Source organism: Micromonospora sp. NBC_00330 (assembly GCF_036136635.1).
GTDB lineage: Bacteria > Actinomycetota > Actinomycetes > Mycobacteriales > Micromonosporaceae > Micromonospora > Micromonospora salmantinae.
In genome coordinates this window covers 4,983,410-5,209,688 of sequence record NZ_CP108012.1, presented here as the reverse complement: position 1 = coordinate 5,209,688, position 226,279 = coordinate 4,983,410, and the positions used below count along the sequence as shown (strand labels likewise).

The following is a 226,279-nucleotide window of genomic DNA, read 5'->3' as shown; positions in this document are numbered from 1 at the left end:
CGGGCGCGCCGGTGGTCGGCACTGGCGGGACCTCCGGGGCGGTGGTCACCGGTGCCGGAGGCGTCGTCTCCGGTGGTGGCGCGGCGGTTTCCGGTGCCGGCTCGGTCGGCTCCGGTCCACCGCCCGGGTCTTCGGTAGGGGTGGGCTCCTCCGCCGGTGTGGTCGGGGGTTCCTCGCCTCCCGGCTCGTTGACCGGCTCGGCCGAGGTGGCGGCCGGGTCCGCGTCCGGTGCGGCCGCGCTGGCCCAGGCCGGTCCCACGGCGAGCGCCGTGAGCAGGCCGAGCGCGAGCGCGGTCGCCAGCAGGGGCGTGGAACGTCGCCCCTCCGCCCGGTTACCGGGCGATGCCTTCACGCGGGCCATCTGTCCTCCGGTGACGTGGGTGGGTGTCCAATATTCGGTAACAGTTGCCCCGGTGCACTAGTCCCATCCGGAAACAAATCCGTAACGTGTTTGGGACGGCCCGTCCGGGCGGCCGGTAGGCTGCCGACTGTGAACGGATACCTGGGCTCGTACGCGACGCTCGGGCTCCTGCTGCTCGCCAGCGTTGTCTTCTTCGTTACGGCGTTCTCGGCCAACAGGGTGTTACGCCCGGCGCGTCCGGCCGACCCGCCGGGCAAGCGTGCCAGCTACGAGTGCGGGCTCGACCCGGTCGGTGCCGACTGGGCGCAGATGCAGATCCGCTACTACGTGTACGCCTACCTCTACGTGCTGTTCGCGGTCGAGGCGGTGTTCCTCTTCCCCTGGGCGGTGGTCTTCGACCGGCCGGGCTTCGGTCTGGTGACGGTGGTGGAGATGGCGGTGTTCGTGGCCGTCCTCGCGCTCGGCATCCTCTACGCCTGGCGTAGGAACATCCTCCGCTGGACCTGAGCGCCACTGCCTCCGGCGATCGTGTCGGTCGTCCGACCGTTCGCTGTCGGTTACGGCGACGACCGGTCAGGCGAGCCCTCGGCGGGTGGCAGTGGGCGGGCGGTCGCCTCGGATCGAGGCCACCATGTCCAGCACCCGACGGGTCGGGCCGACCTGGTGGGCCCGGAAGACCCGGGCGCCCAACCAGGCCGAGACGGCCGTCGCGGCGAGCGTCCCCTCCAGCCGTTCGGCCACCGGCAGGCCCAACGTCTCACCGATGAAGTCCTTGTTGGAGAGCGCCACCAGCACCGGCCAGCCGGTCGCGGCCAGCTCGTCCAGTCGGCGGGTGATCTCCAGCGAGTGCCGGGTGTTCTTGCCGAAGTCGTGCGCCGGGTCGATGAGGATGCCGTCGGGGCGTACCCCTGCCGCCACCGCGCGCTCGGCGAGCCCGGTCACCGTCGCGACCACGTCGGCGACCACGTCGGGAAAGGCGGCCCGGTGCGGCCTGGTCCGCGGCGTCAACCCGCCGGCGTGCGAACAGACCAGGCCGGCGCCGGTCCGGGCGGCCACCCGGACCAACGCCGGGTCGACGCCCGACCAGGTGTCGTTGAGGAGGTCGGCCCCGGCCGCCACGGCCTCCGTCGCCACCTCGGCCCGCCAGGTGTCGATGGAGATCACCACCTCCGGAAACGCGGCGCGGACGGCGGCGATGGTGTCCACCGTGCGTCGGATCTCCTCGGCGACGTCCACGTCCGCGCCTGGGCCGGCCTTGACGCCGCCGATGTCGATGATGGCAGCGCCCTCGTCCACCGCCCGCTCGACAGCGCGCAGAGCGCTGTCGGCGGCGTAGGTGGCCCCGCGGTCGAAGAACGAGTCCGGCGTGCGGTTGATGATCGCCATCACCACCAGCTCGCCGGGGGCGAACGTGTGCCCACCCAGCCGAAGCGCCCCGGCCATGCCCGCCTCCTGGAAGTTCACGCCGTCGCCGCCGCGTCGGCCGGTCCCGACGCTAGTCGGTCGCCCGTCCACGATTCCGGGCGGGCGTCGGCACCGATCGTGATCGAGGCGGGTGGCGGGGTCGCTCCCGGCCGGCTGCCATGCCACGATCAGTACATGGGTCAGCTTCTGCTCCTCCTGGTCGTGGCGTTGACCGTCGCGGCGGTGATATTCGGCGTGACGGTGCTGGTCAGCGGGCGTGATCCCGGCCTGGTGCCGGTCGAGCCGGATTCGCAGGCCGTGGCGTTGCCGGGCACCCGCCCGTTGCGCGAATCCGACGTGGGGGCGGTCCGTTTCGACACCGGGTTGCGCGGGTACCGGATGGACCAGGTCGATCAGGCGTTGCGCCGTGCCGCCTACGACATCGGTTACAAGTCCGAGCTGATCGGCGTACTGGAGTCGGAGGTCATCGCCTTGCGTGAGGGGCGCACCGACGATGCGGACGTGCTGCGGCAGGCCCGCGAGCAGTCCGCCAGCAAGGTGACCACCGCCGAGCCGGCCGAGACGGCCGACAAGTCGGGTGAGGCAGCCGAGCCGGGTGAAGACGCGCCGCTGACCGGCGAGGCGGGCTCGGCCCCGGTCGGCTCGACGACTCCCGGTCCGTTGCCCGCCGCCAGCTCGTCCCCTGCGGATTCCGATGGGGTGGCGCCCGCCGCCGCTCCCTCCGACGACGAGCCGGCAGATCGTGAGCAGGCCGCCGGCACCGAGCAGCGCGACGCGGTGGTTCGGTCGGAGTCGGCGTGACCGATCCGGAGGGCGCTGACGATCTTCGCGAGGCGTCCCGACCCGGCGCCGGTGAGGTGACCGCCACGGTGATCGTCGAGGCCCCGGCGGAGCGGGTGTTCGCCGCGCTGCTCGCCTGGGAACGTCAGTCCGACTGGATTCCTTTCACCCGCGTCCGGGTGGTCGAGGGCGACGGCCGCGAGGGCAGCCGGATCGAGGCGGTGACCGCGCTCGGCCGGGCGACGCTGCGCGACGAGATGCGGGTCGTCCGGGTCGACGAGCCGTACGAGATCGGCGTCGTGCACCACGGCCAGCTGCTGCGCGGCCCGGGGGTGCTGCGCTGCACCCAACTGGACCGGGACCGCACCCAGGTCGTCTGGCACGAGTGGTTCCACCTGCCGGGCGGTCGGGCCGGTCGACTGGCGTGGCCGGTGCTCTGGCCCGGTTCCAAGCTCGGCCTCACCCAGGCGCTGAAGAGGTTTGCCCGTCTGGTCGAGCAGGGCCGGCTGCCCTGACCCGGGAGCCCGGTGCCGGCTGCCAGCCCGGTGCGCGGAAGAGATGCCCGACCCGGTGTCGCCAGGTCACCGCGGCGCGCAGGTCCCGGGCGATCGAGGCGTACTCGTGGAAGGCCACCCGGACCGGGTTGTAGCTGCCGATGTTAGTGGTCAGGCCGTACACGCAGCGCTCCCGTTCCGGCGCGAACGAGGCGAAGAGCCGGTCCCAGACGATCAGGATGCCGCCGAAGTTGCGGTCCAGGTAGCTGCCCTGCGACGCGTGGTGCACCCGGTGGTGCGACGGGGTGTTGAACACCGCCTCGTACCAGCGCGGCATCTTGTCGATCCGCTCGGTGTGGATCCAGAACTGGTAGAGCAGGTTGACCGAGCCGCAGAACGCGACAACGGCCGGGTGGACGCCGGCCACGATCAGCGGGATGTAGAACACCCAACTGGTCAGGCCGGTCCATGGCTGGCGCAGCGCTGTGGAGAGGTTGAACCGCTGCGACGAGTGGTGCACGACGTGGGAGGCCCAGAGGATGCGGATCACGTGGTGGCCACGGTGCGACCAGTAGTAGCAGAAGTCCTGCGCGAGCAGGATCAGCGGCCAGGTCCACCAGAGCTCGGCGACCCGCAGCGGGGTGAGCGCGTAGAGCAGCGCGTACGCGGCGGCGATCGGCACCTTCCAGAGCAGGTCGGCGAAGATGCTGCCCAGCCCCATCGTCAGGCTGGTCGCTGTGTCGGCGCCGCCGTAGCCGACCTCGTCGTCGTCGCGGTGCAGCAGGTAGGAGACCCGCTCCAGCACGACGAGCAGCACGAAGGCCGGGATCGACCAGGCGATGACGTCCGGGAACTCCTTCACCGCGCGGCCTCCGCTCGCCGTCACCGGTCGGGGCGCACCGTCGGGTGGCTCCGACCTACCGGTCGGTAACAAGCACCATAGGCAGCCGGGCGGCCGGTGGCAATGGGGTGTCGGACGGATGCCCTAGCGTGTACGAGGTGACTGACCTGGTAATCGGCGCGGATGGGCTGGCACGCTGCGCCTGGGGGTCGAGCACCCCCGACTACGCCATCTACCACGACACCGAGTGGGGGCGGCCGCTGCGCGGCGACGACGCGCTCTACGAGCGGATGACGCTGGAGGCGTTCCAGTCCGGGTTGTCCTGGCTGACCATCCTGCGCAAGCGTCCGGCGTTCCGGCTGGCCTTCGACGAGTTCCACATCCCGACAGTCGCCCGCTACGACGACGCCGACGTGACCCGGCTGCTCGCCGACGCCGGCATCGTCCGCAACCGGGCCAAGATCGAGGCGGCGATCGCGAACGCCCGCGCCGCACTGGAGCTGCCGGAGGGCCTGTCCGCGCTGCTCTGGTCCTTCGCGCCGGAGCCCCGGCCGACTCGCCTCGCCTCGTTCGCCGAGCTGGCGCCGATCACCCCGGAGTCCACGGCAATGGCCAAGGCACTCAAGAAGCGCGGCTTCCGTTTCGTCGGCCCGACCACCGCCTACGCGCTGATGCAGGCGACCGGGATGGTCGACGATCACATCGTCGGCTGTCACGTCACCCTCCCACCGGCGGCGTGATGAGATGGCAGGCATGACGACCGAGACCGCGCACCGGGCCGGTGCGGCCGGCAACGCCGACGGGATGGGCACCTGGGCGGTGCTGCTGCCCGCCGAACGGTACGAGGCCGAGCGGCTCGTGCACCACGACACGCTGGAGCTGACCGGGCTGACCGGCGTCGCCCGGCCAGGGCTGGGCGACCAGGTGGCAGTGCTGGTCGACGCGCCGCCACGGCTGGTGGCCCTCGGCCGGGTCACCGCGCCGGGACGACGCCACCGCGAAGACCCGGACGACCCGCAGTCCCCGGTCGAGCCGGGCACGCTCGTCGTCGCGTACACCCGGCGGGCCTTCGACGAGCCGGTGCCGGCCGACCTGCTGACGCTCGACGGGCCGGTCACCGCTGTGGAGCCGGCGGCCTTCCGGGCGCTCGCCGAGCAGCTCGGCCCGCCCCCGACGCGGCGCACCTGGCTGGTCAGCCTCGACCTGCCGATCGAGGCCGGCACACCGGCCGAGGCGGTTCGGCTGTTCTGGTCCTACGTGCAGGAGTTGGGCCCGCGTGAGCTGCCCGCCTTCGTCTCGCCGGCCGGCGACGAGCTGGCCATGCAGGCGTTCGTGCTGGGCGAGCAGGCCAACCAGGACCCGGAGGAGGACGACTAGAAGAGCTTCTCCACTCGTCCCCGCCAGTCGGCGAGGACCGGGCCCGGGTCGGTGTCCAGCACCCGCTCCAGCAGCGTGGCGTAGACGTCCCGGAAGTCGGTGGTGTATTTCAGGTCGCCGTCGTCGAGGTCGGTGAGGCTCGGTGGTGCGCCGTGCCAGCCGCCCCGGACGCCCGCGCCGAGCAGCAGCACGTCCGAGGCGGTGCCGTGGTCGGTGCCGTCCGAGGCGTTGGCCCGTACCCGACGGCCGAACTCGGAGTAGACAGCCACCACCACCTTCCGGCCCGCCTCGGTGCGACTCATCCGGTCGGCGAACCCGGTCAACGCCCGGTCCAACTGACCCAGCAGCACGGCCTGCAACTGCTTCTCGTCGGCGTGCGTGTCGAAGCCACCCAACGACACCGAGAAGACCCGGGTGGACACTCCCGCCTCGACGCACTGCGCGACCAGGTCGAGCTGCGCGTCCAGTGGGGTGCGGGCCCCGCCGGTGGCCGTCGCGGGGGCCTGCTCGCCGTCCGGGTCCGCCGTGTCCGCGTCGGCGGAGTCGCGTACCTGGCGGATCATCTCGTCCACCGACCGCAGGTCGGCGAAGCAGGCGGCGGCCCGACCCCGGGCCGCCGACTCGCCCGCCTCGGCGGCGGCGAACGCGGTCAGTGTCGCCGCCGGCAGCCCCTTCGCGGCCTTCCGGTCGGTCACCGGCACGGCCGCGCCGGCGCTCTGGGCCCCGGCCAGCAGCGGTGGCAGCGCCGGTTCGAAGGAGACCGCCAGCCGGGGGTCGCCACCGGCCCGGTCCAGCCACCGCCCGAGCCAGCCGGTGTTGCCGGGCCGGTCCGGTTGCGCCGTGTGCCAGATGTCCATCGAACGGAAGTGGCTGCGATCCGGCTTCGGGTAACCGACTCCGCGCACGATCGCCAACCCACCGCCGGACCAGCGCTGGTGCAGGCCGGCCAGCGCCGGGTTGAGGCCGAAGTCGTCGTCCAACCGCCGCACCTCCCCGTCCGGGTACGCCAGCTCCGGGCGTGCCGCCCGGTAGGCCGGGTCGCCGTACGGAATGACGGTGTTGAGCCCGTCATTGCCGCCGTAGAGGGTCACCAGCACCAGCGTGCGGGACTGCGGGTCGCGGTCCCCGCTGGTGTCCAGCAGGTCCCGCAGGCTGTACGCGCCGGCCCCGGCGGCCAACGCGCCCGCGCCGACCACCCCGCTGGTCAGCAGGAACCTGCGTCGGGTCACTGTGTCCATGTCGACTCCTCCGCTCAGCTGACTGTGTATTCGGGGCTGACCAGGCCGGCGGCCAGCAGCTTTCGAGGCTCGCCGGCCAGCGGGGTGAGAGCGGCGCGGGTGCGCGCGCCCCAGCCGTCGACCACCAGCAGTCGGGCCAGCGCGTCCGGTCGGCCGGCGGTGGGCGCGGCGGTCAGCCGGGCCAGCACCGCTGGTGCCGTGGCGGCGGCGAGCACCCCGGCCGTCCGCAGCCGGGCCTGTAACGACGAGGTGGTCAGCCAGGCGGATCCGGCCGGCCAACCACCCACGCTCGGTGGGCGCAACGGCACCTGGTCGAGCGCGTTCAGACCGGCCAGCAGTTGTTTGCGTTGCTGCTCGGGCAGCGCGGACGGTCGGATACCGAGCTGTCGCATCGCGCCGACCAGCCACTCCACCGGCTGCTTCACCAGCGTCCCCCGGGTCTGCGCGAAGGCCGGCGCGGAGAAGAGCGCACGCACCGTCGCGATGGTGTCCGCGCCGGCCAGGCCATCCGGCGCCGGGGTCTCGGTGCCGGCATAGCGGAACCAGAGCCGACCGGCCACGAAGGTCGCCGCCGCCGGTTGGGCCGCCAGCAGACCGGCGTACGCCTCGGCGTCGAACCGGGCGCTCTGCCCGAGGATGCTCTTCTCGCCACTGTCGTGCCGGCGGGCCTCGAAGTGCGCCGCACCGGTACGCCTGTCGACCACCCAGCCGGTCAGGGCCCGCGCGCCGGCCTTCACGTCGGCCTCGCTGTAGGCACCGATGCCGAGGGTGAACAACTCCATCAGCTCGCGGGCCAGGTTCTCGTTCGGCGCCTTGCGGGTGTTCTTCTGCCCGTCCAGCCAGACGATCAGGGCGGGGTCGCGCACCATCGCGGCGACCAGCGGGCGCAGCGGCCCACGACCGTGCCGGCGCAGCGTCTCCAACTGGCCCACCATCAGCCGCGCCGACTTGACCTTCTGCGCGCTGGTGGCCCAGTGCCCGTGCCAGAAGAAGAGCAACTTCTCGGTCAGCCCGTCCTCGGCGGCCACCATCCGGTCCAGCCACCACTCGGTGACCTGCTGGAGTTGCTTGCGGCGCTCCGCGTTGGCCTGCTGCCGTTGCTCACGGGTGGAGTCCTTGGTCAGCCCGGCGTACGGGTCCGGGGGCAGCGTCGGCACCGGCGTGGCCGCCGCACCCCGATCCGTGGCGGGCGGGGTGAGCAGCCGTTCCAGGGTCGCCGTTGGCCCGGCCCGCTCGGCCGCGTCCACCTCGTCGGCCGTCGGCCCGAAGGTGGCCCGGCGCAGCAGATGCGCCACCACTTCACGATCGCTCATACCGGCCGACGCTAGGCGTCCCGTGTTCGAGGACGGTAAGGGCGGCGTCCGGATCGCGTTCAGCGTCCCTCGAAGACCGGTTTCTGCTTGCCGACGAAGGCGAGGGTGGCCGCCCGGTGGTCGGCGGTGGCACCGCAGATCGACTGGGCCTGCGCCTCGGCGGCGAGAGCGTCGGCGAGGGTGCCGGCGTCGGCGATGGAGAGCTGTCGCTTGATCGCCCCGTACGCGACGGTCGGGCCGGCGGCGAGGCGGGCGGCCAACTCCTGGGCGACGGGCAGCACCTGCTCGTCGTCGTCCGTCAGCCGGTTGAGCAGGCCCAACCGGCAGGCCTCCTCGGCGCGGACCGGCTCGGCCAACAGCAGCAGCTCAACCGCCTTGGCATGGCCGACCAGTCGGGGCAACGTCCAGGAGGCGCCGGTGTCGGCGGCGAGACCGACCTTGGCGAAGGCCATCAGGAAACTGGTGGTCGGGCCGCCGATGCGGATGTCGGCCAGGAACGCCAGCGACGCGCCCGCCCCGGCGGCCATCCCGCGGACCGCGGCGATCACCGGCTTGGGCAGGTTGGCGAGCCGGGCGGCGATCGGGTTGTAGTGGGCCCGCACGGTGCCCAGCGGGTCACTGGCGGAGTTTTCCAGGGTGGCCACGTGCTCGCGCAGGTCCTGCCCGGCGCTGAACGACCCGCCGGCTCCGGCCAGGACGACAGCGCGGCAGGACCGGTCGGTCTCCAGCTCCGCGAGGGCGTCCCGCAGCGCCTCCTTGAGCGCCACGTCGAGCGCGTTCATCGCGTTCGGCCGGTTCAGCGTGAGGGTGACGACGGCATCGGTCCGGTCGACCAGCAGCGGCTCGGTCACGTGTCTAACGACCCTTCTGTCGGACGATGCGGTTGCCGGCGTCGAGGCACTGTTCGACGTACCGGTCGGCGGCCGGACGCAGGCGGGCTGCGTGCCGGTCGAAGAAACTGGCCGCGGCGGTGCCGGGCCACCGCTCGGGCAGCAGCGCCGGGGGCAGCTGCGGATCTTGGAAGAGGAACGTACGCCACGCGTGCACGAGGCGGAACCGCGTCGCGTACGCCTCCTCGTCGCTGCTGCGCACTGTGACGGCGGCGAGCAGCGGGCGCTGGTCCGCGACGAACCGCTCGTAGGCGCGGCCGATCTCGGCCAGGTTCCAGGCGCGTCGGACCACGCCCATGGCGCCGGGGGTGCCGGAGAAGTGCGAGGCGGTGAACCGCTCGAACCGGATGCCGGTCTCGGCGAGGAGCAGGTCGACATCCTCGGCGGGGCGGGTGGCGACCCAGGTCTGCTCGTCGAGCGTCCCGTAGCCGAGGAAGCTCAGGTTGGCGGCGAGCCGCTGGCGGTCCCGCCGGGAGCCCGGGGCTTCCAACACCAGCAGATCGAACCGGCCGTCCCAGGTGACCCGGCCGGTCCGGTAGATCCGGGCCGCTGCCTCGTCGAGTCGGCGGGCAGCTTTCGGTGTGATCGAATATCCCGGTCCGGAGACCAACCGGAGGGGCTCGAGCCAGCCTTGACGCACCATCCGGGAGACGGCGGTGCGAACTGCTGGCGGTGCGATTCCCAGCGGCGCCAGTAGCTTGACCAGGGCAGCAACCGGTGCCCGGCCACCCCTCGGACGGAGGTGGTCGCCGTACAGGTCGAAGAGTGCCGACCGTGCCTGCATGACCGCACATTGTGACAGGCCTTCTCAAGATAAGCTAGATGCTGTTACATCAATGCTGCTCCGGTTTGGGTCCGGCGGTGTTCATCAGGGAAAATCGTTGGTCGACACCCCCGTGACCGTTGCGGGTGGTCGTGACGAAGTGGCTGTGGGGCAACCCACCGACCCTGGTGTAGGTCTGAGGGGAGACAACATGGCGGCGATGAAGCCGCGGACGGGCGACGGTCCGCTGGAAGTCACCAAGGAGGGGCGGGGCATCGTCATGCGGGTCCCGCTGGAGGGCGGTGGCCGGCTCGTCGTCGAGATGACTCCCGACGAGGCCAACGCGCTCGGTGACGCACTGAAGGCAGCGGCCGGCTGAGTAAGGAGTGCTCCGGGCGGCTCACGCCGCCCGGAACGTTCTTCAGGCCCTGAGCCACCGGAACCACCGGTGGCTCAGGGTCTTCAACGCTGCGGGCAGGTGGGTTCACTGCCGGTCCGCGACACTTTCCTGGAGGTGCGGTTCCGCGTGCTCGCCATCCGTCTGATCGCCGAGCCCGACCGGCTCGACGTCCTCGTCCTGCCCGTCCGCTCCGCCGATTCGACGGCGGAAGGTGACACCTCGGCCGAGCCGGTATCGACCGCCGTGGCGGGCCCGGACGGCACGGCCGACGAGGCGGTGGCGCTGGCTTCAGCGGCCCGGCTGACGGGCCGAGCCGGCGAGATCCACACCCAACTGCGCCCCGGGCGTACCCCCGGTCGGCTGCTGTTGCTCGGCATCGGTGACGGCGACGAGGCGGCTTGGCGGACGGCCGGCGCGGCCCTGGCCCGCTCAGCTTCAGCTGAGACGCATATCACCATCGCGCTTCCGGCCGAGGTGACCCTGGCCGCAGTTCGCGGGTTGACCGAGGGGCTGCTGCTCGCCCCGTACCGGTTCCGACTCACCGAGGCCGGCGACCGACCGGCGCTGACCGGCGTCGACCTGCTGCTCGACAACCCCACCGGGTACGAGGACACCGTCGCCACGGCCCGGACCACTGCCGCGATGACCCATCTCGCCCGGGACCTGACCAACACCCCCTCCTCGGTGAAGACCCCGCAGTGGTTCGCCGACCAGGTGGCCTCCGCCGCAGCCGACCTTCCGGACCTGCGGCTGCGGGTCCGTGGCCCGGCCGAACTGACCGCCGAGGGCTTCGGCGGGATCCTCGCCGTGGGCGGTGGCTCCGCCAGCGGACCCCGGCTGGTCGAACTGGACTGGCACCCCGCCAACGCGCGCACCCACGTGGTGCTGATCGGCAAGGGCATCACCTTCGACACCGGCGGCATCTCGATCAAGCCGGTGGCGTCGATGAAGCTGATGCGCAAGGACATGGCCGGCGCTGCCGCGGTCGTCGCCGCCACGGTGGGCGCCGCCGCGCTGCGGCTGCCGGTCCGGATCACCACGTTGGCACCGCTGGCCGAGAACATGGTCAGCGGCTCGGCGTTCCGCCCCGGCGACGTGATCCGGCACTACGGCGGTACGACCAGCGAGACGACCAACTCCGACGCCGAGGGTCGGCTGGTCCTCGCCGACGCGCTGGCGTACGCCGTGCAGCAGCTCAAGCCGAACCTGCTGCTCGACCTGGCCACGCTCACCGGCGCGAACTCGGTGGCGCTGGGCAAGCGCACCGCCGCCCTGTACAGCGAGAACGACGAACTGGCCGCAAGCGTGCTGGCGGCGGCCGAGGCGGCCGGCGAGTCGGCGTGGCGGATGCCGCTGCACACCGACTACGTCGAGTACCTCGGCAGCGAGATCGCCGACCTCTACAGCGCACCCACGCAGGGTGCCGGCTCGGTGCTGGCCGCGCTCTACCTGCGCGAGTTCACCGGCGAACTACGCGACCGCTGGCTGCACCTGGACATGTCCGCCCCGTCCTGGGCCGACGGCGACCAGGCCGAGGTCAGCCGCGGTGCCACCGGCTGGGGCGTCCGCTCGTTGCTGCGCTGGCTCGCCGACGTCAACTAGGACTGTTTCACAAGAGCGGCCGGCCCGAACTTGTGAAACAGCCCTTGGGCGTGGGTCAGGGCCTCGGCGCCACCGAGGCTCTGCCCCACCCTGGGCATGGATCAGCACTTCACCGCGGCGAGCAGCCCGTGCCCGACCGGAAGCAGCGCGGGGATCCAGTGCTCCGACTCCCGGACCGCCTTGATCGTTTCGCGAACCGTCACCGTCTCCGCGTCCCGGGCGGACGGGTCGCCGATCCGGCCACTGGCCAGCACACCGTTGAGCGCCAGCACGCCTCCGGGGCGCAACAGCCGCAGCGCCGCCTCCACACAGGCATGGAAGCCGGTCGCCTCCGCGTCCACGAAGACCAGGTCGTAGGCACCGTCGGCGAGCCGGGGCAGCACGTCGAGCGCCCGACCGGTGATGATCCGGGTACGCCCGGCCGCGAAACCCGCCTCGGCGAAGATCCGCCGGGCGATCCGCTGGTGTTCCACCTCCACGTCGATGGTGGTGAGCACGCCGTCGACGCGCATGCCGCGCAGCAACCAGACGCCGCTGACCCCGGTGCCGGTGCCGATCTCCACCACCGCACGGGCGTTGCCGGCGGCGGCCAGCAGCCGCAGCGCCGCCCCCGCGCCGGGGGTGACCGCGTCGAGGCCCACCTCCCGGGCCAGGCTGCGGGCGGTACGCAGAACGAGATCCTCGGTGACGTACGACTCGGCGAAGTGCTGGGCCTGTGTCGTCGAACTGCCGGAACCGGCGACCGTGGCGATGGGGCACCTCCGGGGGCGGTGCGTGGTGCGGGGGCGGGTTGGCACTGTGAGCGTAGAGGCGACCGTTGTGGGGCGCAGCCGCGCCTCCGTCGGAAGCGATCACCGGGGCAACCGCTGACTGCACCGCGTCCATCCGTGCAATCCTGGAGGCGGTATCCCGTCAGCCGCGACCAGACCGGCCCGTGGCCGGGCGACGCGGCGCGGGATCCGGGGACGGACTGGGAGGCACCGACGTGACCGACGGCTGGGACTGGCGCCGGGGCGGTGAGACTCCGGCTCCGGCGCGACCGCCCGGGGCAGGAGCCCCGTCGGTGGGGCCGCCCACCATGCCGGGGGCTGACCGCACGCCCCTCACCTCGCCAGGCAGCGGGCCGACTCCGGGCTGGCCGGCGTCCTCCGGCGGGCCGACACCTGGCTGGCCTGCGTCTTCCGGCGGGCCGACACCTGGCTGGCCGGCGTCTTCCGGCGGATCGACACCTGGCTGGCCGGCGTCTTCCGGCGGATCGACACCTGGCTGGCCGGTGCCGGCTGCGGGCGGGCCCAACTCGGCCGACGCGTCGGCCTGGTGGTCGGACGCGCTCGCCGACCCCTGGCGCGACCCGGCGGCCCCGACCGCGGTGGTGGTGCCCGGTGTGGTGGCGCCCGGCACCGAACCCGAGCCGGTCACCGACCCCGACGCGCCGGGCCGGCCGACACTGCGCCACCTGCTGCTCATTCCCGTGATCACCGCGCTACTGGCCGGCACTCTCGGTGGTGCGTTGGGCTACGCGTTCGCGGTGCGCGGCGGCGCTGGTGCGGCGGTCCTCGGCGGTGCGCCCGCGGAGGTGCCGGCGCTGGCGCAGCGCAAACCGGAGTCGCTGGCCGGGGTCGCCGAACGGGTCCTGCCCAGCGTGGTCACCGTACGGGTGAGCAGCCTCGGCGGGACCAGTGAGGGCTCCGGGTTCATCGCCACTGCCGACGGCCATGTGATCACCAATGACCATGTGGTGGCCGGCGGCACCGGCAAGGCCTCGGTGGTCTTCAACGACGGCAGCACCGCGCCGGCGACGATCGTCGGGCAGGACGCGGAGTCGGACATCGCGGTGATCAAGGTGAGTCGTCCCGGGTTGCGACCTGTGGAGTTCGGCGACTCCGACGCGCTGGCGGTCGGCGACCCAGTGCTCGCCATCGGCTCGCCGTTGTCGCTGGCCAACACGGTCACCGCCGGCATCGTGAGCGCGCTGGACCGGACGATGCAGGCCGGCGAGCCGGGCGGCCCGGTGCGTTACTACGCCGCCATTCAGACCGACGCCGCGGTCAACCACGGCAACTCGGGCGGCCCACTTGTCGACGGTGCCGGCCGGGTGGTCGGAGTGAACTCCACCATCAAGTCGCTTGTCGCAGAGGGGCAGGAGGCGGGCAACATCGGGCTCGCCTTCGCCATCCCGATCAACCAGGCCAAGCGGGTGACCCAGGACATCATCGGCACCGGCAAGGCCCGGCGTACGGTGATCGGCGCCCGTGCGGACGGCCCGACCGGGGTCGTCGGAGGCGGCCTGCGGCTGGCCGAGGTGGAGCCGTCCGGCCCCGCGGACGGCGCCGGACTGAAGGTCGGCGACGTTATCCTCAAGATCAACGGGCGGCCGATGACCGAGCCGACGGATCTGACCGCGTTGGTCCGCAAGTACGCGCCTGGCTCGGTCGTGACCGTCGAGTATCGGCGGGGCTCCGCCCGGCAGAACACCTCGGTAACTCTCGCCGCGGACGCGAAGTGACTCACCGCCGAAGCGAAGTGAACAGCGGCGCACCCCTTGCCCGAAAGCCGTCCGCCGTGCGTAGTCTTGCTGCTGACGCCGAGAGGAGGCCCGCGGGATGCTCGACAACCTGAACTGGTGGGAGATCGGTGCGCTGCTGCTCCTGGCGCTGTTGATCTTCGGCGACCGGCTCCCCGCCGTGATCACCGACGGCCTGCGGTTGGTGCGCAACCTGCGCAACATGGCCCGCAACGCCACCGGCGACCTGAGCCGTGAGCTGGGCACCGACATTCAGCTGGAAGACCTGCACCCGAAGGCGTTCATCCGCAAGCACCTCCTCAGCGAGGAGGACGAGGCGGCGATCCGCAAGCCGTTGCAGGGCGTCTACGACAACCTGCGCGCGGACGTCAGCGGCGTGCACAACGACCTGAAGGACGTGGCCAACGCCGCCGACCTGCGGTCGAACGAGTCCCGGCCCGGCACGGCCACCAGCAGCCCTTCGGCTCCGGCCCCCCGCGCCAGCTACGACGACGCCACCTGACCGACCGCGCCCCGACCGGCTAGTGCCCGCGACCGGCTGGTCCGGCCCTGCCCGGACTCGGCCGGATCGTGTCCGCCTGGGCCCGGCGTCGGTCGGATCGTGCCCGCCTGGGCCCGGCGCCGGCTTGATCGACTCGGGTTCCCGGAAGTCGCGGTATCCCGCGCCGTTTGAGCGGCCGACTTCCTGAAACCCGAGTTGACCATGCCGGCCAGGCCCGCCAGCCCATGCCGACTGCCTGCCCACGCCGACTGCCTGCCCACGCCGACTGCCTGCCCACGTCGGCCGCCAGCCGACGTCGGCCGCCAGCCGACGTCGGCGCGGCCTGGCTGGACCGCCCGCCGACGCGACTCAGCCCGCCGGCCAACAGTGGCCGACGGGCTGACGGTGTTCCGGTTGGTCAGCGCCCAGCGGGCTTGAGGCCGAGTGGCTTGCCGAGCAGCGAGTCGCGGCGCAGGGCGAGCCGGTCGGCGATCGTGCCGAGCGCCTGCGCGGCCGGGGATTCCGGCTCGGCCAGCACGATCGGGTTGCCGGCGTCGCCGGCCTCGCGGACCCGGGTGTCCAGTGGGATCTGACCGAGCAGCGGCACCTGCGCGCCGATGGTCTGGCTCAGCGACGCGGCCACGGCCTCACCACCGCCGGCGCCGAAGATCTCCATCCGGGAGCCGTCCGGCAGCTCCAGCCAGGACATGTTCTCGATGACGCCGACCACCCGCTGGTGGGTCTGCAGGGCGATCGCCCCGGCCCGCTCCGCCACCTCGGCGGCGGCGGTCTGCGGGGTGGTGACGATCAGGATCTCCGAGTTGGGCAGCAACTGGGCCAGCGAGATGGCCACGTCACCAGTGCCCGGCGGCAGGTCGAGCAGAAGCACGTCCAGGTCGCCCCAGTAGACGTCGGCCAGGAACTGCTGCAACGCCCGGTGCAGCATCGGGCCGCGCCACACGACGGCCGCGTTGCCGGACGTGAACATGCCGATGGAGATGACCTTCACGCCGTGCGACTGCGGCGGCATGATCATGTCCTCGACGCGGGTGGGCCGCGCCTCAGTGCCGAGCATCCGGGGCACCGAGTGGCCGTAGATGTCGGCGTCGACCACGCCGACCGAGAGCCCACGGGCGGCGAGCGCCGCCGCCAGGTTGACAGTGACGCTGGACTTGCCGACGCCACCCTTGCCGCTGGCCACCGCGTACACGCGGGTGCGCGAGCCGGGCTGGGCGAACGGGATGACGGGCTCCTCGGTGGCGCCGCCGCCACGCAGCTGCGACTGCAACGACTGCCGCTGCTCGGGGGTCATCACCCCAAAGTCGATCTCCACGCCGGTGACACCGGGCACCGCGGCGACGGCGGCGGTGATGTCCGTACGCAGCTTGTCCTTCAGCGGGCAGCCGGCGACGGTGAGCAGCAGCTCGACGCGGACGACACCGCTGGCACCGATCGTGGCGGAGCGAACCATGCCCAGCTCGGTGATGGGCCGGCGGATCTCCGGGTCGTTGACGGTGGCCAGGGCGGCCTGGATCGCGTCCTCGACGGTGCTCACGGGTGCTGACATGCCCGCAATGCTACGTCGCGGGGCATCCGTTGCCGCCGCTGCCCGGGGCGGTGTGAGCCAATCGATGACCCGTCGGTCAGCTCTCTGCGCGGCGCGGGCCGGTGCCGTCCGGCCGGGCGTCCCGGGTGAAGTCGCCGTCTAGGTCGTCGCGGGGTTCTTCCAGGCCGACGCCGTCGGTCGGCCGCTGGCCACGTCGCTCCTGCCGGCTGTCCTTTTCCTGCTGGCGGCGCTCCAGTCGCTGCCGGCGTTGCCCCACCTCGTCCAGTTCCTCGGCCAGCCGGGCCAGCTCGGAGCGGAGGAAGTCGCGGGTGGCGACCTCACCGAGCGCGATCCGCAGGGCCGCGATCTCCCGGGCCAGGTACTCGGTGTCCGCCTTCTGCGCGGTGGCTCGCCGCCGGTCCTCCTCCAGGGCCACCCGATCCCGGTCGGCCTGCCGGTTCTGGGCCAGCAGGATCAGCGGGGCCGCGTAGCTGGCCTGCAACGACAGCACCAGGGTCAGGAACGTGAAGGTGTACGGGTCGAAGCGCAGGTTCGCCGGGGCCAGGGTGTTCCACACGAACCAGATCGCGATCACCACGGTCATGACGACGATGAAGTTCGCTGTGCCCATGCCCCGGGCGATGCCCTCGGACCACCGGCCGAACGCCTCCGCGTCGAACCGGGGCAGCTTGACGCCCCTGGGCTCACGTGGCTGGTCGAGACGCTCCGTCCGACGCTGGTCAGCCATCTGCGCCGTCCAGCGCGGGGTCGGTGGTGCCCGGGGCGGCCAGGGCGTCGCGGTCCCGCCAGTCCCGGGGCAGCGAGTGGTCCAGGACGTCGTCGACAGTGACGGCGCCGACCAGCCGGTTGTTGCGATCGATCACCGGCATGGCGACCAGGTCGTAGGTGGCCATCCGGCGGGTGATCTCCGGCAGCGGCGTGGTGGGGCGCAGCGGGTCGATGTCGTTGACCACCACCTTGCCCAGCAGGTCGGCCGGGGGCTCGCGCAGCAGCGCCTGGAAGTGCACCATGCCCAGGTACCGGCCGGTCGGCGTGTTCTGCGGTGCCCGGGTCACGAAGACCTGCGCGGCGACGGCGGGGGAGAGCTGCGGCTCCCGGATCCGGGCCAGCGCCTCGGCGACTGTGGCGTCCGGCGGCAGGATGACCGGCTCCGATGTCATCACACTGCCCGCCGTGCCGGGGGTGTACTTCAGCAGTTGGCGTACCGGGTCGGCCTCGTCCGGCTCCATCAGGTCCAGCAGCACGTCCTGCTCTGGTGGGGGCAGCTCGTTGAGCAGGTCGGCGGCGTCGTCCGGGTCCATCTCCTCCAGGACGTCGGCGGCCCGCTCCCGGTCGAGGGCGGCGAGGATCTCCACCTGGTCGTGCTCCGGCAGTTCGCTGAGCACGTCGGCCAGTCGCTCGTCGTCCAGGGCGGCGGCGACCTCGTTGCGTCGCGCGTCGGGCAGATCCTGCAACGCGTTGGCCAGGTCGGCGGGGCGCATGTCCTCCAGGACGGCGAGCAGGTTCGCCGTACCCCGGTTGTCGGCGATGCCGCTGAGCCCGCGCACCCGGTCCCACTCGACCTGGTGCAGGTGGCCACGGCGGCTGAGCCGACCGGTCTGCTCGCGTACGGCGACACGGGTCAGCGACCACTCGCCACCCCGGGTGCACTCCATCGCGACGTCCACGACAGCGCCGGGCTGGCCGCCCGGGTCGAGTTGCACCCGCCGGTCGAGCAGTTCCTGGAGCACCAGCAGCTCGTTCGGGCGCTTCTCGAACCGGCGCAGGTTGAGGGTGCCGGAGCCGAGCACGACGGCGTCCGCGTCGATGGAGGTGATCCGGTTGATGGACAGGAAGATCCGGCGTCGCATCGGCATCTCGGCGACGAGCCCCACCACCTCCGGCGGACGCTTCGTCGCCCGCAGCCGTGCCACGGCGTCACGAACCCGGCCCACCTGATCGCCGTTCGGGTCGAAGACGGCGACTCCGGCGAGACGGGCGATGTAGACCCGGGTCGGCGTACTCACGGGCACCAGCCTAAGCGCCTAGTGTTTATCAACATGTCGACCTTGGCCTACGAGATTGTGGACGTCTTCACCGATCGCCCCTTCGCCGGCAATCCGCTGGCGGTGGTGTTCGGCGCGGAGGCGCTGGCCACCGAGCAGATGCAGGCGCTCGCGTTGGAGTTCAACCTGTCCGAGACGGTGTTCGTGCTGCCTGCGACCCAGGTCGGCGTCACCTACCGGGCCAGGATCTTCACCCCGGTGGAGGAGTTGCCGTTCGCCGGGCACCCCAGCGTCGGCGCGGCGGTCACCGCCTGCCGACGGGGCATGTTCGGTGTGGGGCAGGTCACCCAGGAGTGCCGGGCGGGTGTGCTGCCGATCGAGGTGACCGCGTCCGGGGCGACGCTGACCGGTGGCGCCCCGACGCTCGGGCCGGAGTTGGACCCGGAGCCGTTGCTGGAGATCGCCGGGCTGGTCGCCGAGGACCACGTCGGGCCCGCCCCACGGGTCGCTGGCTGCGGGCTGGAGTTCCCGTACCTGCCGGTGCGTCCGGAGTCGGTGGCCCGCGCCCGGGTGGACCCGGCGGCGGCGCAGCGGTACGGGGTGTCGCACGTCAGCGTCTTCTCCTGGGACGCGGCCGCGCAAACCGCGCACGCCCGGGTCTTCGTGCCGGGGATCGGCGTTCCGGAGGACCCGGCGACCGGTTCGGCGGCGCTCGGCCTCGGTGTCTGGCTGGTGGCGAGTGGTCTGCTGCCCGGTGAGGGGCGGTCGGAGTACGCGGTCCGTCAGGGTGTGGAGATGAACCGTCCGTCCGCGTTGGCCTGCACGGTCACGGCGGCGAACGGGGTGGCGGTCGGCGCGACGGTCGCCGGCCAGGTGGTGCCGGTGGCTCGCGGTGAGATCGCCGTGCCGCCGTTCGTGGGCTGAGCGGAGGCGCCGATGCGGGAGGATGCGTGTGTGACGGACGAGGACGCCCCCGGGGGCACCCCACTTGTCGACGAGGCGATGAAGAAGGCCGCCGTGGCCTGGGTCAGTGTTGCCGGCGGGCCGGCGCTCGCGCTCTGGTGCGCCCCGCTGGAGGGCGCGCTGCTGGTGGTCAGCGGGCCGGGCGAGCAGGCCGCACCGGGTCTGGCCGACGCGACCGAGGCCCAGGTCACCCTGCGCGGCGACCACGGCGGCCGGATCGTCACCTGGCCGGCCCGGGTGAGCCGGTTGCAGCCGGGCACCGAGGCGTGGGACGTCACCGCGCCGCTGGTGGCGGCGAAGCGCCTCAACGCGCCCGGTCCGACCGCCGACCTGGTGGCCCGATGGGCCGCCGACGGATGCGCGGTGAACCGCCTCGCCCCGGCCGGTACGCCGCTGGCCGGAGCGGAGTTGCCGGCCGACGCGCAGGCCGAGCCACCCCGGGAGACTCCCGCGGTCCGGGCCACCCGCAAGCCGTTCCGCCTGCACCGGGTCCGCCGCCGCTGATCGGTTGATCAGCCGGTCCGACCGCCGACGCCCGCCACCGCGGCGTCGGCGTCGACGAGGGCGAGCACCTCGCCCAGGGTGCCGAGCGTGGGGCCGCGCCAGTCCCGGTCGGCGTTGAAGACCATGTGCGTGGCCAGATCCGGTGCGGCGAGCCGGACGGCTGTCATCCCGGCCCGCTCGGCGCCGGTCAACTCCTGGCTGCCGCCGTCACCGACGTAGAGGCAGTCGCCCGGCGCGAGCCCGAGCCGCTGGCAGGCCGTCAGGTAGAGCGTCGGATCGGGTTTGCACCGCCCGACCTGCACCGAGAAGACCCGCACGTCGAGCAGGGAGGCGACCGCGAGCTGCGGCAGGAAGGCCGGCAGTTCGTGCGTACAGTCGCTGATCACGCCGGTGCGCAGGCCGCGCTGGCGCAGAGCCGCCAGCACCGGCACCGCGTCGGCGCGTAGCCAGGTGTCGGCGCGGACCGCCCGGTGCCGGGACGCCACCGCTGCCCGTACCGCATGGTCGCTGGGGTGCACGCCGGCCTGGGCGCACACCCAGCGCAGTGTCGCCTCCGCGTCGCCGAGCCGGCCGCTGGCCCGCTCGTAGTAGGTGCGGTTCAACACCTCGGTCAGGATCTCGGTGGGACACCCGAGCAGCTCGGCGGTGCCGAGGTGCGCGACACCGCGTTGTACCGAACGGGTCAGGGTGCCGAAGAAGTCGAACAGCACCGCCTGGTAGCTGGGCATGGGGGAGCGCCTCCGGGCGGTCGAGGGTCGCCGGCGCGAACCCGCGTGATCGTAACGGAGTGATGACCCTCCGTGCCGACCGTCACACGTGTGAGGATTACGTCCCGTGCCCCCACCTTCACCCCGGCCGTCACTGGATCCGCTGACCACCGGCGCGGTCGGGCTGGCAGTGGTCGCCGTGTCGTCGTCCGCGCCGCTGATCGCGTACGCCGCCGCCCCGGCGCTGGCCATCGCGTTCTGGCGCAACCTGCTCGCGGTGGCAGTGCTGAGCCCCTTCGCGCTGGCCCGACGCCGCGCCGAGTTCCGCAGACTGACGGTGGGCGCGGGCCGGCGGGAGGGCCTGTTCTGCGTGCTGTCCGGGGTCGCCCTGGCCGGGCACTTCGCGACCTGGGTGCCGAGCGCCCAGCTCACCTCGGTCGCCACGTCCACCGCCCTGGTCGCCACCCAGCCGGTCTGGCAGGGGCTGATCGCCCGCGCCCAGGGGCGTCCGCTGCCCCGGGTGGTGTGGATCGGCATCGCGGTGGCGGTCGGCGGCGCGGCGGTCGCCACCGGGGTGGACGTGGGGGTCTCCGGCCGCGCCGTCCTCGGTGACGTGCTGGCGCTCATCGGCGCCATGTTCGCCGCCGTCTACACCGCCTTCGGGGAACGGGCCCGGGTCAGCATCAGCACCACCACCTACACCACCATCTGCTACGGGATCTGCGCGCTGATCCTGCTGGCGCTGTGCCTGGTCGGCGGCGTACGGCTGATCGGCTTCGACGGGCGTACCTGGCTGGCCATCCTGGCCCTGGTGGCCGGCGCCCAACTGCTCGGGCACTCGATGTTCAACTACGCCCTGCGGAAGATCCCGGCAACCACTGTGAGCGTGCTGATCCTGCTGGAGGCGCCCGGCGCGGCAGTGCTCGGCTGGGCCTGGCTGGGTCAGCTGCCCGGCCCGTACGCGCTGCTGGGGATGGCGTTGCTGCTGGCCGGCGTGGCGGTGGTGGTGCTCGGCGGCCGGCGGAGCGAACCCACCGCCCTGCCGGCCGACCCGACCCCGCTGGCCGACTGAGCGCCCCACCCGGGCGGACCGAGGCCCCACCCGCCAACCGGGTCAGCCCTCGTGCACCTCGATGACCCGGGTCGTCGGCGCGGCCGCGCCGAGGGCGGTACGCAAGGCCGCCCGGTCCGGGTCGGCGAGGAACGACTCGTAGCCGGCCCGCCCGTCGAACCGGATCACGTGCACCTCGGCCTGCCCGTCGGTGCCGCGCAGTCGCCGCTCCAACCGGCCGCCGTGCCGTTCGAGCAGGCCCAGCACGGCGTCCTCGTAGCGCTGCCCGGCGGCCTCCGCCCCGACGGCGAACTCGACTATCGCGACGAGTGTCAGCACACCGGCCCGGTCAGTCATCGAGACCGACTGCCTTGGCGCTCGCCGCCCACAGCCGGGCGGCGAGCTGTGGATCGGCCGCCTTCCGGAGCGGTCGACGCGGCCGACGGTCGACGTAGTAACCCCCGTTGATCAGCCGGGAGCGCTCCTGGTTGGCCAACCACACCAGGGTCTCGGCACCCTTCTCCGGGCTGCGGAACGGCATGAACCGCATGCCGAACGCGACAAGCCTGCTGTCGTTGGCGAACCGGGTACGGACCACCCCGGGGTGGAAGCTGTACGCGGCAACGTCCGGCCAGCGCCGGGCGGCCTCGGCGGTGAACAGGACGTTCGCCTGCTTGCTGGTGCCGTACGCGCCCATCGGCCGGTAGTCACGCAGTGGCTTGTTCAGGTCGTCCGGGTCCAGTGCGCCGAAGCGGTGCGCGCCGGAGGCGGTCACCACGACCCGGCCCACCCGGTCGGCGAGCAGGTTGGTCAGCAGGAACGGAGCCAGGTGATTGGCCTGGATCGACATCTCGAAACCGTCGACGGTCCTCAGTGGTTGCAGCGCGATCGCGCCGGCGTTGTTGGCGAGCACGTCGATCCGGTCGTACGCGGACCGGAGCTGCTCGGCCAGTCGGCGTACGTCGTCGAGGATGGCGAAGTCGGCCCGGAACAGCTCCGGACGTTCACCGGAGTTCTCCCGCACCCGAACGGCAGCGGCCTGCAGGCGGGCCGGGTCCCGCCCGACGAGCACCACCTGGTCGCCCCGGCAGGCCAGCTGGACGGCGGCGGCCAGCCCGATGCCGGAGCTGGCCCCGGTCACCACCACCAGTCGGCGCCCAGTGAGATCTTCCACAGGTCCATTCACCCCGGTCATGGCGCGAGGTTACCGTGGCGTCACAACGCCCTTTGGGATCGTTAAGGTCCCGGATCTGTCGTCAGGTGGCGTCGGCATGCCCGCCGGACGCTGGAAGGAGCGCATCCATGGCCGCAGTCGGTCGCCCCCGCAGGTCCTGCCTCGCCGTGCCGGGTTCCAGCGTGAAGATGCTCGGCAAGGCCCAGGGCCTCCCGGCCGACCAGGTCTTCCTCGACCTGGAGGACGCCGTCGCCCCACTGGCCAAGCCGGACGCGCGCAAGAACATCGTCGCCGTCCTCAACGAGGGCGACTGGGCCGGCAAGACCCGGGTGGTCCGGGTCAACGACCTGACCACCCCGTGGACCTACCGGGATGTCATCGAGGTCGTCGAGGGCGCCGGCGCCAACCTGGACTGCATCATGCTGCCGAAGGTGCAGACCGCCGCCCAGGTGCAGTGGCTGGACCTGACGCTCACCCAGATCGAGAAGACGATCGGCCTGGAGGTCGGTCGGATCGGCATCGAGGCGCAGATCGAGAACGCCGCCGGTCTGGTGAACGTGGACGCGATCGCCGCCGCCTCGCCGCGCGTGGAGACCATCATCTTCGGTCCGGCCGACTTCATGGCGTCGATCAACATGAAGTCGATGGTGGTCGGCGGCCTGATCCCGGACTACCCGGGCGACCCGTACCACTACATCCTCATGCGGATCCTGATGGCCGCGCGGATGCACGACAAGCAGGCCATCGACGGTCCGTTCCTCCAGATCCGCGACGTCGACGCGTTTCGCGAGGTGGCCAAGCGCTCGGCCGCGCTGGGCTTCGACGGCAAGTGGGTGCTGCACCCGGGCCAGATCGACGCCGCCAACGAGGTCTACCAGCCGGCGCAGGCCGACTACGACCACGCCGAGCTGATCCTCGACGCGTACGAGCACTACACCTCGGAGGCCGGCGGCCGGCTCGGCGCCGTGATGCTCGGCGACGAGATGATCGACGAAGCGTCGCGCAAGATGGCGCTGGTGGTCGCCGCCAAGGGCCGGGCCGCCGGGATGAGCCGCACCTCGTCGTTCACCCCACCGGCGCAGTGACCGGCAGGGCCGGGACGACAGCCGCCGGCTGTCGGTCCGGCCCGACAATCGGCGGTACGCCGGCCCGCCCGCCGGTCAGTAGCTACTGCTGCTGTTGTCGCTCGTCGCGATCGCGTAGATGATCGCGGCGGCGTAGATGGCGATCACCAGCACCAGGAACCCGGTGAGAATCCAGCCGACGATGATGGCGGCCTTCGCCATCCCCGCCCCGCCCTCGCCGCTGAGCCGGATCTGCTTCTGCGCCACGTGGCCGAGGATCGCGCCGATCGGCGCGGTGATGCAGGACGTGAAACCGATCAGGGCCAGCACGAACGCCGCGATGGCCATCCCGTTGGTCTTCGGCGGCTGCGGGTAGCCGTAGCCGGGGTACTGCGGCGGATAACCGGGCGGGGCGTATCCGGGCGGGCCGTAACCGGGCATCGGTTGGGCCGCTGGCTGCTTCGCGCCGGCGTACGGGTCGACCGGGGCGTACGGGCCCGGGGCGTACGGATCGGGGGCGTACGGGTCGACCGGTCCAGGTTGCGCGGGCACCGGCTGACCGGCCACCAGCGTCGGGTCCGGTGCGGGGCTCGACGGCTGGGCCGACCACGTGGGATCGCTCCAGTTGCCGGGCGGCGGGGGATTGGTCATACGAAGTCTCCGTCAGGTTGGGGTGCGGAGACAGGGTAGCCAGCGCCGCCCAAACCCGACGCCCCCGCTTCCGGGTGCCGCGTTGCTCGGGCCGGTCGTAACGGGCAGGATCCCTGACATGGCATACGACGCGCGCGCCGCGGACCGCTCCGGCAGCCGACCCCGACGGGACGTCAGCCGCCCGGGTGCGGCCCGACGCGCCCGGACGGCCGCCCCGGCGGGCAGCCCCGGCCCCGACGAGCCGGTCGCGCTCACCGACCCGGTCACCATGCGCCTCGACGGGCGGGTCGCCCTGGTCACCGGGGCGGGCAGCCCGGACGGCATCGGGTACGCCACCGCCCGGCGACTCGCCGACCTGGGCGCGCGGGTGGCCATCGTCTCCACCACCCGACGCATCCACGAGCGGGCAACCGAGCTGGGGGTGACCGGCTTCGTCGCGGACCTGACCGACGAGTCCGAGGTCGGCGCGTTGGCCGATGCGGTCGCCGAGCAGTTGGGCGACGTCGAGGTGCTGGTCAACAACGCCGGCCTGGCCAGTCGCGCCAGCCAGGGGGTCCTGCGGCCGGTGGCGCAGCTGACCTACGACGAGTGGCGCGGTGAGATCGACCGCAACCTCTCCACCGCGTTCCTGTGCAGTAGGGCGTTCATCGGGGGAATGGCCGAGCGGGGTTGGGGTCGGATCGTCAACCTGTCGGCCACGGCCGGCCCGGTCAACGCCCTGCCCACCGAGGCCGCGTACGCCGCCGCGAAGGCCGGGGTCGTCGGGCTGACCCGGGCCCTGGCCATGGAGATGATCGCCGACGGGGTGACAGTCAACGCGGTGGCGCCCGGCACCATCTACACCGCGGCGTCCACCATGGCCGAGATCAAGCAGGGGTTGGGCACACCGGTGGGGCGACCGGGCACGCCGGACGAGGTCGCCGCGGCGATCAGCTTCCTCTGCTCGCCGGCCGCCTCGTACATCACAGGGCAGATGCTGGTGGTGGACGGCGGCAACAGCGTCCGCGAGGCCCGCTTCCGCTGACCGCGCCGAGCCGCAGCGGCCCGTTCGTCAGTAGCCGCTGCTGTCGCCGTTGTTGCTGAAGGCCACCAGCGCCAGCCAGCCACAGCAGGCCAGCACGGTGAGCCCGGTGAAGACGTAGCCAAGGATCAGCCCCCAGGTGGCGAGCTGGTCGCCCTCCTCGCCGCTGGTGCGGATCTGCCGCTTGGCCACGTGGCCGAGGACGGCGCCGGCCGGCGGAAAGACGAAGGCGAACACCAGCGACAGGATCGCCAGCACGTTGGTGCCCCGACCCGGCCCGGACGGCGGTGGGCCGTACTGACCGTAGGGGCCCTGCGGTGGGTACGGCGGTTGCTGGCTCCAGTGCGCCGACTGCTGCGGCCCCTGGTGGCCGTACGGCGACGGTTCGCCCGCCGGTGGCCCGTACGGTGACCGTTCCGTTGGCAGCTCGTACGCCGGCTGGTCCGGCTGCGGCGCGTACGGCGACTGGCCGGCCGACGGTGGCGCGTACGGCGACTGGTCCTTCGGTGGCTCGTAGGGTGACGGCGGCGGCTCGTCCTCGGGCGGTCCCGACGGCGGCGGGTAGCTCACGGCTGTCCTCCTCCTGCCGGTGCCGGAAAAGTCCCTCTTGCCGGACGCTACCCGCAGCGGTGAACCTTTTCACAGCGGTTGTGTGGACTGGTCACCTTGGCCTCGTCGACCCGAGGGGCCGATACTGACCCAGCGTTCAGTTACCCATGAGTAGTGCGCGGATCCCCGGAGGCTGAGATGGCCCGACTCGCCCAGACGCCCGGCCTGACCGATGTGCAACAGTCGATCCTGGAGACCGTTCGGGACTTCGCCGACAAGGAGATCATCCCGCACGCGCAGCGGCTGGAGCACGCCGACGAGTACCCCACCGACATCCTCGACGGCATGCGCGAGATGGGGCTGTTCGGCCTCACCATCGACGAGGAGTACGGCGGCCTCGGCGAATCGCTGCTCACCTACGCGCTGGTGGTGGAGCAACTGTCCCGAGGCTGGATGTCGATCTCCGGCATCGTCAACACCCACTTCATCGTGGCGTACCTGATCTCCCAGCACGGCTCCGACGAGCAGAAGACCCGCCTGCTGCCGAAGATGGCCACCGGCGAGGTGCGCGGCGCGTTCTCCATGTCCGAGCCCGAGACCGGCTCCGACGTCTCGGCGATCAAGTCCCGGGCCGTCCGGGACGGCGACCGCTACGTGCTCAACGGGCAGAAGATGTGGCTCACCAACGGGGCCTACTCCTCGGTGGTGGCCACCCTGGTCAAGACCGACACCGGCGCGGAGTCCGTCTACGGCAACATGAGCACCTTCCTGCTGGAGAAGGAGCCGGGCTTCGGCGAGACCGCCCCCGGCCTCACCATCCCCGGCAAGATCGAAAAGATGGGTTACAAGGGCGTCGAGACCACCGAGATGGTGCTCGACGGCGTGAGCGTGCCCGACTCCGCGATCCTCGGCGGCGCCGACAAGGTGGGCCGCGGCTTCTACCAGATGATGGACGGCATCGAGGTGGGCCGGGTCAATGTGGCCGCCCGCGCCTGCGGCATCTCCATCCGCGCCTTCGAGCTGGCGGTGAGCTACGCCCAGCAGCGCAAGACCTTCGGCCAGCCGCTCGCCAAGCACCAGGCGATCGCCTTCAAGCTCGCCGAGATGGGCACGAAGATCGAGGCCGCGCACGCCCTCATGGTCAACGCCGCCCGGCTCAAGGACGCCGGCCAGCGCAACGACGTGGAGGCCGGGATGGCCAAGCTGCTCGCCTCGGAATACTGCGCCGAGGTCGTCCAGGAGGCGTTCCGCATTCACGGCGGCTACGGCTACTCCAAGGAGTACGAGATCGAGCGGCTGATGCGGGAGGCCCCGTTCCTGCTCATCGGCGAGGGCACCTCAGAGATCCAGAAGACCATCATCTCCCGAGGCCTCCTCAAGGAGTACAAGCTCTGATCCGTGCCTGCTGATCGCGCTCGTGGCCGAAGCTGTCCGCGCCGACGGACGCGGCAGCCCTCCGGCACCGCCGTGTCCCTGCCGCCAACCACCGGGGCGGGGTTCGGGTTAGGCGAGGCGGGTGATGCCGGCGGCGGCGCGTTCGACGATGAGGCAGCGGTCTTCGACGTAGTCCATGCCGGCCTCCTCGGCGATCCGTCGCGCCTCCGCAGAGACGATGCCCAGCTGGAGCCAGAATGCGGGGGCGCCGATCGCCGCCGCGTCCCGGACCACCTGCACGGCGTCGGCCGCCGGCCGGAACACGTCCACCAGGTCGACCGGGTGCGGAATGTCGGCGAGGGTCTTGTAGGCCCGTTCCCCGAACAGTTCGTCGACGGTCGGGTTGACCGGAATGATGCGCCAGCCGTACTGCTGCATCTGCAACGGCACGCCGTGCGCGGCCTTCAACGGGTCGCGGGACGCGCCCACGACGGCGATCACGGCGGAGTCGGCGAGGATCTGCGAAGCGGTACGCACCCGCCGACTGTAGCTCCGAGCCGACTAGAGCAGAGTCAACTGCTCCGCAGCCGGCGGTGGCGGCTCGGGCAGGCTGCGGTTGTCGCCCCGCTCGCCGCGGTGCAGCCCGTGCCGGCGGGCGGCGATCCGCACCCGTGCGGTCAACTCCCGCTGGTACGCCTGCGGGGCGTACGCACCGGCCCGGTAGAGCTCGCGGTAGCGGGGGACGAGGTGTGGGTGCTCGCGGGCGAGCCAGTGCGCGTACCACTCCCGGGCACCGGGACGCAGATGCAGGGGCAGTGCGGTCACGCTCGTCGCACCGGCGGCGGCGATCGCCGAGACGGTGGCGTCGATCGACTCGTCGCTGTCGCTGAGGCCGGGCAGGATCGGGGCCATCAGCACGCCGACGGAGAAGCCCGCGTCGGCGAGCGCCCGGACGGCGTCCAGCCGGCGGCGTGGGTGCGGTGTGCCCGGCTCGACGGTGCGCCAGAGGTGCTCGTCGACGAACCCCACCGAGAAGGAGATGCCCACCGTGGTCACCTCGGCGGCCTGGCGCAGCAGCGGCAGGTCGCGCAGGATCAACGTGCCCTTGGTGAGGATCGAGAACGGGTTGGCGAAGTCCCGCAGAGCGCCGATGATCTGCGGCATCAGCCGGTAACGACCCTCGGCGCGCTGGTAGCAGTCCACGTTGGTGCCCATCGCCACGTGCGCGCCCCGCCAGCGTGGCGCGGCCAGCTCACGCCGGACCAGCTCACCGGCGTTGACCTTGACGATCACCTTCCGGTCGAAGTCCGCCCCGGCATCGAGATCGAGATAGGTGTGAGTATTTCTCGCGAAGCAGTAGACACATGCATGAGAGCAGCCCCTGTACGGGTTGATCGTCCACTCGAACGGGACGCGGGACTGCCCGGGCACCCGGTTGAGGATGGACTTGGCCTGCACCTCGTAGAAGGTCATCCCGGCGAACTCGGGAGTGTCGAAGGTGCGGGCGACGGCGCCGGGCAGCGCCAGCGGCAGGGGTGGCGTCGCTGGCGCTGCCCGCTCGGGGTCTCCCTCGACCGGGGGAGCGGTGAGGTTGTCCCAGCGCATGGGCATTATTCGAACACGTGTACGAGGCAAGCGCAAGTGACCCGCCGTACACCGGTGGGCGTCCGGGTGGTCGGAGAGGGGAGGATGGACGCCATGGAGACGTCGACCTTCGTCTACGACGGGGACTGCGCGTTCTGCACGAGCTGTGCGGAGTTCATCGAGCGCCGCATCCCCACCGCCGCACGGGTGGTGCCCTGGCAGTTCGCCGATCTGGACGCGCTCGGACTCACGGTGGCCGAGTGCGAGGAGGCCGTGCAGTGGGTCGGCGCGGACGGCTCGCGCGCGGCCGGTCCGGACGCCATCGCGAAGCTGCTCACCGCGAGTGGCCCGCTCTGGCGGGTCGCCGGCGCCGGCCTGCGGATCCCTCCGGTACGCGTTGCAGCCTGGCCGTTGTACCGCTGGGTGGCGCGTAACCGGCACCGACTTCCTGGTGGCACAGCGGCCTGCTCCCTGCCTCAGGAGGCCCGGGAGCGGCTCTACGGGCCGGCCGGTCGCCCGACCACCGGGGCCTGATCGTCGAGCGCCGGCCCCGCGCCGGCTGTCACCGGCCCCTGGTCGGCCGGCACCCTGTCGACGCCGGCCGGGCGCGGTTCCGGGGCGTCCGTCGTCGCCGCCTCGGGAGAGCCGAGGCCGATCAGTCGGCGTGCCCAGATCAGCGGGCGTACCCGCTCCAGCGGCAGGAAGCTGGTCATCGCGGCCAGGTGCGGCGCGAACGAGATCGTGATGGTGGCGATGGTGACCGCGTGGAACGAGTAGAAGAAGCCGACCATGGCGAGTCGCCAGCGGGGCGGCAGGAAGAAGACCATCGGGCTCAGCAGCTCGAACGCCACGATGCCGAACTGGGCGACGATCAGCAGGTACGGCACCTGGGCGATGAGGTCCGCCAGGTCGGTGCCACGTCGGATGATCGCGCGGGCCAGGACCGAGCCGGTAAGCCAGTCCAGACCGCCGAAGCGCAGCTTGGCGAAGGCGGCCAGGAAGTACGTGCAGATCACCGCGATCTGGGTGACGCGTAGGGCCCAGCCGCCGGCCTCGGTGCGGGTGGTGTCGCCGTGTCGGGCGCGACCGGCGGTGGGCAGCACGGCCAGTGCGACGAGCAGCCCGAACCGGTCGTGGTCGACCTTCCCGTAGCTCATCGCGATGATCATCCACTCCAGGTACAGCGCGCACACCGCCCAGCCGAGCAGCCGGGGCGCTCGTCCGGTGGCGGCGAGGAGGGCGAGCAGCAGCAACGCCCAGAAGATCACCGTCACCAGCGTCTCGGTCGGCGTCGGCAGTGGGAGCAGGCGGCCGATCAGGAGTGGCCGGTACAGGTCGCCGGGCACGCTGACCCGGGTGCGTACCCAGGGGGTGAAGATCACCAGATCGGCGGCGACGAACAGGTAGATCACTGTGCGGAAGGCGGCCACCCGGCCCCGGGGTACGGCCTCGGTCAGCCAGCGGTTCATCGGGTGGCCTGCCAGCGGACGACGGTCTGGTCGGTGTGTTGGCCGGTCGGTCGGCCGGCGCGGATGCCGTGCCAGCGGATGACGATGCGGACCTCGACCAGCGCGGGGGCGTCCGGGTGGCGTTCGGCGTACGCGTCGGCGACCTCGGTGAGCAGCGTCGGGTCGGCGGCGTATCGGGCCTGCTGACCCTCGATCTCGGCGCGGCGGATGCCCGTCGCGTTCTGGTCGAGGTCGATCACCGCCCCGGAGCTGTTCACCCCCTCGACGCGGGTGTCGGGTGCGGGTGCGTTCGGCGGGTTGGAGGTGGAGTACATCCGGAACGGGCCGAACGGGAAGTCGTCGTCGCTGCCCCAGAAGGTGCCGACGACGAGCAGGACGAGGCCCAGTGCGGTCGCGCCCAGCCGGGTCACGCGCCCGCGGGTGTTCAGGTTCTCCATCGGGTCGTGACGATACGGGATGTACCGACGGCCTCGGGTCCCTCCGACGGCCAGTTTGGCCTGACCAGGCAGGTGATCATGTGGGAGTTGGTGGGGGTACGACGAAGGCCGGGCCCGCATCGGGCCCGGCCTCGCGTGTCGTCGTGGGGACGACTCAGTGGTTGTGCTCGGCCAGCTGCTTGCGGACGTCGTCCATGTCCAGCGCCTCGACCTGCTCGATCAGGTTCTCCAGCGCGGACTCGGGAAGCGCGCCCGGCTGGGCGAAGACGATGACGCCGTCACGGATCGCCATGATCGTCGGGATCGAGCGAATGTCGAACTTGGCGCCCAGCTCCTGCTGAGCCTCCGTGTCGACCTTGCCGAAGACGATGTTCTGGTGCTTCTCCGAGGAGCGCTCGTAGACCGGGGCGAACCGCTTGCACGGACCACACCAGTCGGCCCAGAAGTCGACCAGGACGATGCCGTCGTTGCCGGTCACCTCGTCGAAGTTCGTCGAGGTCAGCTCAACGGTTGCCATTGCACTCTCCGATCACCGCGGTTTATCTACGTCCCGTAGAACCAGGGCTGACCGTATCGAATTCCCGTGCGGTGGGGCACGAAACGTGCCCGGGGCTGCCGGGGGGTGCCGCAGGTCATCGACGCGCATCTGTTCACACCCGACCTGCGGAACGCAAGTGCATGACGCACTTGCGTGACCTGCGGTGATGGGAGCGTTTCCAGGGAGATCCACGCGATTGAGCACTACGAATCGGTAACTTGGGCCTTGACAAGGAGGTATCCGGCCTGCGGAGATCGCTGATCAACCTTCGCTTGGTCACGCACAGTAGTGTTACAAAAAGATAAATGTGACCGCGATCTCTGTTGAACCTACGCAGGCGTAGGGCAGAATTCCTCACATCAGAGCGTGGGCGGCGGGTGCCGGGGAGGGCCCCGCCGCTCATTGCGTCTCCCCCCAGGCGAGTGACCGGTGTGACATTTCCGCCGCCGTCGCGCCCCGCCGGTCGCCTTAACCATCGGTAAGGCATGCTGTGCCGAACTCCATCGCCGCCCGTCGAAGGGACCAGCATGCAGTTCGGTCGCTACTACGAGGAGTTCGAGGTCGGCGCGGTCTACCGGCACTGGCCGGGCAAGACCGTCACCGAGTACGACGACCACCTCTTCTGCCTGCTCACCATGAACCACCACCCGCTGCACATGGACGCGCACTACGCCGCGACGGCCAGCCAGTTCAAGCGCAACGTCGTGGTCGGCAACTACATCTACTCACTGCTGCTCGGCATGTCGGTGCCCGACGTGAGTGGCAAGGCGATCGCCAACCTGGAGGTCGAGTCGCTGCGGCACGTCGCGCCGACCTTCCACGGCGACACCATCTACGGCGAGACCACGGTGCTGGACAAGCGTGAGTCCGGCTCGAAGCCCGACCGGGGCGTGGTGTCGGTGGAGACCCGCGGCTACAACCAGGACGGCACCATGGTCTGCGTCTTCCGGCGCAAGGTCATGGTCCCGAAGCGGGAGTACGCGGCCGCTGCGGTGCCCGACGGCGTGGATCCGGAGCGGCCCAGCTTCCCCGAGCCGCGCTGACGAGTCGCGGCGGCCTCGACCGTTCGACGAACACCGGGCTCCTTCGCCTGCGCGGGTCTGCTGGGGAAGGGGCCCGGTGCCCGTCGCGGGGCATATGCTGACGCCGGAGGTTCCGATGAGCCACTCCGTAGCGGGAGAGCCGTCCTCTGCCGGCCGCCGAGCCGCACCCTTGACCACCGCTGTCTACTCCGCCGCCGAGTGGGATCTGCTCACCGGCCTGCCCGGTCGGGTTCTCGTGGCCGCCGCCGCGCCCGGTCCTGGCCGGCCGGAGCGCGGCGTGATGGCCGGCCTGGCCGGTCTGGATGCCGTGGCCGCGGGTCGAGCCTCCGACAGCGACCTGGTCCGTGCGGTGGTCGCCACGATCTACGCCCGCCACGACGGCACCCCACAACCCGCCGAGCGGCTCACCGACCTGGTGGACTTGCTGGCCGCGTGCCGCGCGGCGAGCCGGGTCCTGCGGCGGCGGGCCGACCCCGCCGACTCGGCCGCGTACCGCCAGTGGGTGCAGTCGGTCGCGGCCCGGGTCTGTCGCGCGGTGCCCGGCACCGGCGCGCGCCGGGTGGACCCACCGGCCAGCCCGGCGGACCGGCGCTTCCTGGACCGGCTCGGTGCCGCCCTCGACCTGGGCTGACCGGCAGGTCGTCGCGGCCGACGCCGACGCGGTCCGTACCCTCTGATGACCGTGACCGACGACCAGCTTGAGGTGGGCGTGGGCCCCTGGCCGGGGGACCCACCGGACGACCCCCGTTACGACAGGCAACTGCTCGCGGAGGGGGACCGGCGCAACGTCGTCGACCGCTACCGCTACTGGCGGCACGAGGCGATCGTCGCCGACCTGGACCGGCGCCGGCACGGCTTCCACGTCGCGATCGAGAACTGGCAGCACGACTTCAACATCGGCACCGTGGTGCGCAACGCCAACGCGTTCAACGCCGCCGAGGTGCACATCGTTGGACGGCGACGGTGGAACCGGCGCGGCGCGATGGTGACCGATCGGTACCAGCACGTACGGCACCACGAGACGATCGAGGAGTTCGTCGCCTGGGCGGCCGGACGGCAGCTGCCGGTGTTCGGCATCGACAACCTGCCCGGGTCGCGTCCGCTGGAGACCGGCACCCTGCCGCGGGACTGCGTGCTGCTGTTCGGCCAGGAGGGGCCCGGCCTCTCCGCGCCGGCCCGTGCCGCCTGCGACCAGCTCTACTCCATCGCCCAGTACGGCTCGACGAGGTCGATCAACGCGGGCGTGGCCAGCGGAATCGCCATGCACGCCTGGATCCGTGCGCACGCCGGTACGCCGCCGGACTGACCCACGTACGGTGCCGAATCGGACGTTCCGGCTTGACGTGCCGCCGGTCCGGGGAGACGGTGGGGATGTGAGTGTCGCGGTGAGTTGTCCGAGATGCGGGGGCCCGGTACGGGCGCCGGATCTGATGAACACCGACTCGAGGTGTGTGCGCTGCGGCCCGGTGCCGCCGTTGCACGTGCCCGAGCACATCGGAGCGGACATCGTGGCGAGCGTGGTGGAACGGATCACCGCGACCGGCGATCCGCCGGTGACGCCGTTGTGGTGCCCGTGGCCGCTGCCGCCCGGTTGGACACTCACCGGCGTGGCGTACGCCGGGGACGACCGCACGGGCGTGCGGGCGACAGTGGTGGCCTGCGCGGGCCCGGCGCCGCTCGGTGGCGGCCCGGCCGATCTGGTCTTCGTCGCCGAGGAACCCGGTGTCGGCCTGGGCACCCGGCTCGCCGGTCTGGCCGGCCCGGATCCGGGACCGGAGTTGGTGGACGCGTTGACCGACCCGGGGTCGGGTCACCCTGACCATGTCGGACAGGCGAAGATCAAGGTCGGCGGGCATCCGACTCCACTGTGGGTGGTGAATTCACCAACGGATCGAAGCGCGTACGCCGGCGAAGCTCGGGGAATGTGGCTCCATGCGATAGCCTGGCCGGCGAGTGCGGGTCACCTGCTCGCGGAAGACGTCGTGCTACACGACCTGACCGAGTGGACTCCGCCCGAGCTCGTGTACGGCGCACCGTCCCCGTATCTACCCGGTAGAGCTTGACAACTCTTCCGGATTGACGGAGAACGGACGCAGATATTCACTGTACGACACCACACTGATACTCTGGGTGCCGCTGCGGTAATGGGACCCGGCGCCGCGCGAGAGGATGGCCCGCCATGGTCAAGAAGGTCCTCACCTGGGCCGGAATCGCATTCTTGATCTTCTTCGTCGCCTACCGGCCAAACTCTGCGGCGGACGTGTTCAAGTCGCTCGGCGGCGGGATCATGGATATCGCCCAGGGGTTTGGCGACTTCTTCACCAGCCTCGTCGCCTAGCCGCCGATGGGCAGCCCCTCCGGTCCACCCTTCGACCCGGACGACCCCGACCGGGAACGCCGCGAGCGTGACACCGAGCCGATCCCGCGGATCGGGCCTGATGACGGCCCGGGCTACGGGGCCGGTCCCGGCCTGTCCGACGGTCCGTCCCTTTCGGACGACGTCGGCTATGGCGACGGGCCCGGCTATGCCGGCCAGGGTCGTTCCGGTCGGGGGTGGATCCGTGATCCGGAGGCCAGCTACCAGCCGCCGCAGATCTCCGAGGACGAGCTGGCCGGGTTGCGTGCCGACGCGACCGGCTCGACCCCTCGGCGGGTGCTGCCCCTGGAAGACGAGCCCAGTTCGCTGGTGGCTCGCTACCTCTTCCCCACCGAGCGCTACCGGGGCGAGTGGAAGCGACACTGGATCCACCTCACCAACCCGCTGTTGATCGGCGTCGCGGCGACCTTCGTGCTCGGCTACCTCTCCGGCTTCCTCGCCGGCCAGGACGTCGGCGCGTTGACCACCATCGCCGTGCTGCTGTGGTTCGCGGTGATGGGCTGGGTGGCGTGGAAGGTCGCCGACTGGTGGTATGACCGGTTCATCCTGACCAACAAGCGGGTCATGGTGGTCAACGGCATCGTCACCCGCAAGGTGGCGATGATGCCGCTGGTCCGGGTCACCGACATGAAGTACGAGCAGACCCCGACCGGTCGAGCACTCAACTACGGCACCTTCGTGCTGGAGTCCGCCGGCCAGGAGCAGGCGCTTCGCGAGATCAAGAACCTGCCCAACCCGAACGAGCTCTACCTGCGCGTCGTCGAGGAGATGTACGAGCCTCAGGCCGTCGAGGCGCGGCTCGGCAAGGAAGCCGACGAGGCCAAGGCCGACGACGGGGCGTGAAGGTTTTCGACCGAACATCGGAGCAAGTGCGCACCTTTCGTCATGGACCAGAGCGCCCCTGACGTGGCACTCTGCCAGGACGGCAGGGGTGTGGAGGTGGGCGGTGACGAGCAAGGACTCGTTGGAGGAGCAGTTCCGCGAGTTCGTCGCGGCCCGCTCCGCCGCGCTCCTACGCACCGCTTATCTGCTCACCGGCGACTGGGCCACGGCCGAGGACCTGCTCCAGACGGCGCTGACAAAGACCTACCTCGCGTGGAAGCGGCTCGGCGGGATCGAGGCGGTCGAGCCGTACGCCCGGCGTGTGATGGTCAACACGTCGACCAGTTGGTGGCGGCGGCGCTGGCACGGCGAACGCCCGACCGAGGTGCTGCCCGAGCGGGCCGGTGTCGACGAGATCGAGCAGCAACTTGACCGGGACCTGCTCTGGCGGCATCTGCGGGAGTTGCCCAACCGGCAGCGGGCAGTGCTGGTGCTGCGTTACTACGAGGACATGTCGGAGGCGCAGACCGCCGCGATGCTGGACATCTCGCCGGGCACTGTGAAGAGCCAGGCGTCCCGGGCGCTCGCCACGCTGCGTCGGCGACTGGGCGCGGACGCACCGGAGCTGGCAGCCGCCGCCGGCATCACCGGCCGGTCTGCCGCCGGTGCGGGGACCGCGACCGGTGCCGCGCGCCAAACGACGGGCTCGGGTTCCCGGACCGGGCGAGTCCCGGCCACCGGTGCCGCTGCCACACCCCGTCCCGGACGGGCGGCTGGCCGACCCGTGCCCCGCCCCACCGCTGCGCGCCCCGCCGTGCCGCGTGCGAGCACCCAGCAGGTCGTCCTGCCCACCGCCCCGGCGGCCGTGCCCGTCGGCACGGGCTCCGGGGAACAACAGTGAGTCAAGTCCCAGGCCGGCGCGACAACCTGACGGACGGCCCGCAGCGTTCATACCAGGTGCGGCCTGACGAGATGGAAGGTGCGGTGCGGGAGACACTCTCGCGCCAGGTCGCCCTTGCCCGCCCACTGCGCGTCGATCCGGCCGGCCAGGCCATCCGCCGCGCGAACCGTATCCGGCGTCGACGCACCGCCGCCGGCCTCGCCCTCGCGGCGGTCACCACAGTGCTGCTCAGCGCCGGCATGGCCCAGCTCGGTGCCGAGACCGGCCGGGACGGCTCACCCATCGTCGTGATCGGCGACCCCGACCCGACCAACCGACCGCTCCCGACGGCCAGCATTCCCGGCCCCGCCCCCTCGCCCACGACGTCGACCTCTCTCCTGGTCAGCGAGACGCTGGTCAGCGCCGACGGGCGGCGGCTGGAGCTACCCGACGTCGGGCCGGCCGAACGCGTCCAGCCGCTGCCCAGCGGCGGCGGTTGGCTGGTGGTCGGCGCGCCGAGCACCGCAGGACGCTCGCTGTGGGTGGTGCAGGACGACGGCCTGGTGCAGGTGCTGCTGGCCGGTGCCGGCGCGATCGTCCTGGCCCCGGACAGCCACCAGGTCGCCTGGCGCGACGGAGACGATCTCCTGATGGCGGGTGTGGTCGGCTCCCAACTCATCGGGTCGGTGCGCACCCCGGTGCCGGCGGCGGCGGAGCCCGTCCGGTTCGTCGGTGACAGCGTGCTGGTCCGACTCGACAGGGCCAGCGCCGGTCACACGCTCTGGCGGCCCGGTGCGGGGCCGTTGCCCGACGCCCTCGACCGGTTGAGCCTCAACGTCTACGGGCGGCTGCCCGACGGGCGCCTCGTCGGCCAGGTCACCGCTACCGATCCGAGCCGGACCTGCCTCGCCATCCTCACCCCGACACGTCGCCTGGACCCGGTACGCACCGGCTGCGGTCCCGACCTGAGCCAGGACGGCGTCGGCGGGGTCTCGCCGGACGGGCGGTGGCTGCTGGTCAACGAGGGGAAGGGCACTGCCGGTCGGTCCCTCCTGGTCGACCTCCAGCGGCTCGGGCCGGGCGCGACCGCCGTTGCGGCCGGGCCGCCGATGACCGGGGCGATCGTGTGGAGCGACGAGACCCAGGCCTCCTACCTCGACGGCACCGGCGAGCTGGTCCGGGTCGACGTCGGCCAGGTGCGGGCGGGTAAGCCCGCCAGCCCCGCTGCGGTGCCCGGCGTGCCAGCCGGAGAGCGGCCGATCCTGGTGAACGACTTCTGACCCCGGGTGCCCATGTGAGCCGTGCTCACCGTTTCCTCGGTAACGTCGGGCGGTGACCTCGCGTACCGGCCCCGCCCCCCGGATCGACCTGCACGCCCACTCGACGGCCAGCGACGGCACGCTGACCCCGGCCGAGTTGGTCGGCGCGGCCTTCGACGCCGGGCTGGACGTGCTGGCGATCACCGACCACGACACCACGGCTGGCTGGGCGCCGGCCGTGGACGCGTTGCCGCCAGGTCTGCGTCTGATCCGGGGTGCGGAGTTGTCGTGTCGCTGGTCCGGTGCGCAGCCGGCCGTGCCGCTGCACCTGCTCGCGTACCTGTTCGATCCGGACCACCCGGAGCTGGTGGCGGAGCTGGTGCGGGTCCGGGCCGCCCGGGAAGAGCGCGGCGAACGGATGGTCGGCCTCCTGCGGGCCGACGGCATCGACGTGAACTGGCCGGACATCCTGGTCGGCGCGGGTGGCGGCACAGTGGGACGCCCGCACATCGCGCAGGCACTCATCCGCGCCGGCCTGGTCGGCAGCGTCCGGGAGGCCTTCGGCCCGGACTGGCTGGGCGAGCGGTACCGGTTGCCCAAGGAGGACATCGACGTGTTCCGGGCCGTTCGACTGGTCCGGGCGGCCGGAGGCGTGCCGGTCTTCGCCCACCCGCGAGCCACCCGACGCGGCCGGGTGGTGCCCGACGAGCTGATCGCCGAGCTGGCCGCTGCCGGGCTCGCCGGGCTCGAAGCCGACCACGAGGACCACAGCCCGACCGAGCGGGAACACGTGCGGGCGCTCGCCGCCGAGCTGGGTCTGCTTGTCACCGGCTCCTCGGATTTTCACGGCACCCACAAGACCGTTCAACTCGGCGCGTTCAGCACCGGCGTCGAGGCGTACGAGCGGATCGTCGCCGAGGGGGTGACCGAGGTCGCTTCGGGCTGATCCGGGTATTTCGCCCATCGCGGCGCGGCTAGGTTGATCACGTGGATCTGAAGCTGTTCGGCGAGGTTTTCGTGACCCTGCTGGTGATCACCGACCCGCCGGGCATGATGCCGATCTTCCTGGCGCTGACCGGCCCGCTGCCCGCCCGCGACCGCAACCGGGCAGCCTGGCAGGCCGTCGCGTTGGCGCTCGGCGTCATCGTGATCTTCGCGGTGGCGGGGCAGACCCTGCTCGACTACCTGCACGTGGACCTGCCGGCGTTGCAGGCGGCCGGTGGGCTGCTGCTCGTGCTCGTCGCCCTTGAGCTGCTGACCGGCAAGGCCGACGACCCGAGCCAGCAGGTCACCTCCAACATCGCGCTGGTGCCGCTGGGCACGCCGTTGCTGGCCGGCCCGGGCGCCATCGTGGCCACCATGCTCTTCGTCCAGCAGGCCGACGGGCTGGGAGAGTTCAGCGCCATCGCCGTGGCGATCCTCGCCGTGATGGTCGCCGTCTGGATCGTCCTGCGCTTCTCCGGCGGCATCGTGAAGATCCTCCGGCCAGGCGGGATCGAGGTGCTGACCCGGATCGCCGGCCTGCTGCTGGCCGCGATCGCCGTGCAGCTCATCGCCGACGCGGTCGCCGCCTTCGTCACGCAGTACGTGAACATGGCCTGACGGCACGCGCGCGATGTCGGAGGTGGATGGCAGGATCTCAGGCGTGCGACGATCCTCATCAGCGGGGCGGCCGGCCGCCGGCGGCAGGGCCCCCCGGCAGCGCGCCGGCGACGCCGAGCAGCTCGGCTTCGAGGGCATGCCGGAGCGGCTGTTCGTCTGCACCCCGAGCAAGCTCGGCGCGTACGCGGACTGCCCGCGTCGCTACCGCTACTCCTACGTCGACCGGCCGACCCCACCCAAGGGCCCGCCGTGGGCGCACAACTCGCTCGGCGCCAGCGTGCACACCGCCCTGAAGAACTGGTATGCGCTGCCTGCCGACCGGCGGCGTCCCGAGGCGCTGGCCACGCTGCTCAAGGGCACCTGGGTCCGAGAGGGCTACCGCGACGACGAGCAGGAGCGGGCCGCCTACCGGCGGGCGTTGGGGTGGCTGGAGGCGTACGTCGAGACGCTGGAGCCGGATTCCGACCCGCTCGGCGTGGAGCGGGTGGTGGCGGTCAAGACCGCCGTGTTGGCGTTCAACGGTCGTACCGACCGGATCGACTCGCGGCCCGGCCCGGAGGGGCCGGAGCTGGTCATCGTCGACTACAAGACCGGCCGCACCGGGCTGGACACGGACGACGCCCGGGGCTCACAGGCGCTGGCGCTCTACGCGTACGCCGCCGAGCGGGTGTTCCGTCGGCCGTGCCGCCGGGTGGAGTTGCACCACCTGCCGACCGGCACTGTCGCCGGCCACGACCACACCGTCGAGTCGCTGGCCCGACAACTGACCCGCGCGGAAGAGACGGCCCGCGACATCATGGCCGCCGAGCGGGCAGTGGCCGACGGCGCCGACGCGGACGAGGCTTTCCCGGTGGCGCCCAGTCCGCGCTGTGGCTGGTGCGACTTCCGGCGGCACTGCCCGACGGGCGCGCAGGTTCCGGGCAAGGAGCCGTGGGCGGCCATGGACCGGCCCGCCGACGGCTGAACCCCTGCCGAGGGTCGGTCAGCCGGCCAGCGAGGCGGCGGCGTGTCGCGCGGCCCGCTCCTTGGCTGCCTGGATCAGCGGCCCCTCCAGGTAACGGCGGGGAACGGCGGCGAGCGCGAGCCGCAGCGCGCGCAGGCTCAGGTCCGCTGACAGTGCGGTGGTCGGTAGACCGAGACCTCCGTACATCCGGCGTGCCCACGTCGGCAGCAACGCGAACGCGGTGCCGGCGATCCCCAGGTACGCCCAGCGTGGCGGGCCCAGCGTGAGCCCCAACCGGACCGGCAGGCTGAGCTTCCACGGCAACGGCGGGGCGGTGAGGAATACCGCCGTCTCGGCCGCCTCCCGGGTCATCCGCAACTGTGGCCGTACGGCCTCGTAGTAGTCAGCGACCTCGGCGGCGGTCCCCGGAACGGTGGCCGGGTCCAGGCCGACCAGGGCGGCGGCGCGGCGCTGCTCGGTGTAGTAGCCGTCCACCTCGTCGTCGCTCAGCGGCAGCCCGGCGCGTCGGGCCGTGCTCAGGAACGACTCGACCTCGGTCACGTGCACCCAGCGCAGCAGGTCCGGTTCGTCGATCCGGAACTGCTCACCGGTGAGCGTGTCGGTGGCCCGCAGCCGCTCGTGCAGGCGGCGCAGCCGGGCCCCGGCGGCCTCCGCCTCGGCGGTGGTCCCGTAGACGGTGGTCGCCACGTAGGTAGCGGTGCGGACCAGTCGGCCCCAGGCGTCGGTGCGGTAGTTGCTGTTCTGCGCGACCCCGGCCATGGCCCGGGGGTGCAACGCCTGGAGGTAGAGCGAGCGCAGGCCGGCGACGATCAGGATCGGCTCCTCGTGCACCTTCCACGTGACCGAACCCGGACCGAACAGGCCGAGGTCATCGGAGTCCACCGAACAAGAGTGCCACGGTCGGGCGGACCTCGCCGGTCACGTGCCGCCGGCGCCGCTGATCAGACGTCGGCGGAGCGGCGGGCCCGGCAGCCCGGGCAGAGGCCCCAGAAGGTCACTTCGGCCTCGTCCACCTCGAACCCGTGCGCGCTGTTCGGCTCCAGGCACGGTGCGCTGCCCACCGCGCAGTCGATGTCGGCGATCTCGCCGCAGCCCCGGCAGACCACGTGGTGGTGGTTGTCGCCCACCCGCGCCTCGTAGCGGGCGGGACTGCCCGCCGGCTCGATCCGGCGTGACAGCCCGGCCCGGGACAGCGCGCCCAGCACGTCGTAGACCGCCTGGGTGGACACCGAGTCGAGGCGTTCGCGAACCCGCCGGGTGATCTCGTCGACCTCCAGGTGGCCGCCGTCGGCCAGCACGTCGAGCACCGCGAGGCGGGGGCGCGTGACGCGCAGGCCCCTCGACCGCAGCAGCTCCTCGGCACCGGACATTGGCCAATGACAACACGCCCGACCCGCATCGACAACCGTCGCCCGCTCCGGGTGGCCACCGACACAGCCAGGCAAGATCGGGAGTACGGCCCAGAGGATGAACCCGATCGACGCGGCGCGCGTGTCACCGGTCGAGAGGCTGGGGACGATCGGCGGACCATAGGCTGACCACCCCTGACCATGATCCACCTGGAGGGTTCGATGTTCGAGGAGATCCTGGGTCTACCGGTGCACGTCCTGGTAATCCACGCCGTCGTCGTGCTCGTGCCGCTGCTGGCGGTGCTGGCCATCGCGTACGTGGGGCTACCGCGGTGGCGGCACCGGCTGGACTGGGCCCTGGGCCTCCTCGCCGTGGCCGCGCCGGTGACCGCCTACGTCGCGGTCAAGTCGGGTGAGGCGCTCACGGACGCGCTGGTCGCCCGGGGCTTCCAGGGGCCGATCCTCGATCAGATCTTCGAGCACTCCCGCTACGGTGACATCCTGTTACGCGTCGTGGTGCCGCTCGGGATCGTGGCCATCCTGCTGCTGGTGGCGACGAGTGGGCACCCCCGGGTGCCGCAGCTTCCCGCGCTGGTCACCCCGGTGCTGGCGGTAGCGGCCGTGGGGCTTTCCATCGCAGCCCTGGTCTACGTCTACCTGACCGGTCACTCCGGTGCCGAGACGGTTTGGGGCACCACCCTCTGAGCTGCTGATCGCTGCTGATGCCTGGGGGCGGGCATCAGAAGATCACTCGCGAGCAGAGCAGACAGAGTAGAACCAGCAGCACCACGCCGGCCGCCGCGCCGAAGCCGTAGGTGACCCGCTGCGAGCGCTGCTCGGCCGCGTCCAGGCCGGCCATGTCCTGCGGCGGCAACTGTCGTGGCGGCACCGGCTGCAGATGTACGGGTGGACGCCAACCCGCTGGCGGCGCCACGCTCGGCGGCGGGCCGGAGTATCCGGTGGCAGGACCCCCGGCCGGTGGTATGGCCGCGGGCGCGGTGGGAGGTTGGTCCGCCACGGCGTCGTCGCCGGTGTCGGGCCGTCGCCAGTAGTCGTCCGAGGTGCTGCCACCGCTGGGGGTCGTCACGCCGTCCGACGCTACCAACGCCACCGGCGGCCCGGTCGCTTCTGGCCGGCGTGCCACGGTCGACGGTCAGGTCTACCGTCGTCGGCTGCGCTAGTCTTGCCGCTCGTGAGCACCGAAGACCCCGGCACGCACGGCGTACGTGGAGACGACGACCGCGCCGTCGACCTGAGCGAAGACTTCGTGGTGCTGCCCGAGCAGACCTCTGACGACACCGACCGTGGTTGGGGCGAGCGGTCCGGCGGCAACGACGACTGGTTGCTCGCCGAACGCCCTCCGCACTGGGACTGACCCCGGCGGCTCAACCAGCTCCCCGCGTGTCGCCGGCCACCGATGGTGCGTCGGAGGGCACGGCGGTCGGCGGGCATCCGGTCGGGGTGTGCAGGACTGCGGCGGCCAGGCCGAGCAGCGCGGCGACCAGGCCGGCCCGGAGCAGGGTGCGCCCGCCGGGCAGAGTGAGCTGGCGCAGCGGACGCAACGCCCGCGCGGAATCCGGATCGAGCATCGCCTCTGCCGCCTCCCGTCCCCGAGCGCCGCAGTGGCACCCATGGACGGCAGGCTAGGCAGTTTTCGCCGCCTCGACCGACCCTCTGGCCGACGCCTGTGGACAACCGCGCGGCCTGTGGATAACGCCCATCCGCCGCCTCGACCTGCTAAGGCACCTGCCTTGATCAACTCGCGATCACGGAAGCCGGGTGGTCAGAGCGACGGGGACAGGCCGACTTCCTGGAACCCGAGTGGATCAACCCGCCTGCTGAGTGGGCGACCGAGGTGATCGAGGCCCGACCCGAGGTGGGTCGGGCCTTCGGTGATCAGGACGTGGAACTGGCCGCCGCCGCCTTGCCGCCGCCCGATCCACCCGAGGACGACCCGGAAGAGGACGACGAGCCCGAGGACGACCCGGACGAGGACGACGAGGACGACCCGGACGAGGACGAGGACCCCGAAGAGGACGAGGAGCTGTCACCGGAGGACGACTCGGACTTCGCCGGCTTGGTGGCCGTGCCGCCAGCGGTCGTCTCGGAACCGGACGCCCGGGAGTCGGTGCGGTAGAAGCCCGACCCCTTGAAGACGATGCCGACCGAGTTGAAGACCTTGCGCAGCCGCCCCTGACACGCCGGGCACTCGGTCAGCGGCTCGTCAGAGAAGGACTGCACCGCCTCGAGCTGCTCACCGCACGTGGTGCAGGCGTACTGGTACGTGGGCACGTTCTCCTCCGGATCTGGGCTCAGCCAGTTGGCACTCGACGTATTCGAGTGCCAATGGTGCGTCATTCGGCCCGGGTTCGTCCAGCAGACGTGTGGGGCGCGACACCGTGCGCCGCACCTGGGCCGCCGTCAAGCGTACGCACCCCGTCGGCGGGAGTTACGACCGCGCGCACCCGACGGTCGTGGGGCTCCGCCGGCAGCGCCTCGACCAGCTCGCCGTCGTGCAGCGGCACCACCGTCAGGGCTGCCTCGGGAACCCGGGCCAGTGCGCGGTCGTACGAGCCGCCGCCGCGCCCGAGCCGCCGACCGTGGCGGTCGACAGCGAGAGCCGGTACGACCACGAGTTCCGCGTGCGCCACGGCGGTCACCCCGAGGCGGGCACCGACTGGTTCTCGGATACCCCGTCCGGCCGCGACCAAGGCATCGGGCCCGGTATACGCCGCCCAGTCCAGATCGAGGTCGGCGAGGAGCACCGGCAGCAGCAACTCGGCGTCCGCCGGCAGCGCCGCCCGCAGCACCTCGGGCAGGTCCGCGCCGCCCGGTTCGGAGCCGACCGGCACGTACGCCGTCATCCGGTGCGGGCGCAGCCGGCGTACCAGGGCGACCAGCTCGGACTGCACGCGCCCGGCGGCGGCTGCCCGGGTTTCGGCGGGCAGCGACCGGCGGCGAGCGAGCAACTCGACGCGGGTGTCCCGCTTCGCCAGCCGGGCCACTTCCGCTTCATCAGAAAATTCCGGCACGCAACACTCCTGACGCAACGCCTCTCCCACGGTTGCACTGTGTCAGCATCGCAAGCAACGGAGGCGGAACTTCCGGGGGGACCGAGTGACGCTACGCGGGCGGTTGACGGCAGCCTTCCTCGTGGTGGTGCTCGGGCCGGTCCTGCTCGGCGCGCTCTTCGTCGCCTCCACAGTCGCGGCGGTCGACCGCAGCCGCTCCACCGAGCGCCTGGCGGTGGCGGCGTCCACCGTTCGTACCTCGGTCGACGCGCTCTGTCAGCAGCTACGTGCCACCGCCGACGCGGTGGCGCTCACCGCCGATCCGGCCGTCGCCGCCGCGCAACTGGTCGGCCGGGGTCTGGCCGCCGCGGTACTGGTCACCGACGTGGCCGGCCAGGTCACCTACATATCGCCCGGCGCTCCGTCGACCCCGTGGCAGGACTGCGCCGGCTCGGCAGAAGGCACCGACGAGGGCTCGAACGAGGGCTCGAACGGGGGCTCGGCCGGCCCGGTCCGTGCGTTGGCCGCCCAGGTCGACCTGCACGATCGCGCCGGCACCCGGCTGGGCACGGTGACCGCCGCGCAACTGATCGACCCGGCCTTCGTGGCCCGACTGGCGGCGGTGACCGGAGTGGCGGTCACCCTGCTCGACAGTGGGGCGAGCGCCGCGCGGGTCACCCACACGACCGAGTCCCGCGACGTCCGCGACGCGGTGCTGGCCGCCGCCGTCGGCGTACGGGGTGAGCAGGTCACCGAGACCAACGAGGGCCGGTACGTGCGCAGGCTCGCGCCCTCCGACGCGCAGCCGCTGCCACTGGTCCTCTCCGTGCCCAGTGAACGGCCACCGGGGTTGCACGCGACGCTGGTAGGGGTGGTCGTGCTGGCCGGGCTGCTCGCGGTGCTGACCGCCTGGCGGCTGGCCCGGGTGACCACCCGGCCGCTGGCGGAGCTGGTCGGTGCGGTCGACCGGGTGGCCCAGGGCGACCTGACCGCCCGGGTGCCGGTACGCAGTCGCGACGAGGTGGGGCGGTTGGCCGCCGCGTTCAACCGGATGACCCGGGAGACCGGCTCCTACGTCGCGGCGTTGACCAGCAACCGGGATCAGCTGCGCGGGCACCTCGCGGTGCTCGGCGACACCCTGGCCAGCACGCACGACCTGCAACGCATCCTGCGGGTGATCCTGCGCAGTGCCATCGGGGCCACCGGCGCGCGTGCCGGCGCGGTGCTGCTGGTGGAGACCGGCGGGGTGCTCGTCGCGCAGTGCACCGAGGGGTTGGATGGGCGCTGGCCGGTCGACGAGGCGGACGGGTCGCAGACGCTCCGGGTGCCGGTCGGCGTCGGTGTGGTCGGTGAGGTCGCCGCCACCGGGGAACCGCAGCGGGGCAGGGCGGAGCCGACCGGGGCGCCAACGGGTGAGCCACGCTGTCGCACCTACGTCGCGGTTCCGTTCGCCGCCCCGGCAGGCGGCGCCACGGCCACCCTCGGCGGGCCCTCGGTGCCGGTCGACGAGGCGGGCGCGGCGGCCGCGCTCGGCGTGCTGGCCCTCTACGACCGGCTGGGCGCCGACGAGTTCGACGACGACGACCTGGCCACCCTGCGCACCTTCGCCGGCCACGCGGCGGTGGCGGTGGACAACGTCCGGGTGCACGAGGAGGCGCAGCGGCTCTCCCTCACCGACCCGCTCACCGGGCTGTGGAACTACCGCTACCTGCGCGAGTCGATCCGGCGGGAGGTGGAACGGGCCAGCCGCTTCGGGCGGATGCTCAGCGTCCTCGCGTTGGACCTGGACCGGTTCAAGGACGTCAACGACACCTACGGGCACGCTGCGGGGGACACCGTCCTGGCCGAGTTCGCCCGCCGGGTGCGCGGGGAGATCCGCGAGGTCGACCTGGCCTTCCGCCAGGGTGGTGAGGAGTTCGTGCTGCTGCTGCCGGAGACCGACGCGCGAGGCGCGGCGATCGTGGCCGAGCGGCTCGGCGCGGCGGTGCGCGACACGCCCATCGCCGTCGAGGCGTACGCCGGGCCGGTCCTGGTGACGGTGTCGGTGGGCATCGCCGTCTTCCCGGACCACGGCAGTACCGGGCGGGAGGTGCTGGAGGCCGCCGACGACGCGCTCTACGCGGCCAAGGCGGCGGGCCGCGACACGTACCGGGTCGCCGAGGTGCGCTCGGATCTGCCGACCCGGGAAATTCCGGTGCTCGCGTGTGCGGTGAGCCCACCCGACGGGCTGCCGCGCGCCGGCCAGCCGGTGCCGGTCAGCCGGGAGCCGGGCGGGCCCGCCCGGTCCGACCCGGCGGTGGGCGTACCGGAATCATCGCTGGCGGGCCCGGCGCACGCCCGACCGGATCCGGCCGACGACACGCCGGACAGCGCGACGGGCGCGGCGCGGGCCGCCCCGGACGCGGCGCGGCCGGGGCCGGGTGGCGGCGCGTCTTCTGGGCCACACCCGCCGCGGCAGAGCCGTGGCCGATAGTCTCGCGGCATGTCGGAGCACTCAGCGAACCCCTCATCGACGGTCGCCGCAAACGGCCGTCCCCTGGCGGTCAAGGCCGTCATCCCGGCGGCCGGACTTGCCACCCGGTTCCTGCCGGCCACCAAGGCGGTGCCCAAGGAACTGCTGCCGGTGGTGGATCGGCCGGTGTTGCAGTACATCGTCGAGGAGGCCACGCAGGCTGGCATCGGTGACGTGTTGCTGATCACCGGTCGGGGTAAGACGTCGATGGTGGACCACTTCGACCGTCGCCCGGACCTGGAGACCAGGTTGGAGGAGAAGGGCGACTCCGAGCGGCTGGCCGCCGTGCGTCGGCCCAGCGAGCTGGCCGAGATCTACACGGTGCGGCAGCCCGAGCAGCTCGGGCTCGGCCACGCCATCGGGTACGCCGAGTCGCACGTCGGCGACCAGCCCTTCGCGGTGCTGCTCGGCGACGAGTTCGTCAAGCCGTCGGAGCCGCTGCTGCCGGCGATGCTGGAGTTGCAGGCCCGCACCGGCGGTGTGGTGCTCGCCTTCTTCGAGGTCGACCCGTCCGAGACCAAGCGGTACGGGATCGCCTCCGTCGAGCCGGCCGAGTCGGAGCTGACCGACATCGGCGAGGTCGTCAAGGTGACCGGGATGGTGGAGAAGCCGCAGCCCGAGGACGCCCCGAGCAACCTCGCGGTGCTCGGCCGCTACGTGTTGCCGGGCAAGATCTTCGACGCGATCCGGCGGACCAAGCCGGGCAGTGGCGGCGAGATCCAGCTGACCGACGCGATGGAGCTGCTGCGTACCGAGGGCGTCCCGGTGCACGCGATCGTCTACCGGGGCACCCGCTACGACACCGGCATGCCGCTGGGATACCTCCAGACGGTGGTGCAGATCGCCGCCGAGCGCGAGGACCTGGGCGCCGAGTTCCGGTCCTGGCTGGCCGAGTTCGTCAAGGCCGACGCGGCAGGCGGATCTGGTACATGACCGCGACGGCCGACGCCGAGGCGGCCGCGAACGAGTTGACGCCGCTCGCCGACTACCTGGGCAGCGTGCTGCGCAGGTTGCGCGCGCTGCCGCCACTCGACCTCGACCTCACCCAGGCGCACGGCAACGTCCTCGCCGAGGACGTCGTCGCGCCGCACGCCTTCCCGGCCTTCGACCAGGCGGCTGTGGACGGCTACGCCGCGCGCTGGGAGGACATTTCCGGTGGGGGTCGGGGGCCGAGCTACGTCCCGGCCCCCTCCGGCACGCCCGGCGGCCGCACCATCCGGCTCAACGTGGTCGGCGATCTCGGCGCCGCGAGCTGGCGGCCGGTCCGGCTCACCCCCGGCTCGTGCTTCTCGGTGGCCGCCGGGGCCCCGCTGCCGGTCGCCGCCGACGTCGTGGTCCCGGTGGAGTGGACCGACCAGGGCATGGCCGCCGTGGAGATCTTCCGCACCCCCAAACGGGGGTACGGGGTACGCCGAGCGGGCGAGGAGCTGCCCGCCGGCACCCTGCTCGCTCGGGCCGGCACCTACGTGTCCCCGGCCCTGGTCGCCGTCTTCGCGGCGACCGGCATCGGGCACGTGGTGGTCCGACCCAGTCCTCGGGTGGTCATCGTGGCCACCGGTGACGAACTCGTCGACGTGGGCCGGGGCAGTCAGCCCGGTCAGGTGGTGGATGCGAACTCGCACGCGCTGACCGCCGCTGCGGCCGAGGTGGGCGCGCTGGCGTACCGGGTGGGGATCTGCGACGACGACCCGGAGGGGCTGCGCGGGCTGCTGGAGGACCAGACGCTGCGCGCCGACCTGATCATCACCACCGGGGGCACCGGCACCGGCCCCGGAGACATGGTGCGTCGGATCCTCTCCCGCCGTGAGGGCGGTCGCGCCGGGCCGGTCACCTTCACCGATGTGGCGCTCTACCCCGGCACCGCGCTCGGGTTCGGCACTGTCGGCGCCGAGGAGGTGCCGGTGGTCTGCCTGCCCGGCGACCCGGGCGCTGCGTTGATCGGCTTCGAGGTGCTGGCCCGCCCCGCCATCCAACTGCTCGCCGGCGCCGAGCCGGTGTTCCGACCCAGTGTGCGGGCACACCTGCTGGAGACCGTGTCGTCGCCGACGGGGTTGCGCGAGTTCCGGCCGGCGCACGTCGCCGAGCGACGCGGCGGCGGGTACACGGTCCAGCCGCTCAGCGGCGGGCCGTTCACCCTCTCCGGATTGGCCGAGGCCAACGGGCTGCTGGTGCTCGGCGAGCGGGTCACCACGGCCGCGGCCGGCTCCACAGTCGACGTCCTGCTGCTGGACCGCCGCCGGTGACGCGTCCCGGCCGGTCCGCTCGCGGCCCGCGTCGGGTGATCGTCGGATCTGTGCGGTGAACGCGGTGGAGCCACTTGCGCGCGACACGGTCCCGCACGGGAGACTGTGCGGGTGAGTCTCTTCGGACCCGCGCGGGCACCGGGCTGGCCGGTTGAGCTGGCTGACGGCCCAGTGCTGCTGCGGCCCTACCGGCGCTCCGACGCGGCGACGTGGTCGGAGGTGCGGCGGGCCAACCGGGCCTGGCTGGCACCCTGGGAGTCGTCGATGCCCGGCGGTTGGGACGAGATGAACTCGCCGGCCGCGTTCCGTTGGGTGCACCGTGACCAGCGGCGTTCGGCCCGCGAGGGTGAGGGCATGCCGTTCGCGGTCTGCCTGCGTGAGTCCGACCGGGACCGGCTGGTCGGGCACATCAACGTGGGCAGCATCGTGCGGCGGGCGCTCTGCTCCGGCTACGTCGGCTACTGGGTGGACGCGCGGGTCGCCGGCCAGGGTGTGATCCCGACGGCGCTGGCGCTCGCCGTGGACCACGCGTTCGGCCCGGGCGGGCTGCACCGGGTGGAGGTGAACATCCGTCCGGAGAACCGGCCGTCCCGGCGAGTGGTGGAGAAGTTGGGCTTCCGCGAGGAGTCGTACCACGTGCGCTACATGCACATCGACGGCGCCTGGCGGGACCACATCGGGTACGCGATGACGAGCGAGGAGATCGCCGCCGAGGGTGGCCTGCTGGCCCGCTGGCACCGGGTTCGCGCCAACGCGCGGTAGGAGGATTTCCCGACATCCGCCCACTCGTCCCACGGACGGGATCGGCGCGGCGCGGTGGCATCCCGGTCGGTGCGCCGTAACCTCAAGTAACTGCAAGCTGCGGCAAGCGCTCACCGGCCGGACGATCCACGCGCCCAGGCGTGATCGATGGAAGATCCTGCGGTCGGATGGCGGTTGCTTCGAATTCGGTGACGGGAGGGGTGAGGGTGCCGACCTCGGTGCTCCTCGCCGTCCTCGCCGCCGCCGGCCTGCTCGCCCTGGCCCCGGCGTTGGTTCGCCGGTACGACGCCACCGAGCGGCTGGTGGCGGAGCGGGCGCAGTCGACGGCGCGGGTGCTCCAGCGCCGCCGGCGGCGCCGCACTGTGCCGGGACGGCGACCCGTCCATCCTCCGCGCTCACTGATCGTCACCCTCAGTCAAGACGCGACTACTGGCGCGTTGAGCGCGCCGGTCTCCGCGCCACCGGCCGCCCGCCGCTCCGGTCGACTGCGCGCCGTGCCCGCCGCGCCGAAGCGGTCCCGTCGCCGCCCGCCGCCGCGCCGACAGCACACCCCGGCCGTGTACCGGCGTCGTCGGGTGCTCGCCGCCCTGCTGCTCCTCAACGTCGTCGAGTTGATCGGCGTGCTGTTCGTCAGCCCCGGCTTCTGGGTCGGCTTCGGGGTCACCTTCCTGCTCCTGGCCCTCTACGTCGTGCACCTGCGGGGTCAGGCCCTCGCCGGGCGTCGTCGCCGCCGCGCCCGAGCCCGGGAGGCCGCCTGGTTGGCCGCCCGGCAGGCCGAGGTGCGCCGGGAGCAGGCCCGCAGGGCCGCAGCCCGCCGGGAGGCGCAGCGCCGCCTCGCCGCCCAGCGCGAAGGGGTACGTCGAGCCGCCATGGGCCTGGACCGGCAGGGAGACCTGCCGGCGGCGGTCAATGGGGGATCCGTCTCGTACCGTCGGTCGGGCGGCCTGCGCGGCCGCCCCTACGAGGCCGGCCGAGGCGCCTGACGCGCTCCCGACCGGGCCCTGGTCCCGGCCGCGTCCGGCCGGCTTGATCGACTCGGGTTCCTGGAAGTCGGGTGGTTGTGGCGTCCGGGATGCCCCGATTTCCAAGAACCCGAGTCGATCTTCGGGCGGGCCGGAGCGCCGGGCCGGGGGCGGATTCGCGGTGGAGGCCGACGACCTGTTAGCCTTGCTGCCGGCCCGCCCGGTGTAAGCCGGGTGGGACCGAAGCCGGTTCGCCGGCGGGGGGCTGTGGCGCAGACTGGTAGCGCACCTCGTTCGCATCGAGGGGGTCAGGGGTTCAAATCCCCTCAGCTCCACCCCAGGTCAAAGGCCGTTTCCGCGAGTCGGAGACGGCCTTTTTGATCTTCCGGTAGCCCGGTGAGCAGTGCTACGCGCTAGGCGAAGCGTTCAGTCGTCACCGGTATGAGCCCATGCTCGCGCAGGACGTTGGTCAGCTCGGACAGGGTCGAGCCCACCGCCTCGGCCGCGTCGGTGCTCAGCAGAACGGTCACGTCGAGACACCAGGCCAGAGAGTGGCCGACGCGGCGCAGATCCCAGGTGAACTGGTCACCGTGCTCGTCGAGACGACCGCTCGCGACTGATGCGACAGTGCCGCCCGCCGGTGTCCGCCAGGCCGTCCGGAGGCTCGCCACCTGCTCGGCGCGAATGTCCTTGGCGAAGAGGACGCGGTACACCCGCCGCTCGTGGAAGCCGGCCGGTGGCTGCGCCGGGCCGAGCCGCAGCGGCGGGGCGGTGGCGATCGGTTGATGGTCGAGGAAGTGCGTACGAAGCACCGACTCGTCCGGCAGTTGCCCACCACCGAGCGCGCGGTAGACGTCCTCGGCCTCCCGGCGGGAGGTGGGGAGCACCCGCGCCAGCACCTCGGGGTCGGCGCGCATGCCGCGGCTCAGCGCGGCGGAACTCCACCAGCCGGCGTCCGGCGTCCAACCGGCGCTGTCCAGCCCCGTCGTGGTGAAGTCGTGGTGGCGGCTGAACTCCTCGACGACGATCCCTTCCACAGTGGTGGCCGGGCCGCTGTCGTCGAGTCGAGATAGGACCAGGTAGTAGTCCAGGGCCGGTCCCGCATCGGGCACCAGCACGGGTACGGCCCGCAACGGCTCGGTGGTCATCGGCACAACCGTAGCGAAGGAGAACGGTTAGCATCCGGACCTCTACGTGAGGAGCCCAGATGACTTCGGTGGCCCAGACCCGGTTCGGCATCGTCGGCAGCGGCTGGCGAGGTGAGTTCTTCCTTCGCCTGGCCCGGCTGCTCCCCGAGCGGTTCCGGGTGACCGGGGTGGTGACGCGTACCGAGTCGCGGGGAGCGGCCGTGACCGCCGACTGGGACGTGCCGACCTTCCGCACGACGGCGGAGATGCTCGCCCACGAGCGGCCGGACTTCGTCATCGTGTCGGTGCCGTGGCCGGTGACACCCGAGGCGACCCGGGAGTTGGTAGCGGCCGGCGTACCGGTGCTGGCCGAGACGCCACCCGCCCCCGACCTGGCGGGTCTGCGCTCGCTCTGGGCCGACGTCGGAGGCAGCGGCCTGGTGCAGGTCGCCGAGCAGTACCTGCTGATGCCCGGGCACGCGGCGCGGCTGGCGTTGGTCCGCGCCGGGGTGCTCGGTGAGCCGACCTCGGTCCAGATCTCCTCGACCCACCTGTACCACGCGGTCTCACTGATCCGGGGTCTGCTCGGCGTCGGCCACGAGAGTGCCGAGGTGAGCGCCCGCGCCTTCGTCGCGCCGCTGGCCAACCCGCTCTCGCCGGCCGGCTGGAGCGGCGACGACACCCCGCAGCAACTCTCCACCACCCTCGCGACCATCGACTTCGGCGGGCGGATGGGGTTGTACGACTTCACCGACAACCAGTGGTGGAACCCGCTGCGTACCCGCCGGTTGGTGGTCCGGGGCTCGCGCGGTGAGCTGGTGGACGACCGGGTGGTCCGCCTGGTCGACCCGAGCACGCCGGTGGAGTCGTTACTGACCCGGCGGCAGACCGGTCTCGACCTCAACCTGGAAGGGCTCGACCTCAAGCACATCAGCTTCGACGGCGACGTGGTCTACCGCAATCCGTTCGTCGGCAGCGGGATGTCCGACGACGACATCGCGGTGGCCGACATCGTCGCCCGCGCCGGGGAGTGGGCGCGGGAGGAGGGCCCGGCTCCGTATCCGCTTGCCGAAGCCTGCCAGGACCACCTGATCAGCCTCGCCATCGACGAATCGGTACGCACGGGCCGGCCCGTCGTCACCGCCACCGAGGCATGGGGGCGGTAGCTCCGGCAGATCCACTTCTGTCCCTTGGCTGACAGTACGCAACCGTGCAGCCAGCTCACCTGTGAAGCCGGTATCAACCGAAAGCCCGGGAGCACCCGGGCCGCACACGGGGAGCAAGGATGAATCGAAGCACTCGACGCCGGATGCTCGCAGCCACCGCAACCGGTCTGCTGGCGACCTCTCTCGGCGTCGCTGTCTCCGGGACGGCGACCGCCGCGCCCGGCGGGGCGACCTCCCGCACCTGCAAGATCAGTACCCTGCCGTACCCGACCGACACGTATCGCGCCGACGCGAACGCGGTCGACCCGACGGGTCGCTACGTCGCGGGGACGGCGCTGCGGGTCGGTGAGACCGAGAACCAGTACCTGCTGCTGTTCTGGGACGGGCAGCGGGTCACCGAGCTGGAGTCGGAGGCCTCGGCCACCCCCGTCGACATCAACGCCGATGGCGTCGTGATCGGCAACGGATCGGCGGAGAGCGGCTACGGGCAGCCGTGGAGGTACCGCGGCGGCAAGCTCGAGCAGTTGCCGGTGCTGCCGTCCACCGCCACGTATGTCAGCGCCATCAACGATGCCGGCGACATCGTCGGCCACGGCTCGGACATCGTCTCCGGGGGAATGGTCGCGCTGCGCTGGCCGGCCGCCCGTCCGGGCACCGTGGAGGTGCTCGACGCCCCGGTCGACGCCCAGGCAGGTGGGATCACCGACAACGGGACCATCGTCGGCAGCGCCGGGCCCTTCGGAGACTGGAACAGCTGGGTCCGCCGGCCGAACGGCCGGATCGACGCGCTCACGTTCCCGGGCGCCGAGTGGAGCACGGCCGGCGCGGCGGCGGGTCGCTGGGCGATCGGCCAGGTATGGCTGAGCGACGCCACCACCTCGAGCAGGGTTCGGTGGGACCTTCGGAACGGCTCGCACACGCTGCTCGACCAGGAAATGCCGGCACTGACCGGTGTCAACGCCAAGGGTGTCGTAGTGGGTGGTGACCGCGTTGCCAGGGGCGCCACCTCCCGGGTCCTGCCGGGTGGCGGCGAAGGGGTGGTCGTCGGTGCGCGGTCCATCTCCGACTCGGGCACGATCGTCGGGTTCCGCAACGTCCTCGCCGACCGGTTGACTCCGGTGCGTTGGACGGGCTGCTGACCCACCGACTCTCCCACCGCGTGGGGCCGGCCCGGACGGGTCGGCCCCACGTCGCGTCAGCGCGTCACGGCTTCCAGGAACCGGCGGTCTGGAACTGGTCCTGGTACTCCAACGCGCCCGAGGTGTCGTGCACGTCGAACACCACGCTGCCGGTGCGTCTGGTGCCAGCGGTCAGGTCGTCGACGGCCGGCATCGGTTTGCCGCAGCCGGAGAGGGCTCCACCGATCGCTGTGGTCTTGGTGCCGTCGGCGGCGACCCACTGGAAGTAGAGCGGGTTCGTCGACACGGTGCCCTTGGTGACAGCCACCGTCACGTCGGCGATCACGTACATGCCCTCGCCGGGCTTCAGCCCGTGGGACTTGCAGGGTTTGGTGGCGCTGCTGAACTTCGTCACGGTGATCTCGACGGTGCCGGCCTCGCTGTTGACGACCAGTGTGTCGCCCGGCGATAGGTCGCGGGTGTCGCCGTTCGCCGGCGGTGGCGTGGCCTGTGCCTCGCTCACGGTGGTCGAGGTGCCTTTGGTGCCGATGACGACCGCCACGATGCCGCCCGCGCAGGTGAGCAGTGTGAGTACGGCCGCGGTGACGGCGACGATCACGACGGACTTCTTGGCGCGGTCCGTCTGCGCCGGTGGTGGTGCGATGATCGGGTAGCCGGAGCCACCGGGTGCCCGATATCCGCCGCCATCGCCCGTGTACCCGCCCGCCGCCGGGTACGCGGCCCCGGAGAACGGCGGCTGCGGTGTCGCCGAGAACGAGCGGGTCGGCGGCTGCGGGTTCGGCTGTCGGGGGTCGTGCGGCCTGACGCGTGGCTGGGGGTGGGTCACCGTACTCCTTGACGCTTCGGTACGTGCGGTGCGGGGAACTCTTCGACGTTACCGTGGGTGGCGGAACGTCCAGTGCCCACGCCGGAGGGCTTCCCACCACGAGGATGCGAAACCACTCTGGCCAGCGTGGACGGTGTTCGGCCGATCACCGAACGCCATTGTGGATCGGTATTCCATTCATCGCTATGAGTAACCACTCGAGGTCAACGTGTGGGAAGTACGGCGGCCGTGCGGACCAGCCCGTCGGCGATCACGAATCGGCCGCTGATCGATGTCGGAGGGTCGTCGACCCCCGCCGCGTCCACCCGGGCCGGTGCGATCCGGGCGGTGAACGTGCCGGCATCCGGATCGATGTCGAGTAGGGCGTCGTGGAAGTCCAACCAGCTGCGGACGACTGGATGCCACACCTTGTAGACGGTCTCCTTCGCGCTGAACAGCACGACCGGCCAGTAGGTGCCGCCGGGCAGACGTGCGCAGGTGGCCTCCTCCTCGGGCAGCAGCACGAGTCGGCGTACTCCCGGATTGACCTCGCGGTGCTGCTCGGCATCCATTCCGACGGACCTGATGTCGGTGGTGTGCGCCGCCGCGGCGGCGCAGTAGCCGGCGGTGTGGGTGATGCTGCCGACCACCCCGGCCGGCCAGACCGGCGCGCGGTCGGCGGCGGCCGGCACTGCTGTCGTCGGCAGGCCGAGGTCGCGCAATGCCCTGCGGGCGCAAGTCCTTCCCGCGGCAAAGTCCCGCCGACGGGTCTGCACCGCCCGCTCGCCGAGGCATGCCTGCTCAGCGGGGAGCAACTCGCCCGTCCAGTCCTCGGGCCCGGCGACGGCGACGGCGACCGTCGATGGCAGCAGGTCACGCATTCCGGTGACCTACTGGTCGGTAGGAATGACGCAGAGAGTTAACCGTCAAATTTCCGACTCCCACGACCGCCGAAGGTACCGCAAAGATGTAACACCGGAGGGACGCGCAGCGCTCTCCCTGATGGCTCCGGGGGGACCACCATCAATGCTGGCCGGCACGGCAGCCGCCAGTCCCGTGGACATCTGGAAGGACGTGCGATGACCGATGGCCTGGAACGGCCGGGGGTGCGGGCTGACGAACACGCCCCGAAGACCCCCTGCTGGAGCTGCGGCTCCTGCGGTGACGAGTGGCCGTGCGCGACGAAGCGCACCCGGCTGCTGGCGGAGTACGGGGGTGATCGCGCAATGCTCAGCGTCTATCTGGGCTCCTGCCTCGCCGCCGCCACCGAGGATCTGCGTGCCGCCCCGGTGATGTCGCTCCAGGATAGGTTCATCGGCTGGTTGCCGCGCGGCACCCGACGTAGCTGAGCCTCTGGTGGCCCCGCCGCTGGGCGGGGCCACCAGAGGTGGCGTTTCAGCGACGTCGAGGGCGTCGGGTCACCGCGAATCCGAACACGCCGGCCACCGCGGCGAGCGCGCCGCCGATGCCGGTCCAGACCCAGCGCGAGCCGAGATCCGGCAACCAGTCCGCCAGCGAGCCGGTCTCGTCGTCGGCCTCCGCGTCCACCGGGGGTACGGCGTTGAGCACGGTGCCGGCCTTGGTGTTCGGCACCAGCGGGGCGGCCAACTCGCCGTCGTCAGCCGAGGCGCCCCGGTCGGCGACGGTGCCGACCAGCAGGTCGACGTCGATCGGCGCACCCAGATCCGGCTCCGGCAGCTCGATCACGGAGAGCCGGACGACGTACGTGCCGGGCAGTGGGTCGGCCGACCAGGGCTCCGCCCACGACCGCACCTCGCGCAGCGTGCAGCCCAGCACCACGTTCGACGCCTTCGCGTCGACGGTCGGGGTCTGGGCCCCCGCCGTGCACGCCTGGCGTCGGCGCAGCCCGTCGAAGACGTCCACCGTCCAGGTGGAGGCGCCACTGCGTCCCTTCGGGAAGGTGACGGTGGCGTTGATCTCGTGCACCTGCCCGGCCGTCGCCGGGAACGACCAGTAGAGGTGGTCGCCGATCGAGGCGTCCACTCGTACCGGTTGTCCGGCGGTGATCGGGGTGGCGGTGAGGAACGACGTGCCGGCACGGTTCACCGGCGTGGCACCCGGGGAGGGGGTTGGTGCGGCGGCGGCCGCTGCGGGGAGCAGAGCGGCCACGCCGGCGGCGAGCAGCGCCGCAATCGACCGGAACAGTGCGGTACGCATCAGTTCTCCCTCCAGGTGGCGACCCACCAGCGGGTGAGCAGACCGGCGAGCAGACCGGTGATCAGCCCGGCGATGGTGAGCAGTGCGAGCAGCACCCAGCCCCGGCCGAGGTCCGGTCCGTCCGGCGCGGGTGCGGCGGCGACCACGTCGATGGTCAACTCCACCGGCATGCCCGGGGTCGCCGCGGTGCCGGGACGTGGGGCGAACGAGTTGCTGACCACCAGGCAGACGGTGGTGGGTTCGATGACCGGCGCGGAGCTCTGCTCGGTCTCGGCGGCATCCTCGTCGTCGGCGGTGGCCGACCAGCGCAGCCCGGCGGAGAGCACGTCGGCCCGCCCGCTGCCGGCGTCCGCGCCGCGGACTAGTTCCCGGCCGTCGGCTGCTGTGGCCCGCAGCAGCACCCCGTAGTCCCGGTTGACGGGCCGGTCCAGCGCCATGCTCACCGAAGCCCGCAGCTCCTGCCCGGGGCGGATCGGCACCCGGTAGTAGCGATGTTCGGAGAACGCCTCCCGGTCGGCGTAGACGCCGGGGGCGAGCAGTGGTGCCGAGTCGCACGCGCTCGTGCCGCCGACCACGGTCGGGGCCCGGGTGTGTGTGTCTCCGGCCCGCTCGACGAGTTGTTTGATCCGGTCGGTCAGCTCCTCGGCGCTCTGGGCGGCGGTGTAGGTCCCGCCGGTCGCGCTGGCGATGCAGAGCAGTTGCCGGCGAACCTTCTCGTCGGGGGCCAGGCCGAGGGTGTCGACGACCAGGCTGGTGCCCTGGGCGGCCAGTTCCCGGGCCACCTCGCACGGGTCCGGCGGAGCACAGGTGTCCTCGCCGTCGGTGATCAGCACGATCCGCCGGGTGGTGGCCCCGGTGCCCAGGTCCTGCGCGGCGGAGCGCAGCGCCAGCCCGACCGGAGTGAACCCGGTCGGCCGAAGTGTCGCCACCGCCGCCTTGGCGGCGGACCGGTCCACCGGCCCGACCGGCACGATCTGCTGGGTGTCCTGGCAACCGACCTTCTTGTCCTTGCCGCGGTAGGTCGCGCCGAGCACCCGGATGCCGAGCTGTGTCTCCTCGGGCAGCGCGTCCACCACGTCGTTGAAGGCCTGCTGGGCGACCGAGATCCGGGTGCGTCCGTCGATGTCGGCGGCGCGCATCGACCCGCTGACGTCGAGCACCAGCTCGACCCGGGGTGGCTCGGGCGCCGGCTCTTCGTCGGCCTGCGCCGGCCCGGTCAGCGCGGTGGTCGCCAACAGTCCGAGAAGGACCGCCGTCGATCGTCTGAAGTTGATCACGACTCGCAGTGTAGTGAGATCCACTTTGGATGATCGTTTGGGTGGAGGCGCGCGGAACCGGCGACTCCGGCCATGCCAGGGGTCGCCTCTGACCGGCCGCGCCCGCGCTCAGGGTCCACGCCGGGTCACCCTCGGTCAACTGTGCGAGGGAAGGTCTTGGCTCGGCCAGCATCCGTCGGAAATCTGACCCAAGTCGACCCGTTGTGCCGGTGGTGCGCGGTGGTTAAGCTCTTCATGCGCGCCCCAATCGCCCGCTTCCCCCGTGGCAGGCGATCGGGGCGCGCGTCTTTGTCAAGAAGGGCCCGCACGCTTCGGCGTGCGGGCCCTTCTTCCGTCGCGCTGTGCGGCGCGTCGCCTGTCGATGCTTATATCCACCGACCATCGAGCCACATGCGGGACAGCCAGTCCGAGTACGGAATCACCCGACCCACGAAGATCGGATAGAAGTACGCGAAGCAGAGCGCGACCAGCAGCACGTACGCCCCCGCCGCGATGCTGCCCACCAGTCGGCGCTCATAACTCGGGTCACCGGGCACCAGCGGCGCCACAGTACCCACGTCACCCCCGGCGGGCGCGATCAGCGCGCCCAGCACGTACACCACTGCCAGCACCAGGAACGGCACGGCCGGCGCGGCGTAGAACGAGAACATCGTCCGGCCGTCGAGGGCGAACCAGAACCATGGCAGCAGCCCGGCGGCCACGGTGAGCAGGATCGCGCCGGCCCGCCAGTCCCGACGGGCCACACCCAGCCAGGCCAGCGCCACCAGAGCGGGCAGGAACGACCACCAGAGCAGCGGGGTGCCGAGCAGCAGAATCTCCGAGGCGCAGCTCGCCGCGCCGCAGACGCCGTCGCCGGCGTAGTGGAACGCCACCGGCCGGCCCAACAGCAGCCACTGCCACGGCCACGACTGGTACTTGTGTGCGTCGTCAAGCTGGGCGTGGAAGCCGTACGCCGCGCGGTGGTACTCGAAGAGATTGATCAGCGGGCCGATCACCGGCCGGTCGCTGAGCCGGGAGCCCGGGTAGGACGACGCGAGCCGGTAGTAACCGTCGTCGGTGAGCAGCCAGCCCGACCAGGTGGCGAGGTAGGTGCCCACCATGAGCACGCCGGCGAGCACCAGCCAGGGCAGCTCGTTGACGAGGGTGTCCCGCCAGGGCCTGCGGACGCCCGCCGAGCGGCGGACGCCGACCTCCCAGAAGAGCACCAACAGCGCGAAGGCCGGCACGAAGTACAGGGCGCTCCACTTCACCGCACAGGCGCAGCCGATCAGCACCCCGGCGGCCAGCCGCCACCACGGCCAGGTGCGCCAACCGGTCGGCGGGCGGCCGGCCCGGCCCGGCTGGCTCGGATCGAGCCCGTCGTCCAGGGCCCGAGCCCAGCGCCGACGGCGGGCGTCCCGGTCGAGCACCAGCGCGCCGAACGCCGCCAGCACGAAGAAGAGCAGGAAGATGTCGAGCAGGGCCGCCCGGGACAGCACCAGGTGGAAGCCGTCCAGCGCGAGCAGCAGGCCGGCCGCGCAGCCGAGCACCGTCGAGCGGAACATCCGCCGACCGATGCGGACCAGTAGCAGCACCGACAGCGTGCCGATCACCGCCGCCGAGAATCGCCAGCCGAACTCCGGCGCGGTGGTCATCAGATGCCCGGGGACGGAGACCTTGGAATCGGCGTCCTGATAGCCGAACGCCCACTCGCCGACGCCGATCAACCACTTGCCCAGCGGCGGGTGCACCACGTACGACGGGACGTTGTCCTTGTAGTTCCACTCCACGCCACGCGAGATCAGCCCGTAGGCGTCCTTGGCGTAGTACGTCTCGTCGAAGATCTTGCCCTTCGGGCTGGACAGCCCGACGAAGCGCACGATCGCCGCGATGGCCACCACCACCGCCGTGGCCAGCCAGGAGAACCGGTCCACCTGGGTGTCGACGGTGGCGAACCGTCGCCGGACCACAGCGGCCACCCCGCCGCCCTCGGCGCTCGGTGCCGTCGGCTCCTGGGTGGCACCGGGCTCGCCCGTCGCCTGGATCATCTTGTCCGGATCGGCGCTCGGGCTCTGCGCTGTCGACGCACTCGTCACCCGGCGATCGTAGGCTGCCAAGGTGTCCGGTGGCGTCCGTCGTCCCTGATACCGGTATTCCCAGCAATGAAGGAGACGAATCCGTGGGTGAAATGTCCGAAGTTGGGCGCCTGATTCTGCTCGGTGCTCCACTCGGCAACCCCGCCGACGCCTCGGCCCGACTCCGGGAGGTGCTGATCAGCGCCGACGTGGTCGCCGCCGAGGACACCCGCCGGCTCACCCGGCTGGCCCGCGACCTCGACCTCACCGTCGGCGGTCGAATCGTCTCCTACTTCGAGGGGAACGAGGAGCGGCGCACCCCCGAGCTGGTCGAGGCCATCCTCGGCGGTTACGTGGTGGCGCTGGTCACCGACGGCGGGATGCCCAGCGTCTCCGACCCCGGCTACCGGCTGGTCCGTGCCACGTTGGACGTCGGGGCGCCGGTCACCGTCGCCCCCGGGCCCAGCGCTGTCACCACCGCGCTGGCCGTCTCCGGGCTGCCCTGCGACCGGTTCTGCTTCGAGGGCTTCCTGCCCCGTACCCCCGGCGGCCGCCGATCCCGGCTGCGCGCCCTCGCCGCCGAGGAGCGCACCCTGGTCTTCTTCGAGGCTCCGCACCGGATCGGGGCGATGCTCACCGATCTGGCCGACACGTTCGGGGCGGACCGGCCGGCCGCGCTCTGCCGCGAACTCACAAAGACCTACGAGGAGGTGCTCCGCCGCCCTCTCGGCGAGCTGGCCCGGTGGGCCACCGAGGGGGACCCGCGCGGAGAGATCACCCTGGTGGTGGCCGGAGCCCCGGTGACCGCTGCCGAACGCCCCGACGACGACACCCTGCGCGCCGCCGTCGCCGAGCGGGAGGCCGCCGGCCGGTCCCGCCGGGACGCCATCACCGACGTCGCCACCGAGTACGCGCTGCGCCGCCGGGACGTCTACACGATCGTGCACAGCTGACCGCTGTGGTCCGGTCCGCCGGCCGGCCTGTTCACCACGCGGCGGCCAGGAAACCGACGGTGATCAGCGTGGGGCCGGCGATGGCGGCGGCCACTGCCCAGCGGCGGTGCCGGCGACCGGGCAGCCGGGCCGACCCGGTCCACCGGACGATGCCGGCGGCGCAGGCCAGCACCACCAGCAGACCGGGCAGCCACCGCAGGTGCCGGCCCACGCCGACGTCCGTGTACGCGGTACCGCTGTCCGGGCCGGTCATCCGCGCCGGCAGCGGGGTGCCGGCCGTGCTTCCCTCGACGGGCACGCCGCTGACCCGGACGCCATGGGCGATGAACCGCCCGTCCTCGGCCGTGAAGATCCCCCGGCACCGGAGGGTGAGCCCGCCGCCGGAGCAGTCGTCGATCACCACGGTGCCCGTCCGGGCATGCCCGACCGCGAGCCAGAACGGGCCGGCGCTGACCCAGGCGAAGAAGGCCGTGACCAGGCTCAGCACCACCAGCGCGGCGAGCCCGGGCAGCGGATCCGGCGGTAGGGGCGTGCGGGTGGGTGCCCGGCGCCGGGCCAGCCGGAAGCCGCGAAGCCGCGCCGGTGCCGCGTCCTTGCGGACCGGGGTGCCGTCCCAGTGCACCTGCTCGATCGGCGCCCAGAAAGCGCCGTCGTCGTCCGGCGGGTCGCCGTCAGGCCCGTTGTCGCGCTGCCGGCGACCCTGCTGCCGGACCGGCACCCGACGCGGCACCGCGTCCACCGGCGCGCCGGTGGTCGGCTCCACCTCGACGGGCTCCGCGCCGGCCGGTGCCGCGCCGGCCGGCAGGCCCGACGAGCCGGGCCGGACCGGGCTGGGTACGGGTGCCCCCGGGGTCGGACGAGTCGGTGTGGGTGACGGCGCCGCCGGCGCGGGGCGGGCCGGGGCGGCGGATCTCCCCGCCGGGGTGGGCCGCTGCGCACCCGGGTCGGCGCTGGGCACGAACCGGGGCTGCGGCGCGACCCCGGCGACCCGGGACGCGGCGGGCTCGGGCCCCGGGTCGTCGCCGACCGCCGACCCGGTGGGACGGTCCTCGTGGTCCCGCGCCGCTCCTCTGCCCGTCACGACGTTCATTGCACACCGCGCCAGGAGGTGAAACGGGCAGCTGAGCCGCGTGTCGGCGACAAATCGGACCAACGGGCGAGGTGGTCGGCCCGGTCCGGCGGTCCGGCACCCCCCATTGGTTCGCGAACGCCCCGGACGGGTCACTAGGCTCACTGCTCATGAGTCACGTTCTCGCGGCAGTGGCCTGGCCGTACGCCAACGGCCCCCGCCACATCGGTCACGTCTCCGGTTTCGGCGTTCCCTCCGACGTCTTCGCCCGGTACATGCGGATGGCCGGCCACGACGTGCTCATGGTCTCCGGCACCGACGAGCACGGCACCCCGATCCAGGTGCAGGCCGACGCCGACGGGGTGACCCCGCGCGAGCTGGCCGACCGGTACAACAGGGTGATCGTCGAGGACCTGCACGGCCTCGGTCTCTCCTACGACCTGTTCACCCGCACCACCACCCGTAACCACTACGCGGTGGTGCAGGAGCTGTTCGAGGGGATGTACCGCAACGGCTACATCGTGCCGAAGACCACCATGGGCGCGATCTCCCCGTCCACCGGGCGCACCCTGCCCGACCGCTACATCGAGGGCACCTGCCCGATCTGCGGGTACGACAGCGCCCGCGGTGACCAGTGCGACAACTGCGGCAACCAGCTCGACCCGATCGACCTGATCAACCCGAAGTCGCGGATCAACGGGGAGACTCCGAAGTTCGTCGAGACCGAGCACTTCTTCCTGGACCTGCCGGCCCTGGCCGAGGTGCTGCGGCAGTGGCTGGACACCCGCGAGGGGTGGCGGCCCAACGTGCTGCGGTTCTCCCGCAACCTGCTCGACGACCTCCAGCCCCGGGCGATCACCCGTGACCTGGAGTGGGGCGTACCGATCCCGCTCGACGGCTGGCGCGACCGGTCGGACAAGCGGATCTACGTCTGGTTCGACGCCGTGATCGGCTACCTGTCCGCCTCGATCGAATGGGCCCGTCGCTCCGGCGACCCGGACGCGTGGCGGAAGTACTGGTCCGCCGACGGCGCGGGGAAGGACGCCCAGTCCTACTACTTCATGGGCAAGGACAACATCGTCTTCCACTCGGTGATCTGGCCGGCGCTGCTCTCCGGCTACTCCGGCGAGGGCTCCCGCGACGGTGAGCCGGGCGAGCTGGGTCGGCTCAACCTGCCCACCGAGGTGGTGTCGAGCGAGTACCTGACCATGGAGGGGCGCAAGTTCTCCTCGTCCCGCAAGGTGGTCATCTATGTTCGCGACTTCCTGGAGCGCTACGACGCCGACGCGCTGCGCTACTTCATCGCCGCCGCCGGCCCGGAGAGCAACGACACCGACTTCACCTGGGCCGAGTTCCTGCGCCGCAACAACGACGAGTTGGTGGCCGGTTGGGGCAACCTGGTCAACCGGTGCGTCTCGATGGCCGCGAAGAACTTCGGGGCGATCCCGCCGGTCGACCCGGCCGGGCTCACCGAGGCCGACGAGGCGCTGCTCGCCGTCGCCCGGACCGGGTTCACCACCGTCGGCGACCTGATCGGCCGGCACCGGCAGAAGCAGGCGATCGGCGAGGCCATGAAGGTGGTCGCCGAGGCCAACAGGTACCTCTCCGAGCAGGCGCCCTGGAAGCTCAAGGACGAGGCGGACAAGCCCCGGATGGGCACCATCCTGCACGTCGCCCTTCAGGTGATCAACGATGCCAACACGCTGCTCACCCCGTTCCTGCCGCACTCCGCGCAGCAGGTGCACGAGCTGCTCGGGGGCACCGGCGTGCACGCGCCGATGCCGGTGATCGAGCAGGTCGACGACCTGGACGGCGGCCCGGCGTACCCGGTGCTGACCGGGGACTACACCGTCGGCGCGCGCTGGGAGTCGGTGTCGATCGAGGCAGGTCGCCCGCTGGCCGCGCCGAAGCCGGTGTTCCGCAAGCTCGACCCGTCGATCGTCGACGAGGAACTGGCCCGGCTCGCCGACTGAACGCACGACGCGCGGCGGCGGGTGCCCCGCCGCCGCGCGCTCTCACATCGCGTACCGGGTGTCCATCACCTGGTCGTCGGTCACCTCGGCGCCCGGCGCCCAGGCCTCGTAGACGCCGCGTTCCTGACACTGCGCGCCGGTCGTGACCACGCTGTCGGGGTTCGGGTAGCGCAGGCGCAATCGCAACCAGCCGGCCTCCTCCCGCAGCACCAGGCACGGCACCCCACGCCACTGGGCGAACCGGAGCCGGCGGGCCACCGCGTCCACCGGGTAACGGGCCGCCCGGGTCATCGCCAGCACCCGGAACCCACCGGGTAGGTCGGCGACCGCCTCGTACTCGCTGTCGCCGTACATGCCGACCAACTGGGTGGAGCGGGGAGTGTCGGCGTTCGGCACGTACTCCTGGTCCGGGGAGAGGCCCGGCACCGCGGCCAGCAGGTGCCGCCACTGGGGGCCCACCATCCGCAGCCATCCGCGCTGTTCGGCCTGGTAGGTGTACAGCACCACCTCCACCCCCTCCGCCGGGTACGCGATGAGGGCGGCGTTCGCCGGCATCGGCAGGTCGGCGAAGTCCCGGGTGACGAACTCCGGGATGAGCTGATGGTTGCTGGGCACGAAGCCGGTGCCGAGCACCGGGGCGCCGAGCCGGTCCCGGGAGGCCAGCGCGGTCAGGCCGCGGTGTGCCGGGCCCACCGGCACGTCGTAGTCACCCGGGTCGGACGCGCGCCAGCGCAGCGCGTACGCCACGTCCGGGCCGTCCCGGCCAGCGTCACCATCGGTACGCAGCACAGTCGTCGTCGCCGGCGTACGCAGGTGCGCCACGTCGTGCTCGCGGTAGCAGAAGCCGTGCGGCAGCCAACCCCGTACGTAGCCGGCGAGCTGCTGGGCCGAGAGCACCTTCATCATCCGGGTGCCCCGCCGGACCACCGCCGACGCGCGCGCCGCCGCCAGCATCGGGTCGCCCGCCGCCGCCGGCTGCTGGCTGAGCTGGTGCAGGTACGCCCAACCCCGCTCGCGGTGAGCGGGCATCAGCAGCGGTGTCTCCGGCTCGTCGGCCGGCTCCGTCGCCCCGTGCACAGCGGTCACCTCGGTGACGTGCACGAACCGGTGCCACGGCAGGGCGCTACCCGGGCGGGGTGCCCACTCGAAGCCGGCCACCTCGTCGGCGCTGAACAACTCGTACGCGGCGCCTCGGGCGATCTCCTCGGCCGGGTACACGCCGCCGTCGAACGCCACGTGCAGTCCGGTCCGTTCGCCGGCGCTGCCACCGGCCTGGGGGGTGACGCTCATGCCGTCGCCTCGCTGCTCGGTGGGATGAGGTCCGCACGCTGTCGCGTCCGCTCGTGAGCGACCGTAGAGTCGCGCGGCGTAGCCGGGGTGAACGTCGGGTGGCGGGCAGATGGACAGGCCCGATGTGTGATGCTGTCGCTGATGAGCGAGCCCACTGAATCCCGCCGCGAGCGTGCCGCCCGGCGGGCCGGAGAGTTTCCGCCCGCCCCCGAGTCGTTGCCCCGGGCGGTGCTGGACAGCCACACCCACCTGGACATCACTGTCAGCGAGGCCGGTGTGCCCGGCGGCGGGTCGGCCGACGACCCGGTTGCCGTGGCCATCGCGTTGGCAACGAAGGTCGGCGTGGACCGGCTGGTCCAGGTGGGCGTGGACGTCGCCTCCTCCCGGTGGGGCGCGGACACCGCCGACCGGTACCCCGCCGTGCTGGCCACCGTGGCGCTGCACCCCAATGAGGCACCCCGGCTCGGCGACCTCGACGAGGCGTTGCGGGAGATCGAGTCACTCGCCGCCCGGGATCGGGTCCGGGGGATCGGCGAGACCGGAATGGACTTCTTCCGGACCGGCGACGAGGGGCGTGCCGCGCAGGAGCAGAGTTTCCGGGCGCACATCGCCATCGCCAAGCGGTACGGCAAGACGCTGGTCATCCACGACCGCGACGCGCACGCCGACGTGCTGCGGATCCTTGACGACGAGGGCGCTCCCGACCGGGTGGTGCTGCACTGCTTCTCCGGCGACGCCGACTTCGCCCGCGAGTGCGTCCGTCGCGGCTACCTGCTGAGCTTCGCCGGCACCGTCACCTTCGGCAGCGCGACGGCGCTGCGCGAGGCCGCCGCGCTCACCCCGGTGGATCAGATGCTGGTGGAGACCGACGCCCCGTACCTCACTCCGATGCCGTACCGCGGCCGGCCGAACGCGTCGTACCTGATTCCGCTCACCGTCCGCGCGCTCGCCGCGACCACCGGCAGCGACCTGGACGAGCTGTGCGCGGCCATCTCCGCCACCGGCGACCGGGCCTTCGGCCCATGGTGAGCCCGGCCCGACGGTCGGCGCCGACCCCGTCGCTACGCTGCCAGCCATGACCGGTCTCCTCGGCCCGGCGGAGATCCGGGAACTCGCCGCCCGGCTGGGCGTCGCGCCCACCAAGAAGCTGGGCCAGAACTTCGTGCACGACCCGAACACCGTGCGCCGGATCGTGACCACCGCCGGCCTCACCCCCGACGACGTGGCCCTGGAGGTGGGGCCAGGGCTCGGCTCGCTGACCCTGGGGCTGCTGCCGGTCGCCGGGCACGTGCACGCCGTGGAGATCGACCCGGTGCTCGCCGGGGCGCTACCGGAGACCGTCGCGCGGCACGCCGGGGCCGACGCCGCCCGGCTCACCGTGCACCGCGCGGACGCGCTGCGCATCGCCGCCGCCGAACTGGCCGACCCGGCACCGACGGCGCTGGTGGCGAACCTGCCCTACAACGTCGCAGTGCCGGTGGTGCTGCACCTGCTCGCCGTGCTGCCCACCCTGCGACACGGTCTGGTGATGGTGCAGAAGGAGGTCGCCGACCGGCTCGTCGCCGGTCCCGGCTCCAAGGTGTACGGCATTCCGTCGGTGAAGCTCGCCTGGTACGCCCAGGCCCGGGGCGCCGGCAAGGTGCCGCCGAACGTGTTCTGGCCGGTGCCCAACGTCGACTCCGGCCTCGTTTCCTTCACCTGCCACGAGCCGCCCCGCACCGACGTACCCCGGGAGCGGGTCTTCGCAGTGGTGGACGCGGCGTTCGCGCAGCGGCGCAAGACGCTGCGCGCCGCGTTGGCCGGCTGGGCCGGTGGCGCGGACCGGGCCGCCGCTGCGCTCACCGCCGCCGGCGTCGACCCCGGCGCCCGCGGGGAGTCACTGACCGTCGAGCAGTTCGCCGCCATCGCCGCGTCGGCTCCGGTCGGTACGCCGGCCGGGAAGTAGGCTGACGCCGTGCCCGCCCAGGACGCCGAGGAGCTGATCGTGGCCAAGCCGTTCGACATCCGCCTGCGAGTGCGGGACATCACCCCGTGACCGAGGCCTGGCGACCGGACGACGACGAACGACGCGGGGCCATCGGCCCGGTGCGGGTGCGGGTGCCCGCGAAGGTCAACCTGCACCTCGGGGTGGGTCCGCTGCGTCGGGACGGCTACCACGAGCTGAACACGATCTACCACGCCATCTCGATCTACGACGAGCTGACGGCCCGCCGGGGCGACACCCTCGCCCTGACCATGGAGGGTGAGGGCACCGGCGAGCTGGCCCTGGACGACACCAACCTGGTGATCCGCGCCGCGCACGCCCTCGCCGGGTACGCGGGGGTGCTGCCGCACGCCCGACTGCACCTGCGCAAGCAGATCCCGCTCGCCGGTGGGTTGGCCGGTGGCAGCGCCGACGCGGCCGCCGCGCTGGTGGCCTGCGACGCGCTCTGGGGCACCGGGCTGTCCCGCGACGAGCTGGCCGGCATCGCCGCCGACCTCGGCTCCGACGTGCCGTTCCTGATCTACGGCGGCACCGCGCTGGGCACCGGCCGCGGTGAGGCGATCAGCCCCGTGCTGGCCCGCCCCACCTCCTGGCACTGGGTGGTGGCGATCGCCGACAGCGGCCTCTCCACCCCGACCGCGTACCGGGAGCTGGATCGGCTCCGCGACTCCGGTGCCGCCGGCGCCCCGCTCGGCAGCACCGACGCCCTGCTGGGCGCGCTGCGCCAGCGTGACCCCCGGGTGCTCGCCCGTACGCTCGGCAACGATCTCCAGGACGCCGCGCTGGCCATGCGCCCGGCGCTGGCCGACACACTGAAGGCAGGCGAGGCGGCCGGCGCGCTGACCGGAATCGTCTCCGGCTCCGGCCCGACCTGCGTGTTCCTCGCCGCCAACGCGGCCGACGCGGAGCGGATCGCCGCCGAGCTGACCGCCGCCGGCGTCTGCCGGGAGGCGCGGGTCGCGCACGGTCCGGTAGCCGGCGCCCGCGTCGGCTGACGACGCGTTCCACCGGAGCTGCTGGCGCGCGGCGCGGGCGCTCCGGGGTTCCGCGTACCCTTGGGACAGGCGTCCAGGTGCCCGCCGGCACCGGGACGCCTTGATCATGAAGGGTGGAACGTGGCGAACATCGTCAATCTGGACCGGGTGTCCAAGGGGTACGGCGCCGCCGGGCGGCTCCTCACGGACGTCTCGCTCGGCCTGGACGACGCCGACCGGATCGGCGTGGTCGGCCTCAACGGCGCCGGCAAGTCCACCCTGCTGCGGCTGCTCACCAAGCAGGAGGACCCCGACGACGGTCGGGTGACCCACCGCCGTGACCTGCGTGTGCTCTGGCTGCCGCAGCAACTCGCCCTCGCTCCCGAGGCCACCGTCCGGGACGTGGTGCTCGGCACCGCCTGGCTCGCCGAGGGCATGGGGGCCGAGCACGAGTGGGCCGGCGACGCCGGGGTGCGGGCCATCCTCGACGGCCTCGGCATGCCACACCTCGGCCTCGACCAGCCGGTCGGCCCGATGTCCGGTGGCGAACGCCGCCGGGTGGCGCTCGCCGCGCTGCTCGTGCGCGACTCCGACCTGCTCATCCTCGACGAGCCCACCAACCACCTGGACGTCGGCGGGGTCGACTGGCTGGCCCGGCACCTGGTCGGCCGCAAGGGCTCCCTGGTCGTGGTCACCCACGACCGGTGGTTCCTGGACGCGGTCTGCACCAACACCTGGGAGGTCGCCGACCAGACCGTCCGCGCCTACGAGGGTGGCTTCGCCGCCTGGACCCTCGCCCGCGCCGAGCGCGAGCGGGTCGCCGCCGCCACCGAGGCCCGCCGGCAGAACCTGCTCCGCAAGGAGATCGCCTGGCTGCGCCGTGGCCCGCCCGCGCGGACCTCCAAGCCGCAGTTCCGCATCGACGCCGCGAACGCGCTGATCGCCGACGTGCCGCCGGCGCGCGACACCATGTCGTTGCAGCGCATGGCCACCTCCCGGCTGGGCAAGCAGGTGTACGACCTGGAGAACGTCGAGCTGCACGCCGGCCCGAAGGAGATCCTTCGCGACGTCACCTGGCTGGTCGGCCCCGGCGACCGGATCGCCATCCTCGGTGCCAACGGCGCCGGCAAGACCACGCTGCTGCGGATGCTCGCCGGCATCACCCGCCCCGACGGTGGCCGCCTCGGCACCGGCTCCACGGTGCGGCCCGCGTTCCTCTCCCAGGAACTCACCGAGCTGCCCGGGCACCTGCGGGTGCTGGAGGCGGTGGAGGAGGTCGCCCGCCGGGTTCAGCTCGGCGACCGGGAGGTCTCCGCTTCGCAGCTCGCCGAGGTGTTCGGTTTCGACGACCGCCGCCTCTGGACCCCGGTCAGTGACCTCTCCGGTGGGGAACGCCGCCGATTGCAGATGCTGCGGCTGCTGGCCGGCGAGCCCAACGTGCTGCTCTTCGACGAGCCCACCAACGACCTGGACACGGACACCCTCGCCTCGCTGGAGGACCTGCTCGACTCGTGGCCCGGCACGATCATCGTGGCCAGCCATGACCGGTACCTGATCGAGCGGGTCACCGACACGGCGTACGGGATGTTCGGCGACGGTCGGCTGGTGCACCTGCCTGGCGGTGTGGACGAATACCTCGCGCGGACCGCCGAGCGGGCCGGCTCTCCCCGGGCGGGCGTCACCTCGACCTCCGCGCCCGGCGCCCCCTCGGGAGGTGGCATGTCCGCCGCCGAGGTCCGTCAGGCCCGCAAGGAGCTGACCCGGCTGGAGCGGCAGCTCAGCAAGCTCGACCAGCGCGAGACCACGCTGCTCGATCAGCTCGCGGCCGACGCCACCGACTACGCCCGGGTCGCCGAGTTGGACACCCAGCTCAAGGATCTGCGCGCCGAACGGGAGCGGATCGAGGAGAGCTGGATGACCCTCGCCGAGGACCTGCCCGAGAGCTGACCGCCCGGGCGCGCCGGCCCGGGCCCCGTGTGCGGCGTCACACCACCACATGCGAGACAATCGTCGGCGACACCTACCCCACGGCGTTGGAGACACAGACATGGCACACACCCCCGTCAACCACCCCGCGCGGCCGATCTACCGGGCGATCGGCGGGCTGACCGGTCTGTACCTGGTCGTCTTCGGTGTGCTCGGCATCGTCGCGAGCACCGGCAACGAGATCCTCGCCCAGGACGACACCCGGGTCCTCGGTCAGGGCACCAACCTGGGCTTCTCGCTGCTCAGCGTGCTGGTCGGGATCGTCGTGCTGGTCGGCACCGCGCTCGGCCGCAACATCGATGTGGCGATCAACCAGTGGCTGGCGTACAGCCTCATGGTGGTCAGCCTGGCCGGTCTCGCGTTCATCCGGACCGACGCCAACATCTTCAACTTCAGCATCACCACGGTGGTCGTGGTGATGACGGCCGCCCTGGTGCTGCTCATGGTCGGCATGTACGGCAAGGTCGGCACGGAGGATGAGGCTGAGGCGTTCCAGAAGGCTCGTCTCGTTCTCTGAGTTTTTCCCTGGTTGCGGCGGTGGTTTTCGCCGGAGCCCGAGCTGCTCCGGGCGGTCAGGCTTGATCCCTGCGCAGCTCGGGCTCCGGCGAAAACCTGACTCGGTCCAGCCTTTCGGCGGACCCTTCCGGCTTTGTGGTTCTTCGGACAGTTGGGTCTGGCCTGGGCGACAATTCCCCTGAAACGGTCGCATCAGGGGGTCTGGGCATGCCGCACTTTCCGGTCAACCATCCGGCACGGCCGCTCTACCGGGTGCTCTCCGGGCTGATCGGCGTCTACATCCTGATCTTCGGCGTCTGGGGCGTCGCCGAGACGATCGGGGACCCGCTCTTCGCCCGCACCAGCACCTGGGCCCTCGGGCTCCGGACCAACCTGGCCTTCTCGCTCGCCTCGGTGATCTTCGGGGTCGTCCTGATCATCGGAGCCTCGCGGCGCACCAACCTCGGCCACTACATGAACCTGACCGCCGGCGTGGTGTTCCTGGTGACCAGCATCCTGATGATGTCGGTGCTGCAGACCGACGCGAACTTCCTCAACTTCTCGATGTCGACGGTGGTCGTGTCGATGCTGTTCGGCCTGATCCTGCTCGGCACCGGCCTGTACGACAAGGTCGGCCCACCGGAATCCGCCGAGGCGGAGTTGGAGCACCGCAAGCACCCGGTGGCCGACGTGCACCGCCGCTGATCGCTGTCAGTTGCGCCGCGCGGTGATCAGCGTCGGCTTGGCCTCCAGGTGCGACAACCCGTTCCAGGCCAGGTTGACGAGGTGCGCCGCCACCGTCTCCTTGCGCGGCTTACGCACCTCCAACCACCAGCGACCGGTCAACGCCACCATGCCGACCAGCGCCTGCGAGTACAGCTCGGCGAGCTTCGGGTCGTACCCGCGGCTCTTGTACTCGGCGCCCAGGATGTGCTCGACCTGGTGCGCCACGTCGTTCATGACGCTGCTGAAGGTGGCAGTGCCGGACATCAGCGGCGACTCGCGGACCAGCACCCGGAAACCGCTGGTCTCCTCCTCGATGTAGGTCAGCAGGGCGAGCGCCGCCTGTTCCAGCAACTCCCGCGGATGCCCGGCGGTCAGCGCCGTGGTGATCCGGTCCAACAGGGCCCGGACCTCCCGGTCCACCACCACCGCGTAGAGCCCTTCCTTGCCACCGAAGTGCTCGTACACCACCGGCTTGGAGACCTTGGCGCGGGCCGCCACCTCCTCGATGGAGGTGGCGTCGAAACCGCGCTCGGCGAAGAGCTGCCGGCCGGTCGCGATCAACTGCTCCCGGCGTTGGGCCGCCGACATGCGGACCCGGGAGGGAGCTTTGGCTTTCGGCGCCGCCGTCGGCGTCGCCCGTCGGTCGCCGACAGCTGCCGCCGCCTCGTCGCTGACCTCAGGCATGTCGCCGCCTCGCTGGCGCTCGGTGACGCCCTGCCGTGGAATGGTTCCTCCGCTGTGCCCGTTCACGTCGTCGCCTCACTGTCGGGCGGTTCGACCACCCTGACGTGCCGTTCGACCGTACCCGGATCGGGCTCGGCCCCCCGTCCGCCGAGCCGCCCGGTCCCCCCGCATGGCTCGGTCATCCGGCCATCCTGCCAGGCGGCATCGTCGTGCACCGCCCGGTTTCAGCGGGGTGCGACCGGCTTCACCAGCTTGGCGGCGAGGCGCTCGGGCTTTGGCCAGCGAACCTGCGTTGCCGCGCCGGTCTTCTCGAACAACCAGATCACCCGGGCGGAGATGTCCACCTGACCGCGCAACACGCCGTGCCGGGCGCTGGTCGGGTCGGCGTGGTGCAGGTTGTGCCAGCTCTCGCCGAACGAGAGGATCGCCAGCGGCCAGAAGTTCGACGCGCGGTCGCCCTGGCGCATCGCGAACGGACGCTCACCGTAGACGTGGCACACCGAGTTGATCGCCCAGGTGACGTGGTGCAGAAGGCCGATCCGGACCAGCCCGGCCCAGAAGAACGCGGTCAGCGCGCCCTGCCAGGACCAGGTCACCAGGCCGCCGATCAGCGCCGGGCCGAGCAGCGAGATGGCCACCAGAGCGGGGAAGAGTCGGTCGACCCGGCTGATGTCCCGGTCGGCGATGAGGTCCGGTGCGAAACGCCCGCGGTTGGACAGCTCGCGGCGGAACAGCCAGCCCACGTGTGCGTGGAACAGGCCCCGGGTCAACGCCCAGAAGCTGGTGCCGAAGCGCCACGGCGAGTGCGGGTCGCCCTCGAGGTCGGAGAACGCATGGTGGCGCCGGTGGTCGGCGACCCACTGAATGATCTCGCCCTGGACCGCCAGCGAACCCGCGACCGCCAGAGTCACCCGCAGCCACCGCTTGGCCTTGAACGAGCCGTGCGTGAAGTAGCGGTGGAAGCCGACGGTGATGCCGAGCCCGGAGACGACGTACCAGACCAGGCCGATGATCACGTCGGTCCAGCCCAGCCAGCCGCCCCACGCCACCGGAACGGCGACCAGCAGAGCGACGAAGGGGATCACCACGAAGGCCCAGAGGGCGGCCAGGATGCCGGGGGACTGGCTGCCGTCGGTGAGTGGTTTGGGGCCGGGTCCGGCGGTGTTGGAATCGAGCAGAGCAGTGGACATGGGACCTCGCAGGGGGATGGTAACGATCACGAAGCTACGCCTACGTCACCGTAACTTACGGCACCGTAGATCGCACGGGGAAGTTTCGAATCGCCTTCGCGTAACTGCTCGAAGTTGCAGGTCAGCCGGCCCGGTGGCGGGTGGCGGACCGTGCCGGGAAAGCGGGCGGCCGAGGTGCGGGCCGACCACCCCCGGAAGGTCGACGGCATCGACCGCTCGCCGTGGGGCGGGATGAGCGCTGGCATCCGACGGCCGGGGCGCTAAGGTGTAGCGGCGGGATGACCATCCCTCGTGCGACGTCCTCGCGTCGCTGATCGGCCGTGGTGTAATTGGCAACACCCGGGTCTTTGGTACCCGTATTTCAGGTTCGAACCCTGGCGGCCGAGCTGCCCACCTACGTCCCTTTTAGGATCCGGTGGGGGTAAGAGGGGAACGTGCCGGGCCCCGCCGCTAGCATGGCCGCGAGAGTGTCCGCCGTCCCGACGGGAGCCACGCCGTGCCCCAGCCCCACCTCCGTACCGTCGTCGTACTTGCCGCCGGTGAGGGCAAGCGGATGAAGTCGACACTGCCCAAGGTGTTGCACCCCCTGCTCGGTCGGACGCTCCTCGGTCACGTGTTGAGCGCCGCCGCCCCGTTGGGCGCGGACCGCACAATCGTCGTGGTGGGGCACGGCGCCGACCAGGTGCGGGCGCACCTGTCCGAGGTCGCCCCGGACGCCACTGCCGTGCTCCAGGCCGAGCAGCTCGGCACCGGGCATGCCGTACGGATCGCGCTGGAGGCCGTACCGGACGGTGCCGGCACCGTCGTGGTGATCAACGGTGACGTGCCCCTGCTGCGACCCGAGACGGTGGGCGCGCTGGTGACCGCGCACGAGGAGGCCGCCGCAGCGGCCACCGTGCTGGCCGCCGAGGTGCCCGACCCGACCGGCCTCGGGCGGATCGTCCGGGACGCCGACGGCCGCCTGGAGCAGATCGTCGAGGAACGCGACGCCGACACGACGCAGCGCGCGATCCGGGAGATCAACGCCGGCATCTACGCGTTCGACGCGGTGCGGCTGCGCGAGGCGCTGGGCAAGCTCTCCACCGACAACGACCAGGGCGAGGAGTACCTGACCGACGTCTTCGGTCTGCTCCGTTCCGCCGGTGAGCCGGTGGCGGTGCACGTCGCCGTGGACCACGTCGAGACGTTGGGCTGCAACGACCGGGTGGAGCTGGCCACGCTGCGTCGGCTGCTGCGCGACCGGATCAACGAGGCGTGGATGCGCACCGGGGTGAGCCTGCTCGACCCGGCCACCACCTGGATCGACGTGACGGTCGCGCTGGACCGGGACGCGGTGGTCGACCAGAACACCCAGTTGCGCGGCGGCACCGTGGTCGGCGCGGGCGCGCTGATCGGGCCGGACGTCACACTGGTCGACACGATCGTCGGCCCCGCCGCGTCGGTGATCCGCAGCCACGCCGTCGACGCCGAGGTGGGCGCGGGCGCGACCGTCGGGCCGTACGCGTACCTGCGGGCGGCCGCCCAGTTGGGCGAGAAGGCGAAGGTCGGCACGTTCGTCGAGGTGAAGAACTCGCAGATCGGCGCCGGCACGAAGGTGCCGCACCTGACGTACGTCGGCGACGCGACGATCGGCGAGCAGACCAACATCGGCGCCGCGTCGGTCTTCGTGAACTACGACGGGGTCAACAAGCACCGCACGGTGATCGGCAGCCACGCGCGGACCGGTGCGGACAACATGTTCGTGGCGCCGGTCGAGGTGGGCGACGGGGCGTACACGGCGGCCGGTTCGGTGATCGTCGACGACGTGCCGGCAGGGGCGATGGGTGTCGCCCGGGCGCGCCAGCGCAACATCGAGGGCTGGGTGGTCAAGCGGCGCGCCGGCACCGCCGCGGCGGAGGCCGCGCAGCGGGCCCGCGACGCGAAGGGTGCGTCCGGTACGACTGGTGCCGCAAGCCACAGTGAGGCAATCCACGGGGGGACCGAGACGGTGGGCGGCGCATCCGGCGCGGGAGATACTGCAACCGAATAGTCCCTGACCCACCACCACCGGGTCGGGTACCGCCGACATAACGGGAGCAGACGGGCCCATGGGCAGCATCGTCGCCGAAAACCGCAAAAGCCTGATGCTCTTTTCCGGACGTGGCTTTCCGGAGTTGGCCAAGGAGATCGGCGAGGTGCTCGGCGTCGCGCCGACGCCGGCCGACGCGTACGAGTTCGCCAACGGCGAGATCTTCGTACGGTTCAAGGACTCGGTACGTGGTTCGGACGCCTTCGTGGTGCAGTCCGTCACGCACGGGGTGAACACCTGGGTCATGGAGACCCTGATCATGGTGGACGCGCTGAAGCGGGGGTCGGCCAAGCGGATCACCGTGGTGCTGCCGTTCTACCCGTACGCCCGCCAGGACAAGAAGCACCGTGGTCGGGAGCCGATCTCGGCCCGACTGGTGGCGGACCTGCTGAAGACCGCCGGTGCGAACCGCATCCTCACCGTCGACCTGCACACCGCGCAGATCCAGGGCTTCTTCGACGGCCCGGTGGACCACCTCTTCGCGATGGACATCCTCGCCGAGTACGTGGAGCACAAGTACGCCGGCCGGCCGATGACAGTGGTGGCACCGGATTCGGGCCGGGTGCGGGTGGCAGAGCGGTGGACCGACCGGCTGGGCGGCTGCCCGCTGGCGTTCATCCACAAGACCCGTGACCCGATGAAGCCGAACCAGGTAGTGGCGAACCGGGTCGTCGGCGAGGTGGAGGGCCGGGTCTGCCTGATCGTCGACGACATGATCGACACCGGGGGCACCATCGCCAAGGCCGCCGACATCCTCAAGGAGTCGGGCGCGGCGGAGATCGTGGTCGCGTCCACCCACGCGCTGCTGTCCGACCCGGCCACCGAGCGGCTGAAGAACAGCTCGATCAGCGAGATCGTGGTGACGAACACCCTGCCGCTCCCGCCGGAGAAGCAGCTGGACAAGCTCACAGTGCTGTCGATCGCGCCGCTGCTGGCGCGGGCGATCAGAGAGGTCTTCGACGACGGCTCGGTGACCACCCTCTTCGGTGGCCTGAGCTGATCCTGAGCCCCGTTCCCGCCACTCGACACGCTGGCGGGGACGGGGCTGGCAAACTGGTGGAAACGGGGCCGGCGCGCTGGTGGGAGCACCACCGACGCGCCGGTCTTGAGCCGTGATCGGGGACTGCCGGAAACCCTGGAAACAGCTCGGGTAGACTGGTGCGGTTGCCACGGCGAGGGTGCCCGGCGGGCCGCTGAAAAGCGCCGCACGGAGGCACCGTCATCGACGCGGTGCTCCGGGCAGTCGTTCATGACGCATGAGCCCCAGCGAGCCCCTCGCCCCAGCACCGTTAGACGACAAGCCGCCGCAGCGAAAAGCATCAGGAGTTTCCCCGTGTCCGAGGTAAAGATCAGCGCCGAGCCCCGCACCGAGTTCGGCAAGGGTGGTGCCCGCCGTACCCGCCGGGCCGGCAAGGTGCCCGCCGTGCTGTACGGCCACGGCGAGAAGCCCAAGCACATCGCGCTGCCGTCGCGGGAGTTCGCCGCCGCGATCCGCAAGGGCGGTGCCAACCAGCTCTTCGCGATCGACATCACCGACGGCACCCAGGTGCTGGCGCTGCCGAAGGCGATCCAGCGTGACCCGATCCGCGACACCTTCGAGCACGTCGACCTGATCCTCGTCCGCCGGGGCGAGAAGGTCACCGTCGACGTTCCGGTCCAGCTGACCGGCGAGGCCGCCCGGGACACCCTGATCGTGCACGACCACGACACCCTCTCGGTGACCGCGGACGCCACCAAGGTTCCGGACCACCTCGAGGCGTCGATCGAGGGCCTGGAGGCGGGCACCCTGGTGACCGCCGGCGATGTCGAGCTGCCGGCCGGCGTCGAGCTGGCCGTCGACTCGGAGCTGACCGTCGCGTCGATCACCGCCGCCCCGACCGCCGAGCAGCTCGAGGCGACGCTGCCCGAGGTCGAGGTTGCCACCGACGAGGCCGAGGCCGAGGTCGGCGAGACCACCGAGGGCTCCGAGGGCGCGGACACCGAGGCGGCCGCCGAGGCCACCGAGGGGCGCACCGAGGCCTGATCGGTTCGTACTTTTGCGACAGGCGTCCCCGGATGTTCGGGGGCGCCTGTCGGCATATCGGGAGTCGGTGGGATGGGCGTCGGAGGGAACGGGTCGTGACGGACGAGGCGGGGCCGTGGCTGGTGGTCGGCCTGGGCAACCCGGGTCGGGAGTACGCCGGCAACCGGCACAACGTCGGGTTCATGGTGGCCGAGCTGCTGGCCGGCCGGGTGAGTGCGCGTTTCGGCAGGCACAAGCGGGCGGTGGCCGAGGTGGCCGAGGCGCGGCTGGGGTTCGGTGGGCCGAAGCTGGTGCTGGTCAAGCCACTGACGTACATGAACCTCTCCGGCGGCCCGGTCGCGGCGTTGGCACAGTTCTACAAGGTGCCGACCGCGCAGGTGATCGCTGTGCATGACGAGCTGGACATCGGCTTCGGCCAGGTGCGGGTCAAGTTCGGCGGCGGCGAGGGCGGGCACAACGGCCTGCGTTCGATGTCGAAGTCGTTGGGGACCAAGGACTACGTCCGGGTGCGGTTCGGCGTTGGCCGACCGCCGGGGCGGCAGGATCCGGCCGATTACGTGCTGTCGGATTTTGGCGCGGCCGAGCGCAAGGAGTTGGATTTCCTGGTGGACCGGGCCGCCGACATGGTGGAGTCGGTGATCACCAAGGGCGTGGAGCCGACCCAGAACCTCTACCACGGCGGCTGAGCCGGGCGGGGCGTACCCGAATCGGAAACGGCGGGCCGGTAGTCTGCGCCTTTCAGCGTGCCGCGACCGGCGACGCGAGTCGCGGCGGATCGGCCCGTGCGGGCAGTGCGGCGAGGCGACGGGAGCGGACAGATGAGCAGTCCTCCGATGATCGATGGCGCGTTCGCCCGATGGTTGGCGTCCCGGGCCGGGCAGGCGCTGCTCGACCTGCGCACGGAGATGGGTTTCGCCGACGCCGGTGCGCTGAAGTCGGCCGGGGACAAGGTGTCGCACGACCTGATCCGCACGGAGTTGGCGAAGTGGCGTCCGGGTGACGCGGTGCTCTCCGAGGAGGACGAGGGGTCGCGGTTGGCCTGGGCCGCGGAGGTGAACACCGGAGCGGTGTCGCGGTTGAACGCGGACCGGGTGTGGATCGTCGACCCGTTGGACGGCACCCGGGAGTTCTCCGAGGAGGGCCGCTCGGACTGGGCGGTGCACGTGGCGCTCTGGGCGCGTAACGCGCCGAGCCCGCACGGCCTCGTCGCCGGGGCGGTGGGGTTGCCGGCGCAGGACCGGGTGCTGGGCACCGACTACCCGCCGGCGTATCCGCCGATGACTGTGGAGGCGGCGACGGCCGGCGAGCGGAAGATCCGCCTGGCCGCGAGCCGGAGCCGGCCGCCGGTCTTCCTTACCGATCTGGCGGAGGACGTCGGGGCGCACCTGGTGCCGATGGGCTCGGCCGGAGCGAAAATCGCCGCAGTGGTCACCGGCGAGGTGGACGCGTACATCCACGCAGGTGGGCAGTACGAGTGGGACTCGGCGGCCCCGATCGCTGTGGCGACGGCCACCGGACTGCACGCTTCCCGGATCGACGGTTCTGCGCTGAAATACAACGAGGCGGATCCGCGGCTGCCCGACCTCCTGGTCTGCCGCAAGGATCTCGCCACCCGGTTGCTTGCAGCGCTGCAGAAACATTCCGGGTAGCCTGAGCGAACTTTCTTGACATGCCCGACCGGAAAGGTCTGGAAATCGGATGAGCGAGCGAATCGAGCCGGTGTCATGACCACCCCCGCGGCGTACCAGGTCTCCCACCTGGACGCCTTGGAAGCGGAGAGCATCTTCGTGATGCGCGAGGTGGTCGCCGAGATGGAACGCCCGGTGATGCTCTTCTCCGGTGGCAAGGACTCGATCGTCATGCTGCGGCTCGCGCAGAAGGCGTTCGCCCCGGCCAACGTCCCCTTCCCGGTGATGCACGTCGACACCGGGCACAACTTCCCCGAGGTCCTGGAATACCGCGACCAACGGGTCGCCGAGCTGGGGTTGCAACTCGTGGTGGCGAGCGTGCCGGAGGCCCTGGCCAGCGGCATGGTCCGGGAGTCCGGTGACGGCATGCGCAACCGGATCCAGACACCCGTGCTGCTGGACGCGGTGGAGAAGCACCGCTTCGACGCGCTGTTCGGAGGCGCCCGCCGGGACGAGGAGAAGGCCCGGGCGAAAGAGCGGGTGTTCAGCTTCCGGGACGAGTTCGGTCAGTGGGACCCGAAGAACCAGCGACCGGAGCTGTGGTCGCTGTACAACGGCCGGCACCACCCGGGCGAGTCGATCCGCGTCTTCCCGCTGTCCAACTGGACCGAGTTGGACGTGTGGCACTACATCGCCCGGGAACGCATCCCGCTGCCGTCGATCTACTACGCGCACGAGCGCGAGGTGATCGAGCGGGACGGCATGTTCTACGCCGTCAACGAGTTCTTCCGCCCGCGAGCGGGTGAGGAGCGGTTCAAGGCGCAGGTGCGCTACCGCACCGTCGGCGACGCCTCCTGCACCGCCGCGGTCCGTTCCGACGCGGACACCGTGGAGAAGGTCATCGAGGAGGTGGCGGCCACCCGGATCACCGAGCGCGGCGCCACCCGCGGTGACGACCGGGTCAGCGAGGCCGCCATGGAGGACCGCAAGCGGGAGGGCTACTTCTGATGAGCACCGAGATCGTGGCCCCGGCCCCCGAGGCGCGGGCGATGGACCTGCTGCGGTTCGCCACCGCCGGCAGCGTGGACGACGGGAAGTCGACCCTGATCGGGCGGCTGCTCTACGACACCAAGTCGCTCTTCACCGACCAGTTGGCCGCCGTGGAGGCGGTCAGCGCGGCCCGCGGTGACGAATACACCAACCTGGCGTTGCTCACTGACGGTCTGCGTGCCGAGCGGGAGCAGGGCATCACCATCGACGTGGCGTACCGGTACTTCGCCACCCCCCGGCGCAAGTTCATCATCGCCGACACCCCGGGCCACATCCAGTACACCCGCAACATGGTCACCGGCGCGTCGACCGCCGACCTGGCGCTGATCCTGGTGGACGCGCGCAAGGGCCTCGTCGAACAGTCCCGCCGGCACGCGTTCCTCTGCTCCCTGCTGCGGGTGCCGCACCTGGTCCTCTGTGTCAACAAGATGGACCTGGTCGACTGGTCGCAGGAGGTCTACGAGCGGATCGCCGACGAGTTCACCGCGTTCGCGGCGAAGCTCGACGTACCGGACCTGACAGTGGTGCCGGTCTCCGCGTTGCGCGGCGACAACATCGTCACCCGGTCGGACAACATGCCCTGGTACGAGGGCCCGTCGCTGCTGCACCACCTGGAGCGGGTGCACATCGCCAGCGACCGCAACCTGGTCGACGTCCGGTTCCCGGTGCAGTACGTGATCCGTCCGCAGTCCACCACTGTCACCGACTACCGCGGCTACGCCGGCCAGGTCGCCTCCGGCGTGCTGAAGCCGGGCGACGAGGTGATGGTGCTGCCCTCCGGCTTCACCAGCCGGATCGCCGCCGTGGAGACCGCCGACGGGCCGGTCCCGGAGGCGTTCCCGCCGATGTCGGTGACGGTACGACTGGCCGACGAGATCGACATCTCGCGGGGTGACCTGATCTGCCGGCCGAACAACGCGCCGGCGGTGGCCCAGGACATCGAGGCGATGGTCTGCTGGATGGACGAGACGGCTCCGTTGCGGGTCGGCGCCCGTTACGCGATCAAGCACACCACCCGGTCGGCACGGGCGATCGTGCGCGGGTTGCACTACCGGCTGGACATCAACTCCCTGCACCGCGACGAGTCCGCCGACGAACTGCGGCTCAACGAGATCGGCCGGGTGCGACTGCGTACGACGGTGCCGCTGCTGGCCGACGAGTACCGCCGCAACCGCACCACTGGCGGCTTCGTCATCATCGACGAGGCCACCAACCGCACGGTAGGCGCCGCCATGATCGTCGAAGCCAGCTAACCCCAACCCGCCGGCTCGCCCGCCAGCGCCGACCCGCCGGCCCCGCGCCGGCGCCCACGCCCGCGCGCAAGATCGCGCTCGATCCAGGATGTAGTGGCCTCGCCCGTTGACGAGGCCACTACATCCATGAACAAGCGCGATCTCCATCGCCGCCTCCGCCCGGCCCCGCCGGCTCCCGGCCCTCGCCGGCCTCTGGCCCCTGACCAGTGATCAAGGGCTTTGCGTCAGGATTCGGGCTCGAATTGACGCAAACCCCTTGATCACCGGCTGGGGTGGGATGGGTGGGCAGTGGGGTGGGGTGGGGGTGTGGGGGTTAGGGCAGGCGGGTGGCGCCGGGGGAGGGGAGGACCGTCACGGTGCCGGGGGCGGTGAAACCTCGTTGCGCGTACGCGTCGGTCACGGCGGCGGCTATCGCGTCGGCACTGTCGGCCTCGATCAGCGCGAGCACGCAGCCGCCGAAGCCGCCGCCGGTCATGCGAGCGCCCAGCGCGCCGGCCGCCAACGCTGCCTCGACCGCGGTGTCGATCTCCGGCACGGTGATCTCGAAGTCGTCGCGCATCGAGACGTGGGAGGCGGTCAGCAGCGGGCCGATGTCGCGGACCCGGGCGGCGCGGAGCAGCGCCACGGTGTCCAGTACGCGCTGGTCCTCGGTCACCACGTGCCGGACCCGTCGCCGGGTCTCCTCGTCGTCGAGCCGCGCCAACGCGGTGTCGAGCTGGTCGACGCCCACGTCGCGCAGGGCGGCAACGCCGAGTGCACTGGCCCCGGCCTCGCAGGAGCGACGGCGGGCCGCGTACTCCCCGTCGGCGTGGCGGTGCGGCGCCCGGCTGTCGATGACCAGCACAGCCAGCCCGTCGGCGTCCAGGTCGAACGGGATGTGCTCGACCGACTCGTCGCGACAGTCCAGGAAGAGGGCGTGGCCGGCGCGGCAACGGATCGCCGCGGACTGGTCCATGATGCCGGTCGGCGCGCCCACGTAGACGTTCTCCGCCCGTTGGGCCAGCCGGGGTTGCAGTTCCGGGGCGAGCTCCAGCTCGCCGAGGTCGAGCAGGGCGGCCAGCACCGCCGACTCCAGCGCGGCCGAGGAGGAGAGCCCGGCGCCCAGCGGCACGTCGGAGGCGATCGCCAACCGGGCGCCCGGCACCCGGTGACCGGCCTCGCGCAGCGCCCAGACCACACCCGCGACGTACGCGCCCCAGCCGGTGACTCGACCCGGCTCGGCGACGTCGTCAGCGCCGAAGGTGATCGCCTCGCCGGAGAGCTCGGACCAGACCGTCCAGTGCTCCCCGTCCTGCCGGTCGGCCGCGACGACGGTACGCATCGGCAGGGCGAACGGCAGGACGAAGCCTTCGTTGTAGTCGGTGTGCTCACCGATCAGGTTGACCCGGCCCGGGGCTGCCCAGCGGCCGGAGGCCTCGGCGCCGAACTGCGCGGAGAAGCCGGCGGCAGCCCGCTCGGCGACGTCACCGCTCGGGTGGGTCATGACTGCCCCAGGATGTGCGTGCGGTAGAACGCCCAGGCATCCCCGACCATGTCGTGCAGGGTCGGCTTCTGCGGCACCCAGCCCAGCTCCTCGCGGGCCAGCGCGGAGGACGCGACCAACTCGGCCGGGTCGCCCTCGCGGCGCGGCGCGACCTCGACGGGCAGTTGGTGCCCGGTGACCTCGCGGACCACGTCGACGACCTGGCGGTTGGTGAAGCCGTTGCCGTTGCCCAGGTTGTAGATCCGGTGCTGGCCGCCGGTGGCTGCGTCCAGCGCCAGCAGATGCGCGCGGGCCAGGTCGGCGACGTGGATGTAGTCGCGGACGCAGGTGCCGTCCACCGTGGGGTAGTCGTCCCCGAAGAGCTGGAGCTTCTCCCGCCGGCCGGCGGCGACGTCCAGCGCGATAGGGATCAGGTGCGTCTCCGGGTCGTGCCGCTCGCCGAGCGTGATGTCGCCGTCGAGGTGGGCGCCGGCCACGTTGAAGTAGCGCAGCGACACGGCGGCCAGCCCGTGCGCGATCGCCTCGGAGGTGAGCGCCATGTCGGCGGCGAGTTTGGTGGCGCCGTACGTGTTGGTCGGTGCCTTTACCGCGTTTTCGGTGATGGGCAGCTCGGTGGGGTTGCCGTAGACGGCGGCGGTGGAGGAGAAGACCATCCGGGGCACCCCGGCGGCCCGGACCGCGTCGATCAGGGCGAGCGTGCCGATGGTGTTGTTCTGCCAGTACAGCTCCGGCTTGACCATCGACTCGCCGGCGGCGATCAGGGCGGCGAAGTGCAGCACCCCGTCGAACCCGGCGTCCGCGGTGATGACCTGGGCGGCGTCGTGGATGGACGCCTGCACGTGGGTGGCGTCCGGGGCGAGGGCCTCGCGGTGGCCGGTGCGCAGGTCGTCCAGGATGACCACCTGGTGACCCGCGTCGAGCAGCATCCGGGTCACCACGCTCCCGATGAAGCCGGCGCCCCCGGTGACGAGCAGTTTCACGTCGTTGCCTCCTGCCTGGCCCGCCCGGGACGTGGCCCTTCGGTGATCACACTAGGGCGGTGGCCGGCGCTCTCGCCGTCGCCACCGTCAACCCCATTCCATCATAATCTCTCATGATTAAACAGAGCCGAACATCTGTTCGCCGCTCCGCGTGATCCCCGGCGTGGTGGGCCCACGGTGTCTACCATCTCTGTCATGCGGGAAGCGGCCCGTACCGGGCTCCGGCGACACGCGCGGGCACACCCCCGCCGCGACCCTGGCCCGCTCGCCCGGGCCGTCGCCCGGGTGCTGGTGCGTGCCGCGGACGGCGCCACCCGACTCGTCACCGATCTGCTCGGGACCGGTCCGACGGCCGGTCGGGAGCACATCTCCGAGGCCGACCTGCGGGACCTGGTCGCGGCGAACACGGTGCTCGACCCGGACGAGCGGCGGATCATCGACGAGGTCCTGGTAGCCGGTGCCAGTCTGATCCGTGAGGTGATGATGCCGCGCACCGAGGTGGTCTTCCTCCCGGCGCGGCTGACGATCGTCGAAGCCGCCCGACTGGTCCGCGCCGAAACGCACACCCGTTACCCGGTCACCGACGGCACGCACGACGACGTGGTCGGCTTCGTGCACCTCCGTGACGTACTGCTGCGCCCGGACGCCGACCCGTGCGTCACCGTCGGCGAGTTGGCCCGGGAGGTGAAGCGGCTCCCGGGCAGCAAACGGGTGCTCGCCGCGCTGACCGAGATGCGCCGGGAGGGTCAACACCTCGCTGTCGTGGTCGACGAGTACGGCGGGACGGCCGGGATCGTCACCCTGGAGGACCTCATCGAGGAGTTGATCGGCGAGATCCACGACGAGTACGACGCCACCCCCGACCCGGAGCGCGCCGGCCTGCCCGCAGTGGTGGACGGCCGCCTCAACCTCGCTGACTTCGCCGAGCGGACCGGGGTGGCCCTACCCGCCGGACCGTACGAGACGGTGGGCGGGTTCGTCATGGCCGCGCTGGGCCGGCTCCCGGTGACCGGCGACGAGGTGCCGGTGCCGGGTGAGCCGGCCGAGGTCGGCGCACCCGATCCGGCCGAGCCGCCGGCCGGCTGGCTGCTGCGGGTGCTCACGGTGGACGGCCGCCGGGTGGCGCGACTCGCCGTCTCCGCCGCCCGCACCGAGCAGCGCCGCGAGCAGAGCACCGAGCCGGCCTGGGAGGCGGTGGCGGGGCAGCACCGCCGGGTCGCGGTCGGGCCGACGCGCCGGGTCGGCGCGGGCGAACCACGCGAGGTCAGCACCCCGGCACCGGCGGGCCGGAGCCGACCCGCCGGCCCGTCATGACGGACCGGGTTGCTTGCTGACAGAATTATCGCCATGTCCGACGTTCCCGCCCGGCCCCGCGTCTTCTCCGGCATCCAGCCGACAGCCGACTCGTTCCACCTCGGTAACTATCTCGGCGCGGTGCGGCACTGGGTGGCTCTACAGGACACCCACGACGCGTTCTACTGCGTGGTGGACCTGCACGCCATCACGGCGGGGCACGATCCGGCGCTGCTGCGCCAGCGGACCCGGGTGGCCGCGGCCCAGCTCTTCGCGGTCGGGCTCGACCCGGAACGCAGCACCCTGTTCGTCCAGTCGCAGGTGCCCGAGCACCCGCAGCTGGCCTGGGTGCTCGGCTGCATCACGGGCTTCGGCGAGGCCAGCCGGATGACCCAGTTCAAGGACAAGTCGCAGAAGCAGGGTAACGAGCGGGCCAGCGTCGGGCTGTTCACCTATCCGGTCCTCCAGGCCGCCGACATCCTGCTCTACCAGGCCAACGCGGTCCCGGTCGGCGAGGACCAGCGCCAGCACCTGGAGCTCTCCCGGGATCTGGCCCAGCGCTTCAACTCGCTGTTCGGCGCGACTTTCACGGTGCCCGCGCCGCACATCGTCAAGGACACTGCCAAGATCACCGACCTGCAGGACCCGACCGCGAAGATGTCGAAGTCGTCGTCCTCGCCGGCCGGCATCATCGACCTGCTCGACGATCCGGCCCGGTCCGCCAAGAAGATCCGTTCGGCGGTGACCGACACCGGTCGGGAGATCGTCTTCGACGCCGAGACCAAGCCGGGTGTGTCCAACCTGTTGACCATCCACTCGGCGCTCAGCGGCCGCAGCATCGACGAGCTGGTGGCGGCGTTCGCGGGCCGCGGCTACGGCGATCTGAAGAAGGAGCTGGCCGAGGTGGTGACGGACTTCGTCCGGCCGATCCAGGAGCGCACCCGCGCCTACCTCGACGATCCGGCGCAGTTGGACAAGCTGCTCGCGGCCGGCGCGGAGAAGGCCCGCGCGGTGGCCGCGACGACCCTGCGGTCCGCGTACGAGCGGGTTGGGTTCTTCCCGCCCGTGCGCGGCGAGTAGCTCCCGCGGTACAGGTGGACGGCTCGGTGGTCGGAGGGGCGGCGCGAAGCGTGGATCGCAGTGGCGGGGTGCCGCCGGCCGGCGACACCATCCAGATCGGCATCGCGGTGGACATCCCCGAGCCGTGGGGTGCCCTGCTCACCCGGCGGCGGGTCGAGGCCGGTGATCCGCTGGCGGTGCCCGCGCACGTGACGTTGCTCGGGCCCACCGAGATCCGGACGGCCAACCTGCCGGCGGTCGAGCGGCACCTGGCCGCCGTCGCCGCCGCGCACCTGCCGTTCACGCTGCACCTACGGGGCACCGGCACGTTCCGTCCGGTCACCCAGGTGGTGTTCGTCGCGGTGGCCGCCGGGATCAGTGAGTGCGAACTGCTGGCCGCGGCCATCGCCGCGGCGCCGGGCCTGCACCGCGAGCTCCGGTTCCCGTACCATCCGCACGTCACAGTGGCTCAGGACGTGGCACCGGAGGCCCTGGACAAGGTGTACGAGGATCTGGCCGACTTCTCCGCGATGTTCGAGGTCGACGGGTTCACCCTCTTCTCGCACAGCGGGCAGGCCAGGTGGCAGCCCCGTCGGGACTTCTGCCTCGGCACCTGAAACGCCGGCAACCGAGCCGTCAGCACCTGAAGCATCTGCGACGCGCCGGCCGGCGAGCATCGGGAGCCGGTTGCCACTACAGCGGTGGGAGATCGGCGAGGATGACCGCGTGAACGTGATCGGCCGGATCGAGACGGGCATCGACCGCTGGGTGAGTGCCGCGCGCCACCGGTCGGGGCTCTTCGATCATGTCTGGCGGGCCGGGGTGCTGTACGGCGAGGTGCTGGCCGGCCGGTTGGCCGCCGCGATCGCCTACTACGGCTTCTTCGCCGTGTTCGCCCTCGCCCTTGTCGCGTTCTCCATCTTCGGGGCGATCCTGGAGGACAACGACGAGGTCAGCGCGGCGGCGGCCGACTTCCTCAAGGAGAACCTGCCGTTCCTGGACGCCGAGCAGATCGCCAACTCCAGCGGCACCGTCGGTGTGGTCGGCCTTGTCATCCTGGTCTTCACCGGGATCGGTTGGGTCGAGGCCATCCGGTCCTCCCAGCGGTTGATGTACCAGCTCAACCAGCAGCCGGGCAATCTGGTGGTGCGGCGGCTCGTCGACCTGGGCGTGATGATCGGCGTCTTCGTGCTGCTCGGCGTCTCGGTCGCGGCGGTGGACGCGTTGGAGTCGCTGCTGCGTTTCCTGCTGCGCAGCACCGGGTCGGTGGGTCTGACCACCATCAGCGCGGTGCTCAGCGTGCTGGTCAACACCGTGCTCGCCACCGCGTTGCTGCTGGCCGTGCCGCGGCTGCGGATGAGCCGGTCCCGGCTGCGCCCGGTGGTGCTGCTGGTGGCTGTCGGCATCACGCTGCTGAACACCGTCGGGCGGTACTACGTGGTGCGGACCGAGCGGAACCCGGCGTACACAGTGGTAGCCGGCGCCGTCGGTCTGCTGCTGTACCTCTACCTGCTCAACCAGTTGGTGCTGTTCGGCGCGGCGCTCCTGGCGACCAGCACCAACGGCCGAGTGGTGGACCTGGCGGAAACCCCCGCCCCACCGAAGGATGTCGACGAGGGCATCGACCCCGGTGCGCCGGGCGGTGCGGGCTGATGACGGAAGGCGCGCAGGTGCTGATCTCGGTCGACCCGGACTCGTCGGTGCCCCCGTACGAGCAGGTGCGCGTGCAGCTCGCCGAGCTGATCGGCGACGGCCGGTTGCCGGTGGGCAGCCGACTGCCCACAGTGCGGCAGCTCGCCGCCGACCTGCGGTTGGCCGCGAACACTGTGGCCCGCGCCTACCGGGAGCTGGAGGCGGCCGGGCTGCTGAAGACCCGGGGGCGCAACGGCACCTTCGTCGCCCCCGGTCGCGACGACGCCGTGGACCGCTTGCAGCGGGCGGCGGCCGGCTACGCGGCGGAGGCGGCCCGGCTCGGCGTGCCGCCGGCCACCGCGCTCGCCCTGGTCCGCGCCGCTCTGGACGCGGTCCGGCCCGGCTGACCGGCTGCCGATCGACAGTCGGACGGGCGATAACTGAGCAGAACGGCGTCGTCGCTCGCGTTCGCGGACCATGATGAGCCGGTGGGCGCACTCATGACACTGGACCTGCCGGCGGACTCACCGCTCCTCGGCCTGCCATGGATCATCACTTTCGGTCCGCTCGGCGACCTCGACGAGTGGGAGCCGGTGGTCTGCGGGCCGTACGAGCGACCGCACGCGTTGGCCCTGGCCGAGGCGGTGGTGGCCGAGGAGCAGCTGATGGCCGTGGTGGAGCCGTTGCTGCCGGCGCTGTCCGCCGACGAGATCCGCAGCGAGATCGCCGCCGCGCAGGTCGCCGCCGAGGACGAGGCCCGTCAGGTGGAGGGGGCCGACCTGTACGGGGACTTCGAGGACGTGATCGACGAGGAGCTCGACGCGGCAGCCGACGAGGCCGGCCACGGTGAGCCCGCCGAACCGCCGGACGAGGCAGAGGTACGCGCCGGCTGGACCCGGATCACGGCGTTGCTGACCGCGAAGTGAGACGTCAGCGGGTCGGCGCGCGGTCCAGCACGCAGAACTCGTTGCCCTCGGGGTCGGCGAGCACAGTGAACTGTTCGGTCCCGGTCTGCCCGACGTCGACCTGCCGCGCGCCGAGGCTCAGCAGCCGCCGTACCTCGGACTGGGGGTCGGTGTCCGCGACCAGGTCGAGGTGCAGCCGGTTCTTGCCCCGCTTGGCGGTGCCCGAGCCCTGCAACCACACGGTGGGCGCGGCAGCGGACGGCTGCCCCGGCGGCCAGAGCTTGGCGCTGCCGTCGTCGCCCTTCTCGACCTCGTAGCCGAGCGCCGCGGACCAGAACGAGACCATCAGGTCCAGGTCCTCGACGTCGAGCGTGCACTGGGCGATCCGTACCACCATGGGGGTCACCTCCGTAGTGATGGTGCCCGATTCGGTACCCGCGCCACCTGCGGATGTAACCACCGGTGGCACCTCACCCCCCACCACAAGGGGCCGGTAGCCCAGTCGCCCGTCGGCGCGGGGCACGACGAACGACCAGGTCGAGAACGAGTTACCCGTTCAACGCCGTTCCAACCAGACTGCCGCGTCAATTGGCAGGAGCTGGCCGGAGCCCTGTTCGGTGAGCTCGTCGCTGGCGACGAGCGGCTGACCGTACCCGTCGATCAGGACCGGCGCGCCGCTGAAGTTGACCACGCAGGTCAGCACGGACGCGCCGGCGGAACGGGAGAAGGCCAGCACGCCCGGCTCGCTCTCCCGCCAGGTGACCCCGTCGGCGTCGAGGGCGAGCGCGGGATGAACGTGGCGGATCCGCAGCGCGGTCCGGTACAGCTCCAGGGTCGAGCCGGGCACGTCGGTCTGGGCCGTGACGGACAGCGCCTGCCAGAGCGCCGGGGTGGGTAGCCAGCTCAGCTGACTGCCGGCCGGACCGAAGCCGTACGGGGCCAGCTCGCCGCTCCACGGGATGGGTACCCGGCAGCCGTCGCGGCTCTCGCCGGTGCGCAGGAACGCCGGATCCTGGCGCAGCTCGTCGGGGAGGTCGAGGACCTCCGGCAGGCCCAGTTCCTCGCCCTGGTAGAGGTAGGCGCAGCCGGGCAGGGCGAGCATCAGCAGGCTGGCGGCCCGGGCGCGGCGCAGCCCTTCGGCGCCGTCGCCGTACCGGGTGACGTGCCGCTGCTTGTCGTGGTTGGACAGCACCCAGGTGGTCGGCGCTCCGACGACCGTCGCCTCGGCCAACGCGGTGTCGATCACCTTGCGGAACGAGTCGGCCGACCAGGTGGCGTCGAGGAAGTCGAAGCTGAACGCCTGGTGCAACTCGTCCGGGCCGATGTAGCGGGCCAGGCGCTGTGGCGTCTCGGCCCACGCCTCGGCGACCGCCATCCGGCCGCCCGGGTAGCTGTCCAGGATGGGCCGCCAGGCCCGGTAGATCTCGTGCACCTCGTCCTGGTCGAAGTACGGCAGCCTGCCCTTGCCGAGCAGTTCCACCTGGCGCTGGCCAGTGGTCATTGAGCTGAAGCCGACGTCCGGCAGCCCTTCCGCCTTGATCATGCCGTGTGCCACGTCGACGCGGAATCCGTCGACGCCCCGGTCCAGCCAGAACCGCAGCACGTCCTCGAACTCGGCGCGGACCTCCGGGTGACGCCAGTTCAGGTCCGGCTGCGACGGGTCGAACAGGTGCAGATACCACTGACCGTCAGCGATCCGGGTCCAGGCGGGGCCGCCGAAGATGCTCTCCCAGTCGTTCGGGGGCAACTCGCCGTGCGTGCCCTGACCGTCGGCGAAGAGGTAGCGGGCCCGCTCCGGTGAGCCGGGGCCGGCGGCGAGCGCAGCGGTGAACCAGTGGTGCGCGCTGGAGGTGTGGTTGGGCACCAGGTCGACGATGATCCGCAGGCCGTGGGCGTGCGCGTCGGTGATCATCGCGTCGAAGTCGGCGAGGGTGCCGAACATCGGGTCGACGTCCCGGTAGTCGGCCACGTCGTACCCGCCGTCGATCATGGGCGAGGTGTAGAAGGGTGTCAGCCACAGCGCGTCCACCCCGAGGTCACGCAGGTACGGCAGGCGCTGCCGGATGCCCTGGAGGTCGCCGGTGCCGTCGCCGTCGCTGTCGGCGAAGCTGCGGACGTACACCTGATAGACGACAGCGGAGCGCCACCAGTCGTCGTCGGTGGCGTGCGGCGGGGTGGCGGTGCTGATCATTCGAGCAATATGCCGGCCCGCCGCTGCAAGAGTCAAGCAGATCTTGCGTAAGACAATCGGGCGGAACTCGGCGCGACAGCTGTGGAGCCGCGCACCACCAGCTCCGGGCGGAACAGGTACTCCGAGTGTGGGGCGCCGTGCCCGTTGATCTCGTCCACCAGGGCGCGGACGGCGGCCACCGCCATCGCGGTGACCGGTTGCCGCATGGTGGTCAGCGGCGGATCGGTGAAGGCCATCAGCGGGGAGTCGTCGTAGCCGACAACGGAGAGGCCGTCGGGCACGTCGAGGCCGCGTTGGCGGGCGGCCCGGATCGCGCCGAGCGCCATCAGGTCGGAGCCGCAGACCACGCCGGTGACGCCCCGGTCCAACAGGCGGCCGGCCGCCGCCTCGCCACCCTCCACTCCGAACAGTGACAGCTCGGCCAGCGGGCCCAGGTCGGCTTCGGCGACGCCGGCCAGCCGGGTCATCGCGGAGCGCCAGCCGGCCACCTTGCGCTGCACCGGGACGAACCGGTCCGGGCCGGTGATCAGGCCGATCCGTCGGTGCCCGAGCGCTACCAGGTGGGCGACGGCCAGTTCGGCCGCCTCCCGGTCGTCGCAGGAGACGAAGGGTGCGCCGATGCCGGGCACGTACCCGTTGATCATCACGACCGGCAACGGTCGGGCGAGCAGCGCCCGGTAGCGGTCGTGGTTGGCGGCGGTGTCGGCGTGCAGACCGGAGACGAAGACGATCCCGGAGACCTGCCGGTCCAGCAGCATCTCCACGTACTCGTCCTCGGTCACGCCGCCGGCGGTCTGGGTGCAGAGCACCGGGGTGAAACCGCTCTGCGCCAGTGTGGACTCGATGACCTGGGCGAAGGCGGGGAAGATCGGGTTGTCCAGCTCCGGCACCACCAGGCCGACCAGGCCGGCGCTGCGCTTACGCAGCCGGGCCGGGCGCTCGTACCCGAGCACGTCGAGGGCGGTGAGGACGGCCTGCCGGGTCTCGGGGGCCACGCCGGGGCGGTCGTTGAGCACCCGCGACACCGTGGCCTCGCTGACTTCGGCCTGCTGGGCGATGTCGGACAGTCGAGCGCGCATGGCGGCACTTTAGCCCACCGGCAAGTTCTTGCGGGGTGCTCTGCAAGCCCTTCCATTACTTGCAACGTCTTGCTAACGTCCCCGCAACATGCGAGAGCAGCGGCGCAGCATCGATGCGCCGGCTGGCAAGAACTTCCAGACTTTCCACTGGCGGGCCGTCCGTCCCCCGGCGACCCGCCATGACGACAGGAGCACCGATGCGCATCCGTACCGCGGGTGTGGTCGCCCTCTTCGCCCTGGCGCTCGCCGCCTCAGGCTGCGGTGGCGACAGCGACGAGCCGGCCGCGAAGGACACCCCCAAGGCCGCCGGCGGCAAACTGGTGATCTGGGCCGACGACAAGCGGACCGCCGCCCTCAAGCCGTTCGCCGAGAAGTTCGGCCAGGAGAACGGCGTCACCGTCGAGGTCCAGGCCGTCCCGAACGAGGACCTCCAGAACAACTTCGTGACAGTGTCGAGCCAGGGCGGCGGCCCGGACGTGGTGATCGGCGCGCACGACTGGATCGGCAACCTGGTCCAGAACGGTGCCATCGACCCGGTGCAGCTGTCCGACGAGCAGAAGGCCGCCTTCAACGAGACCGCCGTCAAGGCCGTCACGTTCAACGGCCAGCTCTACGGCGTGCCCTACGCCCAGGAGAACCTGGCGCTGATCCGCAACACCGAACTGGCCCCCGAGGCACCGAAGACGATCGAGGACCTGGTCGCCACCGGCAAGCAGCTCAAGGCGCAGAAGAAGGTCACCGAGACGCTTTGCCTCCAGGTCGGCCAGAAGGGCGACGCCTACCACATCTACCCGCTGTACACCTCGGCCGGCGGTTACCTCTTCGGCACCACGGCGAACGGCGACTACGACCCGAAGGACCTGGGCGTGGGCAAGCCGGAGTCGATCGCCGCGTTCAAGAAGATCGCCGCGCTCGGCGAGAAGGGCGAGGGCGTGCTGAAGCGCTCGATCGCCGACACCAACTCGACCGCCACCTTCACCGGCAAGAAGTGCGCCTTCCTGGTCTCCGGGCCGTGGGCCACCGCCGACGTGAAGAAGGCCGGCATCAAGTACGACGTCTCCGCCGTTCCCGGCTTCGCCGGCGGCAAGGCGGCCGCGCCGTTCGTTGGCGTCCAGTCCTTCTACGTGGCGGCCAAGGGCAAGAACAAGGCTCTCGCCCAGGAGTTCGTCGCCAACCACGTCACCACGCCGGACCTGGCCGTGGCGCTCTACCAGGCCGACCCGCGCCCACCGGCGCTGACCGCCGCGCTGGACCAGGTCAAGAGCACCGACCCGGACCTGGCCAAGTTCATCGAGGCCGGCAAGAACGGCCAGGTGCTCCCGGCCATCCCGGCCATGGCCGCGATCTGGGACCCGTTCGGCAAGGCCGAGGCCGCCGTCATCGGCGGCGCCGACCCGACCAGCACGGTTACCGCGGCCGGCAAGACGATCGCCGGTTCGATCAAGTAATGAGCACACCGCTGTCCGGCCCGGGGTCTGCCCAGCAGGCCCCGGGCCGGGGGCCCGTCCGCACCGGGTCCCCGCGCACCTCCCGTACCGCGCGGAACCACGCGCCGATCACCGCGGCCGGCCTCGCCGCGAAGGTGATCCTGCTCGGCCTGGTGGCCGGGATCGCGATCTGGGCGGCGTTCCCGCTCGTGGCGGCCGAGAAGTGGATCGGGCTGGCGGTGCTGGTGCTGACCACCGCCGCACTGTTCTATCTGTACCTGGGCCGCCGGCACGTCCCGGCGAAGTACCTCATCCCCGGCACGCTCTTCCTGATCGCCTTCCAGGTCGTACCGGTGCTCTACACCGCGAGCACGGCCTTCACCAACTTCGGCGACGGCCACCGCGGCAGCAAGGACGACGCGATCGTCGCGATCCAGAGCTCCTCGGTCAAGCAGGTCCCGGGGTCCACCCAGTACCCGTTGTCGGTCGCCACCAAGGGTGACCCCGCCACCGGCGCCCTGGTCTTCCTGATCACCAAGCCGGGAACCGACACGGTCTCCGTCGGCGACGCCGGGGGCCTGCGTGCGCTCGATCCCGGCGCGGCCACCGTCGGCCCCGGCGGAAAGGTCACCGCGGCCGACGGCTACACGGTGCTGACCTTCGGCCAGGCCAGCGCCCGCAGCAAGGACATCACGGACCTGGTGGTGCCGACCGCCGGAGGCGCGCTGCGCTCGTCCGGCCTGTCCCGGGCGTACGAGGGCAAGGCCGTCCGGGCTTACGACGCCGGCTGCGACTGCGTCACTGACAGCGACAGTGGCAGGACCTGGACCGCGGACGGCGAGGTCGGCGCGTTCGTCGCCGCCGACGGCGAGCGGCTGGCCCAGGGTTGGAAGGTGAACGTCGGGCTGTCCAACTTCACCCGGGTGCTCACCGACGAGCGGATCTCCGGGCCGTTCCTCGGCACGCTGATCTGGAACTTCGCCTTCGCCATCGGCTCCACCGGCGGCACGTTCGTCCTCGGCATGGTGATCGCCCTGGCGCTGCACTCGCCCCGAATGCGGGGCACCAACCTCTACCGGATGTTGCTGATCCTGCCGTACGCCATGCCGTCCTTCGCGATGCTGCTGGTCTGGCGGGACATGTTCAACACCGACTTCGGGCTGATCAACAATCTGTTCGGGCTCAGCGTCGACTGGTTCGGGCAGGACTGGTCGGCCCGCGCCGCGGTGATCCTGGTGCAGCTCTGGCTCGGCTACCCGTACATGTTCCTGGTGGCCACCGGCGCGCTACAGGCCATCCCACGGGAGTTGACAGAGGCCACCTCGGTCGACGGGGCGTCGCGCTGGCAGTCGTTCCGGGCGGTCACCCTGCCGCTGCTGCTGGTCGCGCTCTCGCCGCTGCTGATCTCGTCGTTCGCGTTCAACTTCAACAACTTCAACGCGATCTACCTGACCACCGAGGGCGCGCCGTTCCCGGCGGACAACCCCAGCAACGGCGCCACCGACCTGCTGATCACCTACACCTACCGGCTGGCGTTCGGTGGCCAGGCCGCACAGTTCGGCTTCGCCGCAGCCATCTCGCTGTTCATCTTCGCCATCGTCGCTGTGGTGTCGGCGGTCAGCTTCCGACGGACCCGCCAACAGGAGGAGGTGTACGCATGACCGTGCTGACCGGCGCCGCCGTCACGGGCGGCGCGAACGGCCCGGCGGCGGTCGACCGCAACCCGGGCAAGCGTAGGAAGCGATGGTTCGCCGAGGTCGGCTGGCGGCACCTGGTCGGCCTGCTCGGCGTGCTGTTCAGTCTCTTTCCGCTCGTGTTCGTCGTCTCGGCGGCGCTCAATCCGCTCGGCACCCTGTCGTCCACCGAGTTGGTGCCGACCGCCGGGGTGTCGTTGGAGAACTTCGGGAATCTGTTCGCGCGCACCGAGTTCGCTGACTGGTTCCTGAACTCGCTGCTCATCGCCGGCGGGGCCGCGTTCGCCTCGGTCTTCCTCTCCGCGCTCGCGGCGTACGCCTTCTCCCGGATGCGGTTCCAGGGGCGACGGGTGGGGTTGCTGTCACTGCTGTTGATCCAGATGTTCCCGCAGTTCCTGGCGATCGTTGCGATCTTCCTGATCTTCGGCACGATCACCGACCTGTGGCCGGCCATCGGCTTCAACACCCCGTGGGGTCTGTTGCTGCTCTACCTGGGTGGCGCGCTGGGCGTGAACACCTGGCTGATGAAGGGCTTCTTCGACACCCTGCCCCGGGAACTGGACGAGTCGGCCACCGTGGACGGCGCCTCACACGCCCAGGTCTTCTTCCGGATCCTGCTGCCGTTGGTGGCGCCGATCCTCGCGGTGACCGGGCTGCTCGCCTTCATCAACACCATCAACGAGTTCCTGATGGCGAGTGTCTTCCTCACCGACACGGACGCCAAGACCCTCGCGGTCGGCATGCGGGGCATGTTGCAGGGCGGCGAGCGGAACACCAACTTCGGCATCTTCGCGGCCGGCACCCTGTTGACCGCGATCCCGACGGTGCTGGTTTTCCAGTTCCTCCAGCGCTACATCGTCTCCGGCCTCACCTCCGGCGCCGTGAAGGGATAGGTCGTCGACAGTCGCCGAGCGGCCGGGACGCGCCGACCGGCCTACCCACTACTACAAAGTGTCGTTGATGGGGGAGGATGGGCGGCGTGGAAGCACTCCGACTCATCCTTCTCTACGTCCATCTGATCGGGTTCGCCCTGCTGCTCGGTGGCTCGATCGCCCAGTACGCCAGCGGTCGGCTGCGGATCAACCCGGCCATGCTGTGGGGCGCGGTGATCCAGTTACTGACCGGGCTCGGCCTGTCCGCCCCACTGCGTGACGGCGACGAGCCGGCACCGGCAAAACTTGTGACGAAGTTGGTGATCGCGCTGCTGATCTTCGTCATGGTCTTCTTCTCCCGGAAGCGGGACGTGGTCAACCGCGGTCATTTCCTCGCTATCGTCGGTCTGACCCTGGTCAACGCGGCGGTCGCGGTCTTTTGGCGGTAACGTCCGAGGAGGAAAACGCCTCCAGAAAACGGACGTTGCGGACGCCGTGGCGCTTGCTTACCAGCACGAAGAGTGACGTGCCCCACGCAAGGGTTACACCCGGGTAACAGGCGCTCAACAGTCGTGCACGATTGTCGGCCGGTGGGTGGACGCGGGCGTACGCTCCCGTCCGTAACGTGGGACAGCCGGCGGCACACCCGCAGGTCGGCTGATGGGCTGCCACCGCACAAGGCGCGGTGTGCAATGGGAAGGAGACGTCTTGCGCTCGGTGCGTGGGATGCGGATCGCCTCGATCGTCGCGGTGGGTGGGCTCGCGCTCACCGCCGCCGCTTGTGGCGAGGCGCCCAAGGATGACAACAACGCCGGCAGTGGCGCCAAGAAGTTCAGCGCCTGCATGGTGACCGACGTCGGCGGCATCGACGACAAGTCGTTCAACGCTTCGGCCTGGAAGGGCCTGCAGGAGGCCAAGGCCGCCAACGACAACATCGACATCAAGTACGTCGCGTCGAAGGCCGAGGCCGACTACGAGCCGAACCTGACGCAGTTCGTCAACCAGAAGTGCGACTTCATCCTGGCGGTCGGTGGCCTGATGGCCAACGCCACCTCGAAGATCGCCAAGGCGAACCCGAACCAGGAGTTCGGCATCGTCGACGCCAACCCGGGTGACGCCAACGTCTACCCGATGCAGTTCGACACCGCCCAGGCCGCGTTCCAGGCCGGCTACCTGGCCGCCGGGCTGAGCAAGAGTGGCAAGGTCGGCACCTACGGCGCCGTGCCGATCCCGCCGGTGACCATCTTCATGGACGGCTTCGTCGACGGTGTGAAGTACTTCAACACCACCAAGGGCAAGAACGTCCAGGCCCTGGGTTGGAACAAGGAGACCCAGAAGGGCTCCTTCTCCAACGCCTTCGACAAGCAGGACGAGGGCAAGAAGGTCTCCGACGCGCTGGTCGCCCAGGGCGCGGACATCATCATGCCGGTCGCCGGCGGCTCCGGCCTCGGCACCACCGCCGCGGCCAAGGCCTCGGGTGGCAAGTACAGCACCATCTGGGTGGACGTCGACGGCTGCGAGAGCACCCCGGACTGCGCCGCGATCGTGACCACCGTGGTCAAGAACATCCCGGACGCCGTCAAGGAGGCCGTGGTGAAGGCCGCCGCCGGTGACAAGCTGCCGGCCAAGCCGGGCTTCGTCGGCACCCTGGCCAACAACGGTGTCTCGATCGCCCCGTACCACGACTTCGACAGCAAGGTTCCGGCCGAGCTGAAGGCCGAGGTCGACAAGATCAAGGCGGACATCGCCGCCGGCACCATCACCGTCACCTCGAAGGCCCAGCCGACCAAGTGACAACCGGCCGGCCCCTCCGGTGAGATCATCGGGGGGTCGGCGGGGACAGGTACGACCCGATCGGCCGCTCCGGCTCTGCGGATACCCCGCGGGGTCGGAGCGGCCGATCGCGCACCACGGCGGCCGGTCCGGTCCGGCCGGTACGACGGCAGCTAGGCTGCACCATCGCTCGCACTCCAGGAGGTTGCGCTGAGACTCGAACTGCGCGGCATCACCAAGCGGTTCGGTGATCTGGTCGCCAACGATCACATCGACCTGACGGTGGAGCCTGGAGAGATTCACGCCCTCCTCGGCGAGAACGGCGCGGGCAAGTCGACCCTGATGAACGTGCTCTACGGGCTGTACCAGCCCGACGAGGGCGAGATCCTGGTCGACGGCAAGCCGCTGAAGCTGAAGGGCCCGTCCGACGCGATCGGGGCCGGGATCGGCATGGTGCACCAGCACTTCATGCTGGTGCCGGTCTTCACCGTCACCGAAAACATCATGCTCGGCGCCGAGCAGGTCAGGGGCGGCATCGCCGGCTTCCTGGACCGGCGGCGGGCCCGGCGCGAGGTCGCCGAGGTGTCCGAGCGCTACAACCTGCGGGTCGACCCGGACGCGGTGATCGAGGACCTGCCGGTCGGCATCCAGCAACGCGTCGAGATCGTCAAGGCGCTCACCCGCGACGTCGACCTGCTCATCCTGGACGAGCCGACCGCGGTGCTCACCCCCCAGGAGACCGAGGAGCTGCTGACGGTCATGCGGTCGCTCAAGGCGGCCGGCAAGTCGATCGTCTTCATCACCCACAAGCTCGGCGAGGTCAAGGCCATCGCCGACCGGATCACGGTGATCCGACGCGGAAAGACAGTCGGCACCGCCTCACCGGAGGCCAGCCGGGACGAGCTGGCCGCGTTGATGGTCGGGCGCAACGTCCGGCTCACCGTGGACAAGACCGCGGCCACGCCGGGCGAGCCCGTGCTGGAGGTGGCCGGGCTGGTCGTCGACGACGACCGGCAGATCCGCGCTGTCGACGGTGTCGACCTGACAGTGCGCGCGGGCGAGGTGCTCGGCGTGGCGGGCGTACAGGGCAACGGTCAGACCGAGCTGATCGAGGCGATCATGGGCCTGCGCCCGGTGCTCGCCGGCACGATCAGCCTGGCCGGCGACCGGATCGACGGCTGGAAGCCCAAGAAGGTGCTCCGGGCGGGCGTCGGTTACGTGCCCGAGGACCGCAGCGTGGACGGCCTGATCAAGGAGTTCAGCGTCGCGGAGAACCTGGTGCTGGACATCTACGACCGACCGCCCTTCGGTGCCGGGCTCGCGCTGAAGCCGGACGCGATCGCCGCGTCGGCGAAGGAGCGGATCGAGCAGTTCGACGTTCGTACCTCGTCGGCCGACGCGGCGGTGGGCACCCTCTCCGGCGGCAATCAGCAGAAGGTGATCGTGGCCCGGGAGCTGTCCCGGCCGCTGAAGCTCCTCATCGCCGCCCAGCCGACCCGTGGCGTCGACGTCGGGTCGATCGAGTTCATCCACAGCCAGATCATCCACGAACGGGACATCGGCACCGCCGTCATGGTGGTCTCCAGCGAACTCGACGAGGTGATCGGGTTGGCCGACCGGATCGCTGTGATGTACCGCGGTCGGATCATCGGCATCGTCGGCCCGGACACCCCGCGTGAGGAGATCGGTCTGCTGATGGCCGGCATCAGCCCGGATGCGGCCCACGACGCCGTCGCAGCACCCGCCGGCGAGAAGCCCGGTGGGGCGACCGCCGTCGACAAGCCCGGCGCGGCGACCGCCGTCGACAAGCCCGGTGCGGCCGACGGGGGCCCGGCGAGCGACGCAGGCTCCGCGAGCGAGGACGAGTCATGACCAACCCCAACCCGCAGTCCGGCTCCCCGGACAAGGAGCCGGCGAGCGAGGCGCAGGCCGCGCAGAACGCGCTCGGCAACACGGAACGCGCCGAGGTGGCGACCGAGCCGGACCGCTCGGTGGCGAAGCCGGGCCCGGAGCCCGAGCCGAAGCCGAGTCTGGGCCGGTTGTTCCTGGACAACCTCTGGGCGGCGAACACCTTCACCGTGACGCTGCTGTCGCTGGTGCTGGCGATCGTGGTCGGCGCGGTGCTGATGATCATCTCTGATCCCCAGGTGCTCTCCACCTACTCGTACATCACCTCGCGCCCGTCCGACTCGATCAACTCCAGCTGGACGCTCGTCAGCGAGGCGTACGCGAACCTGTTCAAGGGCTCGATCTTCGACCCCGAGGCGTTCTCCGGCTGGCTGGACGGCGCCAACGGCTGGCAGGCGGTGCTCGCGCCGATCTCGGAGACGCTGACCTACGCGGCGCCGCTGGTCTTCACCGGTCTGTCGGTGGCGCTGGCCTTCCGGGGCGGCCTGTTCAACATCGGCGCCCAGGGCCAGGCCACCATCGGCGTGATCATGGCGGCGCTGGCCGGCTTCCTGCTGCCGCTGCCGCCCGGCCTGCACCTGCTGGTGGCGGTGCTGGCCGGCGCGCTGGGTGGAGCGATCTGGGGTTTCATCCCCGGCATCCTCAAGGCCCGTGCCGGCGCGCACGAGGTGATCAACACGATCATGCTCAACTACGTCGCCACGTACTTCCTCACCTGGTTGATCGTGCAGAACGGCGTGCAGGACCCGACCCGTACCGACGCGATCAGCAAGGCGGTGGACACCTCCGCCCAGCTGCCCCGACTGCTCGGCGACAACCTGCGGGTGCACGCCGGCATCCTGCTCGCCGTGCTGGCCACCTGGGCGGTCGCCTGGCTGCTCAACCGCTCGACGCTCGGCTTCGAGCTGCGCGCGGTCGGCGCCAACCCGGACGCCGCCCGGACCGCCGGCATCAGCGTCACGCGGACGTACATCCTGATCATGGTCTTCGCCGGAATCCTGGCCGGCCTCGGCGGCTCGAACATGGTGCTCGGCTCCACCGCCAGCGCGTTGACCCCGCTGGTGGTCGCGCAGATCGGCTTCGACGGCATCCTGGTGGCGCTGCTCGGGCGGGTGAAGCCCTGGGGGGTGCTGCTGGCCGCGCTGCTGTTCGGTGCGCTGCAGGCCGGTGGTAACCGGATGCAGTCGTACTCCGGGATCTCGCTGGAGCTGGTGACAGTGCTCCAGGCGCTGATCGTCATCTTCATCGCCGCACCGGCCCTGGTGAAGGCGATCTTCCAGCTCCGGGCCGCGCGCGCCGCCCGGTTGCAGACGAGCCTGGCGAAGGGCTGGTAACTCATGTCCACCATGGCTGTCCCCGACATCGCGGTCGCCGCTGTCGACGAGGGCTTCTGGACCCGCAGCCGGAAGGTCGGTCTCACGCTGCTGGCGCTCGGCCTGCTGTCAGCGGTGCTCTTCGGCGCGCTCGCCACCGACCAACAGGCCCGGTTCACGCTCAGCGACGACGCGGCCGGCGCCGCACTGGAGATCAACGGCACGATCGGGGCGATCCTGTTCGGGATCATCACGATCGCCGCCGGCGCGGCGCTGCTCGCCGGGGTACCGAAGCGGTGGTTCCTTCCCGTGCTCGGCGCCGGGCTCGTCGGCTTCGTGCTGTCGTTCCTCTGCTGGCAGGTCTCCGCCGCGCCGGCCGGGCAGAACTTCATGCCGCTGGTCAACATCATCCGGGGCACGTTCATCCTGGCCCTGCCGCTGATCTTCGGCGCGCTCGCCGGGGTGCTCTGCGAACGGTCCGGCGTGGTCAACGTGGCCATCGAGGGCCAACTGCTGATGGGCGCGTTCAGCGGGGCCCTGTTCGGCAGCATCTCCGGCAGCGTGTGGGTGGGCCTGGTCGCCGCCGCCATCGGCGGCGCGTTCATCTCGCTGCTGCTGGCCGTCTTCGCCATCCGCTACCTGGTCGACCAGGTCGTCATGGGCATCGTGCTGAACCTGCTGGCCGTCGGTGTCACCGGCTTCCTCTACGAGCGGCTGATGCAGACCGACGCCGCGAAGTACAACAGCGCGCCCCGCTTCAGCAACTGGGAGATCCCGCTGCTGAAGGACATCCCGGTGCTCGGGCCGGCGCTGTTCCGCGGCAACATCTTCCTCTACCTCGGGCTGCTCCTGGTGCTGGTGATCCACATCGGGCTGTTCCGCACCCGGTGGGGTCTGCGGACCCGCTCGGTCGGTGAGCACCCGATCGCCGCCGACACGCTCGGCGTCAAGGTTCTGCGGGTCCGCTACCGCAACGTGCTGCTGGCCGGCGTGGTCGCCGGCATCGGTGGCGCGTCCTACACGCTGGCGCTCTACTCGTTCACCAAGAACATGATCGGCGGTAAGGGCTTCATCGCCCTGGCCGCGCTGATCTTCGGCCGGTGGAACCCGACCGGCGCGCTGCTCGCCGCGCTCTTCTTCGGATTCGCCGACCAGCTCGCCACCTACCTGGGCGCGATCAGCAGCTCGATCCCCAGCCAGTTCCTGGCCATGCTGCCGTACCTGGCCACCATCCTGGCGGTCGCCGGGCTGGTCGGCCGGGTCCGGGCACCGGCCGCCGACGGCAAGCCGTACATCAAGGGCTGACCACTATCACCACAGACCGCTGCGCGCCGGGCCGGGACGGCCCTGCCCGCTTCTGACCTGGGCTACTTGGGCAGGATGATGGCATGACCGACATTGACTGGGCGCAGTTGCGCGCCGCCGCCACCGAGGCGATGCGGCACGCGTACGCGCCGTACTCGACGTTCCCGGTCGGCGCGGCCGCGCTGGTCGACGACGGCCGTGTGGTGGTCGGCTGCAACGTGGAGAACGCCGCGTACGGGGTGACGCTCTGCGCCGAGTGCGGGGTCGTGTCCAGCCTGCACGCCACCGGTGGCGGCCGGCTCGTCGCGCTCTCCTGCGTCGACGCGACAGGCGAGCCGTTGATGCCGTGCGGCCGCTGCCGGCAGCTGCTCTGGGAGCACGGCGGGCCGGAGTGCCTGATCGAGAGCAAGACCCGGCCACTGCGGATGGCCGAGCTGCTGCCGCACGCCTTCGGCGTGGAGGACCTGGAAGCCGTCACCGGGGAGACACCGGTGCCTGTGGTCCCGGAGCGGCTCGCCGCCTGGCGTGGGCGCGGCACCGTCTTCGTGCACCCGGACATGTCCGCTGGTCAGCAGGTCTGGACGGCGTACTGGGAGCGGTCGGCCGGAGACGACGCCGGTGCCGAGACCGGGGTGCTGGAGGAGGCGCCGAGCTGGGACGACCCGGCCGAGGCGATCACCTGGGGCCTGGCCCGGACGCCCCGGGTGGTCGTGGTGGACGCCACCGGCACGATCTTCTGGGCCGGTGAGGGTGACCCGCCGGCGGAGATTCCGGTGCGCTGGTCTTGATTGTGGTTGCTGTTTGGGGCCGGGGCCGACCGTGCCCGGCTCCGGGCGGTCAGGCTTGATCCCTCCGCCGGGCACGGTCGGCCCCGGCCCCGTCGTGGGCACTGCCGTCCGTCCGGCACGGTTTCTCCAACCGACTAAGAAAGATCTTCTGATGAGTAGTGGTTTTGCGGCGGTTGACGTCATTCGGGTCAAGCGGGACGGGGGTGTGCTGTCGGACGCGCAGATCGACTGGGTGGTCGACGCGTACACCCGGGGGGTTGTCGCCGACGAGCAGATGTCCGCGCTGGCCATGGCGATCCTGCTCAACGGCATGACCGGGCCGGAGATCGCCCGGTGGACCGCCGCGATGATCGCCAGCGGTGAGCGGTTGGACCTGTCGGCGGTACGCCGGCCGACTGTCGACAAGCACTCCACCGGCGGTGTCGGCGACAAGATCACCCTGCCGCTCACCCCGCTGGTGGCGGCGTGTGGCGCGGCAGTGCCGCAGCTGAGCGGCAGGGGTCTCGGGCACACCGGCGGCACGCTGGACAAGCTGGAGTCCATCCCGGGCTGGCGGGCCACTGTGAGCAACGACGAGTTCATCGCCCAGCTCGACGAGGTCGGTGCGGTGATCTGCGCGGCCGGTGCCGGGCTCGCCCCCGCCGACCGCAAGCTGTACGCGTTGCGCGACGTGACTGGCACCGTGGAGGCGATCCCACTGATCGCCAGCTCGATCATGAGCAAGAAGATCGCCGAGGGCACCGGCGCGCTGGTCCTGGACGTCAAGGTCGGCTCGGGCGCCTTCATGAAGTCCGTCGACCAGGCTCGCGAGTTGGCGCGCACCATGGTCGAGCTGGGCGGTGCGCACGGGGTGCGGACTGTCGCCCTGCTCACCGACATGTCCACCCCGCTCGGCCTGGCGATCGGCAACGCGGTCGAGGTGACCGAGTCGGTCGAGGTGTTGGCCGGTGGTGGACCGGCCGACGTGGTGGAGCTGACCCTCGCACTGGCCCGGGAGATGCTCGACGCCGCCGGTCTGCCGGACGCCGATCCGGCTGCGGCGCTGCGCGACGGCCGGGCCATGGACTCGTGGCGGGCGATGATCCGGGCGCAGGGCGGCGACCCGGATGCGCCGATGCCGGCGGCGGCCGAGGTGGAGGTGGTTCGCGCCGAGCGGGACGGGTACGTGGCGGCCGTCGACGCGTACGCCATGGGGGTTGCGGCGTGGCGGCTCGGCGCGGGTCGGGCGCGCAAGGAGGACCCGGTCAGCGTGCCGGCCGGTGTGGTGTTGCACAAGCGGCCGGGTGACGAGGTGCGGGCCGGTGACCCGCTCTACGAGCTGCGTGCCGACGATGCGACGCGGATGCCGGCCGCGCTGACCGAGGCCGCCAACGCGGTGCGGATCGCGCCGACGGCCCCGGCGGCGACGTCGTTGGTCATCGAACGCATCGGCTGATCGATCCGGCGTCGCCCTGGCGTGGTGCCGGTCACCTGGGAGCGCTATTGTCGCAGGCCAAGGGGGGACAACCGGCCTTGCGCCGGCGCGAGCAGACAGGAAGATCCGCCGTGACCGTTGCTGCCCCCGACCCACGTGAGGTGCGCGAGGCGAGCCTGGACGAGCTGTCCCGGCTCGGCCTGCCGTTGCCGCCGGCCCAGTTTCCCCTCGTCTGGGAGCCGGGCGACCAGATCGATCTGCGCCCGACCGTGGAGATCGAGGCGCGGATCGCGGTGCTGCACCTGATCCTGGCCCGCTGTTTCGGGATGCCCCCGCAGGCGGCGATGAGCTGGCTGCTCGGCTCGCACCTGGTCGACATGGTCACCCCGCCGGAGTGGCAGTTCGTGATGGGCGGCAAGGGCGACCACCGGTCGTTCGTGCTGCACCACGACGCGCTCTTCGCGCTGGCCTGGGTGCTCGGCCTGAGCAAGCAGCTCGACCCGACGCTGGCCGTCGATGAGCGGCTGGTCGAGCGGCTGCCGCACATCGCCGAGGGGGAGACCTTCCCGCACTGGCGCTCCCGGATCCTCACCGCGCCGCAGCACCCGGCCGACGCGGCCGCCCTGCTCGACCTGCACTACTGCCTGGACTGGGCGTACCTGGAGACCGAGCGCGGCGGCCGGCGGGCGCCGGGCCTGGTCGACGCGAACGCGATCGGGCAGCGGCGTTGGGCGCTGGAGTGGGCGGTGATCCTGCGCGGGCCGTACCACGACGAGCCGCCCGGCTGGGAAGAGGTCGACCTCTCCACCTGAGGTCAGCGAGGTCGCAGGACGTCGAGCCGGACCGCCACTGTGACCAGGACCGGTTCTCCCAGCGCGGCCAGCCGGGTGGCGAGCGCGGCCGGGTCGGTGTGCCAGGCGCTGGGGCCCATCCCGACCAGTGTGGCGACCTCCGGCCGGGTCAGCGCCATCTCCGCCCGGTGCACTGTCGAGCTGACGAGCGTGAAGTGCCCGCCCAGGCTGGCGGTCACCCGGTCGGCCTTGTCCGGGTCCACCCGCAGCAGGTCGAGGACGTCCACCAACTCGGCGAGGTGATCGGTGTCGGGCGTGACCACCAGCAACGCGCCGGCCGGGTCGAGCACCCGGTGGAACTCCGGGCCGTTGCGCGGGGCGAAGACGTTGAGCAGCACGGCGGTCGAGGCGTCCGCGAGCGGGAGTCGCTGCCAGGTGTCGGCGAGTGCGGCGGCGGCCCGGGGATGCGCGCGGGCCGCGCGGCGCAGCGCCGGCTTGGACACGTCCAGGGCCAGACCCACGGCGTCCGGCAGCGCCGCCAGCACCGCGCCGAGGTACCGGCCGGTGCCGGCGCCGGCATCCACCACCAGGGGGTACGCCTCGAAGTCGGGCATCGCGCGGGGCCGACCGACGGCTTCCGTCGCGGCGGCGGAGAGGGCGGCCGAGATGAGGTCGTAGTGCCCGGCGGCGAGGAAGTCCGCCCGGGCGGCGACCATCTCGGCACTGTCGCCGACGTGCGGGGCGCGCCCGGCGAGCAGGTTGACGTACCCCTGCCGGGCGATGTCGAAGCTGTGCCGGCGTGGGCAGCGCAGCGCACCGGTGGTGCCGGCGGTCGCCTCGGCCAGCGGCTCGCCGCAGACCGGGCAGCGCAGCCGGTCGAGGATGCGGGGGTCCACGTCAGACCTCCGCTGCGGGCTGCGGCCGGCCGGCTCGGAGGCCCGGCTCGGCGAGGTGGTCGACCACCCGGTGGGTGAGCGCGCCGAGGGCGTCGACCTCTGCGGGGGTGAGCCTGTCGATCAGGTGCCGGCGGACGGCGGCCACGTGACCGGGGGCGGCGGACTCGATGGCCTGCCGCCCGGCGGGGGTGAGGACGACGACCGAGCCCCGGGCGTCGTCGGCGCACTCCTCGCGGGTCACCAGGCCGCGCTGTTGCATCCGAGTCAGATGGTGGGAGAGCCGACTGCGCGACCAGAGCATGCGGTCTGCCAGCTCCCGCAGGCGCAGCCGCCCCTGCGGCGTCTCGGAGAGGTCGGACAACACGTCGTAGTCGGCCTCGGAGAGGCCGGCGTCCTGGGTCAGCTCCCGAGCCAGCTCCAGGTCGAGTAGTCGCCGCATCCGGCGGTAGCCGCGCCAGGCGCGGTCCTCCCGTTCGTCCAGCCACCGGGGTGCGTCCATCCGTCGAGTCTACCGCTTTCGTTGACATGTCATCGATCTGCCTCTAGTTTCAATGACATGTCAACCAATTCCGACCGACTGTGGGAGCTGTTCGGTCAGCGGGGGCGCGGAGTGCTGGTCACGGTGCGCCGGGACGGGCGGCCCCAACTGTCGAACCTCGACTACCTGGCCGAGCCGGGGTTGATCCGCTGCTCCACCACCGGGGACCGGGCGAAGGTGCGCAACCTGCGCCGCGATCCCCGGGCCAGCTTCCACGTGACCACGCCGGACGGCGGCGCGTACGCGGTGGCGGAGGGGACCGTGACGCTCAGCGAGCCGGCCGCGGCCACCACCGACGAGACTGTCGACGAGCTGGTCGACGTCTACCGCCGGATTCGCGGCGACCACCCGGACTGGGCGGACTACCGCGCCGCCATGGTTGCCGACGGACGGCTCGTGATCCGGCTCGACGTGCACCGGGTGTACGGCTGGCGGCCGTGACGCCCGGCCGGTCCCGTACCGGTCCGGCCAGGCCGCTGACTAGGGTCTGAGCATGGTCGCAACTATCCGGTACGAGGACATCGTCAAGGTCCCGAAGGCGCTGCTGCACGACCACCTCGACGGCGGGCTCAGGCCGGCGACGATCGTCGACCTGTCCGCCGAGGTGGGCCACGAACTGCCCACCACCGACCCGGAGGCGCTCGGACGCTGGTTCGCGGACGCGGCGGACTCCGGTTCCCTGGAGCGCTACCTCGAGACGTTCGCGCACACGGTGGCGGTCATGCAGACCGCGCCCGCGCTGCGTCGGGTGGCCCGCGAGTGCGCCCTGGACCTGGCCGCCGACGGCGTGGTCTACGCCGAGGTGCGGTTCGCCCCGGAGCAGCACCTGGAACGGGACCTCAGCCTGGACGAGGTGGTCGAGGCGGTGCTGGCCGGGTTCGCCGAGGGCACCGCCCAGGCGGTCGAGGCGGGCCTGACCATCCGGGTGGGCACCCTGCTCACCGCGATGCGGCACGCCGCCCGTTCCCAGGAGATCGCCGAGCTGGCCGTGCGGCACCGGGATGCCGGCGTGGTCGGCTTCGACATCGCCGGCGCCGAGGCGGGCTTTCCGCCCACCCGGCACCTGGACGCCTTCGAGTACCTGCAACGGGAGAACTTCCACTTCACCATCCACGCCGGCGAGGCGTTCGGTCTGCCGTCGATCTGGCAGGCGATCCAGTGGTGCGGGGCGGACCGGCTCGGCCACGGGGTGCGGATCGTCGACGACATCGCCCCCGACGGCTCGCTCGGCCGGCTGGCCGCGTACGTCAGGGACAAGCGGATCCCCCTGGAGCTGTGCCCCTCGTCGAACGTGCAGACCGGTGCGGTGGCCTCGATCGCGGACCACCCGATCGGCCTGCTGCGGGACCTGCGCTTCCGGGCCACCGTCAACACCGACAACCGGCTGATGAGCGGCACCTCGATGTCGCGGGAGATGTCGCTGCTGGTGGAGACGTTCGGCTACGGCTGGAAAGAGTTGCAGTGGTTCACCATCAACGCGATGAAGAGCGCCTTCATCCCGTTCGACGAGCGGCTGCGGATCATCGATGACGTGATCAAGCCGGCGTACGCGAAGTTGATGGCCTGAGCTCAGCCATGTGGGTGGCCGGCGAGCAGCCCGGCCACCCGGCGCAGCACCTCCCGGGCCCGGGCCGCCTCCGCGCCGAGGCCCATCTGCCGACGCAGCACCGCGGGCTCGGCCCGTAGCAGCGACACCCCGCGCCGAATCAGCACCCGAGGCGCCTTGCGCTGCTCGGACAGGTCGCGGGCGAGTCGGCGCAGGAAGGTGGCCCCGCGCGGGCGGCGCAACGCGTACGCCCCGGCGAGCAGGCCACGGCGCCGGCACTCCTCGACGATCTCGGCGGCGAAGATCCCTTCGGCCACGAAAAGTGGCGATCCGGCGACATCAAATGGCCGGGTGGCCACCCGTCGATCGGCACCGATCGCATAAACCGGCACATCGGCTCGGCCCTCGCGGGCAAGTTGGGCAATGATTTCCACCGCACTGGGGGCGTCCCAGGAGTGCGGCGATTCCCAATCCACCTGGCCGTTTCGTCTCGGCAACGTAGGGTCATCGCCGTCTTTGTAGAAGTCGTCCAAGCACAGCACCGGCAAGCCGGTTTGCTGCGCTATGTACGACTTTCCGGAGCCCGATGGGCCGGCCAGTAGGACAACGCGGTGCGGATGTTCCATTACCTTCAGTTACTCCGGCCAGACAGACTGCTATCAAATCGCATCAACATCTCATCACACCTTCGGTCCGGGACAACCTGGGCTTTCTTCTTGTCGACCGGCGTGATGGAATCTCGGGGGTCCGACCCGCCGGGTCGGTCGCTGGGCGTTGCCCGGGGCAACGCGTTCAAGCTGTAATCGCGAGGGCGGTGACGTGAGCAAACGGCCAAAGACGGCGGGCTCCTTCCTGTCGCGGCTGCGCCGGCCGGCCAGCCGGCTCCGGGACATGCCGATCTGGTCCAAGCTCGGTCTCATCATGATCGTGCCGACCATCGCCACGGTCGTGGTGGGCACCAGTGGTCTTATCGACCACGTGGAGACGCTCAACAATGCCAACCGAGCTGGCGACCTGGCGAATCTGTCGAGCTATTCAGGTGACCTGGTCGACAGCCTGCAGGACGAGCGGACCGCCGCCGTGCTGCTGCTGGGCGCGAACGGGACGCAGCCGACGGCGCAGTACCAGGAGGCCTACAACCGGGTTAACTCCCGGGTGGATCAGGACGCGGCCCCGTACCGGCAGCAGCGGACCGAGATCGAGGACCTGCCGAGCAGCCTCGAGGGTCTGCTCGACAGCATCGACCAGAACCTCCAGGACCTGGCGGGCGTCCGCAGCCAGGTGTTCAACGGAAAGCTCGCTCTCACCGAGACCGTGCAGGCGTACGAGGGTCTGATCAGTGACCTGCTCGCCATCCGCGACTCGTCCACGCAGCTCGCCGGTGACAACCAACTGAGCGACCGGATGCGCGCCGCCGCGGCGGTCGCCCGGGAGAAGGAGTTCCTGGCCGTACGCCGGGTCGTCGTGCACCGCGCGCTGGGCGTTCAGGGCCGACAGCGCCTGACCCCGGCACTGCGCAGGGACTACGTCGCCAGTGACACCGGCCAGCAGCAGGCTCTGCAGAGCTTCAAGGCCGTCGCCACCCCGGACGACGCGAAGTTCCACGACCAGACGGTCGCGGGCGGCGACCGCCGGCAGGCACAGAACTACACCGGCTGGATCGACGGCAACACCACCGGCGACATGCGCGGTGCGCCGTTCGGCCCGGACCAGTGGGAAGCCGCCATGACGGCCAACGCCAAGCTGATCCGCACCGTCGAGCGGAAGCTCGACAGTGAAGTGGTCAACCAGGCCGACACCCTCCGCTCGGACGTCCAGCGCCAGGTCTTCCTGGAGACCGGCCTGCTGCTCAGCATGTTGCTGCTGGCCATCCTCTTCGCCTACCTGGTGGCCCGCTCGATGGCCCGCTCACTTCGTGAGCTGCGGCAGGGCGCGCTCTCCGTGGCCCAGTACGGCCTGCCACAGGCGGTGGCCCGTCTGCGCGACCCGCAGGTCGTCGGGCAGCTCTCCCCGGTGCAGCTGGCCAACCAGATCGCCGAACCGTTGCCGGTGCGCAGCAAGGACGAGTTCGGCCAGGTGACCGAGGCGTTCAACGCCGTCCACCTGGAAGCCGTCCGCACGGCCGCCGAGCAGGCGGCACTGCGTGCCTCCGTCGCGACCATGTTCGTCAACCTGGCCCGCCGTTCCCAGATCCTGGTCGACCGCCTCATCGGGCACCTCGACCGGCTGGAGCGCGGCGAGGAGGACCCGGACCGGCTGGCCGAGCTGTTCCAGCTCGACCACCTGGCCACCCGGATGCGCCGTAACGACGAGAACCTGCTGGTGCTCGCCGGTGCCGACTCCACCCGTGTGCAGCGTGAGCCGGCCGCCCTCATCGACGTGCTGCGCGCCGCGCAGTCCGAGGTCGAGCACTACACCCGGATCGATTTCGGTGTCATCGACCGCGACATCGAGGTCGCCGCGCACGCGGTCAACGACCTGGTGCACCTCGTCGCGGAACTGTTCGACAACGCCACCGCGTTCTCCCCGCCCGACTCGCAGGTCATGGTCGAGGCTCGCCGGGTCGGCGACCGCTCCTCGCTGTACGTCGAGGACCGCGGCATCGGCATCAGCGCCGAGCAGTTGCACGACCTCAACGAGCGGCTCGCGACGCCGCCGCAGGTCGACGTGGCCGTGTCCCGGATGATGGGCCTGGTCGTGGTCGCCCGGCTGGCGTCCCGGCACGGTGTCCGGGTCGAGCTGCGCCCCGGCAACGATCGCGGCACTGTCGCCGACGTGACCCTGCCCACCTCGGTGCTGGTGCCCCGAGCGCTCTCCGGCCGGGTGCAGCAGCCTCCGGCGCTGCCCGCGGCCGGTGCTCCCCAGTTCGGTGGTCCGCAGTCCGGTGGACCCGCGCCGGTCTTCGGCGCACTGCCCGCGCTGGGCAACGGCCCCCGCCCGAGCGAGTCCGGCAACCAGGTCACCCTGGGCGGTCGCCCGTTCGACCCCGCGACGCGCAATGGTGCCGGCGCCCCCGCCAACGGTGGCGCGTACCGGTCGATGCCGGCCTGGTCCGATCTGACCGGCGCAGCCGGGACGAACGGCGTCAACGGCGGCGACGGGTTCACCCCCCGGTCGGCCAACGGCCAGGGCACCGACCCGCTGCCGCAGCGCCGGGCCGGGGACGAGACCCCGACCACCGGCCAGCAGCCGTCCATTCCGCGTCAGCTTCCGAGCAGCCCCGAGGCGCACCCGTACTCGGCGCCGCCGGTCTCCGCGCAGCCCTACTCCGGTGCGCCGGTCTCCGCCTCGCCGGCCTCCGGCCAGCCGTACTCCGGCCAGCCGTACTCCGGGCAGCCCTACTCGGGTGCGCCGTACGGCGGGGCGCCGGTGTCCGCCGCTCCGGCCTCCGGGCAGCCGTACGCCGGTCCGCCGGTGTCCGCGTCGCCGGTCTCGGCCTCGCCGGCGTCCGGTCAGCCGTACTCGAACCAGCAGTACTCGGCACCGCCGGCGTCCAGCCAGTCGTTCAGCGGCTTCGCGCCCCGATCCGCCCCGCCCGCGCAGGCGCCCAACGCCCCGGCGCCGCCGGCCTGGCCGCCAGTGCCGGGTAGCGACCGGGACACGGCCACCCCGCCGGTGCCCGAGCGGCTCGCCGCCGCGCTGGACATGACGACGGAGCTGCCGCGGGTGCCGCGACCCGGCGAGCAGCCGGCCGCAGCCCAGCCTCCGGCTCCTGCGCCGACCCCGGCGGCAGCGCAGGCTCCGGCTCCGCAGACGCGGCAGGCGCCGCAGACGCGGCCGGCGCCGCAGCAGCCGCAGGCGCAGAACCGTCAGCGGTACGCGGATGAGACGATGGAGCTGCCGATCTTCCGGGAGCTCGAGTCGGCCTGGTTCCGTACCCGTCGCCCGGGCTCCGAGGAGACCGCGGCCGGCGCTCAGCCAGCGACGAACGGCGACTCCGCGACCCAGCAGTTCGCCACGGTCGAGGCCACCGGTCGGGCAGTCCACAAGACACCACCCGGGACGACAGGTAACACACCGATGGCAGACACTCCGACGGTCGGAGGAGCGCCGCGGGACAACGGCTCCACAGCGAACGAGGGCACCCGCCCCAGCCTCGCCGAGAGCCTGCCGAACCGCCGGCCCCAACCGCAGAGCAACGGCTGGCAGACCGCCGCCGACGACGGCTGGCGTGCTGCCTCCGCAGCGGCCGGCGCGACGCCGGTGAGCGAGACCACCACGACCGGTCTGCCGAAGCGCAAGCCGATGGCGCAGCTGGTACCCGGTGCGGTAGAAAAGCCCACCACCTCGGTCCAGCGGCGCTCCCCGGAGGCGGTTCGTGGCCTGCTCTCCGCCTACCACCGGGGCGTGCAGCGAGGGCGTAGCACCTCGGACACCCCGACCAGCCCGGAGGCGACTCCGGGAGGGCAATCCTCGCAGTCTGGCTCAGGCCCGGTGGCCGGGAGCGGGCAGAAGGAGCAAGAAGGATGACAACTACGCAGGATCTTGGTTGGCTGCTGGCCAACTTCGCCGACCGGGTGCCCGGCGTCGCGCATGCGGTCGCCGTATCGGCGGACGGCCTACTCCTCGCGTCGTCACGGGATCTGCCGCGCGACCGGGCAGACCAGCTCGCCGCGATCTCGTCGGGTCTGGTCAGCCTGACCCAGGGGGCAGCACGCTGCTTCGAGGGAGGCGCGGTGTTGCAGACCGTCGTGGAGATGGACAATGGCTTCCTGTTCCTGATGTCCATCTCGGACGGCTCGTCCTTCGCCGTGCTGGCGGCCCGCAGCTCCGACGTGGGCCAGGTTGGCTACGAGATGGCGCTGCTGGTCGACCGGGTGGGCGACGCACTGACCCCGCAGCCGCGTGCGGCTGCGGGCATGCTGGGCTGACGTCTCGCCGATCGTGAGGTCGGCACGACTGCAACAACGACAACGACGGGATTCACCGGTGGGAGCCGGTAACGGGTGCGAAGGAGGTGAGCGGCGAGATGGCCGATCGTGACGAACCGACCGGAGCGTTGGTCCGTCCATACGCCGTGACCCGTGGTCGCACCCGTCCCCGGCTCGACATCGCGCTGGAGGCGCTCGTCGAGACGACGGTGCGCGGCCGTACCGCTGCCAATGGCAACGGTGGTGGCCGCGAACACCAGTACATCGCCGCGCTGTGTGACGGACGCGTGCAATCGCTCGCGGAGATCGCGGCGCGGATGCAGCTCCCGCTCGGTGTGGCCCGGGTGCTCATCGCCGACATGGCGACGGACGGCCTGGTCGCGGTCCACGAGCCGACCATTTTGGACGACTCCGACGACGCGGTGGGCACTGAACTGCTGGAGAGGGTGCTGAGTGGACTTCGCAGGCTCTGACATGTCGCACCGCCCGCCGAACCCGAGCGGCCGCGTGACGTCGGCGAAGATCGTTATCGCCGGTGGATTCGGCGTCGGTAAGACGACGCTGGTCGGCTCGGTCTCGGAGATCACGCCGCTGACCACCGAGGCCATCATGACCTCCGCTGGCGTGGGCGTCGACGACACCCGGCAGGTGCCGGGCAAGACGACGACCACGGTGGCCATGGACTTCGGCCGGATCTCGATCGACCGTGACCTGATCCTGTACCTGTTCGGTACGCCGGGTCAGACCCGTTTCTGGTTCATGTGGGACGAACTGGTGCGGGGTGCGATCGGTGCGGTCGTGCTGGTGGACACTCGCCGGCTGGCCGACTGCTTCGCGGCGATCGACTTCTTCGAGCACCGACGCCTGCCGTACCTGGTGGCGATCAACTGCTTCGACGGGATGCAGTACCACGACCCGCAGGACGTCCGGGACGCATTGGCGATCTCGAGCGACGTGCCGGTGGTGGCCTGCGACGCCCGTAACCGGGAGTCGACGAAGCACGTGCTGATCTCGCTGGTCGAGTACGTGCTGACCATGCGCCGTACGCGCGCCGTCGCCCCGGCCTGATCGCGGCGCTGCACGCCCCGGTGGTGGCTCCGGCCGCCACCGGGCGCTGCCAGCCGCCCCGGTGAGTCCCACCGCGCGGGCTCGTCGCTCAGACGAGCCGGCGCGCCGCCAAGCCGTCTCCTGGCGACCTGGAAGCTGTCGGCCCCTGCCCGGGGCACCAGCTCACCCACGGTCCTCACGAGGCGGCTTCTGCGTACCCGGGACCGCCCTGCTGACGCAGAAGCGCCCCCAGCCAGCCGGCTGGGGGCGCTTCTGCGTGTGAGAAGGGGGGTCAGGACTGGTAGCCCGCCGAGCGGTACTCGTACTCCCGGTCGTCGTCGCGGTCACCGTGGTCGCGGCTGAAGTCCCAACCGCCGGCCGCCTCGCGACCGGGCCGACCACCCACAGCGAAACCGCCGATCTCCTGGCCGCGACGCCAGCCACGGAAGTAGCCGGTCGTGTTCTCTGCAAGGCTTGCCGCATCACGCACTATCCGCAATGGGCGCTCCTCGCGCAGCGGCGAACCCGGCACCAGGTTGGCCTGCGGCACGCGCTTCGGCAGCCCGGCGTTGGTCTCGGCGCCCACTGCCGGGCGGGCGGCCTGCTCGGCGGCCTGCCAGCCGGTGTCGGCAGTGGTCGACCAGTCCAGGTCGGACTCCTCGGGCTGCCCCACGAACCAGGCCGACTTGGCCTGCGCGAAGATCAGCAGATCGCCGTCGCCCTCGTCGGCGACCGGCGGGGGCCGGTGCTCCATGGGCGGTGGCCGGTGCTCGACCGGGGGCGACGGCCGGTGCTCGGCGGCACGCTCGGTACGGGCGGCCGCCCGACCGTTGCGAGCGGCCTGCTCGCGGTCGACCAGGCGCAGCGGCGGCGTCTCCAGGTGCTGGTCCGCGGGAGGGTTGAGCCCTTCGCGCAGCGCCCGGTCGGCCAGCGGCGGCGGCTCCACCAGCCGCAGCATCGGCGGCTCCGGTGGCAGGTCGTCCGCCAACCACGGCGGGGTGACCCGACCGTCGGCCCGACCCGGGTCGGTCGGGGCGTCGACACCGCGGCTGGCGCCGTACGAGTAGGCCACCGGGTTGTTCGGTGAGCTGTCGGACGGGTCCTCCGGGTTGTTGACCAGCGGCCAGTTGGCACGGGAGCCGGGCGGTGCGGCCTCCTGCCCCGGTCGGGGGGTCGGCACCGGAATGCTGAGATCGGTGGCGCTGAACCCGCCGGTGGGTGGCTCGTCGACCGGGCGTTGCTGGTGGCTCGGCCGAGGCTCGCCGTTGGTCTTGGGGCGGGGCGGAATGACAGTCCGCTGCCGCTCGGCCCGCGCGTTGTTGATCGCGGCAGTGGTCAGCGTCGGCCGGAACGGCTCACCGGCCTCGGCCGGCGGCACCATGCCGCGCTGCGCCGGCGCGATCGGGGTGATCCCGGGCGGCGGAGGCGGTGGCGAGGAGACGGGCCGGTTGGTCGGGCCGTCGATCCGGCTGGGCAGTGGCTCGCTGCGACTGGGCAGCGTGGACGCCGGCGGACCAGCCATCGCCGCCGGAGTCATCGGCGCGGGTGCGACCGGCGGCGGCGTGACCGGCGCGGGTGCTACCGGCGGTGGCCCGAGCGGGCGGGGCGATGCCAACGGCGCGTTACCGGGGACCGGCTCGGGACGGCTGCGCCGCCCGACAGCGGGTGCCGGGTCGGCGGCCGGCGGGGCCTGTCGGACCGACCGCAACCCGGCGCTGGTGCCGGCGAGGCCGGTCAATCCGGCGTTGGTGCCGGCCAGGCCGGTCAACTCGCCGACGGACTCGCCGCGGCGGGCCGCGGCCCGGCGGCCGGGTGCCTGGACAGGCGTGGTGACCCGCGAGCTGAGCGCGCTGACCAGCGCCTCACACCCGGCGTCGCAGGCCCGTACGGAGGCGACGGCCTGGCGGACCGTCTCGGCCACGGCGGACGTGAGCGCCCGGTTGACCGCGGCACGTCGGGGTGTTTCGGAGATGGCGACCCGCAGGGCGGTGACCGCCTCGTTGATCTCCTCGGCATCGGCGACCCCGTCCGCTGCGAGGTGCGCGGCGATGGCATCCGCCGCGACCGACACCTCGCGGCCCCGGGCCACTGTGCCGCCGAGCATGCCCGGCTCGGGCAGCGCGTCCAGCACGGCCAGGGAGACCGGCTCGGCCGGGTCCGGGTATGCGCGTAGGGCCGCCGGGTAGAGCTCACGCAGAACCTCGCGCAGCGCCACGGCGGCGGAGTGTCGGCCACTGGCCAGCGCGGCGTGCGCGGACAGCACCTGCTTGTAACCGGCGAGGTCCCGGGGTGCCGGCAGGGTCACGGCGGAGAGCGCCCCGGCCTGCAACGCGCGGGCGAGGCCGACCGACCGTCGTTCGGCCGGAGGCGACTGCATCTCCTCAAGGGAGTCGTCATCGGCGAACCGCTCGGCGAAGTCGTCCACCGAGTCGTCGTCGGCGATCGCCAGGGGTCGGCCCGCCGCGCTCAGCAGCGAGGTGACCGTGTGGTCGTCGCTGTCGGCGGCGATGGCCGCACCGCTCGGCCCGCCCGACCGCTCCACGAGCAGCGCGACGAGCTGGGCGTAGCCAGCGGCGTCATCGCTGATCTCGCAGACATGCAGCAGACGGCCTGCGTCGTCGACCACAGCGGACGTCAGCGTCGAACCGGCGGAGGCCGGTCGGTCAGCCGGATCCGCCGAGGCCAGACCGCAGTAAACGCGCACGAGCGCCACGGCGTCGTCCTCCTCCCGGGACAGGTCTTTCCTCTGCCAGCAACTGATGCTCCCCGGTACGGGTCAGTCGCGCCAGTCCACCACCGCAGAGATCTTGCCGACAATGGTGCGCCAACCCAAACTTGCGGTCTGCGCCCCGATCTTCTTCAGCCGTCGCCGAGCCATGAACGCGCCGATCCCGCCGTTGGCGGTGCCGCGCAGCGCCTCGTCCAGGTCGTCGAGGCTGGAGCCGGCGGAGAGCATGTCGAGTACCGCAGGCAGCCGCAATGCGTACGAGAGGTCACGTGCGGCCTCGCCCGCCTCGATCAGCAGGGTCGAATCCCACGTGTCGTGCCCGCCGCGCAGGTTCTCCACGACCAGGTCGAGCTCGTAGGTGTCCTCGTCGAGCGGAGCGATATCTGCCGGCTCCACCCGTTCGGACAATTCATTCCAGCTGTCCAGTTGGGACAGATCGTTTGGCGCACCGGATCGGATGAAACTGACAAGCGACTCGGGGGTCTTGAACAGCAGCAGCTTGCCTCGGTTGCTGAGGAAGACCGGCACCTCCTCGTCGTCCGCCTCGTCCGCGACGGCCTCGTCCGACTCGTCGTCGGTCTCGGTGTCGGAGGCGGCGCCGTCCCGGCGGCGCTTCGACTCGTCGTCCTCGTCGGCGAACTCCTGGGCCAGCTCCTCGTCGAGGATGACGACGGTCTCGTCGTCCTCCTCCTCCTCGATCGCCTGGCGGCGGGCGAGGAACGGGTCGTCCTGGTCGCGCTCGGTCACGTCGGTCGGAGTCAGCGAGCTGGCCGGTCGGTACGCCCGGAGCGTGAAGCCGGTGCCGGCGGGCAGGGCGATCTCCACTGGGTCGATGCGCAGCTCGTCCCAGAGTGAGCGGTCGATCGACGCCGACGGGCGGTCGGTCTCGGTCTCGTCTGGCTCGGCCGCGCCGGTGGTGTCGTCGAGCTCGGGCTCGTCGGCGTCGGGCCGTTGGGGCGACTGGCGGGCCACGCTGACCTCCGTGTGCTTCGGGTTGCCCACCCACCGGGGTCTCTGACCGGCGAGTGACTCTGGGCACATACCCTAGTCGGCAGCCCTGGGTGACCGATGCCCGCACCCCGGTGGCCGGTTGGCGCACGGGCCCGACCTGCTGGTCGTCACCCCTGGCGAAGCGGCGGTTCGACAAGTAGCGTAGCTACGTATGAAGGCCCAGGAACTGCACGGCCATCTCGACGCCCTGCTGCTCGCCGTGCTCGAACAGGGCGCGCTGCACGGCTACGCGATCATCGAGGCGCTGCGCGCCCGCAGTGACGGCAGTCTGGATCTGCCCACCGGCACCATCTATCCGGCGCTCCGTCGCCTGGAACGCGCCGGTCACGTGGCGAGCACCTGGAGCACTGTCAGCGGCCGGGAGCGGCGGACGTACCAGCTCACCGACTCCGGCCGGCGAGCGCTGGCCGGGGAGCGGGCCGGTTGGCGCGAGTTCCAACTGACAGTCGGCCGGTTCCTCGATCCCGGCAGCCCGCCCACCCCGGCCTGACCCGACGCCGGTCAGCGGGTGGTGGCCAGCAGCCAGCCGCGCGCCGCGCGGGTCAGGGAGAAGTATCCGCCGCCCACCAACACCGCCCCGATGATCATCGGCGGCCAGTGCGCCGCCGCGTCCCAGAGGTTGAGCGACCAGGTGAAGAGGGCGCTGCCTGCCACCATGCCGAGGATCAGGACGCCGGTCAGGCCGGTGCCCACGGCACGCTGGGCCAGAGCCAGGCCCGGCCGGGGTGCCCGCGCGCTCGCCCAGACCACCAGCAGACCGGCCACCGAGAGCACCAGCGCGCTCATCCAGATCCAGTCGACCGAGTTGGACAGCAGCAGGTAACCGGCCGGGGGACGTGGGCCGCCACTCCAGCTCGACCCCCGCCAGGTCAGATCACCGGCGACCACCCCCACCCCGGCGATCGCCAGCATCCGCAGGGAGAGCCCACGTAGGGCGCCCACCGCCAGCTCGGCCTGCCAGGACGGGAGCACCTGCGCCGGTGAGCCGAACTCCACCACCGCCCGGCGCTGCGCCTCGGTGGATGGCACCCCGCTCTCGCGGTACGCCTCGACGGCGTCCAGCAACCCGTGCCGGGCCTCGGTCAGCAGGTCGGACTTGAGTCGCGCCGGCCCCTGCAGTCGAGCGGCCAGCTCCCGCAGGTGCTCGTCGACCATCACGTCCTCACCGCGCCCCATGGCACCACACTGCCACGGACTCCCGCCGGTCGACGTCCGGGAGAACCCTGGTCCGCCCCCGAGTCGGGTCAGGGGGCGAGCGCCAGGTAACCCCGTTCGGCCGCGGCCTGGAGCAGCCACTGGTCCCGGTACCAGCCCGGGGCCGCCACCAACTCGGCGTGCCGACCGCGCTGGATCACCCGCCCGCCGTCCAGGACCACGATCTCGTCCAGCTCGGCCAACCCGCTGAGCCGGTGGCTGATCAGCAGCACCGAGTGCCCGGCGGGGGTGGCGGCGAGGGCGGACGCGAGCACCGCGTCCGCGGCCGTCGGGTCCAGACCTTCGGTGGGCTCGTCGAGCACCAGCACCGGCGGCGCGGCCAGCAGGGCCCGGGCCAGCGCCAGCCGTTGCCGCTGCCCGCCGGAGAGCTGCCCGCCCTCCTCGCCGACCAGCGTGTCCCAGCCCGCCGGCTGGGCGCGTACCCAGTCCAGCAGGCCGGCGGCGGCGGTGGCCGCGGTCAGCTCGTCCTCGCCCGCTCCGGCCCGCCCGAGCAGCAGGTTCTCCCGCACCGTGGCATGGAAGACGTACGCCTCGGCCAGCAGCCCGCCGACCGCGCGCGGCAGCGTCTCCTCGGCGTACGCCGAGAGGTCGTGACCGTCCAGGGTGACCCGGCCGGACGCGGGCCGGACGGTGCCGGTCAGCACAGCGGCCAGTGTGCTCTTGCCGGCGCCGCTCGGGCCGACGACAGCGATCCGGCGTCCCGCCGGCAGGTCCAGGCTGACCCCGTCCAGCGCGGGCGCCGCACCGGCCCGGTACCGCACCGTCACGTCGACGAAGCGCAGCTCGTGCGGGCCGGTCAGGTCCGTTGGACCGGTCGCCGGCGGCGCGGTGGACGGGTCGGCGTCGAGCAGGTCGGCCACCCGGGTCAGGCCGGGCCGCAACTGGGTCCACTGCCGGGCCGCCGCCACCAATGCCAGCGTCACCTCGACGGCGGCCAGTGTGCCGACCGCCAGGACGCCCACCAGCACCCCCGACACGTCGGCGGCGAGCGCGACCAGCACCACCGCTGCCGCGGTCACGCCGGCGACCAGCACGCCGGCCGCGTCCACAGCGAAGCCGGTGGCGGCCAACCGACGTTCCAGCCGGGCCAGCCGGTGGGCGCGCTGCTCGGCGGCGCGCAACGTGACGTCGGTCGCCCCGAACGCGGCCAGGTCGGCTGCGCCGTGGGTGAGGTCGATCGCGTCGGTGGCCAGCGCACCCCGCAGGGGGGCCACCTCGGCCGCGCTGCGGCGGGTGACAGCGGTGGCCAGAGCGGGCAGCGCCACCCCGGCGACCAGCAGCCCGACGGCGAGCGCGCCGGCGGCCGGTGGTGAGATCAGCGCCGCCACGGCGACCGCCGACACACCGACCACTGCCGCCGCCGAAGCGGGCACCAGCACCCGCAACAACAGGTCCTGGACGGCCTCCACGTCGGAGACCAGTCGGCTCAGCACGTCCCCCGAGCGGTGCGCCGTGCCACGGCGGGCCGCCAGGGTGGCGAAGACCCGGGCCCGGACGTCGGTGATCATGCGGAGGACCGCGTCGTGCCCGGCGAGCCGTTCGGTGTAGCGGAACACGCCCCGGCTGATCGCCAGTGCCCGGACCGCGACGATCGCCACTGTGAGGCGGTCCAGTGGAGGCTGACCGGCGGCGCTCATCAGCAGCCAGGTGGCGGTGGCCATCAGGGCCAGGCCGGCGAACTCGGTGGCGGCCGCCAGCAGCCCGGCGCCGACCAGGCGGCCCAGGTACGGCCGGGCCAGTCGCAGCACTGCCCGCTCGGCGGCGGCCCGCCCGGCCGGTGCCGCGTCGGCCACGACCGCCGGCCCGTTCTCCACTGTCATCGGGCGGCCTTCCCGGTCGGTTCGGGCGTCAACTCGGTGACCCGACCGTCCTCGATGCGCAGGATCCGGTCGGCGTCGGCCAGCAACGCCGGTCGGTGCGCGACCAGCAGCGCCGTCCGTCCGGCGACCAGGCGACGGGTGGCGTCGAGCACCACCGCCTCGGCCGCCGTGTCGAGCCGGGCGGTGGGTTCGTCGAGCAGCACCACCGGGGCGGAGCGCAGGAACGCCCGGGCCAGTGCCACTCGCTGCCGCTGCCCGCTGGACAGCCCGTGACCGCGCTCACCGAGCAGGGTGTCCAGGCCGTCGGGCAGGCCGGCCACCACGTCGTCCAGGGCGGCGTCGTGCACCGCGGCGGTGAGTACGTCGGCAGGGGTGTCCGGCGCGCCGAGGCGGATGTTGTCGGCCAGCGAGGCGGCGAAGAGGTGGGCCCGCTGCGGCACCCAGGCGAGCTGCCGGCGCCAGGCGTCCGGGTCGGCGGTGGCGAGGTCGACCCCGTTTACGGTGATCCGGCCGCTGGTCGGCACCACGAAACCCAGCAGGAGGCCGAGCAGCGTGCTCTTGCCGGCGCCACTGGGCCCGATGATGGCGATCCGCTCACCGGGCCGGATGGTCACTGTCACGTCGCGCAGCGCTGTGGTCCGCTCGTACGCCACTGTCACCCCCTCGAACCGGATCTCGGCCCGTGCGTCGGGGACGGAGGCGCCTTCGGCGGCCCGGGGCGCGGTGGGTGCGGCGGAGACGGTCAACGCCTCGTCCAGCGCGGCCAGCCCCTCCATGCTGGCGTGGAAGCGGCTGCCTGCGGCCCGCAGCGGCAGGTACGCCTCCGGGGTCAGCAGCAGCACCAGCAGCGCGGTTTGCAGGGCCAGCCCGCCGCCGAGCAGCCGGATGCCGACCGGCACCGCTACCAGCGCCACCGAGAGGGTGGCGACCAGTTCGAGGACCAGCGCGGAGAGGAACGCGATCCGCAGCGTCTTCATTGTGGCGACGCGGTGGCCGTCGGCCATCCGGCGCACCACGTCGGTCTGCGCCCGGGCCCGCCCGAACGCGCGCAGCGTGGGCAGACCGGCGACCATGTCCAGGAAATGCCCGCCGAGCAGCGCGAGCCGCCGCCACTGCCGCTCGGTGGCGGCCTGCGCCTGCCAGCCGAGCAACGCACCGAAGACCGGGATCAGCGGCAGGGTCAGCGCGATGATCACCGCCGAACTCCAGTCGGCGAAGACGACCCGCGCCAGCACCGCCAGGGGCACTGTCACGCTGAGCACCAGTTGCGGCAGATATCCGGTGAAGTACGCGTCCAGCGCGTCCAACCCACGCCCGGCCAGGGTGGCGATCTCACCGGCCCGCTGCCCGGCCACCCACCCGGGCCCGTGCCGGCCCACCGCGCCGAGCAGGTCGGCCCGCAACGTGGCCTTGACCGTGGCGGCGACCCGCGCCGAGACCGTGCCCTGCGCCCAGACCAGTGCCGAGCGGGCGGCGACCGCGACCACGAAGCCGGCCAGCGCCGGTCGATCCAGCCGACCGTCGATCGCGGTGGCCAGCACCGACGCGAGCGCGGTTGCCTGCGCCACGATCAACCCGGCGGCCAGCACCCCCAGGAGCGCGAGCACGGCAAGATCGCCCCGGGCCGCAGGGACCCGGCGCAGCAGACGCGGGTCGAACGGACGGCGGCTCACCAGTACACCGGTGCCCTACCGTCGGTCCGTCCTCGGAAAACCCACCAGCACATCGCCTGGAAGCCTAGTAGGGCCGGAAGTAGCGGCAGCGCCACCCAGCCCAGCAGCCGCAGTGTCGGCGCGCTGGCGGCGGCGTCGGCCACGAGTAGCGAGGCGTCGGGGTCGGTCGTGGACACCAGCACGTAGGGCCAGAGAGCTGCTCCGACCAGCAGCACCGGCAGCGCCAGGGCCGCGCCGGTGGCGACCAGAGCCCACCCTGGCCGCCGTCGGGTCAGCGCCGCGCGGGCCGCCAGCAGCGCCGCCACGAGCAGCACCGGCAGGAGTACGGCCAGTGCCGGCCGCTGCACGGCGTCGCGTACCCGGGCGGAGAGCAGGCCCACGACGGTGGCCAGCGCGACAGCGGTGAGCGCCACCGGCACCAGTCGGCGGGCCGTACGGCCGACCACTGCGGCGGCCTCGGCCGACAGTCGCACTGTGAGGAAGATCGCCCCGTGCACCGCGACCAGTGTGACCATGGCCAGCCCGGTGGCGGCCGCGAACGGGGTCGCCAGGTGTGTCACGCCGGCGACGTGCCCGTCGGCCTGGAGGGGTACGCCCTGCAACAGCGCGGCCAGCAGCACACCCCAGCCCAGCGCGGCGAGGGCGCTGCCGATCACCACGACGCGGTCCCAGCGGGCCCGGATCCGCTCGTCGTCGGGTCGGCTGCGCAGTTGCACCCCGACGGTGACCAGGATGACGCCGACCAGGGCGCCGACGACGGCCGGATAGCAGCCGGCGAGCAACTCGCCCTCCAGGAGGGGGAACGCGCCGAAGAGGATGCCCACGGCGGCCACCAGCCAGACCTCGTTGCCGAGGAAGAACGGGCCGAGCGCGGTGAGCGCCTCCCGCCGTCCGGCCGGACCGACGCCGCGGGCGAGCAGCAGCCCGACGCCGTAGTCGTAGCCGGCGAGCACCAGGTAGCTGGCGAAGAAGAGGCCGAGCACTGCGTACCAGGCGAGGTCCACTGTCTACTCCTCAGAGGAGGGCGGGTTCGGGGTGGGCCGGCTCGCTGGGCGGTGCCGGTGGGCGGCCGAGCGCCGGGTCGGCCGCGCCGCGCCTGGCGTGCCGGGCGAGCAGCACCCAGTTGGTGACGGCGAGGGCGCCCAGCAGCAGGCTGAACCCGATCAGCGAGGCGAGCATCAGTGGTGCGCCGACCGGGGAGACGGCCTGCTCGGTGGGGAGCAGCCCGTACGCCACCCAGGGCTGACGGCCGACCTCCCGGGAGATCCAGCCGAGGATCACCGCGATGAACGGCAGCGGCAGGCCGAGCAGGATCAGCCAGAGCGGGAAGCGCAGTCGGATGACCCAGTCCCGGAAGAGCAGGGGCAACAGGAGCCAGACGCAGCCGAGGGTGAAGCCGATCAGGATCATGAAGCCCAACCCGACGCTGGCCAGCACCGGCGGGGTGTAGTCGCCGGGGCCGAACCGCGTGGTCCACTCGGCGATCAGCGCCTGGCTCTCCGGCCCGTCGCCGCCGAACTTGGTCGGCTGCACCGCGCCCACCGGGCCGAACTGGGCGAAACCGAAGCCCTGCACCATCGAGATGGCCAGTGCCGCGGTGACCAGGCCGATCCGCAGCGAGGTGCGGAAGAGCGCGAAGTCTGGCGTACGCCGGATCAGGTGCCCGGCGCTGACCGCCGCCATCAGCATCCCGCCGACCAGCAGCGCCGCCGAGACCACGTGCCCGAAGGCCATGCCGAGGCTGGGGTTGGTGAGCAGCGCGCCGAAGTCGGTGAGGTGGGCGATTCCGTCGCGGACCTCGTAGCCGACCGGGTTCTGGAGCCAGGAGTTGGCCACCATGATCCAGAACGCCGAGGCGTACGCGGTGATCGCCACGCCCCAGAGCAACGCGAGGTGGACGCCCTTGCCGAGCCGGTGCCAGCCGAAGATCCACATCCCGAGAAACGTGGACTCCAGGAAGAACGCCACGAGCGTCTCGATGGCCAGGGGCGCGCCGAAGACGTTGCCGACGTAGCGCGACAGGCCACTCCAGTTCAGCCCGAACTGGAACTCCATCACGATCCCGGTCGCGATGCCGAGCACGTAGTTGATCACGTAGAGCTGACCCCAGTAGCGGGTCAGCCGCTCCCACTTCGGGTTGCCGGTGAGCACCCAGGCGGTCTGCATGCCGACCAGCAGGGTGACCAGCCCGAGCGTGACCACCACGAACAAAAAGTGGATCGAGGTGGTGGTCGCGAACTGTAGGCGGGCGAGGAGCAGGGTGTCCATGACCAGCCCTCCATAGCGTTGGCTGCCTTGTCGTAGCCACCCTACACGTAGTTTGCCTACTGGTAAGAACTACTACGCCCTGTCGTAGGTAACTCTACTACGTCACGTAGTAAATGAGGGAAAGCGCGCTCGATCGTGGATGCAGTGGTCTCGCGGATCCGGGATGCCCCTCGATCCTGGATCGAGTGCGATCTTGCGAGGGCGCCGGGCGCGCGGTGCGGGGGCGCGGGCAGTGAGGGCGGGGCGAGGGCGTGGGAGTGCGCGCGGTGTGGGGTGCGCGGTGCGGGAGTGCGCGCGGTGCGGGGGAGTGCCCTCCGCGCGGTTCTGCCGCGTGGGCTCAGGCGTGCCCGGTGGGCGTCAGCTCAGGAAGAGGGTGACCGGGAGGGCGACCAGCGTGGTGGCGACCGCGAGGGCGGTGGCGCCGAGCACCCGGGGCGGCTGGTCGCTGACCAGCAGGCGCTGCACCCGTACGTCGAGATCCCGGTCGCCCATGCCGAGCGCGCCGGCCGGGGTGATCCGGTGCCCGGCGGCGGCGAACCGGCGCAGGGCCCCCGCCAGCGGGGCGTCGGCGTGCAGCTCGCGGGCCTTGTCGTCGGCGCGCATCTCGACCAGCAGGGCGACCCGCTCGTGCGCGTCGCGCACCCAGCCGAACCACGGCAGTGCCCGGCACAGCGCGGTGAACGGCAGCAGCACCAGGTCGTGCCGCTCGTGGGCGTGCGCACGCTCGTGGCTGAGAACCGCGGCCAGCTCGGCCCGGTCCAACAGGCTCAGGGTGCCGGCGCTGACCACCACCTGCGGCTTGACGCCCGGCAGGCAGTACGCGGCGGCGCTCGGATGATCCAGCACCAGCGCGCCCGGCGCGGCCGGGTCGTTTCGGGCGACAAGGGAGAGCAGGTCCCGGTGGCGACGCTGGGCGCGTACGGTGCCGTGGATGCTGCGCACCGTCGTGGTGACCAGCACCGCCCCGATGCCGAAGCCCACGCCGACGCCGGCCAGGTGGAACGTGCCCACCCCGATCGGCAGGGCGCCGTGGGCGAGGTCGTTGGCCAGGGCGAGCAGTGCGCTGCCGGTCGGGCGGTCGTACGCGCTCAACCCCAGCGCCATCGGCAGGCCCATCGCGGAGAGGCCCAACGCCAGCCCGACGGCTTGCCAGCAGATGATCGCCACCCGAGGGCTGCGCCACGTCCAGGTGGAGCGGGCCAACACCTGGGCGGTCAGATAGCAGGCCAGCATCGTGGCGGCGAAGTGCACGGCGTAGGCCATGGCGCGCGCCCTACCGCTCCGCTGCCTCGCCGGCGGGTCGTCGGCCCGCCGGCCCGTCCACCCTGTCGGTCAGGGCGTCGGCCCCGCCCGCGTCGCCGCCGGTGGAGCCCGGCCCGGTCAGGCCGGCCTCGCTGCCCAGGGCCGCTCGCAGCACCTCGGCCTCGGTGCCGGTCACCGAGCGGGCGAAGCGCACCAGCGCGGCGTCCCGGCTTCCACCCAGGTCGAGGGCGTCGAGCATGAGTTGAGCGATGTGCGCCTCGCGGCTGGCCGCCGGACGGTACCGCCAGGCCCGACCCTCCCGCTCCCGTTGCACCATGCCCTTGCCGGCCAGTCGGTCCAGCACTGTCATCACAGTGGTGTACGCCAGCTCACGGCCATCGAGCGCGTCGGCCACCTCGCGCACGGTCACCCCGTCCGACGTGCCGGGAACCACGTCCCACAGCACGTCCATCACCGCACGCTCAAGATCGCCCAACCGAGTCACGAACCAATCCTACCCCCGGTAGTAGACCCCCACCGACCCACCAGGCCGTCCCTGCCCCCGCCCCACCCCACCCCAGCGGCGATCATGAGGTTGACCGGCTTGACGGAGATCGAACACCCCGCCAACCCCATGATCACCAGCCAGGATCGGCGGTACCGGCCAAGATCCGGACGAACCCGGCCCACGTCAGGTTTTCCGGGGGAGCCCGCCCACGCAGGGATCAAGCTTGAACGCCCGGAGTGGGCGGGCTCCCCCGGAAAACCCCAACGGCAGGGACCGATCACACCCCCTTGGGGTGCCACACCGTCTTCGTCTCCAACAGCGCCGTCATCCGAGCCACACCCGGGTCGACCGACCAGTCGTGGTCGGACGGGGCCGGTCGGAGCACCCGCTTGAGGTTCTCCGCCGCCTTGACCTCCAGGTCGGTGGCGAGCGCGGCGTCGGTGACCCCGGTCAGGTCGATCGCGTTGACGTCCATGTGCGCGGCCAGCGTCGGCGCGGTCTCGGTGATCGCGCCGGTGAGGATGTTGACCACACCGCCGGGCAGGTCGGAGGTGGCCAGCACCTCGGCCAGCGTCACCGCCGCCAGCGGCTCGCTCGGGGATGCCGCCACCACGACTGTGTTGCCGGTGACGATCGCCGGGGCGATCACGCTGACCAGGCCGAGCAGCGCCGGGCGCTCCGGGGCGACCACAGCGACCACGCCGGTCGGCTCGGGCGCGGAGATGTTGAAGTACGGGCCGGCGACCGGGTTGGCGCCGCCGTACACCTGGGCCAGCTTGTCGGCCCAGCCCGCGTACCAGACCCAGCGGTCGACAGCGGCGTCCACCTCGTCGCCGGGGATGCCCAGGGCGACGAACTGTTCGCGGCGGCCCTCCAGCATCTCGGCGGCCCGGTAGAGGATCTGACCCCGGTTGTACGCCGTCGCGCCGGCCCAGCCCTTGACGGCGGCGCGGGCGGCGACCACCGCGTCCCGGGCGTCCTTGCGGGAGGCCAGTGACACATTCGAGGACTGCACGAGATACGACCGTCCCGACTCGCTGCGCGGGAACTTCCCGCCGATGAAGAGCTTGTACGTCTTGCGTACCGCGACCCGCTCAGACATTGAGGTAGCCCTCCAGCCCGTGCCGGCCGCCCTCGCGACCGTAGCCCGACTCCTTGTAACCACCGAACGGCGAGGTGGGGTCGAACTTGTTGAAGGTGTTGGCCCAGACCACGCCGGCGCGCAGCCGGTCGGCCATCCACAGGATCCGGGAGCCCTTGTCGGTCCAGATCCCGGCCGACAGCCCGTACGGCGTGTTGTTGGCCTTCTCCACGGCCTCGGCCGGGGTGCGGAAGGTGAGCACCGACAGCACCGGGCCGAAGATCTCCTCGCGGGCGATCCGGTGTGCCTGGGTGACGCCGGTGAAGATGGTCGGCGCGAACCAGAAGCCCCGGTCGGGCAGTTCGCACGGCGGTGACCAGCGCTCGGCGCCCTCGGCCGAGCCGGCGTCGGACAGTTCGCGGATCCGCTCCAGTTGGGCTGCCGAGTTGATCGCGCCGACGTCGGTGTTCTTGTCCAGCGGGTCGCCGACCCGCAGCTGAGCCATCCGTCGCTTCAGCGACTCCAGCACCCGGTCGGCAACGTTCTCCTGGACCAGCAGTCGGGAGCCGGCGCAGCAGACGTGCCCCTGGTTGAAGAAGATGCCGTTGACGATGCCCTCGACTGCCTGGTCGATGGGTGCGTCGTCGAAGACGATGTTGGCAGCCTTGCCGCCCAGCTCCAGGGTGAGCTTCTTGCTGGTGCCGGCGACGGACCGGGCGATGGCCCGGCCCACGTCGGTGGAGCCGGTGAAGGCGACCTTGTCCACGCCGGGATGCTCGACCAGGGTGCGGCCGGTGTCGCCGGCGCCGGTGAGGATGTTGACCACACCGGCCGGCAGTTCGGCCTGCTGGCAGATCTCGGCGAAGAGCAGCGCGGTCAGCGGGGTGGTCTCGGCCGGCTTCAGCACCACTGTGTTGCCCGCGGCGAGCGCCGGGGCGATCTTCCAGGCCAGCATGAGCAGCGGGAAGTTCCACGGGATGACCTGCGCGGCCACGCCGATGGGTCGCGGGTTCGCGCCGAAGCCGGCGTGCTCCAGCTTGTCGGCCCAGCCCGCGTAGTAGAAGAAGTGGGCGGCGACCAGCGGCAGGTCGACGTCGCGGGACTCGCGGATCGGCTTGCCGTTGTCGAGCGATTCCAGGACGGCCAGCTCGCGGGAGCGCTCCTGGATGAGCCGGGCGATCCGGTACAGGTACTTCGCCCGGTCCCGGCCCGGCATCGGGCCCCAGACCTTGTCGTACGCCTTGCGGGCGGCGCGCACCGCGCGTTCCACGTCCTGGGCGCCGGCCTCGGCGACCTCGGCCAGCACCTCCTCGGAGGCGGGGTTGATCGACTTGAAGCTGCCACCGTCGGTCGGGTCGACGAACGTGCCGTCGATGAACAGCCCGTACGAGGGTTTGAGGTCCACCACCGAGCGGGACTCGGGGGCGGGGGCGTATTCGAACATCGGCTATCAGTCCAGGGTGAAGTAGTCGGGACCGGAGTAGGTGCCGGTCGTCAGCTTGGTGCGCTGCATCAGCAGGTCGTTGAGCAGGCTGGACGCGCCGAAGCGGAACCAGTCCGGGTTGAGCCAGTCCGGGCCGACGGTCTCGTTGACCATCACCAGGTACTTGATCGCGTCCTTGGTGGTCTTGATGCCACCGGCGGGCTTCACGCCCACCTGCCGCCCGGTCGCTTCGCGGAAGTCGCGGACCGCTTCCAGCATCACCAGGCTCACCGGCATGGTCGCCGCGATCGGGACCTTGCCGGTGGAGGTCTTGATGAAGTCGCCGCCGGCCAGCATGGCCAGCCAGGAGGCCCGCCGGACGTTGTCGTAGGTGGCCAGCTCGCCGGTCTCCAGGATCACCTTGAGGTGGGCGTCCCCGGAGGCCTCCTTGGTGGCCACGATCTCGTCGTAGACCTCCTTGTACCGCCCGGACAGGAAGGCACCCCGGTTGATCACCATGTCGATCTCGTCGGCGCCGGCCGCGACGGCGGCCCGGGTGTCGGCCAGCTTGATCTCCAACGGCGCCTGACCCGACGGGAACGCGGTCGCCACGCTGGCCAGGTGCACGCCACTTCCGCGCAGCACCTCGGCCACGTGCGGGACCATCGCCGGGTAGACGCAGACCGCGCCGACGTGCGGGCAGGACGGGTCGGCTGGGTCCGGACGCAGGGCCTTCGCGGCGAGCGCGCGCACCTTGCCCGGGGTGTCCGCCCCTTCCAGGGTGGTCAGGTCGACCATCCGGATCGCCAGATCGATTGCCTGGGCCTTGGCGGTGGTCTTGATGGAGCGGGTGCCGAGCTGTGCCGCCCGCTGCTCCGCGCCGACCTGGTCCACGCCGGGCAGGCCGTGCAGGAAGGTCCGCAGAGCGGTCTCGGATCGTCCCAGCTCGGAGAGCTCCGACCGGGCCGACGTCGTTGTCGCCGTCATGCCGAGAAGTCTACGCACGAGACCGCCGAGTGATCTTGCTCACGACCGCTCGACGACGTGCCGACGTGAGCGGCGTCCCTGGTCCGACCGCACCCGCACCGCCGCGCGGTACGGACCGGTAGGTTGAGCGATCGTGGACGTACACGTCATTGACCACCCGCTGGCCCAGTCCAGGTTGACCGCCATGCGGGACGCGCGCACCGATTCCTCGACGTTCCGGGCGGCGCTGCACGAACTGACCACCATGCTGGTGTACGAGGCGGCGCGCTCCTTCCCCGTCGAGCGGTACCCGGTGCAGACGCCGGTCACCGGCACCGAGGGCACCCGGCTGGCCAACCCGCCGCTGCTGGTCCCGGTGCTGCGCGCCGGGCTGGGCATGGCGGACGCCGCGCTGGGCCTGCTGCCCGAGTCCTCGATGGGGTTCGTGGGCCTGGCCCGCGACGAGGCGACCTACGAGCCCCGCGCGTACATGGAGTCGCTGCCCCGCGACCTGGCGGGGCTGCCGGTGCTGGTGCTCGACCCGATGCTGGCCACCGGTGGTTCGCTGGAGCACTGCTGCCAGCTTTTGGCCGACCGCGGCTGCACCGACATCACGGTGCTCTGTGTGCTCGCCGCCCCGGTCGGCATTGACCGGTTGGAGCGCTCCGGCCTGCCGTTGCGCCTGGTCACGGCCTCGATCGACGAGGGGCTCAACGACCGCATGTTCATCGTCCCCGGCCTGGGCGACGCCGGGGACCGCCAGTTCGGTGGCATGCCCCGCTTCTGAGGGGATACCCGGTCGGTGCCGGCTGCGGCGGGTCCGTGCGCGCGGTGCGCGGACCCGCTACCGTCTCCGGCCATGACTGGTGTTGCGCTCGCCGAGGAGTTGCTGCTCCTCGCCTACGACGACACGACCGGCAAGGCGACCATGCCACGGATCAGCCTGGACCTGGGCATGGCCGCCGCGGTGCTGGTCGAGCTGGCTCTGGCCGGCCGGATCGCGTACGCCGACGGGTCCCTGACGGTGATCGACCCGACGCCGACCGGCGAGCCGTTCAGCGACGACGTCCTCAGCCGGATCGCCGCCGACACGCCGCACACCCCGGCGTCCTGGGTGCAGCGTCTGCGGCACGGCCTGCGCGACCGGATCCTCGCCGACCTGTGCCGGCAGGGCGTCGTCCGGGACGTCGACGAGACCGAGCTGGGCTTCATCCACGTGCACCGTTACCCGGTCGTGGACACCTCCGTCGAGGCGGAGACCCGGCAGCGGCTGGCCGAGGCGCTGACCGGCGCGGCAGCCCCGGACGAGCGGACCGCCGCGCTGGCCACCCTGGTCGTGGTGCTCCGGATGGAGTCCGCGCTCGGAGTGGGCGTCGAGGCCGCCGCCGACGCCCGCCGCCGGCTGACGGAGATCGCCACCGGCGCCGGGTTCTCCGGCGAGGTGAGCACCGACGACTCGGTGGTCCGCCCGTCGGTCGGCCTGGTCGTCGCCGCCCTGGCCAAGGCCGTCGACCAGGCCCTCGGCCCGCGCCGCTGACCCCGCGCGCCGGTCAGAGCCCCAGAGCTGCGGCGACCTCGCCGCGCAGGGCGGCGACCGCCTGCGCCGCCCTGCTGCGGGCCGTCCGGACGTCACCGTCCACCACCGGTTCCACCACCTCGAGGTACGCCTTGAGCTTCGGCTCGGTCCCGGACGGGCGGATCACCACCCGGGCCACGGCGGTCCGCAGGATCACCACGTCCGACTCGGGCAGCAGGTCCCGGACGCTGTCCACCGGCTGCCCGAGCAGTGTGGCCGGGGTGGCCGCCCGGATCCGGGCCATCGCGTCGGCGATGACCCGCAGGTCGTCCACCCGGGCGGAGAGCTGGTCGGTGTGGTGGACGCCGAACTCGGCGGCCAGTTCGTCCAGCCGGTCGGTCAGCGTACGACCCTGCGTCTTCAGGCCGGCGGCCAACTCGGCCACCGTCAGCGCGGCGGTGATGCCGTCCTTGTCCCGGACGTGTTCCGGGGCGACGCAGTAGCCGAGCGCCTCCTCGTAGCCGAAGACCAGCGGCGCGCTCCCGCCGCCGGCCCGCACGATCCACTTGAAGCCGGTCAGCGTCTCGTCGTAGGGCAGGCCCCGAGCCGCGCACATCGCCCGCAGCAGTGACGACGACACGATCGTGGTGGCGTAGAGCCCGGTCACCCCCCGGCGCATCAGGTGATCGGCGAGCAGGACGCCCACCTCGTCGCCCCGCAGCATCCGCCAGCCGTCGCGCTCGTCCCGGACGACCACAGCGCAACGGTCGGCGTCCGGGTCGTTGGCGATGGCGAGGTCAGCGCCGGTGGAGTCGGCCAGTGCGATCAGCCGGTCCACCGCACCCGGCTCCTCCGGGTTGGGAAAAGACACCGTCGGAAACGCCGGGTCGGGCTCGGCCTGGTCGGGCACCACCCCGGGCACCGGGAAGCCGGCGCTGGCGAAGGCGGCGGTGAGCACCGCCGCGCCCACCCCGTGCAGCGGGGTGTACGCCACAGTCAGGTCCCGTGGCCCGTCCGGGTCGATCACCGCGGTGGCCCGTTCGACGTACGAGGCGACCAGGTCGTCGCCGAGCACCTGACCGGGCTCGCCCAACGGCACCTGGGCCAGCGGCCCGACCGCTCGGATGGCGGCCTCGATACCGGCGTCGGCGGGTGGCACGATCTGCGCGCCGGCACCCAACTCGCCGCCCAGCTCCGCGCCGAGGTAGACCTTGTAGCCGTTGTCCTGCGGCGGGTTGTGGCTGGCCGTGACCATCACGCCGGCGACACCGCCGAGGTGCCGCACGGCGTACGCCAGCACCGGGGTGGGCAGCGGGCGGGGGAGCAGCAGCGCCGGACGGCCAGCGCCGGTGGCCACCTGGGCGGTGCGCTCGGCGAACTGCCGGGAGCCGTGCCGGGCGTCGTACCCGACCACCAGCGGACCGGTGCCGCCCTGGGCCGCGAGCCAGGTGACCAGGCCGGCAGCGGCCTGGGTGACCACGGCGAGGTTCATGCCGTTCGGGCCGGCGCGCAGCGGGCCGCGTAGGCCCGCAGTGCCGAAGGTCAGCGGGCCGGCGAACCGGTCGGCCAGCTCCGGGGCGCTCGCCGGAAGCCCGTCGAGCACCGCCGTCAGCTCGTCCCGGCTGGCCGGGTCGGGGTCGTCGGCCAGCCAGCGCCGGGCTTGCTCGCGAATGTCGTCGATGTCAGTGGTGTCCGCCGCCATGCCCCTTGATAGCACGGCGACGGATCATCCCTGTCGGTTCCCTCCGGCTCAGCCGTTCCCGGTGAGCTGGAACGTCCGGGTCATCTCGTCGAAGATCGGCTTGCTCTCCGCGAACTTGGCGTCCGTGGCGGTGAGGTAGAACGAGTACGCCTTGCCGTCCTGGGCGACGCCCCGCCAGACGCCGTGCCGCATCGCGTCACCCGCGCCGCAGGTGTACTCGAATTCGGCTGCCGGCTTGCTGGCCAGTTCGGTCTCCGTGGAGGAGATCTGGTTGTACGGCTTGACGCAGGAGGTGCTCCGGGTCTTGAGGCCGTTCTCGGCCGTCTCGGCCCACCGGACGGAGCTGCTGCTCCACTTCTCGGTGATGATGCGGACCTTGCGGCCGCTGTCCGCAGGGTCGATGTAGTCGGTGTACGAGCCGCCGGTGGCCTTCTTCCAGCCCTTCGGCACCATGACCTGGATCCCGCGGGCCGTGTGCTCCTGCATCTCGACGGTGGGGGCCGCCGGGGCGGACGTGGTGGGCTGCGCGGCCGGGGTGCTCGGCGGGGTGTCGTCGCCGCCGGAGAGCGCCACCGCGGTGATCAGCAGCACGACGACCAACCCGCCGGCCGCGGCGAGCTGCACCTTGCGCGGCCAGCCCTTGACAGTGGTGACGAGCTGACCACCGGTGGCCCGGACCTTGTCCAGCGCGCTGCCGCCCGAAGCGGCGGGCGCGGTGGCCCAGGGCTGGCCGGTGCCCGGCACCGACCACTGGTTGCCGCCGCCGTAGGTGCCGCCGACGCGCTGGGTGGCCTCCGGTGCGCCGCCGTACCCGACCTGCTGGGTGGCATCGGCCGAGTTGCCGTAGCTGACCCGCTGGGTGGCGTCGGGGTGCCCGCCGGCGTCCACCCGCTGGGTGGCGTCCGCGTTGCCGCCGTAGGTGCGCCCTGCCGCCGGTCGGCCGGGAGTCGGCATCGCGCCGGTCGGCGTGTGCAGGGGGCCGGCCAACGCGTCGGCGCTGGTCTCGTCGAGCCCACCGGTGGTGCCGGCCGGGCGAGCCGCCTGCGGGCGCTCGCCCCGGCGCAGCGCTGCCAGCCGGTCGGTCAGGGACTCACCCGGGGCCAGCATCGCCTTGCCGCCGATCTGGCTGTCCGGCTTCGGCTCCGGCTGGGCCGGTGGGAGGACGGGGATGGGGCGCTGCTGCACCGGCACCACCGCGTACGGGTCGGTGACCGAGTGCACAGCCGTCGCCGTGCTGCCCAGCGGGCCGGCGAGCAGCTCGCGCAGCATGGCCCGGGAGGTGTGCACGTCGAGTCGGCGCGCCGGGTCCTTCTCGAGCAGACCCATCAGCACCCGGGTCAGCGGGCCGCTGCGCTGCGGTGGGGCGGGCGGGTCCTCCACCACTGCGTGCATGGTCTCGATCGGGTCGCCCTTGTCGAACGGGGGCCGCCCCTCGACGGCGGTGTAGAGCGTCACACCCAGCGAGAAGAGATCACTGGGCGGGCCGAACTCCTGGCCCATGGCCCGCTCGGGCGAGATGAAGTGCGGCGAGCCGAGCACCATGCCGGGGGTGGTGAGCTGCACGTCGGTGGGCATCCGGGCGACCCCGAAGTCGGTCAGCACGCAGCGCCCGTCGGTGCAGATCAGCACGTTTGCGGGTTTGACGTCACGGTGCAGCACGCCGATCGCGTGCGCGACCTCCAACGCGCCGAGCAGCGCGATGCCGATCTTGGCGACGGCGCGGGGCGCGACCGGCCCGTCCTCGATCACCATGTCGGCGAGGCTGCGGGCGTCCAGCAGCTCCATCACGATCCACGGCCGGCCGGCCTCGGTGACCACGTCGTACACCTGCACCACGGCTGGGTGCTGGATGGCGGCGGCGGCGCGGGCCTCGCGCAGGGTGCGTTCGTACATCGCGTCGCGGTCGCTGGGGGCCAGCCCCGGGGGCAGGACGACCTCCTTCACCGCCACGTCACGGCGCAGCAGGGTGTCTGTGGCGCGCCACACCGTGCCCATGCCGCCGTTGCCCACCGAGGACCGCAGCGAGTACCGGCCACCAATGGTGGTGCCGGGCGCCGCTCGTCCGTTGGCGGGACTAACTGGTCCGCCGCTCCACGTCGGGATCTGAGTCACAGAAAAGCCACCGGGGGAAATCGAGGGGGGCTGGGACACAACCCCCCTATCTTGCTGGTTCCGACGCCCGATGCGAAAGCCGACGCGGCGGACGTTTGTCGAAGTCGACAGAACGTGCCCTGTCGTTCACCTGGTGTCGACCGGTCGGGACGCACTGTGCGGTATCCCTCACGCGACCACGTGGCCAGGCGTCCTACCATCCGGGGATGAACCAACGGCGGTCAAGTGAGTCCGGTTTCCCGATCAACGGCGTCTACACGGAGGCCGACCTTCCGGAGGACCTGGACTCCCGGCTCGGCAGCCCGGGCGAGTTTCCGTACACCCGGGGTGTCTACCCCACCATGTACACCTCCCGCCCGTGGACCATGCGCCAGTACGCCGGCTTCGGCACCGCCACCGAGTCCAACGCGCGGTACCACCAGTTGTTGCGGGCCGGCACGATGGGCCTCTCCGTCGCGTTCGACCTGCCGACCCAGATGGGCTACGACTCGGACGAGCCGATCGCGCACGGCGAGGTCGGCAAGGTGGGTGTCGCGATCGACTCCATCGAGGACATGCGGCTGCTCTTCGCCGACATCCCACTGGACAAGGTGTCCACCTCGATGACCATCAACGCGCCCGGTTCGGTGCTGCTGCTGCTCTACCAACTCGTCGCCGAGGAGAACGGGGTGCCGGGCACGGCGCTCAACGGCACCATCCAGAACGACATCCTCAAGGAGTACATCGCCCGAGGGACGTACATCTTCCCGCCGAAGCCGTCGCTGCGCCTGGTGGCCGACACGTTCGCGTACTGCCGCAGCGAGGTGCCGAAGTGGAACACCATCTCCATCTCCGGCTACCACATGGCGGAGGCCGGCGCGACGCCCGCGCAGGAGATCGCGTTCACGCTGGCCAACGGGGTGGAGTACGTACGGGCGGCGCTGGCCGCCGGGCTCGCCGTCGACGACTTCGCGCCCCGGCTGTCGTTCTTCTTCGTGGCCCGCACCACGCTGCTGGAGGAGGTGGCGAAGTTCCGCGCCGCCCGGCGGATCTGGGCCCGGCTGATGCGGGACGACTTCGGCGCCAAGGATCCGAAGTCGATGATGCTGCGGTTCCACACCCAGACCGCCGGCGTGCAGCTCACCGCCCAGCAGCCGGAGGTGAACCTGGTTCGCGTGGCGGTGCAGGGTCTGGCTGCCGTGCTCGGTGGCACCCAGTCGCTGCACACCAACAGCTTCGACGAGGCGATCGCGCTGCCCACCGAGAAGGCGGCCCGGCTCGCGCTGCGTACCCAGCAGGTGCTGGCCTATGAGACGGACCTGACCGCCACCGTCGACCCGTTCGCGGGGTCGTACGTGGTGGAGGCGATGACCGCCGAGATCGAGGCTGCCGCCGTCGAGTTGATGGAGCGGGTGGCCGACCACGGCTCGGCGGTGGACGCGATCGAGGCCGGGTTCCAGAAGCGGGAGATCGAGCAGTCCGCGTACCGGATCGCCCAGGAGATCGACTCGGGGGAGCGGGTGGTGGTCGGGCTCAACCGGTTCACCGTGGACGAGGAGGAGCCGTACGAGCCGCTGCGGGTCGACCCGACGATCGAGGCGGCCCAGGCCGACCGGCTGGCCCGGCTGCGCTCCGAGCGGGACGCCGACGCGGTCACGCGGGCGCTCGCCGACCTTCGGGCCGCCGCCGAGGGCACCGAGAACGTGTTGTACCCGATGAAGGAGGCGCTGCGGGCCCGGGCGACAGTGGGTGAGGTCTGCGGGACGTTGCGTGAGGTCTGGGGGTTGTACCGACCCACCGACCGATTCTGAGCGCCCGGCCGCGACTGCGGTTGAGCGCCCGGCCGCGACTGCGGCCTCGGGGCGCGGTGTGTCCGGCGCTCTCAGCGGGTATCCGGTCGGTTGAGCCGGGACGCACACCGTGTGCGCCCACGGTGGGTGGGTGCGTGTGAGCGTCCTTATCCGGCTCGTTGCCGTGTGTGGTCGGCTAATTGTCGGAGTGTCAGTTCATCACCCCGACTAATGCGACAATTTGGCAACGGGGCTCCGACTGGCGCCGGGATTCGTGACCGCCGTGATCGGTTACGCGTTGTAGGAGGTGAGGGGCTGATGACGGCGTTTGACCGTGATCTACCTGCTGTCCCCCGCCTTGAGGAGCGCCCCCAGCAGGGCATACGTGACTCTGCGCGGTCCGATCATTACCGTAACGAGGTTGCGCAGCGTCACCGTCGGAGGTCTAGGCTGTCTGCTGTCCCCGATGATCCATCCATTCCTAGTGATCGAGAATTCGACGTGACGAGTGCGTTGACGCTGCCCACAAGTGGCCAGCTGGCGTCGTCCTGGCCGGAGACGCCACCGGGATCCCAGCCCCTGCCCCGCGAGCTGGACCACCTTCTCGCGCTCCGGGTACCGGGGCTGATCGCTACGCGCCGTCACCTCCACTCGCACCCGGAGCTCTCGGGCAACGAGTTCGAGACGGCCGCACTGATCGCCCGGGAGCTGTCGCTGGCCGGGTTGAACCCGCGCCTGCTGCCCAAGGGCAACGGCGTGATCTGCGACGTCAACGGCAGGCCGGACGGTCCGGTCGTGGCGCTGCGCGCCGACATCGACGCCCTGCCGCTGGACGATCCCAAGGACGTCCCGTACCGGTCGACAGTGGAAGGCGTCTGCCACGCCTGCGGACACGACGTGCACACCTCGGTCCTGCTCGGCGTCGGCATGCTGCTGGCCCAGCTCGCCGACCTCGGTGAGCTGGACGGTCGGGTCCGGCTCATCTTCCAGCCGGCCGAGGAGATCCTGCCCTGCGGTTCGCTGGAGGTCATCGAGGCCGGCGGCCTGGACGACGTGGTGCAGATCTTCGCGCTGCACTGCGACCCGAACCTGCCGGTGGGCCAGGTCGGCCTGCGGGTCGGCCCGATCACCGCGGCCGCCGACAACGTGACGGTCCGACTCTCCGGCCCGGGCGGGCACACCGCCCGCCCGCACCTGACAGTCGACATGGTCGACGCGCTCGGTCGGCTGATCACCGAGGTGCCGGCCCTGGTCAGCCGCCGGGTGCCGGCCAACAGCGGCCTGCTGCTGGTCTTCGGCCACGCCTCGGCCGGCACCCGCTACAACGTCATCCCGTCCGAGGCGAGCGCCTCCGGCACCCTCCGGGTGATGGACCGCGACACCTGGGAGCAGGCTCCCAAGATCGTCGCTCAGGTGGTGCGGGACGTGATCGCGCCGACCGGTGCCACAGTCGACCTGGAATACCTGCGCGGCCGGCCGCCGGTGTGCAACGACGCCCACGCCATCCAGGTGCTGACCGCCGCCACCGCCGCCGCCCTCGGCCCGGACGGGATCGCCGAGACACCGCAGAGCATGGGCGGCGAGGACTTCTCCTGGTACCTGGAGTACGTCCCCGGCGCCCTCGCCCGGCTCGGCGTGGGTCGCTCCGGCCCCAACGTCGACCTGCACCGGGCGAGCTTCGACGTGGACGAGCGGTCCATCGCGGTCGGCGTCCGCGTCATGGTGCAGACCGCGTTGCGGGCACTGGCGGCGGCGCGCTGACCGGCGCGACCAGAGCCGGGGACTTACGCCGTCGGCGCAGCACCACCAGCAGCGCCACCAGCGGTACGCCCAGCGCCACCAGCCACGGCAGCAACGCGCCCAGCACCGTGAGCAGGACGGTCATCGAGACGACGAACGCCTTCCAGCCGCCCTTGAGCCCGACCAGGAAGCCGGTCTCGGCCTCGTCCTCGGTGTCCTTCGCCGCCGGCCCGGCCAGCGACACGGTGATCGTGGAGAGGGCGGTCAGGTCGGCCAGGCGCCGTTTCTTGGCCTCCAGCGAGGCCAGGTCGGCCTCCCGTCGACCCAACTCGTTCTCCAGCGACACCAGGTCGGTGATCGAGGTGGCCCGGGACAGCAACCGGCGGGCGCTCTCCACCCGGGCCCGCTGACTGGTGATCCGGGCCTCCAGGTCGACGGTCTCCTCCGTGACGTCCTGGGTGTCGATCTGCCGGCTCTGCTGCCGACCGAGCTTCGCGATCTCCTCCACCACGCCGGTGAACTTCGCCGCCGGCACCCGCAACTCCAACTCCGCCACCGCGTCGGCGTCGGCACTGCGCCGCTGGTCACCACCGACGAAGCCGCCGGCCTGGGTGGCCACGGCGGTGGCCTCGCGGGCGGCGGAGTCCACATCGTCCACCTGCACCCGCATCCTTCCGGTGTAGATGATCGCCCGCTGGTCGACCCGTAGGTCCGGCGCGCCGGCGCCGGCACCCTCCGGCGCGCCCGCGGCGGCGTCCCGGCCCGCCTCGCCGCCGTTGGCCGCTGGCGCCTCGGCCGCCGTGTCCGCGCTGTCGTGCGCCCCGCTGTCGCCGGCGCCGCACCCCGTCAGCGCCAGGGCCGCCGCCAGTGTCGTGGCCGCCAGCAGCGCACTGCGGCGTCGTCCCACCTGTCCGTCCATCCCCGCTCCCATCGTCGTCAACCGGTGTGGCGATAGCTCGGACGCGACGCGCACACCGGCTGGTTCCGGCAGACTGCGCTGAGGACGTCACGATTCGATAATCGAGGAGTCACGATGCGGCTCACCAAGTACGCCCACTCCTGCCTCCGGGTGGAACACGACGGGGGAGTGCTCGTCGTCGACCCCGGCGTGTTCGGCGACGCCACGGCGGCGCTGGACGGTGCGGACGCGGTGCTGATCACCCACGAACACCCCGACCACCTGGATCTGGCAGCGGTGCGCCTCCAACTCGACCGACAGCCGTTCCCGATCCACGGGCCCGCCTCGCTCGCCGAGACCCTGGGCGACGCGGCCGACGTGCTGCGCCCGGTCAGCGTCGGTGAGTCGTTCACCGCCGCCGGGGTCGCGGTGCGCGCGTACGGGGGGCGGCACGCCGTGATCCACCCCGACATCCCGGTGGTCGACAACCTCGGCTACCTGATCAACGACGTGGTCTACCACCCGGGAGACTCGCTGGTGGTGCCCGACGAGACACCCGTCGACACGCTCTTCGCACCGATCCACGCCCCCTGGTCGAAGTTTTCCGAGGTGGTCGACTTCATCCGCGCTGTCGCACCGCGGCGCGCGTACGCCCTGCACGACGCGTTGCTCAACGACAACGGGCTGGGCGTGCTCGACAGGCAGTACACGGCGCTGTCCGGCACCGAATACCAGCGGCTGGAGCCCGGTAGCCGGGTGGACGTCTGACCCGATGCCCGGCCTCTCCGCGGAGCTGGTGCAGCAGCTCTACCGCACCCCACCGGACCGGTTCGTGGCCGCCCGGGACGCCGCCGTGGCCGAGGCCCGCCGGGCCGGTGACCCGGCCACCGCCCGGCAACTGGCCCGGCTGCGTCGCCCGACGGTGGCGGCCTGGTTGGTGAACCTGCTCGCCATCCGACGCCCGGAGCTGGTCGCCGATCTGGTGCAGCTCGCCGACGCCCTGCGGGTCGCCCAGCGGGAGTTGCGGGGGCCCCGACTGCGGGAGCTGTCCGCGCAGCGCAGGGCGGTGGTCGGCGCGCTGGTCGCCGAGGTTCGCAAGCTCGCCGCGGCCGAGCCGGACGCGCCACCGGCGAGCCGGCTGCCCCTGGCCGAGGTGGAGGCGACGCTGAACGCGGCGTTCTCCGACGTCGAGGTCGCTGAGCAGGTGCGGGCGGGCCGCCTGCTGCGGGCGACCAGCTACGCCGGCTTCGGTGAGGTGCCCCGGCCGCAACTGCGGCTGGTCACCGACGATGACGAGGAGCGCGAGGAGGAGCGCCCGGCCCGCCGACCCGGCCCCCAACGGGGCCGTCCCGAGGCGGCACCCCGTACGGACCGGGCGGCCGAGCGTGCCGAGCAGGCCGAACGGGCCGCACAGCGGGCGGCCCGAGCCGAGCGGGCCCGGCAGCGCCGCGCCCTGGACCGGGAGTTGGGGAAGGCCCAGGCCGACCAGGAGCGGGCCGAGACCGAGCTGACCGAGGCGACCGGGCAGGAGCGCGACGGTGCGGCAGTACTCGATCGCCTTGAGGCCGAGCTGGCCGAGCTGGAGCGGCGGCGCGCGGTCGCCGAGCAGGACCTCAGCCGGGCCAAGCTCGCCCGGCGTGCCGCCGAACGGGCGGTCACAGTGGCCCGGCGGCGTGCCGGTGAGGTCGAGGCGGCGGTCGAGGCACTGGCGGCCGAAGAGGGGGATGCGGACGCGGGCAGTGGCGCGGCAGACTGAGCATCGATGGACGACGACGAGTGTGCGGGCCGTACACGGCGAGTGGCCTCCGGTCGGGGCGTGGTCGTGGTCGCCGGCTCGGGTTGCCCGAGCGGGGCGGCGCGGTGACTCCGGAGCAGGTCGCGGCCGCCAGTAAGCCCGTCGTGCTCGACCTGGGTGACGCCTTCAGCCGGGACCCGACCACGCTGCGCCGGGCGCGACTGCTCGGCATCTCCGGCTGGGCCTTCTACATCAGCGGCCGGGCCGGCGCGCTCGGCGGTGTGCGAGCCGAGACGGCCGCCGCCGCCCTCGGGTTCATCGCCCCGGACGCGGTCGCCGACGGTTGGGACGCCGCCGCCCGGGTGGTTCCGCCGTTCGAGGTGGCCGCCGCGAGCCTCGCCGAATGCTGCCGGTGGGGGGCGCAGCAGCTTGGCCCCCTGCCCTGCACCGAGCGCCTGTCGGCGCTCGTCGAGCGGGCAGTGGTGGCGGCGGAGACCAGTGGGATGCCGCTCTTCGCCGCGTGGCGGGCCATGCCGCTTCCGGATCTCTCGCCCGGGGCTCGCAGCGCCGCCGGGCTGCGGCTGCTCCGGGAACACTTCACCGGCGCCTACCTGCTGGCGGTACGCGCCGCCGGGATGACCCCGCTGGAGGCCGTGCTGGCCGGGCCGGAGGGTGAGGCCGGGGCGGTGGCCTGTGGCTGGCCGCCGCCGTACCCGCCGATCGGGCCGCTGGTGCGCCGCCGTCTCTGGGCGGAGGCGGTGACCAACCGGCTGGCTGCTCCGGCGTTCACGGCCCTCGGGCCCGCCGACGGCGCGGAGTTGGTGGAGTTGCTGCACCGCACCCGGGCCGACCTCGGCTGAGCGTCCCGCCGGCCGGAAAAATGGGCGGCGCCGGAGTGCATCGGCTGCCAGGATGTCCTGCCGTGACCCTTCCCGCTGGTTGGACGACGCGCCGACCCACCCTCGACGACGTGCCGGCGATCCTCGCGGTGGTGCACGCCGCCGACACCTTCGCCATCGGCCATCCCGACTTCGACGCCGAGGACGTCGCGGCGTCGCTGACCGCCCCCCACTTCGATCCGACCCGGGACTCCTGGCTGGCCATCGACCCGGACGACACAGTGGTCGGCTGGGCGACGGTGGACAACCCGACCGCTGTGGGCCGGGAGTTCGTGGAGGTCTACGTCGATCCGGTACGGGCCGCCGCCGTCCGCGCGCCGTTGCTGCTCCGCCAACTGGACCGGGTCGCCGAGCGCGCTGCCGAGCGGGGGCTTCCGTCGCTCACCGTCCGCTGCGCGGTCTTCGCCCCGGAACGCGCCTGGGAACACGCACTGCGCGGGCTCGGGTTCGCCCTCGTCAAGCGGTACGTGCGGATGAGCCGGCCGTTGGACGACCTGCCCGACGAGCCGCTCGCTTCATCGGCTGTGACGGTGCGACCGGTCCGCCCGGACGACGAGGCCGACCTGGTGGCCTTCCACCGGATCTACGAGGCCGCCTTCGGCGACACCCCGGACCACGAGCCGCTGTCGTACGAGCGGTGGCGGGCCCGGATCGGCGACCTGACCGCCTGGGACGAGTGGTTCGTCGCCGAGGTGGACGGGGTGCCGGTCGGCGCGTTGCAGTCCTCGGACCAGGCGCTCGACCAGCAGTCGGGCTGGGTGAAGAGTCTGTCGGTGCTGTCCGCGTACCGGCGCAGGGGAGTGGGTGCGGCGTTGCTGCGCCGCGCCTTCGCCCGCTACGCCGAGAAGGGGCGGCGCGCGGTCGGCCTGGGGGTCGACCTCACCAACCCGACCGCCCCACTGTCGCTGTACCGGTCGGTGGGCCTGCGGGAGACCCAGTGGACCGACATGTACGAACTTTCCGTTCCGGCGGCCGGTGTGTGATTGACGACCCCGGTCCGGCCCGCCCGGCGCTCCGGTCGACAGCGGTAGCACACTGGAGGGGTGCGATACGCGCTGCTACGGCGAGGCGGTGCCGGTGGGGCGGGCCCGCAACTCGGTGACGTAGTCGTCCGGGGCGCCCGCCTTCTCGGCGGCGTTCGCGATCTCCGACAGATACCACGAGGTCGGCAGGCCACCCTCGTACCCGTTGAAGACGTAGATCCACGCGGTCACGTCGCCGTCGAGGGTGGAGACCCGCACGTGCAGCTTGCGGTACGTGCCGGCGGTCACCCCCTCGATCTCGTCGAGTTGGCCCGCGTCGTAGGGGTGGATGTCGTAGAGCGCCACGAAGACCCGGTCACCGGGAGACTCGACAAGGGTGCTCACCGCACCCTCCCAGCCGATCACGTCCGCCCCGGCGAAGGTCAGCCGCCAGCCCTCCAGCCAGCCGGTGCCCACCATCGGCGAATGCGGACAGTAGGCGCGCATCCGGGCAGGGTCGAGATTTGAGCCGTAGGCGGCGTGATGACGCACGGCGATGACGATAGCCCGGCCGACGGGTGGGGGAGAATACGACAGTGCGTGTCGAATGCGCTCGGGAGAAGAAAGTCACTGTGAGCATGGACGAAGGGCGAACGCTGTGAGCCGGATCGTGATCATCGGCGGGGGGCCGGCCGGGTACGAGGCGGCACTGGTCGCCGCCCAGCTGGACGCCGATGTCACAGTGGTGGAGGCCGACGGTGCGGGCGGTGCCTGCGTGCTCTCCGACTGCGTACCGTCGAAGACCTTCATCGCCAGCTCGCAGGTGGTCACCGGTTACCGGGACACCGAAGAGTTCGGGGTGCACTCGGACGGCCTGGAGGCGGTCACCGTCGACGCGCGGGCGGTGCACGGGCGGGTCAAGCGGCTGGCCCTGGCGCAGTCCGCGGACATCCACGCCAAGCTGCTGAAGGCGGGGGTCACCTTCGTGGCCGGCACCGCCCGGCTCGGCGAGGACTCCCTCGGGCACACCCACCGGGTCGTCGTCACCCCCGCCGACGGCGGCGAGGAGTACTCGATCGACGCGTCCACCGTGCTGGTGGCCACCGGCTCGACGCCCCGCCAGTTGCCCACCGCCGTACCGGACGGTGAGCGCATCCTGACCTGGCGACAGGTGTACGACCTGCCGGAGCTGCCCGAGCACCTAATCGTTGTCGGGTCCGGCGTGACCGGCGCGGAGTTCGCCAGCGCGTACCTGGCGATGGGTGTCGAGGTGACACTGGTCTCCAGCCGGGACCGGGTGATGCCGCACGAGGACGCAGACGCCGCCTCCGCCATCGAGCGGGTGTTCCGCAACCGCGGCATGGAGATCCTCAACAACTCCCGGGCCGACGCGGTCCGGCGTACCGCCGACGGCGTCGAGGTGGAGCTGTCCGACGGCCGGAAGGTGACCGGCTCACACGCGCTGATCACCGTCGGTTCGATCCCGAACACCGCCAACCTGGGTCTGACCGAGTACGGGGTGGAGCTGGGCCGGGGCGGCTACCTGACCGTCGACCGGGCCTCCCGGACGAACGTGCCCGGCATCTACGCCGCCGGCGACTGCACCGGCGTGCTGCTGCTGGCCAGCGTCGCCGCCATGCAGGGCCGGATCGCCATGTGGCACGCGCTCGGCGAGGCGGTTCGCCCGCTGCGGCTGCGTACCGTCGCGGCGAACGTCTTCACCGACCCGGAGCTGGCCACCGTGGGTGTCTCGCAGGACGAGGTGGACGCGGGCAAGGTGCCGGCCCGGCAGGTGATGCTGCCGCTGTCGGGCAACGCCCGGGCCAAGATGGACGACCTCTCCGACGGTTTCGTGAAGCTGTTCTGCCGTCCCGCGAGCGGGCAGGTGATCGGCGGTGTGGTGGTCGCTCCGAAGGCCAGCGAGCTGATCCTGCCCATCACCATGGCTGTGGAGAACAACCTCACAGTCAACGAGCTGGCCCAGACCATCACCATCTACCCGTCGCTGTCCGGCTCCATCACCGAGGCGGCCCGCCAGCTCATGCTGCACGAGCTGGAGTGACCTGCCGGGCCTGGAGCAGCGCCACGGTGGCCAGGACGGCCACCTCGGTGAGGATGAGGAGGCGTTCGGCCAGGCCGATGAGCATCCGGTCGCCGGGATAGGCGGACCAGATCATCGCCGCCGCCAGGGCCAGGCTCAGCAGCACCAGGGCGCGTAGCGTCCGGGCGGCGGGCGTCAGGTCGGGTCGGCGGGCGAGCAACCAACCGGCCACCGGCAACGCCAGGAAGGCGATCACCGACGCGTACCGGTGCAGGTAGGCGGCGGTGGTCATGGCGGTGCCCGGCTCGTTCGTCGGCACCACGGCGGCCAGCAGCAGCCCACCCACCCATGCGCCGAGCAGCAGCTCGGCCGTTCGACCGGAGCGCGGTCGGGGTGGGCTGGCGCGGCGCAGTCCGTACAGCAACGCCACTGTGGCGAGCGCGAGAACCACCATGGCGATGTCGATGACGCCGCCGCGGTCGGAGACCGCGAAGTCGCTGATGGTCAACGCCCACGGGTTGAGGTCGTCGTTGACTTCGAGGTGGCCGATCACGGTGAGCAGCGCCGCCAGGGCGATCCCGCCCAGGGCCAGCAGGCCGGTACTCCGGGTAACAGGCATGCCTCAGCCTGTCGCCGCAGACACCCCACCCGAATCCGGGATGCCCACGGAAATCGCCCCCCGGGACCACCCCTAGAGGCATACCGCCAACCTGCCGCGATCTTGCGTTTTCGGTCGTTCGTATGTGCGGCATGCCCCAATTGCCGGGACAGTAAGTGCAAGATCGCGGAGCTGAGGCGCGACAGTCAGTCGACGGGGACGTCGACCGCGGCGACCGCGGCGGCGGCGCGGGCGTGGCGGGCGCTGACCACTGTCATGGCCCAGCCGGCCGCGGCGAAGCCGGCCGCCGCGGCGGTGGCGATGATGGCCAGCCGCCAGGCCGACTCGGTCAGAGCGGTGCCGCCCAGGTGCCCGACCAGCGCGCCGTAGGTGGCCCAGCCCAACGCGGCGACGGCCTCGTAGAGCACGAACAGGCGGTACGGGTAGCGGCTGCGCCCGGCCGAGAAGCAGGCTGCCATCCGGCCGCCGGGCACGAACCGGCAGAGCAGGATGACCAGCGGCCCAGGTTGTCGCAGCCCCTGGGTGACCCGGCTGGCGACCCGGCGGGCGCGGCTCAGCTCGGCGTGCCGGGGTGGCCGCCGATCCGGTGCGCTGCGCCCGAGCAGGTAGCAGGCCAGGTCGCCGGCGAATACGCCGAGCGCGCCGACGGCGATGGTGACCGGCAGGCTGAGCCCGCCGTAGACGGTGAGCGCACCACTGGTGATCATGACGATCTGGGTGGGGATCACCGGCACGAAGGCGTCCGCGATCAGCAGCGCGAGCAGCACCAGGTACGCCCACGTCGGCGACGCGACGTCAGTCAGAAGTTCGGGCACGCCTGCCACCTCGCCGAATGCGGCCGATTGGGTGTCTTGAGCCTGACGTCGTGTCCGGCGTCACGGTGGACGGCCCCGGCCCGTCGTGACCGTCGACACGACTGGGTCACCCAGCTAGAACGAGGCCGGTCGCTGCCGGGTGACGGGTCCGAAGGCCGTTCCACCCGTTCGAGGCGGGCGGCAGAACCGCGTTCGTCGGCGTACCGTTGTCGGCGCGGCCACGCCCGTCGGGTCCCCCGTTCCTGACGATTCGGCCGCCAGGGCCGCCGGCGGGTCCCGCGCCGGCGGCCCACCCCTCCGCCGCAAATTCGAGTGCATCCCCGAACGTCGCGCGGGTACGGTCGCCGTATGCGCAGCGCGGTAGTGATGACCACGACGCCGGGTGTCCCCGGCGCGCCGCTCTGACGTAACCACCGTCGACCAGGCCCCGGGGCGATCCGCCCCGGAGGGCAGCGCGCCGAACGGAGCTCAGGTCGCCTCCGGGTCGTACCCGATCCAGGAGCCCGACATGATCGACCACCGTAGGCTCGGCCGCGAGCTGGACCTCTTCGTCTCCGACCCGCTGGCCGGCGCCGGCTTGCCGATCTGGCTGCCGGCCGGCGCCGCCGCCCGGCACGCCGTCGAGGAGTACGTCAGGGAGTTGGAGCGCCGCTCCGGCCACCAGCACGTCTACTCGCCGCCGCTGGGCAAACGCGAACTCTTCGAACTCTCCGGCCATCTCGGCTACTTCGCCGACGACATGTTCCCGCCGATGCGGCTGAGCGCCGACGACGAGTTCGTGCTCCGGCCGGCGCTCTGCCCGCACCACGCGCTTGTCTTCCGGGCGCGGGGCCGTTCCTACCGGGAGTTGCCGTTGCGGATCGCGGAGCTGGGCGGGATGTACCGCTCGGAGCGCTCCGGTGTGCTCGGCGGGCTGTCCCGGGTCCGCGCCATTTCGCTCAACGACGCGCACACCTTCTGCGCCCCCGAGCAGGTCGGCGCGGAGGTGGTCGAGATCCTCGGGCTGATCCGTGCCGCGCACGCCGCGCTCGGTGTCCGGCCGGCTGGGCTCCGGCTGTCGCTGCGCGGGCCGGGCGAGAAGTACGTCGGCGACGACGCCCAGTGGGCCCGCGCCGAGGAGTTGCTCCGGGAGGCGCTGGCCGGGGTGGAGTACGTCGAGGCGCCGGGGGAGGCTGCCTTCTACGGTCCGAAGATCGACATTCAGATCGTCGACGCCGCCGGCCGGGAGTCGACCATCTCCACCATTCAGCTGGACTTCGACAAGCCGGAACGGTTCGACCTGTCGTACACCGACTCGGACGGCAGCCGGCGTCGGCCGGTCATGGTGCACCGCAGCCTGGTCGGCAGCATGGAGCGGCTGTTCGCGTACCTCATCGAGGTGCACGAGGGGGCGTTCCCGGCCTGGTACGCGCCCGTCCAGTTGGTGCTGCTGCCGGTCGACGACGGCCAGGTCGACGCGGCGGCCGACCTGGCCCGACGGGCGATCGACGTCGGCCTGCGGGTCGAGGTCGACGCCGCCGGGTCGCTGGGCGCCCGGGTCCGGGACGCGGCCCGCCGCCGCGTCCCGTACCTCGGGGTGCTGGGTGCCCGGGAGGTGGCCGACGGGCACCTCGCGCTGCGCCTGCGCGGCGGCCGCGCCCTGGCGCCGATGCCCGCCGACGCGGCTCTCGCCCTGATCGGCGGGCAGGTCGCCGCCCGCGCGGCAGACCTGCTGCCGTCGGACTGACACGCCCACCGATCGTCTCGCGCGCACGGCCGCCCGACCTCAGACCGACGCCGGTTGGGCGGCCGGTTCCTCGTCGACCACCGCGCCGGTGAACTGTGAGCGGTAGAGGCGGTGGTACGCACCCTGGGCGGCGAGCAACTGCTCGTGGGTGCCCTGCTCGACGATCCGACCGTCCTCCATCATCAGGATCAGGTCGGCGTCGCGGATGGTGGAGAGCCGGTGCGCGATCACGAAGCTGGTCCGGTCCGAGCGCAGCGCGGCCATCGCCCGTTGCAGCAGCACCTCGGTGCGGGTGTCCACCGAGCTGGTGGCCTCGTCGAGGATCAGCAGTGACGGCTCGGCGAGGAACGCCCGCGCGATGGTGATGAGCTGCTTCTCGCCGGCGCTGACGTTGCTGCCCTCCTCGTCGATGACGGTGTCGTAGCCGTCGGGCAGACTGCGCACGAACCGGTCCACGAAGGTGGCCCGGGCGGCGGCGAGGATCTCCTCCTCGGTCGCGTCCGGCCGCCCGTAGGCGATGTTGTCCCGGATGGTGCCGCCGAACAGCCAGGTGTCCTGGAGCACCATGCCGATCCGGCCACGCAGGTCGTCGCGGCGCATCGTCGTGATGTCCACCCCGTCGAGCGTGATCCGGCCCGCGTCCAGCTCGTAGAACCGCATCACCAGGTTGACCAACGTGGTCTTGCCGGCGCCGGTCGGGCCGACGATTGCCACCGTGTGTCCGGGCTCGGCGACCAGCGACAGGTCGTCGATCAGCGGCTTGTCCGGCTCGTAGCGGAACGAGACGTGCTCGAACTCGACCCGACCGTGCGGGTCGGTGACCCGGGCCGGCGCGACCGGGTCGGGGGTCTGCTCGTCCGCGTCGAGCACCGCGAAGACCCGCTCGGCCGACGCCACCCCGGACTGGAGCAGGTTGGCCATCGAGGCGAGTTGGGTGAGCGGCTGGGTGAACTGGCGGGAGTACTGGATGAACGCCTGCACGTCGCCGAGGCTCATCGTGCCGGAGGCGACCCGCAGCCCGCCGACCACGGCGATCGCCACGTAGCTCAGGTTTCCGATGAACATCATCGACGGCATGATGATCCCGGAAATGAACTGCGCCCCGAAGCTGGCCCGGAACAACTCCTCGTTCTTCGCGTGGAACGCGGCCTCGACCTCACGCTGACGGCCGAAGACCTTCACCAGCTCATGACCGGTGTACGCCTCCTCGATCTGGCCGTTCAACTCGCCGGTGTGCGTCCACTGGGCGATGAACTGCTTCTGCGAACGCTTGGCGATGCGCTGGGTGACCAGCACCGACAACGGCACCGCGACCAGGGCCACCAGGGCCAGCACCGGCGAGATCCAGAACATCACGGCCAGCACGCCGACGACGGTCAGCAGCGAGGTGAGCAGCTGGCTGAGGGTCTGCTGGAGACTGGTGGAGATGTTGTCGATGTCGTTGGTGACCCGGCTGAGCAGCTCACCGCGCGGCTGCCTGTCGAAGTAGGGCAGCGGCAGCCGGTTGAGCTTCTCCTCCACCTCGGCCCGCAGCCGCAGCACCGTGCGCTGGACCACCCCGTTGAGCAGCCAACCCTGCCACCAGGACAGCAGGCTCGCCGCCAGGTAGAGCCCGAGCGCCAGCAGCAGTACCCGACTCAGGGCGCTGAAGTCGATGCCCACCCCGGGCACCACGTCCATCCGGGCCAGCATGTCGGCGAAGCTGTCGTTGCCGCTGGCCCGGGCCGCCGCGACGGCCTGTTCGGCGGTGGTGCCGGCCGGCAGTTGCCGGCCGATCACCCCGGTGAAGATCAGGTCGGTGGCGTGGCCGAGGATCTTCGGCCCGGCCACGCTGAACCCGACGCTCACCACGGCCAACGTGATGATCGCGGCCAGGTGCAGTCGGTGCGAGCGCAGCCGGCCGAGCAACCGTCGGGCCGACGGCCCGAAGTTCATCGACTTCTCGGCGGGCATTCCGGCGCTCATCCATCCCGGACCGCCGCCTTGACGGCCGGGCGGCAGCCGCTTCGGCGTCGGCGCGCCACCGCCGGTCTCCGGCGCGGTTTCCCCGCCGGGTTGCTGCGCTGTCTCATCCGGCGTCCGTCCGTCGCCGGCCGGCTTCTGACTGGGTACGGCCGCGGTGCGCGGCTCGTCACGCTCGCTCATGCCGCCACCTCAGTGGTCTGCTGCGAGGCCACGATCTCGGCGTACGTCGGGCAGGTGTCCAACAGCTCCGCATGTCGTCCCACTCCGACGACCCCTCCGTTTTCCAGGACGATGATCTGATCGGCGTCGATGATCGTGGAGACCCGCTGGGCAACGATCAACACCGCCGCCTGCGCGGTGACCGGTCGCAGGGCCGCTCGCAGCCGCGCGTCGGTGCCCAGGTCGAGCGCGGAGAACGAGTCGTCGAAGAGGTAGATCTCCGGTTGCCGGACCAGGGCCCGGGCGATGGCCAGGCGCTGCCGCTGCCCACCGGAGACGGTGGTGCCGCCCTGCGCGATCGGGGCGTCCAGCCCGCCGGGCATCTGGGCCACGAAGTCCCGGGCCTGGGCGATCTCCAGCGCGGTCCACAGCTCCTCGTCGGTGGCGTCCGGGTTGCCGTAGCGCAGGTTGCTGGCGACCGTCCCGGTGAACAGGTACGGCCGCTGCGGCACCAGGCCGATACGTCGCCACAGCTCGTCCGGCGCCAACTCCCGCACGTCCACTTCGTCGACCAGCACCGCGCCGTCGGTGACGTCGACCAGGCGGGGGATCAGCGACAGCAGCGTCGTCTTGCCAGCCCCGGTGCTGCCGATGATCGCCGTGGTGGTGCCCGGGGTCGCCCGGAAGGAGATGTCGCGCAGCACCGGCTCCACAGCGCCCGGGTATTGGAAGCGCACCCTGCGCAGCTCCAGCTCGGCCCGGGTGGGCAGCTCGGTGACCGGCGCGGCGGCCGGGACCACCGAGGAGTCGGTGTCCAGCACCTCGACGATCCGCTCGGCGCAGACCGCCGCCCTCGGCACCATCATCAGCATGAAGGTGGCCATCATGACCGCCATCAGGATCTGCATCAGGTACTGGAGGAACGCGGTGAGCGCGCCGACCTGGATCGCGCCGGCGTCCACCCGCTGCGCGCCGAACCAGAGCACCGCCACGCTGGAGACGTTCAGCACCAGCATGACCACCGGGAAGATCAACGCCAGCAGCCGACCGGTACGCAGCGCGGTGGCGGTCAGGTCGGCGTTGGCGACGCCGAAGCGGTCCGTCTCGTACGGCTCTCGCACGAACGCACGGACCACCCGGATGCCGGTGATCTGCTCCCGCAGCACCCGGTTGACGGTGTCGATGCGGGTCTGCATGAGCCGGAAGCCCGGCACCATCCGACGGATGATCGCGCCGAGGGCGATGGCCAGCACCGGCACGCTGACCAGCATCAGCCAGGAGAGCCCGACGTCCTCACGCAACGCCATGAACACGCCGCCGACGCTCATGATCGGTGCGGCGACGAGCATCGTGCAGCTCATCAGCACGAGCATCTGCACCTGCTGCACGTCGTTGGTGTTGCGGGTGATCAGCGACGGTGCCCCGAACCGGGCCACCTCGCGGGCGGAGAAGCGGTTGACGTGCCCGAACAGTTCGGCGCGTACGTCGCGGCCGAAGCCCATCGCGACCCGGGCGCCCAGGTAGACCGCCGCGATCGAGCAGACGATCTGGATCAGGCTGACCAGCAGCATCCAGCCGCCGGTGCGCACGATGTAGTCGGTGTCGCCCCGGGCCACACCCTGGTCGATGATGTCCGCGTTGAGGCTGGGCAGGTAGAGCGAGGCCATGGTGCCCACGAACTGGAGCAGCACGACCGCCAGCAACGGTCTCTGATAGGTGCGCAGTTGGCCGCGCAGGAGTCGGATCAGCACGCCGGGTCCTTCGTTTCGGTAGGGCGTCCGGTCATCCGCGGGTCGTCTCCGCTGCCGATGACCTCAAGCAGGAACTCCCGGATCACCTGGGCCTTCGCCGGGTCGGCGTCGACCGAGGTGAGGGGCCGTCCGGAGTGCATGAGTGCGCCGAGCGCGGCCACCCGTTCCCGCCCGGCGGGGGTGATGGCGAGTCGGATGCTGCGTCGGTCGTTGTCGTCGCGCTGCCGCTCGACCAGACCGTCGCGCTCGAGCGTGTCGACGATGCCGGTCAGGGTCGCCGGGCGGACGAACCCCTTCTCGGCGACCGCCCGGTGCGGCAACTCACCGTGTCGGGCGAGCGTCATCAGGGTGATCATGCCGGCCTGGGTGAGGCCGTGCTCCTCGGCGAGATAGCGGTTCCACCGCTGCCCGACCAGGTGCCCGGCCACCACCAGCAGCCGGCCGAGCGGCACGTCCTGGAGGGTCACGAGTTCCACGACAGGTAGGTTAGCTCCCTGATAGTCAGGGGCCAAACGAAATTGCCGCAGCGGTGGCCACGAACACGATCTGCAGGGCGGTGCGCTGTGCGAGCGGGGTGACCGGGCGGCCGGCGAGGGTCAGTTCGCGGCGGGCGGCCGAGACGTTGGCCGGGAACATGGCGAGCATGAGCAGGCCGAGCCCGGCCGCCGCGAGCCGGGCGGTCGCCGGCACCAGCAGGCCGACCGCGCCGACCAGCTCCAGCACGCCGGTCACGGTGACCAGCAGGTCCGGCCGGGGCAGTCGGGGCGGGACCATCGCGATCAGGTCGGTGCGGCGCTGACCGACGAAGTGCGCGACGGCGGTGAGCGTGAACATCACGGCCAGTCCGACGCGCAGCGCGGGATGCCAGCCGTCCAGTGCGGAGATGCCGACCAGGCCGGCGATTCGGGCCAGCGCGGTGCCGACGATCAAAGCGATCAGGGGTGCCATCGGAATCCTCCTCCGTGAAACTTGCCAGTGACAAGATTGCGCGCCAGGCGCTCATCTTGTCAATGGCAAGATAGGATTCGCGCATGACCGACATCCGCGCCTACCACCACGGGGATCTGCGCCGCGCCCTGCTCGCCGCGGCGCTGGAGGCCGTCGGGGAGGTCGGCCCGGCCGCGCTGAGCCTGCGCGACCTGGCCCGCCGGGCCGGTGTCTCGCACGCCGCGCCTGCGCACCACTTCGGCGACAAGGCGGGCCTGCTCACCGCGCTCGCCGCACAGGGCTTCGACCTGCTGGCCCAGACGTTGACCGAGGCGGACGACCTGTTGGAGGCCGGCGTCGCGTACGTCGACTTCGCCGTCACGCACCGGGCGTACTTCGAGGTGATGTTCCGCCCGGAGCTCTACCGGGCCGACGACGCCGAGCTGATGGCGGCGCGAGGCCGGGCCGGTACCGCGCTCCGCTCCGGGGTGGCGACGCTGCCCAGCGGCGGCGCGCCCGTAGACACCGACCGGGACTCACTCGCGGCCTGGTCGATCGCGCACGGCTTCGCCACCCTCTGGCTGGCCGGCGCACTGCCCGACCGCGTGGGCGACAACCCCCGCGAGGCAGCCCGCGCCGTCCTGCGCCGCCTGCAGACCTAACCCCACCCCTCCAACCCCGGCTTCCCCGGTTGATCATGAAGTTATTGCCACGACGCGCCGATGCGGGAGGCAACAACTTCATGATCAGCTGGGGCTGGGGCTGGGGCTGGGGCTACCAGCTGGTGGGGAGGGGCATTCCTTCGGTGAAGCCGGCGGCGCTCTGCACGCCGACGATGGCCCGCTCGTGGAACTGGGTCAGGTCCCGTGCGCCGGCGTAGGTGAAGGCGCTGCGTACCCCCGCGATGATCTCGTCGATCAGGTCCTCGACACCGGGGCGGGCCGGGTCCAGGTGCATCCGGGCCGAGGAGATGCCCTCCTCGAACACCGCCTTGCGGGCCCGGTCGTACGGGCTGTCGTCTGCGGTTCGGGCGCTGACCGCCCGAGCCGAGGCCATTCCGAAGCTCTCCTTGTACCGCCGGCCGTCCGCGTCGGCGTAGAGGTCACCGGGGGACTCGTAGGTGCCGGCGAACCAGGAGCCGATCATCACGTTCGACGCGCCGGCGGCGAGCGCGAGCGCCACGTCCCGGGGGTGCCGCACCCCGCCGTCGGCCCACACGTGCCGACCCAGTTGGCGGGCGGCGGCCGCGCAGTCGAGCACTGCGGAGAACTGCGGTCGACCCACGCCGGTCATCATCCGGGTGGTGCACATCGCCCCCGGGCCGACGCCGACCTTGATGATATCCGCCCCCGCCTCCACCAGGTCGCGTACGCCCTCGGCGGTGACCACGTTGCCGGCCGCCACCGGCACCCCCGGGTCCAGCTTCCGGACCGCCTGAAGTGCGGAGATCATCCGTGCCTGGTGGCCGTGCGCGGTGTCCACCACCAACGTGTCCACCCCCGCCTCCAGCAGCGCCGCGGCCTTGCCGGTCACGTCTCCGTTGATCCCGACGGCCGCCGCGATCCGAAGCCGACCCCGGTCGTCCACTGCCGGTGTGTAGAGGGTGGCGCGCAACGCGCCCTGTCGGGTCAGCACCCCGACCAGCCGACCCTCGGCGTCCACCACCGGGGCGAGTCGGCGACGGCCCGCCGAGAGCAGGTCGAAACCGGTACGAGGATCCGCGTCCGCCGGGACGGTGTGCAGCTCGGTGGACATCACGTGACGCAGTTGCGCGAAGCGGTCCACGCCCGTGGTGTCCGCCTCGGTGACCACACCCATCGGCCGGCCGGCGTCGTCGACCACGATCACCGCACCGTGTGAGCGCTTGGGCAGCAGGTGGATGGCATCGCCCACGGTCTCGGTCGGGCCCAACGTGATGGGCGTGTCGTAGACCAGGTGGCGCTGCTTGACCCAGGCGACGACATTCGCCACCACCTCGATCGGGATGTCCTGCGGAATCACCGCGATGGCACCCCGGCGGGCGACCGTCTCCGCCATCCGCCGTCCGGCGACAGCGGTCATGTTCGATACCACAAGCGGAATGGTGGTGCCGGTGCCGTCGCTGGTGGAGAGGTCGACGTCGAGTCGGGAGCCCAGGTCGGAGCGGGCCGGCGCCATGAAGACGTCGGTATAGGTCAGGTCGTGCGCGGGAGCCGCGCCGTGAAGGAACCGCACTCGACAATCATTCCCGCTCGCGGCCAGTTCCACCGCCGGTGGTCGCGGAAAACACTCGCATCGTCGTTGGTCCTGGTCCCGGTGGCGTCGTCGGTACGCGCCGGATGAGCCGGTCAGCCCTGCGGAAGTGCCACGGCGACCCCGGCCGGGCACGAACCGGTCAGCCCAGCAGGAGTGCCACGGCGAGCCCGGCCATCACGACGGCGATGACCGCGTCCAGCACCCGCCAGGCGACGGCGCGGGCGAGCAGCGGCGCGAGGCGCTGGGCGCCGACGCCGAGCGCGGTGAACCAGACCACGCTGGCCAGGGCGGCGCCGGCGCCGAAGACCCACCGGTGTGGGTGTTGTTGGGCCACGCTGCCCAGGAGCAGCACGGTGTCCAGGTAGACGTGCGGGTTCAGGTAGGTGAAGGCGGCGCAGGCGAGCAGGGTCGCCGCCAACGTGGCCGGCGGCCGCTCGGTGGGCAGCAGGGCACCGGGACGCAGGGCGCGGCGGGCGGCGAGCCCCGCGTAGCAGAGCAGGAAGGCCGCACCGCCCCAGCGGATCGCCATCAGCAGGCCCGGCCGGCCGGTCACCAGCGAACCGACCCCTGCCACTCCCGCCATGATCAGCAGCGCGTCCGACGCGGCGCAGGTCAGCACCACGGGTACGACGTGCTCGCGTCGCAGGCCCTGGCGCAGGACGAAGGCGTTCTGGGCGCCGATGGCGACGATGAGCGCGATGGAGATCGAGAAGCCGGCGACGGCGGAAGTGAGCACGGGTCGACGCTAGGACCGTCGACGGCCACCAGTCCAACTAAAGATTCTGACGCAACCTAAGCTCAGCTAATGGATGGTCTCGACTCGGCGCAACTACGGACACTCGCGGCGGTGGTGGCGGAGGGCAGCTTCGACGCGGCGGCCCGGCTGCTGCACGTCACCCCGTCGGCGGTGAGCCAACGGATCAAGGCGTTGGAGGAGACCGTCGGCCAGGTGCTGGTCCGCCGTGCCCGACCGTGCGTGGCAACCGACGCAGGCCGCCCGCTGCTGCGCCTGGCCGGTCAGCTCGCGCTGCTCGAACGGGAGGCGCTGGCCGATGCTCGCGGCCCGCTGGCCGGCGGTGGCCTGACCCGGGTCGCCGTGGTGGTCAACGCGGACTCGCTGGCCACCTGGTTCCCCGCCGCGCTGGCCCGGTTGCCGCAGCGTGCCGGGCTCTCGTTCGACCTGCGGCAGGACGATCAGGACCACACCGCCGAGCTGCTCCGCGACGGTTCGGTGACGGCGGCGGTCACCGCCCAGCGGGAGGCCGTGCAGGGCTGCCGGGTGCTGCGGCTCGGTGCCGTTCGCTACCGCGCGTTGGCCACCCCGGAATTCGTGGCGTCCCACTTCGCCGGAGGATTCACCGCAGCCGCGCTGGCGAGCACCCCGCTGCTGGTCTTCGACCGGAAGGACCGGGTGCAACACCGGTTCATCCGGGCGGTGGTCGGTCGACCGCTCGACCCGCCGGTGCACTACGTGCCGTCGGTGCCGGCGTTCAGCGAGGCGATCCGGCTCGGGTTGGGTTGGGGCCTGGTGCCGGAACAGATCGCCCAGGCCGACCTGACCGCCGGTCGCTGTGTCGACCTCGCGCCGGGCCGACACCTCGACGTCCCGCTGTACTGGCAGCACTGGCGGCTGGAGTCGGACGTGCTGAACGCCCTGACCGCCGCCGTCCGCGCGGTCGCCGCCGAAGCCCTGCGCTGACCCCCGGGCGGCTCAGGCGATCGTGCAGATGGGCGCGCCGGCGGTGATCACGGCACCGACCTCAGCGCTGAGACCGCTGACCGTGCCCGCCTTGTGCGCGTGCAGCGGCTGCTCCATCTTCATCGCCTCCAGCACCACGACCAGGTCGCCCTCGGCCACTGTGTCACCGTCCGCCACCGCGATCTTGACGATGGTGCCCTGCATCGGCGAGGCGAGCGCGTCGCCGCCGACCGGGGCCCCGGCCTTGGCGCCGCCGCGCCGGGTCGTCTTGCGGGCAGCGGGTGCCGCGGTGGTCGTACTCCCGCCGAAGCCGGCGGGGAGGCTGACCTCGATGCGCTTGCCGCCCACCTCGACCACGACGGTGTCGCGTTCGGCCGGCGCCTCGGCGGCGCCGGCGGCTGCGGTGAACGGCGGCACGGTGTTGTGGAACTCGGTCTCGATCCACCGGGTGTGCACTGTGAACGGCTCGGCGGTGAACGCCTCGTCCCGCACGACGAGCCGGTGAAACGGCAGCGCGGTGGCCATGCCGTCGAGGACCATCTCGTCCAGCGCGCGGCGGGCGCGCTCCAGCGCCTCGGTCCGCGTCTCACCCGTGATGATCACCTTGGCGAGCAGTGAGTCGAAGTTGCCGCCGATGACGTCCCCGGCCGAGATGCCGGTGTCGACCCGCACACCCGGCCCGCTGGGCAGGCGCAGCGCGGTGACAGTGCCGGGGGCCGGCAGGAAGTTGCGGCCCGGGTCCTCGCCGTTGATCCGGAACTCGATCGCGTGCCCGCGCGGCGTCGGGTCCTCGATGATGCGCAGCTTCTCGCCGTCGGCGATCCGGAACTGCTCGCGGACCAGGTCGATGCCGGCGGTCTCCTCGGTGACCGGGTGCTCGACCTGGAGTCGGGTGTTGACCTCCAGGAAGGAGATGGTGCCGTCGACGCCGACCAGGTATTCCACGGTGCCGGCGCCGTGGTAGCCGGCTTCGCGGCAGATCGCCTTGGCGCTGGAGTGGATCTGCGCGCGCTGGGCGTCGGTGAGGAACGGCGCGGGCGCCTCCTCGACGAGCTTCTGGTGACGTCGCTGCAACGAGCAGTCCCGGGTGCCCACCACGATCACGTTGCCGTGCTGGTCGGCGAGGACCTGCGCCTCGACGTGCCGGGGCTGGTCGAGATACCGCTCGACGAAGCACTCGCCCCGACCGAACGCCGCGACCGCCTCCCGGGTGGCCGACTCGAACAGTTGGGGGATCTCCTCCATCGTGCGGGCGACCTTGAGGCCGCGCCCGCCGCCACCGAAGGCGGCCTTGATGGCGACCGGCAGGCCGTGGTCGACGGCGAAGGCCATCACCTCGTCCGGGCTGGCCACCGGGTCCGGGGTGCCGGGGACCAGCGGTGCGCCGGCCCGCTGGGCGATGTGCCGGGCGGTGACCTTGTCGCCCAGGTCGCGGATGGCCTGCGGGGTGGGGCCGATCCAGGTCAGCCCGGCGTCGATGACGGCCTGGGCGAAGTCGGCGTTCTCACTGAGGAAGCCGTAACCCGGGTGTACGGCGTCGGCGCCGGCCCGGGCGGCGACGTCGAGCAGCTTGTCGATGCGCAGGTAGGTCTCGGTCGCGCTGTCCCCGCCGAGCGCGTACGCCTCGTCCGCGAGGGTGGCGTGCAGGGCGTCGCGGTCGGAGTCCGCGTACACGGCGACGCTGCCCAGGCCGGCGTCGCGGCACGCGCGGATCACCCGGACGGCGATCTCGCCGCGGTTGGCGATGAGTACCTTGCGCACCTTCGTGGCTCCTCCCGGGCAGGTTACTGACGGGGAGTGTATCGGCCGCCCACGGCGACCCTAACGATCGCTCAGTGTGGGATGCCGCACTGCACCCGCCACGGTTTAGTCAAACTTGGCTATTACGCTTGTCGGGTGTCTTCGACTCGGATGATGATTCTCGGTCTGGTGCGGTGGATGCAGCCCGTGCACGGCTACGACGTGCGCCGTGAGCTGCTGAGCTGGAGCGCCGACAAGTGGGCGAACATACAGCCCGGATCGATCTATCACGCCCTGCGCAAGCTCACCGAGGAAGGGCTGCTCCGCGCCGTCGCGACCGAGCAGGTGGGCGCCCGTCCGGCTCGGACCACGTACGAGGTGACGGTCAAGGGGGAGGACGAGTTCGAGACGCTCCTGCGCAACTCCTGGTGGACCATCACCGAGCCCGCCGACCCGTTCGTGGCGGCCTTCTCCTTCCTGCCGGCCATGCCGCGCGCCGAGGCGGCCGCGGCCCTGCGTAACCGGGCCAACCTGCTGCGCGCCGGCGTCGAGTCCATGCGCGCCTCGCTGGAGTCGGACTGGGTGCGCAACCGCAAGCCGGCGCACGTGGGCTGGATGTTCGAGCTGTGGTCGGCGCGAGCGGAGGCGGAGATGACCTGGTGCGAGCGGATTGCCGAGCGGATCGATTCCGGAGTGTCGTACCTGCCTGCTGAGCTGGATGAAGCGCAGGGTTGGTCGGGGTGGAGGGACGGCGTGGAGCCGTCCGACGCCAACGCGGAATAATCAACGTTGACTAAAAAAGCTATATCGCGTTAGCCTGCTGGCGGCACAGCGGGGGAGTGCGCCGTCCGGCGTCCGCCCACTCGACGGCCGGCCCGACCGGCCCGAACGACCAGGAGCAGAAATGATCGAGACCAGGGGGCTGCGGAAGTCGTTCCGCTCCCGCGCGGGTCGAGAGACGAAGACGGTGGACGCCGTGCGGGGCGTCGACCTTGACGTTGCCAAGGGCGAGATCTTCGGCTTCCTCGGCCCGAACGGCGCCGGCAAGACCACCACGCTGCGGATGCTCGCCACGCTGATCGAGCCGGACGGCGGCGAGGCCACCATCGCGGGCGCCGACCTGCGCAAGGACCCGGCCGAGGTGCGCCGCCGCATCGGGTACGTCCCGCAGGGCGGCAGCACCTGGGACGAGTCCACCGCCCGCGAAGAGCTGGTGCTGCACGCCCGGATGTACGGCATCAGCAAGGCCGACGCGCAGCGGCGCGCCGCCCGCGCCCTGGACGCCTTCCAGCTCACCGAGTACGCCGACCGCAAGTGCAAGACCTACTCCGGCGGCCAGCGTCGCCGGGTGGAGATCGCCCTCGGCATCATCCACGAGCCGAAGATCGTCTTCCTGGACGAGCCGACCACCGGCCTCGACCCGCAGAGCCGCGCCCACATGTGGGACGAGATCCGCCGGCTCCGCGCCGACGGGATGACCGTCTTCATCACCACCCACTACCTGGACGAGGCCGACGCCCTCTGCGACCGGATCGCGATCATGGACAACGGCGAGGTGGTGGCCGAGGGCACGCCGACCGAGCTCAAGCGGGAGATCTCCGGCGACGTGGTGCTGGTCGGTCTCGACCTGGCCGCCACCCCGCAGGCCGCCCAGACGCTCGACGGCGAGCCGTACGTCAACAAGCTGGAGACCGTCGACGAGGGCGGCCTGCGCCTCTACGTCGACGAGGGCGCCACCGCCATCCCGCAGGTGCTGCGCCGACTCGACCACGCCGGGCTGGAGCTGCGCTCGATCGAGCTGCACCGACCCAGCCTGGACGACGTCTTCCTCACCAAGACCGGCCGCTCGCTGCGCGAGTCCTGACCACCGGAGACGACTCTCATGAAATTCGCCCGCGACACGTGGCTGATCTTCCAGCGCCAGATCCAACTCCTGCTACGCAACCCGGTCTGGGTCTTCGTCGGCGTGTTCCAGCCGGTCATGTACCTGCTGCTCTTCGCCCCGCTGCTCAAGCCCGCACTGAACGCGCCCACCCAGGCCGCCGCCTACAAGATCTTCGTACCGGGTCTGCTGGTGCTGTTGGCCATCTTCGGTGGCCTGTTCCAAGGCTTCGGGCTGATCGCCGAGCTGCGAGCCGGCGTCATCGAACGCTCCCGGGTCACCCCGATCAGCCGGCTCGCCCTGCTGCTCGGCCGCTCGCTGCGCGACGTGGTCTCGCTCCTGGTGCAGGCCGTCATCATCACGCTCCTGGCGCTCATCTTCGACCTACGGGTGTTCATCGGGGACCTGCTGCTGGCGTACCTGATGCTCGCCCTGATCGCCCTCATGACCTCGGCCGTCTCCTACGGCGTCGCCCTCAAGGTCAAGAGCGAGGACGCGCTGGCCCCGCTGATGAACACCGTGGCGCAGCCGGTGCTGCTGCTCTCCGGCATCCTGCTGCCGCTGACCTTCGCACCCGGCTGGTTGCAGGGCATCGCCAACTGGAACCCGTTCTCCTGGGCGGTCGACGGCACCCGGGCACTGTTCGCCGGTGACCTGGGCAGCGACAAGGTCTGGCAGGGCCTCAGCATCACCGCGGTCCTCGCCGCGCTGGGCGTCTACTGGGCCGCCCGCCAGTTCGCCCGCAGCGTCCGCTGACGCTGGTTGTTGATATTGGGGTGTCCCCTGGTGGGGACACCCCAATAGGCGTGTTCGGCGGTTGCCGACGGTCAGCGGACCCGGGCGAGGGTCAGGCCGTCCGCGATCGGCAGCATCACCGGGTCCACCCGTACGTCCGCGAGAACCTCGTCGTTGAACGCGGCGATGGCCCGGTCATTGGCGTCCTGCGGGGCGATGACCCGCCCGCCCCGCAACACGTTGTCGACGGCGATCACCCCACCCGGACGCATCCGCGGCACCAGCTCCGCCCAGTAGATCGGGTAGCCGGTCTTGTCCGCGTCGATGAACGCGAAGTCCAGGTGCCGCTCGTGGGGCAACTCCCGCAGCCCGTCCGCGGCCGGGCCGATGCGCAGGTCGATCAGATCCTGCACGCCGGCCCGCGCCCAGTAGCGCCGGGCGATGCCGGTGAACTCCTCGGAGATGTCGAAACAGGTCAGTCGCCCACCCTCGGGCAACCCGCGGGCGATCGCCAGCGACGAGAGCCCGGTGAACGTGCCGACCTCGACGGCCTGCCGCACGCCGAGCAGCCGGGTGAGGAACGTCAGGAACGCGGCCTGCTCCGGAGCCACCTGCATGGTGGCGTGCTCCGGCAGCACCGACCGGGTCTCCTCGGCCAGGTCACGGATGATCTCGTCCGGCGGGGAGCCGTGTGCGACCAGATAGGCGTGCAGCTCGTTGGTGAGCGGGATCGACTTGGTGGTCATGACCGGACGTTACCGAGCGGCTCGACCGTTTGGCCGCCCGGCGCGACAGTCGTCCACAGGTCGGTGATCCGCAGATCCAGCTCGGCGAGGAGCCGACGCAGCAGCGGCATCGACAATCCGACCACCGTCCCCGGGTCACCCTCGATCCGCTCCACGAACGGCCCACCCAGCCCGTCGATCGTGAACGCGCCGGCCACCGCCAGCGGCTCACCAGTGGCCACGTACGCGGCGATCTCGTCGTCACTGATGTCAGCGAAGTGGACAGTGGTCGACGCGACCGCCTCCGCGCGCCGGCCCGCAGCAACGTCGACCAGGCAGTGCCCGCTGTGCAGAACGCCGCTGCGTCCCCGCATCCGCAGCCACCGCCGGGTCGCGTCAGCCGCATCCGCCGGCTTGCCGAGGATCTCGCCGTCGAAGGCGAGCACCGAGTCGCAGCCGATAACCAACGTCCGCTGATCGACTGTCGCATTCAGCCGGGTCAACACCGCCTGCGCCTTCAGGCGAGCCAACTCCAGGCACAACTCCTCGGCCCGCTCGGTCACCACCAGGGACTCGTCCACCCCACTGACCAGCACCTCCGGCTCCACACCGGCAGCCTGGAGCAACTTACGACGGGCAGGGCTCGCCGATGCGAGCACGAGGCGGAGCGGCAAAGTCTCAGACACCACCCCGACGTTACCGCCCAACCCCCCACCAAGACCGACACCCCACCCAGCGCGGCCCTGTAGTCGAGGCCCCTGAGCGGCCGGGTCGTCGGCCGCCCTTGATCCACTCGACTTTCAGGAAAACGCGCTATCCCGTCGCCCCGGACACCGCGATTTCCTGAAAGTCGAGTGGATCAGCGCTTCGTTGATCGTTCAGCGACTGATTCTGGGCGGCGGATCATCACCGCGCCGCCGTCGCCGCGCTATCACGGCCCACCCGACCCCGGCAGCCACGAGCACCCCGAAAGTGGCCAGGCCGCGCGCGGTCGCGCTATCGCTCTCGTCACCCGGCTGAGCGCCAGCCGTCGTGGTCGGGCCAGCACCGGCCGGAGCGCTCACCGATTCAAACCCGAGCGGCGGTACGTCTGCCGTCAGCGCCGCCACAAGATCGATCACCCCGTAGCCGTACTCGTCGTCACGCCCAGGAGGGCCCTTGTCGACGGCGGTGGCCGTGAGCCGGTGCGCCACCTCTCGCGCCGGTAGGTACGGGTACTTGGACCTGATCAACGCAGCCGCGCCCGCCACGATCGCCGTCGCGCTCGATGTGCCGGTCCCCTTCGAGTATTTCCCACCGTAGCTGGTGCTATAGATGTCAACCGCAGGAGCGACCACATCGATATTCGGCCCCGTGACCGAGATGGCAGCATGTTGTCCAGCGCGATCGATACCCCCAACCGCGATAACACCCTCTTCGCTTGCCGGATATCGCACGCCCGCGTCGGGAGGTGTATTACCTGCTGCGGCAACCACTACGATGTCAGCATCCTGAGCCGCCCTGATCGCTCGTTGAAGTCTCATACTGGCGCCGGCGACCGCTGAAATATTGATAACGTCGGCGCCGCCAGCGATGGCGAATTCAATGCCGGAGGCTAGTGCGTCGGGATCGCCCACGCCATTAGGTGGGGTATCCAGGATTGGAAGGACCTTTGCTTTTGGCGCAATACCGAGGGCGCCCCGATTGTTCATCCTTCCATGCGCGACGATCAGGCCAGCCATTGAAGTTCCATGACTATCTATATCCCGGTGCCCGTCACCACTACCCCCAGGAATAACGTCGGTCCCTGGAAGCAAGTTCTCGCGCAGATCCGGATGGGGATCGACTCCAGTATCCGGCACTGCGACGATCACGCCGGACCCTTGGCTGAATTTATGTACCTGCTCGATTCGTAGAAATGGGAGATGCCATTGATCGCCTCGTATTAGGTCCGCATCTTGAGGGGGGGCGGCAAGGCTGGCAGGAAGCAGGGCCCCGACCAGAGCTAGTCTGGAAAAGCCCGCCAGGGTTGACTCAATCACCCGCCGAAACCAATTGCCGGACCAGGGTCGATCGGATTGTCTCTGTCTGGTGGGCGAACCACCGGAGGGACGCCCTGGTCGGTTTCCCATGGGTTATCCGGATCCCAATAGCGAGACCTCTCCTCGCCCTCTGCCCCAAGCCTTGGGCGGCCCCCGGCTCCAGGCAGGCTGGGTGCACCGCCAATCGGGAAACCGTTTGCACCTCCATTGAGGCTACGTCCCACGCCTGGCCGACTTCCAGCCGAACCAGTGGGCGCTGTCCCAGCACCGCCGCCGCCGATGACCCCGCCTACCGGATTGACCCTTCTTGGGGCGCCAGAGCTATTGACCGGATGGCCTAGGGCTGATCCCGGGACGCCTCCGATTAATCCTCCGGCGGAAGGGGCGGGGCGGGCGGGCGTTGTTGGATGTACGGTGCTTCCCTCGGAGCTCCCGCTGACTGATTTTGGCAGGCTTCCGGGTTGGGGTGTTCGCGTGGGAAGCGTTGGAGGCGAGCCAATGGAAGCAGGGAGCGTACTTGGCGTAATGCCAGTGCCAATGGCAGCTGGTGGGCCTGCCGCTCCTGGTGCTTGAACGGTTGGCGGCGTCGTCCCAGCGGGCAGCGAGGAGACTCCACCGGCCGCACCCCCGAGGACTGGACCGATCCCCGATATCACGGGGGCGGCGGAACTCACCCGCTCAGCACTTGCGCCACGAGGGTGAGTGGTGGAGGTAGGCAAGGGCGCTGGAACTACCGGCGGAATAGCGGGTGCCAGATAACCGCCATACACATCGGGGTCGTCCGGCTGCCGCGCGTTCCTAGGCACCACGGGTGGTTTTTGTAGGGTTGCTTGGGCTTGTTGGAGTTCGCCGCTCAGGTTGAACATCATGGATCGGGCCTGCACGTTCAACCGTTCCAGTTCCCCATCAGCAACGGGCGGCGCGGTGGTCCGGTTGCCCATCACCGCTTTCGGGTCGGCGACCATCGACTCGTACGCCTGCTTCTGCTGGAACTTGGTCGCGTACTCCTCGTGGATCTTGCGGAGTGCGGCGCGGGTGGTGCCGATGGCCTGGGTTGCGGCGGAGAGTGCGGTGTAGTTCGCGGCGGCGGCGTCGTGGGTGCGCTGCACCTTGTCGATGAGTTCGTCGAGTTCGGCGAGGTAGGTGCGGGAGGCGGCGCTGGTTTCGGGGGGCCATGCCTCGGCGAGTCCGCGTCGGTACTGCTGGAGGCGGCCGAGGTGGGTTTGCGCGAGGTCGCAGACCTTGCGCCAGCCGGCGACCTGTTTCCAGTGGTTGGCGGTGTCGTGGTCCTGGAGGCAGGCCCACATGCTGTTGACGTCCATGAGGTGCCAGTCGGTGAGGCCGGAGGTGCGGCCGGTGCCCCGTTCGATCACGGCAGCATCACCGGCCCTTGGGCGTCGGGGCTGGTCGGGTCGGTCAGAGTTGGCGTCGGGCCGCCGGGGAGGACGCTGGCCGGGTTGGCGAGAGCTCGTTGCACGTCGACCACTCGGGCGGCGGTGAAGGCGTCGCTGTCGGCGTAGTGGGTGGCGACCTGATCGGCGGCGGCGGCCAGGTGGCCGGTGGCGCCTCGGACGGCGTACACCATGTCAGCGGTGGCCTGCTGCGTCTCGTGGTGGGCGTGCAGGAAGGTGACCAGCTCGATGAAGGCGTCGCAGGGGTTGGGCAGCTTCGCGGACATGTCTTCGGCGATGTACGACAGGTGCGGCGCGTAGTTGCTCTCGACCTCGGCGGCGAGCCGGTCGGCGAACTCTCTGAGCTGGCTGATGTCGGCTTCGATGCCGCCGTAACCGCGTAGCCAGGGTGCTGGCCGGTCCTCTTCGGGGATCATGGATCCTCCCTACCCGTAACGGCACCGTTTCCCTGAGTGAGGTTAACGGCTCAACGCCACCATGACAGCCCCCGTGCGGCAGGTCTCGGGTTAGCGGGGCAGGCCGGCGGCGCGCCACCCGCGGGAGCCGCCGGGTCGACCGCTGCGCGCCCAGGCGGATTCGGTCGCCGGCGTGGGGGCGGCGGCCGGACGGGTTCGGACGATGATCGCCCCCACCAGAGCGGCCAACTCCTCGGCGGTGGGCACGCCGCGGACGACCCGGAACAGCGGCTCTTCGGCAGACATGCCGCCAGGGTACGCGGCGCGAAGTTACGCGAAGCGCACAGTGGCGTGCCGGCGGTGTGAGCGTCAGCGGGTCCGGGTACCGTCTCACCGATGTCGAACGCGCTTCCCCAACTCGTCGCTGACCGATACCGGCTCCTGTCGCCGCTCGGCCAGGGCGGCATGGGCCGGGTGTGGAAGGCGCGCGACGAGGTGCTGCATCGGGATGTCGCCATCAAGGAGTTGGTGCCGCCGCCCGGTCTCACCGATGAGGAGCGCCGCGAGATGCGCGAGCGCTCGCTGCGGGAGGCGCGGGCCATCGCCCGGCTCAACCACGCCAACGTCGTCCGCATCTTCGACGTGCTGCGCACCGACGGCGATCCGTGGATCGTCATGGAGTACGTGGCGTCGAAGTCGTTGCAGGACACTCTCGCCGAGGACGGCCCGGTGTCGGTGGCCCGCACGGTGGAGATCGGCCTGGGCGTGCTGGGTGCGCTCAGCGCCGCCCACAAGGCGGGTGTCATGCACCGCGACGTGAAGCCCGGCAACGTGTTGCTCGGCGACGACGGTCGGGTGGTGCTGACCGATTTCGGTCTCGCCACGATCCCCGGCGACCCCAACGTGACCCGCACCGGCATGGTGCTCGGCTCGCCCGCGTACATCTCGCCGGAGCGGGCTCGGGACGGCACTGCCGGGCCGGAGGCCGACCTGTGGTCGCTGGGCGCGACGCTCTACGCGGCGGTCGAGGGCAAGTCGCCGTACGCCCGGCCGTCGGCGATCGGCACCCTGGCCGCGCTGGCCACCGAGCCGATTCCGCCGCCGAAGAACGCCGGTCCGCTCAAGGCCGTCCTCAACGGGCTGCTGCGCAAGGACCCGAACGAGCGGATCACCGCCGAGGTGGCGGAGCGGTTGCTGCGCCGCGCCGCCGGCAAGCGGTCGCGCGGCATCTCCCTGCTCGATGGCGTACGCCGGCCTGGGCCGAACGGTCCGCGCGAGCCGCGCCTTCCGGTGGTGCCGGCCCCGCGACCGGCCGAGAGTGTCGACCGGCCGGTGTCGCCGCCGCCGGCCGCCGCCGCGACCACCTCCGCCGCGACTTCCGCTGCCACCGCGACCCCCGCCGCCGATGCCACGCCGACGGCCGTCGTCTCCTCCGACACCAAGGCCGCCGACCCGACTGCCCTGGTGTCGGGCGAATCGACAGCAGCGGCGCCGGCCGAGCCGACCGCAGCGATCGACAGCCCGGCCGATGCCGACCCGGCCGATGCCGAGCCGACCGCGAAGGTCACGGCCGCGCCCGACACGAGCGGCGACGGTACGACGAACGTCGACGACGAGCCGACTGTCGTCGACGGTCCGCCGGTGGCTCCGGAGCAGCGCAAGCCGACCACCCCGACGTCGCTCATGCCGCCGGTGACTCCGGCCGGTCGCGCGGCGGTGCCGCTCTCGGATGGCACGAAGCCGAACAACACCCGACGTAACCTGCTGATCGGTGCCGTGGTGGCGCTGCTGCTGATCGGCCTCGTGGTGGTCGTGCCGATGCTGACGAACGACGACGACAAGAGCCCGCAGGCGAACCCGACCGGTGCCGCCGCGACCTCGGCGCCCGCACCGACCTCCGCTGCGGCGCCTCCGCCGCCCACCAGCGGTGCCCCGAGCCCGTCCGCCTCGGCCACCCCCTCGGTGGACCCGAACGCGTTGCCGGCGGGCTGGAAGCTGCACAAGGACCCTGCCGGCTTCTCTCTGCCGCTGCCCGATGGCTGGGTGCGTAGCCAGGTCGATGGCATCACGGTCGTCTTCAACCAGTCCAACGGGCCGGGAAAGCTGCTCGTGCAGTGGACCAACACCCCGAAGGAGGATGCGGTCGCGGACTGGCGGGAGCAGGAGCCGAATCGCGCTAGCCGCGTCAACAACTACCAGTACCTCAGCATTAAGGCGTGCGACTTCTGGAAGACCTGCGGTGACTGGGAGTGGCTGGAGACCCGGGGCGGGCAGCGGATCCACGTCCGTAACCGGGGGTTCGTGACGGCCAAGAACCGGGGGTACGCCCTGCGGTGGGAGATCGCGGAGAAGGACTGGCAGGCCAACCTGCCGAACTTCGACCGGATCGCCAAGGGTTTCGTGCCCGACCGTCCGGACTGAAATTCATTCGCATGACCTTGCGTCGTCGTGGGTAATTGACCTTCGACGACGGAAGGAGGCACGACATGGGTTACCGACGGAGGGACGCTCGGCCCCGGCTGGCACTGTGGATGCTCGTGGCGCTCGGCGACGCGATCCTGCTGCTGGTCAGCGCGGGGGTTTCGGTGCTCGTCGCACTGCTCGGCGTCGTGATCGTTACCGGCTTTGGCGTTGCTGCATGGCGGTTGACCCGTCGGGGCGCCCTGGCTCGTGAGGACGCTGTGGTGCCGGCCCTGAGCCGGCGGAGGGCCTGACCCGTACCCGGTGGTGTGGCGGCAGCCGGACCAATTGTCGACCATGTGGTGACAGTCGATCCCGCTGCCGCCAACGGCCCGGTCAGGTGTTGTTGGCCAACGCGATCAGGCGGCTCCGGTCGCCGTTCCAGTAGTTGCGGTCCACGTTGCCGCTGATTCCGGAGACCGCGCCGGTGCTGGTGTACTGCCAGAAGCTCCACACCGACGCGCCGGCCGGCAGGGCGCCGGGGGTGCTCGACCAACGGGCCAACCAGAGCGGGTGGTTCGCCCACGGGCCGGTCCAGCTGCCGGTGCACTGGTTCCACCAGCTCGTGGTGGTGTAGATGACCGCGTACCGGCCGGTGCGGGAGCGGTAGGTGTTCAGGAAGTCCTGCACCCAGTTGCGCATTCCGGTCGTGCTGAGCCCGTAGCAGTAGCCGCCGGCGTACGGGTTGCCCTCGATGTCCAGCGCGGCCGGCAGCGTGCGGCTGTCCGCGGACCAGGCGCCGCCGTTGGAGGCCAGGTAGTTGGCCTGGGTCGAGCCGGCAGAGATGTTCGGTCGGGCGAAGTGGTACGCCCCGCGGATCACCCCGGCGTTGTACGAGTTGACGTAGTTGGCGTTGAAGTTCGGGTCCTTGTAGCTGGTTCCCTCGGTCGCCTTGATGAACGCGAACTGGATGCCGGCGTTGCGGACGCTGGTCCAGTTGATGGTGCCCTGGTAGCGGGAGACGTCGACACCGGGTGTGGTGGCGGCGGCCGCCGGTCCGGCGGTCGCGACCAGGGCCGCCGCCGCGGTGGCGAGGACGGTGAGGCCGGCCGCGAGCGCGCGGCGCAGCGATGATCGGGTACGGGCCATGAGTGCCTCCAAGGACGTCGCTCTATCGACACTCATCTTTGGAGGTAAGTGCCCTAGATCACAAGGGCGACCGGAAAAAAGCTTCACCGGTGGGGCATGGAGGTCCGCTGGCCGGGGCGGGACGGATCAGCGCAGTGCGGCCGGGTCGAGCTGCCAGCGGAATGGCTCCACGACCGTCAGCGTCTCGCCGGGCTTGGCCACCTGGTCCTCGACGTAGTGCTCACCGTCCAGCCGGAACAGCCGCAACGAGTGAGCGTCCCCATCCTGCTCGACCAGCAGATACCAGGGGATTCGCGCAATGGCGTAGAGCTGCATCTTGAGCAGGCGGTCGGCGGCGGCATTGCCAGGCGAGACGACCTCGCCGACGAGTGCCACATCAGCGGCCTCTACCACCGTGCCCTCGTCGTCGGTGTCCGCGACAACCACATCGGGGATGACGATCCGATCCACCCCGAGCCGAACGTTGACCGCACTGAAGACTGCGAGGCCGTTTGCCAAACGCTCGACATGGTCGGCCAGTCGGCGCGACACCAACTGGTGGCGCTTGCTCGGTACCGGGCTCAAGAGCAGGCTCCCGTCGAGCAGTTCGATCCGGTCCGGAGTTTCACCCAGGGCGAAGTAGTCGGCCTCGGTCCAGAGCCCGACGTGGTGTTCCAAAGACAACAACCTCATCTCTCATCACCTCTGCCTTCATAGCCACCCAATCCGTCTCAGGCACTAGGAGCCGATGCCTCGGGAGCGACACGGAACGCCGCCGGTAGGCTCGCGCCCCATGATGTCGATCGACGGGCTGGGCGACCTGTGGGACACGCTGTTCGGCGCGCAGCCGGACCCGCCCGCGCTGCTGGTGCTGATCACCGGGGCCGTGGCGCTGGTGGTGGTCTCCACCCGGCTGCCGTGGCGGATCGCCCGTAACGCCGTCACCATCGCGCACGAGGGCGGGCACGCCCTGGTCGCCCTGCTCACCGGCCGCAAGCTGCACGGCATCCGGTTGCACTCGGACACGTCCGGGCTGACGCTCTCCGCCGGCCGCCCCACCGGGCCGGGCATGATCCTCACTCTGCTCGCCGGATATGTCGCACCGCCGCTGGTGGGGCTGGCCGGCGCCTGGCTGCTCGGTGGTAACCGGATCACCCTGCTGCTCTGGGTGGCCGTGGCGCTGCTGCTGGCCATGCTCGTCATGATCCGCAACGTTTTCGGCGTGGTGTCGTTGCTGGTCACGGGCGCGCTGGTGTTCGCCGTCTCGTGGTACGCGACGCCGCAGGTCCAGGCCGCGTTCGCGTACACCGGGGTGTGGTTTCTGCTGCTCGGTGGGGTGCGGCCGGTGGTCGAGCTGCAACGGCTGCGCTCGCGGGGTCGGATGCCCGCCTCCGACGCCGACCAACTCGCCGGGCTCACCCCGTTTCCGCCGCTCTTCTGGGTTGGTGTCTTCGCCCTGGTTAACCTGGCCGCCCTGATCGTCGGCGCGCTGCTGCTCGCCGGCCCGATCCTCACCGACGCCGGCCTGACGCTCTAACCCCGCCTCCGCCCGGGTCGATCATGGGGTTGTGGTGGGCCGCGAAAGCCTCGATACCCCCGCAGCCAGGCACCGCAACTCCATGATCGACGGCGGGAGGGCGGGGGGAGGCGCACGGGCTGGAGAGGCGCGGGCGGGCAGAATGAGGCAATGCGATACGTGATCATCGGGGCGGGTGCGGTCGGTGGGACCATCGGCGTACGGCTGGCCCAGGCCGACCGGGACGTGACACTGGTGGCCCGCGGCGCCCACCTGGACGCGATCCGCGCGCGGGGTCTGACAGTGCGGCAGCCCGACGGTGAGGTCACCGCCCGGCTCGCGGCGGTGGACCGGCCCACTGATCAGCCGCTGCCGGCGGACACCGTGCTGATCCTCACCGTGAAGTCCCAGGACACCGCCGGTGCGTTGGCCGCGTGGGTGGACGCGCCGGTGGTCGGCGGCGGCACTGCGGGCGAACGTCTGCCGCTGGTGACCGCGCAGAACGGGGTGGCCAACGAGCGGGCCGCGCTGCGCCTCTTCGCCGACGTGCACCCGGTCTGCGTCTGGTTGCCGGCCACCCATCTGGAACCGGGTGTGGTGGTCGCCAACGGGTACCCGCATCCCGGGATGCTCCACATCGGGCGGTACCCCGGGGGCGCCGACGACACCGACCGGGCGATCGCCGCCGACCTGACCGCCGCCGGCTTCGTCGCCCCGGTCCGCGCCGACGTGCTGCGCTGGAAGTACGGCAAGCTGCTCAGCAACCTCGGTAACGGCCTACAGGCGTTGCTCGGCGGCGACATCCCGGACGTGTTGGTCGAGCGGGTACGCGCCGAGGGCGTCGCGGCGCTCGCCGCCGCCGGCATTGCGCACACCTCGCCCGAGGAGGAGAAGACCGAACGCGGCGACCTGGTCGGGCAGCGCCCGGTCGACGGTGAGGCCCGCTCCGGCGGCTCCACCTGGCAGAGCCTGGCTCGGGGCACCGGCTCGACAGAGGTCGACCACCTCAACGGCGAGATCGCGCTGCTCGGCCGGTTGCACGGCGTACCGACGCCGGTCAACGTCGCCGTGCAGCGGGCCGTACGCCGGGCGGTCCGGGAGCGGATCGGGGCCGGCGCGTTCCCGCTCAGCGAGTTGGAAAAGTCGATCGCCTGACCGGGCAACCAACAGCCCTGGCCGGTGCGTGTTCCCAGCGACCGACACGGGGAGGTAGCGGGTGCCGGACGTCGACGGGTTCGACGAGTTCTACCGGGGGAGTCGGCAACGACTCCTCGGGTTCGTCTACGCCCTCACCGGCGATCGGGGCGAGGCGCAGGACGCCGTGCAGGAGGCGTACGTCCGAGCGTGGCAGCGCTGGTCGACGGTCAGCGCGTACGACGACCCGGAGGCGTGGGTGCGGGTGGTGGCCAGCCGGATCGCCGTCAGCCGGTGGCGCAGCCTGCGGAGCCGCGCCCGCGCCTACCTGCGACACGGGGCCACCGAGACCGTTCCCGGGCCGGGCACCGACACCGTCGCGGTGGTCGCCGCCCTGCGTCGACTGCCCGAGGAGCAACGCGTCGCCATCGCCCTGTACTACCTGGTAGGCATGCCGGTCGCCGAGGTCGCGCGGGAGACCGCGGCCCCGGTGGGCACCGTCAAGGCCCGTCTCTCCCGGGGGCGTACCGCGCTCGCCGGCCTGCTCGCCGTCTCTGATCTGGAGGAGGCCACCGATGCGTGACGACCCGACGTTCGTCGAACAGATCCAGCGGGACCTGCAGGACGTGCGGTGGCTCGGCCCGGAGGAGATCCGTTCCCGGGGCCGCCGCCGCAGCCAGCGCAAGGTCGTGGTGGCCACCGTCGTGCTGGCCCTCGCCGGGGTCTCCGCGGTGGCGGTCGCGGCGCCGAGGACGTCGCCGCCACCGGCTCAGCCAGCCGCGTCGGCCTCGCCGACCCGGCACGAGATCACCACCGACGCCCTGTTGCAGCCAGCCGACCTGTCGCAGCAGGTCGATGTGCAGCTCAGCCAGTCGGGGCTGGGCGAGCCGGTCCGGCTGGCGGACATGCTCAGCTACTGCCGGACGAGCCAGGGACGGTCGGAGGGCTGGCAGATGTCGATCCTGTCCCGTTCACAGACCTTTGTGCCCAAACGCGCTACGCCGATACTCACCCAGTCGGATGGTCTGGTCACGCAGGATCTCTTCCGGCTGGCACCCGAGGCGGCCAGACAGCTCTTCGCCAGTTTGGATGACCTGGTCGCTCCGTGTGCCGAATGGCTCAGCGTTGGGCCGATCCTGACGGCAGGAGGGACCCGCACGGGGGAAGCGCTGCACCGGTGGTCGGTGGTGCAGCGGGGCTTCGCCGGCGACGACGCCGCCATCCTGCGGGACTCGCTCACCGTCACCAGGGACCTGGAGACCGGGCAGCCGCTCGGCGACCAACCGTCGCCGATCCTGGTGGCGGTCGTCCGGGTCGGCGACACCGTCTCGGTACTCCGCCTCGGCTACGACGGCACCGAGGCCGAACTCATGCGGCTCGCCGTAGCGGCGGCAGCCCGGATGTGCGCCGCCGCCAACCCGCCCTGCTGACGCGGCCCGGGCGATGATCCGCACAACATCAGGGTTGCTGCTGCCTCCCTTCGCCCGGAGGCAGCAGTTTCCCCGAAGTGGCGCGGATCAAGGGACCGTGGGGGACCGGGATCAGAGCGGAATGTTGCCGTGCTTCTTCGGCGGCAGGGTTTCCCGCTTGGTACGCAGGACGCGCAGCGCCCGGACGATCTGGGTGCGCGTCTCGTGCGGAGCGATCACCGAGTCGATGTACCCACGCTCGGCGGCCACGTACGGGTTGGCCAGGGTGTCCTCGTACTCGGCGATCTTCTCGGCCCGGACCGCCGCCGGGTCCTCGGCGCCGGCCAGCTCGGAGCGGTAGAGGATGTTCACAGCGCCCTGCGCGCCCATCACCGCGATCTGCGCTGTCGGCCAGGCGAAGTTCAGGTCCGCGCCGAGGTGCTTGGAGCCCATCACGTCGTACGCCCCGCCGTACGCCTTGCGGGTGATCACGGTGACCTTGGGGACGGTCGCCTCGGCGTACGCGTAGATGAGCTTCGCGCCCCGGCGGATGATGCCGTCCCACTCCTGACCGGTGCCGGGCAGGAAGCCGGGCACGTCCACGAAGGTCAGCACCGGGATGTTGAACGCGTCGCAGGTGCGAACGAAGCGGGCGGCCTTCTCCGAGGCGGCGATGTCCAGGGTGCCGGCGAAGTGCATCGGCTGGTTGGCCACCACACCGACCGGTCGCCCCTCGACCCGGCCGTAGCCGACCACGATGTTCTGCGCGTAGAGCGGCTGGACCTCCAGGAACTCCCCGTCGTCGAGGACGTGTTCGAGGACGGTGTGCATGTCGTACGGCTGGTTGGCCGAGTCCGGGATCAGGGTGTCCAATTCCCGGTCCTCGTCGCTGATCGCCAGCTCGGCGGGGGCGTCGACGACGACCGGCTCGTCGAGGTTGTTCGACGGCAGGTACGACAGCAGCGCCTTGACGTAGTCGACGGCGTCCTCCTCGTCGCTGGCGAGGTAGTGCGCGTTGCCGCTGCGGGTGTTGTGCGTGCGCGCGCCGCCCAACTCCTCCATGCCGACGTCCTCGCCGGTCACCGTCTTGATCACGTCGGGGCCGGTGATGAACATGTGCGAGGTCTGGTCGACCATCACTGTGAAGTCGGTGACCGCCGGGGAGTAGACAGCGCCGCCGGCGCAGGGGCCCATCACCAGTGAGATCTGCGGGATGACGCCGGAGGCCCGCACGTTGCGGAAGAAGATCTCGCCGTAGAGGCCGAGCGAGACGACGCCCTCCTGGATGCGCGCGCCGCCGGAGTCGTTGATGCCGACCACCGGGCAGCCGATCTTCATGGCCAGGTCCATCACCTTGACGATCTTCTCGCCGAAGACCTCGCCGAGCGAGCCACCGAAGACGGTGAAGTCCTGCGCGAAGACGCACACCTGCCGGCCGTCCACCGTGCCGTAGCCGGTGACCACACCGTCGCCGTACGGGCGGTTCCGCTCCAGCCCGAAGGCCGTGGACCGGTGTCGGGCCAGCTCGTCGAGTTCGACGAAGGAGCCCTCGTCGAGGAGCATCTCGATCCGCTCGCGGGCGGTCTTCTTGCCGCGTGCGTGCTGCTTCTCCACGGCGCGGGCCGACCCGGCGTGCACCGCCTCGTCGACCCGGCGCTCCAGGTCCGCCAGCTTGCCCGCGGTGCTGTGCATGTTGGTCCCGGTCTCGGTAGTCACCCAGGGAATATAACGATGGTTCAGGTGGGTGCCGCTGTGCAGTACGCCTCAGTGTCGGCCGGAGCACCGCCGTAGGCTGGCGGAATGTCGGGCTCCCCGTACACCGATCTGGACCGGCCGCCGCTGTCGGCGGCCCGGCTGCGCCGCGCGTTGATCGCGCCGAACGGGCCGTGGGCCCGGCTGGAGCTGCGTGCCGAGACCGGCTCCACGAACGCCGACGTGGCCGAGGCCGCCCGGGCCGACGAGCCGGAGGGCCTGGTGGTGGTCGCCGAGCGGCAGACCGAAGGGCGCGGCCGGCGCGGTCGGGTCTGGCAGTCGCCGGCGCGGGCCGGCATCGCGACGAGCGTCCTGCTGCGGCCCGGCGAGGCCGTGCCGGACCGTGGCTGGCTGCCGGCGGCACCCACGGGGTACGGGTGGCTTCCGTTGCTGGCCGGCGTGGCGCTGGTCGAGGCGGTGGGCCGGCTGGCCGAGCTGGAAGCCACCCTCAAGTGGCCGAACGACCTGCTGATCGACGACGCGAAGTGCGCGGGCGTGCTGGCCGAGGCGGTGCCCGGACGGGCGCCGGACCAACCGCCGGCGATCGTGCTGGGCATCGGGCTCAACGTGACGTTGCGCGTCGACGAGCTGCCGGTGAATCCGACCGGGCTGCCGGCCACCTCGCTCCAGTTGGCCGGTGCGGTGGCCACCGATCGCGATCCGCTGCTGCGGGCGCTGCTGCGGGCGGTCGCGGACTGGTACGACCGTTGGCGTTCGGCGGGCGGCGACGCGGTGGCCAGCGGCCTGCGCGACGCCTACCTGGCGGCCTGCGCGACGATCGGCCGCGAGGTACGCGTTCTGCTCCCCAACGGTGAGTCCCTGACCGGCACCGCCACCGGAGTGGACCCGGACGGCCAACTGATGGTCACCACGTCGACCGGTGCCCGAACCCTGGCCGCCGGGGACGTCCTGCACCTCCGCTGAGGACGGGCAAGATCACGAAGAGCCGAGTGGGCCCGCGCGGCGGATGTTGTGGTGGGGCTTGGGGGGTTTACCGTCTGCGCGTCTAGAAAATCGCGTTGGAGGTTCCCGTGGCGTTTCCTGAAGACGTGCTCACCGAGGACGAGCACGTCGTGCTGCACCTACATCCGCACTGGAAGGCGTTGATCCGGCCGATCGCGGTGCTGGTGCTGGCCATCGCCGCGGTGGTGGTCGGCGTGCTCCTGTTGCCCGAGAGTGGCGGCGGTTCGATCGCGCTGGCCGTGATCGGGGCGATCGCCCTGGTCGCGGTGCTCTGGCTCGGCCTGTGGCCGTTCCTGGTCTGGCGCACCACCCACTACCTGTTCACCAACGAGCGGGTCCTGCTTCAGCAGGGTGTGTTCTCCCGGGACCGGCGGGATCTCCCGCTGGCCCGGGTCAACGACCACTCGATGAACCAGCGTTTCGTCGAGCGTCTGCTCGGCTGCGGGACGCTCACCATCGAGTCGGCAGGTGAGCGCGGCCAGTCGGTGCTTTCCGACGTGCCGGACGTCGGGAAGGTGCAGACCACCCTGTACGAGCTGGTCGAGGCACAGCACGACAAGCACTCGCTGGGCGATGGCGAGATGCGCGACATGCTCGCCGACATGCAGGACGGCAAGCCGCTGCGCGACACCACCACCTGAACCGGACGGTCGGGACCCGCCCCTGCCGCACTGCCGGGGGCGGGTCAGACGGGTCGTTGGGCCTCGGGTGAGCCGCTGCTCCCCGTCGGGTCGCCGTCGGACGACCCGACGGTGGACGGGGCCGCTGCGGTCGGGCCGCTGTCGGGCTGGTCAGCTCCGGGCTGGTCAGCGTCGGTCGGGGTGGCTTCGGTGGCTTCGGCTTCTGCTTCGGCAGGGTCGGCCTCGACCGGTCGCACGGCGAACCAGCCACGGAAGCGGGTGCGCAGCACCTCCTGCTCGGGCCGGTCGTCCGGGCCGAGGCGCAGCATGGTGCCGGTGAGGCTGACGGTGCCCAGCCCGGGGCGGGCGGTCGACGGCCGGGCGCCCATCACGTCGACCCGGACCGCGAGCCGGTCGTCGGCCCGCACCGGGGCGAGCCAGCGCAGTTCCTCCAGGCCGGGGGACGCGTCCGCGGCGGCCCGGGACAGCAGGTGGTCGACGTACGCGCGCATGAACAGGCTGACCGTGTAGAAGCCGCTGGCGATCAGACCACCGTGTCGGCTCGCCGCGGCGAGGTCGGCGTCGACGTGGTACCACTGCGGGTCGAAGCGGCGGGCGAAGGCGACCATCTCGTCGGCGTCCACGGTGACCACGCCAAGGTCGACGGTGAGCCCCGGGACGAGATCCTCGAAGAACAGCTCGGCCGGCCGCCCCGTGCCGGAGCGGGCGTCGGGTGTCGTCACCGGCGGGGCGCGCGACGGGTGCTGACGTGCAGCTCCGCGGCGAGTTCCGCGTCCAGGTCGACGGCGGGGCTGACGCTCAGCCGCGGGAGCCGGCCCTGAGCCGGTGCGCCGGCCGGGGAGTCGAGGCGTTGCGCGGACTCCGCCTCCTCCAGCTCGGACACCGATTCCGCCAACTCGGCGACCGGGTCCATCTCCGCCATGGTGTCCCACTCGTCGCGCGGAATGTCGTGCCAGGTTGAGTCGGGCTTCGCGGCCTCGTCCTCGGCCGGTGCGACGGGTTGGAAGACGAATGTGCGGTATGACCAGAACCGGAACAGCGTGGCCAGCATGACGCCGACCGTCTTGGCCAGATTCAGCGCCAGCAGGCCGTGTACGCCGAGACCGTACTTGGCCGCCGCCACGGCCCCCAGTTCAATGAGCAGGCCAGCGCCGTTGAACAGGAAGAAAAGGAGATATTCCCTGCGAAGCGCCGATTTCGGGCGATCGCGGTACGTCCAGTGCCGATTCATGAGGTACGACGTGATGGTGGCGACGATCGTCGCGATCACTGTCGCCTTCAACTGACCATTGACGAAAACGGTCAGTGCAAGGGCATTGAACACCGCGTAATTGATGACGGTGTTGATGCCGCCGACGATGCCGAACTTGAGCGCCTCGTGGATGAACTTCTGCCAGCGCTCAGGCAGCAGGCGGACAAGACGCATGCGAAACACCTTAGGGCAGTCGGTGCGGCCGGCGATCACCGGCCGAACGAGGTGGGCGGCAGGTCACGCCCCGTGGTCTCGGTCGGGATTCACCTGCGGAAGGGTCGGGGTTCCCGCTTCGACGAAGACGAACCGCCGGTACGACCAGAATCGAAACAGCGTGGCGAACCCCGTGCCGACGATGTAGCTGGCGAGATTGTCCGCCAGGCGCGTCTGGAACACGGCCGGCCAGATGGCCCCGAGCCCGTAGCGGCTGAGCGCGAGGCAGGCCACAGTGATGCCGAGACCGACAGCGTTGAAGAAGAAGAAGAGCGCGTACTCACGGGCCGCGTTGTTGCGCTGACGGTGCCGCCACGTCCAGAACCGGTTGCCCACGAAGGCGACGGACGCCGCGATCACTGTGGAGATCGTCTTCGCCGTCAGCTCTTCGACGCCGTGCTTGCTCGTCAGGTAGTTGAAGAGCGCGAAGTCGACGAGGAAGGCGAAACCACCCACAGTGGCGAACTTGCTCATCTCGCGGATGAGGTGACCGAAGCGGTCGAGAAGCATGCCGACGAGACCCCGTCGGGTCTGCCGGGGACCCGGTTGTTCCCCGGTCATCGTGGCGGCCACGGAGGGAGCCTACCGGCTGCCGGCCAGTCAGAGGGGTAGCAACGGCAAGCGGGCGTGGTCTCCCGGAGGGGCCCAGCGCCGCGTACGTGACCACTGCACAGAGCGTAGCCAATTGGGAGGACTGAGCCGCTGCGGAACGGGAATCACCGCACCGGTCGGCGGGGCAGGTCCACGGCCCGACCGCAACAAGCGTCCGCCGGGGTGCACAACAAGATTTGCGTGAAACTGCGCGGGAAAGCGGGTATCAGCTCGTGATGCCGCAGCGAGGCCGTAGCTTGTGCAGTTCTTCACAACCTGTCCCACTGACTCGGAAGGCTGCCCGGTTTACGCTGAGGCCAATCCCAGGTTTCCACGAAGGCGACGCATCGCGCCGCCGAGTCTCGTGCATCCCATAGATCGGTCAGCGTCGACCACAAGGAGATGTGTCATGGTTGCTCCGGCTGTTGTGCGGGGTATCGATCAGGCCCCGACGTCCCATCCGAAACTGCTCGCCTGGGTCCGTGAGGTCGCGGAACTGACCACGCCCGACCGTGTCGTCTGGGTGGACGGGTCCGACGAGGAGTGGCGCCGCCTCACCGATGAGCTGGTCGAGGCCGGCACCCTGATCCGGCTCAACCCGGAGAAGAAGCCCAACTCGTTCTACGCGCGCACCGACCCGACGGACGTCGCCCGGGTCGAGGAGCGCACCTACATCTGTTCCGTCGACGAGGCGGACGCCGGCCCCACCAACAACTGGATGGCGCCGGCCGAGATGAAGCGGACGATGACGGATTTGTACCGGGGCTCCATGCGCGGTCGCACCATGTACGTCATCCCGTTCGTCATGGGGCCGGTCGAGGCCGAGTCCCCCATGTTCGGTGTCGAGATCACCGACAGCCCGTACGTGGTCGCCTCGATGCGCATCATGACGCGGATGGGCACCCGGGTCCTCGAGGCCATGGGCGACGACGCGGACTTCGTGCACGCGCTGCACTCGATCGGCGCCCCGCTCGCCCCCGGCCAGCAGGATGTCGCCTGGCCGTGCAACGACACCAAGTACATCTCGCACTTCCCGGAGAGCCGGGAGATCTGGTCGTACGGCTCGGGTTACGGCGGCAACTCGCTGCTCGGCAAGAAGTGCTACTCGCTGCGGATCGCCAGCGTGATGGGCCGGGACGAGGGCTGGCTCGCCGAGCACATGCTGATCCTCAAGATCACCTCGCCGGAGGGCAAGACCTACCACATCGCCGGCGCGTTCCCGTCCGCCTGTGGCAAGACCAACCTCGCCATGGTGGAGCCGACGATTCCCGGCTGGAAGGTCGAGACCATCGGCGACGACATCGCCTGGATGCGGTTCGGCCCGGACGGCCGCCTCTACGCCGTCAACCCCGAGTACGGCCTGTTCGGCGTCGCGCCCGGCACCGACTGGAAGACCAACGCCAACGCCATGCGCACGCTGGACCGAGGCAACTCCGTCTTCACCAACGTCGGCCTGACCGATGACGGCGACGTCTGGTGGGAGGGCATGGGCGAGCCGCCGGCACACCTGATCGACTGGAAGGGCAACGACTGGACGCCGGAGAGCGACAGCCTGTCCTCCCACGCGAACAGCCGGTTCTGCACCCCGATCACCCAGTGCCCGATCCTCGCCGACGAGTACTTCGACCCGAACGGCGTGCCGATCGACGCGATCCTCTTCGGTGGACGCCGCAAGGACACCGTCCCGCTGGTGACCGAGGCGCGCGACTGGGTGCACGGCGTCTACATGGGTGCCACGCTCTCCTCGGAGACCACCGCCGCCGCGTCCGGCGCCGTCGGCGTGGTCCGGCGGGACCCGATGGCGATGCTGCCGTTCATCGGCTACAACGCCGGGGACTACTTCCGGCACTGGATCGAGATGGGCAAGGGCACCGACGGCGACGAGGCGAAGCTGCCGAAGATCTACTACGTCAACTGGTTCCGCAAGGACCCGGACGGCTCGTTCCTCTGGCCGGGCTTCGGGGAGAACTCCCGGGTGCTCAAGTGGGTCGTCGAGCGGATCGAGGGCACTGCCGACGCTGTCGAGACGCCGGTCGGCATGGTCCCCGCGCCGGACGCCCTGGACGTCGAGGGCCTGGACATGACCCCGGAGGATGTGCGGATCGCGCTGAAGGTCGACCCGGACGAGTGGCGTAACGAGCTGCCGATGATCACCGAGTGGTTCGAGAAGTTCGGTGACAAGCTGCCCGGCGTGCTCTGGGCCGAGTTGGACGCGCTGCGCGCCCGCCTGGACGCCGCGCAGCCGCAGCGGTAGGTGTGAACGAGACCCTTCGCGGGCAACATCGGATTTCATGAGGACGGCCGCCGAGACCCAGGTTCGGCGGCCGTCCGCCGTCCGGGTGCTCACCACCCTGCTGGCCACGACGGCGGCGGCCACCGTCGTGGTCGAGCTGCTCAACTGGTGGTACGCCCCGGAGCAGGGATTCGGGCTGGCCGTACGGACCGGCTGGGCCATGCTGCGCTCGTTCGGCTTCCTGCTGCTGATCGGGCACGTGCGACGGGGTCGTACGGTGGCCCGCCCGTTCGGGCTGATCCTCGCGGTCACCACGATCTTCGCGGTCGGCCGGCTCATCGTGCCCCGGCAGGGGGTGCCGCCGCTGCCCGGCCTGCTCGGCTTCGCCATTCTCACGGCGCTCTGTGTCGCGGTGGTCTGGTTGCTCTACCGCTCGTCGGCGTTGGCCGGGCACCTGGTCCGGCACCGTCCACGCCTCGTCATCGACTCCGACGGCATCTCCTGGCGGGAGACCCCTCCACGCCGACCGCAGGCCAGTGCCTGGTTGTTGACCAGCCGGGTGGCGGCCTTCACCTACAGCCCGCTGATGCTGGTGCCGGCCCTGGTGGCCGGGGGTTCCATCCTGGATGGTCGACTGACAGCGGTGCCGGCCGTGCTGTTCTGGTTCGGTGCAGGCATCACGGCCAGCTACGCGGTGCTGTTCTGCACCGCGTTCCTGATGCGGGGCAAGGACTGGGCGCGTGGCCTGCTGGTCGTCGTCACGGTGGCCGTACTCGCAGTGGATCTGCCGCTGTGCTGGTGGCTGCTGGGAGTGGACGGCCTGATCCGCGACGGCGCCCCCCTGCTGGCCGCCGCCGGACTGGCCCTCTACGGCCTACGCCGCGCCGCCCGCACCCCCGAAGCCGCTCCCGCCTGACAGCGCTCCCCACCCCACCCCACCCCACCCCCACCCCACCCCACCCCCGCCCTGCCCCGCCTTCTCCACCGTCGATCTTGCAGTTACTGTCGCGACAAAAGGCGCGAAAGAGTATGAAGCGACGACAGGAAGTGCAAGATCGCGGGTTGGGTGCTGGGTGGTGCTCACCACCGACGATGCCGACCCGCTCACCGATCGGGAGCGGGACGTGCTGACCGCTGCCGTGGACGGTGCCACCATTGCCGACATCGCCGCCCGCCTGCACCTGTCCGAGAGCACCGTCCGCAACTACCTCTCGGCGGCCACCGGCAAGACCGGCACCCGCAACCGGATCGAGGCGGCCCTCAACGCCAGGGCCAACGGCTGGATCTGAAGGCCGACCCCAACCCCAACCGCGTCGATCATGGAGTTGCGGTGCCCAGCTTGCCGCTGTGCGCGAATTTTGTCGTCCACCACAACTCCATGATCGAGTTGCGGCCCGGGTGTGGCGCCGTGCGGCATCGATCCGGGTGAGCGGGCAGCAGGCAGGATGGCGGGTGGCGTCGGTCGCAGCGGCTGGCGTCGGCGACGCGGGCGGATCGCCGGGGCGGGGCAGGAGTTGGCCGCCCACCGAACGGAGGGAGGCGCGCGGTGGACGACGAGTTCGACGTGGTGGTGGTGGGGGCGGGGCCGGCCGGGGCGGCAGCCGCGCTGACGGCGCGCCGGGCCGGTGCCAGCGTGCTGCTGCTGGACCGGGCCGATTTTCCCCGGGACAAGGCGTGTGGTGACGGGATCGCCGCGCACTCGGTGGACGTGCTCGCCGAGCTGGGGGTGACCGAGGCGGTGGCGGGTTACGCGCCGCTGCCGGCGTTACGCATGATCTCGCCCGGTGGCGGCGCGGTGGCTCGGGCGCTGCCCCGACCCGCGTACACGGTGCCCCGGGAGGTTTTCGACGCACGGCTGGTGGCGGCCGCGGTGGCCGCGGGCGCGCAGCTGCGCCGGCACACGGTGCGCCAGGTCGAGCCGCGCGCGGACCGGGTGGTGCTCGACGGGCAGGTGTCCGGCCGGGTGGTGATCGGCGCGGACGGCGCCGGCTCGGTGGTACGTCGGGCGCTCGGCCATCCGCAGAACCCCGACCGGCACCTCGCGCTGGCCATCCGGGGATACGCCCCGGCTCTGCCCGGCCCGTCCGAGCAGCTCATCGTCACCTCGAAGGCGCGTTGGCCGGCGTACGCCTGGTCGTTTCCGATCGGTGACGGACGGGCGAACGTCGGGTACGGGGAGGTCCTGCGCGGTGAGCCGCTGAGCCGCGCGTACCTGCTGGACCGGCTGGCCGCGCTGCTGCCCGGCACCGATCTCGCGACAGTGACCGCGTTGCGCGCGCATCACCTGCCGCTCTCCACCCACCGGCCGTCGCCGGGGCGTGAGCGCACCCTGCTGGCCGGGGACGCCCTGTCACTGATCAATCCGTTCACCGGGGAGGGGATCTTCTACGCGTTGCTCTCCGGCGCTCTCGCCGGGTCGGCGGCGGCCCGATCGCCCGAGGGCGCGGCTGGTCGCTACGCCGACGGGTTGCGCCGCCGCCTCGGCACCCACCTGCGGCACAGTTCGGTAGCGGCCTGGTTGGCCCGGCGACGTCGGGTGGTGGACGCGGCGGTCCGGGCCGCCCGTCGGGACGACCGGGTGTTCTACGACGTGGTCGAGTTGGGACTGGGTGACGGACGCCTCACCGCTCGTACGCTCGCACTGATCGGCGCCGGTCTGGGCGGCGGGGATGGGGCTCCGAGGCAGTGAACCGGCTGAAGGGTCGCTACGCTGCTAGGTGATGACGCTGCGGAACCTTATCTACTCCGTGTACGAGCGCCGGCTCACGGCGAAGCTCGCGGGTAAGCCGGTGCCCCGGCACGTCGGGGTGATGTGCGACGGCAACCGCCGATGGGCGAGGGAGATGGGCTTCGTCGACCCGAACGACGGGCACCGGGTCGGCGCGGCGAAGATCAAGCACGTCCTCGGCTGGTGTGACCAGGCCGGCGTCGGGCACGTGACCCTCTACCTGCTGGCCACCGACAACCTGCGCCGTCCGGCCGCCGAGCTGGACCCGCTCCTCAAGATCATTGAGGATCTGGTGGTGGAGCTCTCCGAGGAGGGCAACCCCTGGCGGCTGCGCATCGTCGGAGCGCTCGACCTGCTGCCGGCGCAGACAGCGGCGGCGCTCAAGGGCGCCGAGGAGCGCACCCGTGAGCGCACCGGCGGCGCCGAGGTCAACATCGCGGTGGGTTACGGCGGTCGCCGGGAGATCACCGACGCGGTCCGTTCGCTGCTGCTGGAGCACGCCGCCACCGGGGGCACGATCGAGGAGTTGGCCGAGGTGCTGGACGTCGAGCACATCGCGGAGCACCTCTACACCCGGGGCCAGCCCGACCCGGACCTGGTCATCCGCACGAGCGGCGAGCAGCGGCTGTCCGGTTTCATGCTCTGGCAGTCCGCGCACTCGGAGTTCTACTTCTGCGAGCTCAACTGGCCGGATTTCCGGCACATCGACTTTCTGCGGGCCCTGCGCTCGTACGCCACCAGACAACGCCGCTACGGCGCCTGACCCGGCGGCGACGCCGTCGGTCGCCGCCGCTGGAGTCAGGTCAGTTCAGGGCAGGTGGGTCAGCGCCCGGGTGAGGAAGTCGCCCAGGGCGGCCGGCGACTCGATGGTCAGGTCGGCGGCGTTGGCCACCTCGTGGCCGGTCTCCGGGTTGGCCACCGCCACACAGACACCGAGGAAGTCCGGGTCGGCGGCGGCGCGAGCGCGCAGCGCGGCGAAGGCCTTGATGTCGGAGACATCGTCGCCGAAGTACCAGGCGCCGGTGGCGCCCTTGATCGCCTCGCCGATCACCATGCCCTTGTCCCGGTCGACAGGTGGCTTGAGCTCCAGCACCATCCGCCCGGCCTGCGAGCGCAACCCCAGACGGTCGGCCTGCGCCTGCCCCCACTGCTGCACTGTCGGGCCGAGTTGCGGGGCGGTACGCCAGTGCAGCGCGACCGAGAGCCGCTTGTACTCCACAAGCGTGCCGGGCGGCAGCTCCGCCCGAGCCAGGTCGGCCAGCTCCGCCATTGTCGGCACCCAGGGCAGCGCGGCCGGTTCGGTGACGGTCTCGCCGCCGGAGTGGCTGTGCTCCAGCCCGTAGAGGCCGTAGAGGTCCACGCCAGCGAGCCCGCCGAGCTGATCCCGAAGGAACTCGACGGGTCGGGCGGAGACGATCGCGACCCGCTGCACGACCGGGGCGAGCGCCTCGATCGCGGCCAACGCCTTGGGCGCCGGGCGTACCGCTGTCGGATCGTCGTCGACGGGCGCGAGCGTCCCGTCGAAGTCGAAGAAGAGCACGGTCCCGGCCGCCCGGCTGGCGGTTATCCGCCAGGCCTGGTCGGCGTTCAACGGGGTTCTCGGCTGCTGATTGCCCAGATTCAACGGCGGCACGCGCGTCAGCGTACCCCGGCGATCCAGGCTCATTCCTGGCCGAGCGGACCCATTGAGCGGTAGGCGATCAGCGTTCGGCGGCTCCTCGTCCGCGCCGGCCGAACGGCACTACCGCCGCTTCCTGGCCGTGGCTCAACAGGTAGCCCTCCACGAACCCGGTGTTGCGATCGCCGGTGTGGCTGTCGATCTCGTTGAGCCGTGCCACCAGGAACTCGGTGAGAGCGCTGATTCGGTTGTTCAGACGCTCGTGCAGCTCGGCGACGACGGCCAGGACGACCGCGGTGCCGGCGGTGATGAGCGCAAAGAGGTTGACGAGCAGCGGCAGCTGCCCGCCGTCGACCGCGAGGGTCACCGTGTTGCCGGTCGCCCACAGTGTCACCGACACCGTTGCGACCACGACTGCCAACCACTTCAGGGTCATGGACAGACCCCTCCTTCTGTCCCGCAGGGCTGGGTTCGGCCTTGTCCCGTCCCCCCGCCGATGACGAGCCCAAGCAGTACGAATAGGGACGCTAGCGTGCCCGTTCCAGCCCCGGAGGCAAACGAATGAACCTGACCAGGCGTTCTTTCGCTATCTGAGGAACTAGCCTGCCTGATTGCCCCTTTTTCGGACATCGACCGGCAACGTTGGGCGGTATGCGAGGTATCTGATGGTTTCCCGGATGTGGAACTTCTCCGCGTCCGACACCTGCGGATCGACCAGACGGCGCAGCAGCGCCTCCACGTCGGGGTCCATCGGAGGGGCGGTCTGGCCGGTGCGGGGGCCGGCCGCGGCGCGATCCCAGCCGAGTGCGGCGAAGGCCGCAGCCGGGTTCAACCCCAGGCCCTCGCAGAAGGCGACCACCCGCTCGGCCTCCGGGTCGCTGGCCCAGTCGCTCCGGACCCAGCGGTTGATGGTCTGCCGGGAGACGCCGGTGCGCCGGGACACCTCGGTGCCGCTCCAGGCTCGGGTCGCCCGTGCCTCGTCCAGAGCCCGCCGGACGAAGGTGGCGAAGGCGATCTTCCGCGCATTGGCCGTCTCGGTCACTCCGTGACGGTACGGCCAGCCGGCTGCGGGTGCGCGCCCCGGCTCGCCACTGTCACGCAGACGTGACGAGGAGTTCGGATTTCCGGTAAACGAGTCAGTGCCACTGTTGAGGGGTGTCACGCGGGCAGAATAGATGAACGTAGTGGCAAACGTAAGCGGACGAAAAGCTGATACTGTCACGCCCATGGGACAATCTACGGTGTGTCACGTGCATGAGACGATTGGTGCTCACATGCGTCACGCCCCCGGTGCCAGGGGGTCGTGGTGACCGAGCTCGCCACCCGCGCCCAGGCCTTCGGGCTGATCGCCGAGGGGGTCGCCGCGGGGCTGACCGCCCCCTGGCGCCTCTACCTGGCCCGAGGCTGCCGCTACCTGTCGCTGAGCGTCGGTGACCGTGCCGAGTGGAACGCCTGGCGTACCCATCTCGGCTGCCCGGAGCTGAGCGTCCGGGTCTACGACGCCGGCGGCGAGATCCGCCGGTCCTCGGTGGCCGAGGTCGTGCTGGACGGCTGCCGGATCAGCGTCGAGCTGGTCGAGGAGGTCAGCACCGACGACCTGGACCGGCTGCTCGTCGCCGACCCCACCACGATCGAGCCGGAGGAGCGATGACCTGGCGTCCCGGCTGGGCCGGAGCTGCCCGATGAGCCCGTTTCTAGCGGTGTTCCTCGTCCTGGTGCTCGGTGCCACCAGTTACGCGGCCGGCCGGCTGCACGGGCAGCTCAGCTACCGCATCGGCTACCGCTTCGGTTACCGGCAGGGCTACTTCGACGGTGACCGGGGCGCCTGGAACCGGCGTCGTCGGGACGCCCAGGCGGCGATCGCCTCGGCCCTGTCGGTCTCGCCCGCGGGGGTGGTCCGCTCCGCCGGCGCTGTCGAACGCCCCGGCACCACGTACACCGGTTCGTCGTTCAGCGCGCCGGCCGCCCCGATCACCGGGCGGCACCCGACCGGCACGCTCGTCCGACGTACCGGTTGAGGTCGGTCGGCGGGGTTGCCCCGCCGACCGGCGCCACGAGCGCGGTGCGTCGTCCGCGGCGGACACGCACCGTCGGGGTCACGTCAGACCGGTGACGGTGGCCCCACCCGGCCGGGATGCGCGCAGGGGGCATGCATCCCGGCCGGTCCCGCCGCGTTCGCGACAATGCCTTTCGGCTGGTGCGGGCGTCGGCGGAGCCCTGTTCACGAGCGCGTCTTGGGAGATCCACGTTCGGCCCCTAGCCGGGAAGGTCCGGCGGGGCTAGCGTCTAGGCATGGCACGGGGTTCTCCCGAGCCAGCCGGTCCGCCCGGATCTGCGACCTCGCGCATGGGGTTCCGCATCCGACCCCGTGTCCCCGGGCACCGGAGGAGGCGGAACACGGGTGGCGGGTGCCCATCCGTCGGAGCAGGCCTGTGACGACTCGCCGTACCACCGCCGGTGCCGACCAGACCCCGGCCGCGACTGCCACGCCCCGCCGAGCCACCAGGAGCCGCCGTTCGGTGGCGGCCACGCCGGCCGACCCCAAGGAGCCACGACCAGCCGGCCAGGCCTTCGTCCTGGACACGTCGGTGCTGCTCTCCGATCCGGCGGCGTTCCACCGGTTCGCGGAGCACGAGGTGGTGCTACCTCTGGTGGTCATCACCGAGCTGGAAGGTAAGCGGCACCATCCGGAGCTGGGCTGGTTCGCCCGGCAGTCGCTGCGGATGCTCGACGACCTGCGGGTTCGGCACGGCCGACTCGACCGCCCGGTGCCCGCCAACGACGTCGGCGGCACCCTGCGGGTGGAGCTCAACCACACCGACGACGGCGTCCTGCCGCCCGGGTTCCGCACCGAGAGCAATGACGCCCGGATCCTCTCCGTCGCGCTCAACCTCGCCGCCGAGGGGCGGGAGGTGACCCTGGTCAGCAAGGACATGCCGTTGCGGGTCAAGGCTGCCTCGGTGGGTCTGCGTGCCGACGAGTACCGCCACGGCCAGGCCAGCGACCCGACCTGGACCGGCATGTCCGAGATGGAGTTGAGCGAGGAGCAGATCGGCCAGCTGTACGCCGGTGAGACGCTCGACCTCGACGAGGCGGCCGGGCTGCCCTGCCACACCGGTCTGGTGCTGCACTCGGGGCGTGGCTCAGCGCTCGGCCGGGTGCTGCCGGACAAGTCGGTGCGTCTGGTCCGGGGCGACCGGGAGGCGTTCGGGCTGCACGGCCGCTCGGCCGAGCAGCGGATCGCCCTCGACCTGCTGTTGGACGAGTCGATCGGGATCGTCTCGCTGGGTGGCCGGGCCGGCACCGGCAAGTCCGCGCTGGCGCTCTGCGCCGGGCTGGAGGCGGTGATGGAGCGCCGCCGCCACAAGAAGGTGATCGTGTTCCGCCCGCTGTACGCCGTCGGTGGCCAGGAGTTGGGCTACCTGCCGGGCTCGGAGTCGGAGAAGATGTCGCCCTGGGCCCAGGCGGTCTTCGACACGCTCGGCGCGGTGGTGCACGAGAACGTGCTGGAGGAGGTCACCTCGCGGGGCATCCTGGAGGTGCTGCCGCTGACCCACATCCGCGGGCGCAGCCTGCACGACGCCTACGTGATCGTGGACGAGGCTCAGTCGCTGGAGCGCGGGGTGCTGTTGACAGTGCTGTCCCGGATCGGGCAGGGCTCCCGGGTGGTGCTCACCCACGACGTGGCCCAGCGGGACAATCTGCGGGTCGGCCGGCACGACGGGGTGACGGCTGTCATCGAAGCGCTCAAGGGTCATCCGCTCTTCGCGCACGTCACCCTCAGCCGTTCGGAGCGGTCTCCGATCGCCGCGATGGTCACGGACCTACTGGAGGACATCCCGATCTGACGGGTATTATGCGGGCTTTTGTCCGCATTTTCGATGTGGCGCAGATCACAAAGTGCCTGGTTGGTTTCCCATCAGCCTCACTGTGCGCAATCGTGTCCCACGAGCGTCCACGCACCACCGGAATCGTTGGCGATCGTTCGTCTTCGAGACTGACGACATCGGCGAAGGTCGGTGCGTCGGCGCGACCGGCAACCGGTCGGGGCGCTCGTGGCACGGCTGACGGCCCACCTGTGGTCTGCGCCGCGCCGCGTCCTTGCTCCCGACGAAGGGACCACTTCGTGAGTCGGCTGTGGAGCCGGTTGGGCGCCCGTACGGCTGCTGTAGCGCTGCTCTCCGTGGGCGTTGCCGGTGGCTTCTACCTGGGCGAAGACCGGGAAACCCAGCAACAGGGTCTGACCGAGCAGGTCAGTCTCGAGGTCGACCGGGCCGACCTCGCGTACCAGCGCGAGCGGCAGGCCGCCCACCAGGTGCAGTTCTCCAAGCAGCGGGCCGCCGAGTACCAGGCCAAGCTCCGGGCGAAGGAGGCCGCCAAGGAGGCCGCCGAGCGGGCCCGCCGGGCCGAGGCCGCCGCGGCGTCCCGCAAGCGCGAACGCGCCGCCGCGAACGCGCCCGCCAAGCCGTACGACGGGCCGATCCCGGCGTCCTGCGCCGAGTACAGCGGCAACCGCAAGACCGGCTGCGCCCTGATGATCAGCGCGGGGTTCGGCATCGCCGAGTTCCCCTGCCTGGAGAAGCTCTGGACCAAGGAGAGCGGCTGGAACCACAAGGCCAACAACTCCTCGTCCGGTGCGTACGGCATCCCGCAGTCTCTGCCGGGCAGCAAGATGGGCTCCGTCGCGTCCGACTGGCGGACCAACCCGGCCACGCAGATCAAGTGGGGGTTGGGCTACATCAAGGGCAGGTACAAGACGCCCTGCGGCGCCTGGACCTACTTCCAGAACAACAACCACTACTGACGGCTCTCGAAGGCGGGGCAGGTGGCGTGCCACTCGCCCCGCCTTCGCGCGTACTCCGAACGGAACGTGAGTGGCGGTCGGCCCCATTTGCTGATAGCAGTTGTGGAGTGACCCTGCACCCGTCAAGCGGCGACCCCTACCGGTTCGGCACCGAGGCGTTCTACGCCGCGCTCGGCCGGGCGTTCGTCGCCATGTGCGCGGTGGTCCCGTTCCTCTTTCTCATCGAGGCCGTCGACCAGGGGCTCGCGTTCGGCCTGGACGCCACCGCCGGCATCATCCCGCAGCGCATCGAGGGGCTGGACGGGGTCTTCTTCTCCCCGTTCCTGCACCATGGCTTCGACCACCTCTACAGCAACAGCATCCCGCTGATCCTGCTGGGCACCTTCGTCCTCGCCGCCGGCGCCCGCCGGTTCCTCTGGTCGACCCTGGTCATCATCCTGGTCAGCGGGCTCGGCGTGTGGTTCACCGGCTCACCCAACTCGGTGGTGGTCGGCGCCAGCGGTGTCATCTTCGGCTACCTCGGCATCCTGCTCACCCGGGGCATCGTCGAGCGCAGCTGGTGGAACTTCGCGGTCTTCCTCCTTGTCGGTCTGCTCTACGGCTGGCAGTTGGTCGGCATCCTCCCCACCGACGAGCGGATCTCCTGGCAGGGGCACCTGTTCGGCCTGCTCGGCGGGGTGGTGGCAGCGATCCTTTTCCGTCGGCGGCGACCCGCCGTGGGCGGCCCGGACTACTCGGGTTCCACGCTCAGCCTGCCCTGAGGCGATTCTCCGGCGCGCCTCTGGGACATGCTTGCCCGACCGTCGCCGCCCGCTTACGGTCGAGATCAGCACGCGTTGATCCGTGAGCGGAAAGCGACGGTACGCCATGCGCGAGGTCGATGTCGCCGTGATCGGGGCCGGTCCGGCTGGCCTCTTCGCCGCGTACTACGCCGGGTTCCGGGGGCTGTCGGTGGCGGTGATCGACGCGTTACCCGAGCCGGGCGGTCAGGTCACCGCCATGTACCCGGAGAAGCTGATCCTCGACGTCGCCGGCTTTCCCGCGGTCAAGGGCCGCGACCTGGTGGCCAACCTGGTGGCCCAGGCGGCACCGTTCGGTCCGCAGTACCTGCTCGGCACCCGGGCGGAGAAACTCGCGTACGCCGAAGGTCGCCCGGTGCTCGGCCTGGCCGGCGGCGAGCAGCTTGCCTGCGGCGCGATCGTGGTCACCGGCGGGCTCGGCAGCTTCAGCCCTCGACCGTTGCCGTGCGCCGACGGCGCCCCCGGCTCCGGGATCGTCTACTTCGTGACCGAGCCGACCGAGCTGACCGATCGGGACGTGCTGATCGTCGGTGGCGGCGACTCCGCGTTCGACTGGGCGCTGGCGCTGCAACCGCTGGCCCGGTCGGTCACCCTTGTGCACCGCCGGGAGAAGTTCCGGGCCCACGCCTCGACTGTCGCCCGGGTGCTCTCCCTGCCGGTGCGGGTGGTGGTCAACGCCGAGGTCACCAGGCTGCTCGGGGACGGCGCGGTGACCGGTGCCGAGGTGACGGTGCGCGGCGGCGCTACCGAGACGCTGCCGGTGGACACGGTGGTGGCCGCCCTCGGCTTCACCGCCGACCTGGGCCCGCTCGCCGAGTGGGGGCTACGACTGGACCGCCGGCACATCCTGGTCGACAGCGCGATGGCCACCAACCTGCCCCGGGTCTTCGCGGCCGGTGACATCACCGAGTACCCGGGCAAGGTCCGGCTGATCGCCACCGGCTTCGGTGAGGCGGCGACGGCGGTCAACAACGCGGCAGTGGCCATCGACCCGAGCGCACACCTCTTCCCCGGGCACTCCTCCGACGCCGGCTGAGCGTCGGTATCGGACCCAGACCGACCTGAGTCCGGATCGAGACGGGTCGACCGGATCCTGAGAGAATGACGGGTTCCGAGACCTCCCAGGACGGCGCACCCACCACGCTTGCCTGGCTCTGCCACCCCGTCACCCTGTTCGCGCTGGTCCTGCTGCTGGTCAACGACCATGTGCTGAAGGCGGCCTTCCCCGGCCCGGTGACCGGCAAGCTGAGCGACGTCGCCGGCCTGATGCTCGCCCCACCACTGGTCGCGGTGCTGCTGACCCTCCTGGTGCCACGGCTGCCGTACCGGGCCGCCGCGGTGACCGGCCTGGTCGCGGTGGGCACCGGGTTCGCGGTCGTCAAATCCAGCGGGTACGCCGCCGAACTCGCCTCCTCGGCCTGGACCGTGCTGGCCGGGCCGTCGCTGGTCCGGGCCGACCGGACCGACCTGCTCACCCTGCCGGCGCTCGGCCTGGCCTGGTGGAGTTGGACACGGTCACGTCGCCGCCCGGTGCGCCAACGGACCGCCCGGCTGGTCCGGCTGCTGGTGGTGCTGCCACCGGCGTTGCTGGCGGTGGCCGCGACCAGCGCGGTCGACTACCCCTACGCCGTGGGCACCGCACTTGTCGACGGTCACCCGGCGGTCTCGTTCGGCTCCGGATACAGCGGCTCGGACTGGCCGGCAAGCCCCACTGACGGTCAGTGGTCGGTAAGCGAGGACGGCGGGACCACCTGGCGGCCCGCCGAACCCGCCGAGGAGGGGCAGCTGTTCCGGCTGGACGTCGGGCAGCGGCAGGCGTGCGTACCCACCGAGCCGCAGCGGTGCTACCGAACGGTCGTGGGTCACCTGCGGGTGGAGCAGAGTGACGATGCCGGTGCCACCTGGCGGGTGGCCTGGGAGGTGTCGGACACACGCCGCGAGGCGCTGGCCCGACGCTCGTTCAACCCGGGTGACATCGGCCGGCACTTCTCCTCCCGCGACCTGATCGTCTATCCCGCCGCCGGCGGTGGCCACGAGGTGCTTGTCGCCAACGGTCGGGACGGCATTCTGCGCCGAGGTTCGGACGGCGGGTGGCGACGGAGCGGCTTCCTCGACCAGCGGGATCCAACAGACCAACGCTGGGAAGATCCGCCCCCGCTGAACGGCGGCGGACCCGGCGACCGCCAGACGGACCTGCTGCTCGCCGTCGTGCTCGCGCTAACTCTCGGCTGCACGGTTACCGTGCTCGCCGGCCACCTGGCCATCCGCCGCGGCGGAGGTCCGCGCTGGTGGGGGGTCGTCGGGAGCGCGTCGATGGTGGTCGCGGGGATCGGTTTGGCCGCGGCCTGGGAGCGCGACGATGACACCGGGACCTTCATGGCCCTGCTGTTCGTCGTCCTGCCGGTCGGCGTCCTGACGACTACGGCCCTGATCGTCCGAGCCTCCTACCAGGGCGCGCTGCCCCGATGGATCGGTCTGGCGCTGACCGGGTTCCTGCTCACCGCGCTCCTGTCCGGGCTGCCGCTCATCGGTTGGCTGTACGGCACTCCGCCGCAGACCCGGTTCGCGGTGGCACTCGCCCTGCTGGGCACCGTGCCGGGCGTGCTGCTGGCCACCCGGATCGCGCGGCTGGTGGACCCGGCCCGTGGATTCGAGCGCCGGTACCCGCCGCGCCCGCTCTACGCGCCCTATCCGCCGCACGGGCCCTATCCGCCTGCCCCCTACCCTGCGCGTCCACCGACGGTGCCTGATCCGCCGTACCCGCCGCAGTGAACCCTCCGATGGTCGGCCGACCCCTCGGCGGGTGGGTGGTCAGCGGCGGGCGGGTGGCGCCAGCGCGGCGATCAGCACCGCCACCATTGTCAGCGCTGCCCCGAGCAGGGTGTTCACGCCCGGATGCGAGGCCGCCGTGGGGAGGATCAGGTCCAACAGGACGGCGCCCACGATCTGCCCGGCGATGGTGGCCAGGCCGAGCAGCAGCACACCGGTGAAGCGGACGATCGCGGCGGCGATCGCGATGAACACGATGCCGATCGGACCGCCCAGGTAGAGCCACGGCTCGGTCGGCAGGTGGCCGCCGGGCCAGCCGCGTACGGCGATGTCGATCGCGAACGCGACCAGCAGGGTGACAGTGCCGACGGCGAAGTTGACGAGCGTGGCGGTCAACGCACTGTCGGCCGCCGCACGGACCCGGCCGTTGACTGCCTGCTGCCAGGCGATACCCACCCCGGCGAGCAGCGGTAGCAGGGCCAGCGCCAACGCGCCCGGGTCGCCGAGACGGTCGCCGACCGCCAGACCGACCGCCAGCACTGTGAGCACCGCGCCGGCCAGCCGCTGCCTGGTGATCGGCTGCCGGCCGGTCGGCCCGATCCCGGCCCGGTCCACGGCGAGGCTGCTGCCGGTCTGGCCGGCGACCACCGCCACGGTGAAGACCGCCACGCCCAACGTGCCGATGGTGAGGCCCTGGGTGGCCACCAGGAAGGCTCCGCACATCCCGCCGAGGCACTGCCAAGGCCGCAGCGTGCCGGTCCGCAGGGCCCGCCGCGTCGCGATCAGCCCTCGCCGACCACCGGGAGTGGCGGGCACCAGCACCAGCAGCACCAGCAGACCGATGCCGAACGAGACGACAGCGGCGGCGAAACCGTCGTCGAGGCGTACCCCCAGCTCTCCGTTGATGCGCGACTGCACCGCCACCGCGACCCCGGAGGCCGACGCCAGCGCGACGCCGGCGATCCGGCGGGCGGCCGACAGGGTCTGCGGGGTCGCCGTGTCGGCGGCTGTCACTCCTGCTCGGCCAGCGGCCGACCGTCGAAGTCGACAGCCGAGTAGAGCGCCAGCTTCTCCAACCGGTGGTACGAGTCGATCACCCGGATGGTGCCGCTCTTCGAACGCATGACGATCGACTGGGTGTACGCGCCGCCCGCCCGGTAACGCACCCCGCGCAGCAGGTCGCCCGAGGTGACCCCGGTCGCCACGAAGAAGCAGTTGTCGCCGGTGACCAGATCGTCGGTGCCCAGCACCCGGTCCAGGTCGTGCCCGGCGGCGATCGCCTTCTCCCGCTCCTGCTCGTCGCGCGGCCACAGCTTGGCCTGCATCGCACCGCCCATGCACTTCAGCGCGCACGCGGAGATGATGCCCTCCGGGGTGCCGCCGATGCCCATCAGGACGTCGACGTCCGACTCGCCCCGGGCCGCCGCGATGGAGCCCGCGATGTCGCCGTCGGAGATGAACCGGATCCCCGCCCCGGTCCGGCGGATCTGCGCGACCAGGTCGTCGTGACGGCTCCGGTCCAGCACGCAGACGGTGACCTCGGAGACGTCGGTGCCCTTGACCTTGGCGATCCGGCGCAGGTTCTCCGCCACACCGGCGTTGATGTCGATCACGTCGGCGTACGCCGGCCCGACGGCGAGCTTCTCCATGTAGAACACGGCGCTGGGGTCGAACATCGCACCGCGCTCGGAGACGGCGAGCACCGCCACCGCGTTCGGCATGCCCTTGCTCATCAGGGTGGTGCCGTCCACCGGGTCGACGGCGACGTCCACCTCCGGGCCCGTGCCGTCGCCGACGTGTTCGCCGTTGAAAAGCATCGGGGCGTTGTCCTTCTCGCCCTCGCCGATCACCACCACACCGCGCATCTGGATCGAGTTGATCAGCTTGCGCATGGCGTCGACAGCGGCCCCGTCGCCGCCCTCCTTGTCGCCCCGACCGACCCACCGGCCGGCGGCCATCGCCGCAGCCTCGGTGACCCTGACCAGGTCGAGGGCAAGGTTTCGGTCGAGATCCTGTGGGATCCGCGTCCTGGTGTTCGTCATGACGGCTACTCCTCCTCGCGACGGTGCGGGGACGACCGACGGCGGGGAGGCCCCCGCTGTCGGCTTTGTCGCTGATCCTCACACGATGGCCGACCGGGCGTCGGCGCGGGGCGGTGATGGCCCGGATACCGCCGGTCGGGCGGCTGCGAAGATAAGGGGGTGGAACCCGCACAGCCAGCCGACCGCGTACCCGCCGACAGCACGCCGCCCGACGGTCAGCCGCCGGCCGACGTCCCCGCCGGCCGTGGTGGTGAGCCCGCCGCGACCGACCCGACCCCACCGCCTCCGGCGGCGGTGTCCGGCAAGTCCGAGCGGTCGCCGAAGGACATGGCGATCTCCCTGCTGGTGTTGCTCGTCCCGATCGCGCTGCTGCTGGCGTTCTACCGGGGATTCCTCGGCGGTGACCAGGCCACCACAGTCGATCCGGCGCCCGCCATCGAGCAGGCACGTTCGGCGAACGTCTTTCCGGTGGGCCAGCCGCAGGGGCTCGGCGCCGACTGGAAGACGGTCAGCGCCCGCTACCAGACCGTCGAGGGCGGCGCGAACCTGCGACTCGGCTACCTCACGCCGGAGGGGCGGGGCGTCCAACTGCTGCAGAGCAGCGTCCCGGCGGACCGTCTGCTCCCCGCCGAGCTGACCAGTCAGGCCCAGCCGCAGGGCCCCACCGAGCTGGCCGGGCGCGCCTGGCAGCTCTACACGGCCCGGGGAAACCAGCAGGCGCTGGTCCTGCTGGAGCCGACCCGCACGGTGATCGTCGTCGGCGACGCCCGGGACAACGAACTCCGCGAACTGGCCGGCTCGCTGCGCTGACCGCACCCGGTGCGGTGGCCGTGCCGACGCCGAATCTGGGCAACAGGCCCGAAGGGTGATTGTCCGACCCGTCGACAGGGAACAAGGAGGGGGTGATCCGGGCGCGCTGCTCGGCCCGGATCGCGCGACGCAGCCGACGGTGCTGCTGCGTCGCCCGGTTTCCGGCGCCGCCCAGGTCGTCGGGTGACCCCCTTGGGAGACACGTATGACTGTTCGACGACTCGGCGCCGGCCTGGTAGCCGCCGCTCTGATCACGCCCGCACTGGCCGCCTGCGCCAGCGGAACCGGCACCACCGGATCGACGCCGTCCCCGACGGTGAGCGCGTCCGGCACGGCGAGCGCGTCCGGTGCCCCGGTGGCGGGTGACGCCAAGCAGGCCCTGCTCGACTCCACCAAGGAGATCAGCAACGGGAACTTCCGGTTCACCCTGGCCGGCGCCGGCTCGACGGCGGAGGGGCTGGTGCACCAGCCGAGCCAGAGCGCGGCGATGAAGATCGCGATCGGTGGCCCCTCGTCCGACCTGGCGATGAAGCTCGACGTGGTCCACTTCAAGCCGGACAGCTGGGTCAAGCTGGAGCTGACCGGCCCCACCGCCGACAGCCTGCCCGCCATCAAGCAGCTCAACCTCGGCAAGTACCAGCACCTGGACCAGAACCGGATCAAGGGCAACCGCAACCTCGGCTTCGACTTCGAAAAGGTCGACCCGGCCGGTAGCGCGGTGCTCACCCAGGGCATCACCGAGGTCCGCAGCACCGGCACCGGCGCGTACGCCGGCACCATCGACGTCACCAAGGCCGCCGAGGCGGGCTCGTTGAACGCCGCCACGATCGCCGCGCTGGGCACCCAGGCGAAGACCGTCCCGTTCACCGCGAAGGTGGACCCGCAGGGCCGGCTCAGCGAGCTGGTGCTGCAGTTGCCGGCCGCCGGGCAGACCGCCGCCCAGGAGATCAAGATGACCTACTCCGACTACGGAGCCGCCACCGCCGCGCAGAAGCCGCCGGCGGACCAGGTCGTCGAGGCGCCGGCCGAGCTGTACAGCCTGTTCAACTGACGTACCGAGGTGGGGCGGCTCCGGCCGCCCCACCGGCGGTCGGTCAGGAAGCGGGCTCCTGCCGGGCGGCGTCGATCCGCGCCCGCGCACCGTCCAGCCAGCGTTGACAGATCACCGCCAGCGCCTCGCCGCGCTCCCAGAGCGCCAGCGACTCCTCCAGGGACGTGCCGCCGGCTTCCAGCCGCTCCACCACCGAGGCCAGCTCGGCGCGGGCCTGCTCGTAACTGAGCCGCTCGTCCGGCCCGGCCTTCGTGTCGTCAGTCATCGCGTTCATCTCAGCACACCGCTCCCCACCGCGCCGCTTCGCCACTCAGCCATCGACGGTGGCGGCCAACTCGCCGTCGGCCAGTCGTACCCGCAGCGGGTCGCCCTTGCCGACCTCCGCCGCCGCGCGGACCACGTGGCCGTCCGCGCGCTGCACTATCGCGTACCCCCGGTCGAGGGTGGCGGCGGGGGAGAGGGCGCGCAGCCGCGCGAGGGTGTGCCGCAGGTCATCCTCGGCGGCCCCGAGCCGGTGCTCCAGGCAGCGGCCGGCCCGCTGACGCAACGCGGTCAGCTCGGTCGCCCGATGCTCCACCATCACCTGGGGCCGGGCCAGCACCGGTCGGGAACGCAGCCCGTCGAGCCGGTGCGTCTCCCGGTCGACCAGGTTGCGTACCGCCCGTTCGAGGCGGTGCCGGGCCTGACCGATGAGGCGTACCTCCTCGGTGAGGTCGGGGACGACCCGCTTCGCCGCGTCGGTCGGGGTGGAGGCGCGGACGTCGGCGACGTAGTCGATCAAGGGCGCGTCCGTCTCGTGGCCGATCGCGCTGACCACCGGCGTACGACAGCCGAACACCGCGCGGCACAGCGCCTCGTCGGAGAAGGGCAGCAGGTCCTCGATGCCGCCGCCGCCGCGCGCGATGATGATCACCTCGATGCTCGGGTCGGCGTCGAGCACCTTGAGCGCGTCGACGATCTGTGGCACCGCGGACGGGCCCTGCACTGCCACGTTGACGGTCCGGAACTCCACAGCCGGCCAGCGCCGTCGGGCATTCGTCAGCACGTCCCGCTCCGCCGCCGACGCGCGGCCGGTGATGAGCCCGATCCGGCCGGGCAGGAACGGCAGTCGACGCTTGCGGGCGCGGTCGAAGAGCCCTTCGGCGGCGAGCAGCTTCTTGAGCTTCTCCAGGCGGGCCAGCAGCTCCCCGAGCCCCACCTGGCGAATCTCGTCGGCCCGCAGGCTCAGTGTGCCCCGGGCGGCGTAGAACTCCGGCTTGGCGTGCAGCACCACACGTGCGCCCTCGCGTAGCTCCGGCGCGCCGGAGTCCAGGACGTCCCGGTTGGTGGTGACGGTCAGGCTCAGGTCGGCCGATGGGTCACGCAGGGTGAGGAAGACAGTGCTGGCCCCCGGGCGGCGGCTGATCTGCGCCACCTGCCCGTCCACCCACACCCAGCCCAGCTTGGCGATCCAGGCCCCCACCTTCTGGCTGACCACCCGTACCGGCCAAGGCTCCTCAGCGCTGCTGCCCCCACCGCCGCCCCCGCCGCTTCCGCCGCTTCCCACCCGCCCACCCTCGCTCACCCGCCCACCCTACGGACCTCCCCGGTGATCAAGAGGTTTGCGTCGACGCTGTGCGCGTTTCTGACGCAAACCTCTTGATCACCGGGGGGTGGGGGGTGGGTTGCGGGCCGCTGCCGGGCTGCGGGGTGGCACGTACGATGGGGTGGTGACTGAGGCTCAGGCGACTCACCGGACCGGCAAGCGCGTGCTCCTGGCCAAGCCCCGCGGCTACTGCGCGGGTGTCGACCGCGCGGTGCAGACCGTGGAGGAGGCGCTGAAGCTCTACGGCGCCCCGATCTACGTGCGCAAGCAGATCGTGCACAACAAGCACGTGGTGCAGACCCTGGAGGCCCAGGGCGCCATCTTCGTTGAGGAGAACGAGGAGGTGCCGGAGGGCGCCACAGTCGTCTTCTCCGCGCACGGTGTGGCGCCGGAGGTCCACGAGCAGGCCAAGGCGCGTTCGCTGAAGGCGATCGACGCTACGTGTCCGCTGGTCACCAAGGTGCACCACGAGGCGCGGCGCTTCGCGGCGGAGGACTACGACATCCTGCTCATCGGCCACGAGGGGCACGAAGAGGTCATCGGCACCGCCGGAGAGGCCCCCGCGCACATCCAGCTGGTGGACGGCCCGGACGGCGCCGACAAGATCACCGTACGTGATCCGGAGAAGGTGGTCTGGCTCTCCCAGACCACGCTCTCGGTCGACGAGACGCTGGAGACGGTGGCCCGCCTCAAGCAGCGGCTGCCGCTGTTGCAGTCCCCGCCCAGCGACGACATCTGCTACGCCACCTCCAACCGGCAGCACGTGGTCAAGGAGATCGCCGCCGACTGTGACGTGGTGATCGTGGTCGGTTCGACGAACTCCTCCAACTCGGTCCGCCTGGTCGAGGTCGCCCTGGACGCCGGCGCCCGCGCCGGTCACCTGGTCGACTTCGCGCACGAGATCGACGACGCCTGGCTGGAGGGGGCCACCACGGTCGGCCTGACCTCGGGCGCGAGCGTCCCGGACGACCTGGTCCAGGAGGTGCTGGTCCACCTCGCCGCCCGCGGCTTCGCCGACGTCGAGGAGATCACCACGGCCAACGAGCGGCTCACGTTCTCGCTTCCGCAGGAGCTGAGGCGGGACATGAAGGCCGCAGCGGCGCGCGGCTGAAGCGCGGGAACGAACTCGGGTCGGCGTACGTCAGATTCGGCATGAGGACTCTTCGGCTCGCCGTCCCCGCGCTGGCCGTCTGCGTGGCGCTGAGCGCCTGCGGCGGCCAGGGTGTCGGGGGCGGCACACCCACCCCGACCCCGACGGGAGCGCAGCCGGTGACCAGCCAGCCCACGCCCGACCCGACGCCCTCGCCAGAGACCGGCACCCGGAGCGTGCCGCCCGGGATGAAGACTCCGAAACCGGGCGGTCCGAGCACGCCGCCGGGCGTCGGGGCCACCACCCTCAGCGGCACCGTGCAGGGCGGTGTGGAGCCCGGCTGCGTACTGCTCGACGGTTACCTGCTGCTCGGCGGCCCGCGTGAGGTGCTGACGCCGGGCGCCCGGGTCGAGGTCACCGGTCGGGTGGAGCCCGGCATGATGACCACCTGCCAGCAGGGCACCCCGTTCGTCGTGACGGCCGCCCACCGGTCCTGACCACTCACCCCTGACATGCGGGAGCCCGCCCCCGAACGTGGGGACGGGCTCCTGCCGGTGTGACGAGTGGATCAGTTCACGGCACCGATGGACACGTTGCCGCGACCCACGATCGCGCCCTCGCTGGTGACGATCGCCAGTTCACCGGAGAGCTGACGCCCGTCGGCCGGGACGGCCACCGCGGTCACAGTGCCGGTGATGGTGGCCGACTCGCCGTGCATCAGCGGCACCGCGGCGGCCGGAGCGGTGATCGTGCCCAGCGACGCGGACGCGAACGCGTCGTAGTAGTCGTAGGCGGTGCTGGTCCCCGGCCCGTCAACCCCGTACGGCTCCACCACGACGCGGTAGGTGCCGGCGGGCGGGTTGGTCAGCGTGACCGCCTCCTCCGAGTCGCCGTCCGCGGCCCGGCCGACCTCGGTGGTACCCCGGTAGACGAACAGGTCCAGGTCGGCACCCGCGTTGGCGGGGTTGCCGATCCGGGCGGTGAACGTCGACGTACCCGCCGGGATCTCGACGGTCCACTCCTGGTTGGGACCGCCCTCGGTGATGGTCGGACGCTCGGTCCGCACACCGGTCAGCGCGCCACTGCGGCCGCTGACCGAGACCGGACCGAAGGTGTTGGTGACCTTCCAGCTCACCGGGGTCGGCTCGCCGGCCTCGACACTGGGCAGCTCGACCAGCGCCGGCTCGACGGTCAGGCCCTGCACACGCGCCTGGAGCGTGAACGGGTTGTTCAGCGCCGGCGACGTCCGCCGCGACTCCACCTCGATCTCCCAGACCCCGGGAAGCGGGTTCTGGTAGTCACGCTCCTGCGGCTTGCAGACGTTGACGTCGGAGAAGTTGGTGTAGCAGACGGTGCTGGTGGTGGCCTCCACCGGCACACCCAACGGGTTGATCGCGATGAATCGGGTCTGCGAACCGGTGGCGATCCCGGAGAGGTTCACCTGGAGGGCCTTGGCGCCCTCCGGCACCGTGACGAAGTACGACGTGAAGCCGTTGCGGTCGACCGACCCCTCGTTGGTGTACGAGAAGTTGGGCTTCTTCACGTCGTTCGAGGCCACTACCACCGTGGACACCTCGAAGTCGACCACGTTGGTGGCCGGGTCGTCGATCCGCACGATCGCGCCGTGCGCGCCCTCGGTGGCCGGCTTGGCGGTGACGCTGATGGTGACGGCCTTGTTGAGCGGCAACGCGACGGTCTTCGGTGCCTTGAAGGTGCCGTCGTTGCCCTGGAGCGTGACGTTGTGCTTGATGGTGCCGGCCGGACCACTGGTACGGGTGAGCTTGACCGGGTAGGTCTTGCTCTGGCCGACCTTGTGGCCGCCCTCGGACGAGGCGCAGCGGTTGTAGACGCCGGTGCCCCGACCCGGGTTCGGCACGAACTTCACACCGTTCCAGATGGTCAGCTGCTCCGCCAGAGGGCTGCAGACCGGCGCGTCGGAGACGTACGACCGGGTTTCGACGCCCTGGCGCAGCAGCTGCCAGGCGCCCGGAACGTTGACCATGCCGTAGCCCTGCGCGTACGTCGGCACGTCCGCGATGGGCTTGGCGGAGCTGAACAGCGCCCGCCGCAGTGCCGCCGGGCTGACGCCCCGGTCGGTGGCCTTGGCGGCCGACAGCAGCAACGCGCCGGCGCCGGCGGTCTGCGGAGACGCCATCGAGGTGCCGTTCAGCATCGCGTAGCCCGGGGGCAGCGCGTATCCGGCCTCGGGGACCGGAGCGCCGAGCTGCCAGGTCGGTGCGGTGGAGATGGCCGAGCCGGGGGCGGCGATGTTCGGCTTGAAGCCGCCGTCCTCGCGCGGGCCACGGGAGGAGAAGTTGAACAGGGCGTTCTTCTTCTTGACGACCGAACCGTAGTTGGCCAGCCAGGTGTCCTTGCTGATGTTGGCGGCAACGCTGATCACGTTGCTGGCCACCGACGGGTCGCCGACGGTGTTGAGACCCGGGCCGGAGTTGCCGGCCGAGATGACCAACTGCACGCCGTACGTCTCGATCAGTTCGTTGTAGAGGTTCGTCCGCGCGTTGTTGCCGTCGTTCAGGCCCGGAAGGCCACCGATCGACATGTTGACGATGTCGACGCCACGGTTGGCCACCAGGTCGATCATGCCGGTGGTGAGGGCCGCAGCGCTGCAGCCACCGCCCCAGGAGCAGGCGCGGGCGGAGACCAGCTTGGCACCGGGCGCGGCGCCGTCGAACGCTCCGTTGCCGAGCATGTCGTTGGCGGCGGTGATGCCGGCGACGTGGGTGCCGTGGGTGCTCTCGACGATGCCGATGCTCACGTAGTCGTAGGTGCCCGGCAGCCCGATCGGCGTGGTGTTGACGTTCTTGCGGAACTCGACGACGAACGGCTGCCGCTCGGCGACCGGGGTCGCCGGGTTGTCGGTACCGAAGTAGCCGATGTCGTACTTCTCCTTGTACGGCCGCATGACCGGGTCGTCGGAGAAGTTGAGGTTCTGGTTGGCGTCCACCCGGATGTTGTTGGTGGCCGGGTCGAAGAGCACACCCCAGGTGTCGGTCGTGTCGCCGTCGCGGTTGACGTCACCACGGGCGTCGCTCGCGGCGGTGACCGACTCGCTGAACAGGTTGAACCGGTACGTGCCGGCCGGTGCCGTCCAGGTGCCGCCGGCGATGGTGAACGACGGGCCGGCGACCTCGGCCTGCATCCGCCGCCACGAGCCGTCCTCCAGCGGGTCGGTAGCGGTGACCCAGTCGACGATCTTGCGCTCGCCGGTGGTGGTCTGCTGCAACGCCGGGTGGGCAAGGTCCACACCGGAGTCCATGATGCCGATCGTGACGCCCCGGCCGTCCCACTCGGGGTGGGCAGCGGTGAACGCCACAGCGCCGGTCTCGTTCGTCGGCATGTAGGGGTTGTCGGCCGGGGTGGTCTCTCCCGGCGCCGCGACGGCGGCCTGCCGCGCGCCGGCGGTGCCGGTGGCGGTGCGCTCCGGTGCCGGGTCCGGCAGTTGGATGACCTCGTCCAGGTCGACGGCCGAGACGCCGGGCAGCCGCGCTGCCTTGAGGACCCGGTCGGTTGGGACCTTGGCCAGCACGAAGCCGACCCGGTCCTGCCGCTGGCTGACAGTGCCGCCGAGCTTGGTGAGGCTGTCGGCGACGTCCCCCGCTTCACCCTTCTCGGTGGAGACGATCAACGTGACGGTCGGGGCCTTCTTGGCGCGGGCCTCGCTGAGCAGTTTGGCGTCGTGGGCGCCCAGCGTCTCGGCGGCGGTGGCCGGGGAAGCGTCCGGTGTGGTGGCGGGAGCCGCGGCCGCGGTGGCGGCACCACCCATGGTCGTCATGGCGCTCGTCGCCAGGACCGACGCGAAGAGCGCGGCTGAGGTGCGCCGGCTCATATTTCGGAGTCTGCTCACGTTCTCTTTACCTCCAGAGAACAGGGCCCTTCAGAGAAGGGCGCTCGGGTGAGCAGAATCTTTCGGGGTGTCGGCGAGCACTGTCACTAGTGGCCAGTTCCTTGTGACCACTTCGTGATACGCAGGCATACGCACTGTCACATAGATGGCTAGCGGGCCGAGACCTCGTCGGCCGGATCGGCCAGCTCGGGGGCCTGCGGCTGCCGCGGCGTCAACTCGACCTGGGCCGGCGCGGCCAACTCGTCGTCCGAGACGCCCAACTCGGCGAGCTTGCGGGCGCTGACCAGCACCCGGGCCTCCAGCGAGCCGACCGCCCGGTTGTACGCGGTCACCGCACCGGCCAGCGAGGACCCGAGCTTGCCCACGTGATCGCCCAGGGTGGAGAGCCGGCCGTACAGCTCCCGGGCGAGGGTGTGCACGGCGAGCGCGTTGCGGGCCAGCGCCTCCTGCCGCCAGGAGTAGGCCACGGTACGGAGCAGGGCGACCAGCGTGGCCGGCGTGGCGAGCACCACGTTGCGGGTGAAGGCGTGCTCCAGCAGCGTCGGGTCCCGCTGGAGCGCGACGTCGAGGAACGGATCGGCCGGGACGAACAGCACCACGAATTCGGGTGAGTTGTCGAACGCCGACCAGTACGACTTGGCGGCCAGGGCGTCGACGTGCCCCCGCAGGTGCCGCGCGTGCGCGTCGAGGTGGGTGTCCCGGCCGCGCTCGTCGCGGGCCTCCATGGCTGTCAGGTACGCGTCGAACGGGGCCTTGGCGTCCACCACCACCGAGCGACCACCGTGCAGGCGGACCACCAGATCCGGTCGGACGACCTGCTGGTCGGTGGCGGCGGTGACCTGTTCGGAGAAGTCGCAGTGCTCCAGCATGCCGGCAGCCTCGACGATCCGGCGCAACTGGTGCTCGCCCCAGCGGCCCCGCACCTGCGGTGCGCGCAGCGCCGCCACCAACTGCTTGGTCTCGGTGCGCAGCTCACCGGAGACCGCGTTCATCGAGCGGACCTGCTCACGCAGCTCGGCGTACGCGTCGACGCGGTCGTGCTCCAGCTCGGCCACCCGCTGCTCGTAGCGGCGCAGGGTGTCGTGCAGCGGTGCGACAGCCCGGGCCACCGCCTCCTGGGACTGTGCGGTGGCCTCGTAGCTCAACGCCCGCATGGACTGCTCCAGCCGACCCTCGCCCTCCCGGGTGGCGGCCAGGGTGGCGTCGAGGCGGGCGATGTCGGCGGCCGACCGGGACCGGGCAGCGAGCCAGCCCACCGCCCCGCCCGCGCCGAGGCACACGATCACCAGGAGCAGCGTCGAGACGTCCATCACCGGAGCTTGCCAGACGGATACGACGTGCGACCCGGGGGTACGTTCGATGACATGGAACTTGTGCTCTGCCTCGCCGTTGTGCTGGTCGGCGCGCTGGGCGCCGCCGCGCTCGTCCGCGCTCAGGCCGGTGCCCGTCGGCGCACCGAGCTCGGCGACGCCCGCGCGGAGGCGCAGCGGTGGTACGAGCGCCTCGGCGGCCAGTTGATGAACCTCCAGGGCGACGACCCAGCGGTACGACAGGCGCTGGCCGACGCCGGCGAGCGGTACAACGCGGCGGGCTCCCAGCTGGAGCAGGCGTCCACGCCCCACCAGTTCGGGCTGGCCCGGGAGACCGCGCTGGAGGGTTTGGCGTACATCCGGGCGGCGCGTACGGCGCTGGGCATCGATCCGGGCCCCGAGGTGCCGACACTGGCCGCCGCCCGCGGCGTGGGGCAGCTCACCAAGGAGCGCGAGGTCGATGTGCAGGGGCAGACCTTCCGCGCCGGGCCGCAGCCTGGCCGGGAAACGCCCTACTACTACCCCGGTGGGCGTTATCAGGGTCGACCGGTGCCCGCCGGCTGGTATTCGACGCCCTGGTGGAAGACGGCGCTGGGTGCCGGCGCCGGTGTGCTCGGCGGCATCCTGATCGCCGATGCGCTCTTCTCGCCAGCCTTCGCCGACCCCGGGTACGGCTACGACGCCGGCTATCAGGAGGGCTTCGGTGACGGTGTCGACCAGGGCGGCGACGGCGGCGACCAGGGCGGCGACTTCGGCGGCGGCGACCAGGGCGGGGATGTCGGCGGCGGCGACTACGCCGGTGGGGACTTCGGTGGCGGCGACTTCGGCGGTGGTGGCTTCGGCGGCGGCGACTTCGGGGGCGGGGATTTCGGCGGCGGGGATTTCGGCGGCGGCGACTTCTGACAGTCAGTTGGCAGGCAAACGGAACGGGCCCCGGTCGCAGCGACCGGGGCCCGTTCTCGTACCTGTCGATCAGCCGGTGTTGCGCATCCCGGCGGCGATGCCGTTCACGGTGGTGAGCAGCGCGCGTTCCAGGGCGGTGCCGTCGCTCGGTGCGCGTCGGCCGCCCGGTGCGGTGGCGATCGCCCGCCCGGCCGCGCCCGACTCCCGGTACTGCCGCAGCAGCGCCACCTGGAGATGGTGCAGCGGCTCCAGGTAGGTGTCGCGGACGGCGAGGGTGCGCTGGAGCACCGGCGAGTTCTCCAGCAGGGCCGGTGAGGCGGTCACCGCCAGCACCTCCCGCTTGGTGAGCTCGTACTCCTGCTCGATCTGCTCGAAGATCGGGTGCAGCTTCTTCGGCACCAGCGTCTCGACGTAGCGGCGGGCGATGCTCAGGTCGGTCTTGGTCAACATCATCTCGACGTTCGACAGGAACGTGCGGAAGAAGTGCCAGTTGCGGTGCATCTCGGCCAGCACGTCCGCCAGACCGGCCTCGCGGGCGGCGGCCAGCCCGGAGCCGACGCCGAACCAGCCCGGCACGATCTGCCGGGTCTGCGTCCAGCCGAACACCCACGGGATGGCCCGCAGCCCGGACAGCCCGGCGCCGGTGTTCGGGCGCTTCGCCGGCCGGGAGCCGATGTTCAGCGCGCCGAGCAGCTCGGTGGGGGTGGACGCCCAGAAGTACGCGGGCAGGTCCGGGTCCTCGACGAGCGACCGGTAGGACCGGAACGCCGACTCGGAGACCACGTCCATCGTCGCGTCCCAGCGCTCCAACATCTCGGCCGGCTGCCGGGGTGCGGTGTGCAGCAGTGTCGCCTGGAGCACCGCGGCGAGGGTGAGCTCCAGGTTCTCCCGGGCCAGCGAGGGCAGGGTGTACTTGTCGGAGATCACCTCGCCCTGCTCGGTCACCTTGATCGCGCCGTCCATGGTGCCGTACGGCTGCGCCAGGATCGCCTCGTGCGTCGGCCCGCCGCCGCGCCCGACAGTGCCGCCCCGGCCGTGGAAGAGCCGCAGGTGCACACCGTGCCGGGCGGCCACGTCGCGCAGCGCGCGCTGCGCCCGGTGGATCGACCACTGGCTGGTGGTGATCCCGGCTTCCTTGTTCGAGTCGGAGTAGCCGAGCATGACCTCCTGCACGTCGCCCCGCGCGGTCACCAGCGCCCGGTACGCGGGCAGCGACAGCAGCTCGTCGAGGAGTTCGCCGCCGGAGTTCAGCTCGGCCGGGGTCTCCAGGAGCGGAACGAACCCGACCCGGGCCCGCCCGCTGTGCACGTCCACCAGGCCGGCCTCGCGGGCCAGCACCACGGCGGCCAGCACGTCGTCGACACCCAGGGTCATCGAGATGATGTACGACTCGATCACCTCGGCGCCGAACCGGTCCTGTGCCTCCCGGATGGTGCTGAACACGTCGAACGTCTTGCGGGCCGGCTCGGACAGCGACGTGTCGACTGTCGACAGCGGGCGGCGGCCGGTCAGCTCGTCGGCGAGCAGCTTGGTGCGTTCCAGCCGGGTCAGCGCGGGGTAGTCGGAGACCTCGCCGACCGCCTCGTAGAGCTGCGCGAGCACCGCGTGGTGCGCCTCGGCGTGCTCCCGGACGTCCATGGTGGCCAGGTGCAGGCCGAACGCGGAAACCGTACGGATGGTGGAGGCCAGCCGGCCGACCGCGGTGAGCTGCCCGGAGTTGCGGGCCAGCGAGGCGCGCAGCAGGTCCAGGTCGGCGATCAGCTCGGCTGAGCCCCGGTAGTCCCGGCCCGGCACGTGTGCGGTGCCCTGGCGCAACCTGAGGCGGGTGTTGGCGAGCTTCGCCTTCACGCAGCGTGCCTTGAGCCGGTACGGCTCCTCCGCGTTGACCCGGCGGAAGCGCTGCGCCACCTCGGGCAGCGCGTCCAGGTCGGTGGCGAGGCTGGCCGAGAGGTCCAGGGAGACCCCGCGCAGTCGGCGCGACACCGAGACCTCGTTGATCAGGTGGTCCATCGCCTTCTCGGTGGCCGCGATGCCGTGCTCGTGCTGAATGGTCAGCACCTCGCGGGTGACCGCCGGGGTGACGAACGGGTTGCCGTCGCGGTCGCCGCCGATCCAGGTGCCGAAGCTCAGCGGCCGGGCCGTCGGTGAGGTCTCCACACCGAGCGTGCGCAACGTGTCGGCCAGGTCGTCGAGCACCTGCGGGGCCGCCTCGGCGTACAGGTCGCGCAGGTAGTAGATCGCGTTGCGGGCCTCGTCGGTCGGGTCCGGCCGGTCGAGCCGCAGCTCGTCGGTCTGCCACATCAGGTCCAACAACTCGGCCAGCCGGCGGTTGGCCGGGCCCTCGTCGCTGGCGCCGTAGAGGATCGCGTTGGCGGTCTCGGTGTCCAACTCGTCGGCGATCGCCCGCAGCTTCGACAGGATCGAGCGACGGGCCGCCTCGGTCGGGTGCGCGGTGAAGACCGGTCGCACCGCCAGCCGGCGAGCCGCGTTGGCGATCTCCTCGGCCGGCACCCCGCGCTCGGCGATCATCTTGGCGGCCTGGTCCAGCCAGCCGCCCTGCACCGCGCGGCGGCGGCGCAGGTCCCGTGCACGGTGCACCTGCTCGGTGATGTTGGCCAGGTGGAAGTAGGTGGAGAAGGCGCGGGCCAGTTTGGTGCCTGTGGTGACGTCGAGGCCGCCGAGGCGTTGGGCGGCCGCCGGGGCGTCGGAGCGGACCTGGGCGCGGATCTCCTCGACGAGGTCGAGCAGCGGGCGACCCTCCTGGCGTGCCAGGGTCTGGCCGAGCAGGGTGCCGAGTCGGCGAATGTCGGCGCGCAGTGCGGCGTCCGGGCCGTCGTGGTCGTGCTGGTCGGTCACGATGCGCTCCCTTACGTGGATACGAAGGACAGCGCTGTCCGACTTACTGGATGGTATCCGCGCGCAGGGGATGTCTGGAGGGCCCCCTGGTGATCCACTGCCCTGCGGAGGGTGTTTTCCGGGGTGATCTCAACCACCGTCGCGGTCCGGCGAGGGCCCGGAGCGGGTCTTTCCGGGCCCGGAGGGGGCGGCCCGACCCCGGACCAGGCTCGCGCTGACCAGTCCGAGCGCTCCGACCACCGTCCAGATCCCGAGGGCGAATGCCGGCCAGCCGGCCGACCGCCAGTCGAAGTACACGGCGGCCTTGGTCAGGTCGTTGGCGAGCCCGGGGATGTTCCAGCGGTGCATGCCGCGCAACACCCCGGGCAGGAACTCGGGCGCGTAGATGCCGCCGGACCCCGGGTTGCCGAGCACCACAAGCAGCAGGATGACCAGCGCGGTGCCCGCGACGCCGAGCCAGCCCTGGATGGCGCTGGCGAACATGGCGGCGGCGAAGACGGCCAGCGCGCCGATGGCGGCGATCGTCGGCACGTCGTGGTGCCAGATGTCCAGGACGGGCCCGACCACCACCGCGCCGGCGATGCCGAGCAGCACGCTGTAGACAGCCAGGGCGGCGATGCGTAGTCCGGCCCGTCGCGCCGTTCGGGGGGTGGTGCCGGCGGATATCCCGAGCACTGTCGAGGCGAGGTAGCCGCCGAGCACGTACCCGACGTTCAGGTAGAAGGGCACCACCCCGCGCGGGTCGGCCGCTGTGACCGGCACCTCGTCGACGATCTGGAGCGGGGTGCCGGTGCGGGTGGTGGCGGTGCCGAGGACCTCCTTGATCGCGCTGGTGGCCGAGGGGCCGGAGGCGCTCGCCACGGTGAGGAGCAGGCCGTTGTCGGGTCCGGTGCTGAGTACGGCGTACACCGCGCGGCTGAGCAGCCCGTGCTCGGCGGCGGCCGGGTCGTCGTACCCGATGGGTTTGAGGATGTTGGTCTGGTCGCGCACGGCGTCGAGCGTGGCCCGGGCGCGTTGGTCGCTGGCAACGACGCCGATCGGCACGTCGCGGGGGGTGGGCTTGTGCAGCGCGCCGACGTAGGCCGCGATGAACGCCGTGGCCAGCACGAGGGTGCCGACGAGCAGTCCGATGCTGCGCGGCGCCCAGTCGCGGGCTGTGCCGCGCGGTCCGTTGTCCACGTTGTTAGCCTATGGTCCGTTTTGCGGCCCGCAGGGCGGAACCACTTCGCCGCCCCCGCGGCCCGGCAGAGATCAGCCGGCGGTCAAGATCCCTGGCGGCGGCGCCGGCCTCGACCCGGCAGGAGCGCGCAACATCCAGGAAGTAGTGGCATCGGTGCGCCGCTCAGGCCACTACATCCTGGTTCGAGCACGATCTTGGCGTGGAGCACCGGGGCGCCGGGCGTGGGGCGTGGGTGACGCGCGCGGCGTGGACCTCGGCGGAAGGGGGTGTGTGTCGGCGGACGGGGATAGGCTTGTCGTCGTGCACCCCCCGTCCGGCTGGACGAGGGGCCGCCGTCGTGTGCGTCGACTCCCCGGGAAGGATCCCCTTGCTCACCGGTCTGTTCACCGCAGCCCTGTCCGACCCCGGGTTGACCCGGGCGCGTGACCTGGCGCGCTCCGGTGCCGCCCAGGTCGACGGCCTCGACATCACCGCCCCGGCGGCGCTGCGCCCGTTCGCCGTCGCGGCGGTCGCCGCGGACAACGACGGCGCCGGGCGACCGGTGCTGGCGGTGACCGCCACCACCCGGGAGGCCGACGACCTGGCCGCCGCGCTGGGCGGGTTGCTGCCGGCCGAGCAGGTGGTGGTCTTCCCCTCCTGGGAGACGCTGCCGCACGAGCGGCTGTCTCCCCGCTCCGACACTGTCGGCCGGCGGCTGGCCGTGCTGCGCCGGTTGGCGCACCCGGAGGCGACCGACGCGCACGGCGGCACCGGGCCCCTGCGAGTGGTGGTGGCCCCGGTCCGTTCGCTGCTTCAGCCGCAGCTGAAGGGGCTCGGCGATCTGGAGCCGGTGCAGCTCGCCGCCGGCGAGGAGGCCGACCTGGAAGAGGTCGCCCGCCGGTTGATCGACATGGCGTACGCGCGGGTCGACCTGGTCACCAAGCGCGGCGAGTTCGCGGTGCGCGGCGGGATCCTGGACGTCTTCCCGCCCACCGACGAGCACCCGTCCCGGGTCGAGTTCTGGGGCGACGAGGTGGAGGAGATCCGCACCTTCGCCGTCGCCGACCAGCGGACCATCGAGCAGGTTCCGCTGCTCTGGGCGCCGCCCTGCCGCGAGCTGCTGCTCACCCCGGCGGTCCGCGACCGGGCCGCCGCGCTCGCCGAGCAGCACCCCGAGCTGGCCGAGATCCTCGACAAGCTGGCCGAGGGCATCCCGGTGGAGGGGATGGAGTCCCTCGCTCCGGTGTTGGTCGGCCCCGACTCACTGGAGTTGCTGCTGGACGCCATGCCGGCCGGCACCCACGTCCTGCTCTGCGACCCGGAGCGGATCCGCACGCGGGCCCACGACCTGGTCCGTACGTCGGAGGAGTTCCTGCAGGCCAGCTGGGCCGCCGCAGCGGTCGGCGGCCAGGCCCCGGTGGACGTCGGCGCCGCCGCCTTCCGCACCCTCGGCGAGGTACGCGCCGCCGCGGGCAGGCTCGGCCAGCCGTGGTGGACGCTGTCCCCGTTCGGATTGGTCGAGGGGGAGACCGCCGAGGCACGGCAGCCCTGGGAGGACGCGCCCGAGCAGGCCGCCGTCACTCCGGACGACGCCATCGCGGTGACCCTGTCCGCCCAACCGGCGCCGCTCTATCACGGCGAGACCTCGCGGGTCGTCGAGGACCTCAAGCGCTGGGCCGGCGAGGGTTGGTCGATCGCGCTGGTCTTCGAGGGGCACGGCCCCGCCCAGCGGGCGGTCGAGGTGCTGCGCGACGCCGGCCTGGGTGCCCGGTTGACCGAGGAGGTGCCGACCGCACCCGTCCCCGGCGAGCTGGTGGTCACCTGTGGTGCGCTGAGCAGCGGGTTCGTCGACGAGGCGTCCCGCTTCGTGCTGCTCACCGGCAATGACGTGACAGGCGGTCGGGGCACCTCGACGCGGGACATGCGCAAGATGCCGAGTCGGCGGCGCAACACCATCGACCCGCTGGAGTTGAAGACCGGCGACCACGTGGTGCACGAGCAGCACGGCATCGGCCGCTACGTCGAACTGGTGCAGCGCACCGTCAACGGCGCCAGCCGGGAATACCTGGTCATCGAGTACGCGGCCAGCAAGCGGGGCCAGCCCGGGGACCGGTTGTTCGTCCCGACCGACCAGCTCGACCAGCTCTCCCGTTACGTGGGCGGCGAGCAGCCGACCCTGCACAAGATGGGCGGCTCGGACTGGCAGAAGTCCAAGGCCCGGGCCCGCAAGGCGGTCCGGGAGATCGCCGCGCAGCTCATCCAGCTCTACGCCGCCCGCAAGGCGTCCAAGGGGCACTCGTTCGGCCCGGACACGCCGTGGCAGCGCGAGCTGGAGGACGCCTTCCCGTGGCAGGAGACGCCGGACCAGCTCGCCGCGATCGACGAGGTCAAGCGGGACATGGAGCAGACCGTCCCGATGGACCGGCTGATCTGCGGTGACGTCGGCTACGGCAAGACCGAGATCGCGGTCCGGGCGGCGTTCAAGGCGGTGCAGGACGGCAAGCAGGTGGCGGTGCTGGTGCCGACCACCCTGCTGGTTCAGCAGCACTACAACACGTTCGCCGAGCGGATGAGCCAGTTCCCGGTCGAGATCCGGCAGCTGTCCCGGTTCCAGACGGCGAAGGAGACCGAGCGGACGATGGAGATGGTCGCCGACGGCACCGTCGACATCGTCATCGGTACGCACCGGCTGTTGCAGACGGCGACCCGCTTCAAGCAGCTGGGTCTGGTGATCGTCGACGAGGAGCAGCGCTTCGGTGTCGAGCACAAGGAGCACCTGAAGACGCTGCGCGCGTCGGTCGACGTGCTCAGCATGTCGGCCACCCCGATCCCGCGCACCCTGGAGATGGCGATCACCGGCATCCGGGAGATGTCCACCATCGCCACCCCGCCGGAGGAGCGGCACCCGGTGCTCACCTTCGTCGGCGCGCAGGACGACCGGCAGGTGGCCGCGTCCATCCACCGTGAGCTGCTCCGCGACGGCCAGGTCTTCTACCTGCACAACCGGGTCGAGTCGATCGACCGGGCGGCACGGCGGCTGCGGGAGTTGGTGCCCGAGGCGCGGGTCGCGGTGGCGCACGGCCAGATGGGTGAGGACGCCCTGGAGAAGGTCATGGTCGGCTTCTGGGAGAAGGAGTTCGACGTCCTGGTCTGTACCACGATCGTCGAGTCGGGCATCGACATCCCGAACGCCAACACGTTGATCGTGGAGCGGGCCGACCTGTTGGGCCTGGCCCAGCTGCACCAGATCCGGGGCCGGGTCGGCCGGGGCCGGGAGCGGGCGTACGCCTACTTCCTCTACCCGCCGGAGAAGCCGCTCACCGAGCACGCCCACGAGCGGCTGGCGACCATCGCCCAGCACACCGAGTTGGGCGCCGGCATGTACGTGGCGATGAAGGACCTGGAGATCCGGGGCGCCGGCAACCTGCTCGGTGGCGAGCAGTCCGGGCACATCGAGGGCGTCGGCTTCGACCTGTACGTGCGGATGGTCGGCGAGGCGGTCTCCGCGTTCAAGGGTGAGCGTCCGGAGGAGGAGACCGATGTCAAGATCGATCTGCCGATCGACGCGCACCTGCCACACGACTACGTGAGCGTGGAGCGGCTGCGCCTGGAGATGTACCGCAAGCTCGCCGAGGCGCGCGACGAGGAGCGGCTGGGCGAGGTGATCGCCGAGATGACCGACCGGTACGGCGAGCCGCCGGCTCCGGTGCAGAACCTGGTGGAGGTGGCCCGGTTCCGTCTGCTGGCCCGCCGCTACGGCCTGTCCGACGTGTCCATGCAGGGCAAGCACGTACGGTTCGGCCCGCTGCCGTTGCCGGACTCGAAGCAGATGCGCCTCAAGCGCTACCACCCGGATGCCGTCTACAAGCAGGCCACCGACCAGGTCAGCGTGCCCCGACCGACCACTCGTCGGATCGGTGGCGAGCCGCTGCGTGACCAGGCGCTGCTCCAGTGGTGCGCGCAACTGCTCTCCGATGTGCTCGGTGCCCCCGCCCCACTCGCCGTCGCCGCGAGCGCCTGAGCCGGCGGTGTGCTCTGGACCAGGGGCGGTCGCGCGTCGACGCCGTCGCTGGTCGTGGGATGAGCGGAGGTGGGGGGTGTCACAACCCCGGGTGACGGCGTGAGAGAGTGACGGCTATGCGTGCTCGCCGTCTTGCCGCCGTCGCCACTGTGGCGCTCGGCCTCGTCGCCCTCTCCGGTTGCCGTGCTGAGCCTGGTATCGCCGCTTACGTCGGTGACCAGCGCATCACCGACGTTCAGGTCACCACCGCGATGAAGGACCTGCGGACGAAGAACCCGGTGCCGGAATCCTCCGCCAGTGGGCAGCCCGGGGCGCCGCAACCGACCCTGCCCAAGGTGGCCGACGTGGTTCGGGCCATGGTGCTGACCAAGGTGTGCGAGAAGCTTTCCGCCGAGAAGAACTACCAGCCGCGCGGCCAGGTGACGGCCGAGCAGGCCGCCCAGCAGCTCAGCCTCGACCCGGAGACCGGGCACGTGCGGGAGGTGGCGAAGTTCTTCACCTGCCTGTCCGGGTTGCCGACCGAGCCGGTCGAGCCGACCAAGGAGGAGCTCGCCGACGTGATCGCCGCCGGGCGTGCGGCCGGCAAGATCCCCGCCGAGGTGACCGATGAGGCCGCCGCCCAGCAGCTCGACGGCGAGCAGCTACGCGGCGCGCTGGCGACCAAGCGGATCCTGGCCGAGGCGGTCGGTCGTTACGACGTCACCGTCAGCCCTCGGTACCGTCCGCTCGAGTTCCCGCTGCTCAGCTTCGCCGATGACGCACCCGCGGTGAGCGTGCCGTTGGGTGAGCCGGGCTCCGACGCGGTCACCGACATTTCCACCCCGGAGGGGCCGACCGGGACTCCGGAGGCCGAGGGCACGGCCAGCTGAGCATGACGGCACGGATCGTCCTCCTGGTCACCTCACCCCGGTTGCCCGCCGGCCTGTTGACGGCCGCAGCCTGGGACGTCGTACGCCAGCACCCGGTGTTGACCGGCGCGGACAGCGAGTTGACCACGGCCGTGCGCCAGGCGGGCGCCGAGGTCACTGTGGTGGACGGTCCGGCGACGCAGCCGTTGCTGGACGCGGTGGCGACGCACGGCACCGTGGTGTGGCTGGCCGGTCCGGCGGGTGACGAGGCGTTGGCTCGCGAGTTGGGTCTGCGGCTGGCCCGGCAGCCGGGGTTGGCCGAGATGGAGCTGATGTACGGCTCGTGGGATCCGCCGGGTGCCCGACTGCTCGACGCGGTGGCCGTACTGGATCGACTGGCCTCTCCTGGTGGCGACCCGTGGAAGCGGGCGCAGACGCACCGCAGCCTCGCCGGTTATCTGCTGGAGGAGAGCTACGAGGCGTACGACGCCATCAGCGCCGACGACACCGACGCGCTGCGCGAGGAGTTGGGCGACGTGTTGTTGCAGGTGGTGCTGCACGCGCGGCTCGCCGAGGAGTTGCCCGAGGACGAGCGGTGGACCATCGACGACGTGGCCGGTGGTCTGGTCGACAAGATGATCCGGCGTAATCCGCACGTCTTCGCCGGTGCCGAGGCGGGCACCTTGGAGGAGATCACCGAGAACTGGGAGCGGATCAAGCGCGCGGAGAAGGCGCGGCACTCGGTGTTGGACGGCGTTGCCCTGAGTCAGCCCGCGCTGGCCCTGGCAACGCAGATCCTGGACCGCGCGGCCCGCAGAGGCATCGACGTCCCGCTCCCACCGGCCGACACCCAGGCGGATGCCGAGGCAAGACTCGGAGCCGACCTCCTGGCGAGGGTCGCCGCGGCCCGCGAGGCGGGCGTAGACCCCGAAGCGGCCCTGCGCCGCACCACCCTCGCCCACGTCGAAGCCATCCGCAAAGCCGAACCCCCACCCCCACCCGCCACCCCACGGTGATCATGAAGTTGTTGCTCCGACACGCCGAGGCGGATGGCAACAACTTCATGATCGACGGGGTGGGTGAAACCGGCGGCGGAGCGCACAGCGGTCGGTAGGGTGGTGCGGTGGAAGCGTTTGGGGTGCTGGCTGAGCGGGTTGTCGAGGCTTTACTGGAGTCGCGGCCGGGGGTTGCCACCGCCGCCGGGGACCACCGGTTCGACGACAGGCTGCCGGACCTGTCCGCCGACGGGTTGACCGCCGATCGGGCGATGCTCTCCGACGCGGCCAACGCACTGTCCGAACTGGACCCCGACTCGCTCGACGTCGACGAGCAGGTCGACCACGCGCTGCTCACCTCATTCGTGGACCGGGAGCTGTTCGAGCTGACCGAGATCCGCTCGCACGAGTGGGATCCGCTGCGGCACAACCCTGGCCCACTGCTGCACCCGCTGCTGGCCCGCCCGTACGCCCCGGCGGACGTGCGGCTGACCCAACTGGCCGGCCGGCTCGCCGCCGTACCGGACGCCCTCGCCACCGCCCGTGCGACGCTTCGGGACATGCCGCGCATCCACGCCGAGACGGCGGTCGGGCAGTTCACCGGCACGGCCGCGCTGATCCGCGACGAGCTGCCGGCGTTGCTCGCCCAGGCGCCGGGCCACCTCGACCGGGTCGAGCCGGCGGCCACCGCCGCGATCGCCGCGCTGGAGGAGTTCGTGGCCTGGCTGCGCGCCGGCCTGGCTGCCGACGCCGGCCCGGGCCGTGACCCTCGACTGGGCCGGCGCCGCTGGGAGGCCCGGCTCTGGCACACCCTCGACACCGAGTTGGGCGCCGCCGAGATCCAGCGTCGCGCCTGGGCCAACCTGGACCGGGTCACCGCGGAGATCCGCGAGGCCGCCGTCGAGCTGGTCGGTGGTCCGGCCGACGACGCGACAGTACGTCGGGCGTTGGACCTGCTCGCCGCCGAGCACCCGAACGACGCGACGATCGTCGAGCTGGCCGGGGTGACACTGGACGAGGCGACCGACTTCGTCCGCGCACACGACCTGGTCACAGTGGTCGACGACCGATGCGTGATCCAGGAGATGCCGGAGTTCGCCAGGGGGGTCGCTGTGGCGTACTGCGACGCGCCCGGCCCGCTGGAGACCGCCGTCGTGCCGACCTTCTACTGCATCGCGCCCACTCCGTCGGACTGGCCGGCGCAGCGGGTCGAGTCGTTCTACCGCGAGTACAACGACCACATGATCCGCAACCTGACGGTGCACGAGGCGATGCCGGGGCACTTCCTCCAGCTCGCCCACGCCCGCCGCTACGTCGGTGGGACGCGGGTTCGCGCGTTGGCCGAGTCCGGCCCGTTCATCGAGGGCTGGGCGGTCTACGCGGAGGAGGTGATGACGGGGCTCGGCTTCGGCGGCCTGCCGGTGCGGTTGCAGCAGCTCAAGATGCAACTACGGATGACCATCAACGCGTTGCTCGACCAGTTGGTGCACGCCGAGGACCTGCCCGAGGCCGAGGCGATGGCGTTGATGACCGGGCGCGGCTTCCAGGAGGAGGGCGAGGCGGCCGGCAAGTGGCGGCGCGCCCAACTGACCTCCACCCAGCTCTCCACCTACTTCGTCGGGTACAGCGAGGTGGCCGAGATCGCCGCCGCCCGCCCGGACGGGGTGTCGGTCCGCGACTGGCACGACGCGATGCTCGCCCACGACTGCCCGCCCCCACGCCACCTGCGCACCCTGCTCGGTCTCTGAGGCGAGACGCCGGGCCGCGCGGGTTTCAGCGCCGCCCGGCGGTCACCGTAGCGTCGATGAGCCAGCGCGAGGTGGCTCGGCCGGTGGATCGGTCACGGGCCGCCGGGGCGGCGGTCGACGACGTCGGCGCCGGCGGGCGGTTCGAACGCGCCCTCGTCGACGGTCGCGGAGTAGTTGCTCAGTGCCAGCTCCATCGGCTTGCCGTCGACCGGCCCGGTGAAGCTGCCGAGCACGCCCTCGGTGGTCACGCAGGCGCTGAAGTCGCCGGACGACGAGCTCTCCACCGCGACGCAGGCGGCGTGGTGCCCTGCGACTGTGGTGTCACTCTGCTTGATCACCGCCTGTGGGTCGAGCGCGGCGGCGGTGAGCAGCCCGACCACCACCGGCGGCGTGACGAGGCCCTGCTGGTTGGCCTCGCCGAACAGCGTCACCGTGGGCTTGCTGCCCGGGGTGGGCGGGGTGATCAGCGTGCACTGCGGGCGGGCGCCGGTCGTCGTGCACCTGGTGATGGCCTCCGGGGTGACGGTGAGTCGCCCGCCCGGATAGGTGTACGTGGATCGCGCCGGGTCCTGCGCCTGCACGATCGCGGCGCGCTGGCCGCCGGGCAACTGGTAGTCGGCCGAGTAGGTCAACTCCAGTGCCCGATCGAGCCGGGCGGCGAGGTCGTTGACGAGTTCCGAGCGGCCCATGGCGACTCCGGCGTCCTCGAATGTCTGACAGCCGGTGACCGTGAGCGACGCGATGACCGACACGGCGAGCATGCGGAGGGTGGTCGAGGCGGCGGGCATGGCGACCAGCCTGGTGGATCTGGTCCGCGCAGCGCAAACCCGTTGCCGGTTGACGCCCGGAAATCCGGGAATGTCCGTCAACGCGGGGTGACCCGGGTGCGCGGGCGACGCCGTGCCCGTTCGCGCCGCCCGATACGCTGCGTTCAACACCTGCCTCAGCCGCACCGTCGCGGCCCACCCACGGACCGGATCACAACAACGAGGAGCGACTTAGTGGCAACCATCGAGGGAATCGTCGCCCGGGAGATTCTCGACTCGCGGGGCAACCCGACGGTCGAGGTCGAGGTCGGTCTGGACGACGGCACGGTAGCCCGCGCCGCCGTGCCCTCCGGCGCCTCCACCGGCGCCTTCGAGGCGATCGAGCTGCGCGACGGTGACGCCGACCGCTACCAGGGCAAGGGCGTGGAGAAGGCGGTCTCCAACGTCGAAGACAAGATCGTCGACCAGATCATCGGGTACGAGGCCAGCGAGCAGCGGCTGATCGACCAGAAGATGCTCGACATCGACGGCACGGAGAGCAAGTCGGAGCTGGGCGCGAACGCCATCCTCGGGGTCTCCCTGGCGGTGGCGAAGGCCGCTGCCGGCAGCGCCGAGCTGAGCCTCTTCCGCTACCTGGGCGGCCCGAACGCGCACCTCCTGCCCGTGCCGATGATGAACATCCTCAACGGTGGCGCGCACGCCGACTCGAACGTCGACATCCAGGAGTTCATGATCGCGCCGATCGGCGCGCCCACCTTCCGTGAGGCGCTGCGCTCGGGCGCGGAGGTCTACCACGCGCTGAAGTCGGTCCTGAAGAAGAAGGGCCTCTCCACCGGGCTCGGCGACGAGGGTGGCTTCGCGCCGAACCTGCCGACGAACGCGGCGGCCCTGGACCTGATCGCCGAGGCGGTCGAGAAGGCCGGTTACCGGCTCGGCACCGACATCGTGTTCGCGCTCGACGTGGCGGCCACGGAGTTCTTCGACAACGGCACCTACACGTTCGAGGGTGCCGCGAAGTCCGCCGAGGAGATGAGCACCTACTACACGAAGCTGGCCGACGAGTACCCGATCGTGTCGATCGAGGACCCGCTGGCCGAGGACGACTGGAGCGGCTGGCAGACGCTGACCGCCTCGATCGGCGACCGGGTGCAGATCGTCGGTGACGACCTGTTCGTGACCAACCCGCAGCGCATCGCCCGCGGCATCGCGGAGAAGGCGGCCAACGCGGTTCTCGTCAAGGTCAACCAGATCGGCTCGCTGACCGAGACCCTGGACGCGGTGGACCTGGCCCACCGGGCCGGCTTCAAGTGCATGATGAGCCACCGCTCCGGCGAGACCGAGGACACCACCATCGCCGACCTGGCGGTGGCCACCGGCTGCGGCCAGATCAAGACCGGCGCCCCGGCCCGCTCGGACCGTGTCGCCAAGTACAACCAGCTGCTCCGGATCGAGGAGGAGCTGGCCGACGCGGCGCGCTACGCCGGCGCTGGCGCGTTCCCGCGCTACCGTTCGGCCTGAGACGCACGAAGCCTCGGGGGAGGGGTGTGACGATGCAGCAGCGCCGCACACCGGGTGGTCAGCGTCCCGCCCGCCGGCCGGGTCAGTCCGGTCGGCCGGGCGGCGGGCGGGCCACGCGGGGATCGGTCCGGGAGGCCGGCGTACGCGCCGAGCCGCGCGCCGCCGGTCGCGCGCCGGGTGCTGCCCGCGGCACCGAAGGCGTTCGTTCCGCGAATCGTCCCGCCGCCGCTCGGCGTACCGCTGCCGCCGGTGTGGTGAAGCGGCTCGCCGCACCCCACCCCCGTCGCTTCACAGGCCGGGCCACAGTGCTGTTCGCGGTGCTGATCGCGCTCGCTCTGGCCTACACCTATCCGGTCCGGGTCTACCTGGACCAGCAGGCCGACATCGAGCGGATGGAGGCGGCCCAGGCGGTGCAGGAGCGGGAGATCGCGAAGCTCGCCGCCGAGGCCGCCAATTGGAAAGACGACGAGTACATCAAGACGCAGGCTCGCGAGCGCTTTTTCATGGGCGAGCCGGGCGAGAAGATGATGGTGGTGCTGCACGACCCGGAGGGCGCCGCCCGGGACGCCGGGAAGTCGGCCGGTTCGGCCGCCCCGGCCGGGCCGTCGACCTGGTACGACACGCTCTGGTCGAGCGTGCGGGCTGCGGACAGCCAGCAGCCGGGCCAGTGATCCACCGACCAGCACACCAGGAGAGATGGGCACCGTGACTGTCGTACCACCGTCGGAGCCGGCGGCGGATTCCGTTCCCCTGCCGCAGCGCGAGCCGGCCACCGAGGCCGACCTGGCCGCGGTGGCCGCGCAACTCGGCCGAACGCCCCGGGGTACCCGGGCGGTGGCCCACCGGTGCCCGTGTGGCCTTCCCGACGTGGTGGAGACGACCCCCCGCCTTGCCGACGGCACCCCGTTCCCGACGCTCTACTACCTGACCTGCCCCCGGGCCACCGCTGCGTGCAGCCGACTGGAGTCGGCGGGGCTGATGAAGGAGATGGCGGACCGGCTGACGACGGATCCGGAGTTGGCCGCCCACTACCGTGCCGCGCACGAGGACTATCTCGCCCGCCGCGAGGCGATCGGTGAGGTGCCGGAGATCGCCGGCATTTCGGCCGGCGGGATGCCGGGCCGGGTGAAGTGCCTGCACGTGCACCTGGGTCACGCGCTGGGCGCCGGCCCCGGTGTGAACCCGTTCGGTGACGAGACGTTGGCCCTGGTCGAGCCCTGGTGGGCGGCGGGGCCGTGCGTGGACGTGCCGGCGGCCGAATGAGCACGCAGGCCGGGTCCGAGGCACCCGAGGGTCAGATTCTGGTACGGCGGGCCCGCACCGGGGACGTGCGGGGCATCCGACGACTCGTCGACACCTACACCAACGACCGGCGGCTGCTGAGCAAGGCGACAGTCACCCTCTTCGAGCAGGTGCAGGAGTTCCGGGTCGCGGTCCGGGCCGAGGACGACGTCGTGGTGGGTTGCGGTGCGCTGCACGTCATGTGGGAGGACCTGGCCGAGATCCGTACGGTCGCGGTGGACCCGGTCTGTCGGGGCCGGCGGATCGGGCACCGGCTGGTGGGCGAGCTGATCGACGCGGCCCGGGAGTTGGGGGTGGCGCGGATCTTCGTGCTCACCTTCGAGACGCAGTTCTTCGGCGCGTTCGGCTTTCAGGAGATCGACGGTGCTCCGGTGCCGCAGCCGGTCTACGAGCAACTGCTGCGCTCGTACGACGAGGGTGTCGCGGAGTTCCTGGACCTGGAGCGGGTCAAGCCGAACACGCTCGGCAACACCCGGATGCTGCTGCGCCTGTAGGTCAGGTCTTGCGGGGGTGGGCGGCGAAGAACTCCCACATCAGGTCGGTGGCGGACAGCCCCGCGGAGGATGCGGCGAGTTGGCCCGTTGTCGCTCCCGGCCAACTGTGGCCCATGTCGGCGATCGTGTAGACGCTGACCGCGCTGCCGTCCGCGCAGCCCGCCACCGTGTGCGTCACACCCGGCACCCCGGAAGCCTTCGGGCTCGGCCGGCAGCTGACCCGCTGCTGCCAGGTCCGCATGCCGGCCTGGAAGGTCGAGGCGTAGCGGTCCTGGCCGCCGATGAAGGTGATCACGGAGACCGGGCTCTTCGGCACGTAACTGTCGGCGGTGGTCAAGTTTCCGCTGTATCCACCGCTGACCACCCCGATCGCGGCGTACTTGCCAGTGCTCTCCACCGCCGCCCGGAAGCTCATGTCGCCGCCGTTCGAGATGCCGGTGAGGAACACCCGGTTCGGGTCCGCGTGCCAGGTCTGCACCAGATGGTCGGTGAGGGCGTTGAGGAAGCCGACGTCGTCCGCGCTGCCGCAGCAGATCAGCGCGTTGAAGCCGCCGCCCTGCCCGTCGGGGTAGGCGACCAGCACGTTGTCCTTGTCGGCCTTGGCGTCCAGGCCCGCCAACTCCCGCATCGAGGATCCGAGGCCGGGATAGAAGTGCAGCGCGATGACCAGCGCGGAGGGTCTGCCCGGGTCGTACCCCGGCGGCGCGTGCAGCAGGTAGGTGCGGTCGAGCCCGTTGTGGTGAAGGGTGAGCTGGTGGTCACCGGCCGCCGGTCGTTCGCTCGACGCGGACGGTGAGGCTGGTGGGGCCGACGAGGGTTGCCCCCGCTCACCACAAGCTGCGGCAACGACCATGAGGCAGAGCCCCGTCAACACCGCCACTGTTCGCCGCACGCCGGCCACCCCCCGTCGACCCGCTGTCCACACTGGAGATCATTCAGCTGCGGATCAACCCTTTCGGTCCTGGGCGAAGGCAGGCAGGCTGTTGCCATGCTTCGCCTCCAGCTCGGGTCGGCCGACCTGTGCCGGGTGCGGTTCGCCGATCGGCTGCATCCGGTCGGGATCGCGCTGCTGGCTGGTCAGTGGCTGCGCGATCCCACTGTCGCGGCGATGGCGCCGACCCTGGCCGAGCGGGTGGCGGCGGCCGAGGGCACTGCTGCCGCCCAGGCTGCCACAGCGGTCCTGCGGCATCTGCTGCCCCACCGGGGACGTCTGCCGGACTTCGTCACTCCCTTCGACGGCCTGGAGTCGGTGGAGGCCGGGCTGGAGGCGATCCGGGCAACCCCGGCGCGGCGGGTACGCGCCGAGGTCACCCTGGCGTACGCGGACACGTCGGCCAGCCCGCTGCGGCGGCGGTTCGCGGCGGCCGACCCGGAGGTGCTGGACCTGTTCGGCGGGGCCGTGCGGACCTGGTTCGACGCGGTGCTCGAACCGCACTGGGCCGAGCTGGTGTCCGCGTACCGTCAGCAGGTGACGTCTGCCAGCCAGCGGCTGGCGCAGCATGGCCTGGCCAGCCTCTTCGCCGGTCTGCACCCGGGGATCCGGTGGCGGGAGCCGGTGCTGGAGATACGGACGTGGTGGGACGGCGATCTCCCCGGCACCGGCCACGGGATCATCCTGCTGCCCTCCCCGTTGGCCGGGCCGCGGCCCCGGGTGCTCGTCGAGCAGGGTTACCCGATCCTGCTGGTCTACCCGGTGGTCATGCCCGTGCGCGGGGCTCCCGCCGACGACGGTGCCCTCGGTCGGCTGCTCGGTGTCACCCGGGCGCTGGTGCTGCGCCGACTGGCGACCGACGGGGGGTTGACCACCACCGTGTTGTCCCGGGCGGTCGGGATCAGTCTCTCCTCGGCCTCGGAACACGCCAGCGCGCTGCGGACCGCCGGTCTGGTGACCAGCGAACGGGAGGGTGGGGCCGTCCGACATCACCTGACCTCGCTCGGCGCGGAGCTGTTGGGTGCTGGTCGTCCTGTTGAGCGTGATGCCCCTGAGTCATTTTGATGCCTGGTAGTCATCGGGCTCAGTAGGGCGACCGGCCTGCCAGGTCGGCTGCCGCCCGCTCGGCCCGCCAGGCAGGCACCGCCGGTGGGCTGTCGTAGGGTTGCGGGGTGACGACGCGTGTGGCGGCCATCGACTGCGGGACCAACTCGATCCGACTGCTGGTCGCCGACCTGCCCGACGCCTCGGCCGGGCCGCAGGCGCCGCTGGTCGACCTGACCCGGCGGATGGAGATCGTCCGGTTGGGGCAGGGCGTGGACCGCACCGGCCGACTGGCGCCGGAGGCGATCGAGCGGACCAGGGTGGCGTTGGCGTCGTACGCCGCCGACATCGAGAAGCTGGGCGCGCAGCGGGTGCGGATGTGTGCCACCTCGGCCTCCCGCGATGCCGCCAACGCCGCCGACTTCACCGAGATGGTGCAGGCCACCCTCGGTGTCGCGCCCGAGGTGGTCAGCGGCGACGAGGAGGCTCGGCTGTCGTTCACGGGCGCGGTGCGCGGGCTGCCTGCCGACGCGAAGGAGCCGTTCCTGGTCGTCGACATCGGTGGTGGTTCGACCGAGTTCGTGGTCGGTGACCGGGCCGCCGGGGTGCGGTCGGCGATCTCGGTGGACATCGGCTGCGTCCGGATGACCGAGCGGCACCTGCCCGGTGACCCGCCGACGGCCGAGCAGGTCGCGGCAGCGCAGGCCGACATCGCTGCGGTGGTGGACCGGGCGCTCGCCGTGGTGCCCGGTCGCGAGGCGGCAACCCTGGTCGGCCTCGCCGGCTCGGTCACCACTGTGGTCGCGCTCGCGCAGGGCCTGCGAAAGTACGACCCGGAGCGCATCCACCACGCCCGGGTGTCGTACGAGGAGGTCGCCCGGGTGACAGCGGAGCTGCTGGGTCAGACCCGTGCGCAGCGGTTGGCGAACCCGGTGATGCACCCGGGTCGCGCCGACGTGATCGGCGCCGGTGCGCTGGTGCTTCGCGTGATCATGGAGCGGGCCGGGATGCCGTCGGTGGTCGCTTCGGAGCACGACATCCTCGACGGCATCGCCTGGAGCGTC

Annotated in this window: 219 protein-coding genes, 2 tRNA genes and 2 pseudogenes (2 of these 223 cut by a window edge); 129 read left to right on the top strand and 94 right to left on the bottom strand. The window is 71.5% G+C overall.

Features of this window, described 5'->3' with window-relative positions:
• A protein-coding gene (locus tag OG598_RS23580; RefSeq protein WP_328651110.1) for a hypothetical protein crosses the window boundary here: on the bottom strand, positions 1–361 show its 5' portion. Its footprint begins 1,118 nt before the window's first position; only the first 361 of its 1,479 coding nucleotides appear in the window; its start codon is at positions 359–361; its stop codon lies beyond the left edge, outside the window.
• A 129-nt stretch (positions 362–490) separates the two neighbouring features.
• Between OG598_RS23580 and ndhC the strand changes: the two genes are divergently transcribed.
• Positions 491–868 (top strand): NADH-quinone oxidoreductase subunit A, encoded by a 378-nt coding sequence (gene ndhC / locus OG598_RS23575; RefSeq protein WP_210781808.1) that lies wholly within the window; start codon positions 491–493, stop codon positions 866–868.
• 66 nt (positions 869–934) lie between these two features.
• Here the strand turns inward: ndhC and folP are convergent, their stop codons facing one another.
• A complete protein-coding gene (gene folP / locus OG598_RS23570; RefSeq protein ID WP_328651109.1) occupies positions 935–1,804 on the bottom strand; it encodes a dihydropteroate synthase in 870 nt (289 codons plus the stop codon).
• A 156-nt stretch (positions 1,805–1,960) separates the two neighbouring features.
• Here folP and OG598_RS23565 point away from each other — a divergent pair, with 156 nt between their 5' ends.
• Both OG598_RS23565 and OG598_RS23560 read left to right on the top strand, forming a co-directional pair.
• On the top strand, positions 1,961–2,587 hold the full coding sequence (locus tag OG598_RS23565; RefSeq protein WP_328651108.1) for a DivIVA domain-containing protein: 627 nt from the start codon (positions 1,961–1,963) through the stop codon (positions 2,585–2,587).
• Positions 2,584–3,081 carry an SRPBCC family protein gene (locus OG598_RS23560; RefSeq protein WP_328651107.1) on the top strand — a complete coding sequence of 166 codons (498 nt, stop codon included), beginning with the start codon at positions 2,584–2,586 and terminating at the stop codon, positions 3,079–3,081. Before OG598_RS23565 ends, OG598_RS23560 begins: the two co-directional genes overlap by 4 nt.
• On the opposite strand, the gene OG598_RS23555 is transcribed toward OG598_RS23560, so the two are convergent.
• On the bottom strand, positions 3,026–3,946 hold the full coding sequence (locus OG598_RS23555; RefSeq protein WP_328651106.1) for a sterol desaturase family protein: 921 nt from the start codon (positions 3,944–3,946) through the stop codon (positions 3,026–3,028). The two genes, OG598_RS23560 and OG598_RS23555, sit on opposite strands and share 56 nt — an antisense overlap.
• Before the next feature lie 113 nt (positions 3,947–4,059).
• On the opposite strand from OG598_RS23555, the gene OG598_RS23550 reads away from it, so the two are divergent.
• A complete protein-coding gene (locus OG598_RS23550; protein WP_328651105.1) occupies positions 4,060–4,641 on the top strand; it encodes a DNA-3-methyladenine glycosylase I in 582 nt (193 codons plus the stop codon).
• Positions 4,642–4,654: 13 nt separating this feature from the next.
• A complete protein-coding gene (locus tag OG598_RS23545; RefSeq protein ID WP_328651104.1) occupies positions 4,655–5,278 on the top strand; it encodes a hypothetical protein in 624 nt (207 codons plus the stop codon).
• On the opposite strand, the gene OG598_RS23540 is transcribed toward OG598_RS23545, so the two are convergent.
• The 4 genes from OG598_RS23540 to OG598_RS23525 are packed head-to-tail and all read right to left on the bottom strand — an operon-like array spanning position 5,275 to position 9,503.
• Positions 5,275–6,516, bottom strand: a complete 1,242-nt coding sequence (locus OG598_RS23540) for a DUF1501 domain-containing protein (protein ID WP_328651103.1) — start codon at positions 6,514–6,516, stop codon at positions 5,275–5,277. The genes OG598_RS23545 and OG598_RS23540 overlap by 4 nt on opposite strands.
• A gap of 14 nt (positions 6,517–6,530) precedes the next feature.
• Complete coding sequence (locus tag OG598_RS23535; RefSeq protein ID WP_328651102.1) at positions 6,531–7,829, bottom strand: DUF1800 domain-containing protein; 1,299 nt, start codon at positions 7,827–7,829, stop codon at positions 6,531–6,533.
• Positions 7,830–7,888: 59 nt separating this feature from the next.
• A complete protein-coding gene (locus tag OG598_RS23530; RefSeq protein ID WP_091394802.1) occupies positions 7,889–8,680 on the bottom strand; it encodes an enoyl-CoA hydratase-related protein in 792 nt (263 codons plus the stop codon).
• Between the two features lie 4 nt (positions 8,681–8,684).
• Entirely contained in the window at positions 8,685–9,503 is an 819-nt protein-coding gene (locus OG598_RS23525; RefSeq protein WP_091394799.1) for a PaaX family transcriptional regulator, read from the bottom strand.
• Positions 9,504–9,693: 190 nt separating this feature from the next.
• Between OG598_RS23525 and OG598_RS23520 the strand changes: the two genes are divergently transcribed.
• Both OG598_RS23520 and OG598_RS23515 read left to right on the top strand, forming a co-directional pair.
• Complete coding sequence (locus tag OG598_RS23520) at positions 9,694–9,861, top strand: DUF3117 domain-containing protein (protein WP_007455245.1); 168 nt, start codon at positions 9,694–9,696, stop codon at positions 9,859–9,861.
• A gap of 147 nt (positions 9,862–10,008) precedes the next feature.
• On the top strand, positions 10,009–11,484 hold the full coding sequence (locus OG598_RS23515) for a leucyl aminopeptidase family protein (RefSeq protein ID WP_328655417.1): 1,476 nt from the start codon (positions 10,009–10,011) through the stop codon (positions 11,482–11,484).
• A gap of 101 nt (positions 11,485–11,585) precedes the next feature.
• On the opposite strand, the gene OG598_RS23510 is transcribed toward OG598_RS23515, so the two are convergent.
• Positions 11,586–12,155: an O-methyltransferase gene (locus tag OG598_RS23510; RefSeq protein ID WP_238683858.1), complete on the bottom strand. Its 570-nt coding sequence runs from the start codon at positions 12,153–12,155 to the stop codon at positions 11,586–11,588.
• A 299-nt stretch (positions 12,156–12,454) separates the two neighbouring features.
• Between OG598_RS23510 and OG598_RS23505 the strand changes: the two genes are divergently transcribed.
• Positions 12,455–13,990, top strand: coding sequence for a trypsin-like peptidase domain-containing protein (locus OG598_RS23505; RefSeq protein WP_442931529.1), 1,536 nt, complete (start codon positions 12,455–12,457; stop codon positions 13,988–13,990).
• A gap of 97 nt (positions 13,991–14,087) precedes the next feature.
• Positions 14,088–14,510 carry a preprotein translocase subunit TatB gene (locus OG598_RS23500; protein WP_328651100.1) on the top strand — a complete coding sequence of 141 codons (423 nt, stop codon included), beginning with the start codon at positions 14,088–14,090 and terminating at the stop codon, positions 14,508–14,510.
• Between the two features lie 397 nt (positions 14,511–14,907).
• Here OG598_RS23500 and OG598_RS23495 read toward each other — a convergent pair whose 3' ends face one another.
• From OG598_RS23495 to OG598_RS23485, 3 genes are all read right to left on the bottom strand, one after another.
• Positions 14,908–16,056, bottom strand: coding sequence for an Mrp/NBP35 family ATP-binding protein (locus tag OG598_RS23495; RefSeq protein ID WP_328651099.1), 1,149 nt, complete (start codon positions 16,054–16,056; stop codon positions 14,908–14,910).
• A gap of 76 nt (positions 16,057–16,132) precedes the next feature.
• Entirely contained in the window at positions 16,133–16,783 is a 651-nt protein-coding gene (locus OG598_RS23490; protein ID WP_328651098.1) for a DUF1003 domain-containing protein, read from the bottom strand.
• Positions 16,776–18,062, bottom strand: coding sequence for a magnesium transporter MgtE N-terminal domain-containing protein (locus tag OG598_RS23485; RefSeq protein WP_238671210.1), 1,287 nt, complete (start codon positions 18,060–18,062; stop codon positions 16,776–16,778). Before OG598_RS23485 ends, OG598_RS23490 begins: the two co-directional genes overlap by 8 nt.
• A 33-nt stretch (positions 18,063–18,095) precedes the next feature.
• Here OG598_RS23485 and OG598_RS23480 point away from each other — a divergent pair, with 33 nt between their 5' ends.
• The gene (locus OG598_RS23480; RefSeq protein ID WP_328651097.1) at positions 18,096–18,965 is read left to right on the top strand and encodes a PhzF family phenazine biosynthesis protein; all 870 of its coding nucleotides are present in this window, start codon (positions 18,096–18,098) and stop codon (positions 18,963–18,965) included.
• Positions 18,966–18,977: 12 nt separating this feature from the next.
• Positions 18,978–19,508: a hypothetical protein gene (locus OG598_RS23475; RefSeq protein ID WP_328651096.1), complete on the top strand. Its 531-nt coding sequence runs from the start codon at positions 18,978–18,980 to the stop codon at positions 19,506–19,508.
• Positions 19,509–19,516: 8 nt separating this feature from the next.
• On the opposite strand, the gene OG598_RS23470 is transcribed toward OG598_RS23475, so the two are convergent.
• Positions 19,517–20,236 carry an HAD family hydrolase gene (locus OG598_RS23470; RefSeq protein ID WP_328651095.1) on the bottom strand — a complete coding sequence of 240 codons (720 nt, stop codon included), beginning with the start codon at positions 20,234–20,236 and terminating at the stop codon, positions 19,517–19,519.
• A gap of 106 nt (positions 20,237–20,342) precedes the next feature.
• Here OG598_RS23470 and OG598_RS23465 point away from each other — a divergent pair, with 106 nt between their 5' ends.
• Positions 20,343–21,287 (top strand): DMT family transporter, encoded by a 945-nt coding sequence (locus OG598_RS23465; RefSeq protein ID WP_328651094.1) that lies wholly within the window; start codon positions 20,343–20,345, stop codon positions 21,285–21,287.
• Positions 21,288–21,329: 42 nt separating this feature from the next.
• Here OG598_RS23465 and OG598_RS23460 read toward each other — a convergent pair whose 3' ends face one another.
• Both OG598_RS23460 and OG598_RS23455 read right to left on the bottom strand, forming a co-directional pair.
• Complete coding sequence (locus OG598_RS23460) at positions 21,330–21,623, bottom strand: hypothetical protein (protein WP_328651093.1); 294 nt, start codon at positions 21,621–21,623, stop codon at positions 21,330–21,332.
• Complete coding sequence (locus tag OG598_RS23455; RefSeq protein WP_328655416.1) at positions 21,616–22,440, bottom strand: SDR family NAD(P)-dependent oxidoreductase; 825 nt, start codon at positions 22,438–22,440, stop codon at positions 21,616–21,618. Before OG598_RS23455 ends, OG598_RS23460 begins: the two co-directional genes overlap by 8 nt.
• A 128-nt stretch (positions 22,441–22,568) precedes the next feature.
• Here OG598_RS23455 and OG598_RS23450 point away from each other — a divergent pair, with 128 nt between their 5' ends.
• Positions 22,569–23,525, top strand: coding sequence for an HpcH/HpaI aldolase/citrate lyase family protein (locus tag OG598_RS23450; RefSeq protein WP_328651092.1), 957 nt, complete (start codon positions 22,569–22,571; stop codon positions 23,523–23,525).
• A 75-nt stretch (positions 23,526–23,600) separates the two neighbouring features.
• Here OG598_RS23450 and OG598_RS23445 read toward each other — a convergent pair whose 3' ends face one another.
• Positions 23,601–24,155 (bottom strand): DUF4190 domain-containing protein, encoded by a 555-nt coding sequence (locus tag OG598_RS23445; protein WP_328651091.1) that lies wholly within the window; start codon positions 24,153–24,155, stop codon positions 23,601–23,603.
• A 118-nt stretch (positions 24,156–24,273) separates the two neighbouring features.
• On the opposite strand from OG598_RS23445, the gene OG598_RS23440 reads away from it, so the two are divergent.
• The gene (locus OG598_RS23440; protein WP_210781830.1) at positions 24,274–25,179 is read left to right on the top strand and encodes an SDR family NAD(P)-dependent oxidoreductase; all 906 of its coding nucleotides are present in this window, start codon (positions 24,274–24,276) and stop codon (positions 25,177–25,179) included.
• Between the two features lie 27 nt (positions 25,180–25,206).
• Here the strand turns inward: OG598_RS23440 and OG598_RS23435 are convergent, their stop codons facing one another.
• Positions 25,207–25,746 carry a DUF4190 domain-containing protein gene (locus OG598_RS23435; RefSeq protein ID WP_328651090.1) on the bottom strand — a complete coding sequence of 180 codons (540 nt, stop codon included), beginning with the start codon at positions 25,744–25,746 and terminating at the stop codon, positions 25,207–25,209.
• A gap of 177 nt (positions 25,747–25,923) precedes the next feature.
• Between OG598_RS23435 and OG598_RS23430 the strand changes: the two genes are divergently transcribed.
• Positions 25,924–27,120, top strand: a complete 1,197-nt coding sequence (locus tag OG598_RS23430) for an acyl-CoA dehydrogenase family protein (RefSeq protein ID WP_328651089.1) — start codon at positions 25,924–25,926, stop codon at positions 27,118–27,120.
• Positions 27,121–27,228: 108 nt separating this feature from the next.
• Here OG598_RS23430 and OG598_RS23425 read toward each other — a convergent pair whose 3' ends face one another.
• Positions 27,229–27,636 (bottom strand): CoA-binding protein, encoded by a 408-nt coding sequence (locus OG598_RS23425; RefSeq protein ID WP_328651088.1) that lies wholly within the window; start codon positions 27,634–27,636, stop codon positions 27,229–27,231.
• Positions 27,637–27,660: 24 nt separating this feature from the next.
• A complete protein-coding gene (locus OG598_RS23420; protein WP_328651087.1) occupies positions 27,661–28,704 on the bottom strand; it encodes an Rv2578c family radical SAM protein in 1,044 nt (347 codons plus the stop codon).
• Positions 28,705–28,797: 93 nt separating this feature from the next.
• On the opposite strand from OG598_RS23420, the gene OG598_RS23415 reads away from it, so the two are divergent.
• On the top strand, positions 28,798–29,217 hold the full coding sequence (locus OG598_RS23415) for a thiol-disulfide oxidoreductase DCC family protein (protein WP_328651086.1): 420 nt from the start codon (positions 28,798–28,800) through the stop codon (positions 29,215–29,217).
• Here OG598_RS23415 and OG598_RS23410 read toward each other — a convergent pair.
• The 3 genes from OG598_RS23410 to trxA all read right to left on the bottom strand — a co-directional run bounded on the left by OG598_RS23410 (position 29,181) and on the right by trxA (position 31,106).
• Positions 29,181–30,152 carry an HTTM domain-containing protein gene (locus OG598_RS23410; protein ID WP_328651085.1) on the bottom strand — a complete coding sequence of 324 codons (972 nt, stop codon included), beginning with the start codon at positions 30,150–30,152 and terminating at the stop codon, positions 29,181–29,183. The two genes, OG598_RS23415 and OG598_RS23410, sit on opposite strands and share 37 nt — an antisense overlap.
• The gene (locus tag OG598_RS23405; RefSeq protein ID WP_328651084.1) at positions 30,149–30,589 is read right to left on the bottom strand and encodes a hypothetical protein; all 441 of its coding nucleotides are present in this window, start codon (positions 30,587–30,589) and stop codon (positions 30,149–30,151) included. The genes OG598_RS23410 and OG598_RS23405 overlap by 4 nt, the downstream gene beginning before the upstream one ends.
• A 154-nt stretch (positions 30,590–30,743) precedes the next feature.
• Positions 30,744–31,106, bottom strand: a complete 363-nt coding sequence (gene trxA / locus OG598_RS23400) for a thioredoxin (RefSeq protein ID WP_007455291.1) — start codon at positions 31,104–31,106, stop codon at positions 30,744–30,746.
• Between the two features lie 548 nt (positions 31,107–31,654).
• On the opposite strand from trxA, the gene OG598_RS23395 reads away from it, so the two are divergent.
• The 11 genes from OG598_RS23395 to OG598_RS23345 all read left to right on the top strand — a co-directional run bounded on the left by OG598_RS23395 (position 31,655) and on the right by OG598_RS23345 (position 40,074).
• Complete coding sequence (locus OG598_RS23395) at positions 31,655–32,170, top strand: MaoC family dehydratase (RefSeq protein ID WP_030486570.1); 516 nt, start codon at positions 31,655–31,657, stop codon at positions 32,168–32,170.
• A 94-nt stretch (positions 32,171–32,264) separates the two neighbouring features.
• Positions 32,265–32,801, top strand: coding sequence for a hypothetical protein (locus OG598_RS23390; protein ID WP_328651083.1), 537 nt, complete (start codon positions 32,265–32,267; stop codon positions 32,799–32,801).
• Between the two features lie 51 nt (positions 32,802–32,852).
• Entirely contained in the window at positions 32,853–33,476 is a 624-nt protein-coding gene (locus OG598_RS23385; RefSeq protein ID WP_328655415.1) for a TrmH family RNA methyltransferase, read from the top strand.
• 10 nt (positions 33,477–33,486) lie between these two features.
• Positions 33,487–34,233 (top strand): DUF6758 family protein, encoded by a 747-nt coding sequence (locus tag OG598_RS23380; RefSeq protein WP_328651082.1) that lies wholly within the window; start codon positions 33,487–33,489, stop codon positions 34,231–34,233.
• Positions 34,234–34,349: 116 nt separating this feature from the next.
• Positions 34,350–34,508, top strand: a complete 159-nt coding sequence (locus OG598_RS23375) for a hypothetical protein (protein ID WP_007455302.1) — start codon at positions 34,350–34,352, stop codon at positions 34,506–34,508.
• A 6-nt stretch (positions 34,509–34,514) separates the two neighbouring features.
• A complete protein-coding gene (locus OG598_RS23370) occupies positions 34,515–35,390 on the top strand; it encodes a PH domain-containing protein (protein ID WP_088951386.1) in 876 nt (291 codons plus the stop codon).
• Between the two features lie 103 nt (positions 35,391–35,493).
• Positions 35,494–36,270 (top strand): SigE family RNA polymerase sigma factor, encoded by a 777-nt coding sequence (locus OG598_RS23365; protein ID WP_328651081.1) that lies wholly within the window; start codon positions 35,494–35,496, stop codon positions 36,268–36,270.
• Between the two features lie 83 nt (positions 36,271–36,353).
• The gene (locus tag OG598_RS23360; RefSeq protein WP_328651080.1) at positions 36,354–37,529 is read left to right on the top strand and encodes a hypothetical protein; all 1,176 of its coding nucleotides are present in this window, start codon (positions 36,354–36,356) and stop codon (positions 37,527–37,529) included.
• A gap of 52 nt (positions 37,530–37,581) precedes the next feature.
• Entirely contained in the window at positions 37,582–38,454 is an 873-nt protein-coding gene (locus OG598_RS23355) for a PHP domain-containing protein (protein ID WP_328651079.1), read from the top strand.
• A 41-nt stretch (positions 38,455–38,495) separates the two neighbouring features.
• Positions 38,496–39,110, top strand: coding sequence for a MarC family protein (locus tag OG598_RS23350; RefSeq protein WP_091394729.1), 615 nt, complete (start codon positions 38,496–38,498; stop codon positions 39,108–39,110).
• A 13-nt stretch (positions 39,111–39,123) separates the two neighbouring features.
• Complete coding sequence (locus tag OG598_RS23345; protein ID WP_442931356.1) at positions 39,124–40,074, top strand: RecB family exonuclease; 951 nt, start codon at positions 39,124–39,126, stop codon at positions 40,072–40,074.
• A gap of 18 nt (positions 40,075–40,092) precedes the next feature.
• Here the strand turns inward: OG598_RS23345 and OG598_RS23340 are convergent, their stop codons facing one another.
• Complete coding sequence (locus OG598_RS23340; protein ID WP_328651077.1) at positions 40,093–40,956, bottom strand: oxygenase MpaB family protein; 864 nt, start codon at positions 40,954–40,956, stop codon at positions 40,093–40,095.
• Positions 40,957–41,015: 59 nt separating this feature from the next.
• Complete coding sequence (locus OG598_RS23335) at positions 41,016–41,444, bottom strand: Fur family transcriptional regulator (RefSeq protein WP_238671193.1); 429 nt, start codon at positions 41,442–41,444, stop codon at positions 41,016–41,018.
• 201 nt (positions 41,445–41,645) lie between these two features.
• Here OG598_RS23335 and OG598_RS23330 point away from each other — a divergent pair, with 201 nt between their 5' ends.
• Complete coding sequence (locus OG598_RS23330) at positions 41,646–42,128, top strand: DUF2231 domain-containing protein (protein ID WP_328655414.1); 483 nt, start codon at positions 41,646–41,648, stop codon at positions 42,126–42,128.
• Between the two features lie 34 nt (positions 42,129–42,162).
• Here the strand turns inward: OG598_RS23330 and OG598_RS23325 are convergent, their stop codons facing one another.
• Positions 42,163–42,510, bottom strand: a complete 348-nt coding sequence (locus OG598_RS23325) for a hypothetical protein (protein WP_328651076.1) — start codon at positions 42,508–42,510, stop codon at positions 42,163–42,165.
• A 105-nt stretch (positions 42,511–42,615) separates the two neighbouring features.
• Between OG598_RS23325 and OG598_RS23320 the strand changes: the two genes are divergently transcribed.
• Positions 42,616–42,798: a hypothetical protein gene (locus OG598_RS23320; protein WP_112581848.1), complete on the top strand. Its 183-nt coding sequence runs from the start codon at positions 42,616–42,618 to the stop codon at positions 42,796–42,798.
• Between the two features lie 10 nt (positions 42,799–42,808).
• On the opposite strand, the gene OG598_RS23315 is transcribed toward OG598_RS23320, so the two are convergent.
• Complete coding sequence (locus OG598_RS23315) at positions 42,809–43,012, bottom strand: hypothetical protein (protein ID WP_328651075.1); 204 nt, start codon at positions 43,010–43,012, stop codon at positions 42,809–42,811.
• A 266-nt stretch (positions 43,013–43,278) separates the two neighbouring features.
• Between OG598_RS23315 and OG598_RS23310 the strand changes: the two genes are divergently transcribed.
• The gene (locus tag OG598_RS23310) at positions 43,279–43,560 is read left to right on the top strand and encodes a hypothetical protein (RefSeq protein WP_328655512.1); all 282 of its coding nucleotides are present in this window, start codon (positions 43,279–43,281) and stop codon (positions 43,558–43,560) included.
• 14 nt (positions 43,561–43,574) lie between these two features.
• Here the strand turns inward: OG598_RS23310 and OG598_RS23305 are convergent.
• Positions 43,575–43,781: pseudogene (locus tag OG598_RS23305) on the bottom strand (FmdB family zinc ribbon protein); the annotation flags it as partial.
• Positions 43,778–44,455: a 5-formyltetrahydrofolate cyclo-ligase gene (locus tag OG598_RS23300; protein WP_328651074.1), complete on the bottom strand. Its 678-nt coding sequence runs from the start codon at positions 44,453–44,455 to the stop codon at positions 43,778–43,780. The pseudogene OG598_RS23305 and the gene OG598_RS23300, both read right to left, overlap by 4 nt.
• Before the next feature lie 85 nt (positions 44,456–44,540).
• Here OG598_RS23300 and OG598_RS23295 point away from each other — a divergent pair, with 85 nt between their 5' ends.
• The 6 genes from OG598_RS23295 (at position 44,541) to OG598_RS23270 (ending at position 51,248) form a co-directional block, all read left to right on the top strand.
• Positions 44,541–46,907: a diguanylate cyclase gene (locus OG598_RS23295; RefSeq protein ID WP_328651073.1), complete on the top strand. Its 2,367-nt coding sequence runs from the start codon at positions 44,541–44,543 to the stop codon at positions 46,905–46,907.
• Between the two features lie 9 nt (positions 46,908–46,916).
• Positions 46,917–47,879 (top strand): UTP--glucose-1-phosphate uridylyltransferase, encoded by a 963-nt coding sequence (locus tag OG598_RS23290; RefSeq protein WP_328651072.1) that lies wholly within the window; start codon positions 46,917–46,919, stop codon positions 47,877–47,879.
• Entirely contained in the window at positions 47,876–49,189 is a 1,314-nt protein-coding gene (locus OG598_RS23285; protein WP_091394702.1) for a molybdopterin molybdotransferase MoeA, read from the top strand. The genes OG598_RS23290 and OG598_RS23285 overlap by 4 nt, the downstream gene beginning before the upstream one ends.
• Positions 49,190–49,300: 111 nt before the next feature.
• Positions 49,301–49,951, top strand: coding sequence for a GNAT family N-acetyltransferase (locus OG598_RS23280; protein ID WP_328651071.1), 651 nt, complete (start codon positions 49,301–49,303; stop codon positions 49,949–49,951).
• Positions 49,952–50,157: 206 nt separating this feature from the next.
• On the top strand, positions 50,158–50,934 hold the full coding sequence (sepX, locus tag OG598_RS23275) for a divisome protein SepX/GlpR (protein WP_442931353.1): 777 nt from the start codon (positions 50,158–50,160) through the stop codon (positions 50,932–50,934).
• Positions 50,935–51,174: 240 nt separating this feature from the next.
• A tRNA-Ala gene (locus OG598_RS23270) sits at positions 51,175–51,248 on the top strand.
• Between the two features lie 78 nt (positions 51,249–51,326).
• On the opposite strand, the gene OG598_RS23265 is transcribed toward OG598_RS23270, so the two are convergent.
• Entirely contained in the window at positions 51,327–52,061 is a 735-nt protein-coding gene (locus OG598_RS23265; RefSeq protein ID WP_328651069.1) for a hypothetical protein, read from the bottom strand.
• A gap of 59 nt (positions 52,062–52,120) precedes the next feature.
• On the opposite strand from OG598_RS23265, the gene OG598_RS23260 reads away from it, so the two are divergent.
• Entirely contained in the window at positions 52,121–53,206 is a 1,086-nt protein-coding gene (locus OG598_RS23260) for a Gfo/Idh/MocA family protein (protein WP_328651068.1), read from the top strand.
• Between the two features lie 119 nt (positions 53,207–53,325).
• The gene (locus OG598_RS23255) at positions 53,326–54,345 is read left to right on the top strand and encodes a hypothetical protein (protein WP_328651067.1); all 1,020 of its coding nucleotides are present in this window, start codon (positions 53,326–53,328) and stop codon (positions 54,343–54,345) included.
• 64 nt (positions 54,346–54,409) lie between these two features.
• Here the strand turns inward: OG598_RS23255 and OG598_RS23250 are convergent, their stop codons facing one another.
• Together OG598_RS23250 and OG598_RS23245 are read right to left on the bottom strand one after the other, a co-directional pair.
• A complete protein-coding gene (locus tag OG598_RS23250) occupies positions 54,410–55,171 on the bottom strand; it encodes a DUF4352 domain-containing protein (protein ID WP_328651066.1) in 762 nt (253 codons plus the stop codon).
• Between the two features lie 203 nt (positions 55,172–55,374).
• The gene (locus OG598_RS23245) at positions 55,375–56,031 is read right to left on the bottom strand and encodes a 4'-phosphopantetheinyl transferase family protein (protein WP_328651065.1); all 657 of its coding nucleotides are present in this window, start codon (positions 56,029–56,031) and stop codon (positions 55,375–55,377) included.
• Between the two features lie 198 nt (positions 56,032–56,229).
• On the opposite strand from OG598_RS23245, the gene OG598_RS23240 reads away from it, so the two are divergent.
• Positions 56,230–56,499, top strand: coding sequence for a hypothetical protein (locus OG598_RS23240; RefSeq protein ID WP_328651064.1), 270 nt, complete (start codon positions 56,230–56,232; stop codon positions 56,497–56,499).
• A gap of 46 nt (positions 56,500–56,545) precedes the next feature.
• On the opposite strand, the gene OG598_RS23235 is transcribed toward OG598_RS23240, so the two are convergent.
• The 3 genes from OG598_RS23235 to OG598_RS23225 all read right to left on the bottom strand — a co-directional run bounded on the left by OG598_RS23235 (position 56,546) and on the right by OG598_RS23225 (position 60,632).
• Positions 56,546–57,328, bottom strand: coding sequence for a peptidase (locus OG598_RS23235; RefSeq protein ID WP_328651063.1), 783 nt, complete (start codon positions 57,326–57,328; stop codon positions 56,546–56,548).
• A complete protein-coding gene (locus tag OG598_RS23230) occupies positions 57,328–58,605 on the bottom strand; it encodes a VWA domain-containing protein (protein ID WP_328651062.1) in 1,278 nt (425 codons plus the stop codon). Before OG598_RS23230 ends, OG598_RS23235 begins: the two co-directional genes overlap by 1 nt.
• A gap of 365 nt (positions 58,606–58,970) precedes the next feature.
• Complete coding sequence (locus OG598_RS23225) at positions 58,971–60,632, bottom strand: dolichyl-phosphate-mannose--protein mannosyltransferase (protein ID WP_328655413.1); 1,662 nt, start codon at positions 60,630–60,632, stop codon at positions 58,971–58,973.
• 140 nt (positions 60,633–60,772) lie between these two features.
• Between OG598_RS23225 and rsmI the strand changes: the two genes are divergently transcribed.
• A complete protein-coding gene (gene rsmI / locus OG598_RS23220; protein WP_442931352.1) occupies positions 60,773–61,612 on the top strand; it encodes a 16S rRNA (cytidine(1402)-2'-O)-methyltransferase in 840 nt (279 codons plus the stop codon).
• A gap of 31 nt (positions 61,613–61,643) precedes the next feature.
• On the opposite strand, the gene OG598_RS23215 is transcribed toward rsmI, so the two are convergent.
• A complete protein-coding gene (locus OG598_RS23215; RefSeq protein ID WP_442931351.1) occupies positions 61,644–62,702 on the bottom strand; it encodes a hypothetical protein in 1,059 nt (352 codons plus the stop codon).
• Between the two features lie 149 nt (positions 62,703–62,851).
• On the opposite strand from OG598_RS23215, the gene metG reads away from it, so the two are divergent.
• Positions 62,852–64,654 (top strand): methionine--tRNA ligase, encoded by a 1,803-nt coding sequence (metG, locus tag OG598_RS23210; RefSeq protein ID WP_328651059.1) that lies wholly within the window; start codon positions 62,852–62,854, stop codon positions 64,652–64,654.
• Positions 64,655–64,696: 42 nt separating this feature from the next.
• Here the strand turns inward: metG and OG598_RS23205 are convergent, their stop codons facing one another.
• A complete protein-coding gene (locus OG598_RS23205) occupies positions 64,697–65,944 on the bottom strand; it encodes a hypothetical protein (protein WP_328651058.1) in 1,248 nt (415 codons plus the stop codon).
• Positions 65,945–66,073: 129 nt separating this feature from the next.
• Here OG598_RS23205 and OG598_RS23200 point away from each other — a divergent pair, with 129 nt between their 5' ends.
• The 6 genes from OG598_RS23200 (at position 66,074) to OG598_RS23175 (ending at position 72,088) form a co-directional block, all read left to right on the top strand.
• Positions 66,074–66,973, top strand: a complete 900-nt coding sequence (locus tag OG598_RS23200) for a TatD family hydrolase (protein ID WP_328651057.1) — start codon at positions 66,074–66,076, stop codon at positions 66,971–66,973.
• Positions 66,974–67,019: 46 nt separating this feature from the next.
• A complete protein-coding gene (gene rsmA, locus OG598_RS23195) occupies positions 67,020–67,889 on the top strand; it encodes a 16S rRNA (adenine(1518)-N(6)/adenine(1519)-N(6))-dimethyltransferase RsmA (RefSeq protein ID WP_328651056.1) in 870 nt (289 codons plus the stop codon).
• Positions 67,890–67,975: 86 nt separating this feature from the next.
• The gene (locus OG598_RS23190) at positions 67,976–68,923 is read left to right on the top strand and encodes a 4-(cytidine 5'-diphospho)-2-C-methyl-D-erythritol kinase (protein ID WP_328651055.1); all 948 of its coding nucleotides are present in this window, start codon (positions 67,976–67,978) and stop codon (positions 68,921–68,923) included.
• Between the two features lie 120 nt (positions 68,924–69,043).
• The gene (locus OG598_RS23185; protein ID WP_328651054.1) at positions 69,044–70,849 is read left to right on the top strand and encodes an ABC-F family ATP-binding cassette domain-containing protein; all 1,806 of its coding nucleotides are present in this window, start codon (positions 69,044–69,046) and stop codon (positions 70,847–70,849) included.
• Between the two features lie 100 nt (positions 70,850–70,949).
• Entirely contained in the window at positions 70,950–71,405 is a 456-nt protein-coding gene (locus OG598_RS23180; RefSeq protein WP_328651053.1) for a DUF4383 domain-containing protein, read from the top strand.
• Between the two features lie 206 nt (positions 71,406–71,611).
• Entirely contained in the window at positions 71,612–72,088 is a 477-nt protein-coding gene (locus OG598_RS23175; RefSeq protein ID WP_328651052.1) for a DUF4383 domain-containing protein, read from the top strand.
• A 6-nt stretch (positions 72,089–72,094) separates the two neighbouring features.
• On the opposite strand, the gene OG598_RS23170 is transcribed toward OG598_RS23175, so the two are convergent.
• Positions 72,095–72,793, bottom strand: coding sequence for a TetR/AcrR family transcriptional regulator (locus OG598_RS23170; protein WP_328651051.1), 699 nt, complete (start codon positions 72,791–72,793; stop codon positions 72,095–72,097).
• 224 nt (positions 72,794–73,017) lie between these two features.
• Complete coding sequence (locus OG598_RS23165) at positions 73,018–73,983, bottom strand: acyl-CoA desaturase (protein ID WP_091394639.1); 966 nt, start codon at positions 73,981–73,983, stop codon at positions 73,018–73,020.
• 314 nt (positions 73,984–74,297) lie between these two features.
• Here OG598_RS23165 and OG598_RS23160 point away from each other — a divergent pair.
• The 8 genes from OG598_RS23160 to OG598_RS23125 all read left to right on the top strand — a co-directional run bounded on the left by OG598_RS23160 (position 74,298) and on the right by OG598_RS23125 (position 82,005).
• A tRNA-Gln gene (locus OG598_RS23160) sits at positions 74,298–74,369 on the top strand.
• 110 nt (positions 74,370–74,479) lie between these two features.
• The gene (gene glmU / locus OG598_RS23155) at positions 74,480–76,012 is read left to right on the top strand and encodes a bifunctional UDP-N-acetylglucosamine diphosphorylase/glucosamine-1-phosphate N-acetyltransferase GlmU (RefSeq protein WP_328651050.1); all 1,533 of its coding nucleotides are present in this window, start codon (positions 74,480–74,482) and stop codon (positions 76,010–76,012) included.
• Between the two features lie 58 nt (positions 76,013–76,070).
• A complete protein-coding gene (locus OG598_RS23150) occupies positions 76,071–77,051 on the top strand; it encodes a ribose-phosphate diphosphokinase (protein WP_030329105.1) in 981 nt (326 codons plus the stop codon).
• 333 nt (positions 77,052–77,384) lie between these two features.
• Complete coding sequence (locus OG598_RS23145) at positions 77,385–78,074, top strand: 50S ribosomal protein L25/general stress protein Ctc (protein ID WP_328651049.1); 690 nt, start codon at positions 77,385–77,387, stop codon at positions 78,072–78,074.
• A 95-nt stretch (positions 78,075–78,169) separates the two neighbouring features.
• Positions 78,170–78,760 carry an aminoacyl-tRNA hydrolase gene (pth, locus tag OG598_RS23140; RefSeq protein ID WP_328651048.1) on the top strand — a complete coding sequence of 197 codons (591 nt, stop codon included), beginning with the start codon at positions 78,170–78,172 and terminating at the stop codon, positions 78,758–78,760.
• A gap of 132 nt (positions 78,761–78,892) precedes the next feature.
• Entirely contained in the window at positions 78,893–79,723 is an 831-nt protein-coding gene (locus OG598_RS23135; RefSeq protein ID WP_328651047.1) for a 3'(2'),5'-bisphosphate nucleotidase CysQ, read from the top strand.
• 75 nt (positions 79,724–79,798) lie between these two features.
• A complete protein-coding gene (gene cysD, locus OG598_RS23130) occupies positions 79,799–80,710 on the top strand; it encodes a sulfate adenylyltransferase subunit CysD (RefSeq protein WP_091394617.1) in 912 nt (303 codons plus the stop codon).
• The gene (locus OG598_RS23125) at positions 80,710–82,005 is read left to right on the top strand and encodes a sulfate adenylyltransferase subunit 1 (RefSeq protein WP_328651046.1); all 1,296 of its coding nucleotides are present in this window, start codon (positions 80,710–80,712) and stop codon (positions 82,003–82,005) included. The genes cysD and OG598_RS23125 overlap by 1 nt, the downstream gene beginning before the upstream one ends.
• A 313-nt stretch (positions 82,006–82,318) precedes the next feature.
• On the opposite strand, the gene galK is transcribed toward OG598_RS23125, so the two are convergent.
• Positions 82,319–83,488, bottom strand: a complete 1,170-nt coding sequence (galK, locus tag OG598_RS23120; protein WP_328651045.1) for a galactokinase — start codon at positions 83,486–83,488, stop codon at positions 82,319–82,321.
• On the bottom strand, positions 83,485–84,468 hold the full coding sequence (gene galE, locus OG598_RS23115) for a UDP-glucose 4-epimerase GalE (RefSeq protein ID WP_328651044.1): 984 nt from the start codon (positions 84,466–84,468) through the stop codon (positions 83,485–83,487). The genes galK and galE overlap by 4 nt, the downstream gene beginning before the upstream one ends.
• A 195-nt stretch (positions 84,469–84,663) precedes the next feature.
• Between galE and OG598_RS23110 the strand changes: the two genes are divergently transcribed.
• From OG598_RS23110 to OG598_RS23085, 6 genes are all read left to right on the top strand, one after another.
• Positions 84,664–85,782 carry a hemolysin family protein gene (locus OG598_RS23110; protein WP_328651043.1) on the top strand — a complete coding sequence of 373 codons (1,119 nt, stop codon included), beginning with the start codon at positions 84,664–84,666 and terminating at the stop codon, positions 85,780–85,782.
• Positions 85,783–85,815: 33 nt separating this feature from the next.
• On the top strand, positions 85,816–86,841 hold the full coding sequence (gene trpS, locus OG598_RS23105) for a tryptophan--tRNA ligase (protein WP_328651042.1): 1,026 nt from the start codon (positions 85,816–85,818) through the stop codon (positions 86,839–86,841).
• A gap of 14 nt (positions 86,842–86,855) precedes the next feature.
• Positions 86,856–87,437 (top strand): 2'-5' RNA ligase family protein, encoded by a 582-nt coding sequence (locus OG598_RS23100; protein ID WP_442931349.1) that lies wholly within the window; start codon positions 86,856–86,858, stop codon positions 87,435–87,437.
• 109 nt (positions 87,438–87,546) lie between these two features.
• A complete protein-coding gene (locus tag OG598_RS23095; RefSeq protein WP_328651040.1) occupies positions 87,547–88,473 on the top strand; it encodes a YihY/virulence factor BrkB family protein in 927 nt (308 codons plus the stop codon).
• Positions 88,473–88,859: a GntR family transcriptional regulator gene (locus tag OG598_RS23090; protein ID WP_328651039.1), complete on the top strand. Its 387-nt coding sequence runs from the start codon at positions 88,473–88,475 to the stop codon at positions 88,857–88,859. Before OG598_RS23095 ends, OG598_RS23090 begins: the two co-directional genes overlap by 1 nt.
• An 81-nt stretch (positions 88,860–88,940) precedes the next feature.
• Complete coding sequence (locus OG598_RS23085; RefSeq protein WP_328651038.1) at positions 88,941–89,378, top strand: hypothetical protein; 438 nt, start codon at positions 88,941–88,943, stop codon at positions 89,376–89,378.
• A gap of 4 nt (positions 89,379–89,382) precedes the next feature.
• On the opposite strand, the gene OG598_RS23080 is transcribed toward OG598_RS23085, so the two are convergent.
• The 3 genes from OG598_RS23080 to OG598_RS23070 form a co-directional block, all read right to left on the bottom strand.
• Complete coding sequence (locus OG598_RS23080) at positions 89,383–89,754, bottom strand: VOC family protein (protein ID WP_238683590.1); 372 nt, start codon at positions 89,752–89,754, stop codon at positions 89,383–89,385.
• A 159-nt stretch (positions 89,755–89,913) separates the two neighbouring features.
• On the bottom strand, positions 89,914–91,548 hold the full coding sequence (locus OG598_RS23075) for a glycoside hydrolase family 13 protein (protein ID WP_328651037.1): 1,635 nt from the start codon (positions 91,546–91,548) through the stop codon (positions 89,914–89,916).
• Positions 91,549–91,580: 32 nt separating this feature from the next.
• A complete protein-coding gene (locus OG598_RS23070) occupies positions 91,581–92,627 on the bottom strand; it encodes a LacI family DNA-binding transcriptional regulator (RefSeq protein WP_328651036.1) in 1,047 nt (348 codons plus the stop codon).
• 197 nt (positions 92,628–92,824) lie between these two features.
• Here OG598_RS23070 and OG598_RS23065 point away from each other — a divergent pair, with 197 nt between their 5' ends.
• From OG598_RS23065 to OG598_RS23015, 11 genes are all read left to right on the top strand, one after another.
• Entirely contained in the window at positions 92,825–94,075 is a 1,251-nt protein-coding gene (locus tag OG598_RS23065; protein WP_328651035.1) for a sugar ABC transporter substrate-binding protein, read from the top strand.
• Entirely contained in the window at positions 94,075–95,715 is a 1,641-nt protein-coding gene (locus OG598_RS23060; RefSeq protein WP_328651034.1) for an ABC transporter permease subunit, read from the top strand. Before OG598_RS23065 ends, OG598_RS23060 begins: the two co-directional genes overlap by 1 nt.
• Positions 95,712–96,641, top strand: coding sequence for a sugar ABC transporter permease (locus OG598_RS23055; RefSeq protein WP_328651033.1), 930 nt, complete (start codon positions 95,712–95,714; stop codon positions 96,639–96,641). Before OG598_RS23060 ends, OG598_RS23055 begins: the two co-directional genes overlap by 4 nt.
• Before the next feature lie 86 nt (positions 96,642–96,727).
• Positions 96,728–97,069, top strand: coding sequence for a hypothetical protein (locus tag OG598_RS23050; protein ID WP_091397247.1), 342 nt, complete (start codon positions 96,728–96,730; stop codon positions 97,067–97,069).
• Positions 97,070–97,346: 277 nt separating this feature from the next.
• The gene (locus tag OG598_RS23045; RefSeq protein WP_328655412.1) at positions 97,347–98,414 is read left to right on the top strand and encodes a BMP family lipoprotein; all 1,068 of its coding nucleotides are present in this window, start codon (positions 97,347–97,349) and stop codon (positions 98,412–98,414) included.
• Positions 98,415–98,603: 189 nt separating this feature from the next.
• Positions 98,604–100,265: an ABC transporter ATP-binding protein gene (locus tag OG598_RS23040; protein WP_328655411.1), complete on the top strand. Its 1,662-nt coding sequence runs from the start codon at positions 98,604–98,606 to the stop codon at positions 100,263–100,265.
• Positions 100,262–101,635: an ABC transporter permease gene (locus tag OG598_RS23035; protein ID WP_328651032.1), complete on the top strand. Its 1,374-nt coding sequence runs from the start codon at positions 100,262–100,264 to the stop codon at positions 101,633–101,635. Before OG598_RS23040 ends, OG598_RS23035 begins: the two co-directional genes overlap by 4 nt.
• A 3-nt stretch (positions 101,636–101,638) precedes the next feature.
• A complete protein-coding gene (locus OG598_RS23030; protein WP_328651031.1) occupies positions 101,639–102,919 on the top strand; it encodes an ABC transporter permease in 1,281 nt (426 codons plus the stop codon).
• Positions 102,920–103,002: 83 nt separating this feature from the next.
• Entirely contained in the window at positions 103,003–103,707 is a 705-nt protein-coding gene (locus OG598_RS23025) for a cytidine deaminase (RefSeq protein WP_328651030.1), read from the top strand.
• 151 nt (positions 103,708–103,858) lie between these two features.
• The gene (locus OG598_RS23020) at positions 103,859–105,142 is read left to right on the top strand and encodes a thymidine phosphorylase (RefSeq protein WP_328651029.1); all 1,284 of its coding nucleotides are present in this window, start codon (positions 103,859–103,861) and stop codon (positions 105,140–105,142) included.
• A 110-nt stretch (positions 105,143–105,252) separates the two neighbouring features.
• Positions 105,253–105,933 carry a DUF4272 domain-containing protein gene (locus OG598_RS23015; RefSeq protein WP_112677367.1) on the top strand — a complete coding sequence of 227 codons (681 nt, stop codon included), beginning with the start codon at positions 105,253–105,255 and terminating at the stop codon, positions 105,931–105,933.
• A 2-nt stretch (positions 105,934–105,935) separates the two neighbouring features.
• On the opposite strand, the gene OG598_RS23010 is transcribed toward OG598_RS23015, so the two are convergent.
• On the bottom strand, positions 105,936–106,808 hold the full coding sequence (locus tag OG598_RS23010) for a putative RNA methyltransferase (protein ID WP_328651028.1): 873 nt from the start codon (positions 106,806–106,808) through the stop codon (positions 105,936–105,938).
• A 1-nt stretch (position 106,809) separates the two neighbouring features.
• Positions 106,810–107,307, bottom strand: coding sequence for a MarR family winged helix-turn-helix transcriptional regulator (locus OG598_RS23005; protein ID WP_328651027.1), 498 nt, complete (start codon positions 107,305–107,307; stop codon positions 106,810–106,812).
• A gap of 57 nt (positions 107,308–107,364) precedes the next feature.
• On the opposite strand from OG598_RS23005, the gene OG598_RS23000 reads away from it, so the two are divergent.
• Together OG598_RS23000 and OG598_RS22995 are read left to right on the top strand one after the other, a co-directional pair.
• Positions 107,365–107,787: a PPOX class F420-dependent oxidoreductase gene (locus OG598_RS23000; protein WP_328651026.1), complete on the top strand. Its 423-nt coding sequence runs from the start codon at positions 107,365–107,367 to the stop codon at positions 107,785–107,787.
• 52 nt (positions 107,788–107,839) lie between these two features.
• Positions 107,840–108,913 (top strand): adenosine deaminase, encoded by a 1,074-nt coding sequence (locus OG598_RS22995; protein ID WP_328651025.1) that lies wholly within the window; start codon positions 107,840–107,842, stop codon positions 108,911–108,913.
• 2 nt (positions 108,914–108,915) lie between these two features.
• Here OG598_RS22995 and OG598_RS22990 read toward each other — a convergent pair whose 3' ends face one another.
• Complete coding sequence (locus OG598_RS22990) at positions 108,916–109,209, bottom strand: hypothetical protein (RefSeq protein ID WP_328651024.1); 294 nt, start codon at positions 109,207–109,209, stop codon at positions 108,916–108,918.
• A 502-nt stretch (positions 109,210–109,711) separates the two neighbouring features.
• Between OG598_RS22990 and OG598_RS22985 the strand changes: the two genes are divergently transcribed.
• From OG598_RS22985 to OG598_RS22970, 4 genes are all read left to right on the top strand, one after another.
• Positions 109,712–113,362: a sensor histidine kinase gene (locus tag OG598_RS22985; RefSeq protein WP_328651023.1), complete on the top strand. Its 3,651-nt coding sequence runs from the start codon at positions 109,712–109,714 to the stop codon at positions 113,360–113,362.
• Complete coding sequence (locus OG598_RS22980; protein ID WP_030329023.1) at positions 113,359–113,763, top strand: roadblock/LC7 domain-containing protein; 405 nt, start codon at positions 113,359–113,361, stop codon at positions 113,761–113,763. Before OG598_RS22985 ends, OG598_RS22980 begins: the two co-directional genes overlap by 4 nt.
• A gap of 98 nt (positions 113,764–113,861) precedes the next feature.
• Entirely contained in the window at positions 113,862–114,236 is a 375-nt protein-coding gene (locus OG598_RS22975) for a DUF742 domain-containing protein (protein ID WP_124820399.1), read from the top strand.
• Position 114,237: 1 nt separating this feature from the next.
• Positions 114,238–114,831 carry a GTP-binding protein gene (locus OG598_RS22970; protein WP_007455465.1) on the top strand — a complete coding sequence of 198 codons (594 nt, stop codon included), beginning with the start codon at positions 114,238–114,240 and terminating at the stop codon, positions 114,829–114,831.
• Between the two features lie 271 nt (positions 114,832–115,102).
• Here the strand turns inward: OG598_RS22970 and OG598_RS22965 are convergent, their stop codons facing one another.
• Positions 115,103–117,547, bottom strand: coding sequence for a transposase (locus OG598_RS22965; protein WP_328655410.1), 2,445 nt, complete (start codon positions 117,545–117,547; stop codon positions 115,103–115,105).
• A gap of 39 nt (positions 117,548–117,586) precedes the next feature.
• Positions 117,587–118,540, bottom strand: coding sequence for a DNA primase (locus tag OG598_RS22960; protein WP_328651022.1), 954 nt, complete (start codon positions 118,538–118,540; stop codon positions 117,587–117,589).
• 160 nt (positions 118,541–118,700) lie between these two features.
• Between OG598_RS22960 and OG598_RS22955 the strand changes: the two genes are divergently transcribed.
• Positions 118,701–119,039 (top strand): PadR family transcriptional regulator, encoded by a 339-nt coding sequence (locus OG598_RS22955; protein WP_238684472.1) that lies wholly within the window; start codon positions 118,701–118,703, stop codon positions 119,037–119,039.
• 11 nt (positions 119,040–119,050) lie between these two features.
• On the opposite strand, the gene OG598_RS22950 is transcribed toward OG598_RS22955, so the two are convergent.
• The 10 genes and pseudogenes from OG598_RS22950 to deoC form a co-directional block, all read right to left on the bottom strand.
• Positions 119,051–119,725 carry a permease prefix domain 1-containing protein gene (locus tag OG598_RS22950; RefSeq protein ID WP_328651021.1) on the bottom strand — a complete coding sequence of 225 codons (675 nt, stop codon included), beginning with the start codon at positions 119,723–119,725 and terminating at the stop codon, positions 119,051–119,053.
• A 68-nt stretch (positions 119,726–119,793) separates the two neighbouring features.
• Positions 119,794–121,600 (bottom strand): annotated as a pseudogene (cydC, locus tag OG598_RS22945) (thiol reductant ABC exporter subunit CydC); the annotation flags it as partial.
• On the bottom strand, positions 121,581–123,257 hold the full coding sequence (cydD, locus tag OG598_RS22940) for a thiol reductant ABC exporter subunit CydD (protein ID WP_328651019.1): 1,677 nt from the start codon (positions 123,255–123,257) through the stop codon (positions 121,581–121,583). The pseudogene cydC and the gene cydD, both read right to left, overlap by 20 nt.
• Positions 123,254–124,261 carry a cytochrome d ubiquinol oxidase subunit II gene (locus OG598_RS22935; RefSeq protein ID WP_328651018.1) on the bottom strand — a complete coding sequence of 336 codons (1,008 nt, stop codon included), beginning with the start codon at positions 124,259–124,261 and terminating at the stop codon, positions 123,254–123,256. Before OG598_RS22935 ends, cydD begins: the two co-directional genes overlap by 4 nt.
• Positions 124,262–124,271: 10 nt before the next feature.
• Positions 124,272–125,525 carry a cytochrome ubiquinol oxidase subunit I gene (locus OG598_RS22930; RefSeq protein WP_328651017.1) on the bottom strand — a complete coding sequence of 418 codons (1,254 nt, stop codon included), beginning with the start codon at positions 125,523–125,525 and terminating at the stop codon, positions 124,272–124,274.
• Between the two features lie 357 nt (positions 125,526–125,882).
• Positions 125,883–126,788: a M56 family metallopeptidase gene (locus OG598_RS22925; protein ID WP_328651016.1), complete on the bottom strand. Its 906-nt coding sequence runs from the start codon at positions 126,786–126,788 to the stop codon at positions 125,883–125,885.
• 10 nt (positions 126,789–126,798) lie between these two features.
• Positions 126,799–127,272 carry a BlaI/MecI/CopY family transcriptional regulator gene (locus tag OG598_RS22920; protein WP_091394501.1) on the bottom strand — a complete coding sequence of 158 codons (474 nt, stop codon included), beginning with the start codon at positions 127,270–127,272 and terminating at the stop codon, positions 126,799–126,801.
• A 280-nt stretch (positions 127,273–127,552) separates the two neighbouring features.
• On the bottom strand, positions 127,553–128,377 hold the full coding sequence (locus tag OG598_RS22915) for an aldehyde dehydrogenase family protein (RefSeq protein WP_328651015.1): 825 nt from the start codon (positions 128,375–128,377) through the stop codon (positions 127,553–127,555).
• On the bottom strand, positions 128,370–129,800 hold the full coding sequence (locus tag OG598_RS22910) for an aldehyde dehydrogenase family protein (RefSeq protein WP_328651014.1): 1,431 nt from the start codon (positions 129,798–129,800) through the stop codon (positions 128,370–128,372). The genes OG598_RS22915 and OG598_RS22910 overlap by 8 nt, the downstream gene beginning before the upstream one ends.
• Positions 129,801–129,806: 6 nt before the next feature.
• The gene (gene deoC, locus OG598_RS22905) at positions 129,807–130,766 is read right to left on the bottom strand and encodes a deoxyribose-phosphate aldolase (RefSeq protein ID WP_328651013.1); all 960 of its coding nucleotides are present in this window, start codon (positions 130,764–130,766) and stop codon (positions 129,807–129,809) included.
• Positions 130,767–130,899: 133 nt separating this feature from the next.
• Here deoC and upp point away from each other — a divergent pair, with 133 nt between their 5' ends.
• Both upp and OG598_RS22895 read left to right on the top strand, forming a co-directional pair.
• A complete protein-coding gene (upp, locus tag OG598_RS22900; protein WP_328651012.1) occupies positions 130,900–131,532 on the top strand; it encodes a uracil phosphoribosyltransferase in 633 nt (210 codons plus the stop codon).
• Positions 131,533–131,604: 72 nt separating this feature from the next.
• Complete coding sequence (locus tag OG598_RS22895) at positions 131,605–132,282, top strand: GOLPH3/VPS74 family protein (protein WP_328651011.1); 678 nt, start codon at positions 131,605–131,607, stop codon at positions 132,280–132,282.
• Between the two features lie 13 nt (positions 132,283–132,295).
• On the opposite strand, the gene OG598_RS22890 is transcribed toward OG598_RS22895, so the two are convergent.
• A complete protein-coding gene (locus OG598_RS22890) occupies positions 132,296–133,963 on the bottom strand; it encodes a phospho-sugar mutase (RefSeq protein WP_328651010.1) in 1,668 nt (555 codons plus the stop codon).
• A gap of 48 nt (positions 133,964–134,011) precedes the next feature.
• Positions 134,012–136,075: a serine/threonine-protein kinase gene (locus tag OG598_RS22885; RefSeq protein ID WP_328651009.1), complete on the bottom strand. Its 2,064-nt coding sequence runs from the start codon at positions 136,073–136,075 to the stop codon at positions 134,012–134,014.
• A 206-nt stretch (positions 136,076–136,281) separates the two neighbouring features.
• Between OG598_RS22885 and OG598_RS22880 the strand changes: the two genes are divergently transcribed.
• Complete coding sequence (locus tag OG598_RS22880) at positions 136,282–137,865, top strand: acyl-CoA mutase large subunit family protein (RefSeq protein WP_328651008.1); 1,584 nt, start codon at positions 136,282–136,284, stop codon at positions 137,863–137,865.
• A 480-nt stretch (positions 137,866–138,345) separates the two neighbouring features.
• Positions 138,346–139,605 carry an amidohydrolase gene (locus OG598_RS22875; RefSeq protein ID WP_328651007.1) on the top strand — a complete coding sequence of 420 codons (1,260 nt, stop codon included), beginning with the start codon at positions 138,346–138,348 and terminating at the stop codon, positions 139,603–139,605.
• On the opposite strand, the gene OG598_RS22870 is transcribed toward OG598_RS22875, so the two are convergent.
• Positions 139,562–140,524, bottom strand: coding sequence for a DUF4349 domain-containing protein (locus tag OG598_RS22870; RefSeq protein WP_328651006.1), 963 nt, complete (start codon positions 140,522–140,524; stop codon positions 139,562–139,564). The genes OG598_RS22875 and OG598_RS22870 overlap by 44 nt on opposite strands.
• Before the next feature lie 93 nt (positions 140,525–140,617).
• Here OG598_RS22870 and OG598_RS22865 point away from each other — a divergent pair, with 93 nt between their 5' ends.
• From OG598_RS22865 to OG598_RS22850, 4 genes are all read left to right on the top strand, one after another.
• A complete protein-coding gene (locus OG598_RS22865; protein ID WP_328651005.1) occupies positions 140,618–141,250 on the top strand; it encodes an MBL fold metallo-hydrolase in 633 nt (210 codons plus the stop codon).
• 4 nt (positions 141,251–141,254) lie between these two features.
• A complete protein-coding gene (locus tag OG598_RS22860; RefSeq protein ID WP_328651004.1) occupies positions 141,255–142,238 on the top strand; it encodes a hypothetical protein in 984 nt (327 codons plus the stop codon).
• A 104-nt stretch (positions 142,239–142,342) separates the two neighbouring features.
• Positions 142,343–143,077, top strand: coding sequence for an SCO6745 family protein (locus OG598_RS22855; protein ID WP_328651003.1), 735 nt, complete (start codon positions 142,343–142,345; stop codon positions 143,075–143,077).
• Positions 143,078–143,139: 62 nt separating this feature from the next.
• Positions 143,140–144,099 (top strand): GNAT family N-acetyltransferase, encoded by a 960-nt coding sequence (locus OG598_RS22850; protein WP_328651002.1) that lies wholly within the window; start codon positions 143,140–143,142, stop codon positions 144,097–144,099.
• 75 nt (positions 144,100–144,174) lie between these two features.
• On the opposite strand, the gene OG598_RS22845 is transcribed toward OG598_RS22850, so the two are convergent.
• Complete coding sequence (locus tag OG598_RS22845; RefSeq protein WP_091394460.1) at positions 144,175–144,630, bottom strand: gamma-glutamylcyclotransferase; 456 nt, start codon at positions 144,628–144,630, stop codon at positions 144,175–144,177.
• Between the two features lie 106 nt (positions 144,631–144,736).
• Between OG598_RS22845 and OG598_RS22840 the strand changes: the two genes are divergently transcribed.
• Positions 144,737–146,140, top strand: a complete 1,404-nt coding sequence (locus OG598_RS22840; RefSeq protein WP_091394456.1) for an NAD(P)H-quinone dehydrogenase — start codon at positions 144,737–144,739, stop codon at positions 146,138–146,140.
• Here the strand turns inward: OG598_RS22840 and OG598_RS22835 are convergent.
• Positions 146,118–146,738 carry a DUF998 domain-containing protein gene (locus OG598_RS22835; protein ID WP_328651001.1) on the bottom strand — a complete coding sequence of 207 codons (621 nt, stop codon included), beginning with the start codon at positions 146,736–146,738 and terminating at the stop codon, positions 146,118–146,120. The two genes, OG598_RS22840 and OG598_RS22835, sit on opposite strands and share 23 nt — an antisense overlap.
• A 185-nt stretch (positions 146,739–146,923) precedes the next feature.
• The gene (locus OG598_RS22830; RefSeq protein WP_328651000.1) at positions 146,924–147,553 is read right to left on the bottom strand and encodes a DedA family protein; all 630 of its coding nucleotides are present in this window, start codon (positions 147,551–147,553) and stop codon (positions 146,924–146,926) included.
• 508 nt (positions 147,554–148,061) lie between these two features.
• Between OG598_RS22830 and thrS the strand changes: the two genes are divergently transcribed.
• Positions 148,062–149,279 (top strand): threonine--tRNA ligase, encoded by a 1,218-nt coding sequence (gene thrS / locus OG598_RS22825; RefSeq protein WP_328650999.1) that lies wholly within the window; start codon positions 148,062–148,064, stop codon positions 149,277–149,279.
• Positions 149,280–149,318: 39 nt separating this feature from the next.
• Here the strand turns inward: thrS and OG598_RS22820 are convergent, their stop codons facing one another.
• The 4 genes from OG598_RS22820 to OG598_RS22805 form a co-directional block, all read right to left on the bottom strand.
• A complete protein-coding gene (locus OG598_RS22820; protein WP_225855328.1) occupies positions 149,319–151,244 on the bottom strand; it encodes an ABC transporter ATP-binding protein in 1,926 nt (641 codons plus the stop codon).
• Positions 151,245–151,420: 176 nt separating this feature from the next.
• On the bottom strand, positions 151,421–153,154 hold the full coding sequence (locus OG598_RS22815; RefSeq protein WP_328650998.1) for an ABC transporter ATP-binding protein: 1,734 nt from the start codon (positions 153,152–153,154) through the stop codon (positions 151,421–151,423).
• A complete protein-coding gene (locus tag OG598_RS22810; RefSeq protein ID WP_091394443.1) occupies positions 153,148–153,630 on the bottom strand; it encodes a MarR family winged helix-turn-helix transcriptional regulator in 483 nt (160 codons plus the stop codon). Before OG598_RS22810 ends, OG598_RS22815 begins: the two co-directional genes overlap by 7 nt.
• Before the next feature lie 25 nt (positions 153,631–153,655).
• Positions 153,656–154,102 (bottom strand): DoxX family protein, encoded by a 447-nt coding sequence (locus OG598_RS22805; protein WP_328650997.1) that lies wholly within the window; start codon positions 154,100–154,102, stop codon positions 153,656–153,658.
• A gap of 83 nt (positions 154,103–154,185) precedes the next feature.
• On the opposite strand from OG598_RS22805, the gene OG598_RS22800 reads away from it, so the two are divergent.
• Positions 154,186–154,743, top strand: coding sequence for a TetR/AcrR family transcriptional regulator (locus tag OG598_RS22800; protein WP_328650996.1), 558 nt, complete (start codon positions 154,186–154,188; stop codon positions 154,741–154,743).
• A gap of 112 nt (positions 154,744–154,855) precedes the next feature.
• Here the strand turns inward: OG598_RS22800 and OG598_RS22795 are convergent, their stop codons facing one another.
• Positions 154,856–156,295, bottom strand: a complete 1,440-nt coding sequence (locus tag OG598_RS22795; RefSeq protein WP_328650995.1) for a GuaB1 family IMP dehydrogenase-related protein — start codon at positions 156,293–156,295, stop codon at positions 154,856–154,858.
• A 160-nt stretch (positions 156,296–156,455) separates the two neighbouring features.
• Positions 156,456–157,052 carry a LysE/ArgO family amino acid transporter gene (locus OG598_RS22790; RefSeq protein ID WP_328650994.1) on the bottom strand — a complete coding sequence of 199 codons (597 nt, stop codon included), beginning with the start codon at positions 157,050–157,052 and terminating at the stop codon, positions 156,456–156,458.
• Positions 157,053–157,121: 69 nt separating this feature from the next.
• On the opposite strand from OG598_RS22790, the gene OG598_RS22785 reads away from it, so the two are divergent.
• The gene (locus tag OG598_RS22785; RefSeq protein ID WP_328650993.1) at positions 157,122–158,015 is read left to right on the top strand and encodes a LysR family transcriptional regulator ArgP; all 894 of its coding nucleotides are present in this window, start codon (positions 157,122–157,124) and stop codon (positions 158,013–158,015) included.
• A gap of 12 nt (positions 158,016–158,027) precedes the next feature.
• Here OG598_RS22785 and OG598_RS22780 read toward each other — a convergent pair whose 3' ends face one another.
• Complete coding sequence (locus OG598_RS22780; RefSeq protein ID WP_328650992.1) at positions 158,028–159,776, bottom strand: acetyl/propionyl/methylcrotonyl-CoA carboxylase subunit alpha; 1,749 nt, start codon at positions 159,774–159,776, stop codon at positions 158,028–158,030.
• A gap of 150 nt (positions 159,777–159,926) precedes the next feature.
• On the opposite strand from OG598_RS22780, the gene OG598_RS22775 reads away from it, so the two are divergent.
• The 3 genes from OG598_RS22775 to OG598_RS22765 all read left to right on the top strand — a co-directional run bounded on the left by OG598_RS22775 (position 159,927) and on the right by OG598_RS22765 (position 162,393).
• Positions 159,927–160,538: a PadR family transcriptional regulator gene (locus OG598_RS22775; RefSeq protein WP_328655409.1), complete on the top strand. Its 612-nt coding sequence runs from the start codon at positions 159,927–159,929 to the stop codon at positions 160,536–160,538.
• A 121-nt stretch (positions 160,539–160,659) separates the two neighbouring features.
• Complete coding sequence (locus OG598_RS22770; RefSeq protein WP_112601935.1) at positions 160,660–161,619, top strand: ATP-binding cassette domain-containing protein; 960 nt, start codon at positions 160,660–160,662, stop codon at positions 161,617–161,619.
• Positions 161,620–161,637: 18 nt separating this feature from the next.
• A complete protein-coding gene (locus OG598_RS22765; protein WP_124823257.1) occupies positions 161,638–162,393 on the top strand; it encodes an ABC transporter permease in 756 nt (251 codons plus the stop codon).
• Positions 162,394–162,464: 71 nt separating this feature from the next.
• On the opposite strand, the gene OG598_RS22760 is transcribed toward OG598_RS22765, so the two are convergent.
• The 5 genes from OG598_RS22760 to OG598_RS22740 form a co-directional block, all read right to left on the bottom strand.
• Complete coding sequence (locus OG598_RS22760; protein ID WP_328650991.1) at positions 162,465–163,118, bottom strand: O-methyltransferase; 654 nt, start codon at positions 163,116–163,118, stop codon at positions 162,465–162,467.
• Positions 163,115–163,783, bottom strand: coding sequence for a Maf family protein (locus OG598_RS22755; RefSeq protein WP_328650990.1), 669 nt, complete (start codon positions 163,781–163,783; stop codon positions 163,115–163,117). Before OG598_RS22755 ends, OG598_RS22760 begins: the two co-directional genes overlap by 4 nt.
• 192 nt (positions 163,784–163,975) lie before the next feature.
• Entirely contained in the window at positions 163,976–165,103 is a 1,128-nt protein-coding gene (gene mycP / locus OG598_RS22750) for a type VII secretion-associated serine protease mycosin (protein ID WP_442931528.1), read from the bottom strand.
• 1,384 nt (positions 165,104–166,487) lie between these two features.
• Positions 166,488–166,946 (bottom strand): hypothetical protein, encoded by a 459-nt coding sequence (locus tag OG598_RS22745; protein ID WP_328650989.1) that lies wholly within the window; start codon positions 166,944–166,946, stop codon positions 166,488–166,490.
• Between the two features lie 90 nt (positions 166,947–167,036).
• A complete protein-coding gene (locus OG598_RS22740; RefSeq protein WP_328650988.1) occupies positions 167,037–167,231 on the bottom strand; it encodes an acyl-CoA carboxylase subunit epsilon in 195 nt (64 codons plus the stop codon).
• A gap of 90 nt (positions 167,232–167,321) precedes the next feature.
• On the opposite strand from OG598_RS22740, the gene OG598_RS22735 reads away from it, so the two are divergent.
• Together OG598_RS22735 and OG598_RS22730 are read left to right on the top strand one after the other, a co-directional pair.
• Complete coding sequence (locus tag OG598_RS22735) at positions 167,322–169,346, top strand: serine/threonine-protein kinase (protein WP_328650987.1); 2,025 nt, start codon at positions 167,322–167,324, stop codon at positions 169,344–169,346.
• 65 nt (positions 169,347–169,411) lie between these two features.
• Positions 169,412–169,639, top strand: coding sequence for a hypothetical protein (locus OG598_RS22730; RefSeq protein WP_328650986.1), 228 nt, complete (start codon positions 169,412–169,414; stop codon positions 169,637–169,639).
• Positions 169,640–169,721: 82 nt separating this feature from the next.
• Here OG598_RS22730 and OG598_RS22725 read toward each other — a convergent pair whose 3' ends face one another.
• Positions 169,722–170,474 carry a GH25 family lysozyme gene (locus tag OG598_RS22725; protein WP_091394392.1) on the bottom strand — a complete coding sequence of 251 codons (753 nt, stop codon included), beginning with the start codon at positions 170,472–170,474 and terminating at the stop codon, positions 169,722–169,724.
• A gap of 126 nt (positions 170,475–170,600) precedes the next feature.
• Complete coding sequence (locus OG598_RS22720) at positions 170,601–171,146, bottom strand: Uma2 family endonuclease (protein WP_328650985.1); 546 nt, start codon at positions 171,144–171,146, stop codon at positions 170,601–170,603.
• 100 nt (positions 171,147–171,246) lie between these two features.
• On the opposite strand from OG598_RS22720, the gene OG598_RS22715 reads away from it, so the two are divergent.
• The 4 genes from OG598_RS22715 (at position 171,247) to OG598_RS22700 (ending at position 174,533) form a co-directional block, all read left to right on the top strand.
• A complete protein-coding gene (locus OG598_RS22715; protein WP_328650984.1) occupies positions 171,247–171,990 on the top strand; it encodes a M50 family metallopeptidase in 744 nt (247 codons plus the stop codon).
• A gap of 150 nt (positions 171,991–172,140) precedes the next feature.
• Positions 172,141–173,124, top strand: a complete 984-nt coding sequence (locus tag OG598_RS22710) for a ketopantoate reductase family protein (RefSeq protein ID WP_328650983.1) — start codon at positions 172,141–172,143, stop codon at positions 173,122–173,124.
• Positions 173,125–173,185: 61 nt separating this feature from the next.
• Positions 173,186–173,686 (top strand): SigE family RNA polymerase sigma factor, encoded by a 501-nt coding sequence (locus tag OG598_RS22705; RefSeq protein WP_112581912.1) that lies wholly within the window; start codon positions 173,186–173,188, stop codon positions 173,684–173,686.
• The gene (locus tag OG598_RS22700) at positions 173,679–174,533 is read left to right on the top strand and encodes a hypothetical protein (protein ID WP_328650982.1); all 855 of its coding nucleotides are present in this window, start codon (positions 173,679–173,681) and stop codon (positions 174,531–174,533) included. Before OG598_RS22705 ends, OG598_RS22700 begins: the two co-directional genes overlap by 8 nt.
• A 111-nt stretch (positions 174,534–174,644) precedes the next feature.
• On the opposite strand, the gene OG598_RS22695 is transcribed toward OG598_RS22700, so the two are convergent.
• Positions 174,645–176,228 (bottom strand): acyl-CoA carboxylase subunit beta, encoded by a 1,584-nt coding sequence (locus tag OG598_RS22695; protein ID WP_328650981.1) that lies wholly within the window; start codon positions 176,226–176,228, stop codon positions 174,645–174,647.
• Between the two features lie 84 nt (positions 176,229–176,312).
• Here OG598_RS22695 and OG598_RS22690 point away from each other — a divergent pair, with 84 nt between their 5' ends.
• Entirely contained in the window at positions 176,313–177,188 is an 876-nt protein-coding gene (locus OG598_RS22690; protein WP_328650980.1) for a biotin--[acetyl-CoA-carboxylase] ligase, read from the top strand.
• 107 nt (positions 177,189–177,295) lie between these two features.
• Positions 177,296–177,868, top strand: coding sequence for a PH domain-containing protein (locus OG598_RS22685; protein WP_328650979.1), 573 nt, complete (start codon positions 177,296–177,298; stop codon positions 177,866–177,868).
• A 44-nt stretch (positions 177,869–177,912) separates the two neighbouring features.
• On the opposite strand, the gene OG598_RS22680 is transcribed toward OG598_RS22685, so the two are convergent.
• The 3 genes from OG598_RS22680 to OG598_RS22670 form a co-directional block, all read right to left on the bottom strand.
• Positions 177,913–178,590 (bottom strand): MaoC/PaaZ C-terminal domain-containing protein, encoded by a 678-nt coding sequence (locus OG598_RS22680; protein WP_328650978.1) that lies wholly within the window; start codon positions 178,588–178,590, stop codon positions 177,913–177,915.
• Positions 178,587–179,294, bottom strand: coding sequence for a GtrA family protein (locus OG598_RS22675; protein ID WP_328650977.1), 708 nt, complete (start codon positions 179,292–179,294; stop codon positions 178,587–178,589). The genes OG598_RS22680 and OG598_RS22675 overlap by 4 nt, the downstream gene beginning before the upstream one ends.
• Positions 179,295–179,357: 63 nt before the next feature.
• Positions 179,358–179,894: a GtrA family protein gene (locus OG598_RS22670; protein ID WP_430503360.1), complete on the bottom strand. Its 537-nt coding sequence runs from the start codon at positions 179,892–179,894 to the stop codon at positions 179,358–179,360.
• A gap of 439 nt (positions 179,895–180,333) precedes the next feature.
• Between OG598_RS22670 and OG598_RS22665 the strand changes: the two genes are divergently transcribed.
• From OG598_RS22665 to OG598_RS22645, 5 genes are all read left to right on the top strand, one after another.
• Positions 180,334–182,178 (top strand): phosphoenolpyruvate carboxykinase (GTP), encoded by a 1,845-nt coding sequence (locus tag OG598_RS22665; RefSeq protein ID WP_328650975.1) that lies wholly within the window; start codon positions 180,334–180,336, stop codon positions 182,176–182,178.
• Between the two features lie 37 nt (positions 182,179–182,215).
• On the top strand, positions 182,216–183,073 hold the full coding sequence (locus OG598_RS22660; RefSeq protein ID WP_328650974.1) for a hypothetical protein: 858 nt from the start codon (positions 182,216–182,218) through the stop codon (positions 183,071–183,073).
• Between the two features lie 160 nt (positions 183,074–183,233).
• Positions 183,234–183,446, top strand: coding sequence for a response regulator transcription factor (locus OG598_RS22655; RefSeq protein WP_442931348.1), 213 nt, complete (start codon positions 183,234–183,236; stop codon positions 183,444–183,446).
• Between the two features lie 257 nt (positions 183,447–183,703).
• The gene (locus tag OG598_RS22650; protein WP_328650973.1) at positions 183,704–184,846 is read left to right on the top strand and encodes a geranylgeranyl reductase family protein; all 1,143 of its coding nucleotides are present in this window, start codon (positions 183,704–183,706) and stop codon (positions 184,844–184,846) included.
• Between the two features lie 31 nt (positions 184,847–184,877).
• Positions 184,878–185,648, top strand: a complete 771-nt coding sequence (locus OG598_RS22645) for an isoprenyl transferase (RefSeq protein ID WP_091394347.1) — start codon at positions 184,878–184,880, stop codon at positions 185,646–185,648.
• Positions 185,649–185,693: 45 nt separating this feature from the next.
• On the opposite strand, the gene otsB is transcribed toward OG598_RS22645, so the two are convergent.
• From otsB to OG598_RS22630, 3 genes are all read right to left on the bottom strand, one after another.
• Complete coding sequence (gene otsB / locus OG598_RS22640; protein ID WP_112581976.1) at positions 185,694–186,518, bottom strand: trehalose-phosphatase; 825 nt, start codon at positions 186,516–186,518, stop codon at positions 185,694–185,696.
• Between the two features lie 67 nt (positions 186,519–186,585).
• Positions 186,586–186,939: a hypothetical protein gene (locus OG598_RS22635; RefSeq protein ID WP_328650972.1), complete on the bottom strand. Its 354-nt coding sequence runs from the start codon at positions 186,937–186,939 to the stop codon at positions 186,586–186,588.
• 162 nt (positions 186,940–187,101) lie between these two features.
• On the bottom strand, positions 187,102–187,545 hold the full coding sequence (locus OG598_RS22630; RefSeq protein WP_328650971.1) for an XRE family transcriptional regulator: 444 nt from the start codon (positions 187,543–187,545) through the stop codon (positions 187,102–187,104).
• A 264-nt stretch (positions 187,546–187,809) separates the two neighbouring features.
• On the opposite strand from OG598_RS22630, the gene OG598_RS22625 reads away from it, so the two are divergent.
• From OG598_RS22625 to OG598_RS22595, 7 genes are all read left to right on the top strand, one after another.
• On the top strand, positions 187,810–188,154 hold the full coding sequence (locus tag OG598_RS22625) for a hypothetical protein (RefSeq protein ID WP_030328857.1): 345 nt from the start codon (positions 187,810–187,812) through the stop codon (positions 188,152–188,154).
• A gap of 31 nt (positions 188,155–188,185) precedes the next feature.
• Entirely contained in the window at positions 188,186–188,521 is a 336-nt protein-coding gene (locus OG598_RS22620; protein WP_091394339.1) for a hypothetical protein, read from the top strand.
• A 414-nt stretch (positions 188,522–188,935) separates the two neighbouring features.
• Positions 188,936–190,351, top strand: a complete 1,416-nt coding sequence (locus tag OG598_RS22615) for a PhoH family protein (protein ID WP_328650970.1) — start codon at positions 188,936–188,938, stop codon at positions 190,349–190,351.
• A 278-nt stretch (positions 190,352–190,629) separates the two neighbouring features.
• Complete coding sequence (locus OG598_RS22610; protein ID WP_328650969.1) at positions 190,630–191,307, top strand: lytic transglycosylase domain-containing protein; 678 nt, start codon at positions 190,630–190,632, stop codon at positions 191,305–191,307.
• A 107-nt stretch (positions 191,308–191,414) separates the two neighbouring features.
• Positions 191,415–192,068 (top strand): rhomboid family intramembrane serine protease, encoded by a 654-nt coding sequence (locus OG598_RS22605; RefSeq protein WP_328650968.1) that lies wholly within the window; start codon positions 191,415–191,417, stop codon positions 192,066–192,068.
• Between the two features lie 106 nt (positions 192,069–192,174).
• Positions 192,175–193,143 (top strand): NAD(P)/FAD-dependent oxidoreductase, encoded by a 969-nt coding sequence (locus tag OG598_RS22600; protein ID WP_112679056.1) that lies wholly within the window; start codon positions 192,175–192,177, stop codon positions 193,141–193,143.
• A gap of 65 nt (positions 193,144–193,208) precedes the next feature.
• Positions 193,209–194,879, top strand: coding sequence for a hypothetical protein (locus tag OG598_RS22595; RefSeq protein WP_328650967.1), 1,671 nt, complete (start codon positions 193,209–193,211; stop codon positions 194,877–194,879).
• Between the two features lie 39 nt (positions 194,880–194,918).
• On the opposite strand, the gene OG598_RS22590 is transcribed toward OG598_RS22595, so the two are convergent.
• Positions 194,919–195,890, bottom strand: coding sequence for a DMT family transporter (locus OG598_RS22590; RefSeq protein ID WP_328650966.1), 972 nt, complete (start codon positions 195,888–195,890; stop codon positions 194,919–194,921).
• Positions 195,887–196,918: a class II fructose-bisphosphatase gene (gene glpX / locus OG598_RS22585; RefSeq protein WP_091394313.1), complete on the bottom strand. Its 1,032-nt coding sequence runs from the start codon at positions 196,916–196,918 to the stop codon at positions 195,887–195,889. Before glpX ends, OG598_RS22590 begins: the two co-directional genes overlap by 4 nt.
• Before the next feature lie 159 nt (positions 196,919–197,077).
• On the opposite strand from glpX, the gene OG598_RS22580 reads away from it, so the two are divergent.
• Entirely contained in the window at positions 197,078–197,728 is a 651-nt protein-coding gene (locus tag OG598_RS22580) for a DUF4245 domain-containing protein (RefSeq protein ID WP_328650965.1), read from the top strand.
• 205 nt (positions 197,729–197,933) lie between these two features.
• Positions 197,934–198,779 carry a hypothetical protein gene (locus OG598_RS22575; protein ID WP_328650964.1) on the top strand — a complete coding sequence of 282 codons (846 nt, stop codon included), beginning with the start codon at positions 197,934–197,936 and terminating at the stop codon, positions 198,777–198,779.
• 43 nt (positions 198,780–198,822) lie between these two features.
• Here OG598_RS22575 and OG598_RS22570 read toward each other — a convergent pair whose 3' ends face one another.
• Together OG598_RS22570 and xseA are read right to left on the bottom strand one after the other, a co-directional pair.
• Positions 198,823–199,044 (bottom strand): exodeoxyribonuclease VII small subunit, encoded by a 222-nt coding sequence (locus tag OG598_RS22570; RefSeq protein ID WP_030328827.1) that lies wholly within the window; start codon positions 199,042–199,044, stop codon positions 198,823–198,825.
• 45 nt (positions 199,045–199,089) lie between these two features.
• A complete protein-coding gene (xseA, locus tag OG598_RS22565) occupies positions 199,090–200,343 on the bottom strand; it encodes an exodeoxyribonuclease VII large subunit (RefSeq protein ID WP_328650963.1) in 1,254 nt (417 codons plus the stop codon).
• A gap of 145 nt (positions 200,344–200,488) precedes the next feature.
• Here xseA and OG598_RS22560 point away from each other — a divergent pair, with 145 nt between their 5' ends.
• Together OG598_RS22560 and OG598_RS22555 are read left to right on the top strand one after the other, a co-directional pair.
• Positions 200,489–201,475: a 4-hydroxy-3-methylbut-2-enyl diphosphate reductase gene (locus OG598_RS22560; protein ID WP_091397205.1), complete on the top strand. Its 987-nt coding sequence runs from the start codon at positions 200,489–200,491 to the stop codon at positions 201,473–201,475.
• 41 nt (positions 201,476–201,516) lie between these two features.
• On the top strand, positions 201,517–201,951 hold the full coding sequence (locus tag OG598_RS22555) for a hypothetical protein (RefSeq protein WP_328650962.1): 435 nt from the start codon (positions 201,517–201,519) through the stop codon (positions 201,949–201,951).
• A 71-nt stretch (positions 201,952–202,022) separates the two neighbouring features.
• On the opposite strand, the gene OG598_RS22550 is transcribed toward OG598_RS22555, so the two are convergent.
• Positions 202,023–205,319, bottom strand: coding sequence for a S8 family serine peptidase (locus OG598_RS22550; protein WP_328650961.1), 3,297 nt, complete (start codon positions 205,317–205,319; stop codon positions 202,023–202,025).
• Positions 205,320–205,468: 149 nt separating this feature from the next.
• A complete protein-coding gene (locus OG598_RS22545) occupies positions 205,469–206,629 on the bottom strand; it encodes a DNA recombination protein RmuC (RefSeq protein ID WP_328650960.1) in 1,161 nt (386 codons plus the stop codon).
• A gap of 54 nt (positions 206,630–206,683) precedes the next feature.
• On the opposite strand from OG598_RS22545, the gene OG598_RS22540 reads away from it, so the two are divergent.
• Complete coding sequence (locus OG598_RS22540) at positions 206,684–207,532, top strand: hypothetical protein (protein WP_328650959.1); 849 nt, start codon at positions 206,684–206,686, stop codon at positions 207,530–207,532.
• 69 nt (positions 207,533–207,601) lie between these two features.
• Here OG598_RS22540 and ppc read toward each other — a convergent pair whose 3' ends face one another.
• Positions 207,602–210,388 carry a phosphoenolpyruvate carboxylase gene (ppc, locus tag OG598_RS22535; protein WP_328650958.1) on the bottom strand — a complete coding sequence of 929 codons (2,787 nt, stop codon included), beginning with the start codon at positions 210,386–210,388 and terminating at the stop codon, positions 207,602–207,604.
• Positions 210,389–210,517: 129 nt separating this feature from the next.
• Complete coding sequence (locus OG598_RS22530; RefSeq protein WP_328650957.1) at positions 210,518–211,567, bottom strand: hypothetical protein; 1,050 nt, start codon at positions 211,565–211,567, stop codon at positions 210,518–210,520.
• Positions 211,568–211,935: 368 nt separating this feature from the next.
• On the opposite strand from OG598_RS22530, the gene mfd reads away from it, so the two are divergent.
• The 4 genes from mfd to OG598_RS22510 all read left to right on the top strand — a co-directional run bounded on the left by mfd (position 211,936) and on the right by OG598_RS22510 (position 219,159).
• Complete coding sequence (mfd, locus tag OG598_RS22525; RefSeq protein WP_328650956.1) at positions 211,936–215,568, top strand: transcription-repair coupling factor; 3,633 nt, start codon at positions 211,936–211,938, stop codon at positions 215,566–215,568.
• Between the two features lie 116 nt (positions 215,569–215,684).
• On the top strand, positions 215,685–216,437 hold the full coding sequence (locus tag OG598_RS22520) for a hypothetical protein (protein ID WP_328650955.1): 753 nt from the start codon (positions 215,685–215,687) through the stop codon (positions 216,435–216,437).
• Between the two features lie 2 nt (positions 216,438–216,439).
• Positions 216,440–217,432, top strand: coding sequence for a nucleoside triphosphate pyrophosphohydrolase (locus tag OG598_RS22515; protein ID WP_328650954.1), 993 nt, complete (start codon positions 216,440–216,442; stop codon positions 217,430–217,432).
• 107 nt (positions 217,433–217,539) lie between these two features.
• On the top strand, positions 217,540–219,159 hold the full coding sequence (locus OG598_RS22510) for a DUF885 domain-containing protein (RefSeq protein ID WP_328650953.1): 1,620 nt from the start codon (positions 217,540–217,542) through the stop codon (positions 219,157–219,159).
• A 92-nt stretch (positions 219,160–219,251) separates the two neighbouring features.
• Here OG598_RS22510 and OG598_RS22505 read toward each other — a convergent pair whose 3' ends face one another.
• Positions 219,252–219,947 carry a hypothetical protein gene (locus tag OG598_RS22505; RefSeq protein ID WP_328650952.1) on the bottom strand — a complete coding sequence of 232 codons (696 nt, stop codon included), beginning with the start codon at positions 219,945–219,947 and terminating at the stop codon, positions 219,252–219,254.
• 213 nt (positions 219,948–220,160) lie between these two features.
• Between OG598_RS22505 and eno the strand changes: the two genes are divergently transcribed.
• From eno to OG598_RS22485, 4 genes are read left to right on the top strand one after another with little or no spacing between them, the layout of a single operon-like run.
• Positions 220,161–221,444, top strand: coding sequence for a phosphopyruvate hydratase (gene eno, locus OG598_RS22500; RefSeq protein WP_091394269.1), 1,284 nt, complete (start codon positions 220,161–220,163; stop codon positions 221,442–221,444).
• 32 nt (positions 221,445–221,476) lie between these two features.
• On the top strand, positions 221,477–222,115 hold the full coding sequence (locus tag OG598_RS22495) for an FtsB family cell division protein (RefSeq protein ID WP_328655407.1): 639 nt from the start codon (positions 221,477–221,479) through the stop codon (positions 222,113–222,115).
• A 34-nt stretch (positions 222,116–222,149) separates the two neighbouring features.
• Positions 222,150–222,707 (top strand): DUF501 domain-containing protein, encoded by a 558-nt coding sequence (locus OG598_RS22490; RefSeq protein WP_328650951.1) that lies wholly within the window; start codon positions 222,150–222,152, stop codon positions 222,705–222,707.
• Entirely contained in the window at positions 222,704–223,240 is a 537-nt protein-coding gene (locus tag OG598_RS22485; RefSeq protein WP_328650950.1) for an amino-acid N-acetyltransferase, read from the top strand. The genes OG598_RS22490 and OG598_RS22485 overlap by 4 nt, the downstream gene beginning before the upstream one ends.
• Position 223,241: 1 nt before the next feature.
• Here the strand turns inward: OG598_RS22485 and OG598_RS22480 are convergent, their stop codons facing one another.
• Positions 223,242–224,132 carry an alpha/beta hydrolase family esterase gene (locus OG598_RS22480; protein ID WP_328650949.1) on the bottom strand — a complete coding sequence of 297 codons (891 nt, stop codon included), beginning with the start codon at positions 224,130–224,132 and terminating at the stop codon, positions 223,242–223,244.
• A gap of 96 nt (positions 224,133–224,228) precedes the next feature.
• Here OG598_RS22480 and OG598_RS22475 point away from each other — a divergent pair, with 96 nt between their 5' ends.
• Together OG598_RS22475 and OG598_RS22470 are read left to right on the top strand one after the other, a co-directional pair.
• Entirely contained in the window at positions 224,229–225,236 is a 1,008-nt protein-coding gene (locus OG598_RS22475) for an ArsR/SmtB family transcription factor (RefSeq protein ID WP_328650948.1), read from the top strand.
• Between the two features lie 119 nt (positions 225,237–225,355).
• Positions 225,356–226,279, top strand: the 5' portion of a protein-coding gene (locus OG598_RS22470) for a Ppx/GppA phosphatase family protein (RefSeq protein ID WP_328655406.1). Its footprint extends 6 nt past the window's final position; 924 of the gene's 930 nt are visible here — the first part of the coding sequence; its start codon is at positions 225,356–225,358; its stop codon lies off the right edge, out of view.

What these genes read in the sequence shown, in the direction of transcription:
- folP (WP_328651109.1), bottom strand. Translation starts at nt 1,804, where the DNA reads ATGGCCGGGGCGCTTCGGCTGGGTGGGCACACGTTCGCCCCCGGCGAG.
- OG598_RS23565 (WP_328651108.1), top strand. Translation starts at nt 1,961, where the DNA reads ATGGGTCAGCTTCTGCTCCTCCTGGTCGTGGCGTTGACCGTCGCGGCG.
- OG598_RS23545 (WP_328651104.1), top strand. Translation starts at nt 4,655, where the DNA reads ATGACGACCGAGACCGCGCACCGGGCCGGTGCGGCCGGCAACGCCGAC.
- OG598_RS23540 (WP_328651103.1), bottom strand. Translation starts at nt 6,516, where the DNA reads ATGGACACAGTGACCCGACGCAGGTTCCTGCTGACCAGCGGGGTGGTC.
- OG598_RS23535 (WP_328651102.1), bottom strand. Translation starts at nt 7,829, where the DNA reads ATGAGCGATCGTGAAGTGGTGGCGCATCTGCTGCGCCGGGCCACCTTC.
- OG598_RS23525 (WP_091394799.1), bottom strand. Translation starts at nt 9,503, where the DNA reads ATGCAGGCACGGTCGGCACTCTTCGACCTGTACGGCGACCACCTCCGT.
- OG598_RS23520 (WP_007455245.1), top strand. Translation starts at nt 9,694, where the DNA reads ATGGCGGCGATGAAGCCGCGGACGGGCGACGGTCCGCTGGAAGTCACC.
- OG598_RS23500 (WP_328651100.1), top strand. Translation starts at nt 14,088, where the DNA reads ATGCTCGACAACCTGAACTGGTGGGAGATCGGTGCGCTGCTGCTCCTG.
- OG598_RS23495 (WP_328651099.1), bottom strand. Translation starts at nt 16,056, where the DNA reads ATGTCAGCACCCGTGAGCACCGTCGAGGACGCGATCCAGGCCGCCCTG.
- OG598_RS23490 (WP_328651098.1), bottom strand. Translation starts at nt 16,783, where the DNA reads ATGGCTGACCAGCGTCGGACGGAGCGTCTCGACCAGCCACGTGAGCCC.
- OG598_RS23480 (WP_328651097.1), top strand. Translation starts at nt 18,096, where the DNA reads ATGTCGACCTTGGCCTACGAGATTGTGGACGTCTTCACCGATCGCCCC.
- OG598_RS23475 (WP_328651096.1), top strand. Translation starts at nt 18,978, where the DNA reads ATGCGGGAGGATGCGTGTGTGACGGACGAGGACGCCCCCGGGGGCACC.
- OG598_RS23470 (WP_328651095.1), bottom strand. Translation starts at nt 20,236, where the DNA reads ATGCCCAGCTACCAGGCGGTGCTGTTCGACTTCTTCGGCACCCTGACC.
- OG598_RS23460 (WP_328651093.1), bottom strand. Translation starts at nt 21,623, where the DNA reads ATGACTGACCGGGCCGGTGTGCTGACACTCGTCGCGATAGTCGAGTTC.
- OG598_RS23450 (WP_328651092.1), top strand. Translation starts at nt 22,569, where the DNA reads ATGGCCGCAGTCGGTCGCCCCCGCAGGTCCTGCCTCGCCGTGCCGGGT.
- OG598_RS23445 (WP_328651091.1), bottom strand. Translation starts at nt 24,155, where the DNA reads ATGACCAATCCCCCGCCGCCCGGCAACTGGAGCGATCCCACGTGGTCG.
- OG598_RS23440 (WP_210781830.1), top strand. Translation starts at nt 24,274, where the DNA reads ATGGCATACGACGCGCGCGCCGCGGACCGCTCCGGCAGCCGACCCCGA.
- OG598_RS23430 (WP_328651089.1), top strand. Translation starts at nt 25,924, where the DNA reads ATGGCCCGACTCGCCCAGACGCCCGGCCTGACCGATGTGCAACAGTCG.
- OG598_RS23420 (WP_328651087.1), bottom strand. Translation starts at nt 28,704, where the DNA reads ATGCGCTGGGACAACCTCACCGCTCCCCCGGTCGAGGGAGACCCCGAG.
- OG598_RS23415 (WP_328651086.1), top strand. Translation starts at nt 28,798, where the DNA reads ATGGAGACGTCGACCTTCGTCTACGACGGGGACTGCGCGTTCTGCACG.
- OG598_RS23410 (WP_328651085.1), bottom strand. Translation starts at nt 30,152, where the DNA reads ATGAACCGCTGGCTGACCGAGGCCGTACCCCGGGGCCGGGTGGCCGCC.
- OG598_RS23405 (WP_328651084.1), bottom strand. Translation starts at nt 30,589, where the DNA reads ATGGAGAACCTGAACACCCGCGGGCGCGTGACCCGGCTGGGCGCGACC.
- trxA (WP_007455291.1), bottom strand. Translation starts at nt 31,106, where the DNA reads ATGGCAACCGTTGAGCTGACCTCGACGAACTTCGACGAGGTGACCGGC.
- OG598_RS23395 (WP_030486570.1), top strand. Translation starts at nt 31,655, where the DNA reads ATGCAGTTCGGTCGCTACTACGAGGAGTTCGAGGTCGGCGCGGTCTAC.
- OG598_RS23390 (WP_328651083.1), top strand. Translation starts at nt 32,265, where the DNA reads ATGCTGACGCCGGAGGTTCCGATGAGCCACTCCGTAGCGGGAGAGCCG.
- OG598_RS23375 (WP_007455302.1), top strand. Translation starts at nt 34,350, where the DNA reads ATGGTCAAGAAGGTCCTCACCTGGGCCGGAATCGCATTCTTGATCTTC.
- OG598_RS23370 (WP_088951386.1), top strand. Translation starts at nt 34,515, where the DNA reads ATGGGCAGCCCCTCCGGTCCACCCTTCGACCCGGACGACCCCGACCGG.
- OG598_RS23345 (WP_442931356.1), top strand. Translation starts at nt 39,124, where the DNA reads ATGTCGGAGGTGGATGGCAGGATCTCAGGCGTGCGACGATCCTCATCA.
- OG598_RS23335 (WP_238671193.1), bottom strand. Translation starts at nt 41,444, where the DNA reads ATGTCCGGTGCCGAGGAGCTGCTGCGGTCGAGGGGCCTGCGCGTCACG.
- OG598_RS23330 (WP_328655414.1), top strand. Translation starts at nt 41,646, where the DNA reads ATGTTCGAGGAGATCCTGGGTCTACCGGTGCACGTCCTGGTAATCCAC.
- OG598_RS23315 (WP_328651075.1), bottom strand. Translation starts at nt 43,012, where the DNA reads ATGCTCGATCCGGATTCCGCGCGGGCGTTGCGTCCGCTGCGCCAGCTC.
- OG598_RS23290 (WP_328651072.1), top strand. Translation starts at nt 46,917, where the DNA reads ATGTCGGAGCACTCAGCGAACCCCTCATCGACGGTCGCCGCAAACGGC.
- OG598_RS23285 (WP_091394702.1), top strand. Translation starts at nt 47,876, where the DNA reads ATGACCGCGACGGCCGACGCCGAGGCGGCCGCGAACGAGTTGACGCCG.
- OG598_RS23265 (WP_328651069.1), bottom strand. Translation starts at nt 52,061, where the DNA reads ATGACCACCGAGCCGTTGCGGGCCGTACCCGTGCTGGTGCCCGATGCG.
- OG598_RS23260 (WP_328651068.1), top strand. Translation starts at nt 52,121, where the DNA reads ATGACTTCGGTGGCCCAGACCCGGTTCGGCATCGTCGGCAGCGGCTGG.
- OG598_RS23255 (WP_328651067.1), top strand. Translation starts at nt 53,326, where the DNA reads ATGAATCGAAGCACTCGACGCCGGATGCTCGCAGCCACCGCAACCGGT.
- OG598_RS23245 (WP_328651065.1), bottom strand. Translation starts at nt 56,031, where the DNA reads ATGCGTGACCTGCTGCCATCGACGGTCGCCGTCGCCGTCGCCGGGCCC.
- OG598_RS23240 (WP_328651064.1), top strand. Translation starts at nt 56,230, where the DNA reads ATGACCGATGGCCTGGAACGGCCGGGGGTGCGGGCTGACGAACACGCC.
- OG598_RS23235 (WP_328651063.1), bottom strand. Translation starts at nt 57,328, where the DNA reads ATGCGTACCGCACTGTTCCGGTCGATTGCGGCGCTGCTCGCCGCCGGC.
- OG598_RS23225 (WP_328655413.1), bottom strand. Translation starts at nt 60,632, where the DNA reads ATGATCCAGGCGACGGGCGAGCCCGGTGCCACCCAGGAGCCGACGGCA.
- rsmI (WP_442931352.1), top strand. Translation starts at nt 60,773, where the DNA reads ATGTCCGAAGTTGGGCGCCTGATTCTGCTCGGTGCTCCACTCGGCAAC.
- OG598_RS23215 (WP_442931351.1), bottom strand. Translation starts at nt 62,702, where the DNA reads ATGAACGTCGTGACGGGCAGAGGAGCGGCGCGGGACCACGAGGACCGT.
- metG (WP_328651059.1), top strand. Translation starts at nt 62,852, where the DNA reads ATGAGTCACGTTCTCGCGGCAGTGGCCTGGCCGTACGCCAACGGCCCC.
- OG598_RS23205 (WP_328651058.1), bottom strand. Translation starts at nt 65,944, where the DNA reads ATGAGCGTCACCCCCCAGGCCGGTGGCAGCGCCGGCGAACGGACCGGA.
- OG598_RS23200 (WP_328651057.1), top strand. Translation starts at nt 66,074, where the DNA reads ATGCTGTCGCTGATGAGCGAGCCCACTGAATCCCGCCGCGAGCGTGCC.
- rsmA (WP_328651056.1), top strand. Translation starts at nt 67,020, where the DNA reads ATGACCGGTCTCCTCGGCCCGGCGGAGATCCGGGAACTCGCCGCCCGG.
- OG598_RS23180 (WP_328651053.1), top strand. Translation starts at nt 70,950, where the DNA reads ATGGCACACACCCCCGTCAACCACCCCGCGCGGCCGATCTACCGGGCG.
- OG598_RS23175 (WP_328651052.1), top strand. Translation starts at nt 71,612, where the DNA reads ATGCCGCACTTTCCGGTCAACCATCCGGCACGGCCGCTCTACCGGGTG.
- OG598_RS23170 (WP_328651051.1), bottom strand. Translation starts at nt 72,793, where the DNA reads ATGCCTGAGGTCAGCGACGAGGCGGCGGCAGCTGTCGGCGACCGACGG.
- OG598_RS23165 (WP_091394639.1), bottom strand. Translation starts at nt 73,983, where the DNA reads ATGTCCACTGCTCTGCTCGATTCCAACACCGCCGGACCCGGCCCCAAA.
- OG598_RS23150 (WP_030329105.1), top strand. Translation starts at nt 76,071, where the DNA reads ATGGGCAGCATCGTCGCCGAAAACCGCAAAAGCCTGATGCTCTTTTCC.
- OG598_RS23135 (WP_328651047.1), top strand. Translation starts at nt 78,893, where the DNA reads ATGAGCAGTCCTCCGATGATCGATGGCGCGTTCGCCCGATGGTTGGCG.
- cysD (WP_091394617.1), top strand. Translation starts at nt 79,799, where the DNA reads ATGACCACCCCCGCGGCGTACCAGGTCTCCCACCTGGACGCCTTGGAA.
- OG598_RS23125 (WP_328651046.1), top strand. Translation starts at nt 80,710, where the DNA reads ATGAGCACCGAGATCGTGGCCCCGGCCCCCGAGGCGCGGGCGATGGAC.
- galK (WP_328651045.1), bottom strand. Translation starts at nt 83,488, where the DNA reads ATGACCCACCCGAGCGGTGACGTCGCCGAGCGGGCTGCCGCCGGCTTC.
- OG598_RS23110 (WP_328651043.1), top strand. Translation starts at nt 84,664, where the DNA reads ATGCGGGAAGCGGCCCGTACCGGGCTCCGGCGACACGCGCGGGCACAC.
- trpS (WP_328651042.1), top strand. Translation starts at nt 85,816, where the DNA reads ATGTCCGACGTTCCCGCCCGGCCCCGCGTCTTCTCCGGCATCCAGCCG.
- OG598_RS23090 (WP_328651039.1), top strand. Translation starts at nt 88,473, where the DNA reads ATGACGGAAGGCGCGCAGGTGCTGATCTCGGTCGACCCGGACTCGTCG.
- OG598_RS23080 (WP_238683590.1), bottom strand. Translation starts at nt 89,754, where the DNA reads ATGGTGGTACGGATCGCCCAGTGCACGCTCGACGTCGAGGACCTGGAC.
- OG598_RS23075 (WP_328651037.1), bottom strand. Translation starts at nt 91,548, where the DNA reads ATGATCAGCACCGCCACCCCGCCGCACGCCACCGACGACGACTGGTGG.
- OG598_RS23070 (WP_328651036.1), bottom strand. Translation starts at nt 92,627, where the DNA reads ATGCGCGCTCGACTGTCCGACATCGCCCAGCAGGCCGAAGTCAGCGAG.
- OG598_RS23065 (WP_328651035.1), top strand. Translation starts at nt 92,825, where the DNA reads ATGCGCATCCGTACCGCGGGTGTGGTCGCCCTCTTCGCCCTGGCGCTC.
- OG598_RS23060 (WP_328651034.1), top strand. Translation starts at nt 94,075, where the DNA reads ATGAGCACACCGCTGTCCGGCCCGGGGTCTGCCCAGCAGGCCCCGGGC.
- OG598_RS23055 (WP_328651033.1), top strand. Translation starts at nt 95,712, where the DNA reads ATGACCGTGCTGACCGGCGCCGCCGTCACGGGCGGCGCGAACGGCCCG.
- OG598_RS23045 (WP_328655412.1), top strand. Translation starts at nt 97,347, where the DNA reads ATGCGGATCGCCTCGATCGTCGCGGTGGGTGGGCTCGCGCTCACCGCC.
- OG598_RS23035 (WP_328651032.1), top strand. Translation starts at nt 100,262, where the DNA reads ATGACCAACCCCAACCCGCAGTCCGGCTCCCCGGACAAGGAGCCGGCG.
- OG598_RS23030 (WP_328651031.1), top strand. Translation starts at nt 101,639, where the DNA reads ATGTCCACCATGGCTGTCCCCGACATCGCGGTCGCCGCTGTCGACGAG.
- OG598_RS23025 (WP_328651030.1), top strand. Translation starts at nt 103,003, where the DNA reads ATGACCGACATTGACTGGGCGCAGTTGCGCGCCGCCGCCACCGAGGCG.
- OG598_RS23020 (WP_328651029.1), top strand. Translation starts at nt 103,859, where the DNA reads ATGAGTAGTGGTTTTGCGGCGGTTGACGTCATTCGGGTCAAGCGGGAC.
- OG598_RS23005 (WP_328651027.1), bottom strand. Translation starts at nt 107,307, where the DNA reads ATGGACGCACCCCGGTGGCTGGACGAACGGGAGGACCGCGCCTGGCGC.
- OG598_RS23000 (WP_328651026.1), top strand. Translation starts at nt 107,365, where the DNA reads ATGTCAACCAATTCCGACCGACTGTGGGAGCTGTTCGGTCAGCGGGGG.
- OG598_RS22995 (WP_328651025.1), top strand. Translation starts at nt 107,840, where the DNA reads ATGGTCGCAACTATCCGGTACGAGGACATCGTCAAGGTCCCGAAGGCG.
- OG598_RS22980 (WP_030329023.1), top strand. Translation starts at nt 113,359, where the DNA reads ATGACAACTACGCAGGATCTTGGTTGGCTGCTGGCCAACTTCGCCGAC.
- OG598_RS22975 (WP_124820399.1), top strand. Translation starts at nt 113,862, where the DNA reads ATGGCCGATCGTGACGAACCGACCGGAGCGTTGGTCCGTCCATACGCC.
- OG598_RS22970 (WP_007455465.1), top strand. Translation starts at nt 114,238, where the DNA reads ATGTCGCACCGCCCGCCGAACCCGAGCGGCCGCGTGACGTCGGCGAAG.
- OG598_RS22955 (WP_238684472.1), top strand. Translation starts at nt 118,701, where the DNA reads ATGAAGGCCCAGGAACTGCACGGCCATCTCGACGCCCTGCTGCTCGCC.
- OG598_RS22950 (WP_328651021.1), bottom strand. Translation starts at nt 119,725, where the DNA reads ATGGGGCGCGGTGAGGACGTGATGGTCGACGAGCACCTGCGGGAGCTG.
- OG598_RS22930 (WP_328651017.1), bottom strand. Translation starts at nt 125,525, where the DNA reads ATGGACACCCTGCTCCTCGCCCGCCTACAGTTCGCGACCACCACCTCG.
- OG598_RS22925 (WP_328651016.1), bottom strand. Translation starts at nt 126,788, where the DNA reads ATGGCCTACGCCGTGCACTTCGCCGCCACGATGCTGGCCTGCTATCTG.
- OG598_RS22915 (WP_328651015.1), bottom strand. Translation starts at nt 128,377, where the DNA reads ATGTCTGAGCGGGTCGCGGTACGCAAGACGTACAAGCTCTTCATCGGC.
- OG598_RS22910 (WP_328651014.1), bottom strand. Translation starts at nt 129,800, where the DNA reads ATGTTCGAATACGCCCCCGCCCCCGAGTCCCGCTCGGTGGTGGACCTC.
- deoC (WP_328651013.1), bottom strand. Translation starts at nt 130,766, where the DNA reads ATGACGGCGACAACGACGTCGGCCCGGTCGGAGCTCTCCGAGCTGGGA.
- OG598_RS22895 (WP_328651011.1), top strand. Translation starts at nt 131,605, where the DNA reads ATGACTGGTGTTGCGCTCGCCGAGGAGTTGCTGCTCCTCGCCTACGAC.
- OG598_RS22890 (WP_328651010.1), bottom strand. Translation starts at nt 133,963, where the DNA reads ATGGCGGCGGACACCACTGACATCGACGACATTCGCGAGCAAGCCCGG.
- OG598_RS22880 (WP_328651008.1), top strand. Translation starts at nt 136,282, where the DNA reads ATGAACCAACGGCGGTCAAGTGAGTCCGGTTTCCCGATCAACGGCGTC.
- OG598_RS22865 (WP_328651005.1), top strand. Translation starts at nt 140,618, where the DNA reads ATGCGGCTCACCAAGTACGCCCACTCCTGCCTCCGGGTGGAACACGAC.
- OG598_RS22860 (WP_328651004.1), top strand. Translation starts at nt 141,255, where the DNA reads ATGCCCGGCCTCTCCGCGGAGCTGGTGCAGCAGCTCTACCGCACCCCA.
- OG598_RS22835 (WP_328651001.1), bottom strand. Translation starts at nt 146,738, where the DNA reads ATGCCTGTTACCCGGAGTACCGGCCTGCTGGCCCTGGGCGGGATCGCC.
- thrS (WP_328650999.1), top strand. Translation starts at nt 148,062, where the DNA reads ATGATCGACCACCGTAGGCTCGGCCGCGAGCTGGACCTCTTCGTCTCC.
- OG598_RS22820 (WP_225855328.1), bottom strand. Translation starts at nt 151,244, where the DNA reads ATGAGCGCCGGAATGCCCGCCGAGAAGTCGATGAACTTCGGGCCGTCG.
- OG598_RS22805 (WP_328650997.1), bottom strand. Translation starts at nt 154,102, where the DNA reads ATGGCACCCCTGATCGCTTTGATCGTCGGCACCGCGCTGGCCCGAATC.
- OG598_RS22800 (WP_328650996.1), top strand. Translation starts at nt 154,186, where the DNA reads ATGACCGACATCCGCGCCTACCACCACGGGGATCTGCGCCGCGCCCTG.
- OG598_RS22785 (WP_328650993.1), top strand. Translation starts at nt 157,122, where the DNA reads ATGGATGGTCTCGACTCGGCGCAACTACGGACACTCGCGGCGGTGGTG.
- OG598_RS22775 (WP_328655409.1), top strand. Translation starts at nt 159,927, where the DNA reads ATGATGATTCTCGGTCTGGTGCGGTGGATGCAGCCCGTGCACGGCTAC.
- OG598_RS22770 (WP_112601935.1), top strand. Translation starts at nt 160,660, where the DNA reads ATGATCGAGACCAGGGGGCTGCGGAAGTCGTTCCGCTCCCGCGCGGGT.
- OG598_RS22765 (WP_124823257.1), top strand. Translation starts at nt 161,638, where the DNA reads ATGAAATTCGCCCGCGACACGTGGCTGATCTTCCAGCGCCAGATCCAA.
- OG598_RS22760 (WP_328650991.1), bottom strand. Translation starts at nt 163,118, where the DNA reads ATGACCACCAAGTCGATCCCGCTCACCAACGAGCTGCACGCCTATCTG.
- OG598_RS22745 (WP_328650989.1), bottom strand. Translation starts at nt 166,946, where the DNA reads ATGATCCCCGAAGAGGACCGGCCAGCACCCTGGCTACGCGGTTACGGC.
- OG598_RS22740 (WP_328650988.1), bottom strand. Translation starts at nt 167,231, where the DNA reads ATGTCTGCCGAAGAGCCGCTGTTCCGGGTCGTCCGCGGCGTGCCCACC.
- OG598_RS22735 (WP_328650987.1), top strand. Translation starts at nt 167,322, where the DNA reads ATGTCGAACGCGCTTCCCCAACTCGTCGCTGACCGATACCGGCTCCTG.
- OG598_RS22730 (WP_328650986.1), top strand. Translation starts at nt 169,412, where the DNA reads ATGGGTTACCGACGGAGGGACGCTCGGCCCCGGCTGGCACTGTGGATG.
- OG598_RS22725 (WP_091394392.1), bottom strand. Translation starts at nt 170,474, where the DNA reads ATGGCCCGTACCCGATCATCGCTGCGCCGCGCGCTCGCGGCCGGCCTC.
- OG598_RS22720 (WP_328650985.1), bottom strand. Translation starts at nt 171,146, where the DNA reads ATGAGGTTGTTGTCTTTGGAACACCACGTCGGGCTCTGGACCGAGGCC.
- OG598_RS22715 (WP_328650984.1), top strand. Translation starts at nt 171,247, where the DNA reads ATGATGTCGATCGACGGGCTGGGCGACCTGTGGGACACGCTGTTCGGC.
- OG598_RS22710 (WP_328650983.1), top strand. Translation starts at nt 172,141, where the DNA reads ATGCGATACGTGATCATCGGGGCGGGTGCGGTCGGTGGGACCATCGGC.
- OG598_RS22700 (WP_328650982.1), top strand. Translation starts at nt 173,679, where the DNA reads ATGCGTGACGACCCGACGTTCGTCGAACAGATCCAGCGGGACCTGCAG.
- OG598_RS22690 (WP_328650980.1), top strand. Translation starts at nt 176,313, where the DNA reads ATGTCGGGCTCCCCGTACACCGATCTGGACCGGCCGCCGCTGTCGGCG.
- OG598_RS22675 (WP_328650977.1), bottom strand. Translation starts at nt 179,294, where the DNA reads ATGCGTCTTGTCCGCCTGCTGCCTGAGCGCTGGCAGAAGTTCATCCAC.
- OG598_RS22670 (WP_430503360.1), bottom strand. Translation starts at nt 179,894, where the DNA reads ATGACCGGGGAACAACCGGGTCCCCGGCAGACCCGACGGGGTCTCGTC.
- OG598_RS22665 (WP_328650975.1), top strand. Translation starts at nt 180,334, where the DNA reads ATGGTTGCTCCGGCTGTTGTGCGGGGTATCGATCAGGCCCCGACGTCC.
- OG598_RS22660 (WP_328650974.1), top strand. Translation starts at nt 182,216, where the DNA reads ATGAGGACGGCCGCCGAGACCCAGGTTCGGCGGCCGTCCGCCGTCCGG.
- OG598_RS22645 (WP_091394347.1), top strand. Translation starts at nt 184,878, where the DNA reads ATGACGCTGCGGAACCTTATCTACTCCGTGTACGAGCGCCGGCTCACG.
- OG598_RS22635 (WP_328650972.1), bottom strand. Translation starts at nt 186,939, where the DNA reads ATGACCCTGAAGTGGTTGGCAGTCGTGGTCGCAACGGTGTCGGTGACA.
- OG598_RS22620 (WP_091394339.1), top strand. Translation starts at nt 188,186, where the DNA reads ATGAGCCCGTTTCTAGCGGTGTTCCTCGTCCTGGTGCTCGGTGCCACC.
- OG598_RS22600 (WP_112679056.1), top strand. Translation starts at nt 192,175, where the DNA reads ATGCGCGAGGTCGATGTCGCCGTGATCGGGGCCGGTCCGGCTGGCCTC.
- OG598_RS22595 (WP_328650967.1), top strand. Translation starts at nt 193,209, where the DNA reads ATGACGGGTTCCGAGACCTCCCAGGACGGCGCACCCACCACGCTTGCC.
- glpX (WP_091394313.1), bottom strand. Translation starts at nt 196,918, where the DNA reads ATGACGAACACCAGGACGCGGATCCCACAGGATCTCGACCGAAACCTT.
- OG598_RS22575 (WP_328650964.1), top strand. Translation starts at nt 197,934, where the DNA reads ATGACTGTTCGACGACTCGGCGCCGGCCTGGTAGCCGCCGCTCTGATC.
- OG598_RS22570 (WP_030328827.1), bottom strand. Translation starts at nt 199,044, where the DNA reads ATGACTGACGACACGAAGGCCGGGCCGGACGAGCGGCTCAGTTACGAG.
- OG598_RS22555 (WP_328650962.1), top strand. Translation starts at nt 201,517, where the DNA reads ATGAGGACTCTTCGGCTCGCCGTCCCCGCGCTGGCCGTCTGCGTGGCG.
- OG598_RS22545 (WP_328650960.1), bottom strand. Translation starts at nt 206,629, where the DNA reads ATGGACGTCTCGACGCTGCTCCTGGTGATCGTGTGCCTCGGCGCGGGC.
- OG598_RS22540 (WP_328650959.1), top strand. Translation starts at nt 206,684, where the DNA reads ATGGAACTTGTGCTCTGCCTCGCCGTTGTGCTGGTCGGCGCGCTGGGC.
- OG598_RS22520 (WP_328650955.1), top strand. Translation starts at nt 215,685, where the DNA reads ATGCGTGCTCGCCGTCTTGCCGCCGTCGCCACTGTGGCGCTCGGCCTC.
- OG598_RS22515 (WP_328650954.1), top strand. Translation starts at nt 216,440, where the DNA reads ATGACGGCACGGATCGTCCTCCTGGTCACCTCACCCCGGTTGCCCGCC.
- OG598_RS22505 (WP_328650952.1), bottom strand. Translation starts at nt 219,947, where the DNA reads ATGCCCGCCGCCTCGACCACCCTCCGCATGCTCGCCGTGTCGGTCATC.
- OG598_RS22495 (WP_328655407.1), top strand. Translation starts at nt 221,477, where the DNA reads ATGCAGCAGCGCCGCACACCGGGTGGTCAGCGTCCCGCCCGCCGGCCG.
- OG598_RS22485 (WP_328650950.1), top strand. Translation starts at nt 222,704, where the DNA reads ATGAGCACGCAGGCCGGGTCCGAGGCACCCGAGGGTCAGATTCTGGTA.
- OG598_RS22475 (WP_328650948.1), top strand. Translation starts at nt 224,229, where the DNA reads ATGCTTCGCCTCCAGCTCGGGTCGGCCGACCTGTGCCGGGTGCGGTTC.